The sequence below is a fragment of the Pseudomonas sp. R1-1 genome (assembly GCF_051132135.1).
Classification (GTDB): Bacteria; Pseudomonadota; Gammaproteobacteria; order Pseudomonadales; family Pseudomonadaceae; genus Aquipseudomonas.
In genome coordinates this window covers 4,297,568-4,528,253 of the sequence record NZ_CP071663.1, presented here as the reverse complement: position 1 = coordinate 4,528,253, position 230,686 = coordinate 4,297,568, and the positions used below count along the sequence as shown (strand labels likewise).

Here is a 230,686-nt window from a genome sequence, read left to right as displayed (position 1 = left end):
CCGGCTCGAATCCAAGTCCAAGCGTGGCGACATCAAGGCCGGGCGCGGCAAGATCGACTTCTAGTCCTGGCGGTACTTCGCGGTGTGCTTGTACAGATAGACGCTCAGGCCGAGCCCGCTCAGCGCCGCGAGCGCAGCAAACAGAAAGATCGAGGCAAAACCGAAGCCCGCGGCAATCGCCCCTGCCAATGGCCCGGTGATGCCCAGCGACAAGTCGATGAACAGCGAGTAAGCGCCGACTGCCGCACCACGGCTTGAGGCCGGCACCAGATTCACTGCCTCGACGCCCAGCGCCGGGAAAACCAAGGAGAAGCCAAACCCGCTCAACGCCGCACCCGCCAGCGCCCAGTGTGCATCCGGTGCGATCCACAGCAGCAGCAACCCGAGGGTTTCCACCGACAGGCAGGCAATCGCCACGCGGAAGCCGCCGAGGCGGTTGATCAGGTTGCCGAACAGCAGCCGCGCGCCAATGAAGCTGGCGCCGAACAGGCTCAGGCACAGCACCGCGTTTTCCCAGTGCTGCGTCGCGTAATACAGGGTAATGAACGTGGCGATGGTGCCGAAACCGATCGAGCCCAGCGCCAGGCCGCAGCCATGGGGGAAGACTTTGCCCAGCACATGGATGAACGGCAGGCGCTCACCGGCAACAATCGGCGCGGCGGTTTTTGGCCACGCCAGCGCCAGGCCGAGCAGGGCCAGCATGATGATGCTGACGCCCATGCTCCACAGGCCCAACCGGCCCACCAGCCAGACGCCGAACGGTGCACCGATCGCCAGCGCGCCGTAACTGGCGATGCCGTTCCAGGAGATCACCTTGGCGGTATTGGCCGCACCGACGCGGCCGATGCCCCAACCAATCGAGCCGGAGCCGACCAGACTCTCGGCGCTGCCCAATACCAGACGGCCGATCAACAGACTGATCAGGCTGAACAGTGGCAGACTTTGCATCCAGGCCGAAAGCAGCATGAACACACCGCTCGAGCCGCAGCCGGCCAGACCGATCATCACCGCGCGTTTGCTGCCCTGGTTATCGATGATCTTGCCGGCATAGGGGCGGCTGAGCAGGGTGGCGAGGTATTGCACGCTGATCACCAGCCCGGCGATCACCGCGCCAAAACCGAGGTCGCTGTGCACGTAACCGGGCAACACCGCCAAGGGGATGCCGATGTTCAGGTAACCGATAAAGGTGAAAAGGACGATGGAAACGACTTGCAGCGTAACCGCCAGTGGGCGCTGGGGCTCGGGTATAGAGGACGACATGGGTAACGATCCACGGGAGCAGCAGATTAGATAGGCTGCTCATGATACCGGCGTGAACCGATCAGAGGCGGGGAAAAGTAAAACTATTTGCCGGGCGGCGCGATCAGGGCTTGGCCGGAGCGACCAATTGCGTGGTGACCAACGCGGCGAGGGCGTTTTCTTCGCTGCCGAAACGTGCGAGCAGGGCAGCCTGTTTCTTCGGGGAGAGGCGGTTCCAGATGTCGATCATTTTCTCGGTCGCACCGATCAGGACGGCGGCTTGGCTTTCGGAGAATTCGTCGGTCATGGCGGGCTCGGGTTTCAGGCAGTGTGGAAAGCGCATGTTAGCGCTTTCCACACGGTCTGTACGGCGGGTCTTACGCTTCGCTGTCGGCTTTGCGGCTGTCAGCGGCTTCTTGCGGCTCGGGCTTTTCGGCACCGGCGTGTTGCGGGGTCGTCTGCTCAGGTACGTGCAGGCTTGGGAAGGGGAGATTGGGAATCTCGTGCATGGTTGCGCTCCTCGCTAAGTCTGTTGATAGATCAGGTGCTCCGCGCTTTTACAAAGCCTGCGCAGGATACAGCAGGAAAAATGACAATCAGACTTTTAATTCAAATTAATGCGACAGATGGCCGCAGGGGCGAGAGGTCAACACAAAACAATGTAGGAGTGAGCCTGCTCGCGATCGCGGTGTGTTGATCGTTCCCACGCTCCGCGTGGGAATGCAGCCCGGGACGCTCTGCGTCCCTTTCAAAGCCGAACGCGGAGCGTCCGAGGAGGCGTTCCCACGCATAACGTGGGAACGCTCAGTCAGCGGAGTTATTTGCAGGCGTCAGCGATGGCGTCGGCCAGCAAGGCGAGGCGAGTGGCGTCGATGCCGGCGACGTTGGCCCGGCCGGAACTGACCATGTACACGCTGTGCCGCTCGCGCAGATGCTTGACCTGCTCTGGCGACAGCCCTGTGTAGGAGAACATCCCGCGCTGCACGCCAATATGCGCGAAGCGTTCGCGCAAACCGTGCGGTTCCAGCGCTTCGACCAGGCCGCTGCGCAGTTGCGCGATGCGCAGGCGCATGGCTTCCACCTCATCGGCCCAACGGGCTTTCAGCTCCGGATCGGCAAGAATGGTGGCCACCACCGCAGCGCCATGATCCGGCGGTGTCGACCACAGGTTGCGGGCGATGTTGGCCAATTGGCTGCGGATGTCGACGAGCTTGTCAGCAGTCTTCGCGCAGACGATCAGTGCACCGGTACGGTCGCGGTACAGACCGAAGTTTTTCGAGCAGGAACTGGTGATCAGCAGCTCGGGCACGTGCGCCGCGAACAACCGCGTCGACCACGCGTCCTGTTCCAGACCATCGCCAAAGCCCTGGTAAGCGAAGTCGATCAGCGGCAGCAGATCGCGGCTGCGCACGACTTCGAGCACGCGCTGCCAGTCGTCATGGCTGAGGTCGAATCCGGTCGGGTTGTGGCAGCAGGCGTGCAGCAGCACCACATCACCCTTTGGCGCTTCCTTGAGTACGGCGAGCATCGCTTCGACGTCGAGGCGGTTGTCGCTGCCCACGTACGGGTAGTGACTGACCTTGACCCCGGCCGCGGCGAAAATGGTTTCGTGAATCGGCCAGGTCGGGTTGCTCAGCCACACGCCTTTGCCCGGCAGGCACTGGGCGATGAAATCGGCCGCCAGACGCAAGGCACCGGTGCCGCCCGGCGTCTGGGTCGCGCCGGCACGTTGTTCGGCAATCAGCTTGGAGTCGGCGCCGAGCACCAGCTCATTGATGACCTTGCCGAACAGCGGATTGCCGTGGCCACCGATGTAGGTCTTGGTGTCCTGGCTTTCGACCAGCCGCGCTTCGGCAATTTTCACCGCCTCGGGAATCGGCGTCAGGCCCTGGGCGTCCTTGTAGACGCCAACGCCGAGGTCGAACTTGCGCGGATTACTGTCCTGCGCGTAAGCCTCCATCAAGCCGAGGATCGGGTCGCCGGGCACCCGGCCGATGGCGTCGAAGTGCATTACTTGCGTCCTTCTGCGGTCTTGGCCACTTCGTCAGTGCGCGCGGCCATGATGAAGTCGTTGCGGTGCAGGCCTTTGATCGAGTGGCTCCACCAGGTCACGGTGACTTTGCCCCACTCGGTCAGCAGGCCCGGGTGGTGACCTTCGGCCTCGGAGATCTCGCCGACTGCATTGGTGAACGCCAGCGCGTGCTTGAAGTTCTTGAACAGGAAGACTTTCTCCAACTGCATGATGCCGTCGCGGACTTCGATGTTCCAGTCAGGGATCTGCTTGATCAGGATCGGCAGTTCTTCGTCGCTGACTTGTGGCGCATCGGCGCGGCAGGCTTCGCAGTGGGCTTGGTTCAAAGTGGACATGGTCGGTTCCTGAAATCGAGTGTGTTTTTTATTCAAGGGTGTGCGCCCGTCGGTACCGTCACGCTAAACCAAAGTGGCGGCGACGGACAGGCGCAATTGTCAGCAAAAGTCGCGGTTCAGGCGGCTTTGGGTTTCGGCGGAAATTTTGGCGCGTGCAAGCCCAGCTGCATGCCCTGACGCACCATGGCCATGATGTCTTCGTGAGCGACGTCGAACAGACGCTTGAGGTTGGGCAGGACGAAATACAGGGGTTGCAGGATGTCGATACGGTAAGGCGTGCGCATCGCTTCGAGCGGATCGAAGGCTTGATGCTCAGGTTCGTCTGACAGGCAGTAAACGGTTTCTTTTGGCGAGGACAGAATGCCGCCACCGTAGATGCGTTTGCCTTGCGGGGTGTCGACCAGACCGAATTCGATGGTCATCCAGTACAGGCGCGCCAGATACACGCGTTCTTCCTTGGTCGCTTGCAGGCCGAGCTTGCCGTAGGTGTGGGTGAACTCTGCGAAGTACGGGTTGGTCAGCAGCGGGCAGTGCCCGAAGATCTCGTGAAAAATATCCGGCTCTTGCAAGTAATCCAGTTCTTCGCGGGTACGAATAAACGTCGCGACGGGAAACTGCTTGCTGGCGAGCAGTTCAAAAAATGTCTGGAAGGGGATCAGCGCCGGCACGCGCGCAACCTGCCAGCCGGTGGTCTCGCCGAGCACCTTGTTGATTTCGCCGAGTTGCGGAATGCGGTCGTGGGGCAGACCGAGTTTTTCGATACCGTCCAGGTATTCCTGGCAAGCACGCCCTTCGATCACTTTCAATTGACGAGTGATCAGCGTGTTCCACACCGCATGTTCTTCGGCGGGGTAGTCGATAAAACCTTGCGCATCGGGCTCGCGAGCCACGTATTGCGTCTGCTTCATGCTGCTCTCCTGCTAGGGGAATTCGTTTTTGTTATGTCCAGCGATGAACAGAGGATTACCCGAGAATGCGTGGATGTGCAGTCGGTTGATGCGCCTGTGCGTAGGATATTTCTCTTCAGTTCGTAAAATAATCGTTACGCTTTGCCAGATAAGTCGCATCTGCGGCGATTGGTGGGTTTGAAAAGGGCGGTGGCTGTCACATAATCTTGACAACAAATTGCTCGCCTCGACATAAAGTCGTGCGCTGTTCCCCTGTAGGAGTGAGCCTGCTCGCGATAGCGGTGTGTCAGACAGCACTGATCTGAATGACACACCGCTATCGCGAGCAGGCTCACTCCTACAGGTTTCTCTTCGTTCAACCGGGCCTCTTTTTATGCGCATCAAAGTCCACTGCCAGAACCGCATCGGCATCCTGCGCGACATTCTCAACCTGCTCGTGGCCTACGGTATCAACGTCGCGCGCGGCGAGGTCGGTGGCGAGCACGGCAATGCGATCTATCTGCACTGCCCGAACCTGATCAACATCCAGTTCCAGGCCCTGCGGCCGAAGTTCGAGGCGATTGGCGGGGTGTTTGGGGTCAAGCGGGTAGGGCTGATGCCCAGCGAACGCCGGCATATGGAATTGAACGCGTTGCTCGGGGCGCTGGAGTTTCCGGTGCTGTCGATCGACATGGGCGGCTCGATCGTCGCGGCCAACCGGGCGGCGGCGCAGTTGCTCGGCGTGCGCGTGGATGAGGTGCCGGGCATTCCGCTGTCGCGTTACGCCGAAGATTTCGACTTGCCGGAACTGGTGCGTGCCAACAAATCGCGGATCAATGGCCTGCGGGTCAAGGTCAAGGGCGACGTCTTTCTCGCCGATATTGCGCCGCTGCAATCGGAGCATGACGACAGCGAAGCCATGGCCGGCGCGGTACTGACGTTGCATCGCGCTGACCGCGTCGGTGAGCGCATCTATAACGTGCGCAAGCAGGAACTGCGCGGCTTCGACAGCATCTTCCAGAGCTCGAAAGTCATGGCGGCCGTGGTCCGTGAAGCGCGGCGTATGGCGCCTCTGGATGCACCACTATTAATAGAAGGCGAAACCGGCACCGGCAAGGAGTTGCTTGCGCGCGCTTGCCACCTCGCCAGTCCGCGCGGGCAGTCGCCGTTGATGGCGCTCAACTGCGCCGGACTGCCGGAGTCGATGGCCGAGACCGAGCTGTTCGGCTACGGCCCCGGCGCGTTCGAAGGCGCGCGCGCCGAAGGCAAACTCGGCCTGCTCGAGCTGACCGCCGGCGGCACGCTGTTTCTCGACGGCGTCGGCGAAATGAGCCCGCGCTTGCAGGTCAAACTGCTGCGCTTTTTGCAGGATGGCTGCTTTCGCCGGGTCGGCAGCGACGAGGAGGTTTATCTGGATGTGCGGGTGATCTGCGCGACGCAGGTGGACTTGTCCGAATTGTGCGCACGCGGCGAATTTCGCCAGGATCTCTATCACCGCTTGAACGTGCTGTCGCTGCACATCCCGCCGCTGCGTGAATGCCTCGATGGCCTGACGCCGCTGGTCGAACATTTCCTCGATCAGGCCAGCCGGCAGATCGGCTGCGCGCTGCCGAAACTGGCGCCGGCGGCGATGGACCGGCTCAGCCATTACCACTGGCCGGGCAACGTGCGGCAACTGGAGAACGTGCTGTTTCAAGCGGTCTCGTTGTGCGATGGCGGCACGGTCAAGGCCGAACACATTCGCCTGCCGGATTATGGCGTGCGTCAGCCGCTTGGCGATTTTTCCCTCGATGGGAATCTCGACGAGATCGTCGGGCGCTTTGAAAAAGCGGTGCTGGAGCGTCTGTACTCCGAGCACCCGAGCAGTCGGCAACTGGGCAAGCGCCTGGGGGTTTCGCACACCACGATTGCCAACAAGTTGCGTGAGTACGAAGTCGGCAAGTCCGAGTCATAGCCGGAAGTTGCATTGGCTGTAATGGCCTCATCGCGAGCAGGCTCACTCCTACAGTAAATCGGGTTTCATCTGACGGAACGCGGTCAACTGTAGGAGTGAGCCTGCTCGCGATGAGGGTGGCCGCCGTTGCCTGATGCCAAAGGTTGCCACCCACCGGCATAACACCGCCGGTTTTTCGTCTTCGATACACTTCAAATTTTCCCTGCAAAACCCTCAAGCCCTTTGTTTACCGGGCCTTTGGCCGCGCTGAAAAAGTTGGTCTGCTAATTGCTTATGGCTCAGCAGTACAGCGGTGGGCGGCAAACGTCCGGCATGCAGAGGAAAGAGTGTGGACAAGTACCTTTATGTGGCAATGACCGGCGCCAGCCAGAACGCACTGGCGCAGCGGGCGCATGCCAACAACCTGGCGAACATCTCCACCAACGGTTTTCAGCGCGACCTGGAACAGGCGCGTTCGATGCCGGTGTTCGGTGACAGCTTTCCGGCGCGTGCGTTTGCCATGAGCGAACGGCCCGCCACCGACTTCACCCCGGGCTCGCTGGTGCAGACCGGCCGTGACCTCGACGTCGCCGTGAGCGGCAATGGCTGGATCGCCGTGCAGAACCCCAACGGCGGCGAAAGCTACGTGCGCACCGGCAGCCTCAACGTCGATGCCCTCGGCGTGTTGCGTGCCGGCAACGGCATGCCGGTGATGGGCAATGGCGGTCCGATCGCCGTACCGCCCGAGCAGCAGATCGAAGTCGGCGAAGACGGCACCATCAGTATTCGGGCGATGGGCGAGGGCCCACGGGTCATGGCCGAAGTCGACCGCATCAAGCTGGTCAACCCCGACATCAAGAACATGAACAAAGGCCTCGACGGCTCGATTTACACCAGGGACGGCCAACCGGCGCCGGCCGATGCCAACGTCAAACTGGTCTCGGGTTTCCTTGAGTCGAGCAACGTCAACGCCGTTGAAGAGATGACCTCGGTGCTGGCCCTGGCCAAGCAGTTCGAGTTGCACGTCAAGATGATGAACACCGCCAAAGACGACGACCAAGCCATGGCTCGGGTCTTGCAGATCAGCTAATTATCAGAACGTCGCGCCGTAAAACAGGCGCACGAGGAGAATCGAATGCTTCCGGCTCTATGGGTTGCCAAAACCGGTCTGTCCGCCCAGGACACCAACCTGACCACCATTTCCAACAACCTGGCGAACGTTTCGACCACGGGCTTCAAACGTGATCGCGCCGAGTTCCAGGACTTGCTCTATCAGATCAAGCGTCAGCCTGGCGCCCAGTCGACTCAGGACAGCGAACTGCCGTCGGGTCTGCAAGTGGGTACCGGTGTGCGCATTGTCGGCACCCAGAAAAACTTCACCGCCGGCAGCCTGCAAACCACCGAGCAGCCGCTGGACATGGCCATCGACGGTCGCGGTTTCTTCCAGATCCTGCAACCGGACGGCACCACCTCGTACACCCGTGACGGTACCTTCCACCTCGATTCCAATGGCCAGATCGTCAACGCCAGCGGCTTCGCGCTGGAGCCGGCGATCGTCATTCCGAACGACGCGCAGACCTTTACCGTTGGCCGTGACGGCACCGTCTCGGTGACCATCGCCGGCAACCCGGCTGCCCAGGTGATCGGCAACCTGCAAACCGCCGACTTCATCAACCCGGCCGGTCTGCAAGCGGTAGGCAACAACCTGTTCCTGGAAACCGCCGCTTCCGGCGCGCCGCAAGTCGGTACTCCGGGCCTGAACGGTTTCGGTACCACGCTGCAGAACACCCTGGAAACGTCCAACGTCAGCACCGTTGAAGAGATGGTCAACATGATCACTACTCAGCGCGCCTACGAGATGAACTCCAAGGTGATCTCCACCGCCGACCAGATGCTCTCGTTCGTAACGCAGAATCTGTAATCAAGTCTATGGGGCGGCCTGAGGTCGCCAGCAACACCGTGAGGTAGGGTCATGAATCGCTTTGTATCTGTTCTGGCATTGAGTGGGGTTGTCTCGCTCGCGGGCTGCGTCGCTCCGACGCCCAAGCCCAATGACCCGTATTACGCCCCGGTGTTGCCGCGCACACCGTTGCCGGCTGCCGCCAACAACGGCTCGATCTATCAGGCCGGTTTCGAGCAGAACCTGTACAGCGACCGCAAGGCGTTCCGGGTCGGTGACATCATCACCATCACCCTGAACGAGCGCACCCAGGCGAGCAAGAATGCCAACTCGCAGATGGACAAGAACAGCGACAACAGCATCGGTCTGACCTCTTTGTTCGGCTCCAGCCTGACCACCAACAACCCGATCGGTGGCGGCGACCTGAGCCTGAACGCCGGCTACAGCGCCGACCGTTCGACCAAGGGTGACGCCAAGTCCGGACAGAGCAACAGCCTGACCGGTTCGATCACCGTGACCGTGGCCGACGTGTTGCCCAACGGCATCATCGCCGTACGTGGCGAGAAGTGGCTGACCCTGAACACCGGTGACGAACTGGTGCGCATCGCCGGCATGGTCCGCGCCGATGACATCGCCACCGACAACACCGTGTCGTCGACTCGCGTTGCCGATGCACGCATCACCTACTCGGGTACCGGCGCGTTTGCCGATACGAGTCAGCCAGGCTGGTTCGACCGTTTCTTCCTCAGCCCGCTGTTCCCTTTCTAGGTGGCGACTTTGAATTTCAAGAGCCTTATGGTGGCCGCGTTGTTGATGTCGGCGGCCTTCAACGCCCACGCCGAGCGGCTGAAAGACATCGCCAGTATTTCCGGCGTGCGTTCCAACCAGTTGATCGGTTACGGCCTGGTGGTCGGGCTTAACGGCACCGGTGACCAGACGACGCAAACCCCGTTCACCCTGCAGACCTTCAACAACATGCTCTCGCAGTTCGGCATCAAGGTGCCGCCGGGATCGGGCAACGTACAGTTGAAAAACGTCGCGGCGGTGTCGGTGAGTGCCGATCTGCCGGCGTTCGCCAAACCGGGTCAGCAGGTCGATATCACCGTTTCCTCGATCGGTAACTCCAAGAGCCTGCGTGGCGGCACCTTGCTGCTGACACCGCTCAAGGGTATCGACGGCAACGTCTACGCGATCGCCCAAGGCAACCTGGTGGTCGGCGGTTTCGATGCCGAAGGTCGCGACGGTTCGAAGATCACCGTCAACGTTCCGTCGGCCGGTCGTATCCCTGGCGGTGCATCGGTGGAGCGCTCGGTGCCGAGCGGTTTCAACCAGGGCAACAGTCTGACGCTGAACCTCAACCGCTCCGACTTCACCACCGCCAAGCGCATCGTCGACAAGATCAACGACATGCTCGGCCCTGGCGTTGCCCAAGCCATCGACGGCGGCTCGATCCGCGTCACCGCGCCGCTCGATCCGAGCCAGCGCGTCGACTACCTGTCGATCCTGGAAAACCTTGAGGTCGATCCGGGTCAGGCAGTGGCGAAAGTCATCATCAACTCGCGCACCGGCACCATCGTCATCGGCCAGAACGTAAAAGTCTCGCCGGCCGCCGTGACCCACGGCAGCCTCACCGTGACCATTACCGAAGACCCGATCGTCAGCCAGCCGGGCCCGTTGTCCAACGGCCAGACCGCTGTGGTCCCGCGTTCGCGCGTGAATGCCGAGCAGGAAGCCAAGCCGATGTTCAAGTTCGGCCCGGGCACCACCCTCGACGAGATCGTGCGTGCGGTGAACCAGGTCGGCGCGGCACCGGGTGACTTGATGGCTATCCTTGAAGCCCTGAAGCAGGCCGGTGCGTTGCAAGCCGACCTGATCGTGATCTGAGGCCGGCCATCATGGATATGCGCAAAAGCGGTCTGGTCAGCAGCAGCGATTCGGGTTCGTATTCCGACCTCAATCGTCTGAACCAGCTCAAGGTCGGTGACAAGAACAGCGACGAAAACATGCGCAGGGTTGCGCAGGAATTCGAATCGCTGTTCCTTGGCGAGATGCTCAAGTCGATGCGCTCGGCCACCGATGCGCTCGGCCAGGACAACCCGCTGAACACGCCCGCCGCCAAGCAGTATCAGGAAATGTACGACCAGCAACTGGCGGTTTCCATGTCCCGCGAGGGCGGTGGTATCGGCCTGGCCGACGTGCTGATCCGGCAGATGTCGAAGAACAAACCGATGGCCCCGGGCGAAGCGGCTGCGGCGTCCGCCGCCAAGCAGCAGGAAGCGCTGGCCAAGGCGGCTGCGGTGCCGACGCCGATTGCCGCCGGCACCGTTGCTACCAACGGTCCGTTGTCACGGCTCAATGGCGAGCGGCCGCTGTGGGCGTCGCGTTCGGTGAATGCGCCGAACGCCGATATTTCTCACCGCAACGACATGCAATTGATCAATCAGCGTCGCCTGGCTCTGCCGCCGAAACTGGCTGATCGCTTGCTCGCCGGGCTGGTGCCATCCGCGCCGGCAACTGCAGCTACGGCAGCAGCGACGACCAACGCCTTGCCACAACGTGCCGCAACCCCGGCGATCGGTGGTTCCGGCCCGCTGTACAACGGCGACTGGCTGGCCCGCGCCGAAGAACAGAAAGCCGCCGCCGCTGGCGGGCAGATGCAGGTCTACGGTCGCGCCATGGCGCAGATTCCGCTGGCGCCGGCGAAAAAAGCCTTCAGCTCCGCCGACGAATTCGTCAACACCATGCTGCCAATGGCCAAGGAAGCCGCCGACCGGATCGGCGTCGATCCGCGTTATCTGGTGGCCCAGGCGGCGCTGGAAACCGGTTGGGGCAAATCGGTCATGCGCGCCCAGGACGGCAGCAGCAGCCACAACCTGTTCGGCATCAAGGCGAGCAGCAACTGGAAGGGCGATTCGGCCCGGGCGATCACCAGCGAATTCCGCAACGGTGCGATGGTCAAGGAGACGGCCGAGTTCCGTTCCTACGCCTCGTACAAGGACAGCTTCCACGATCTGGTGACGTTGCTGCAGAGCAATAATCGCTATCAAGAAGTGCTGAAGTCGGCCGATAACCCAGAACAGTTTGTACGCGAGTTGCAGAAGGCCGGTTACGCCACCGACCCGAACTACGCCAACAAGATTTCGCAAATTGCCAAGCAGATGAACAGTTTCGAAAACTACGCTGCGGCGGGTGTCTCCACCACGCCTTTATAAGGCACCAGGTAATAAGGTCTGAACCATGAGTTTGCTCAATATCGGGATGTCGGGACTGTCGGCCAGCCAGTCCTCTCTGGCCACGACAGGCAACAACATTGCCAACGTCGACACCGCCGGTTATTCACGTCAGCAAACCGTACAGGGCACCAAGTCGTCGCAGCAGTACGGCACCGTGTTCATCGGCACCGGCACGACCCTGGCCGACGTGCGCCGGGTGTACAACTCGTACCTGGAAAGCCAGTTGCACACGGCGACTTCGCTGGACAGCGAAGCGGCCTCGTACCTGGCCCAGGCCACGCCGCTGGACGCGATGCTGTCCGACACCAACACCGGCCTGACCGGCGTGCTGCAGAAATTCTTCACCTCGCTGCAGGGCGTGTCTACTTCAGCCACCGATGACACCTCGCGCCAATCGGTGCTGACCGGTGCGCAGGCGCTGAGCAGTCGTTTCAACACCATCGCCAAGCAACTGAACGACCAGAACACTACGATCAACGGCAGCTTGGGCGACATGACCGCCCAGGTGAACAAGCTGGCGACTTCGATTGCCAACCTCAACCAGAAGATCGGCGAGATCTCCACCAGTGGTGGCGCGCCGAACGACCTGCTCGACAGCCGTAACGAAGCCGTGCGCCAACTGTCGGTGCTGACCGGCGCCCAAGTGGTTGAGCGCGGCACCAGTTTCGATATCTACGTCGGCAGCGGCCAGCCCTTGGTGATCGGTAACACCACCAACACCCTGAACATGGTTGCCAGCAAAGACGATCCGTCGCGCATGGCCATCCAGATGGACCGCGGTTCGAGCACCATCGACATCACCTCGGTGATCAGCGGTGGCGAAATCGGTGGTCTGCTGACCTATCGCAAGGAAGTCCTCGACCCGTCGCTCAACGAGCTGGGCCGAGTGGCCCTGGTGGTCGCCGATCAGATCAACCGCCAGCAAGCCCAGGGCATCGACAAGAACGGTGACTTCGGCGCGGCGATTTTCAACAACATCAACAGTGCCGCACTGATCAGTCAGCGCAGCATTGCCAAAGATGGCAACAGCGCCGGTTCCGGCAACCTCGATGTGACGATCAAGGACACCGGCAAGCTGACCACCAGCGATTACCAGGTCACGTTCACCAGCGCTACTGACTACACCGTCAAGCGTTCCGACGGCACCGACATGGGCGCGTTCAGCACCACGACCAACCCGCCACCGGTGATCGACGGTTTCACCCTCGCACTCAACGGTGGCGCGTTGAGCGCCGGTGACTCGTTCAAGGTCACGCCGACCCGCAACGCAGCGGCGAGCATCCAGACGGTGCTCAGCGATCCGAAGAAAATCGCCGCCGCAGGTCCTTTGACCGGCGTGGCCAGCGCCAACGGTCTGGGCACTTACACCCAGCCGACGCTCAGCGACAAGATCGACATCTACAACCCGACCGCTCAGGCCGACATGCAGGCCGCGTTGAAGAATTCGACGCCGGTCAAACTGGTGTTTGGCGCGGCCAGCGGCGGCAGCCAGTCGTACAACCTGGTGGACGCCAAAGGCGCGACCATCGGTACCGGCACCATCGTTCCGGGCCAGTCGAACACCCTGAACCTGAAAGTCGGCATCGTCGATGCCAGCGGCAACCCGGTGCTGGATACGACCGTCACGCCGAACGTGCAGAAAACCTTCACCGTGCAAACCACCGTGGGCGGCACGCCGAAATCCGGCGAGACCTTCACCATGAACCTGACCGGTGCGGCGTCTTCGGACAACCGTAACGCGCAGGCACTGGTCGGCCTGCAAACCGCGCAGAGCGTCGACACCGGTTCGGCGAGCAAGGGCATCAGCCTGACTGACGCCTACAACAAATTGGTCACCAATGTCGGTACCAAGACTGCCCAGGGCAAGTCCGACAGCGCTGCGACCAGCGCGATTCTGGACAACGCCAAGGGCGCGCGCGATTCGTTGTCCGGGGTCAACCTGGATGAAGAAACCGGCAACCTGGTCAAATACCAGCAGTACTACACAGCGTCTTCGCAGATCATCAAAGCTGCGCAGGAAACTTTTGCCACGCTGATCAACAGCCTTTAAGGAGTCGTAATTCATGCGCATTTCCACCGCTCAGTATTACGGAACGCAAGCTTCGGACTATCAGCGTAACTTCAACAAGGCCGTTGCCACCGCCAGCGAGGCGAGCAGCCTGCAGCGCATCAACACCGCGGCGGATGATCCGATCGGTGCCGGGCGCTTGCTGCAATTGGGCCAGCAGGCCGCGATGCTTGATCAGTACAAGACCAACGTCGACACCACCAAAAGCGCATTGAACGTGCAGGAGTCCACGCTGGACTCGATCACCACGGCGCTGGCGCGGGCCAAGGAACTGGCCCTGGCTGCCAACAACGGCACGATCACCGACAAGGACCGTCAGGCGTACGCTTCGGAAATGGGCGAGATCCAGCAACAAGTGCTGGGCTTGATGAATGCCAAGGACGCCAACGGCAACTACCTGTTCTCCGGTTCGAAAACCGACACCGCGCCATACTCGAAAAATGCCGACGGCACTTTCAGTTACAACGGCGACCAGACCACCATCAATCTGGGCATTGGCGACGGCATGACTGTCGGCACCAATACCACCGGTTGGGACGCCTTCCAGCAGACCATCAACACCGGTCGCACCAACACCAAAATGACCGCACCGGCTGTGGATGACGGCCGTGTCGTGCTGTCCAACGGCACTGTCGGCTCTGCTGCCGGCTACGACGCCAAATTCAGCGCCGGGCAGCCGTATACCATCGATTTCGTCAGCAGCACTCAGCTGAAGATCACCGACGCGTTAGGCAACGATGTCACTGCCGAAGCCAGCCAGAACGGCCTGATCAGCAACAGCAGCGGCGCCAACCAGACCGTCAGTTTCCGTGGCGTCGACCTCAAGTTGAACGTCAACCTCAAGGCCGGCGACACCAACCCGGACGCAGTCATTGCCGGGCACAGCTTCCAGCTGTCGACCACGCCTGATTCGTTCACTACCACGCGCAGCCCGGGCAATACCTCGACGTCGGTGATCACCGGTTCGACCATCACCGACCAGGCTGCGTATACCGCCGCATTCCCGCAGGGTGGGGCAGTCCTCAAGTTCACCAGCGCGACCGATTTCGATCTGTACGCAGCGCCAGTGACCGCCGACAGCAAGCCGGTATCCTCGGGCACCGTGGTCGGTGGCAACGCGACCGCTGCCGGTGTGACCTTCGCCCTCGGCGGTACACCAGCGACTGGCGATCAGTTCTCGATCCAGCCGAACAATCACCAGACCCAGAACGTGCTCGACACCCTGGGCCAGATGATCACGGCGCTGAACACCCCGGTCGATGGCGATCCGGTTGCCAAGCAGAAACTGCAGGGCGCCATGGAGGCGGGCCTCGGCAACATCGACGCCGCCGCCAATCAGATCGGCACCGCCGTCACCACCATCGGTGCGCGCGGCCAGGCACTGGACATGCAAGCGATCACCAACGACAGCCTGAGCACGGCGAACACCACGACCCAAGGCTCGATCCGCGATTCCGATCCGGCCGAAGTCATGACCCGCCTGACCTTGCAGCAGACCATGCTGCAAGCCTCGCAACTGGCGTTCAGCAAGATCAGCCAGTTGGGTCTGTTCAACAAGATCTGACGGTCAGCGGGCGCGTGAGCGCCCGCTGATCTTGTCCCTCTGTTAATGATTTTTGCGGTACCAAGGGCTCGTTTTTCCGAGCGGGCTCGTACCGCCTGTGAGCCCGCCGTGAATTCACTCCCCCTCGTCAGCATTGCCATTCCTGCGTTCAATCCGCGTTTTTTCGAGCGGACGTTGAACAGTGCCGTCAGCCAGACTTACAGCAATCTCGACATCGTCGTGTGCGATGACAGTCGTGGTGACGAGATCATGGACATCGTCAGGCTGGTCAGGGAGCAAACCGGGGCCCAGGTGCGCTACGTTCGCAACCCGCAGACCCTGGGGCTGGTGGGCAATCTGAAGGTCTGCCTCGAGCAGGCGCGCGGCGAGTTCATCAAATTCCTGTGTGACGATGACCTGCTCTATTCGGCCTGCATCGAACAGCAAGCCCATGAGTTACAGCGCGAAGAAGTCAGTCTGGTGATCGCTCAGCGGCTGCTGTGGGACGCCAACGACATCATTCTGCCGGCCCGTTTGGAAAACACCTCATTGTCGCCGGTGAGCGCTTTGCTCAAAGGCGACGATGTCCTCAGCATTTTCGAAAAATTTCCGGTCAACGTACTCGGCGGCTTCAGCAGTGCAATGTTCCGGCGCGCCGACGTCGCCGAATTGTTACCGGCCCTGACTGAGGACGGAGCGTGTTTCGTCGCGACCCTGGATTTTGCCTTGTATGTCTGCCTGCTTCGGCGCGGCAACATCGTGACGTCCAACACTGTGCTGAGCGCCGAGCGACTTTACCCAGAGCGTTTAAGCGCGCAGCAACCGATGAAGGACGCCGCCGAGGTCGAGCGCGAGTGGCTCTCGCAAATGCTAAAAGTCCGCAGCGGCGAGTCGGCACCGGCACCAGGCTGGGTTCGTTATGTGCAATTGACCAAGGCTGACGAGTCGCCGCGCGTCTGGGAGGAGCTGCCGCTGAGTCGCACTCTGGGTGGCAAGCAGAGCCGTCAGGAACTGGGTGTGGGTTTCGACAGCTTCAGTTTTGGCGAGCTGTACGCGCAGTGGCTGGCGTGTCGGGTACTCACCGAAGCGCAGCGCAAATGGCTCCCGGAAACCCTCGGGGGCTGGCCGCACCAACCCAGGATCGTACCGATCATCATCGACGCGCAGGGCAGTCGCGATGGCCTGGAACGCACCCTTGCTGCGCTCGCAGCCCAGGATTATCCGCCAGAACTGGTACTGGTGCTGTCTACGACGTGCACTGAAGCACAGTTGCAGGAGCGGGTGTTTCACATGCCGTTGCAGGATGACGGCCTGGAGCAGATCAACACGCTGCTGCCGCAACTGGAAGGCGCCGATTGGTTCTATCTGCTGCAACCGGGTGACTGCCCGGTGGCGCCAGCGTTGCTGGTGATGGCCGATCGCATCGCGCATTCGCGGTCGCTGACATGCCTGTATAGTGACGAAGGCAGTCTGCGCGACGGCGAATCGGCGGAGCCGGCGTTCAAACCGGATTTCAACCTTGACCTCATGCGCAGTTATCCATACGTCGGCCGAGCGCTGGCGTTCGAGCGTGAGCGCTTTCTGGCGCTTGGCGGTTTCACCCCGGCGTTCACCGAACTGGCGCCCCACGACGTGCTCTGGCGGATGGTCGAAAGCGACGGCCTGCAGGTCGTAGGGCATATCGCCGAGGTGTTGCTGGAATCGAAATTCGACCTGTCGCAATGGCTGGCGAATCCGGGCGTCGTCAAGCAAAGCCCACGCATTCTCGGAGCGCATCTGCAACGCCTGGGGATCGCTCACGAGATCCGACGGGGCAGCCGTGAATTGCTCAATCGGATTGACTACCGTCACGCCCGGCGGCCCTTGGTCTCGGTGGTCATCGTCAGTCAGGACCAGACGGCAGCCTTGCAACGCTGTGTCGAGACGCTGCTGGAAAAGACCGCCTATAGCGAGTACGAATTGCTCCTGGTCGACAATGGCAGCGCAAGCGCCGAAGCGCTGGCATGGCTGGACGGCATGGCGCAACTGGGCAGCGATCGGATTCGCGTGCTGAAGTACCCGCAGAAGGGTAATGCCGCCGCCGTGCACAACTTTGCCGTGCAGCAGGCGCGCGGTGAGTATGTGTTGATGCTCAATGCCTTTGCCGTGATCACTCAGGCCGACTGGCTCGATGAATTGCTCAATCATGCGCAACGGCCGGAAGTCGGTGTGGTCGGTGCCAAGCTGTTCAGCCCGGATGGCGGTGTGCTGCACGCTGGCCTGATCCTCGGTTTGAGCGGGCCGGTGGGACTGCCATTCTTTGGCCAGCCGATGCAGTCGGAAGGTTATATGTACCGCTTGCAGGCGGTGCATGACTTGAGTGCTGTCGGCGGTGACTGCCTGATGATCCGCAAGTCGGTCTTCGACACCGCTGGTGGCCTTGATGAGCAGGATCTCAAGCAAACGCTTAATGTCGTGGACCTGTGTCTGCGCGTCGGCCGCGACGGTTATCTGGTGGTGATGAACCCGCACGCGGTGCTGGCGCTGGGCTCGCGGCCTGGTACGGCGGCAACGCCGGAAGAAGAAGCGCAGCACGCCGAGGAAAAGGACACGTTTTATCTGCGCTGGTTGCCAGTGGTTGCGCGCGACCCTGCCTACAACGTCAACCTGACGCTGCAGGGTGTCGGCGCCACCAACTTCAGTCTTGAGCCGGGTCTGCGTACCGGCTGGAGTGCCTTCTCCAAGGCGCAATTGCCGAACGTACTGGCGGTTCCGATCAATGCCTCTGCGATCGGCCATTACCGCATGAGTCAGCCGATGATCGAACTGGAGGCGGCCAACCGGGTGGAGGGGCGAGTCTGCTACGGCTTGCCGTCGATCATCGATATCGAGCGGCAGTCGCCCGATGTGATCGTTCTGCAAGGGCGCTACTCTGAGCACGCCATTGATGAAATCCCGCCGCTGAAGAAGTTCTTCAACGCCAGACGGATTTTTGAACTCGACGACTATGTGATCGACGTTCCCCATCGCAATGCGCACATCCGTAACATGCCGAGCAAGCAGGACATGGAGCGCATGGTTCGCCGGGCGATCGGCCTGTGTGATCGCGTGGTCGTTTCGACCGCACCGCTGGCCAACGCGTTGTCGGACATGCATCACGACATACGCGTGGTGCCGAACATGTTGGCCCAGGATTTGTGGGGGCATCTGCGCAGCCAGCGTCGCACCTCGAAGAAACCACGGGTTGGCTGGGGCGGCGGGACCAGTCACCACGGCGATCTGGCGGTGATCGCCGACGTGGTGCGTGAATTGGCCAACGAAGTGGACTGGGTGTTCTTCGGCATGTGCCCGGACGATCTGCTTCCGTACATGCATGAATTCCACGGCGTGATTCCGCTGGACGACTATCCCGCCAAGCTGGCGAGCCTGAATCTTGATCTGGCTTTGGCGCCGCTGGAGTTCCACATCTTCAACGACTGCAAGAGCAACCTGCGGCTGCTCGAGTACGGCGCTTGCGGCTTTCCGGTGGTCTGCACCGATACCGAGGCTTATCGCGGTTATTTGCCTTGCACGAGGGTCAAGACCAACAGCACCGATGAATGGCTGCAAGCGATTCGCATGCACTTGGCCGACCCGGATGCGAGTTATCGCATGGGCGATGAATTGCGTGAGGTGGTGCTGCGTGATTACGTGTTGCGGGGAGATAACTTGCGGTATTGGGAGTATGGGTGGCTGGCGGATTGATGGATTCGCGACCATTTTTTGTCGATTCCATACATTCGTAATTCTTTGGCGTTCGCGGCGATGACAAGTATCGCAATGCGAACCGGTACCGGTTCTTAACAAGGCAAGGAAGAAGTAATGGCAGTTATCAACGGGACAAATGGCGCGGATACGCTGACGGGTACGAGTGGTAATGATGAGATCAACGGATGGGCGGGAAATGACATCCTGATCGGTAGTGCGGGGGCGGACAAGTTGAATGGAGGCGAGGGTGTCGACACGGTCGATTACTCGGCCTCTGCAGCAGGTGTCAACGTCGACATTCGGCCGGGTACTGGTTTAGCCGGTGTTGGCGGCGATGCACAGGGCGATACACTGATCGGCATTGAAAAAGTCATCGGCACAGCATTCAACGATACTTTCACCACCGAAGCTTCTCTCTTTGCTACCTACGACGGCGGCGCTGGCGACGACATCTATTACGTGAACGGTGGCGGCGTAACGGTCATTGAACAGGCCGGCGGCGGCAACGACGAAGTGCGCGTGACCTGGAAAGATCATAAGCTGGCAGCGAACGTCGAACACTTGACCTATACCGGCACAGGTTCGTTTACCGGCTGGGGTAATGCCAGCGACAACATCATCACTGGCGGCAATGGCAATGACATGTTCTATGGCGGTGGCGGCGCTGACCAGTTCATCGGCGGCGCTGGACGTGACACCGCGTCGTACCTCGACAGCACGGTCGCGATGAACATCAACCTGAAAACCGGGATCATCTCGGGGATCGGTGCAGGTGACACGTTCAGCGGCATCGAAGTGATTGCCGGCTCCAAATACAACGATACTTTCGTGGTCGACAGCCGAATCCTGGGGGTCGATGGGGGGGAAGGTGTCGACACGGTCGATTACTCGACGTCTTCTGCCGGCGTGAATGTCGACATCCGTCCGGGCACGGGTCTGGCTGGCGCTGGTGGCGATTCGCAGGGCGTGACTCTGACCGGAATCGAGAAAGTCATCGGCACAGCATTCAACGATACTTTCACCACCGAAGCTTCTCTCTTTGCTACCTACGACGGCGGCGCTGGCGACGACATCTATTACGTGAACGGTGGCGGCGTAACGGTCATTGAACAGGCCGGCGGCGGCAACGACGAAGTGCGCGTGACCTGGAAAGATCATAAGCTGGCAGCGAACGTCGAACACTTGACCTATACCGGCACAGGTTCGTTTACCGGCTGGGGTAATGCCAGCGACAACATCATCACTGGCGGCAATGGCAATGACATGTTCTATGGCGGTGGCGGCGCTGACCAGTTCATCGGCGGCGCTGGACGTGACACCGCGTCGTACCTCGACAGCACGGTCGCGATGAACATCAACCTGAAAACCGGGATCATCTCGGGGATCGGTGCAGGTGACACGTTCAGCGGCATCGAAGTGATTGCCGGCTCCAAATACAACGATACTTTCGTGGTCGACAGCCGAATCCTGGGGGTCGATGGGGGGGAAGGTGTCGACACGGTCGATTACTCGACGTCTTCTGCCGGCGTGAATGTCGACATCCGTCCGGGCACGGGTCTGGCTGGCGCTGGTGGCGATTCGCAGGGCGTGACTCTGACCGGAATCGAGAAAGTCATCGGCACAGCATTCAACGATACTTTCACCACCGAAGCTTCTCTCTTTGCTACCTACGACGGCGGCGCTGGCGACGACATCTATTACGTGAACGGTGGCGGCGTAACGGTCATTGAACAGGCCGGCGGCGGCAACGACGAAGTGCGCGTGACCTGGAAAGATCATAAGCTGGCAGCGAACGTCGAACACTTGACCTATACCGGCACAGGTTCGTTTACCGGCTGGGGTAATGCCAGCGACAACATCATCACTGGCGGCAATGGCAATGACATGTTCTATGGCGGTGGCGGCGCTGACCAGTTCATCGGCGGCGCTGGACGTGACACCGCGTCGTACCTCGACAGCATGGTCGCGATGAACATCAACCTGAAAACCGGGATCATCTCGGGGATCGGTGCAGGTGACACGTTCAGCGGCATCGAAGTGATTGCCGGCTCCAAATACAACGATACTTTCGTGGTCGACAGCCGAATCCTGGGGGTCGATGGGGGGGAAGGTGTCGACACGGTCGATTACTCGACGTCTTCTGCCGGCGTGAATGTCGACATCCGTCCGGGCACGGGTCTGGCTGGCGCTGGTGGCGATTCGCAGGGCGTGACTCTGACCGGAATCGAGAAAGTCATCGGCACAGCATTCAACGATACTTTCACCACCGAAGCTTCTCTCTTTGCTACCTACGACGGCGGCGCTGGCGACGACATCTATTACGTGAACGGTGGCGGCGTAACGGTCATTGAACAGGCCGGCGGCGGCAACGACGAAGTGCGCGTGACCTGGAAAGACCACAGCTTGGCTGCCAACGTCGAACGTCTGACCTATACCGGCACCGGTTCGTTTACCGGCATCGGCAATTCGATCGACAACATCATTACCGGCGGCAACGGCAACGACCTGTTGTATGGCGGTGGCGGTGCCGATCAATTTATCGGTAGCGGCGGCATGGACACTGTGTCGTACGCCGATAGCACGATGGGCGTTCGTATCAACCTGAAAACCGGGACCAATACCGGGATCGCGTTGGGTGACACCTATAACAGTATCGAGGCGATGCGTGGTTCGAATTTCAACGATGTGTTTGTGGGTGGTAATGCCGCCATGGCGCTGGATGGCGGCACCGGTCTCGATCTGGTTAGCTACGAGTCGTCCGAAAGCGGAGTCACCATCGATTTGAAGACTAACGTCAACTCAGGTGATGCTGCTGGTGATACTTTCACAGGGATCGAAATCTTCCAGGGCAGCAATTTTGCCGACAGCTTGTATGGTACTGCCCTGAACGACAACTTCGTCGGCGGCAGTGGGGCCGACGTGATCGATGGTCGCGAGGCAATCGATACCGTCTGGTATCTCGGCAGCGATGCAGCGGTAAACATCAATTTGCAAACTGGCGTTCATCAGGGTGGCGATGCGCAGGGTGATGTACTGATCAATGTCGAGAGCATTATCGGAACCAATTTTAATGACACGCTGACGGGCGACGCCTTAGCCAATGGGCTTGAAGGCGGGCTTGGCAACGACGTGATTGTTGGCGGTGACGGCAACGATGTCATTTATGGCAGCTTCAATACTCAGCTCGGGCCGTTCGCGGTCGATGTTGCAGCCGGCGGGCCGCAAGCAGACATGCTGTACGGCGGCAACGGCAACGACAGGATTATCAGTGCTCCGGATGACGCTGGCACCATCGCTTTTGGTGAGGCTGGTCATGACACGATTTTTGTCGCCAGCGGCACCGCCGTCGGGGGGGAGGGCAATGACGATCTGCTCGGCACGGGAGCGGGTTTCGTCTTGCTCGGTGGCTCGGGAGAGGATGCTATGAGCTTTGGCGCCTTGGGTACTATCGGGCCAATGCTCGCCAGTGGTTTTGCCAATGGCGGAGAGGGTGATGACTTCTATTTCGTCAACACCCGCCTGCTAGTCACTATTCGCGATGACGGCACTAGCACTAACGACAAGCTGATTCTGAAAAATGTCGAGTCTGCCATGTCGCTGCAAATGGCGAGGGTGGGCGATGACCTGATCCTTAATGACTCCGGCAGAACCGATCAAGGAGTCAAGCTGCAGGACTGGTTCGCAGGCCAAAACACAATCGAGTACTTCGAGGCGGCCAACGGCGATGTTCTGCCAATCAATGATGGATTCAATATGTTTGGCTAATTTCGCGACTCGTTGAGTAATTGAATGTAAAGGGATGAATCCGCTGAAGGATTCGTCCCTTTTTTGCTCTGCCGCCCATCCAATACGCAAGCTATCGAGCTGGCGCGTTTCCTGCAAGTCCCCCTTAAATCGCCATAAAACGAGCGCTTGCGGTCATTTCGCCTGCGCCTGAAGCGACTGAAGGTTTAGCCAGAAGGCCCGCAACGCTCAAAAAAGCCATGCGCAGCCCGGTGAAGAACAAGAGGGGAGACGATGAAGGCAGTAATTTTGGCGGGTGGCCTCGGCACGCGCATCAGTGAAGAGTCACACCTCAAGCCCAAGCCGATGATCGAGATCGGCGGCAAGCCAATTCTCTGGCACATCATGAAGCAGTATTCCGCCCATGGAATCCACGACTTCGTCATTTGCCTGGGCTACAAGGGTTACGCGATCAAAGACTTCTTCGCCAATTACTTCCTGCACACCTCCGACGTGACCTTCAACATGCGTGAGAACCGCATGGAGGTGCACCAGAACTACAGCGAGCCGTGGAGCGTCACGCTGGTCGATACCGGCGAAGAAACCATGACCGGTGGCCGCCTCTTGCGCACGGCGCCTTATCTTAAAGACGAGAAAGCCTTTTGCTTCACCTACGGTGACGGCGTCTCGGATATCGATATCGGCGCTCTGATCCGTTTTCATGAAGCGCACGGCAAGCTCGCGACTGTCACGGCTGTGCAGCCTCCTGGCCGTTACGGTGCGTTGCAACGCACAGGCCATCAGGTCATGGGGTTCACCGAGAAGCCGCGAGGTGATGGCGGCTGGATCAATGGCGGTTTCTTCGTGCTGTCACCGCAGGTGCTGCCTTATATCGCTGGCGACGCGACCAGTTGGGAAGCCGAACCGCTGATGCAACTGGCCGCGCTGGAACAATTGCATGCCTTTGAGCATTCAGGCTTCTGGCAGCCCATGGACACCCTGCGCGACAAGAACCATCTCGAAGCGCTGTGGCAGAGCGGGGAGGCCCCATGGAAGCAATGGGCCTGAGTGCGGAGTTCTGGCGCGGCAAACGCGTTCTCGTCACTGGACACACCGGTTTCAAAGGCAGCTGGCTGACCCTGTGGCTGCAAAGCCTCGGCGCGCAAGTCAGCGGTTTTTCGCTGGACCCCTCGACCGAGCCGAGTCTGTTCGAACTGGCGCGGGTCAGCGAGGGCATCAACGACCAGCGCGGTGACTTGCGTGACCTCGGCGCCTTGCTGGAAATCATCGCCGACACCGAGCCGGAGATCGTCCTGCACCTTGCCGCACAGCCATTGGTGCGCGAGGGCTATCGCGATCCGCTCGGAACGTATTCCAGCAACGTCATGGGCACGCTGAATCTGCTTGAAGCGATTCGACAGGTTGGCGGCGTGCGCGCCTGCGTGCTGGTCACCACCGACAAGGTCTACGCCAACAGAGAATGGCTATGGCCGTACCGCGAAGACGAAGCCCTCGGTGGTCATGACCCGTACAGCAGCAGCAAGGCTTGTTGCGAGCTTTTGGCGCAGTCCTATGCCGCATCTTTCTTCCCGGCAGACAAACATGCCGAACACGGTCTGGCCCTGGCCACCGCGCGAGCCGGTAATGTGCTCGGCGGCGGTGACTTTGCCCCGGAGCGGCTGATTCCCGACGTGCTCAAAGCCTGGAGTGCAGACGAGCCGGTGACCCTGCGCTACCCGCAAGCCGTGCGTCCGTGGCAGCACGCGCTGGAGCCGCTGGCGGGTTACCTGCAATTGGCCGCTGGCCTGTATGAGCAAGGTCCTGAGTACGCCGGCGCGTGGAACTTCGGCCCCGGTGAAGCGGACATGTGCAGCGTCGGCGAAGTCGTCGAATTGCTCGCCAGCCGCTGGCCGCAAGCCCGTGGTCTGCGCATCGAGCCTAGTGAACTTCATGAAGCCGGTCTGCTGCGTCTGGACAGCAGCCGCGCGCGGCAGGTGCTTGGCTGGAAGCCGCGCTGGACGCTGGAACAGTGTCTGACGCAAACCCTCGACTGGCATCTGGCATGGCAGCACGGCCATGACATGCGCGTCGTCAGCTTGTACCAATTGAATCTGTACAGAGAGCGTTCATGAGCGATTACACCCTGCAGAAAACGCCACTGGAGGGCCTGTATCTCATTCAGCAGAAAGTCTTCTGCGATGAGCGCGGGCGTTTCGCCCGGTTGTTTTGTCAACGCCGTCTGACCGTCCAGGGTCGTCCTTTCGCAATCCGCCAGATCAATCATTCGCGCACGGTCGGGCAAGGTAGCGTACGCGGTCTGCATTTTCAGAAAGCCGGCTATGCCGAATCCAAGCTGATCACTTGTGTGCGCGGCGCGGTCTGGGATGTGGCGGTCGACCTGCGACCGCAATCGCCAACGTATCTGCAATGGCACGCTCAAGAGTTGCGTGCCGACGATGGCCTCAGTTTTATGATTCCTGCCGGTTTCGCCCACGGCTTCCAGTCACTGACCGATGAATCGGAAGTGCTGTACCTCACCGATGCCGATTACGCACCGGAGCATGAAGCGGGGTTGTCCGCCCTTGATCCGGCACTCGCGATCTCATGGCCGCTGCCCGTCAAGAATTTGTCATCCAAGGATGCCAGTCATCCACTGCTCGACGAGCATTTTCAGGGAGTCGAGCTTTGACGGCGCCCACCACCACTGTGCTGGTCACTGGCGCCACCGGTTTCGTCGGTCGTCACTTGGTCAGCGCTTTGCTTTCCAGAGGCTTCAAGGTGCGTGCGCTTGCGCGCCACCTCGACTCGGCCCGCAGTTTGCCGTGGTTCACGCAAGTAGAATTTGTCGCCTCGGATCTGCACGCGCTCGACCTCGACGTCGAACGTCTGGTTGAAGGCGTCGACGTTATCGCGCACCTGGCCTGGAGCGGCTTGCCAAACTATCAGGCGCTGTTTCATTTCGAACGCAACCTGCCAGCGGATTATGCGTTTCTCAAGCGTGCGGTCGTGGCGGGGGTGAGCCAGGTGCTGGTTACCGGTACCTGTTTTGAATACGGCTTGCAAAGCGGCCCACTGGCCGAGTCGATCTTGCCTCAGCCCTGCACGCCTTACGGCCTGGCCAAGCACACCTTGCGCCTGTTCCTTGAAGCATTGCAGCGAGAGCACGCATTCACCCTGCAATGGGCGCGGTTGTTCTATCTCCATGGCGAAGGGCAGAACGGCAAAAGCCTGTTGGCCAGTCTCGACCGCGCCATCGACGGTGGTGAGGCGCACTTCAACATGTCGCAGGGCGATCAGCTTCGCGATTATCTGGACGTTACTGAGGCCGCTGCACAACTGGCTTCGCTGATCGGCCGGCCCGACGTCGGCGGTGTCACCAATTGTTGTAGCGGACGGCCGATTTCCGTACGCGCGCTGGTTGAACAGCGTGTCCGCGAACGCCAGTCCACGATCAAGCTGAATCTGGGCCATTACGGTTATTCCGCCCATGAGCCCATGGCCTTCTGGGGCGATGCCCAGCGGATCTCGCAACTGAAGGGGCAAGAACATGCTGCATGAACTCTATCGCGCGAACGGACTGCCGGTGTTGCAGAACCGCACGTTTGCCAGCGCCGAAGAGGCACGGGCCTCAGGGGCGGCGGACATTGTTCTGGTCCAGGACAGCCAAAGCGGGCTGATCTTCAACCAGGCCTTCGATGCCGACAAGCTGAGCTATGACGCCGACTATCAGAACGAACAGGCGCACTCGACGCAGTTTCAGGCGCACCTCAACGATGTCGAAGCAATCCTCGCCCGCCACTTCAATGGCCAGACGCTGATCGAAGTCGGCTGCGGCAAAGGCTATTTCCTTGAAATGCTGCGGCACAGGGGCTACGCGATTACCGGGATCGATCCTTCTTATGAGGGGGACAATCCTGATGTGATCAAGGCGCCGTTTACCCGCGAGTTGGGGTTGGCGGCCGATGCCATCGTCCTGCGCCATGTGCTGGAACATATCCAGGACCCGGTAAGCTTCCTCGGTGTGATCGCCGAAGCCAATCAGGGTGGAAAGATCTATATCGAAGTGCCGTGCTTTGACTGGATCGTCGAGCACAATGCCTGGTTCGACGTGTTCTATGAGCACGTCAATTACTTCCGTCTCGCCGACTTGCGCGGCATGTTCGGCACCGTGCTCGAGGCCGGGCATCTGTTCGGTGGCCAATATCTATACATCGTTGCCGATCTCTCGACGCTGCACCGGGCGCCGGTCGAGACGCCGTCGTTGCTGACGCTGTCGGCCACCTTCACCGCCAGTCTTGATCGCGCCGTGCAGATCATTCAATCCGCGCCGGCACAGGGCTCGGCCATCTGGGGCGCTTCGTCCAAGGGCGTGATCTATTCATTGGCCTTGCAGCGCGCCGGCGTGGCGGTAGATCGCGTGGTTGACATCAACCCGGCCAAGCAGGGCCGTCACCTGCCCCTCAGTGGCGTGCGGGTGTCCTCGCCGCAAGAGGCCATGGATGCGCTGCCTGCAGGCGCCCATCTGTTTGTGATGAATTCCAACTACCTCGAAGAAATCAAGCGGATGACTGGCGCACGCTACGTCTATCACGCCGTCGACAGCGCTTCGTTTCAGTGACCCTTGAGATTATTAAGATGACCGAGAACAACCTCCACAAAGCCTTCGAAGCCGAATGCCAACAAGAGATCGCGCGCCAGGGTGAGGACCAGAAAGTGGTAGCGCTGGCCCGGGATTTCTTCAACGAATCGGCCCGCCATAAATACAGCTACCACTTCTCGTGGATGGGCCGTCCGATCATCCAGTTGCCGCAAGACATGATGGCCATGCAGGAGATCATCTGGCAGGTCAAACCGGACCTGGTCATCGAATGCGGCATCGCTCACGGCGGTTCGATCATCTATTACGCCTCGCTGTTGGAGCTGCAGGGCCACGGCGAAGTCCTGGGTATCGACCTCGATATTCGCCCGCACAACCGTGAGGCCATCGAAAGCCACCCGATGGCCAAGCGCATCCAGATGATCGAAGGTTCGAGTATCGACGAGGCGACCGCGCAGAAAGTCCGCGCGGTTGCCGAGGGCAAGAAAGTGATTCTGGTCCTCGATTCCAACCATACCCACGACCATGTACTCGAGGAACTACGCTTGTACGCGCCACTGGTTTCGGTGGGCAGCTACTGCGTGGTGATGGACACCGTGGTTGAAGACATGCCGGCGGACTTTTTCCCTGATCGCCCGTGGGGCCATGGCGATAACCCGAAAACCGCCGTGTGGAAATACCTGGAAGAGAACAAGGATTTTGAAATCGATCGGCAGATGCAGAACAAGCTGCTGATCACCGTGGCGCCGGACGGTTATCTGCGCCGCGTTCGTTAATTCGCAACATTACCCAGCGTTGTTTCGGCGAGTCGCCGGTTGTGGAGAGAAGTTATGCAAGGCAAGTACCATTCTGAATTACCGCTCGACGAGCTGTTGACCGTGGTGCTGATTACGCACAATCGGCCGGCGTACTTGCGCCGGGCGGTCAAGTACTACAGCAACTTGCCCTGCAGGATCATGGTGTTGGACTCTACGCCAGAGCGGCCTGAGGGCGATTTCTCCTTTGTCGATTATCACCACGTTCCGCAATTCGCTTACTGGGGCATGCAGGCGAAGCTGGCTTATGGCGTTGAGCAATTGACCACGCCATACATGATGCTGGCGGCTGATGACGATTTCATCGTGTTCGATTCGCTCTACGAGTCTGTCGGCTTTCTTCAGGCCAACCGTGACTATGGCATGTGCCATGGCTATTGCTTGATGTACCTGCCGACGGCCGATGGCGTGAATTACTACCGACGCGACAAAAAAGTCCAGGAAGACTATGCGTCCGACCGGGCGCAGGATCGCGTGATGGACTACATGAGGCAGTACATTCCGCCGTTCTACGCGGTGACCCGCACCGACCTGATGAAAACCTGGCACTCCTCGTTGCCTCAGGACACCAGTTTTCAGTGGCAGGAAATCGGTCACGTGTATTTCCTGCTGGCCAGCGCCAAGGCGAGGATCCTGCCGATTCCGTATGTGGTACGTGAAATCAACTACGGCGTTTCCGAGCACAATACGTATGTGTCTCACTCGCTGACCTATCTCGATACCAAGTCGGTCGCGGAACGTGAAGCGTTTGCCGATTTTCTCAGTTCGTTACCCACCGATATCGATGGTCTCGACGCCCGGCAGGTCAAGGAATTCGTTCTGGAAAGCTTTGCGGCTATGGCTGATAGCCTGACTGTAGGCCGGGCGCTGACGGCCGAGCTGATTTTCGAGTCAATCTGGCATCAGCAATCGAGAAGGCCGAATCGCCGTTTCGGTCCTTTGCAATACGTCGAAATGCCGTTTTACAACCAAGCGTTTTTTGATTGTCTGGAACAGTTCGAATTCATGCTGCACGCCCTGCCGGCCGGTTGTTTTCAGTTGGAAGGGCTGGAAGGTGTGTGGACGCGTCAGGCGCACTTGTTGCAAGCGCGCAATAACGATACGCCGGAGAGCGTAGTTGATCGGTTGTGGCAAGCCCATGATCTGAATGCGTTCAACCTGACTGTGGCCAGACGGTTGGCGGCGCAACTTGAGCGTGGCGATGACCAGTCAACCGCGCAAGCCATGGGCGAGTGGATCGCCCGCCTTGAGTCCTTGACGCTCGACGATCATCAAGCTGTTTTCAACCAGATGAAATCCGGCCGCCTGCTGCAATGGCTGGCTGCCCGCGCGCCGGCGATCGGGCAGTTGCAGTCGATCGGCGAGCATCGGACGACAGACGGCGGCGGCCCGCAATTCGGTATCTTCCTGCTTGATCTGGACAACGACATCGACAAGTTGCAGGTATCGCTCGACAGCTTGCTGGAAGGCCATTGCAAAGCGTTCAAGATTGTCGTGTTCACCACCGGCGAACCACCAACAGCGACCACCGTGCATAACACTCTGCACTTTGTCCGTGTCACGCCCGGCAATCTCGTCGACAAACTCAACCAGAGCGCTCAGCAGTCGCCAACCGACTGGTTGATGCTGGCTCAGGCCGGTGATGAGTTCACCGCCAGCGGCCTGTTGCGCGCCAGCCTTGAACTGATGGGCGCCGACGGTGTGCGTGCTGTCGCTACCGATGAAATCCAGCGCAAGGAAAACGGTGCACTGGTCGACGTGTTCCGCCCCGGTTTCAATCTTGATCTGCTGCAAAGCGTGCCGTCGCTGATGGCGCGGCATTGGTTGATCCGTCGTCAGGTGCTGCTTGACGCTGGCGGTTATCAGGCCGACTTCAGCAAGGCGCTGGAATTCGATCTGTTGCTGCGCATCATCGAACAGGGCGGACTTGACGGTCTCGCGCATCTCGACGAGCCACTGCTTATCACCGAGCAGGCGCCTCTGGAAGAAAACGCCCACGAGCGTCAGGCGTTGCTGCGTCACTTGGGCAATCGCGGCTACAAGGCCAAAGTCACTTCGGCGGCGCCGGGCACCTGGCAGATCGATTATCGCCACACTGAGCAGCCACTGGTTTCGATCATTGTGCCGGTTATCGATGATTTGCCGGCACTGCGCCGCTGCCTGGAGGGCGTGCTGCTCAAAACCCGTTACAGCCGCTACGAAGTGCTGCTGGCAGCCAACGGCAAGCAGTCGGCAGCGGTCAACGATTGGCTGGGAACGCTGCGCCACGCCAAGGTCAACGTGTTGCGTGCCGACCAGCCGCTGAGCGAAGTCGCGTTGTACAACGCCGCCAGCGAGCAGGCGCAGGGTGAATACCTGGTGCTGCTGGCCGCCGACAGCGAAGTGGTCAATCCGAACTGGATCGATTCGCTGCTCAACCATGCCCAGCGTCCTGAAGTCGGCATCGTTGGCGCCAAACTCGTCGATCGCGATGGCAAAGTCGCCAATGCCGGTCTGATTCTTGGTCTGAACGAAGGCGTGGGTTCGCCTTTCATCGGCGAGCAACACAAGGCCGAGGGCTACATGCAGCGGCTGGTTGTCGAGCAGAATTATTCGGCCGTCTCCAGGGTATGCCTGATGGTTGGCAAAGAGCTGTTCAATGCCGTTGGCGGCCTCGACGAAGCGACCTTCGCTGACGGCTATGCCGATGTCGATCTGTGCCTGAAGGCCGGTCAGGCCGGTTACCTCACCGTCTGGACGCCACTGGTGCAGGTGCTGCACACCGGCGAGCTGCCACAGGCGCCAGCGGCATTGGCGGCATTGCGTGAAAAATGGCCCGACGCCTTTGCCCAGGATCCGGCGTACAACGCCAACCTGGCTCTCACCGGCAAAGGTTTTACCCTGGGCGAAAGTGCCCCGATCAACTGGGCACAGTTGCTCGCTTAAGCTCGCCGGACAGGAATCACAACATGTTCAACGGTAAATCGATCTTCATCTCCGGCGGCACCGGCTCGTTCGGGCGCAACTTCATCCGTCGCTTGCTCGAGCAATACCAGCCCAAGCGCGTGGTGGTGTTCTCCCGCGACGAGTTGAAACAGTACGAGATGCAGCAGACCTTCAACGCGCCGTGCATGCGCTATTTCATCGGCGACGTGCGTGACGCCGATCGCTTGCGTCAAGCCATGCGCGGCATCGACTACGTGGTGCATGCCGCCGCGCTCAAGCAGGTACCGGCGGCCGAATACAACCCGACCGAATGCATTCGCACCAACGTCAACGGCGCGGAAAACATCATCGCCGCTGCCATCGACAATGGCGTGAAGAAAGTCGTGGCGTTGTCCACCGACAAAGCGGCCAGCCCGATCAATCTGTACGGTGCGACCAAGTTGCTTTCGGACAAGCTGTTCGTCGCCGCCAACAACATTGCCGGCGAGCAGCAGACCCGCTTTGCCGTGGTGCGTTACGGCAACGTCGCCGGTTCGCGCGGCTCCGTGGTGCCGTTTTTCAGCAAGCTGATCGCCGACGGTGCCAAGGAGTTGCCGATCACTGACGAGCGCATGACCCGGTTCTGGATCACCCTCGATCACGGCGTGCAGTTCGTGCTCGACAGCTTCGCCCGCATGCACGGCGGGGAAGTGTTCGTGCCGAAGATCCCGTCGATCCGCATTGTCGATCTGGCGCGTGGCATGGCCGAGCACCTGCCGCACAAAAACGTCGGCATCCGTCCCGGTGAAAAGCTGCATGAACTGATGGTGCCGCTGGACGATGCGCGCATGACCCTCGAGTTCGAGGACCACTACACGATTCAGCCATCGATTCGCTTCACCAGCGTCGATGTCGATTTTGCCGTCGACAAACTCGGCGAGCGCGGGCGCGCGGTGAGCGAAGATTTCGAATACCGCTCCGACACCAACCCGCAGTTCCTTTCAGTGGGGCAGATCGCCGATCTGCACGCGAAGCTCTCGGTATGATCCCCTACGGTCGGCAAAGTGTCGATCAGGCGGACATCGATGCGGTGCTCGAGGTCCTGCAATCGGACTGGCTGACCCAAGGCCCGACCATCGAACGCTTCGAGCAGGCGATGGCCGCGCGTTGCCAGGCCGATTTCGCCGTGGCGGTGTGCAACGCCACCGCGGCGCTGCACATCGCTTGTCTGGCGGCGGGGCTGGGGCCGGGCGATCGTTTGTGGACGACGCCGAACACTTTTATCGCCTCGGCCAACTGCGGGCGCTATTGCGGCGCCGAGGTGGATTTCGTCGACATCGATCCGCTGACCTGGAACCTCGACGCGGTGGTGCTGGCGGCGAAGCTGGAACAGGCCGAGCGCGACGGCACGCTGCCCAAGGTGCTGGTCGCGGTGGCGTTCTCCGGGCAGAGCTGTGACATGCGGCGCATCGCCGAACTGGCCGAGCGCTACAACTTCATCGTGATCGAGGACGCCTCGCACGCCGTCGGCGCGAGCTACGCCGGGCGGCCGGTCGGGTGCGGCGAATTTGCTGCGATGACGGTGTTCAGTTTCCACCCGGTGAAAATCATCACCAGCGCCGAGGGCGGCATGGTCCTGACCAATCGCCTGCAACTGGCCGAGCGTCTGCAACGCCTGCGCAGCCACGGCATGACCCGCGATGCGCAGCAGATGACCGAGCCCGGTCACGGGCCTTGGTACTACCAGCAGATCGAGCTGGGCTTCAACTATCGGATCACTGACCTGCAAGCGGCGCTGGGGCTGTCACAGCTGAGCAAGCTCGACGAGTTCGTCGCCCGGCGTCGCGAACTGGCAGCACGCTATGATCGCTTGCTGGCGTATTTGCCGGTGACGTTGCCGAGCCCGCAGGAAGAAGCGGAGTCTGCCTGGCACCTGTATGTGGTGCGTCTGCAAACCGAGCGCATCAGTCTCAGTCATCGTCAGGTCTTCGAAGGTTTGCGCGGCGCTGGTATCGGCGTGAATCTGCACTACATCCCGGTGCACTTGCAGCCTTACTATCGCGACCTGGGTTTTGCCGAGGGCGATTTTCCCGAGGCTGAACGCTATTACGCTCAAGCCATCAGCTTGCCGCTGTTCCCCTTGCTGAGCGATGAGCAGCAGGATCATGTAGTCGAGCAACTGCGGCGACTGACCGAAGAATGACCGCTGCGGCGGTGGACGAGACTGTGCAATGCGCGATCTGAGCGAGCAGGAAAGATTCTGGCAGGGTGAGTTCGGCAACCAGTACGTTGAGCGCAACGTCGGTCAGGCGTTGGTGGCGGGCAATCTAGGGTTCTTCGCCAAAGCGCTGAGCCGCGCGGGCCGCGTTGACAGTCTGCTGGAGCTGGGCACCAACGCCGGCAACAATTTGCAGGCACTGCGTCAGTTATTGCCGCGCTGCGAACTGTTCGGGGTCGAGATCAACGAAAGCGCGTGTGCGCAGGCGCAGGCGCTGGACATTGCGCAGATCTGGCACGGTTCGTTGTTCGATTTCCCTGCCGAACGTCGCTACGATCTGACCCTGAGCAAAGGCGTGCTGATCCATCTGGCCCCTGAGCTGTTGCCGCGCGCCTATGCGCAGTTGTACGAGCTGAGCCAGCGCTACATCCTGATCGCCGAGTATTACAATCCGGCGCCGGTGGAAGTCGCCTATCGTGGCAACAACGGCAAGCTGTTCAAGCGTGATTTCGCCGGGGAAATGCTCGACCGCTTTGCTGACTTGCAGTTGGTCGATTATGGTTTCGTCTATCACCGCGATCCGCAGTTTCCGGCGGACGACATCACTTGGTTCCTGTTGGAAAAACGCCCTTGAGCAACGTCGCAATCATCCCCGCCCGAGGCGGGAGCAAGCGTATCCCGCGCAAGAATCTCTTGCCGTTCGATGGCGTGCCGATGATTGTCCGCTCGATCCGCACAGCGCTGGATTCAGGATTGTTCGAGCAGGTCGTGGTCAGCACCGACGATGTCGAGATTGCCGACATCGCGAGGGCGCACGGTGCGCAGGTACCGTTCATGCGCCCGGCAGCACTGGCCGATGACTTTACCGGCACTGCGGCGGTCATCGCGCATGCGCTGGAGCAGTTGCCGTCCTTTGAGTTCGCTTGCTGTATTTACGCCACTGCGCCGCTTTTGCAGGTGCGCTATCTGCGTCAGGGTTTCGAGTTGCTGGAGCAGCATCCGCATCGATCATTCGCATTCTCCGTTTGCAATTTCGCGTTTCCGGTGCAGCGCGCGCTGACCGTGGACGGCGAGGGTGCCTTGACGGCGCTGTATCCTGAGTTTCGCAATACCCGCTCGCAGGACCTGCCCGAGGCGTATCAGGATGCCGGTCAGTTCTATTGGGGGCGCAGCGCGGCGTGGTTGCGCGGTGACGTGCTGTATTCGCCAGCCAGCCTGCCGGTGATCCTGCCGCGGTATCTGGTCCAGGACATCGACACGCCTGAAGACTGGAAACGCGCCGAATACCTGTACGCAGCGCTCAAGGCGGGCGGAGAGCTGACATGAGAGTGCTGATTCGCGCCGACGCCTCGCCGACCATTGGTAGCGGCCACATCGCCCGTTGCCTGACCCTGGCGCGGGTTCTGCGCCAGCAGGGCAGCCATATCGCGTTTGCCTGCCGGCGGTTGCCCGGGCATCGACTGGATGCCTTGAGTGCCGAGGGCTTCGAAACCTTCGCGCTGCCCGAGCGCTATCGCGATGAAGACCCGCTGCAGTCCATCGAGTCGATGCTGCCGTGGCAGTTCGACATCGATGCGCTGGGCCAGTGTCTGGACGGGCAAGCGGAGTTTGACTGGATCATCGTCGACCATTACGGCCTCGACCATCACTGGCAAACCGCGGCGCGGCGCTGGGCGCATCGCATCGCGGCGGTGGATGATCTGGCGACCCGGCGCTACAGCGTCGACCTGTTGCTCAACCAGAATCTGTCCGGCCTCAGCGAAAACTATGCGCCGCTGCTGCCAGCGGGATGCCGCACCTTGCTCGGCCCGCGCTATGCGATGTTGCGTGAGGAATTCGCTTGCGCGGCAATCGAGATCAAACCGACGGCGCGCCGGGTATTGGTCAACTTTGGCGGCTTCGATGCGGCGATGCAGACCCATCATGCGATGCTCGCCCTGGCCGATCTCAACGAGCTGCAAGTGGATTTCGTTGCCGGCGCCGACAACCCGGCGTGGGCACAAATGCAGGCGTTGGCCGAGACGCGGCCGAACTGGCGCTTGCACAGTTTCGTCAGCGATTTTTATCAGCGCATGACTGAAGCCGATCTGTTCATCGGCGCGGGCGGCGGTACCAGTTGGGAGCGTGCGGCGCTCGGGTTGCCGACGATCTGTATCGCGGTCTCGAACAACCAGCAGGCCAACGGCGAAGTCATGGCCGCTGCGGGCGCGCATGTGTTTCTCGGCGCCCGTGAGCAAGTCAGCGTTGAGCAATTGCGCGATGCGGTCGGCTTCGTCGCCAACAATTTCTATTTGCGCCAGAGCCTGGCTGAACGCTCGCGGCAACTGGTCGATGGCCGCGGCGCCGAGCGCGTCGCAGCAGCGTTGGCCGGGGCGGTGCTGAAGCTGCGCCCGGCAACGCTGGACGATGCGCAGTTGCTGTTCGATGGGCGCAATGCCGACGCGGTGCGGCGCGGGTCGCTGGATTCCGGGATGATCGACTGGCCGCAGCATCTGGACTGGCTGTCGGCGAGTCTGCGCAATCCGCAGCGGTTGCTGCTCATCGCCGAGGCTGACAACGGTTCGGTCGGTGTCGTGCGCTATGACCTGCGCGGGTTTGATGCGGAGGTTTCGCTGTATCTGCTCGAGGGGCGAATCGGTCTGGGCTGGGGCAGGGCGTTGCTGGCTCGGGGCGAAGCGTTTGTCGCGATGCATTGGCCGCAACTGCAAGCCATCAGCGCCCGGGTTTTGCCGGGCAACGCGCCTTCTTTGAGTCTGTTTCGTGACGCCGGCTTCAGCCAGGACGCCTGCGTGTTCACCCGTGTTCTGAAGGATCAATCGCATGACTAGCTTCAAGATTGGCAATCGCTTGATCGGTGCCGATGCGCCGCCGTTCATCATTGCCGAGATGAGCGGCAACCATAACCAGTCGCTGGAGCTCGCCCTGCAAATCGTCGAGGCCGCCGCCCGGGCCGGGGCGCATGCCTTGAAGCTGCAAACCTATACCGCCGAGACCATGACGCTGGATCTGTCCGAAGGTGAATTTTTCATCAAGGATCCGGGCAGCCTATGGGCTGGCACCTCGCTGTACGAGCTGTACGAAAAAGCCCACACGCCGTGGGAGTGGCACGCGCCGATCTTCGCCCGAGCAAAAGAGCTGGGGATGCTCGCGTTCTCGACGCCGTTCGATGACAGCGCAGTGGATTTTCTCGAAAGCCTCGATGTGCCGGCCTACAAGATCGCCAGTTTCGAAAACACCGACCTGCCGCTGATTCGTCGTGTGGCGGCCACCGGCAAGCCGTTGATCATTTCCACCGGCATGGCCAGCATTGCCGAACTGGATGAGAGCGTGCGTGCCGCTCGCGAGGCGGGCTGCAAGGATCTGGTGCTGCTCAAGTGCACCAGCACCTATCCGGCGACCCCGCTCAACAGCAATGTGCGTACGATCCCGCATCTGCGGGAACTGTTCGGTTGTGAAGTCGGGCTGTCCGACCACTCGATGGGCGTCGGTGTTTCGGTGGCAGCGGTGGCGCTGGGTGCGACGGTGGTTGAAAAACATTTCACCCTCGACCGTTCAGCCGGTGGCGTTGACGCCAGTTTCTCCCTGGAACCTTCAGAAATGGCCAGCCTGGTGGTGGAAACCGAGCGTGCCTGGCAAGCCATGGGCGAGGTCCATTACGGCGTCACCGAGGCCGAGCGCAAGTCGCTGGTGTATCGGCGCTCGCTGTATGTCACCGCCGACATGGCCGCCGGTGACACCTTCAGTCGCGACAATCTGCGCGCGATTCGCCCGGGTCTCGGTCTGCCGCCCAAGCACACCGACGCGGTTCTCGGCCGCCGCGCCCGCGCGCCGATCAAGCGCGGTACGCCGCTGGACTGGTCGCTGCTCGAATAAGCCGATCTGCACCGATTCGGCTAAATAGCGTGACCTGCGAGTCATAACGCGCATCTTCACTGTATTGTATTGATCGGGGAGATGGCGCCTGGCCCGTATTGCGGTTCCAGTGATAGCCCTTAGCGCTCCCCGTGGCTGCCCGTTGTGGCGGCCATTTGCTGTTTGTCAGCGCCCCTCGAAATCCTTGCGAGCGGTGGTCTTGGGCTGTTTTTTATTGGGAAGCCGTAATGATTGGCATAAAAAGCATTGCGAGCTACGTTCCTGTAGCCGGCGTGGACAATTACGCACAAGGTGCAAAATTCGAGAAGGATGAAGAATTCATCCTTGGCAAGATCGGCTCGGCATTCCTGCCGCGCAAAGACGCTGAACAGGAAACCTCCGACCTGTGCGTGGAAGCGGCCAATGCGCTGTTTGCCAGCAACCCGCAGCTCAAGCGCGAATCGATCGACGCGCTGATCGTCGTCACCCAGAACGGCGACGAAGAAGGCCTGCCGCACACCGCGGCGATCGTGCAGGACAAACTGGGTCTGCCAACCAACGTAGCGGCGTTCGACATTTCCCTGGGCTGCTCCGGTTATGTCTATGGCATCTACGCGATCAAAGGCTTCATGGAAGCCGCCGGCCTGAAAAACGGCCTGCTGATCACCGCCGACCCGTATTCGAAAATCGTCGACCCGCAAGACCGCAACACCACCATGCTCTTCGGCGACGCCGCCACTGCAACCTGGATGGGCGAAGACCCGACCTGGGCGCTGGGCAAGGCCAAGTTCGGCACGGACGGTTCCGGCGCACCGCATTTGAAAGTCACCGACGGCGTGTTCTTCATGAACGGGCGCCAGGTGTTCAACTTTGCCCTGCTCAAGGTCCCGGCGCATTTGCACGAGCTGCTCGATGATTCCGGCCTCAAGTCCGATGACATCGATGCGTTCTGCATTCACCAGGGCAGCGCGGCGATCGTCGATGCCGTGGCGCGACGTTTCGAAGGCGAGCCGGAGAAATTCATCAAGGACATGGTCGAGACTGGTAACACCGTGTCGTCCAGCATCCCGTTGCTGCTGGAAAAGCACGCGCTCGATTCGCAATGGCAGCGGGTCGCGCTGAGCGGCTTCGGGGTGGGTCTGTCGTGGGGTTCGGCGATCATCTATCGTCCCTGATCGACGCAAAAACAGCGGATACAAAAATAGCGTTCAAGGTTAACCTTGAACGCTATTTTTTTGCCTGATACGGAGCGCGAGGCGTCATGAGCGAGTTTTTCCAAGCCAATGCCCAGGTGTTGCAGCGGCGCTGGCCGGCGCTGTTCGAGCGCTTGCTGGGCGAGGACAGCGCAAGCGTTGCTGCTGAACTGGTGCACGGGCTCGGCGCGACGCTGAGCGTCAATGGCGTGCAACTGACCAGCCGTCATGATCGCCTGCATGAGGCGCAGGTACAGGCAGCGAGCCTGGCGGAAAAACCGCAACTGCATGTCTATGGCACCGGTCTGGGCGATTTGCCCGGTGTGCTGCTGGAGCGTGCCGGTCTTGAGCGCTTGTACGTGCATATCCTCAATGGCGCGCTGTTCGCACTGGTGCTGCAACTGCTCGATCAGCGCCATTGGCTGGACGATCCGCGCGTCGAGTTGTTTTACGCCGATGAGCATGCTGACTTCTTCACGCCGTTTTTCGCCCTGCCTGCCGAGTTGCTGCTGGCCGATGACAGCAATGCGAAGATTCGCGATCGGCTGGTCAATGAAATTCACCTGACGTTCAACAACCGCGAGTTCGATCCGCAGTCAGCGCAGATCCAGCAGCGCTTGCAGGAGTGCCTGCCGGTGCTGCTCGGCGATGCCGACGTGGCGCAACTGTTCGGTAGCTGCGCCGGGCGGGAGATTTACGTGATTGCCACCGGGCCGAGCCTGGAGCAGCACTTCGAAAGTCTGGCGGCGATCCGCCAACGTGCCGAGCGACCGTTGTTCATTTGTGTCGATACCGCTTATCGCCCGCTGCGCGAGCACGGGATTGCGCCTGACCTTGTAGTGAGCATCGATCAGCGCATCAGCTTCCGGCATCTGCCTTTTGAGCAGTCCGATGGCATCCCGCTGGTGTATCTGCCGATGAGCGATCCGACCGTACTGCAGGCGTGGAAGGGCAAACGTTATGGCGGCTATTCCGCGAGCCCGATCTATGCGGACTTACGTGAGCGCTACCCGCGCGGCCAGTTGCACGTCGGCGGCAGCGTGATTCATCCGGCGGTGGATCTTGCAGTGAAGATGGGCGCTGCGACGGTCACCCTGTTTGGCGCTGACTTCGCCTTCCCGATGAACAAGACTCACGCCGGCTGGGATGACGGCGATCTCGGGCCGCCGGTGAATCAGGCGCGGCACTGGGTGCGTGACGGCCATGGTCAGCGCGTCAGCACTCAGCTGAACTTTCGCGGTTATCTGTGTGTGCTTGAGCGCTACATTGCTGCGCATCCACAGGTCGAGTTTCTCAACAGCAGTCGATCCGGGGCGCTGATCGCCGGAACCGCGTTCAACCTGGAGTTCGTGCAATGAATGCCCTGAGCGCTTGCATAAAACAGTGCCGCGACACCGCAGCGCTGTTTCGCCTGGGCCGTGATGTCGAGGCCGCGCTGAGCATGGTCGATGTCTTCGAAAACGCCCAGCAATGCCTGGCGTCTGCCTCTATAGAGACTCAGCAACAGTGGGCGCAGGTGCTGACGCAAATGTTCGAATGCCAGGAGCGCCAGGACTGGCTGGCCCTGGCCGATTATATGGAGTACGAACTGGTCGATCTGCTGGAAAGTGTCGCGGCCTGAACAGGCCGATGGCGCGGGCCCGCCGCTTTGCGCGGCAGGCGGTTTTATGGCGTCAGTTTTTCGCGGTGGGACGGCGGCTAAGTCTTTGTTTTCTCGGGGGTGGCGTGGTGATGGCAAAATTTTTTCAAAAAGCCCTCAAGCAACCTGCAAACCCGACGATAACTATTACGAAGGTTCTCTAGGCCATACCCGGCGGTTGCCAGGGCCGGAAGCCGCAGTACCCAACCAACGAGGAATTCGTCATGGCTTTAACAGTAAACACCAACACCACATCGTTGAACGTTCAGAAAAACCTGAACCGCGCTTCCGACGCTCTGTCCACTTCGATGCAGCGCCTGTCTTCCGGCCTGAAAATCAACAGCGCCAAAGACGACGCCGCTGGCCTGCAAATCTCCAACCGTATGTCCTCGCAGATCCGCGGTAACACCCAGGCCATCCAGAACGCCAACGACGGTATCTCCGTTGCCCAGACCGCTGAAGGCGCTCTGCAAGCGACTACCGACATTCTGCAGCGTATGCGTGAACTGGCTGTTAAAGCCCGTAACGGTACCAACGGCACTGCTGACCAGACCGCTACCAACGCTGAATTCGCTCAGATGTCCGACGAGATCACCCGTATCTCGGCTTCGACCAACCTGAACGGCAAAAACCTGCTGGACGGTTCGGCTGGTACTGTGACCCTGCAAGTGGGCGCAAACACCGGTTCGGCTAACCACATCGACCTGGTACTGAGCTCCAAGTTCGACGCCGTCAGCCTGTCGGTTGGCAGCGCTACTGTTGTACTGACCGGTGCAGACGCTGCTACCGCTGCTACCAACATCGACAGCGCGATCACTGCAATCGACGCAGCTATCGCTAACATCGGTGCAACCCGTGCCAGCCTGGGTGCTTCGCAAAACCGTCTGACCAGCACCATCCAGAACCTGCAGAACATCACTGAAAACACCACCGCTGCTCAGGGTCGTGTACAGGACACCGACTTCGCCGCTGAAACTGCTAACCTGACCAAGCAGCAGACTCTGCAGCAAGCTTCGACCTCCGTACTGGCTCAAGCCAACCAACTGCCTTCCGCTGTACTGAAGCTGCTTCAGTAATTCGGATCGAGTTTAAGCGGGGGAGTGCGCTTGTCGTGCTCTCTCGCTTTTTTACGTTAAGAGGTGATGGGCATGGACATGAGCGTAAAGCTTAACGTGTCTTATCCGGCTCCCAAGCCAGTGACACCGGTTGCTGACAAACCGTCAGAGCTGCCTAAAGTCCAAAAGACTGAAGCACCGGTCGCTGTCAAGGATCAGGATTCGGACAGCGCCAAGTTAAAACTGGCGGTGCAAGAGATCGAAAAGTTCGTCCAGTCGATCAAGCGTAATCTGGAGTTCTCGATTGACGAGCATTCCGGCAAAGTCATCGTCAAGGTGATCGCAAGCGAGACGGGTGAAGTCGTTCGACAGATTCCTTCCGCCGAAGCCCTCAAGCTGGCGGACAGCCTCGCCAACGCAAGTCACGTGTTGTTCGACGCCAAAGTCTGATAAATGGCATGAATCGTGTTTGTTCGTTCCCAAGACGCCTGTAACGGTCAAAAGAATGGCAACAATCTGAAGGGAGATGCACATGGCAAGTCCAATTCTACCGGGTTCCGGACTGGGTTCCGGCCTGGACATCGGCGCGATCGTGACTGCGCTGGTCAACGCCGACAAGTCTGCCAAGCAGACGCAGATCGATACCGCAACCAAAACCAACAGCCTGAAGATTTCCGGCGTCGGTTCGCTGAAAAGCGCCTTGGCGGCATACCAGAAAGCAATGGGTGATCTGAACAAGGCAACGAGCCCGGCGTTCGCCGGTTTTACTGCGACTTCGGACACGCCGACTGTTGTCGGTGCCACATCGGATAAAACCGCTGTACCGGGTACCTATAGCGTTGTTGTGAAAAATCTGGCCACCGGCTCGAAAGTAGCCAGTGCCGCCTTCGCCGGCGGGGCCGCCAGTGCCATTCCGAGTGGTACTCTGAAAATCAGTCAGAATGGCATTGATTACAATGTCGCGATTCCGGCCAATGCCACCCTGCAGTCCACGCGCGATGCGATCAACACCGCGCAGGCCAGCAACGGTATTTCGGCCAACATCGTGACCGACAGCACCGGTTCGTCGCGTCTGGTGCTCAGCTCGAACAAGACAGGTGCCGGCATGGACCTGAAGGTCAGCGGGATCGCCGGTCTGGAGATTGATGGCACCCAGGAAATGGGCAGCAGCCCGGCAGCCGGTGCGTCCGGCGCTGTCGGTAAGCTGGCGATGGATGCCAGTCTGACCATCGACGGCCTCGCCGTTACCAGCAAGACCAATACCGTGACTGGTGCAATCAGCGGCATGACCCTGAATCTGGTCACCGCAAGTCCTGTCGTCGGTGGCGTGGCAACGCCGTCTACCGTGTCGGTCGCCACCAATACTGCCGGGATTCAAACATCGCTGCAGTCGTTCATCGACTCCTATAACACCTTGAAGAAAACCATCGACACCTTGTCCAAGGCAACGCCGGACGCCGATGGCAATCTGACCGTTTCGGCAGCCTTCACGGGTGACGCTCTGCCGCGTTCGTTGATGGCGGATGTGCGCGCTCAGTTGACCGATCCAGGGGCGGGCGGAGCAGGGCAATTGTCCGTGCTCTCGCAGATGGGCGTGTTGACTGACAGCAAGACTGGTTTGCTGACCCTCGACACCGCCGTGTTCAACAAGCGTATGGAAACCCCGGGCATGGCTGGCCAGGTCCAGCAATTGTTCAGCGGTACCGACGCGAAAAATGGTCTGTTGGCACGCATGAGCGCGGCGGTCGATCCTTACGTCAAGACCGGCGGGCTGCTGGATCAGCGCAGTTCCAATCTGACCAATCTGACGAGCAGCTTGCAGAAGCAGCAGGTGGCGCTGGACTTGCGCGTCGCCAACTTGACCACGACGTTGACCGCCAAGTACAACGCCATGGACTTGCTGGTAGGGCAGATGAAAGCGACGGCGAGCAACATCACCTCGTTCTTCAGCTCGCTCAACGCGCAGCAGTCCGCGAAGTAACCGTTGGTAACGACAAAAACCCGGCTACGCTAGCTCAGCGTGTGCCGGGTTTTTGTCTTTTGATCTAAAGTTTTCAGGCTCGTTGGCGATACACTGGTTATACGAGTCATTGTGGCAATGAGGTAGAACATGAACCCGATGTTAGCCCTTCGGCAGTATCAGAAAGTCGGTGCCCATGCGCAGACATCCGAAGCGAGCCCGCACCGTCTGGTGCAAATGTTGATGGAAGGTGGCCTGGCCCGTATCGCTCAGGCCAAAGGCGCCATCGAGCGCAAGGACATCCCCGCCAAGTGCACGTCGATCAGCAAGGCGATCGGCATTGTCAGTGGCCTGCGCGAGGGGCTTGATCTGGAAAACAACGCCGAGGCGCTGGCTGACCTCGACGGCCTGTACATCTACATGATGAAGCGTCTCGCCGAGGCGAACATCAGCAGTGACCCGCGCATTCTCGACGAGGTTGCCGGCTTGCTGAGCACGGTCAAGGAAGGCTGGGACGCCATCGCGCCTGTGCCTGCTCCGCAGTTCTGAAGGAGAGCGTCATGAGTCTTGTATTGCAGCGAATTGCCGATACCCGTGAAGCGCTGGTCGGTGCTCTGGCCGAACGCAATTGGGAAGCCATCGGCGAGCTGGATCTGGCTTGCCGGTCCTGCATGGAAGACGTCATGGCGGAAGCGTCGCTGGACGAAGTCGCCTTGCGCGGCAACCTCGAAGAGCTGCTGTTCGTTTACAAGGAGCTTCTCGAAGTGGCCATGGGCGAGCGGCAGGCGATAGCCAACGAGATGTCGCAGATCACCCAAGCGCAAAAAGCGGCCAAGGTTTACCATCTGTTTGGTTGATTAACCGTCAGTTAATCCAGGCATATGCGCCATAAATTTGACTGTGCACGGTTTTTTGACTTAACTAGTGGCTATTATCAGATTTAGGGCGTCTACAGGCACATGGTGTCCTGCAAGCGTCTCGCTTGCCCCATTTTTCGGGCATTGAGTTGACTAGGGAAGTTGCTATTGCATGTGGCGTGAAACCAAAATTCTGCTGATCGATGACGATAGCGTCCGCCGCCGCGACCTGGCGGTGATTTTGAATTTTCTTGGTGAAGAAAATTTACCCTGCGGCAGCCATGACTGGCAGCAGGCAGTCGGCTCTTTGTCGTCTAGTCGTGAGGTCATTTGCGTACTGATCGGGACCGTCAATGCTCCTGGTGCGCTTTTGGGCTTGCTAAAGACACTCTCAACCTGGGATGAGTTCCTTCCGGTTTTGTTGATGGGCGATAATTCTTCCGTCGACTTGCCTGAAGACCAGCGTCGGCGGGTCCTTTCGACCCTGGAAATGCCGCCCAGCTACAGCAAATTGCTCGATTCGCTGCACCGTGCCCAGGTCTATCGCGAGATGTATGACCAGGCCCGCGAGCGCGGTCGTCATCGCGAACCCAATCTGTTCCGCAGTCTCGTCGGCACGAGCCGGGCGATCCAGCATGTGCGTCAGATGATGCAGCAGGTCGCCGACACCGACGCCAGCGTGCTGATCCTCGGCGAATCCGGCACCGGCAAGGAAGTGGTCGCGCGCAACCTGCATTACCATTCCAAGCGCCGTGACGCGCCGTTCGTGCCGGTCAACTGCGGGGCGATCCCGGCAGAGCTGCTGGAAAGCGAACTGTTCGGCCACGAGAAGGGCGCTTTCACCGGGGCGATCACCAGCCGTGCCGGGCGTTTCGAGCTGGCCAACGGCGGCACACTGTTCCTCGACGAAATCGGCGACATGCCGCTGCCGATGCAGGTCAAACTGTTGCGCGTGCTGCAGGAGCGCACCTTCGAGCGCGTGGGCAGCAACAAGACCCAGAGCGTCGATGTGCGCATCATCGCGGCGACACACAAGAATCTCGAAACCATGATCGAGATCGGCAGCTTCCGCGAAGACCTCTACTACCGCCTGAACGTGTTCCCTATCGAGATGGCGCCGCTGCGTGAGCGCGTCGAAGACATCCCGTTGCTGATGAACGAACTGATCTCGCGTATGGAACATGAAAAGCGCGGTTCGATCCGTTTCAACTCGGCGGCGATCATGTCGCTGTGCCGTCACGGCTGGCCGGGCAACGTCCGCGAGCTGGCCAACCTGGTTGAGCGCATGGCGATCATGCACCCGTACGGGGTGATCGGTGTGGTCGAGTTGCCGAAGAAATTCCGCTACGTCGACGACGAAGACGAGCAGATGGTCGACAGCCTGCGCAGCGATCTGGAAGAGCGCGTGGCGATCAACGGTCACACGCCGGATTTCAGCGCCAACGCATTGCTGCCGCCAGAAGGCCTGGATCTGAAGGACTACCTCGGTGGTCTGGAGCAGGGCCTGATCCAGCAGGCGCTGGACGATGCCAATGGCATCGTGGCGCGTGCGGCGGAACGTCTGCGCATCCGTCGTACCACACTGGTGGAGAAGATGCGCAAATACGGCATGAGCCGGCGCGATGGAGACGAACAGGCGGATGATTGACGCCTGTTTTCCAAGCGCTTCATTTATAAGCGCTTTTTTTTAGGCACGGGTATTGCTACAGCCCTCGCAACGTTCCGTTTCACTGACGGTCAGCCAAGCGAGAGAGCACAATGCCCCAAGCCGCCCAGATCTCTTCTGCCTCCAATATCGTGGGGCAACCCTCGTCCGTAGAGCAGGCAAGCCGTCAGGGCCTTGAGCAGGCGTTCGAGCTGTTCAACCAGATGTCCAGCCAGTTGACCGACTCCTACAGCATGCTCGAAGCGCGGGTGACCGAGCTCAAGGGCGAGCTGGCCGTGGTCAGCGCCCAGCGCATGCAGGAGCTGGCAGAAAAGGAACGTTTGGCCAACCGTCTGCAAAATCTCCTTGATCTGTTGCCCGGTGGCGTCATCGTCATCGACGGCCGCGGTATTGTCTGCGAAGCCAATCCGGCCGCCATTGAATTGCTCGGCCTGCCGCTGGAAGGCGAATTGTGGCGCCAGGTGATCGCCCGCTGCTTCGCACCGCGCGAAGACGATGGTCACGAAATCTCCCTTAAAAACGGTCGACGCTTGTCGATTGCTACTCGCTCGCTGGATGCCGAGCCGGGGCAGTTGGTGCTGCTCAACGATTTGACGCAAACCCGTCATCTGCAGGATCAACTGGCGCGCCACGAGCGCCTGTCTTCGCTCGGCCGTATGGTCGCTTCGCTGGCTCATCAGATCCGCACGCCGCTGTCCGCCGCGCTGCTGTATGCCAGCCATTTGACTGAGCAGGAGCTGACGGTCGCCACGCAGCAGCGTTTCGCTGGACGTCTTAAAGAGCGTCTGCATGAGCTGGAACATCAGGTGCGCGACATGCTGGTGTTCGCGCGCGGCGAATTGCCGCTGACCGATCGCCTCAGCCCCAACGCGTTGATGCAGGCGCTGCAAGCCGCGGCGCTGACCCATGTGCAGGACTTGCCGATCCGCTGGCAGTGCGACAGCCATGCCGGCGAGCTGCTATGCAATCGCGACACGCTGGTCGGCGCGCTGTTGAACCTGATCGAAAACGCGATTCAGGCCAGTGCCGGCGCAGTCCGTCTGAAAGTCCATTGCTACACCCGCGACAACACCCTGCGTCTGTGCATCAGCGACAATGGCAGCGGCATCGAGCCGGCCGTACTGGCGCGCCTTGGCGAACCGTTTTTCACCACTAAAGTCACCGGCACCGGTCTCGGCCTGACCGTGGTCAAGGCCGTGGCGAGGGCGCATCAGGGAGAATTGCGGCTGCGTTCGCGGGTCGGCCGCGGCACCCGCGCGCAGGTGATCCTGCCATTGTTTACTGCCGCACAAGGAGTTGAGTGACTGCCATGGGCATCAAGGTGTTGCTGGTCGAAGATGACCGTTCGTTGCGCGAAGCGCTGGCCGATACGCTGTTGCTGGCCGGGCACGATTACCGCGCGGTCGGTTGCGCCGAGGACGCCTTGACGGCCGTAGCGCACGAAGCCTTCAGCCTGGTGGTCAGTGACGTCAATATGCCGGGCATGGACGGTCATCAATTGCTCGCGCTGTTGCGCGCGCGTCAGCCGCAATTGCCGGTGTTGCTGATGACCGCCCACGGTGCGGTCGAACGCGCCGTCGACGCGATGCGTCAGGGTGCGGCAGATTATCTGGTCAAGCCTTTCGAACCCAGAGCACTGCTCGATCTGGTGGCGCGGCATGCGTTGGGTAGCATCGGTGGTGCTGAGGCTGAAGGGCCGATAGCCGTCGAGCCGGCCAGTGCGCAATTACTCGATCTCGCCGCACGGGTGGCGCGCAGCGATTCCACAGTATTGATCTCCGGCGAATCCGGTACCGGTAAAGAAGTACTGGCGCGCTACATTCACCAGCAGTCGCACCGCGCCAATCAACCGTTCATCGCGATCAACTGCGCAGCGATCCCCGACAACATGCTCGAAGCGACGTTGTTCGGTCATGAGAAGGGTTCGTTTACCGGCGCCATCGCCGCTCAGCCCGGCAAGTTCGAACAGGCCGACGGCGGCACTATTTTGCTTGATGAAATCTCGGAAATGCCCCTTGGCCTGCAAGCCAAGTTGCTGCGTGTCTTGCAGGAACGTGAAGTCGAGCGCGTCGGCGCACGCAAGCCAATCACCCTGGATATCCGCGTGGTCGCCACCACCAACCGTGATCTGGCGGGCGAAGTGGCGGCGGGGCGCTTCCGTGAGGACCTGTTTTACCGCCTGTCGGTTTTCCCTCTGGCCTGGCGTCCACTTCGCGAGCGCACTGCCGATATCCTGCCGCTGGCGGAAAGATTGCTGGCCAAACACGTCAATAAAATGAAGCACGCCGCAGCAAGACTTTCGCCTGAAGCGCAAGCAAGCCTGACGGCCTACCCATGGCCAGGCAATGTGCGTGAACTGGATAACGCCATTCAACGGGCGCTGATCCTGCAGCAGGGCGGGATGATTCAGCCGCAGGATTTCTGTCTCGCCGGTGCGCTGCCGGTGGCTGCTTTGCCGGTCGCCGCACCGGCGATTCGAGACCTGCAAGTCGAGGCGGATTCGTCCGGTGCGCTGGGCGATGACCTGCGCCGCCGGGAGTTTCAGATGATCATCGACACCCTGCGGGCCGAGCGCGGCCGACGCAAGGAAGCCGCGGAAAAACTCGGCATCAGCCCGCGTACCTTGCGCTACAAACTGGCGCAGATGCGCGATGCCGGGATGGACGTTGAAGGCTATCTGTTCGCCACCTGAATCGCCGCGCAACAATCAACATGTTTTTCTCAAAGGGGTGCCCGTTAGCTGGCACCCTTGTTGCTAATACCTGTGTACCCGCCGAGTGAAGTGTCAAAAAATTGCGGGCCGCCCAAGAGAGTAGACCATGAGCCAAGGTATTGAATTTAATCGGTTGATGATGGACATGCAGGCCATGAAAGTGGATGCCATGTCTGCGCGCAAATCGACCGCCGCTGTTCCTGAACTGGCGGGCAGCAGCTTTTCCGACATGCTCGGTCAGGCGATCAACAAAGTCAGCGATACCCAGCAGGCGTCGACTCAACTGGCCAACGCATTCGAGGTCGGCAAGAGCGGCGTCGATCTGACCGACGTGATGGTCGCGTCGCAGAAAGCCAGCGTGTCGTTCCAGGCTCTGACCCAGGTGCGCAACAAACTGGTTCAGGCGTATCAAGACATCATGCAGATGCCGGTATAAGGGCGAGATTGAGTCATGGCAGAAGCAGTCGCTGATAACGTTCCGGCCAAGGCCACCCCGATCGACGGCAAACCGCCGCTGTTCGGCCTGTCCTTTCTGGAAAACCTTTCCCAGATGACCGTGCTGCGTCAGGTCGGCCTGTTGGTCGGTCTGGCCGCGAGCGTGGCGATTGGCTTTGCCGTGGTGCTGTGGTCGCAGCAGCCGGATTACCGTCCACTGTACGGCAGCCTCGCCGGCCTGGACGCCAAGCAGGTCATGGAAACCCTCGCCGCCGCTGACATCCCTTACAACGTAGAACCCAATTCCGGCGCCTTGCTGGTCAAGGCCGATGACCTGTCCCGTGCGCGGATGAAACTTGCGGCCGCTGGTGTCACTCCCAGCGACGGCAACATCGGTTTCGAAATCCTCGACAAGGAACAGGGTCTGGGCACCAGCCAGTTCATGGAAGCGACCCGTTATCGTCGCGGCCTCGAAGGTGAACTGGCGCGCACCATTTCCAGCCTGAACAACGTCAAGGGTGCCCGCGTGCACCTGGCGATTCCGAAAAGTTCGGTGTTCGTGCGTGACGAGCGCAAGCCGAGCGCTTCGGTACTGGTCGAGCTGTACAGCGGTCGTTCGCTGGAGCCGGGCCAGGTGGTGGCGATCATCAATCTGGTGGCGACGTCCGTTCCCGAGTTGAGCAAATCGCAGATCACTGTCGTCGATCAGAAGGGCAACCTGCTCTCCGATCAGGCGGAAAATTCCGAAATGACCATGGCCGGCAAGCAGTTCGATTACAGCCGCCGCATGGAAAGCATGCTCACCCAGCGCGTGCACAACATTCTGCAACCGGTGCTGGGCAACGATCGCTACAAGGCTGAAGTCTCCGCCGACATCGATTTCAGTGCCGTCGAGTCGACCGCCGAGCAGTTCAACCCGGATCAACCGGCGTTGCGCAGCGAGCAGTCGGTCAACGAACAACGCACCGCCAGCAATGGCCCGCAAGGTGTGCCCGGTGCCCTGAGCAACCAGCCACCGTCGCCAGCCTCGGCACCGCAAACCACCGGCGGCGCTGCTGCTCCGGCGGGGATGATCCAGCCAGGTCAGCCATTGGTCGATGCCAACGGTCAGCAGATCATGGACCCGGCCACCGGTCAGCCGATGCTCGCGCCGTACCCGGCGGACAAGCGTCAACAATCCACCAAGAACTTCGAGCTCGACCGTTCGATCAGTCACACCAAGCAACAACAGGGCCGTCTCAATCGCCTGTCGGTGTCGGTGGTGGTTGACGATCAGGTCAAGGTCAACGCGGCCAACGGCGAAACCAGCCGTGCGCCGTGGACCGCCGATGAATTGGCGCGCTTCACCCGTCTGGTGCAGGACGCCGTCGGTTTCGATGCCAGCCGTGGCGACAGCGTCAGCGTGATCAACATGCCGTTCTCCGCCGAGCGCGGCGAAGTGATTGCCGATATTCCGTTCTACTCCCAGCCATGGTTCTGGGACATCGTCAAACAAGTGCTGGGTGTGTTGTTCATCCTGGTGCTGGTGTTTGGTGTGCTGCGTCCGGTGCTCAACAACATCACCGGCGGTGGCAAAGGCAAGGAGCTGGCCGGTCTGGGCAGCGACGTGGAACTCGGTGGCATGGGCGGCCTGGACGGCGAACTGGCCAACGACCGCGTAAGCCTCGGTGGTCCGCAGAGCATTCTGTTGCCGAGCCCGAGCGAGGGTTATGACGCGCAGCTGAATGCAATCAAGAGTCTGGTAGCTGAAGACCCGGGTCGCGTGGCTCAGGTCGTGAAAGAGTGGATTAACGCAGATGAGTGATAACCGAGCCGCCACCCTCAAACTGACCAAGGTCGACAAAGCCGCGATTCTGCTGCTGTCCCTCGGATCGACCGATGCTGCGCAAGTGCTGCGCCACATGGGCCCGAAAGAAGTGCAGCGGGTCGGCGTGGCCATGGCGCAGATGGGCAACGTCCATCGCGAGCAGGTCGAGCAAGTCATGAGCGAGTTCGTCGACATCGTCGGCGATCAGACCAGCCTCGGCGTCGGCTCCGACGACTACGTGCGCAAAATGCTCACCCAGGCGCTGGGCGAAGACAAGGCCAACGGCCTCATCGACCGCATCCTGCTCGGTGGCAACACCAGCGGCCTGGACAGCCTGAAATGGATGGAGCCGCGCGCGGTCGCCGACGTCATCCGTTACGAGCACCCGCAGATCCAGGCGATCGTGGTCGCGTACCTCGACCCGGATCAGGCCGGTGAAGTGCTCGGCAACTTCGACCACAAGGTGCGTCTGGACATCATCCTGCGCGTCTCGTCGTTGAACACCGTGCAGCCGGCGGCGTTGAAAGAGCTGAACCAGATTCTCGAGAAGCAGTTCTCCGGCAACTCGAACGCCTCGCGCACCACCCTGGGTGGCATCAAGCGTGCGGCCGACATCATGAACTTCCTCGACAGCTCGATCGAAGGCCAGCTCATGGACTCGATCCGCGAAGTCGACGAAGACCTGTCCGGTCAGATCGAAGACCTCATGTTCGTCTTCAACAACCTGGCGGACGTCGACGACCGCGGGATTCAGGCGCTGCTGCGCGAAGTCTCGTCCGACGTGCTGGTGCTGGCCCTCAAGGGTTCGGACGAAGGCGTCAAGGAAAAGATCTTCAAGAACATGTCCAAGCGTGCTGCCGAACTGTTGCGCGACGACCTCGAAGCCAAAGGCCCGGTGCGCGTCAGCGACGTCGAAACCGCGCAGAAGGAAATCCTCACCATTGCCCGCCGCATGGCCGAGGCCGGCGAGATCGTGCTCGGTGGCAAGGGCGGCGAGGAAATGATCTAAGCCCATGGACAAGCCTGACGAGTCTGTGACGGATCTGATCCGCGCCCGCGATGTTCGTGGTTTCGAATCGTGGGCGCTGCCCAGCTTCGACCCGCCAAAACCGGAACCCGAGCCCGAGCCGGAACCCGAACCGCCGGAAATGGAAGAAGTGCCGCTGGAGGAAGTCCAGCCACTGACTCTGGAAGAACTCGAAAGCATCCGCCAGGAGGCTTACAACGAGGGCTTCGCCATTGGCGAAAAGGAAGGTTTTCACAGCGCCACGCTGAAGGTGCGTCAGGAAGCCGAAGTGGCGCTGGCGGCGAAACTCGCCAGCCTCGAGCAACTGATGGCGCACCTGTTCGAACCCATCGCCGAGCAGGACACGCAGATCGAAAAGTCGCTGGTCGACCTCGTGCAACACATCACCAGGCAGGTGATCAAGCGCGAGCTGGCCATCGACTCGAGCCAGATCGAACACGTCATGCGCGACGCTCTCAAGCTGTTGCCGCTGGGCGTCGACAACGTGCGCCTGTACGTCAATCCGCAGGATTTCGAACAAGCGAAAAGCCTGCGCGAACGTCACGAAGAAACCTGGCGCATCGTCGAAGACGAAACGCTGATGCCGGGTGGCTGCAGGGTTGAAACCGCGCACAGCCGCATCGATGCGAGCATCGAGACCCGCGTCGCGCAGGTCATGGACAAGCTGTTCGACCAGTTGCACGAGCAGGCCTTGCACCCGGCCGAGGCCGACCTGAGCCTGGACATCCCCGACGACATCAAGCCGACGGCTGCTGCTGAAGAGCCGCTCGCGGACCACCCCGATGCGCCTTGAACGCACCAGCTTCGCCAAGCGCCTGAGCACCTACGCCGAGGCCACCGAAATGGCCGGCGCGCCGATTCTCGAAGGGCGTCTGCTGCGCATGGTCGGCCTCACGCTCGAAGCCGAAGGCTTGCGCGCGGCCATGGGCACGCGCTGCCTGGTGATCAACGACGACAGCTATCACCCCTCGCAGGTCGAAGCCGAAGTCATGGGCTTTTCCGGCAGCAAAGTCTTTCTGATGCCGGTCGGCAGCGTCGCCGGGATTGCGCCGGGCGCCCGCGTGGTGCCGCTGGCCGAGACCGGTCGCTTGCCGATGGGCATGAGCATGCTCGGTCGCGTGCTCGATGGTGCCGGTCGCGCGCTGGATGGCAAGGGCGGCATGAAAGCCGAAGACTGGGTGCCGATGGACGGCCCGACGATCAACCCGCTCAACCGTGATCCGATCAGCGAGCCGCTGGACGTCGGTATCCGTTGCATCAACGGTTTGTTGACGGTCGGTCGCGGCCAGCGTCTGGGCCTGTTCGCCGGTACCGGTGTCGGTAAATCGGTGCTGCTGGGCATGATGACCCGCTTCACCGAAGCCGACATTATCGTCGTCGGCCTGATCGGCGAGCGGGGTCGCGAAGTTAAAGAATTCATCGAGCACAGCCTGGGTGAAGAAGGCCTCAAGCGCTCCGTAGTGGTCGCCTCGCCAGCGGACGATGCGCCGCTGATGCGTTTGCGCGCGGCGATGTACTGCACGCGCATCGCCGAGTATTTTCGCGACAAGGGCAAGAACGTCCTGTTGCTGATGGACTCGCTGACCCGTTTCGCCCAGGCCCAGCGGGAAATTGCCCTGGCCATCGGCGAGCCGCCAGCGACCAAGGGTTATCCGCCGTCGGTGTTCGCCAAACTGCCGAAACTGGTCGAACGGGCCGGTAACGCGGAGAAGGGCGGCGGCTCGATCACCGCGTTCTATACCGTGCTCTCCGAGGGCGACGACCAGCAGGACCCGATTGCCGACTCGGCGCGAGGCGTGCTCGACGGGCACATTGTGCTGTCCCGGCGCTTGGCCGAGGAAGGGCACTATCCGGCCATCGACATTGAAGCGTCGATCAGCCGGGTGATGCCAGCGGTGGTCTCTCCGGAACACATGCAGCGTGCGCAGTATTTCAAACAACTGTGGTCGCGCTATCAGCAGAGCCGCGACCTGATCAGCGTCGGCGCCTACGTCGCCGGCGGCGATCGCGAGACCGATCTGGCGATTTCCCTGCAAGCGCAACTGGTCCGCTACCAGCGGCAGGGCCTCAACGACAAGATCACCATGGGCGAAAGCCAAGCCTACCTCGAAACCTTGTTCGCCCCAGCGGCGGGCGGGTAAGCGGTCATGGCCGTCAGCCGCGCCGCGCGCCTGGCACCGGTGGTGGAAATGGCCGAGAAGGCCGAGAAAACCGCCGTGCAACGCATGGCTTATTTCCAGGGGCAGGTGACGGTTGCCGAGAGCAAACTCGCCGACCTCAATGCCTTTCGTCTGGATTACTCACAGCAATGGATCGTGCGCGGCAGCACCGGTGTGTCCGGTCAATGGCTGCTCGGGTTTCAGGGCTTTCTGGCGCAACTCGACACCGCCGTCGACCAGCAGCGCCAGAGTCTGGTCTGGCACCAAAACAACCTCGACAAGGCACGCAATGAGTGGCAACAGGCGTTCGCTCGCGTCGAGGGTTTGCGCAAACTGGTCCAGCGTTACCGCGACGAGGCGCAGCGCCTGGAAGACAAGCGCGAACAGAAGCTGCTCGATGAATTGTCCCAGCGCCTGCCGCGGCGTGATGCCTTCTAAACTCACCGCTGAACCCCTGTGGGAGCGAGCCTGCTCGCGAAAGCGCAGTGTCCGTCACCCTTTAGTCAACTGACAGGATGCTTTCGCGAGCAGGCTCGCTGCCACACTGACATCCACATATGATCAACCGTTGCGCCTTGCCCCATCCCTATCCAGGTGCTAAACCTTGTACAGGTTCGTCAATGACAAGGAAGCCAGTCAATGTCAGTCGTTACACAAGTCTCTCCAGACCAGAAAAAACTCACGATAGCGGTGAAGGGGCGGTTCGATTTTGGTCGCCATCAGGAATTTCGCGAGTCGTATGAAAAGCTCAATACCAAACCCGAGTCCATCGTCGTCGATTTGAAAGAAGCGACCTACCTCGACAGCTCGGCGCTGGGCATGCTGCTTCTGCTGCGCGATCACGCCGGCGGCGACGAGGCGGATATCCGTGTAGTCAACAGCAGTTCCGACGTGAAAAAAATCCTCGCGATCTCGAACTTCGACAAACTGTTCGACATCAGTTGACGGCCATGCAGGCGCAAGAGCCGCTGACCGTTCTGATCGCCGAAGACAGCGCCGCCGATCGCTTGCTGCTGTCGACCATCGTCCGCCGCCAGGGTCATCAAGTGTTGACGGCGGCGAACGGTGCCGAGGCGGTCGACATCTTCAAGCGGCAACATCCCGATCTGGTCCTGATGGACGCGCTGATGCCGGTGATGGACGGCTTCGAGGCTGCACGGCAGATCAAGGCGCTGGCGGGCGAGACGCTGGTGCCGATCATCTTCCTCACCTCGCTGACCGAAAGCGAAGCGTTGGTCCGCTGCCTGGAGGCGGGTGGTGACGACTTTCTGGCGAAGCCGTACAACCAGGTGATCCTCGCCGCCAAAATCAAGGCGATGGATCGCTTGCGCCGTTTGCAGGCGACGGTTCTGCAACAGCGCGACCTGATCGCCCGGCATCACGATTACCTGCTCAATGAACAGCGCGTCGCCAAAGCGGTGTTCGATAAGGTCGCGCATTCCGGTTGCCTGAATGCGCCGAACATTCGCTATCTGCAATCGCCCTATGCGCTGTTCAACGGTGACCTGTTGCTGGCGGCGTACACGCCGGCCGGCGACATGCACGTCATGCTCGGTGACTTCACCGGCCACGGCTTACCAGCGGCGGTGGGGGCGATGCCGTTGGCCGAAGTGTTTTACGGGATGACCGCCAAAGGCTACGGCCTGGCGGAAACCCTGCGTGAGATGAACGCCAAGCTCAAGCGCATCCTGCCGGTGGACATGTTCTGCTGCGCCACTTTGCTCTGTTTGAGTTTCCAGAGCCGTTCGGTGGAGGTGTGGAATGGCGGCATGCCGGACGGTTATCTGCACCGCATGGCCACGGGCGAGCGGATACCGTTGCCGTCGGCGCATTTACCGCTGGGCATTCTCAGCGCCGAGGCCTTCGATGACCGCACCGACGTGCATCCGATGGCCATCGATGACCGGGTGTTCCTGTTGTCGGACGGGGTCATCGACACCAGTGACGCCGATGATCAGTTGTTCGGCGTCGAGCGCTTGCAGCAGGTGTTCGCCGCCAATCGCCAGGCAGATCGCTTGTTTGAAGACATCGAGCAGGCATTGCGCGACTTTGGTGGCGAGGCCCGTGACGACGTCAGCATGGTCGAGGTCAGCCTGCTTGAATCCGCACCGGCGCAGACCCTGACGCCGGTGTACTCCGACAGCGGCCAGTCGAGCCCGCTGGACTGGTCGGTGAGTTTCGAATTCCGTGGCGCCACGCTCAAGCGCTTCAATCCCTTGCCCTATCTGTTGCAACTGTTGCTAGAGGTGCACGGGCTGCGCACGCAGAGTGGTGCGCTCTACAGCGTGCTGGCCGAGTTGTATTCCAACGCGCTGGAGCATGGCGTGCTCGGCCTGGACTCGAGCCTCAAGCGCGATGCGGCGGGTTTTGCGCTTTATTATCAGCAACGCAATGACCGCCTCGAAGCGCTGCAGGGCGGATTTGTCCGGGTGCATCTGCAGGTGCAGCCGCGTGGCACGGGCGGTGGTCTGCTGATTCGGGTCGAGGACAGCGGCAAGGGTTTCGATGTCGCCAAGGTCATGGAGCGGCCGCTGGAAGGGCTCCGTCTGTCGGGTCGCGGTGTCGGTCTGGTCCGGCAACTGGGGCATAACGCTCGCTGGGCGGACGAAGGTCGTAGTGCCTGCGTGGAGTTTTTCTGGGGGATTGAGGCATAATCCGCGAAATTCTTGATCAAGGAGTGAGCAAGTGACTGACTTACACATAGATCGCGATGCGCTGAGCGTGTTGCGCGAGGTCATGGAGGAGGGCTATCCAGAGCTCTTGGATACTTTTCTGGCGGATTCAGAAAGTCGCTTGGCCGAGCTGCGCAATGCGGTGGATGCCAAGGCGTTATCGGAAGTTGCCCATAGCTTCAAGGGCAGCGCCAGTAACATGGGCGCGGTTCGCCTGGCCGCGTTGTGCCAGGATCTGGAGTCGAGCGCCAAAGATCAGACGCCTGAAGCACGGGCGCAACTGGTCGCTCGCATCGCCGGTGAGTTCGCCGACGTGCGTCCTGTTTACGAAGACGAAAAGCACCACGCCCATACCCACTGATCCGGCCGTCCGGCGCTTTTCCCGAGCGCCGGGCGTATCTGGCCCGGCACTTGCAGATAACTCCGCAACTGTACCTACGATCCCAGTGCAGCGGAGACCGTTTCATGCCTGCGACCCCCAACATCCTCATTCACAACGCCGCTCAGGCCAAGGCGCAAGCCGCCTCGGCCAAAACGTCGGCAATGGCCGCAGACACCGGGGATAAAGCCTCCAGCTTCGCAAAAGTGTTCGCCGATCAGGGCTCGAACAAGCCCGTCGCCAACGCTGACAATTCGCCCAAACCGACGCGCGACAAGGCCGCCGATAGCAGCGGCAAACAAGACATCAGCAAGGATCCGTCTGCCGCTGCGCAGCCGGCGGTTGCCGATAGCGGCAACGACTTGCCTGCCGATAAAGCCACAGCCAGCGATGACACTGCCGCCGATAGCGATGCCAGTGGGGACGCTCCGCAAGCGCCGGTCGTTGAAACTGCGCCGGTTGATCCTGCACTGGATCCGGCATTGGTGGCCGCTGCGCAACCGGTGATCGCCGCGCCTGTCGTGCAGGCGCCGGCCGTCGTCGCCACAGCCCAGCCGGAAGCTGAGACGCCGGCGCTGACTGCTCTGCCGAGCATGGTCAAAGATCCGGCGGCCACCCCTGCCAGCGATTTCGATCCGTCCGCCGACCCGCTCGATTCGCTGCCGGCCGTGCGCATGGCGATGGAGCAGGGCGGGCATATTTCCGCCGCCAGCCAGGCGCAACCGAAAGCGTCGCCGGCCCAGACTCAGGCCGACGGCGAATTGACTGCGGCACAGAACTTCGCGGCCGGCATGGCCAGCATGCTTGATGTGCAAGCCGACAAGGACAGCACCAGCCAGGGCGGCGAGAAGGCATTCAGTGGCTTGATCGACGATGGCCTTAAGGATCTGACATCAGCGACCAGCGACACCCGCGTCGATGACTTCGCCAACCGCTTGGCGGCGTTGACCCAGGCGGCTACGCCGAAGACCGCCAATGCAGTGCCGGTGAATCAGCCGATCGCCATGCACCAGAGCGGCTGGACTGAAGAAGTGGTCAACCGCGTCATGTATCTGTCGAGTGCCAACCTGAAAGCGGCGGACATTCAGCTGCAACCGGCCGAACTCGGGCGTCTGGACATCCGCGTGAACATGGTCCCGGACCAGCAGACGCAGGTGACGTTCATGAGTGCGCATCCAAGCGTACGTGAAGCGCTTGACAGCCAGATGCATCGCCTGCGCGACATGTTCAACCAGCAGGGCATGGGCCAGGTCGACGTCAATGTCGCCGACCAGAACCGTGGCTGGCAGGGCCAGCAAGGCCAGGAACAGGCGCAGCAGGGCCAGAGCGGGCGCACCAGCGCTGCCGGCGGTCGCCTTGATGCGGTGGACGAAGAGTTGGCACCGGCCAGCGTGGCTGAAGTGGCAGCTCAGACTACAAGCGTGATTGGCAGTAGCGCGGTCGACTATTACGCCTGATTGCCTCAGATCAAAAGCCCCTCACCCTAGCCCTCTCCCAGAGGGAGAGGGGACTGATTGGGGGATGCTCAGGATGTTTGTCGTCCTTATGGTTTTGCGCTGAATCCATCTGGCGTGCGCCTTTGATTATTTCGACCGACTCACAATCGACTCGGTTTTTCGGGTCGATGCAAAACGAAAACCCGACTCAATCTGCTCCCTCTCCCTCCGGGAGAGGGCTGGGGTGAGGGTGGCTTTTGACTTTGGCGCTGTCTGGCGCCGCCTCCGACACTTCTGGCATACGCTTGCTCTTGCCTGAACTCGGTCTGTCAGGCCGACGCATAACCAAAACCCGACTCAATCTGCCCCCTCTCCCTCCGGGAGAGGGCTGGGGTGAGGGTGGCTTTTGACTTTGGCGCTGTCTGGCGCCGCCTCCGACACTTCTGGCATAACACTTGCTCTTGCCTAGCCGTGCAACTGTAAAACCCCCGATTAGTGACGGATTATTGGCATGGCGAAGAGCGAAGCAGCAGCGGTAAAAGACCCGGCAACCAAAGGCAAACTCAAGCTGATCATTGTGATCGTGCTGGCCTTGCTGTTGGCCATCGGTGCGTCCGTAGGGGCGACCTGGTTCTTCATGCACAGCGCCCAGAGCAAGCCTGCCGAGGCCGCCGAAGCTGCGCCGGTCGGCAAGCAGGCGGCGATCTTCGAGCCGATGGCGCCGGCCTTCGTTGCCAACTACAACCAGAACGGCCGACAGCGCTACATGCAGGTGAGCATCACCATGCTGGCGCGTAACCAGGCCGATCTGGACGCGCTCAAAGTGCACATGCCGGTGATCCGCAACAACCTGGTGATGCTCTTCTCCGGTCAGGATTTCGCCACCCTGGCGACCCCGGTCGGGCAAGAGATGTTGCGCCAGAAGGCCACAGCCAGCGTCCAGGAAGTGGCGCAGAAAGAGCTGGGCAAAGTGGTCATCGAACAGTTGCTTTTCACTAATTTCGTACTGCAGTAGGAACACGACATGGCCGTGCAGGATCTGCTGTCCCAGGATGAAATCGACGCGCTGTTGCATGGCGTCGACGATGGTCTGGTACAGACCGATAACGCTGCCGAACCCGGCAGTGTCAAAAGCTACGACCTGACCAGCCAGGATCGCATCGTCCGTGGACGCATGCCGACCCTGGAAATGATCAACGAGCGTTTTGCCCGCTACACCCGCATCAGCATGTTCAACATGCTGCGCCGCTCGGCGGACGTTGCCGTCGGTGGCGTGCAGGTGATGAAGTTCGGCGAATACGTGCACTCGCTGTACGTGCCGACCAGCCTCAACCTGGTCAAGATCAAACCGTTGCGCGGCACCGCGCTGTTCATCCTCGACGCCAAACTGGTGTTCAAGCTGGTGGACAACTTCTTCGGCGGCGACGGCCGTCACGCGAAGATCGAAGGGCGTGAATTCACCCCGACCGAACTGCGCGTGGTGCGCATGGTGCTGGAACAGGCCTTCGTCGATCTGAAAGAAGCCTGGCAGGCGATCATGGAAGTCAATTTCGAGTACATCAACTCGGAAGTGAACCCGGCCATGGCCAACATCGTCGGCCCGAGCGAAGCGATCGTGGTTTCCACCTTCCACATCGAACTCGATGGCGGTGGCGGCGATCTGCACGTGACCATGCCGTATTCGATGATCGAGCCGGTGCGCGAAATGCTCGACGCCGGTTTCCAGTCCGACCTCGACGATCAGGACGAGCGCTGGGTCAACGCCCTGCGCCAGGACGTACTCGATGTCGACGTGCCGATCGGTGCCACCGTGGCCCGCCGCCAGTTGAAGCTGCGCGACATCCTGCACATGCAGCCGGGTGACGTGATCCCGGTCGAGATGCCGGAAGACATGATCATGCGCGCCAACGGCGTGCCGGCCTTCAAGGTCAAGATGGGCTCGCACAAAGGCAACCTCGCGTTGCAAGTGATCGAGCCGATCGAGCGTCGCTGAGGCGGCGCTTTCCACCCCCGCATTTAACCGAATTGTTGCCCGCCGAGGACACATGATGAACGACGATATGAACGCGCAGGACGATCAGGCACTGGCCGATGAGTGGGCTGCGGCCTTGGAAGAAACTGGTGACGCTGGTCAGGCTGACATCGATGCGCTGCTGGCCGCCGATGCCGGTACTGCGAGTTCCAATCGCCTGCCGATGGAAGAATTCGGCAGCGTGCCGAAAAACAACGACCCGGTAACCCTCGACGGCCCGAACCTGGACGTGATTCTCGACATCCCGGTATCGATCTCGATGGAAGTCGGCAGCACCGACATCAACATCCGCAACCTGCTGCAACTCAACCAGGGTTCGGTGATCGAGCTCGATCGTCTGGCCGGCGAGCCGCTGGACGTGCTGGTCAACGGCACCCTGATCGCCCACGGCGAAGTGGTAGTGGTCAACGAGAAGTTCGGCATCCGCCTGACCGACGTGATCAGCCCAAGCGAACGCATCAAGAAGCTGCGCTGAGTGAAAAGGTTTCTCTGGACTCTGCTGGCATTGCCATTGAGCGTGCTGGCCGCCGAGCCGGGTACAACCGCTGCTGCGCCTGCCGCCACCGCGCCGATGGTCAACAGCGGCGTGGCCGGGCAACTGACGCAACTGGTGTTCGGCTTGCTGCTGGTGCTGGGCCTGATCTTCTTCCTCGCCTGGCTGTTGCGCCGGGTGCAGCAGGCAGGTCCGGCGGGCAAGGGCCAGGTGATCGAGCTGATCGGTTCGCGCGCGCTCGGCCCGCGTGACCGGTTGATGCTGGTGCAGGTTGGCAACGAGCAGATTCTGCTCGGCCTCAGCCCCGGCAGCATCACTGCGCTGCATGTACTGAAAGAGCCGGTCGAAGTGCCCACCGCCAGCGAAAAAGCCACACCGGAATTTGCCCAGCATCTGCTGAAGATTCTCGGCAAGGATCAGAAGGATACGAAGTAATGGCTGCGCTCCGCATCGTCTTGACGCTGGCCCTGATGCTGGCCGCGCCGTTGGCATTGGCTGCCGATCCGTTGTCGATCCCGGCGATCACCCTGGGCACCAACGCCGACGGCGCGCAGGAATACTCGGTCAGCCTGCAGATCCTGCTGATCATGACCGCCCTGAGTTTCATTCCGGCGGCCGTGATCCTGATGACCAGCTTCACCCGGATCATCATTGTCTTCTCGATCCTGCGTCAGGCCCTGGGCCTGCAACAGACGCCGTCGAACCAGATCCTCACCGGCATGGCGCTGTTTCTCACGATGTTCATCATGGCGCCGGTGTTCGATCGGGTGAACAAGGATGCGCTGCAGCCGTATCTGGCCGAAACCCTCACCGCGCAGCAAGCGGTGGAAAAGGCCCAGGTGCCGATCAAGGACTTCATGCTCGCCCAGACCCGCACCAGCGATCTGGAGCTGTTCATGCGCCTGTCCAAGCGCAGCGACATCGCCAGCCCGGATCAGGCCCCGCTGACCATTCTGGTGCCGGCGTTCGTGACCTCCGAGCTTAAGACCGCGTTCCAGATCGGCTTCATGATCTTCATCCCGTTCCTGATCATCGACCTCGTCGTCGCGAGCGTGCTGATGGCGATGGGTATGATGATGCTCTCGCCGCTGATCATTTCGTTGCCGTTCAAGATCATGCTGTTCGTGCTGGTCGATGGCTGGGCGCTGATCATCGGCACACTCGCCAGCAGTTTTGGAGGTGTCTCGCCATGACGCCGGAAGTTGCGGTCGATATCTTTCGTGAAGCCCTGTGGCTGACCACCATGATGGTCGCCATACTGGTGGTGCCAAGCCTGCTGGTCGGCCTGCTGGTGTCGATGTTTCAGGCCGCGACGCAGATCAACGAACAGACCTTGAGCTTTCTGCCGCGTCTTTTGGTGATGCTGGTGACGCTGATCATCGGCGGTCCGTGGATCGTGCAGACGTTCATGGAATACATCATCCAGCTGTACAAAAACATTCCGATGGTCATCGGCTAAGCCATGCAATCGCTGCTTCAGCTGACCGACACCCAGATCAGCACCTGGGTGGCGTCGTTCATGTTGCCGCTGTTTCGCGTCGCGTCGATGCTGATGGTCATGCCGATTTTCGGCACCACCCTGGTTCCGCGGCGCGTGCGCCTGTACTTCGCCGTAGCGATCACCGTGGTGATTACCCCGGCGCTGCCGCCGATGCCCGCCGTCAGCCCGCTGGATCTCAGCGGCCTGTTGCTGATCGCCGAGCAGATTCTGGTCGGCGCGGTATTGGGCTTTTCCCTGCAATTGTTCTTTCAGGCATTCGCCGTGGCCGGGCAAATCGTCGCGATTCAGATGGGCATGGGCTTCGCCTCGATGATCGACCCCACCAATGGCGTTTCGGTGGCGGTGATCGGACAGTTCTTCACCATGCTGGTGACACTGCTGTTTCTGTCGATGAACGGCCATCTGGTGGTCTTCGAAGTTCTCACTGAAAGCTTCACCACGCTGCCGGTCGGCGGCGGTCTGATGACCGCGCACTATTGGGAGCTGGCCGGCAAGCTCGGCTGGGTGCTCGGCGCGGCGTTGTTGCTGGTGTTGCCGGCGGTGACTGCGCTGCTGGTGGTCAACATCGCCTTTGGCGTGATGACCCGCGCCGCGCCGCAGCTGAACATTTTCTCGATCGGTTTTCCGCTGACCCTGGTGCTCGGTCTGTTCATTGTCTGGGTCGGGCTGGCGGACATTCTCAACCAGTATCAACCGCTGGCCAGCGAGGCCTTGCAGTTGCTACGCGAACTGGCACGGGCGCGCTGAGTCATGGCAGAGAGCGAAAGCGGTCAGGACAAAACAGAAGACCCCACGGAGAAACGTAAAAAGGATTCCCGTGAGAAGGGCGAGATTGCCCGTTCCAAAGAACTCAACACCCTCGCGGTCATGATGGCCGGCGCCGCGGCATTGTTGATCTTCGGCGGCATGCTGGCTGAAGACCTGATGGACCTGATGCGCCTGAACTTCACTTTGTCCCGTGAAGTGGTGATGGATCAGGGCGCCATGGGCCGGTTTTTGATGCAGTCGGGCCTGATGGCGTTGCTGGCGATCCAGCCGGTGATGATCACCTTGTTGATCGCCGCCATCGTCGGCCCAATCTCCCTCGGCGGCTGGCTGTTCGCGGCCGGCTCGCTGGCACCCAAGTTCAGCCGGATGAACCCCGCCGCCGGCCTGAAACGAATGTTCTCGTTCAAGGCCGTGGTCGAACTGCTCAAGGCGCTGGCCAAGTTTCTGATCACCCTCGGCGTGGCGCTGGTGGTGCTGTCGGCCGACGTCGATGACCTGTTGCGCATCGCCCATGAACCGCTGGATCAGGCAATCATTCACAGCGTGTTGCTGGTCGGCTGGAGCACCCTGTGGCTGGCCTGCGGCCTGATCATCATCGCCGCCGTCGACGTGCCGGTGCAGCTCTGGGAAGCGCACAAGAAACTGCTGATGACCAAGCAGGAAGTGCGCGACGAACACAAGGATCAGGAAGGTCGCCCGGAAGTCAAACAGCGCATCCGCCAGACCCAGCGCGAAATGTCCCAGCGCCGCATGATGGCAGCGATCCCCGATGCCGACGTGGTCATCACCAACCCGACCCACTACGCCGTCGCGCTCAAATACGACTCGGAGAAGGGCGGCGCACCGGTGCTGCTGGCCAAGGGCAGCGACTTCCTCGCCCTGAAAATCCGTGAAATCGCCGTCGCCAACAACGTCATGCTCCTCGAATCGCCGGGCCTGGCGCGCTCGATCTACTACTCCACCGAGCTGGATCAGGAGATCCCCGGCGGGCTGTATCTGGCGGTGGCGCAGGTGTTGGCGTACGTCTACCAGATCCGCCAGTACCGCGCGGGCAAGGGCAAACGGCCGGATCCGCTCAAGGACGATTTGCCGATTCCGCCGGATTTGCGCCGCGATTCCTGACGTTGCTGTGCAGCCATTGGTCTGAGACCTCCCTTTACTGTCAACTCTGACAGGTGCGCTCGCGCTGATTTTGCAGTTTGATGCAAGGTGGCGCCGCGAACCTGGCGCGGTCAGGCGAGCGAGTGCAAGGGAGCACGACAATGAAAGGTATTTTCAGTAGTTACGATGAAAAAACCGGAAGGGGCACTATCACGCCGAAGCCGTCGGGACGCTGCCTTTCCTTCGCCGAAGCCACAGGGTTTTTTCTGACTGCAAAAGAGTACCGATTCAGCATTCCATTGGCAGATGCCCTGCAGTCGAACATCAAAGTAGGCGGCGAGGTCGAGTTCCAATTGCCCAAAAGCAAAAATGGAAAAGTGAAAATCCTCCGGTATTGAGCAACCGTTCGCAAAGCCGCTGAAAACGGGACGGCGGTTTTTGATGATCGTCTTCTGATCGTTCCCACGCGCCGCAAAGGAATGCAGCCCGGGACGCTCCGCGTCCCTTCCAAAGCCGAACGCGGAGCGTCCGTTGAGGCATTCCCACGCAGGAGCGTGGGAACGATCATCCGTGGCGCTATTGCGGCAACTCCAGATTATCCAGCGCCCGGTGCGCCGCGAGAGATAAATAATGCGTCCTCTTTCTTCCCTCCCCTTTGTACGAAAGGCGTGTCTGGAGGTGTCCTTTAAAAACCCAAGTTAAAAGGGAAAGATCGAGTGAATACCTGAATTAAACGTGGTCTGTCCCTGTTAGTCCGTCCCTGTTAGTCCACTCAACCCCTCGTAACCAAGGTTTTGATCAGGCTGTCACGCTAAAGTCCGATGATCCCGAAACCAAAGGGTGCGTTTTGAGCTAAGCCGTCCCCGTATGCCCGAGCGTAAAGGTTGAGAGCGAGTCGATGAGGTATATCTCGAGCAGGCTGAACGGCGAATCGCCGCCGCCCGGCCCCAGAGACGACGACCGATCCGGCAAAAGTGTACTGGTTGCCACCCTCCTTAATCTCAACCCTCATCTCGCGGCTCCCGGGTGCGTTGCCATACTCCACTTCTACCTCGATCATGACGCTGCGCTGCGTTAGCTCTATCGCTGTGTTCAAAGGGATTAAAACACCGTTTGCATAGGCAGCCACGACGTAAGGAGTCTGTCGTGCCACCACGGTAAAGGTCCGCGCTGCCGACACCGGATTGCTGCCATACAAGGCTTTAACCGTGATGCTGTGAGCGGTGGCACTGAGCGCCTTCAGTGGCAGTGTCCAGTTGCCGTTGGCATCGACCAGGACCTCACCTTTTGATGTGACACCGTCGAAGATCTCGACTTTCTGATTGGGGGATGCCTTGCCGCTCAGCGTGACTGAGGTATCGAAGGTCGTTCCCCCCTGCGTGACTTCGCCGACGGAGTCCCTGACCGTGGTGATGGTCGGGGCCGTCGCTACCGCCACGGTAAAGGTCCGCGCTGCCGACACCGGATTGCTGCCGTACAAGGCTTTAACCGTGATGCTGTGAGCGGTGGCACTGAGCGCCGTCAGTGGCAGTGTCCAGTTGCCGTTGGCATCGACCAGGACGTCACCTTTTGATGTGACACCGTCAAAGATCTCGACTTTCTGATTGGGGGATGCCTTGCCGCTCAGCGTGACTGAGGTATCGAACGTCGTTCCCCCCTGCGTGACTTCGCCGACGGAGTCCCTGACCGTGGTGATGGTCGGGGCCGTCGCTACCGCCACGGTAAAGGTCCGCGCTGCCGACACCGGATTGCTGCCGTACAAGGCTTTAACCGTGATGCTGTGAGCGGTGGCACTGAGCGCCGTCAGTGGCAGTGTCCAGTTGCCGTTGGCATCGACCAGGACGTCACCTTTTGATGTGACACCGTCAAAGATCTCGACTTTCTGATTGGGGGATGCCTTGCCGCTCAGCGTGACTGAGGTATCGAAGGTCGTTCCCCCCTGCGTGACTTCGCCGACGGAGTCCCTGACCGTGGTGATGGTCGGGGCCGTCGCTACCGCCACGGTAAAGGTCCGCGCTGCCGACACCGGATTGCTGCCATACAAGGCTTTAACCGTGGTGCTGTGAGCGGTGGCACTGAGCGCCGTCAGTGGCAGTGTCCAGTTGCCGTTGGCATCGACCAGGACCTCACCTTTTGATGTGACACCGTCGAAGATCTCGACTTTCTGATTGGGGGATGCCTTGCCGCTCAGCGTGACTGAAGTATCGAACGTAATGCCGCCCGCAGCCACTTCCCCTTTGGAATCCCTTACCGATGTAATAGTCGGCGTTACCTCTGCGACGACGTTCACCAACCAGGCCGGCGATTCTCCCTCAGAGCCATAGCTTGCTTTGGCAACAAAGCTGTGCGCGGCAAGGGTCAGTCCCGTCACCTCAAGTTCCCATTTGCCGGTGCTGCCATTCACCTCCGCGCTGCCTATCGAGACAGCCCCGTTAAAAATTTCAACTTCCAGACGAGGCGTGGCGGTGCCGCTCAGCTTGATAGTGGTATCGGATGTGATCCCGTTGTTAGGTATTTCCACTCCTCCGGAGTCCTTCACCGAATCAATGGCAGGCGTCAGTGCGTCCGAAAGAGTAAAGATTCTCTCGGCAGAGACTTGGCCCGTTCCGTAGTCTGCTTTCGCGGTGAATACCCGCGTCCCGATACCCGCGTCCCGATACCCGCTAACGTGGTTTCGTAAGTCCATTCGCCATCGGCATTGACCGGCCATTTTCCTTTGGAGGAACTTCCCTCGAACAGCTCTACTTGCTCCAGTGGTGTAGCAGTTCCGGTCAACTTCACCTGAGGATCGACGGTGCCACCGTTATGCGGGATTTCCTTGTTCAGGGAGTCCCTTACCGAGGTGATTTCCGGTTTCAAATCAATCGGAGGCGCGTCAGTTACCGTGGCGTTGGCCGCGCTGGAAGTCCCCACCAGATCGCCGTTGGGTTTGCGCAGTTCGTAGGTCACCGTGACGACACTGCTAGCGAAAATCCGGTCGTTGGGTACTTCAAGCACGCAGCGGATTTTTTGCCCGAACTCATCCTGTTCGACCTTGCCGCGGACGACAACCACCACGTCGCCCGGTTGCCCCGTGTTCTTAGCGGTGTAAGTGGCAATCACATCGTGGCCCACCACAAAGCGGGCATCCGAGGTCAACACGACCACTGACAACGCTTTGCCCGCCAGTTTTATCAGATCGATGATGCCCGGGTCGTCGTTTGAGTCGCTCGGCACTTCCCGCAAGATCGGCATCGGCAATAGATCGCCATCCAGATCCTCATCCACCGTGTGCAACGGCGACCATGGCGCATCGGTGTCCGGGCCGTTGCCGAGCTGGTCGGTGACCGTGAAGGAAAAATGCAATTTTTTATCCAGCCGTTGCGCTTTTTCCAGGTAGGCGCGGGTGATGGTGAAGCAGATGGTGATTGGCACTTCGGAGCCGGGATTCGGCGGTTGTGGCGCCTGATTCGGGTTCACCCTGGGTTTGGGGTCGAGGTATTCGCCGTTGCACTTGAGGGTGATGAGGTCGTAAGCCCGGCAGTACGGATAGGCCACGCAGATTTCGGCGCTGACGAATTCCGGGCCGACGCCGTTCTTGATGGTGTCTGGCAGCAACAGTTTTAGCTCGGAGTGGCCGCCGGGCTCGGTCAGGCGATCTTTCAGGCCGGGGCGGATGCGGTTGTAGAGCATTTCGAGCGGTGGTTCGGAGGTGCCGATGTTGCTGCTGCCGCGTTTGATGGTGTAGTACAGCTTGTTGACCCAGTCTGGATGCAGGCGACCTTTGGGAATGCGGAGTGTGGTGCGAGCGTTTGGGTCCTCAATGGTTTCGCTGTCCAGCGCAGCTGCTTCGCCCTCAAGCCAAAGCTCCATGACGTCACCGGGGTCCATGGTGCCCGACAGTGGTGGGTCGACGAGGACGACCGCACCTTCACCGTCGGTGACCAAGTCATAAGCCACCAGAGGCACGCCGATGTGCGCACCTACCACGGGCGTGGTCTGGCCGTTTACGATGGGCGGACTCAGGACGAGAACGGTGTTGTCCGGTGGGGTTGAGGTGGTCATGAATAACGCTCCTGCGCGGCGAAAACGGGCATGGGTTATCAAAGCGCTTAGTGACGGATTGCGCACCTGTCAGATCTGACAGGTGTCGATGGGTTTCGGACGACTGGTCGGGTTGAATAGTGGAAAATGGAGCCCGCCATCGCGGTGGATTGGACGGCAGGTTTATGTGCTGTAGAGAGGTGTCGATTGGTCGTCAGCTTTCGCGAGCAGGCTCGCTCCCACAGGTCCGGTGTGTAAATGCAGGTTTTTTGACCGTTTCCGCGCGCTGCGAAGGAATGCCTCAACGCATGCGCCGCGTTCGGCTTTGAAGGGGACGCGGAGCGTCCCTGGCTGCATTCCCACGCAGAGCGTGGGAACGATCAACGATCATCGGTGGAGCTATTGCGGCAACTCCAGATTATCCAGCGCCCGACTCACCGCCAGCTCGCCGAGCATGATCAGTTGCGCAATCCCCAGCAGCGTTCTGCGCTGCGACGCGGGGATGAGGTTGGCGAAGTCATTGGCGATGGTTCTGGCCGAGGCGAGGGTTTCGCAGGCGTTGGCCAGCAGTTCTTCGTTTTTGAAGTCGGCGGTGACGGCGTACATCGTGCGTTTTTTACGCGGCGGTGGCGGGGAGCCGGGCGGGCAGAGGTAGTGATCGAGGGCGCGGTCGGCAGCGTCGTGGAGTTTGTTGGAATCGAGGGATTCGTAGGGGGAGGTGGGGTCGGTTTCGGGTGGATTGGGGGTTGGTTTGATCATGGTGGAGCTCCTGAGGTTATGGAGCCACTCTTTTCCCTGTCGCTAAACAGGTGAAGGTGGCAGCTGTACGCAGGTTAGCGAACCGGTCTCAGGCACCCCGGTAGACCCGAAGGTCTCCCGCATACAGCCGCCATAACGTTATTGCGGGCGAAGATCTCCGCAACGTTGCTACGAACGCTGATGCACTGAGAGAGTCCGGGTCGCTAAACCCGATCGCTGATTCGTCAGCGACCGGACCACAATAGAACCCGACCCCAAAGCGCACAAGCCGGCGGATTCTGGCTTGGCTGTAGGCAATGGCGCAAGGATTTGTAGTTTGGAAGGCGTGTCTGGAGGTGTCTTTTAAACGGCTTCGTTTAAAGCAAGAAATTTGTGCCGGACATAAGGGCCTCATCGCGAGCAGGCTCGCTCCCACAGTTTGGAATGCACTTCAATCTGACATTTGGAATGCTGTCCCCTGTAGGAGTGAGCCTGCTCGCGATGGTTTTTCAGTCGATGAATTCGAACCAGACACACCGCTATCGCGAGCAGGCTCACTCCTACAGGGGGCGTGTTTATCCCTTCCTGTTTCATCTCCCCGGCAAAAGTTGGAAGGCTTCTTGCAATAGCCGCCGTGCGCCCACTCGGGGCGTCAAAAGTTTGCTTTAAAGGAACGGGGAAAACCGGTGGATCGCTCTCAGTTATTCAACACTGCTCGCACAAACGTTGCCGACCTCAGTCGAGGCAATCTGGGCGTGCCGTTGTTGCTGCTGGTGATGCTGGCGATGATGATGTTGCCGGTGCCGCCGTTCCTGCTCGACGTGTTCTTTACCTTCAACATCGCGCTGTCGATTGTGGTCCTGCTGGTCTGCGTGTATGCGCTGCGGCCGCTGGATTTTGCGGTGTTCCCGACCATTCTGCTGGTCGCGACGCTGTTGCGACTGGCACTGAACGTAGCCTCGACGCGGGTGGTGATGCTTCACGGTCAGGACGGCCACGCCGCCGCCGGTAAGGTGATCCAGGCCTTCGGTGAGGTGGTGATCGGCGGTAACTACGTGGTCGGTATCGTGGTGTTCGCGATCCTGATGATCATCAACTTCGTCGTGGTGACCAAGGGTGCCGGGCGGATTTCCGAGGTGAGCGCGCGCTTCACCCTCGATGCGATGCCCGGCAAACAAATGGCGATCGACGCCGACCTCAACGCCGGCCTGATCGATCAGGCCCAGGCCAAGGCGCGCCGCCAGGAAGTCGCGCAGGAGGCCGAGTTCTACGGTTCGATGGACGGTGCCAGCAAGTTCGTCCGCGGTGACGCCATCGCCGGCCTGCTGATTCTGTTCATCAACCTCATCGGCGGCATGGCCGTCGGTATCTTCCAGCACAACATGGGTTTTGCTGACGCCGGCAAGGTGTACGCCTTGTTGACCATCGGTGACGGTTTGGTGGCGCAATTGCCATCACTGTTGTTATCGACAGCGGCGGCGATCATGGTGACCCGTGCTTCCGGCTCGGAAGACATGGGCAAACAGATCAATCGGCAGATGTTCGCTTCGCCGAAAGCGCTGGCCGTGGCCGCAGGTTTGATGGCGGTGATGGGCCTGGTGCCGGGCATGCCGCACTTCTCCTTCCTGAGCATGGCCGCGCTGGCCGCGGGCGGCGCCTACCTGTTCTGGAAAAAGCAGAACGTCGCCAAGGTCGTGGCGCTGGAAGAGGTCAAGCGTCAGCAGGAACTGCTGCCGTCGCCGGCCCGCGCCATGGAAACCAAAGAGCTGGGCTGGGACGACGTGACGCCCATCGACATGATCGGCCTGGAAGTCGGCTACCGCCTGATTCCGCTGGTGGACCGCAATCAGGGTGGGCAGTTGCTGGCGCGGATCAAGGGCGTGCGCAAGAAGCTCTCGCAGGATCTGGGCTTTCTGATGCCGACCGTGCACATCCGTGACAACCTCGACCTGGCGCCGAGCGCCTATCGCCTCACGCTGATGGGCGTGATCCTGGCGGAAGCCGAGATCTACCCGGATCGCGAACTGGCGATCAACCCGGGCCAGGTCTACGGCACGCTCAACGGTATCAACGCCAAAGATCCGGCTTTTGGCCTGGAGGCGGTGTGGATCGAAATCAGCCAGCGCGCCCAGGCGCAGTCGCTCGGCTACACCGTGGTCGACGCCAGCACCGTGGTTGCGACGCACTTGAACCAGATTCTGTACAAGCACTCCAGCGAGCTGATCGGCCACGAAGAAGTCCAGCAACTCATGCAGTTGCTGGCCAAGAGCTCGCCGAAACTGGCGGAAGAGCTGGTGCCGGGTGTGGTGTCGCTGTCGCAGTTGCTCAAAGTCCTGCAAGCGTTGCTCGCCGAACACGTGCCGGTGCGCGATATCCGCAGCATCGCCGAAGCCATCGCCAACAACGCCGCCAAGAGTCAAGATACCGCCGCGTTGGTGGCCGCCGTGCGGGTCGGCGTATCCCGTGCAATCGTCCAAAGCATTGTAGGCACTGAGTCCGAGCTGCCTGTGATCACCTTGGAACCAAGGTTGGAACAGATATTGCTCAATAGTCTGCAGAAGGCAGGACAAGGCTCGGAAGAGGGTGTTCTGCTGGAGCCAAGCATGGCCGAGAAGCTGCAACGTTCGCTCATCGAAGCGGCGCAGCGTCAGGAAATGCAAGGTCAGCCGGTGATCCTGTTGGTCGCCGGCCCGATCCGCGCGATGCTCTCGCGCTTTGGCCGCCTCGCCGTCCCCGGACTGCATGTGCTGGCCTACCAGGAAATACCGGACAACAAGCAAGTGACCATCGTTGCGACAGTAGGGCCCAACGGCTGAGGTAGTGGTTTATGCAAGTTAAGCGTTTTTTCGCCGCCGATATGCGTCAGGCCATGAAGCTGGTTCGCGATGAGCTGGGCGCTGATGCCGCCATCATCGGTAACCGCCGCATTGCCGGCGGCGTCGAGTTGACGGCAGCACTGGATTACAAATTGTCGGCGCTGGCGCCACGGGTTCCGAACATGGAACTCGAGGACGAGCTGCGCAAGACCCAGTCGCGCATCGTCACCGCACAGGCCGAATTGAGCCTGCGTGGCGAAGCCGACGGCAACACCAATCAGCAGTTGTTCGCCGGGCTGCCGTTGACGGCCGGCCTGCCGCTGACCGCTGCCGAACCGTTGACCGAGCCGACCTACGCTGCACCGGCGCGTCCGGCCGCAGCGCCTGCGCAGGCTTCGGCGGGCGTCGATCCGCGTGCGCTGGATTCGATGCGTTTTGAGTTGAACAGCCTGCGCGAACTGATGGAAGTGCAGCTCGGCACGCTGGCCTGGAATCAGCTGCAGGGCAGCCGCCCGGCGCAAGCCAATCTGTATCGCCGTTTGCAGCGCATTGGCCTGTCGGGCCCGCTGTCGCGCGATCTGCTGGCGATGATCACCGATATCGAAGAGCCGCGTCAGGCCTGGCGCATGTTGCTCGCGCATCTGGCGCGGATGATTGCCGTACCGGAAGTCGAGCCGCTGGAAGAGGGCGGTGTGATTGCGATGGTCGGCCCGGCGGGCATGGGCAAGACCACCACGCTGGCCAAGCTGGCGGCGCGTTATGTGCTCAAGTACGGCGCGCAGAATGTGGCGCTGGTGAGCATGGACAGCTTCCGCATCGGTGCGCAGGAACAACTCAAGACCCTGGGGCGCATTCTCAATGTGCCGGTGACCCACGTCGATCCGGGCCAGTCGCTGGTACAGGCGCTCGATCCGCTGCTGCGCAAGCGCGTGGTGCTGATCGATACCGCCGGCCTGCAGGCCAGCGATCCGGCGCTGCGCATGCAGCTGGAAAGCCTGGCCGGGCGGGGCATTCGCTCAAAAAATTATCTGGTCCTGGCAACCACCAGCCAGAAACAGGTTCTAACCGCCGCTTATCATAGTTACAAGCGTTGCGGGCTGGCCGGCTGCATTCTGACTAAACTGGATGAAACAGCCAGTCTTGGTGAAGTGTTGAGCCTGGCGATCAGTCATGAATTGCCGGTCGCGTACCTGACCGATGGCCCACGGATTCCGGATGATCTGCATCTGCCGCGCCGTCATCAACTGGTCAGCCGCGCCGTCAGCGTGCAAATGCAGGAAGAACCCAGCGAAGAAGCCATGGCTGACATGTTCGCTGATATCTATCACAGCCCGACCAAGCAGGTTGGCTGAGGTAATCATGAACAGTTTTTGTACCTACATCGATGGTCTGCCACGCATTGTTCCGATCCGGAACGCGCAGCCAGTAATGTGGCCTCCGTCTATGCAAGACAAGGTAAAGAAATAACATGGGCAGCATGCATCCCGTACAGGTGATCGCGGTGACCGGCGGCAAAGGTGGCGTCGGCAAGACTAACGTGTCAGTGAACTTGTCGCTGGCGCTGGCAGAGCTTGGCCGTCGGGTCATGCTGCTGGACGCCGACCTCGGTCTGGCGAACGTCGACGTTCTGCTGGGGCTGACCCCCAAACGCACGCTGGCCGACGTGATCGAAGGCCGCTGTGAACTGCGCGACGTGCTGTTGCAGGGCCCGGGCGGGATTCGCATCGTGCCGGCGGCGTCCGGCACGCAGAGCATGGTCCACCTGAGCCCGGCGCAGCACGCCGGCCTGATTCAGGCGTTCAGCGACATCGGCGACAATCTCGACGTGCTGGTGATCGACACCGCTGCGGGCATTGGGGACTCGGTGGTCAGTTTCGTCCGCGCCGCGCAGGAGGTGTTGCTGGTGGTATGTGACGAGCCGACCTCGATCACCGACGCCTACGCACTGATCAAATTGCTCAACCGCGATTACGGCATGAACCGCTTCCGCGTCCTCGCCAACATGGCGCAGAGCCCGCAGGAAGGGCGCAACCTGTTCGCCAAGTTGACCAAGGTCACGGACCGTTTCCTTGACGTCGCCCTACAATATGTCGGCGCCGTCCCGTATGACGAAAGCGTGCGCAAGGCCGTGCAGAAACAACGCGCCGTCTACGAAGCCTTTCCACGCTCCAAATGCGCCCTGGCTTTCAAGGCCATCGCGCAGAAGGTCGACACCTGGCCGCTACCGGCCAACCCGCGCGGCCATCTGGAGTTTTTCGTCGAGCGTCTCGTGCAGCAAACCGCAGGGCCTGTGATATGACCGCCAGTGGCATGAATCTTTACAAGAAGTCGGCGCGTGACGCGCAGTACGAGTTGATCGAGCGTTACGCGCCACTGGTCAAGCGCATTGCCTATCACTTGCTGGCACGGTTGCCGGCCAGTGTGCAGGTCGAAGACCTGATCCAGGCCGGGATGATCGGCCTGCTCGAAGTGTCGACCAAATACGACGCCAGCAAGGGCGCCAGTTTCGAAACGTACGCGGGCATTCGAATCCGCGGCGCGATGCTCGATGAAGTGCGCAAAGGGGACTGGGCGCCACGCTCGGTCCACCGCAATACCCGGATGGTCAGCGACGCGATTCGCTCGATTGAAGCTAAAACCGGCCGTGACGCTAAAGATCACGAGGTTGCGGCCGAACTCCAATTGAGTCTCGACGATTATTACGGGATTCTGAATGACACTTTGGGCAGCCGCCTGTTCAGTTTCGACGACCTCTTGCAGGACGGCGAACACGAAGGGCTGCACGAGGATGGCGCCAGTGCTCATATGGAGCCGTCACGCGATCTGGAAGATGAACGCTTCCAGGCCGCGCTGGCGGACGCGATTGCCAATTTGCCGGAGCGTGAGCGACTGGTGTTGGCGCTGTACTACGACGAAGAGCTGAACCTCAAGGAAATCGGTGAAGTCCTTGGCGTCAGTGAATCGCGGGTCAGCCAGTTACACAGCCAGTGCGCGGCCCGTTTGCGGGGGCGTTTGGGGGAGTGGCGAGCGCGCTGAAGGCAGTGTGGGGACACTGCGAAACGAGGCTGGTGCGGTGATGAACGGCGCCGGTCTCGATCCGTTGTGCTCCAGACAAACTTTAAGTGCTGCGCCAATTGATTGAAGTGGCGCGTCCAGGTGCTGGGCGCGTTTAAGACTGCTTGGAGGTCGAATTGAACAAAGACATGAAAATCCTCATCGTTGATGACTTCTCAACGATGCGGCGGATCATCAAGAACCTGCTGCGCGATCTTGGGTTCACCAACACCGTCGAGGCCGATGATGGCGTAACCGCCATTCCGGTCCTCAACAGCGGCAGCATCGACTTTCTGGTAACGGACTGGAACATGCCGGGCATGACCGGTATCGACCTGCTGCGCCACGTGCGCGCCGATGAAAAACTCAAGCACCTGCCGGTGCTGATGGTGACCGCTGAAGCCAAGCGCGAGCAGATCATCGAAGCCGCTCAGGCCGGTGTGAACGGCTACGTGGTCAAACCTTTCACGGCTCAGGCGTTGAAAGACAAAATCGAGAAGATTTTCGAACGCATCGGCTGAGAACGCGCGGGGGAGCTATGGAGCATAACGAATCTTCACAGGGCGATTTTGAATCGACCCTGAAAAAACACGCGGTCGAACTGGTCGAAAGCCTTGAAAAGGGCAGGTTCGGCGACGCGGTGCAACTGATCCATGAGCTCAATCAGACCCGTGACCGTGGCCTGTATCAGGAAGTGGGCAAGCTCACGCGTGAACTGCACAGTGCGATCGTCAATTTCCAGATCGATCCGCACATGCCGCAGGCCGAGGAAGTGTCGCAAATCACCGACGCCACCGAACGCCTGGGCTATGTGGTCAAGCTGACGGAAGCCGCGGCCAACCGCACCATGGATCTGGTGGAAAGCGCCACACCGGTGGTCAACAGTCTGGCCGATGAAGCCCAGACGTTGAGCGCCGATTGGGGTCGCTTCATGCGTCGCGAGGTCGGGGCTGAAGAGTTCCGCGAGCTGGCGCGCCGGGTCGACGGTTTTCTGTCACGCAGCAGCACGGACAACCGTGCGGTGTCGAGCAATCTCAACGACATCCTGCTGGCCCAGGATTACCAGGACCTCACCGGTCAGGTGATCAAGCGCGTGACCCAACTGGTCACCGAAGTCGAAAGCAATCTGCTCAAACTCGTCCTCATGGCCAGTCAGGTCGACCGCTTTGCGGGCATCGAACATGACCGTGCTGCGATGCTTGCCGAAAAAGATCCACAAAAACATCTCTCGCAGGGTGAAGGTCCGCAGATTCATGCCGATAAACGAGAAGACGTTGTGTCCGGTCAGGACGATGTGGACGATTTGTTATCCAGCCTTGGATTCTAGAGTTTCGGAATTTCGGGTTTTTTGGGTTTTTAGACCTGTAGGAGCACCCCATTAATGAGCTTCGGCGCCGATGAAGAGATCCTTCAGGATTTCCTGGTTGAGGCCGGCGAGATTCTTGAGCAACTGTCCGAACAACTGGTCGAGCTGGAAAGCCGCCCGGATGACGCAGACCTGCTCAACGCAATTTTTCGCGGTTTCCACACTGTAAAAGGGGGCGCCGGCTTCCTTCAGCTCAATGAGCTGGTGGAGTGCTGTCACATCGCCGAAAACGTGTTCGACATCCTCCGTAAGGGTGAGCGTCGCGTTGATGCAGAACTGATGGACGTCGTGCTCGAAGCACTGGACGCGGTGAACAGCATGTTCAGCGAAGTCCGCGAGCGTGCACCGATCACCGCCGCCACGCCAGAACTGCTGGCCGCGCTGGCGCGTCTGGCCGAGCCGCAAACCGCTGACGAAGCCCCGGCTTCGCCAGTGGCTGAGATGATCGAGGAACTGGTCGTCGAAGGCGACGCATCCGGCGACATCACCGATAACGAATTCGAGCAGTTGCTGGACTCGCTGAACGCCGTCAAGGCCGAAGCCGAAGCCCCGGCCGCTGCGGCCCCTGCGCCGGCCGCCGATGTGCCGGCCAGCGATGAAATCACCGACGCCGAGTTCGAGTCGTTGCTCGATCAGTTGCACGGTAAAGGCCAGTTCGCGGTTGACGCGGTAGCGCCGACTGCAGCGGCTCCGGCCGCACCGGCCAAGGGCGACAGCTCCGATATCACCGACGATGAATTCGAAGCGCTGCTTGATCAGTTGCATGGCAAGGGCAATTTTGCTGTCGATGCGCTGGAATCGGCTATCGCCTCGGCACCTGCAGCCGCCGCCCCGGCCGCCGCCGCAGCCGGCAGCGACCTGATCAGCGATCACGAATTCGAATCGCTGCTCGACGAATTGCACGGCAAAGGCAAGTTTGACGCCAGCGCCGCAACGGCTGGCTCCGCATCAAGCGTGGCCACGCCGGCCGCCAAGGCTCCGGCTGCCGCTGCTGCTGCGCCAAAAGCTGCGCCGAAGCCTGAGCCAAAAGCCGAAACGCCAAAACCCGCCGCCGCGGCTGCACCGGCCCCAGCCCGTGCGCCTGCCTCGCCACCGCCTGAAAAACCGGCGAGCGAAGCCGAGACCACCGTACGTGTCGACACTGCGCGTCTGGACGAGATCATGAACATGGTCGGCGAACTGGTGCTGGTGCGTAACCGTCTGGTGCGCCTGGGCCTCAACAGCGGCGACGAAGCCATGTCCAAGGCCGTGTCGAACCTCGACGTGGTCACCGCTGACCTGCAGACCGCCGTGATGAAGACGCGGATGCAGCCGATCAAGAAGGTCTTCGGGCGCTTCCCGCGTCTGGTTCGCGATCTGGCGCGTCAGCTCAAGAAAGAGATCAACCTGGAACTGGTGGGTGAAGAAACCGACCTCGACAAAAACCTTGTCGAGGCCCTGGCCGACCCGCTGGTCCACTTGGTGCGCAACGCCGTCGACCACGGCATCGAGTCGCCGGAAGAACGCGAAGCGTCGGGCAAGGCCCGTGGCGGTCGTGTGGTGCTGGCGGCCGAGCAGGAAGGCGACCATATCCTGCTGTCGATTTCCGATGACGGCAAAGGCATGGACCCGAACGTGCTCCGTGCGATCGCGGTAAAACGCGGCGTGATGGACAAGGACGCGGCCGATCGCCTGAGCGATACCGAGTGCTACAATTTGATTTTCGCCCCGGGTTTCTCGACCAAGACCGAGATTTCCGACGTGTCCGGCCGCGGTGTCGGCATGGACGTGGTGAAGACCAAGATTTCCCAGCTCAACGGTTCGATCAACATCTACTCGACCAAGGGCCAGGGCTCGAAGATCGTCATCAAGGTGCCGCTGACCCTGGCGATCATGCCGACGCTGATGGTCATGCTTGGCAACCAGGCGTTTGCGTTCCCGCTGGTCAACGTCAACGAGATCTTCCACCTCGACCTGTCGACCACCAACGTCGTCGACGGTCAGGAAGTGGTGATCGTGCGCGACAAGGCGCTGCCATTGTTCTACCTCAAGCGCTGGCTGGTCAGCTCCGCCGCTCACGAAGAGCAGCGTGAAGGCCATGTGGTGATCCTTTCGGTGGGCACTCAGCGGATCGGCTTCGTCGTCGATCAACTGGTCGGTCAGGAAGAAGTGGTCATCAAGCCATTGGGCAAAATGCTGCAGGGCACTCCGGGCATGTCCGGCGCCACCATCACCGGTGACGGCCGCATTGCACTGATTCTCGATGTTCCAAGCATGCTCAAGCGTTACGCCACAAAGCGTATTTGAATCCGGGGCGGCGGGGCGCTGACGTCCCGCTGCACCTAATGGAGTGTTTATGGCAGTCAAAGTCCTGGTGGTGGACGATTCGGGGTTTTTCCGCCGCCGCGTCTCGGAAATTCTTTCTGCGGACCCGAGCATTCAGGTGGTCGGCACTGCAACCAACGGTAAAGAGGCGATTGATCAGGCGCTGGCGCTCAAGCCGGACGTGATCACCATGGACTACGAGATGCCGATGATGGACGGCATCACGGCGGTGCGGCACATCATGCAGCGCTGCCCGACCCCGGTGTTGATGTTCTCTTCGCTGACACACGAAGGCGCGCGGGTAACCCTCGATGCGCTGGACGCCGGCGCGGTGGATTTCCTGCCGAAGAATTTCGAAGACATCTCGCGCAATCCCGAGAAGGTCAAGCAACTGCTCTGCGAAAAGGTTCACAGCATTTCGCGCAGCAACCGTCGTTTCAGTGCCTACAGCGCTCCGGCGCCTGCCGCTGCGCCAGCACCGACGCCTGCTCCGGCGGCGCCGAGCTACAGCAGCCACAGCAGCCCTGTTCCGGCACGTCCGGCGCCTGCACCCGCGCGCGCCTCGGCGGCCAGCGCTGCGTCTGCGGCACCGAAACGCAAAGCCTACAAACTGCTTGCCATCGGTACATCGACGGGCGGCCCGGTCGCGCTGCAACGTGTATTGACGCAATTGCCAGCGAACTTCCCGGCGCCGATCGTGCTGATCCAGCACATGCCGGCGGCGTTCACCAAGGCTTTTGCCGAACGCCTCGACAAGCTCTGCCGCATCAGCGTCAAGGAAGCCGAGGACGGCGACATCCTGCGTCCGGGCCTGGCGTTGCTGGCACCGGGTGGCAAGCAAATGATGATCGACGGCCGTGGCGCGGTGAAAATCCTCCCGGGCGACGAGCGTCTGAACTACAAGCCGTGCGTCGACATCACTTTCGGCTCGGCGGCAAAATCCTACGGCGACAAAGTGTTGGCGGTGGTACTGACCGGCATGGGCGCCGACGGCCGCGAAGGTGCGCGTCTGCTCAAGCAGGGCGGCAGCGCGGTGTGGGCGCAGGACGAGGCCAGTTGCGTGATCTATGGCATGCCGATGGCCATCGTCAAAGCTGATCTGGCCGACGCGGTCTACAGCCTCGATGACATGGGTAAACACATCGTCGAGGCGTGTCTCTGATGGATGTTCTCAGCCTTATCGGTCTGATCATGGCGTTCGTCGCCATCATCGGCGGCAACTACCTTGAAGGTGGTCACCTCGGCGCGCTGGCCAACGGCCCGGCGGCGCTGATCGTGCTCGGCGGCACCGTCGGCGCGGCGCTGCTGCAATCGCCCATGAGTGCGTTCAAACGCGCCATGCAGATTCTCGCGTGGATCTTCTTCCCGCCGCGGGTGGATCTGGCTGGCGGCATCGACCGCGTGGTCAACTGGAGCCTCACCGCGCGCAAGGAAGGCTTGCTCGGGCTCGAAGGCGTCGCCGATGCCGAACCCGACGCCTACTCGCGCAAAGGCCTGCAATTGCTGGTCGACGGTGCCGAACCGGAAGCCATTCGCAGCATTCTCGAAGTGGATTTCTACACCCAGGAATCCCGCGATATCGAAGCGGCCAAGGTCTTTGAAAGCATGGGCGGCTACGCGCCGACCATCGGCATCATCGGTGCGGTGATGGGCCTGATTCACGTCATGGGCAACCTGGCTGATCCGTCGCAACTGGGTAACGGCATTGCCGTGGCATTCGTCGCAACGATCTATGGCGTGGCCAGTGCCAACCTGATCCTGTTGCCGGTGGCCGCCAAGCTGAAGTCAATCGCGTTGCGGCAGTCGCGTTATCGCGAAATGTTGCTGGAAGGAATCCTGTCGATCGCCGAAGGTGAAAACCCGCGCTCTATCGAGTTGAAGCTTCAGGGCTTCATGGATTGATGGGGGTAATGGACCATGGCTCGTCGCAGGCACCAGGAAGAACACGTTAACCACGAGCGCTGGCTCGTGTCGTACGCCGACTTCATCACATTGCTGTTCGCGTTCTTCGTGGTGATGTACTCGATCTCGTCGATCAACGAAGGCAAGTACAAAGTCATTTCCGAAGCGCTGATCGGGGTGTTTACCGACTCCGATCGCTCGCTCAAACCGATCCCGATCGGCGACGAGCGGCCGAAAACCGTGACCCCGGCCAAGCCGCTGGTCAAGGATGCCGAGCAGGTCGACGCCGGTATCGCCGGCGCCAGCGATCCGCTGAAAAGCATTGCCGATGACATCAGCGCTGCGTTCGGTGACTTGATCAGCTCCAATCAGATGACCGTGCGCGGCAACGAACTGTGGGTCGAGATCGAACTCAATTCCAGCCTGTTGTTTGGCAGCGGTGATGCAATGCCGAGCGACATCGCGTTCAACATCATCGACAAGGTCGCAGCGATCCTGAAACCGTTCGACAACCCGATCCACGTCGAAGGCTTCACTGACGATCAACCGATTCGCACCGCGCAGTACCCGACCAACTGGGAGCTGTCTTCGGCGCGTTCGGCGAGCATCGTGCGCATGCTGGCGATGCAGGGCGTAAACCCCGGTCGGCTCGCGTCGGTGGGTTATGGCGAATTCCAGCCAGTGGCCAATAACGCCACCGTCGAAGGCCGTGCGAAGAACCGTCGCGTGGTGCTGGTGGTGTCGCGCAACCTTGATGTGCGCCGCAGCCTGACTGGCACCGGCACCGCGAATGCGCAACCGGATGCCGCACTCAAGCGGGCTGGCACACAAACTGCACCGACCCCGGTCAAGACGCCGGGACGCGAGAGTGCCGTCAATTCTCCGTCGCCCGCATTAACACGCTGAAACATGTCTCGGCCGAGCCAATTGGCCGGGAGGAACGAACTGAATGAGAGTCTGGGCAGTCGCCAATCAAAAGGGTGGTGTCGGTAAAACCACATCCTCCATCGCTTTAGCCGGGTTGCTGGCCGAGGCGGGCAAGCGCGTGGTTGTGGTCGATCTGGACCCGCACGGCTCGATGACCAGCTATTTCGGCTACGATCCCGACAGTCTGGAACACAGCAACTACGACCTGTTTCTGCACAAGGGCAGCGTGCCGCAAGGCCTGCCGGGGCAGTTGCTGTTGTCGACCAGCGACGAACGCATTTCGCTGTTGCCGTCGAGCACCGCACTGGCCACCCTTGAGCGCCAGTCGCCGGGGCAAAGTGGTCTGGGCCTGGTGATCGCCAAGAGTCTGGCGCAGCTTTGGCAGGACTTCGATTACGCCATCATCGACAGCCCGCCGTTGCTCGGTGTGCTGATGGTCAATGCCCTCGCGGCGAGCCAGCAACTGGTGATCCCGGTGCAGACTGAGCACTTGGCCGTCAAAGGCCTGGAGCGTATGGTCAACACCTTGGCGATGATCAACCGCTCGCGCAAACAGGCGCTGCCATTCAGCATCGTGCCGACCTTGTTCGACCGTCGCACGCAAGCCTCGATGCACACCTTGCGTGTGCTGCGTGACAAATTCCCCGAGGAGATCTGGCAGGGTTACATCCCGGTCGACACGCGTCTGCGCGACGCCAGCCGCGCCGGTGTCACGCCTTCGCAGTTTGACGGCAAGAGCCGTGGCGTTCTCGCCTATCGCGCGCTGCTCAAGCATTTGCTCGCGCAGCAACTTGTTGCGCAGGTGGCCTGAACATGATCTCCATTCGCTTGCCCGAACCCTGTGGGAGCGAGCCCGCTCGCGAAGCAGGCAACGCGGATTCCCTGCCAGGCGCTGATCACCGATGAACCGCCCAGTGAAACTCACTTCACGTCCGCAACGCGCCTTGCAGTCTTATCTGGAAGACTTGCTGCTGGATGTGCCCGACGAATTGCCGGCGCCCGTAGCGCAGCAGACCCAGCCTGAAATCGTCGAAAGCACCGAGGTCATGGACGAGTTCCAGGCCGCCGTGCTGGAAGAGCAGGCCCGCGATGCGCAGCAAGCCGCCCGACCTGCCGCTGCGCCCGTTGTCACGCCAGTGGCCAAGGCACCGGTGGCCTTGCTCGAAGAGCCGCGCGCCGTGGTCTCGACCCTGGCGCCGCTGCTGCAAACCCAATTACTGAAAGTACCGGAGCCGGAAATCCCTGCGCCGGCCCCGGTTGTCGAGGAACCAGAAGAACCACAAGTGCTGGTGCCGCCGCTGGTCGAAGTGCACCTGCCGCCGAACAACCCGCCGCCGCCGGTGGAAACCGACGGGCGCCCGGCGTGGGCTGCAGAAGCCTTCGAATGTCTGCTGTTCGACGTCGCCGGACTGACCTTGGCGGTGCCGCTGGTGTGCCTTGGTTCGATCTATTCGCTGGCCGGCCACGAGCTGACGCCGCTGTTCGGTCAGCCGGAATGGTTCCTCGGGATTCTGCCGAGCCAGGCCGGCAACCTGAAGGTGCTCGACACCGCGCGCTGGGTCATGCCGGATCGTTACCGCGATGATTTCCGCCAGGGCTTGCAGTACGTGATTTCGGTGCAGGGTTACGAGTGGGGCCTGGCGGTGCATCAGGTCAGCCGCTCGTTGCGCCTGGACCCGAATGAAATCAAATGGAGAAGTCACCGGGGTCAGCGGCCATGGCTCGCCGGCACCGTGATCGAGCACATGTGTGCATTGCTTGATGTCTCCGCGCTGGCCGAGTTGATCGCCAGCGGCGGAGCAAAGCACATGAGCGGCAACAAGCCGCTACATAAACCGACTTAGCAGCCGACATAACTATCAGGCGATGGCATTGTTCAATGCCACCACACAGAACACACACCGCCCGGGGCGGTTTTTTCGAGGGGTCAGGGTATGAGTAGTCAGGCGTCGAATGCAAAAGGTTCTGAAGATCCGATCCTGCAATGGGTGACCTTCAAACTGGATAACGAAACCTACGGCATCAACGTGATGCGCGTGCAGGAAGTGTTGCGCTACACCGAGATCGCGCCAGTGCCGGGTGCGCCAAGCTACGTGCTGGGCATTATCAACCTGCGCGGTAACGTGGTCACCGTGATCGACACCCGTCAGCGCTTCGGCCTGAGCACCGGTGAGATCAGCGACAACACCCGTATCGTCATCATCGAAGCTGACAAGCAAGTCGTCGGCATCATGGTCGACAGCGTCGCCGAAGTGGTTTACTTGCGTCAGTCGGAAATCGAAACCGCACCGAACGTCGGTAACGAAGAATCGGCCAAGTTCATCCAGGGCGTGTGCAACAAGAACAACGAGTTGCTGATCCTGGTCGAGCTGGACAAGATGATGAGCGAAGAAGAGTGGTCGGAACTGGAGAGCATCTGATTTGATTCTCGAGGTTGCAGTCATTGTCCTGTTCCTGTTCTGGGCAGGCACGCTGGCGATGTTCGTCTCGTACATCAAGGCGCAGCGGGTAATCGCTGCGCAGCAGGCCCAGGGCGATGCGCTGCGCGATCAGCGCATCAAGGACCTGGCCAAGCGTGTCGACGACTACCAGAACGGCAATGTGCGCATGGGCGAAGCCCTGCACGAGCTGCGCGCGGTGGTCAGCCCCTTGCCGGACAAAATCGTTGCCCTGGAACAGCGCGACCCGTCGAGCCTGTCATTCGCCCAGGCGGCGAAACTGGTGGGCATGGGCGCCAGTGTTGATGAACTGACGCAGTCCTGCGGGTTGACCCAGGCTGAGGCGGAGTTGATGCGCAAGCTGCACAAGAACTGATTGTCGTACCGGGATCGTTCCCACGCTCTGCGTGGGAACGCATCTTGGGACGCTCCATGCAGAGCGTGGGAACGATCAGTAATCATCCCCGCGTGCGGTGACATCCTTCTCGTCCATCGGCGCGTCCGGGTCGTGTCCCTCTGGGAATCTCCCCTTCAGATTCCATGCAAACGCGATGATCTCGGCGATCGTGCGGTACAGCTCTTCGGGGATGCTGTCGCCCAGTTCCATGCGCGCCAGCAGGCGCACCAGTTCGGCATTCTCGTAAATCGGCACGTCGCAATCGCGGGCGATGCGCAGAATCTCTTCGGCCAGTTCTTCGTCACCCTTGGCGGTGAGGGTCGGGGCGTGATTGCCGTCGTATTTGAGGGCGATGGCCTGGCGTGGGGCAGTGGAATCGTTCATGCGGTTTCGTCGACCCAGCGGTGTTCGAGGCGGGTTTGGTTGCCTTGCGGCGGGGTGCCGTGGTGGCAGTCGATGTCGCCGACATTCAGGCCGCGATCGAGCAGGCGTTGACGCAGGGCGAACAGGTTGTTTTCGATCAGATCAGCGGTGTACGGCCGCTCGGCCCAGAGTTGCCCGGACAGGCTGCCGGCCACCAGTTGCGCCTGAATCTGCAGCGGCCCGAGCGGCTCCATGTCAAACGCCAGATCGACGCGCCACAGTTGCTGTTTGGGTTCGCGCTCGTCGCGGCGCTCGTTGGGTTGCGGCTCGCGTTCCGGCGCTTCTTCGCGCTGAAACTTGACCTGCAATGGCACGATGTCCTGCAGGTTGCGCATGGGAATTTCCAGTTGCCAGGTGCTGAGCAGGCGCCCGTCGTCGGTGACGCCGGTCTGTTCCAGGCTCGACAGCTGATGGCTTTGCAGGCGCGACACCGCAGCGGCGGCCAGTCGCAACAGCTGCTCGAGATCGCCTTCGCCGTCCTGACCTTGCAGCAAACGCTCGGGCAGCGGGAAGCTGCTCGGCACGGGTTTGGCGCTGACCTGGCCGAGCATGCCGAGGGCGTTGCGCACGAAACTCGGCAGCGCTTGCGCCAGGGTGTTGGCGGCAATGATCGCGTTGAAACTGGTGCTGCTCGGCAGGCCCGGCGTCAACTGCGCGATCAGCTTGAGCAGATCGGCTTTCATGTCTGGCGCAAGGCTCGGGTTTTGCCCGGTCAGCAGTTTGCTTTCCAGAAACACGCCGCTGTTGGCCAGGGCCAGCGCCACGCCTTTGGCGGTGCTCAGTTGTTGCACATCCGGCAGACTGGCGAGCAGCTTGTCGACCATCGCGCGCAAATCGGCGGAGGTCTGATCGGTGGCCGGCGGCAGGTTTTGCAGCGCGTTCAACAGGCCGCTCAGCGAGGCTTGGCGGCTTTGTTGGCCGAGCAGTTGCTGACTCACTGCCAGTTGTTCCTGACGGTTGCTCAAGGGCACAAATTTCAAGGTTTGCGTGTCCTCGACGATGGCTGACAGCAGGGTGCCGATGCGCAGCGGTTGCGGGCTGTCGATGGTCAATGTGCTGCCGCTCAACGCGGTGTTGAGCAGGCTGACCATCGAGCGAAACACCGTCGCTTGTCCCGGCGTCTGCGGCAGAACCTGCGAGGTCAGCACCTTGCCCTGCAGCAGCGTGCCGACCGGCAACTGCGCGGTATCGAGGCGGGTGAGGGCGGCGACGTTGCTGGCGATCGCCTGTTGCACCGTGATCGCCAGATTGCCCGCCGATGGCTGAGTGATCGCCAGGCTGGTGCCTTGCGGCAAGGGCAGATTGCTGGTCGCTTGCACGGTGGTCTGGCGGCCGCCGTCGACGGTCACCTTGAGCAACAATTCAAAGGTCTGATCGGCCTGCTTGAGCGACAACACCTCGGCCTTGGCGCTTTGTCCGCTGCCGATCAAGCCTTCAACCGGAGTCAGCAGCTTGAGCAGTTCGCCGACCTGCGGGCGCACGCTCGCCGCAGAGGCGGGCGGCAGCGGGAGGATGTTGATTTCGCCTGTCATACGCGGACACAACCTGAGGAAATTGCGCTCTTGAGAGTAAGGCACGGCATGTATAATGCCGCGCGTCGTGCGCTTCGTTGAAAAAACATAGCAATTGTTTGATCCAGCTCGCCAGTTCGAGCCTTCAAAGCATCTATGCTGCCTCTCTTTAACGGCCGCGCCAGAGCCGACTTGAACCGTATAAGGCCCGTGATCCCTTGACCAGTCCTGTCCTGCAAACCATTGCCTTGGCGTGTGAACGTGATCTGCGGCTGCTTTTCGAGAACCTCGAATTGCGCCTGGCCGGTGGCGATATGGTGCAGATCAGCGGTCCCAACGGCAGCGGCAAAACCAGTCTTTTACGTCTGCTGGCCGGTCTGATGCAACCGACTGACGGCCAGGTCCTGCTCAACGGTCAGCCACTGACCGAACAACGCCACGAACTCGCCCGCAACCTGCTGTGGATCGGCCACGCCGCCGGGATCAAGGATCTGCTGACCGCGGAAGAAAACCTGTCCTGGCTCTGTGCCCTGCATCAGCCCGCCGAGCGCGAGGCGATCTGGCAAGCACTGGCAGCAGTAGGATTGCGCGGTTTCGAAGATGTTCCCTGCCACAATCTGTCGGCCGGTCAGCAACGTCGCGTGGCATTGGCGCGGTTGTATCTGGACAGCCCGCCGCTGTGGATTCTCGACGAGCCGTTCACCGCCCTCGACAAGCAGGGCGTCGCGCAACTCGAAGAGCACTTGGCGGGCCACTGCGAACGCGGTGGTCTGGTGGTGCTGACCACGCACCACACGCTGAGCCGGATGCCGGCCGGTTATCGCGATATCGATCTGGGGAAATGGGCCGTATGAGTGTGTTCGGTCTGCTGCTCGCCCGTGAGTCCCGACTGCTGTTTCGCCGCCCGGCGGAGCTGGCCAATCCGCTGATTTTCTTCGCCATCGTCATTGCGTTGTTCCCGCTCGCTGTCGGCCCGGACACTCAGGTCTTGCAAAACCTGTCCCCGGGGTTAGTCTGGGTGGCGGCGTTGTTGTCGGTCCTGCTGTCGCTGGACGGACTGTTTCGCAGTGACTTCGAAGACGGCTCGCTGGAGCAGTGGGTCCTTTCGTCGCACCCGCTGCCACTTCTGGTCCTGGCCAAGGTGCTGGCACACTGGCTTTTCTCCGGTCTGGCACTGGTGCTGCTCTCGCCGTTGCTGGCGCTGATGATCGGTTTGCCGACCGCCTGCCTGCCGGTTTTGCTGTTGTCGTTGCTGCTGGGCACACCGGTACTGAGCTTGCTCGGCGCGGTGGGCGCGGCGTTGACGGTGGGGTTGAAACGCGGCGGCCTGTTGCTGGCGCTGCTGATTCTGCCGTTGTACATCCCGGTGTTGATCCTCGGCAGTGGCGCCTTGCAGGCCGCCTTGCAAGGCATGCCGGCGACCGGGTATCTGCTGTGGCTGGGTAGCCTGACCGCCCTGGCGATCACCCTGACACCGTTTGCAATAGCGGCTGGCCTGAAGATCAGCGTCGGCGAATAATAATGAGGTCTGGTTAAAATTTAACCACTTTGTCGAAAAGAATGACCCGCGCCAGCTCCCATCGAGGAGCGGCACCCGTGATGGAAACAACATGAACTGGACCTGGTTTCACAAGCTCGGCTCGCCCAAATGGTTTTACGGCATCAGCAGCAAGTTGCTGCCGTGGCTGAGCATCGCCGCGTTGCTGCTGATCGCGGTCGGCGTCGTCTGGGGCCTGGCTTTCGCGCCGCCGGACTATCAGCAAGGCAACAGCTTCCGCATCATCTACATCCACGTACCTGCGGCGATGCTCGCTCAGTCGATCTACGTGATGCTGGCGGTGTGCGGCGTGGTCGGGCTGGTGTGGAAAATGAAACTGGCCGATGTCGCCCTGCAATGCGCCGCACCGATCGGCGCGTGGATGACCGCCGTGGCGCTGGTCACCGGGGCGATCTGGGGCAAACCGACCTGGGGTTCGTGGTGGGTCTGGGATGCGCGCCTGACTTCGATGCTGATTTTGCTGTTCCTGTATTTCGGCGTGATCGCGCTGGGCAATGCGATCAGCAACCGCGACAGCGCCGCCAAGGCCTGCGCCGTGCTGGCCATCGTCGGCGTGATCAACATCCCGATCATCAAATACTCGGTGGAGTGGTGGAACACCCTGCATCAGGGCGCGACATTCACCCTTACCGAAAAACCGGCGATGCCAGCAGAAATGTGGCTTCCGCTGCTGTTGACGGTGCTGGGTTTCTATTGCTTTTTCGGCGCCGTGCTGTTGCTGCGCATGCGCCTCGAAGTGCTCAAGCGCGAAGCCCGCGCCAGTTGGGTCAAAGCCGAAGTGCAGCACAGTCTGGAGGCCGCTCGATGAGTTTCGCTTCATTTGGCGACTTCCTCGCCATGGGCCATCACGGCCTGTATGTCTGGTCGGCCTACGGCATCTGTCTGGCGGTGCTGGCCCTCAACGTGGCGGCGCCGATTCTGGCCCGCAAGCGCTATCTGCAACAAGAGGCGCGTCGTCTGCGCCGGGAGAACGGCCAGTGAATCCGCTGCGCAAGAAACGTCTGATCATCATTCTGGCCATTCTGGTCGGGGTCGGCGCTGCCGTCGGCCTGGCCCTCAGTGCCCTGCAGCAGAACATCAATCTGTTCTATACCCCGACGCAGATCGCCAACGGCGAAGCGCCGCAAGACACGCGCATCCGCGCCGGCGGCATGGTCGAGAAGGGCTCGCTGCAACGCTCAAAGGACTCGCTGGACGTCAAATTCGTCGTCACCGATTTCAACAAGTCCGTGACCATTGCCTATCGCGGCATCCTTCCGGACCTGTTCCGCGAAGGGCAGGGCATCGTTGCCCTTGGCAAGCTCAACGCCGACGGGGTGGTGGTGGCCGATGAAGTGCTGGCCAAGCACGACGAGAAGTACATGCCGCCAGAAGTGACCAAAGCGCTGAAAGACAGCGGTCAATCCGCGCCAACCGCTGCGAAGGAGGGCTGACATGACCTCGGCGATATTCATTCCTGAGCTGGGTCATCTGGCGATGATTCTGGCCCTGTGTTTTGCCTTGGTGCAGGCCGTGGTGCCGTTGCTCGGCGCCTGGCGCGGCGATCGTTTGTGGATGGGCCTGGCGCAACCGGCAGCGTGGGGCCAGTTTGCCTTTCTGCTGTTTGCCTTTGGCATCCTCACCTACGCGTTCATGACCGACGATTTCTCGGTGGCCTATGTGGCGATGAACTCCAACAGCGCGCTGCCGTGGTATTACAAATTCAGCGCCGTGTGGGGCGCCCACGAAGGTTCGCTGCTGCTGTGGGCGTTGATTCTCGGCGGCTGGACCTTCGCGGTGTCGGTGTTCTCGCGGCAGTTGCCGCAAGTCATGCTTGCCCGGGTACTGGCGGTGATGGGCATGATCAGCACCGGTTTCCTGTTGTTCCTGATCCTGACCTCGAACCCGTTCGCGCGGATCCTGCCGCAGATTCCGGCCGACGGTCGCGACCTCAATCCGCTGCTGCAGGACATCGGCCTGATCGTGCATCCGCCGATGCTCTATATGGGCTATGTCGGCTTCTCGGTGGCTTTCGCCTTCGCCATCGCGGCGTTGCTCGGCGGGCGTCTTGACGCTGCCTGGGCACGCTGGTCGCGTCCATGGACCATCGTCGCCTGGGCGTTCCTCGGCATCGGCATTACCCTCGGTTCGTGGTGGGCGTATTACGAACTCGGCTGGGGCGGCTGGTGGTTCTGGGACCCGGTGGAAAACGCGTCGTTCATGCCGTGGCTGGTCGGCACCGCACTGATTCACTCGCTGGCGGTGACGGAAAAACGCGGCGTGTTCAAAAGCTGGACCGTGTTGCTGGCGATTGCCGCGTTCTCGCTGAGCCTGCTGGGCACGTTCCTTGTGCGTTCCGGCGTACTGACGTCGGTTCACGCGTTTGCTTCCGATCCTGAGCGCGGCGTGTTCATTCTGATCTTCCTGCTGTTCGTCGTCGGTGGTTCGCTGACCCTGTTCGCTCTGCGCGCACCGGTGGTGAAAAGTCAGGTTGGCTTCAATCTGTGGTCGCGGGAAACCCTGCTGCTGGGCAACAACCTGGTGCTGGTCGTGGCCGCGTCGATGATTCTGCTCGGCACGCTGTACCCGTTGATTCTCGACGCCCTCAGCGGCGCGAAAATGTCGGTCGGCCCGCCGTATTTCAATGCGCTGTTCATTCCGTTGATGGCGTTGCTGATGCTGGTCATGGCGGTCGGCGTGATCGTGCGCTGGAAGGATACCCCGGTGAAATGGCTGGCGAGCATGCTCACTCCGGTGTTGCTCGGCAGCGTCGCGCTGGCGGTAATTGCCGGTGTCGCTTACGGCGATTTCAACTGGGCGGTGATCGCGACGTTCCTGCTGGCGGCGTGGGTGTTGCTCGCCGGTGTTCGTGACTTGTTCGACAAGACTCGCCACAAAGGCCTGATCAAAGGCCTGCCGACGCTGACCCGCAGTTATTGGGGCATGCAGATCGCGCACCTGGGCATCGCCGTGTGCGCACTCGGCGTGGTGTTGTCGAGCCAGAACAGTGCCGAACGCGACCTGCGTCTGGCGCCGGGCGAGTCGATGGACCTGGCCGGTTACCACTTTGTTTTCGAAGGTGCCAAGCACTTCGAAGGGCCGAACTTCACGTCGGACAAAGGCACGATTCGGGTCATTCGCGACGGCAAGGAAATCAGCGTGCTGCACCCGGAAAAACGTTTGTACACCGTGCAGAACTCGGTGATGACCGAAGCCGGGATCGACGCCGGTTTCACCCGCGACATTTATGTCGCCCTCGGCGAGCCGCTGGATAACGGCGCCTGGGCAGTGCGCGTGCACGTCAAACCGTTCGTGCGCTGGATCTGGTTCGGCGGCTTGCTGACCGGCTTCGGTGGTTTGCTGGCGGCGCTGGATCGGCGCTATCGGGTCAAGGTGAAAAGCAAAGTGCGCGAAGCGCTGGGCATGACGGGAGCGGCGGCATGAGACGTTGGTTGATGTTGGTGCCGCTGGCGATTTTCCTGCTGGTGGCGGTGTTTCTGTATCGCGGTCTGTACCTCGATCCGGCGGAGCTACCATCGGCGATGATCAACAAGCCGTTCCCGGAGTTTTCCCTGCCGAGCGTGCAGGGCGACAAGACCTTGACCAAGGCTGACATCCTCGGCAAACCGGCGCTGGTCAATGTCTGGGGTACCTGGTGCATCTCTTGCCGGGTCGAGCATCCGGTGCTGAACAAACTCGCCGAGCGCGGCGTGGTGATCTACGGCATCAACTACAAGGACACCAACGCCGACGCGTTGAAATGGCTGGCCGAGTTTCACAATCCGTATGCGCTGGATATTCGTGACGACGAGGGTTCGCTGGGCCTGAATCTTGGCGTTTATGGCGCCCCCGAAACCTTCTTCATCGACGCCAAAGGCATCATCCGCGACAAGTTTGTCGGGGTGATTGACGAGCAGGTCTGGCGCGAAAAACTCGCGGCCAAATATCAGGCGCTGGTCGACGAGGCCAAGCCATGAAGCGTTTTCTCGCTGCGGTGGTGTTGGGCTTGAGTCTGGTCGGTGTCGCGCATGCGGCCATCGACACCTACGAATTTGCCAAAGAAGGCGATCGTGAGCGTTTCCGCGAACTGACCAAGGAACTGCGCTGCCCCAAATGCCAGAACCAGGACATCGCCGACTCCAACGCGCCGATTGCCGCCGACCTGCGCAAAGAGATTTTCCGCATGCTCGGCGAGGGCAAGGACAACCAGCAGATCATCGATTTCATGGTCGATCGCTACGGTGATTTCGTCCGCTACAAACCGGCGCTCAACGCCAAGACCGCGCTGCTGTGGTTCGGCCCGGCCGGCCTGCTGCTGGGCGGTTTCGTGGTGATCGCGGTGATCGTCCGCCGGCGTCGCGGGCAGCGCGCCGCAACGCCGTCATCGCTGTCCATCGAAGAACGTCAGCGCCTCGACCAACTGTTGGATAAAACCCAAGAATGATTGATTTCTGGCTTGCCGCAGGGCTGTTGCTTCTGGTCGCCCTGAGTTTTCTGCTGATCCCGGTGTTGCGTGGCCGTCGCGCCCAACGCGAGGAGGATCGCACCGCCCTCAACGTGGCCCTGTATCAGGAACGTGTCGCCGAGTTGCAAGCGCAGCAGGCTGAAGGCGTGCTCGACGCTGCGCAAATGGACAGCGGTCGTGCCGAGGCGGCGCGGGAGTTGCTGGCCGATACCGAAGGCGTTGCCGCGCCGCGCGTGTCGAAGCTGGGTAAACCGTTGCCGTTGCTCGCGGCCGTGCTGGTGCCGCTGTTGGGTCTGGGCCTGTACCTGCATTTCGGCGCTGCCGACAAGGTTGAGCTGACCCGCGAATTTGCCCAGGCGCCGCAGTCGATGGAGGAGATGACCCAGCGTCTGGAACGTGCGGTTGCCGCGCAACCGGACTCCGCGGAAGGGCTGTATTTCCTCGGGCGTACTTACATGGCGCAGGAGCGCCCGGCGGACGCGGCGAAGATGTTCGAACGTGCCGCCGGCCTTGCCGGTCGCCAACCGGAACTGCTCGGCCAGTGGGCGCAGGCGCAGTATTTTGCCGACGGCAAGAAGTGGTCGCCGAAGATCCAGGCGCTGACCGACGAAGCGCTCAAGGCTGATCCGAAAGAAGTCACCAGCCTCGGCCTGCTCGGCATTGCGGCGTTTGAAGGCGAGCGTTATCAGGAGGCCATCGATTACTGGAACCGCCTGCTCGCGCAACTGCCACCGGAGGACAATTCTCGCGCCGCGCTGCAAGGCGGCATCCAGCGCGCCGCCGAACGCCTGCAAGCCAGTGGCGGCACCGTCGCGCAAGCCCCCGCAGCGACGAAAGGCGCGTTGCTGAAAGTCAGCGTCGATCTGGCCAGCGAGCTCAAAAGCAAAGTGCAGCCGGGCGACAGCGTATTCATCTTTGCTCGCGCTACGTCCGGTCCACCGGCACCGCTGGCGGCCAAACGCCTGACCGTGGCCGACCTGCCAGCGACCGTCGAACTCGGCGATGCTGACGCGATGATGCCGCAGTTGAAACTGTCCAACTATCCCGAAGTCCAACTGGTTGCGCGCATTTCCCGCGCCGGCCAACCCACTGCCGGTGAATGGATCGGTCGCAGCGGCCCCTTGGCCAGCAGCACCACCGCGCCACAAAAACTGACCATCGACAGCCCGGACCAATAACCGGAACCACAGGAAAGCACCGCCATGCACACCATCGCCCGTATCACAGTCCTCACACTGGCCCTGGGCTTGAGTGCATGTGCGATCCAACGGCCGGAACCGACCACCAACCTGCCGCCGATCCCGCCGTCGCAACCGAGCCCGACCCCGTCGACCTCACCGACCCCGGGCAAGAGCATCCCGGCCAAACCGTCGAAACCGGTGCCCCGCACCTCCGCCAGCTTCGCCCCGCCACCGGGCGGCAACAGCCACTGGGACCAGAAACTCGGCGTCTATGTGCTCGACGACCAGTCCAACACCTTCTACCGCCAGCGCACCTACTACCGCTGGAATAACGGCTGGAGCCGCGCCGTCAGCCCCAACGGTCCATGGGAAGACACCGACATCCACGGCGTGCCGCCGGGGTTGGGCAAGCAGTTCGGGCAGTGAGGAAAAACGGCGATCTTTGGATCGCCGTTTTTTTTGCGCTTTCATCACACCTTGTAAAACAACCAACCGTCCCTCCACGCCATCCTGTGCTTGAGTAAAGATAACTCTAGGGTTACTTTTGAAAGGCCAAGGCAAGGAGGCGCCGGGTGCAGAGCAGGTTATTGATCAAGGAGCTTGAAGACGCAGGCTGGACGCTGGATCGGGTGACTGGCAGTCATCACATTTTCAAGCACCGTTACAACCCGAACACGATTCCCGTCCCCCATCCGAAAAAGGATTTACCGTTGGGGACGGTCAAGAGCATCAGGCGGCGTGCCGGGTTGTACAACCCACCAGCCCGTTATGAAGGAGATCCGTAATGCAATATCCAATCTGCATCGAGTGGGGTGATGAAAATACTGCGATCGGTATTCAGATCCCCGATATTCCCGGGGCCGTGACGGCGGGGGACACGTTCGAGGATGCCTACAACGCTGCCGTTGAAGTCGCCCACATCATGCTGCAGGAGATCGCCGCGGCAGGAGAGCCGATTCCGTTGCCGACGTCGGCGTCGGCTCATCGCAGCAATGCGGATTTTGCCGAGATGGGCTGGGGCATGCTGGAGCTGGATATCTCGCCGTATCTGGGCAAGACCGAGAAGGTCAACGTCACGCTGCCCGGTTATGTGATTCAGCGCATTGACCGTTATGTGCGTGAACATAACGTCAAAAGCCGCTCCTCGTTTCTGGCGGATGCGGCGATGGAGAAACTGGTTCGATACTAAGGCTCGGCCAATTGTGGGAGCGAGCCTGCTCGCGAAAGCGCTGTGTCAGTCAGCGCAAATCTCGTCTGAACTGACGCCTTCGCGAGCAGGCTCGCTCCTACACTGAATCACCTCAAGACGCGATTTTTCGTTGCGTCAGCGAAGCGTTTTGCGATGCGCTCAAGAAGCGCAACAACGCCAACAGCGGAAAGACGCTGCCGACAATCACGATCCACAACCAGCCCCCATGCTCGTACACCGCGCTGGCCACCGACGAGCCGAACGCGCCGCCGATGAAGATGCTGGTCATGTACAGCGCGTTCAAACGGCCACGGCTTTTGGCATCCAGCGAATACACCGCGCGCTGGCCGAGGACCATGTTCATCTGCACACAGAAATCCAGCACCACGCCGGTGACCGCCAGGCCGATGACGCTGTAGGCCGGGTGGATGAACGCGGGCAGGAAGCTCAGGCTGGCAAACAGCATGGCCAGCAGCGAGGCGATGCGGGTGTGGCCGGCGTCGGCGAGGCGTCCGCTGATTGGCGCGGCGATGGCACCGATGGCGCCGACCAGGGCGAAGATCGCGATTTCGCTTTGCGACAGGCCGTGATTGCGCGCCAGCTCCAGCGGCACGGCGGTCCAGAACAGGCTGAACGTGGCAAACATGCAGCCCTGATAAAACGCACGCTGACGCAGCACCGGTTGCTGACGCAGCAAGGTCCACAGCGAGCCGATCAGTTGCCCGTAGGTGGCGCTGTGATCGGGTTGGCGCTTGGGCACGGTCAGCGCCAGCACCACGCTGATCGCGGCCATCAACCCGGCGGCGATCATGAACATCGCGCGCCAGCCGAGATGATCGGCGACCACGCTCGACACCGGTCGGGCCAACAGAATACCCAGCAGCAAACCGCCCATGATCCCGCCGACCACGCGGCCTCGGGATTCTTCTGGCGCCAGATGCGCGGCCAGCGGAATCAGGACTTGCACCGACACCGAGCTGAACCCCACCAGCAACGAAATCAGCAAAAACACATTCGGCTGATCGGTAAACGCCGCCGCCAGCAGGCTGGCGATTGCCACGAGGGTGGTGACGATCATCAATCGCCGGTTTTCCAGCAGATCGGCCAGCGGCACCAGGAAGAACAGGCCCAGCGCATAACCGATCTGCGTCAACGAGACGATGAAGCTGGCCATGGTGTCGGACAGGCCGATGTCCGGCGCGATCAGGCCGATGATCGGCTGGGCGTAATAGATGTTGGCAACGATGGCGCCGCAGCAAAAGGCAAACAGCAGCACCATGCCTCGGGTCATTGCGTGAGTGGTGGGCATAGGAATACTCGGGTCGGGCACAGGAAAGCGGTGAAGGCTAAAGGACAACGCGGGTTGGCAGAAGACAGTTTCGGATGATAACTCTTATTACGTTGTGTAATGACTGATCGGTTGATCACGGATAGTCGCGAGGGCGGTGGTCATAAGATTACTGTTCCAGCCTAAAAGCCCCTCACCCTAGCCCTCTCCCGAAGGGAGAGGGGACTGATTGGTGGATGTTTGGAAAGTACGTCGATCTGAACGTACTTCTGTGAATCCAGAATTGCAGACGAAAGCGGCACACGCTATCGAGTTCAGAGGGAGAGGGGACTGATTGGGGGATGCTTGGGAGATTCGCCGACCTGAACATGCTTCTGTGAGTCCGGAATGGGTTCGAACCCAGGAAAATCGCTTCAATCCATAATCGACTCGCTCCTTCAGGTCCATGCCTAACGCAAGACACCTCGGTCGGCTCCCTCTCCCTCTGGGAGAGGGCTGGGTGAGGGTGCATTGGCTCACAACGAAAAAGGCGACCTCAGTGGGTCGCCTCTTGGTTCATCAGATCAAGCCTTACTGCCCGGTGTAAATCTGGTCAAACACCCCACCATCATTGAAGTGCGTCTTCTGCACCGTGCGCCAGTCACCAAACGTCTTCTCCACCGAAAGGAAATCCACCTTCGGGAAGCGATCGGTATACTTCGCCAGCACCGCCGGATCACGTGGACGCAGGTAGTTGGCCGCAGCGATTTCCTGGCCTTCAGGCGACCACAGGTATTTCAGATATTCATCCGCCGCCGCACGCGAACCTTTCTTGTCGACGACTTTATCCACCACCGATACCGGCGGCTCGGCTTCGGCGGACACGCTTGGGTAAACCACTTCAAATTGATCACGACCAAATTCACGGGCGATCATTTCCGCCTCGTTTTCGAAGGTCACCAGCACGTCGCCGATCTGGTTGGTCATGAACGTGGTGGTCGCGGCGCGGCCACCGGTATCAAGCACCGGGGCTTGTTTGAACAGTTTGCCGACGAAGTCCTTGGCCTTGTTTTCGTCACCGCCGTTCTTCAGCACATAGCCCCAGGCCGACAGGTAGGTGTAGCGGCCGTTGCCCGAGGTTTTCGGGTTCGGCACGATCACCTGCACGCCGTCCTTGAGCAGGTCCGGCCAGTCTTTCAGGGCTTTCGGGTTGCCCTTGCGGACGATGAACACCGTGGCCGAGGTAAACGGTGCGCTGTTGTTCGGCAGGCGCGTGACCCAGTTCTCCGGCACCAGTTTGCCGTTGTCGGCGAGGGCGTTGATGTCGGTGGCCATGTTCATGGTGATGACATCCGCCGGCAGACCGTCGATCACCGAACGCGCCTGCTTGCTCGAGCCACCGAAAGACATCTGCACGGTGATGTTCTCGTTGTGCTCGGCCTGCCAGTGCTTCTGGAACGCAGTGTTGTAGTCCTTGTAGAAATCGCGCATCACGTCGTAGGAAACGTTAAGCAGCGTCGGCGCTGCCTGAGCGATGTTGGCCAAGGCGAGGCCGGCGGCGAGAAGTGAGGCGCCAAAGAGTTTTTTCACTGCGCATTCCTTGTTCTGTGGGGGTGTCGAGTCAAAGTGAGGCGATTTGCCAGCGACTATAACGGTGTCGGGATAGTCGCTTAAAGATTAAAAAGCTCTGTGCTTATTCCAGTTTCTTGAAAAGCTGACTGCCGCATCGCGAACAGAACGCGGCGCTCTGTTCGTGGCTCTTTTTCTGACACCCCGGGCAGTCATGTTGCAGCTGTTCGCCGCGCATGGCGTTGGCCAGTTCCGCGGTGAAAATCCCGGTAGGCACGGCGATGATCGAGTAACCGGTGATCATCACCAGCGACGAAATCACCTGGCCCAGCGGCGTCTTCGGCACGATATCGCCGAAGCCCACGGTGGTCAGCGTGACGATTGCCCAATAGATGCCTTTGGGGATGCTGGTAAAACCGTGTTCCGGGCCTTCGATCACATACATCAGCGTGCCGAACACAGTGACCAACGTGCAGACGCTGACCAGAAACACGACGATTTTCTGTTTGCTGCCGCGCAGCGCCGACATCAAATAATTGGCTTGCTTGAGGTACGGGCTGAGTTTGAGCACGCGGAAAATCCGCAGCATCCGAATGATGCGGATGATCAGCAAATACTGCGCATCGCTGTAATACAGGGCGAGAATCCCCGGCACGATCGCCAGCAGATCCACCAGCCCGTAAAAGCTGAAGGCATAGCGCAGCGGTTTCGGCGAGCAGTACAGACGCAGGATGTATTCGCCGAGAAAGATCGCCGTGAAGCCCCACTCGATGTAGGCCAAAAGGTCCGCGTAATTACGGTGAACGCTGTCGATGCTGTCGAGCATCACGATCACCAGGCTGGCGAGGATGATCAACAGCAGGATGCCGTCGAAGCGACGCCCGGCCGGGGTGTCGCTCTGGAAAATCATGACGTAAAGCCGTTCGCGCCAATTGTTGCTGCTGTCCATGGATAACGCCTGAATCGAAGATCAGCGCAGCCTAGGGTGATTCTCCCGGTGAGCGCAAGGCTCCTGCGCAAACGACGCTTTACCAAACATCTGCATGCCGGCGTGGATCAGCCAGCCGGCGAGGATGAACGGCGCGGTCAGCGTCGCGAGCCCGGCGGCGGCAAACAGCGGCGTCACCAGCAGCGCCAGGACGATGCCAACCAGCGGCAGCCACGGATATTGGCGTTGCGCAGAGAAGGCGAGGGCGGCGAGCACAGCGTTGTAACTGCCCAGGCCCAGCAGTGCGGTAGCGGGTTCATGCTGCAGCAGGCTGGAAGCGAGGCCGAGCGCCGAAGCCAGCAGCGCCCAGCAGAACCCACGGCGATCGGCAAGCAGCAAGCCGCAGGCAATCAAACCACCGGCCAATGGATGGTCGAGGAACATGACCTGGCCGAATCCTCTCAGTTCAGCGGCCAGCACATTTGCCGTGTGCAGATCGATGGACGCGCTGGGCGCGGAAGGTTCGGCGAATAACAGCAAGACCCAACTCAAGGCAACAAACGGTGAGGTATAGGCCGGTATCGCCCGGCTGCGGTAGACGCGTTTGAGCCATTGCTGGGTGATCATCGCACTGAGGCCGCCGGCAGCCAGAATCAGCGGTGGCAACAGTGGCGACCAAGGGAAATACAGGCTCAGCAGCAAACCGAGCAACACGCCGTTGTAGCTGAACAAGCCGGCCTGGCGATCGGCTTTGGCGTAATTGCGCCGCTGCGCGGTGAGCAAACCGGCGACGCCACCGAGCAGCGCCCCGGCGAACAGCACCGGCGCTGTCAGCAGGATCGCCAACAGGCACAGCAGGCCGCACAGCGGATGACGCTGAAGAAGAATCTGACTGAAACCGTTGAGCAAAGCCTCGGCCCAGTCGGGGCAGTGGGTGTTGAAGTGATTGGCAGGCATGGCAGTTCTGAAGTCAGGGGAACCGAGGCGCCTGCATCGCCAGCAGGCTGGCTCCCTCATGGATCTGCGTCCAATCTTGATTGCGTGATCGACACGCAACCCTGTGGGAGCCAGCCTGCTGGCGATGAGGCCGGCACAGGCGCTAAATCAACGTCTCAATGCGCAGCGAGTTGGTCGACCCCGGCTGGCCAAACGGCACGCCGGCAGTGATCAGCAAGGTGTCGCCACGCTCGGCCATGCCTTGTGCCTGGGCGATTTCCAGCGCGGTCGAGCAGACTTCGTCGACTTGGCGCAGGCGATCGTTGACCACCGAATGAATCCCCCACGCCACGCTCAAGCGCCGGGCCGTCTGCAGGTTCGGCGTCAGGTTGAGGATCGGCGCTTTCGGACGTTCCCGTGATGCGCGCAGCGTCGAGGCGCCCGACTCGCTGTAGTTGACCAGCACCGCCACCGGCAGCACGTTGCTGATCCGGCGGATCGCGCAGCTGATCGCATCGGACACCGTTGCCTCGGCTTTTGGCCGGCTGACGTCGAGCTGGGTCTGGTAATCCGGGCCGTTTTCCACCTGGCGGATGATCTTGCTCATCATCTGCACCGCTTCCAATGGGTACTCGCCAGAGGCGGTTTCCGCCGAGAGCATCACCGCATCAGCGCCTTCGGCCACGGCGTTGGCGACGTCGGTGACTTCGGCGCGGGTCGGCGCAGGGGAGAAGCGCATCGACTCGAGCATCTGCGTCGCCACCACCACCGGTTTGCCGAGCGCGCGGCAGGTGGTGATGATGTTTTTCTGAATCTGCGGCACGCTCTCGGCCGGCACTTCGACGCCGAGGTCACCGCGAGCGACCATGATCGCGTCGCTCAGCGCAGCGATTTCACGCAATTGCTCAACCGCCGACGGCTTCTCGATCTTCGCCATCAGAAAGGCTTTGTCGCCGATCAGCGCACGTGCCTCGACGATGTCTTGTGGACGTTGCACGAACGACAGCGCGACCCAGTCCACACCCAGCTCCAGACCGAAGCTCAAGTCGCGGCGATCCTTGGCGGTCAGCGGGCTGAGGTCGAGCACCGCTTGCGGCACGTTCACGCCTTTGCGGTCGGACAGTTCGCCGCCGTTGAGAACCGTCGTGTCGATCGCGTCGGCGTATTTAGTGACCACGCGCAGACGCAGCTTGCCGTCGTCGAGCAGCAAATCCATACCGGCTTCCAGTGCCGCAATGATCTCTGGATGCGGCAGGTTCACCCGGCGCTCATCGCCCGGTGTCGCGTCGAGATCGAGACGGAACGCCTGACCGCGATGCAACTGCACCTTGCCGTCGGCGAACTTGCCGACCCGCAGTTTCGGCCCCTGCAGGTCCATCAGGATGCCCAGCGGGTAATTGAGCTGGCGCTCGACTTCGCGGATCCACTGGTAGCGCTTGGCATGGTCGGCGTGATCGCCGTGGCTGAAATTCAGCCGGAAGATATTCACCCCGGCCTCGACCAGTTCACGGATATCGTCGATGCCATCCACCGCAGGCCCGAGGGTGGCGAGGATTTTGACCTTTTTATCAGGCGTCATGATTTGCAGTTCTCAAGGATCAGGATGGCGCGGAAGTCGTTGACGTTGGTGCGGGTCGGCTCGGTGACGATCAACGCGTCGAGCGCCTGGAAGTAGCCGTAACCGTTGTTGTTATCCAGCTCGTCGCTGGCGCTTAAGCCCAGGGCCGCGGCGCGGGCGTAGCTGTCCGGGGTCATGATCGCGCCGGCGTTGTCTTCCGAACCGTCGATGCCGTCGGTGTCACCGGCCAGCGCGTAAACGCCGGGTTGGCCTTTGAGGTTGTCGGTGAGGCTCAAGAGGAATTCGGCGTTGCGTCCGCCGCGGCCATTGCCACGCACGGTCACGGTGGTTTCGCCGCCGGAGAGAATCACGCACGGCGCCGCCAGTGGCTGGCCGTGGTTGATGATTTGCCGAGCGATGCCGGCGTGGACTTTCGCTACCTCGCGGGATTCGCCTTCGAGATCACCCAGAATCAACGTACTGAAACCGGCCTGACGGCATTTCACCGCGGCGGCATCCAGCGATTGTTGCGGGCGGGCGATCAACTGGAAGTGACTGCGCGCCAGGCTCGGGTCGCCGGGTTTGACGGTTTCCGACTCGGGGCTTTGCAGCCAGTTGCGCACCGAGGCCGGAATGTCGATGCCGTAGCGCTTGATGATCGCCAGGGCTTCGGCGCTGGTGCTCGGGTCGGCCACGGTCGGGCCGGAGGCGATGACGGTGGCGAGGTCGCCGGGTACATCGGAAATCGCGTAGGTGTAAACCGTCGCCGGCCAGCAGGCCTTGCCGAGCCGGCCGCCCTTGATCGCCGAGAGGTGCTTGCGCACGCAGTTCATCTCGCCGATGGTCGCGCCGGATTTGAGCAGGGCTTTGTTGATCGACTGCTTGTCGGCGAGGGTGATGCCCTCAGCCGGCAGGGCGAGCAGGGCAGAGCCGCCGCCGGAGAGCAGAAAGATCACGCGGTCGTCTTCGGTCAGGTTGCTGACCATTTCCAGCACGCGTTTGGCCACGGCCAGACCGGCCGCGTCCGGCACCGGATGCGCAGCTTCGACCACTTCGATTTTCTCGCACGGGGCGCCGTGACCGTAGCGGGTCACCACCAGACCGGACACTTCTCCCTGCCAGCAGCGCTCGACCACTTGCGCCATGGCGGCAGCGGCTTTGCCGGCACCGATGACAATCACCCGACCACTGCGATCGGCAGGCAAATAGGCTTCGAGGACCTGGTTCGGATGGGCCGCGTCGATGGCTGTGGCAAACAGCTCGCGCAGCAGTTGTTGCGGATCGACCGACATGGCGGGCTCCCGGAATTCTTGTTATTCGAAAGGACAGCCTGTAACCCTGTGGGAGCTAGCCTGCTAGCGATTTAGGCGGCGCGGTCTATCAGACTCACCGCGTCGATTCCATCGCCAGCAGGCTGGCTCCCACAGGTTTGCTGCAGGATGGGGCAGGTCTTATTTTTTGTCGCGAATCGAGAAATTGGCCATGTGTTCCAGGCCCTTGATCAGCGCCGAGTGGTCCCAGTTGCTGCCTCCGATGGCCGCGCAGGTGCTGAACACTTGCTGGGCGTTGGCGGTGTTCGGCAGGTTGATGTTCAGCTCCTTGGCGCCTTGCAGGGCCAGGTTCAGGTCTTTCTGGTGCAGGCTGATGCGGAAGCCCGGATCGAAGGTGCCTTTGATCATGCGCTCGCCGTGCACTTCAAGAATCTTCGAGGAGGCGAAACCACCCATCAGCGCTTCACGCACCTTGGCTGGATCGGCACCGTTTTTCGAGGCGAACAGCAGCGCTTCAGCGACCGCCTGAATGTTCAGCGCCACGATGATCTGGTTGGCGACCTTGGCGGTCTGGCCGTCGCCATTGCCACCGACCAGGGTGATGTTCTTGCCCATGGCCTGGAACAGCGGCAGAGCGCGTTCGAAGGCATCGGCGTCGCCACCGACCATGATGCTCAGGGTCGCGGCTTTGGCGCCGACTTCACCGCCGGACACTGGCGCGTCGAGGTACTGCGCGCCTTTTTCGTTGATCTTCGCCGCGAACGCTTTGGTCGCGGTGGGCGAGATAGAGCTCATGTCGATGACGACTTTGCCTTTGCCGATACCGGCGGCAACGCCGTCAGCACGGAACAGCACGTCATCGACCTGCGGGGTGTCCGGAACCATGACGACGATGAACTCAGCTTCCTGCGCCACTTCGCGCGGATTGGCCAGCGCAACGGCACCTGCGGCGACGAGGTCGGCCGGCGCGGCGTCGTGGTGTTGCGACAGGAAGAGACTGTGACCGGCTTTCTGCAGGTTCGCCGCCATTGGGTGGCCCATGATGCCGGTGCCGATGAATCCGATTTTAGCCATGAGAAATTCCTCTTGTTTTTATTGCTGCTTCAAGCAAAAAGGGAGCTGCTTTTAATGTGGGAGCGAGCCTGCTCGCGAATGCGGTTTGCCAGGCAATGTTGATGTTGAATGTGCCGGCCTCTTCGCGAGCAGGCTCGCTCCTACAGGGATTTGCTGTGTTTCTTAGATTGCGTTGTGGGTCTTGAGCCAGCCGAGGCCAGCCTCGGTAGTGGTCAGCGGCTTGTACTCGCAACCCACCCAACCCTGATAACCGATGCGATCGAGGTGTTCGAACAGGAAGCGGTAGTTGATCTCGCCGGTGCCCGGTTCATTACGCCCGGGGTTGTCCGCGAGCTGCACATGGTTGATCTCGCCCAGGTGCGATTGCAGGGTGCGGGCCAGATCGCCTTCCATGATTTGCATGTGATAGATGTCGTATTGCAGGAACAGATTGGCGCTGCCGACCTGTTCGCGAATCGACAGGGCCTGCGCCGTGTTGTTCAGGTAGAAGCCGGGAATGTCGCGGGTGTTGATCGCTTCCATCACCAGTTTGATGCCCACCGCTTGCAGCTTGTCGGCGGCGTATTTGAGGTTGGCGACGAAGGTCTTCTCCACGGTGGCATCGTCGACGCCCTGCGGACGGATACCGGCCAGACAGTTGATCTGGGTGTTGCCGAGTACTTGCGCATAGGCAATCGCCAGATCGACCCCGGCGCGGAACTCTTCAACCCGATCCGGCAGGCACGCAATTCCGCGCTCACCCTTGGCCCAGTCACCGGCCGGCAGGTTGAACAGCACTTGGGTCAGACGGTTGGCATCGAGTTTTGCCTTGATTTCAGCCGAGCTGAAGTCGTACGGGAACAGGTATTCCACACCACTGAAACCGGCCTTGGCGGCGGCGTCGAAACGGGCAAGGAAATCCTGTTCGGTGAACAGCATGGACAGGTTGGCTGCGAAACGCGGCATGGTGGTCTCCCGTTCTAGATTCTCGTTCCCACGCTCTGCGTGGGAATGCCTCAATGGACGCTCTGCGTCCGCTTTGGGACGCAGAGCGTCCCGGGCTGCATTCCCACGCAGAGCGTGGGAACGATCAGCTGTCAGCAGTCAGTCAAGCAACGAAATCGCCGTCGGCGCGTCATTGCCGACCAGTGCCAGGTCTTCAAACTCGTTGACCGCATTGATCTCGGTGCCCATGGAGATGTTGGTCACACGCTCCAGAATGATCTCGACGATCACCGGCACCTTGAACTCTTCGATCATCTGTTCGGCCTTGCGCAGGGCCGGGGCGATTTCCGCTGGTTCGAATACCCGCAGCGCTTTACAGCCCAGGCCTTCGGCAACTGCGATGTGGTCAACCCCGTAACCATTGAGTTCCGGTGCGTTGAGGTTATCGAAGGACAGCTGCACGCAGTAGTCCATTTCGAACCCGCGCTGGGCCTGACGGATAAGGCCCAGGTACGAGTTGTTCACCACGACATGGATGTACGGCAGTTTGAACTGAGCGCCGACCGCCAGTTCTTCGATCATGAACTGGAAATCATAGTCCCCCGACAGGGCCACGACTTTCCGGTTCGGATCGGCCTTGACCACGCCCAGCGCGGCCGGAATGGTCCAGCCCAGCGGGCCGGCCTGACCACAGTTGATCCAGTGACGCGGCTTGTAGACGTGCAGGAACTGCGCGCCGGCAATCTGCGACAGACCAATGGTGCTGACGTAGCAGGTGTCCTTGCCGAACACCTGGTTCATTTCTTCGTAAACGCGCTGCGGCTTGACCGGCACGTTGTCGAAGTGGGTCTTGCGATGCAGGCTGGCCTTGCGCTGCTGGCAATCCTGCAGCCACGCGCTGCGGTTTTTCAGCTTGCCGGCGGCTTGCCATTCACGGGCCACTTCGATGAACACGGTCAGTGCAGCGGCGGCGTCGGAAACGATGCCCAGATCCGGCGTGAACACGCGGCCGATCTGCGTGCCTTCGATGTCGACGTGAATGAACTTGCGGCCTTCGGTGTAGACGTCGACCGAACCGGTGTGACGGTTGGCCCAACGGTTACCGATACCCAGCACCACGTCGGATTTGAGCATGGTCGCGTTGCCGTAGCGGTGCGATGTCTGCAGACCGACCATGCCGACCATCAGCGGGTGATCGTCGGGAATGGTGCCCCAGCCCATCAGGGTCGGGATGACCGGAATACCGGTCAGCTCGGCGAACTCCACCAGCAGATCGCTGGCATCGGCGTTGATGATGCCACCACCAGCGACCAGCAATGGACGCTCGGCTTGATCAAGCAAAGCCAAAGCCTTCTCGACCTGCACGCGGGTCGCGGTCGGTTTGGCCAATGGCAGCGGCTGATAAGCGTCGATGTCGAATTCGATCTCGGCCATCTGCACATCGAATGGCAGATCGATCAGCACCGGGCCTGGGCGGCCGGAGCGCATTTCATAGAAGGCTTTCTGGAACGCGTAGGGCACCTGGCCCGGTTCGAGAACGGTGGTCGCCCACTTGGTCACTGGCTTGACGATGCTGGTGATGTCGACAGCCTGGAAGTCTTCCTTGTGCATACGGGCGCGGGGTGCCTGACCGGTGATGCAAAGGATTGGAATCGAGTCGGCCGAGGCGCTGTAGAGCCCGGTGACCATGTCGGTACCGGCCGGGCCGGACGTGCCGATGCATACGCCGATATTGCCGGCCTTGGTGCGGGTGTAGCCCTCGGCCATGTGCGAGGCGCCTTCAACGTGGCGAGCAAGGACGTGATCGATGCCACCGACCTTCTGCAAGGCGGAGTACAGCGGGTTGATCGCTGCGCCCGGGATGCCAAAAGCGGTATCAACCCCTTCACGGCGCATCACCAGAACGGCGGCTTCGATTGCTCTCATTTTGCTCATGGTTTTGTGCCTCTTTACGTTTTGTAATTGTATACAAGTGGCTTTGCGCAGAGTGTATTCACGGCGGACGGCGCAGGTCAATCCATTTTCTCAAGCGCCTGTTTCATTTGTCGGAAGCCCGTCTGAGTGTGGCTTTTCGTCGCATGTGGCGCTTTTCGAGAATTATTGTATACAAAAAAATAACTAATTGTGTTCTATTTGTGGCGTCGGGCTGCGGCTGAAACGCGCAGTCTCACGACTTTCCCTATAACAAAATGAGGACGGCACCATGAGCGCTTTAACCTTGAAAGTCGCAGTCAACCTGGTCAGCGAAGCCATCAACGCCGGGCGCGGCATCAACGCCGCACCGCTGACCATCGCGGTACTCGATACCGGCGGCCACCTGATCGCCCTGCAACGCGAAGACGGCGCCAGCCTGCTGCGCCCCAATATCGCCATCGGCAAAGCCTGGGGCGCCATCGCCCTCGGTAAGGGTTCACGCCTGCTGGCACAAGACGCCCAACAACGCCCGGCCTTCATTGCCGCCCTCAACAGCATGGGCCAGGGCAGCGTCGTCCCGGCACCGGGCGGGGTGTTGATTCGGGATCAGGCGGGTGTGGTGCTGGGGGCGATCGGGATCAGCGGCGATTTGTCGGATGTGGATGAGCAGGTGGCGATCAAAGCGGTGGAGGCGCTGGATTTGAGGGCGGATGGTGGGGTGGTGGCCTGAACGGCAGTGTCTGAATAACCGCTTTCGCGAGCAGGCTCGCTCCCACACTGGATCCGGGTCGGACACAAATTGTCTGAACCCCTAAAATCCCCTGTGGGAGCGAGCCTGCTCGCGAATACGATCTTCGCTACACATCTTGCTAAAACCTTGACGATCCCTTCGCCATTTCCCCGGCTAGCCTTTTCAGAGTCAACCTATGAGAAGGCAACGGAATGCCGGGTCTATCTGCTTCACATCGCTTGCGCATCGGGCGCTACTCAGAACACAACCGCATTTACCTTCTGACTGCCAATACCGCCGGAAGGGAACCCGTGTTCAACGATTTTTTCCTTGGCAGATTACTTGTCAGGCAACTGCGGACGGCTGAAGAAATAGGGTTGGCCCATTCCCTTGCCTGGGTCGTTATGCCAGATCATTTTCATTGGCTGATTGAATTGAAGGCAGGCTCGCTCGGCGAGTTGATGCAGCGAACCAAATCCCTAAGCACCAAAGCGGTAAAGCTTTCGACCGGTCGAAAGGCGAGCCTTTGGCAACCTGGCTACCATGATCGGGCACTGCGTAAAGAGGAGAATCTGGTGAAGATGGCGCAGTATGTCATTGCCAACCCATTGCGGGCCGGGCTGGTCGAACGCCTTGGTGACTATCCGTTGTGGGATTCGATTTGGTTATGAGTCGAGGTTTGAGTTGCCGCCATTCGCGAGCAGGCTCGCTCCCACAGGGACGTTGTTAACACCACAGATCCAATGTGGGAGTGAGCCTGCTCGCGATAGTGTCGCTACGGTCTATCAGTCCGGCTTACACCCCTTCAACACCAACCGGATAATCGTCTGCGCGGCCGCTTCATAATCGGCCTCATCCAGCTTGTCCTTGCCGGTGACCGCAGAAATCTGCCAGTCGAAGTCGGCGTAGGTCTGGGTGGCGGCCCAGATGCTGAACATCAGGTGATTGGGATCGATCGGGGCGATCTGGCCGCGGTCGATCCAGCTCTGGATGCAGGCGATGTTGTGCTTGGCCTGGGCATTCAGTTGTTCGACCAGGTCGGCGTTCAGGTGCGGAGCGCCGTGCATGATTTCGCTGGCGAACACCTTGGAGGCGAAGGGCAGGTCGCGGGAGATGCGGATCTTCGAGCGGATGTAGCCGCTGAGCACTTCGCTCGGCACGCCGTCCGGGTTGAACGGTGTCGAGGCCTGCAGAATCGGCTCGATGATGCTTTCCAGCACCTCGCGGTAGAGGTTTTCCTTGGATTTGAAGTAGTAGTAGACGTTGGGCTTGGGCAATCCCGCCTTGGCGGCGATGTCGCTGGTTTTGGTCGCCGCGAAGCCCTTGTCGGCAAACTCCTCGCTGGCGGCACGCAGGATCAGTTCTTTGTTGCGCTCGCGGATTGTGCTCATAAACCAGGTGGTTCCTTGCCTGTTCTGGCGGTTGCGCATGGTAGCACCGGCCTCGCGCGGCGCTCAACAATGCACCACGCGGCCTGCGGTCGCGTTATGCTTCGCAACATTAATACACAGAAGGAAACAGGATTCATGGCAGGAAGCAGTTTGCTGGTGCTGATCGACGACATCGCCACCGTTCTGGATGACGTGGCGTTGATGACCAAAATGGCCGCCAAGAAGACTGCCGGCGTGCTCGGTGACGATCTGGCGCTCAATGCCCAGCAGGTCTCCGGTGTGCGTGCCGAGCGCGAGATTCCCGTGGTCTGGGCGGTGGCCAAGGGCTCGTTCGTCAACAAACTGATCCTGGTGCCGTCGGCGCTGGCGATCAGTGCGTTCGTGCCGTGGCTGGTCACGCCGTTGTTGATGGTCGGCGGTGCCTATCTGTGCTTCGAGGGGTTTGAAAAACTCGCCCACAAGTTTCTGCACAGCAAAGAAGAAGACGAAGCCGGGCATGCGCAGCTGACCGAGGCCGTCGCCGACCCGGCAACCGATCTGGTGGCCTATGAGAAGGACAAGATCAAAGGCGCGATCCGCACCGACTTTATCCTCTCGGCAGAGATCATCGCGATCACCCTCGGTACCGTGGCAGATGCTTCGCTGACTCAGCAGGTGGTTGTCATGTCCGGCATTGCCATCGTCATGACCGTGGGCGTTTACGGGCTGGTGGCGGGTATCGTCAAACTCGATGACCTGGGTCTATGGTTGACGCAAAAGCCCGGGCAGTTCGCAAAAAAAACCGGCAGCGTCATCCTCAGCGCCGCGCCGTACATGATGAAAACCCTGTCGGTGGTCGGCACAGCGGCGATGTTCCTGGTCGGCGGCGGCATCCTCACCCATGGCGTGCCGGTGGTGCATCACTGGATCGAAGGCGTCGGTGCGGCGGCAGGGAGCGCCGGGTTCGCCGTGCCGATGCTGCTCAATGGTGTTGCGGGGATCATTGCTGGCGCGGTGGTGTTACTCGGTGTGACTCTGATTGGCAAACTGTGGAAGGCTGTGCGGGCATAAGGAGCCCGCGCGTGATCATGCCGGGACGCTGGCGCTCTGCAGCAAGTGGTTCCACAGGTAGTGCGCGACGGCTTCGTCGGTGTGCGGGCCAATGATCTCGGCGGCGGGAAGCGCCTGGATCAGCCCGGCATGCGCGTTGCCCATGAGCACACCTTTGCCGACGCCGGACAACATGTCGGCGTCGTTCAAGCCGTCGCCGAACGCGATGCAGGCCTGGATGGGCACGTTGAGGAAGTCGGCAAGCTGTCTCAAGGCCTTACCCTTGGAGACGTCTCGGGTCATGACCTCCAGACACCATGGGAAGGTGAATACAGTGCTGATCTGCTCGCCCAGCAGCTCATTCAGCCGTGTCTGCAACCTTAGCAGGGCGGCGTGATCCTTGTTTCGCTGAAAGAAGAACACTTTCTGTACCGACCTCAGCGGCAGGCTTCCGGGCGCGCAGAGCACCGGTTGAAACGCTGGATTCTGGCTGAAGTCCTTGAGGTTTTCATCTTCGCGGCTCATCAACCAGATGGACTGGCAGTAAAGGTTGATGGTCAGATCCGCGTCTCCCCGCGTTTCCCCCAGCAGTATCTGGACGACGCTCGCCGGTAACTCTTCGCTCAGTGCAAGCCCACCGCAGGCGCTGGAGATGCGCGCACCGTTGGATGTAATCAAATGAACCGGCAGCGACTGACTGCCGAGCAACGACTCGACGTCTGTCTGGTGTCGACCGGTAGCCAGCACAATGTGGTGGCCGGCGTGGTGCAGGCTTTGAATCACGCTTTTGGTAAAGCTACCGAACGTATCGCCTGGCAGCAGCAGCGTGCCGTCCAGGTCAGAGGCAATTAGCAAATACATGGAGACTCCTCAGAAGGGATCGCCCGCTCACCGGCCGCCGCCTACGCAGGCAACCGAGCGGCGCCGAAGGCTACTGGATTTCGAGCAGTTGCAGCGATTGCGCTTTGGTGAAGGTCATCCGTTCTTCCAGGCGCAGATTGTCCTTTTCGTAGAAGATGCTCATGTCGGCATGCTTCTGCGGGACCGGGACGATGCGCTCGATCAGCGGCAAAGTATCCACCAGCAACTGCCGCGCGTAGCCCATCGCGCGGGTATAGGTGTCGATCACTTCTTCGAACTCGGGATAGATGTTGAAGGCCACCTGATTGAGGATCGGCCCTTCGTCGATGTCCTCGCTGATCTCGTGCAACGTCGCGCCATGCATCCGTTCGCCATTCTTCAGTGCCCAGTTGACCGGTCGTACGCCCCGGTATTTCGGCAGGTAGGAAAGGTGCAGGTTGATGATTTTCGCGCAGCAGTCGATGTAGCGCTTGGGCAAAATCCGCTTGTGGAATATCACCAGGCAGATGTCACAAGCGAACGTGCCGTCGGTATAACCGGGCAAGTCTTCGATCAAGCCGCTTTCGACCACCTCGATGCCGTGCTCCCGGCAATACTGGATCAATGTACGTTCAGTGCTGACCGGCTCGAAAGGATCGGCCACCACGTACGACACCGTATGGAGAGGTGACGCGTTGAAATACTCACAGGCGAAAATCGCCAGTTCGCCCTTGCCGCAAATCACGACCGTCTTAAGCGAGTTCAATGGCGTTCTCCTCAGGTTGGCTGCTGGTTTGCTTGTGTGATGCCAGATTCTGCATCACGCCAGCCAGGGCCTGGATCAATCTGGCGTTTTCATCAGGCGTACGGCAGGAAATCCGGAAATATTTATCGGAATCATCATTGCGCTTGCCCGAGCACTCCTTGATGTAAATGTGATGCTTGTCCAGCAACAATCGAGAAATGGTCTGGGCGTCGGCGTAACGAGTCTTGCAGTAAATGAAGTTAGCTTCGGTCGCGAAGCCGCAGATGCCGTCGATCGCGTTCAGCGTCTGTTGGAACGCTTGAGTATCGCTGATCACTTGTCGGCAGCTGGCCAGGTATTCCTGTTGATACTGCGGTAGATGCAGCAGGAATTCTTCGGCGAAACCATTGATGTTCCAGATCGGCAGCAGCGAGTTGATCAGCGCCATCAAGGTCCGGTTGGCACTGGCCACATATCCGATGCGAATCCCGCCGATTCCGAACGTTTTGCTCATGCTGCGAATCACCACCAGGTTGGGATGATCATCAAGCACGTTGAGCATGGTGCTGCTGGCGTGGTTGGAGAAATCGAGGAACGACTCATCGACGATCAGCGAGATGTCCAGTTCCAGCAACTCAGCGGCCAGCGATGCCAGGGCCGAGGCGGGCGTCAGGGCGCCGGTCGGGTTGTTGGGCGACTCGATGATCACAACTTCGGGGCGCTGCTGCCGGCAGCTGGCAAGTAACGCTTCGATGTCGATAGCGAAGTCATCCTGCTCGCGCGTGTGGTGGCAGAGCGTGCGTTGCTCACCGAACACGTTCGCATATTCATTGAAGGACGGCACGGTCACCAACGCGTTGCCGGAATAAACGGACGGCAGCAATTTAATGATTTCCGCCGCGCCATTGGCGATACACAGGTGCCTTGCGGGAACACCCAGGAACTCGCTGAGCGACTCTTCCATCAGCTTTCTGCCGCCTGGGTAGTTCAGCAGAATGTGATCGAAGTTGTCCTTGATCTTGTTTTTCATCTGCTGCGGCGGAAAGTGGAAGTTGTAGATCAGGGCGAAATCCAGCATCGGGTAGCGCCAGTAACCGCCATGGCGGTTTTGCACGAAGTCCAGGCGATCGCCACTGGAAATGTAATTGCAGACCGTGAGGTCGTAATGATTGTCGACCTCATACCATTCGGTCGTCGGCACGATGACTGTCTGAATATCCCATTTGCCTTCCAGTGAGGCTTTTTTGAAGACGTCCTCGTAATAGGCGTTCAGGTTGTCTTCGCGCACGTTACTGGCAAGTTGTTTTTTGATGTGCTCGGCGAAGGGGGCTGTCCCGACCTGGTACAGATTCACTGTTTTGTATTGTCCGGCCTGCGCCTGATGACCGACGTCCTTGGTTGAGCCAAAACCCTGCAAGTGTTCGCCGTCGAGCACCGCGTAGGTGCCCTCCATGTTGTTGCCGAGCGGGGACACCAGGGCGATCAGATCCCCGGATTTTTGCACGAGCTGTTGCAGGCTGGAGGCCGAAAAATAAATGTCGCCCTCGATGATCAGTGTGTTCGGCGTAATGTGCTCGCGGGCCAGATACAGCGAGTAGATGTTGTTGGTCGTGGCCCAGTCCGGGTTGCTGACGAATTCGAAGGTGATCGCGGTGTCCATCGCCCGAAGATGAGCAGTTATGGTCTCGGACTGATAGCCCACCACCACGACCACGCTGGTGACGCCCAGCGTTTCAAGGTTGTTCAAGGCATTGTCGATGAATGCGATATTGTTGGTTTTTACCAGCGGCTTGGGCGTGTGACGCGTGCGTTTGCCCAAGCGACTTCCACGCCCGGCGCAGAGAATGATGGCTGTCTGATTGTTCATTGTAATTTCCTTATTTAATGAAAGATAAGTCCGGGCACCACGTGCTGATAGACCCATACGCCGTCGATCCTGCCGCGAAAGCTCTCCTCGCCACCGCTGTCGCCACCGGTCTTGATCCCGGCCCCGAGGCCGAAGGTATGGAAGTTTTCCAGCACCCGACCCTCACAGGTGACCGGATTGAGTTGCGCATTGGTGAGCAGCCCGAAGTCGTCGTGTTGCAGCTTCAGCGCCGTACCATCAACGTCCAGCAAGGGCACCAGCCCGGCCTGGTATCCGGTGCTGTGAATCAACAGGTCCGATTGCGCTATCTGGCTCAGCACCTGATCGGCAGCGGCATGCGCGATATCCACGATGTTCAGGTTGCGGATCAATCCTTGTTTGATCTTGCGGGCGAATTCGAACGAGTCGTAGCGCAGGCCCGAATAGCGGTTGACCCTTTGGCTCGCCTGGCAAATGTCAGCATCGACAAAGGGATAATCCTGCTCGCGGGCGGAGGCAGGGGAGTCGAAGAACAGTTTGAAATCGCGCTTGGTCAGCAGCGTGATGGTGCCCGGAAATCGCAGTTGCTCCACTAGCCGGATCACGCAAGATATTGCGCTGTGCGAAGAGCCGACGATGGCCACGTTGTCGTACTCGCCGCTTTGCAATGCCTGGTCATAGATGCCCTTGAGCAGCGCGTCCGAATTGATGTTGTGATGCGGGTGCTGCACGGTGGCTTGCTTGAGCCGACCACCGATGTTGAAGACGACTTTCTTGCACAACGCCTCTACCCGCTGGCCATCGATCAGGTAACTGACGCTGTAGAGGCCTTGCGAGGTCAGCTGAATTTCGCAGACCGTCGACTCGGTGGATATTTCGAAGCGTTTATAGAGGGATGGGTGCTGGGCAACGAAAGAGCCGATGTGTTCGAGGAAGCGCCCGACGTGGCGCAGTTCTACCGCCTCAGAACGCCGCTCGGAGAAATACGTCCATTCGGGTGTGCTCTGCAGGAAGCGGCTGAGGTCGTCCGTGCGTTCCTGGAATTTTTCCAGAAACACAACGCCGAGCGAGTTGGCGGTAATTCGGTATTGACCTATTTCGCCGCTGCCCAGCTTCCTGGATTTTTCGAGTATCAGGCAGCGCTGTATCTGTTCGTTCTGAATAAGATCAGGCAACAATGAGATATTAGCGGGTCCGGCACCACATAGGATGAGGTCATAAATTGGCGTATTCATGGTGTTGGCCTGATAGGTGAGAAGTTAAAGTTTTTTAATTTTTCCAAGCGAAAAAGTTTCGCGCCACCCTATTTGGCGCACAGGGTTGGAGTGTGAAAAGCTTCGCGTCAAATAATCAGTTATGCGCGCGCACCGGTTCCGATATTCACCACCGAAGTGCCTGTCTGATTAGAGCTGCCTTTACGTCGGAAGATGCCGATGAATATGGCCGTCATCAGGATGCTGGCAAGCGTCAGGAATATATAAAGTGCTGTTCCGCTGAGTTTCTGTACAAATACGCCGCCAACAATTGGCGCCAAAGAAAAACCGATGCTGTATAAGGAGGCCGCGCCAAAGTAAGCGCCACGCAAATTAGGCGGGGCCAGGCTATCGACAAACATATTGATGCATGGAAACAGCAAAGTCTGGCTCATGCTCATGATCAGCACTGCGCCGTACCACAACGGTTTTACATCATGAGAATGCGCGGCCAAGGCAAAACCGGCCTCACTGATAACCAGCAATGCCGAGCCCAGATAAATCTTGGTATTGAGCGATACCGACGACAGGGCGCTGGCAAGCGGCAATTGCAGGATGACGATCGTCGAGGCATGCAGCACGATCAGTGAAGCGAGAAAGGGCAGATAGCCCTCGAAAGCCAAGGCAGCCATCAGTTGCGGCAAGCTGGAGTCGAAACTGCCGAAGATGAACATCATGATGATGTTATTGATCACAAGCGCAAGAAACAGGCGGTCTTTTGCGAGTACGCCCATCGTACTTTTGAAGCTCGTGGTGTTGACCTCCTTGAGGCTCACGCCTTTGCCGAATACCAGCACGCTGACCAACAGCAGAACGTAGGAAAGCGTTACCAGCGCGAACGACAGCGAGTCTGCGGAGATGCCCAGTTTCAGGCCAAAATAGGGCCCGGTCGCCGCTCCGGCATTCAGGAAGAAGTAGCGCAGATGCATGGCGCGCTCGACCAGGGGCCGCGATTCGATGATGTCGCCAATAACCGTTTTGATCGGATTATTGACCAGCGCCCACGACAGGTTGGCAAGCAAAGTGCCTGCGATGTAGCCATAAGCGTTGCTACTGATGCCCAGTAGCAGATAAGACACTGCAGCGACGACACAACCCAGGACGATGATTTTCAAGCGGCCAATCTTGTCCGAGAGGTAGCCACTGTAAAAACTCACGATCGATGACAGGGCAATCGACAATGTCAGGATCAGACCGATAAATGTCGCGCTGAACCCAAAACGGGTATACAGCACGATCGAGATAAATGGCCACACCATCATTGATGTTGCGCGCGTGACGAAGGTGCCTATAAATAGTATCCAGATGAATAATGGCATCTCGGAAATGTATCGATTGACAGCGTTTTTTATTGAAGTAGGCATATTGAAAGCGGCCGCTGTTCAACCTGCCAATGGCAGGTTTATGGAGTTTGACCAATGCACTACCAGCATCACCCGCTCAGTATTTCATCCGCAGCTATTTGAAGACGCACAACGCGTTATGCCATTCGAGTGGCATGCTTAGTGTCTCTGTGGATGTACTACCGATAACGCGAGCGACTGGCTATGCGCACGTTTCGCTGAAAAATGGATAACAACGTCCGCAACTACTGAGCGCCTGCAATTGGCAGTCAGGGAAGTATGGAGATGGAGGGCGGCGCAGGACCGATATCATTCCTTGAGTATCGTTGAACACGTTATTGCTTCCTTGGCAGTGTTGAGGCGAGTCTACATAAGGTGTCACAAAATGTTAATAAAAAATTCACAATTAAATTTTTGTGTTCGATTTCGAACGCATTTTTGGCTGGAACGCACGAGTTCGTTAAACGCGGGTAGCCATTAAACAGACGAAGTCGCCTTGGCAGTCTTTACCTTGGCTGGCGCCGGGGGATGGCAGGAAGGAAGCAGGGGCGGGGGCGCTGGCAAGCCTGGTGTGATCAGTGCTTGCCAGCGGTTTGCAGCGGCTACTCGGCGATTTGCAGTTTACGGGCCTCGGTGTACACGTACCGCACTTTCTCGTACTCGAACGGCGAGTTCATCTGGCCGTAGCGGAAGCTGGTCTGGTAGCGCTTGTCGACCGCACGCAACGCCCAGACTTCCGGATGGTTCGAGCTGACTTCCGAAACGTTGAGGAAGTTGATCGCCGATTCGGCGGTGTAGTCCACAGCCAGGCCGGCGGTATCGCGGATGTTCGACGGGCCGAGGATCGGCAGCACGAAGTAGGCGCCGCCCGGTACACCGTAGAAGCCCAGGGTCTGACCGAAGTCTTCGCTCTGGCGCGGCAGGCCCATGGCGGTGGCCGGGTCCCACAGACCGGCGATGCCGATGGTGGTGTTGAGCAGCAGGCGCGCGGTGGTTTCCATCGAACGCTGGCCCTTGAACTGCAGCAGGCTGTTGACCAGGTTCGGCACGTCACCGAGGTTGTTGAAGAAGTTGCTCACCCCGGTGCGCACGAAGCTTGGGGTGATGTAGCGGTAGCCATCGACCACCGGCAGGAACACCCATTGGTCGAAGCGGTAGTTGAAGTGGTAGACCCGACGGTTCCACGATTCCAACGGGTCGTAGACGTTCAGCGCGTTGAGCGTCGAACGCTCGAACTCGCGCTGGTCCAGGCCCGCGTTGAATTTCAGTTTGGTCAGCGGTTCCTTGAAACCGTCGCTGTCGACCACTACCGGCGCGTTGGCTTTGCTGTTGTCGGCCTGGGCCACGCCTGCACAGAGGAGCGCTGTAATCAGCAGGAGATATTTAGCCACGGAAGAACTCCAGCATGGCGTCGCTGTTGACGCGATAGTTAAGGTTGCCACAGTGGCCGCCCAGTGGGTAAACGGTCAGGCGATCACCGAAGGTCTTGCGCAGGAAACCGAGGTCGCCGGGGCCGAGGATCACGTCGTCGGCGTTGTGCATCACGGCAATTTTCGGACTGGCTTGCAGGTAATCCTTGAGTGCGTACAGGCTGACCTGATCGATCAGTTGCAGCAGGCTGCCGCCGTCGGTGCGCGCGCGCCACATCGGAATGACCTGCTCGGTGATGTAGCAATCGAAATCACATTGCAGCGCACGCTTGAGGAACGGCGTAAGGCTGGTGCCCTCGGTGATCGGGAATTTCGGCGGCGTGATCAGGCCACGACGGTTGATCAGGTCGGAAGTGAACGCGATATCGGCCGCCGAGAAGCGGAACGACGTGCCGATCAGCATCGCCATCTGCTCATTGGTCAGGTGCTGCTTGGACTGTTGGAAGTCGTAAAGCAGCGCGTCATTGAGGTCGATGTAGCCTTTTTGCTGGAAGTAGCGGGTCAGCTTGGTCAGCACCAGCTCATAAAAGGTGGTGCTGCTGTTGATGCCTTTGACTTCGGTCTGCACCAGCTTGTCGAGGTTGGTCACCGAGGTATAGAGGTTGACCGGCGGGTTGAGCAGCAGCACTTTCTTGAAGTTGAAGCTGCGGCGCGTCTCGTCCAGATGCGCGACGAACGCGGCATCGAGGGCGCCGAGGCTGTAGCCGGTGAGGTAGTACTCGGTCACCGGCAGTTTCGGGTTCTGCGCGCGCACGGCCTGCATCACCCGGTACATGTCTTCGGCGTCTTCCTTGGTCACACCCGGTGTGGCGAAGCGCGAAGCGGCGCTGATGAAGTCGAAGCTGGTCGGCGACGACAACTGCACGACGTGGTAGCCGGCCTTGTAATAGAGCTTTTTCAGGTATTCGTTGAGCGTGCTGTCAAAACGCGCACCGGTGCCGGCAATCAGAAAGATCAGCGGTGCCGGTTTGTCTTGCGTGGCAATGCGATAGGTCAGCTTTTTCACCGCCCAGAAATTGTCCGGGAGGATGAACTCGCGTTCCGGGCGCAGGGTGACGCTGCGATCCGACTGGTTGATGTCGTCGTCGAGCGGCAATTCAGGGCGCAAATCCGGCGGCGTCGTGGCGATGGTCGCCTCGAACGGATTGGTCAGGGGGTAGCCATAACTGGCGGCGTCGATATCCACCGCCAGTGCGGACGCACTCAAAATAAGGCCGCTGAACAGCGCGGCGAAGCGCAAGGAACGGAGCATGACTAGATCCCTTAGAGGAAGGTGCCGAATGAAGTTCGCAGGCTATGACCACCGGGCTTGCGCCAAAGTGCCATGCTGCGGCACCAAACAGGCGGAATTCGGGGTAATAGTAGCTGGACGATACACTTTGCACGGCCCGAATGAACAGTTAAGTGTTGTTAGCGCTTGCGTATGCGGGGCGGCAGATTAAGCTGGCCGCCGATTTCCGTAGATTGGAGTGCTCCATGTCCCGCCGCTTGCCCGTGATTGTGCTGCTCGTGCTGTTGCCGTTGTGGCTGGCTGCCAGTTATGCCGCGCGTTATGGCTTTATGGAAGACGGCCAGTGGGTCGGCATCTGCGTCGATGAGGCCAGCCGTTGGGAATGTCAGGTGCGTGCCAATCTGGGGCTGATGATTCATTTCAAGGTATTGGGCTGGGCGGCGCTCGGTGCGGCGCTGATCAGCTTCGTTGTGCCGGGACAGGCAGGGTGGTGGCTGGCGGTGCTGGCGCTGGCGATCGGTTTGCCGGCGCTGGCGTTGTACAACACCACGTTGGCGGTGTTTGCGGTGGTGATTGCCGGGTTGCGCCTGGTCCGCGAGTCCCGCAGCGCCTGATTGGGCGCTATCGCCAGCAGGGCTGGCTCCCACAGGGGATTTTTGTTTGACACAAATTTTGTGTTCCCAAAGATCCAGTGTGGGAGCTAGCCCTGCTAGCGATAAGGCCAGCAGGGCCGGTGCAGATTATCAGGGCCGAACCCGCAAGCAGCGCCACAACGCCGCCACCATTAATACGCTGACCAGCGCCCAACCCCAAGCCTGCTGATTCAGCAACCCTTCCTGATACAACTGCGGCGCAATCCCCGCCCCGACCATAAAGGTCAGCAAGGCAATCTCCCTGCGCGGCACGCTCACCGGCCGGCACACATAAACCAGCGCCGGCAGCACGAACGCCATGCTGGCAAAGCTGCGATAACGCGGGTCGAAGACCATCTCCAGCATCATCACTGCCGCGGCAAAACCGGCCGCTGCGACCAGCCAGCCGGCGCGCCGCTCAAACCAGTCGAAAACACGCCCACGCCAGCCCGCGCGCGTACTCAACGTCAATGCAGCGTGCGTCAACACGAGCAGATTCAACAGCGTCAGCAAGCCGACCCACAACCACTCGCTGGCAAACCGCGTGGTCACTCGTGCCAGATCGCCCCAGGCGCCAATCGAACAAGCGGCGAGGGCGCCCAGCAGCGGTAACAGCAGCGCCGAACGGGTGTTCCGAACGCGACCGCCAAGCGTCAGCGTGCCGAGAAAAATCAAACCACCAACCGCCAGCCACGCCTTCCAGTACGGCACGTTGCTCACCGGCCCGGCCAGCACGCCTTTATCCTGGCGATCGGCATCGTACAAGCCCCAATAACCGCCGACTGCGCCTTCACTGCCGCGTTTCCACGGCTGATCAAACGCTTCGATCAGGTTATAACGCCAGCCTTCCTTCTCGGCCACCGCCACGAACCCGCGAATGAATTTCGCTTCGTTGACCCGGCTCGGCACGGCGGTCTCACGCTGGCGGCCTTCGCTCGGCCAGCCGGTTTCGCCGATCATCACGTCCTTGGGCGCGAATTTGTTGCCGAACACCTGACGCACATCCGCGACATGCTGCAGGGCAACGTCGATGTTCGACGGATCATCTTCCCAGTACGGCAATAAATGAATGGTCAGGAAATCCACCGCCGGCGCGACTTCCGGGTGCTTGAGCCAGAACTCCCAGACATCGGCGTAGGTCACCGGTTGCCTGACCTGGCTTTTGACCTTGTTGATCAGCCGGGCCAGTTGCGCGCCGGTCACCTCTTTGCGCAGCAAGGCTTCGTTGCCGACGATCACGGCCGTGACCACGTCAGGGTTGGCGTTGGCCGATTGAATCAGCAGATCGACTTCCTTTTCGGTGTCGACCGGGTTGCTGTTGACCCAGGCGCCGATCATCAATTTCAGCCCGTGCTTGCGCGCCAGATCCGGCAGTGCTTCGAGGCCGGTCATCGAATAGGTCCGGATGCACTCGAAACGCGTGGCCAGCAGCGCGAGGTCGGCGTCCATGCGCTCGGGGCGCAATTTGAACGGCACGTCGAAGGGCGACTGGTCTTTATCGAACGGCGTGTAGGAGGCGCATTGCAGCTTGTGCGTCGGGGTGGCCGCGTCCGGCAGGATTACCGCTTGGCCGAGCCCGAACCAGAAGCCAGCGAGGGCAAGCAGGCCGAGCAGGCAGGCGAACAGATAGGGCAGAAAAGGAAAACGGGACGTCGCGGTCATGGTCAGGCCGAGTGGCTGCAAAGCGACGCATGTTACCTGCATTTATAGAGGGGTTGGTGCGCCGCATGCTGACGACATGCAAAGTTCGGGCGGATTGTCTGGCGTCAATTATCCAGGCGCGATTAATGGCGTTCTGATGTCGTTTCTCGTTGCCTTGAGGTCGCTGACAGAGCAGGTCGCTGCGGTCGTCAGGTTGATGATCGAAGCGTCAGTACCCTTGTGGAAAAATCGCGCTGATGTTCGATCGAGTGAGCGGTGCGGCGTGAAGGGGGCGCTGCACCATAACAATACGTTGACGATGCCCGGCATCCGTCGGGCGCAGCATTTCGGGGAAGTAAACGATGAAGATGCGACGACTTTTAGGCGCAGGTGCCGTGCTGGCGCTTGCGATGAGTTCCAGTTTCGCCAACGCTGAAAAACAGACCCTGAACATCGGTTACGTTGACGGCTGGTCCGACAGCGTCGCGACCACCCATGTGGCGGCCGAAGTGATCAAGCAGAAACTCGGTTACGACGTGAAGCTGCAAGCCGTGGCCACCGGGATCATGTGGCAGGGCGTGGCCACCGGTAAGCTCGACGCCATGCTTTCGGCCTGGCTTCCGGTGACCCACGGCGACTACTGGACCAAGAACAAGGATCAGGTCGTCGATTACGGCCCGAACTTCAAGGATGCGAAAATCGGCCTGATCGTGCCGGAGTACGTCAAAGCCAAATCGATCGAAGACCTGAAAACCGATGACACCTTCAAGAACCGCATCGTCGGGATCGATGCCGGTTCAGGCGTGATGCTCAAGACCGATCAGGCGATCAAGGATTACGGTCTGGACAAATACAGCCTCAAGGCCAGTTCCGGCGCCGGCATGATTGCCGAGCTGACCCGCGCCGAGAAGAAAAACGAGTCCATCGCCGTCACTGGTTGGGTGCCGCACTGGATGTTCGCCAAGTGGAAACTGCGCTTCCTCGATGACCCGAAGGGGGTGTATGGCCAGGCTGAAACCGTGAACAGCATCGGCAGCAAAGGCCTCGAAGCCAAGGCCCCGGAAGTGGCGAAATTCCTGAAAAACTTCCAGTGGGCGTCGAAAGACGAAATCGGCGAAGTCATGCTGGCGATCCAGGATGGTGCCAAGCCTGATGCCGCCGCAAAAGAATGGGTCGCCAAACATCCGGATCGCGTGGCTGACTGGACCAAATAATTCAAACACCGCCACACCCCTGTAGGAGTGAGCCTGCTCGCGATAGCGTCCCATCAGTTGATAGAAATGTCGACTGATACGACGCCATCGCGAGCAGGCTCACTCCTACAGTTGTTTTTGGGTGTACCGGATAATGGCAAATACGTCATGGCCATCTACTACTAAGGTCGTCTGGAACCTCTCTCGCAGCCGCATACATTAGCTACGTTCCAACAATAATCTGTGCTGCGAGGATAAAAACAATGAACGACAGCATTTACCTCTCGATTCAAAACAGTCCCCGATTCAAGGAGCTGGTCAAGAAAAGGGAACGATTCGCCTGGATTCTCTCGGCAATCATGCTTGGGCTGTACTCCGCATTCATCCTGCTGATCGCGTACGGGCCGCATGTGCTCGGGGCGAAACTCAGTCCGGAATCTTCGATTACCTGGGGCATCCCGATCGGTGTCGGCCTGATCCTTTCGGCCTTCGTCCTGACCGGCATCTACGTGCGCCGCGCCAATGGCGAGTTCGACGACCTGAACAATGCGATTCTCAAGGAGGCTCAGCAATGATCCGGCGTCTACTTGCTCTATTAAGCGTTGCCGCGTTCGCGCCCGGCGCCTGGGCCGCTGATGCCCTGACCGGTGCCGTGGCCAAGCAACCGCTGAACATCCCGGCGATCCTGATGTTCGTGGCCTTTGTCGGCGCGACGCTGTACATCACCTACTGGGCTTCGAAGAAAAACAACTCGGCCGCCGATTATTACGCGGCGGGCGGCAAGATCACCGGTTTCCAGAACGGTCTGGCGATTGCCGGTGACTACATGTCGGCGGCGTCCTTCCTGGGGATTTCCGCGCTGGTGTTCACCTCCGGCTACGATGGCCTGATCTACTCGATCGGCTTCCTGGTGGGCTGGCCGATCATCCTGTTCCTGATCGCCGAACGTCTGCGTAACCTGGGTAAATACACCTTTGCCGACGTGGCGTCCTACCGCCTCGGGCAAACCCAGATTCGCACCCTGTCTGCGTGCGGTTCGCTGGTGGTGGTGGCGTTCTACCTGATCGCGCAAATGGTCGGTGCCGGCAAGCTGATCCAGCTGCTGTTCGGCCTTGATTACCACGTTGCGGTGATCCTGGTCGGTGTGCTGATGTGCATGTACGTGCTGTTCGGCGGCATGCTGGCGACCACGTGGGTGCAGATCATCAAGGCCGTATTGCTGCTGTCCGGTGCCTCGTTCATGGCTCTGATGGTGATGAAACACGTTGGCTTCGATTTCAACACGCTGTTCTCTGAAGCGATCAAGGTTCACGCCAAGGGCGAAGCGATCATGAGCCCGGGCGGTCTGGTCAAGGATCCGATCTCGGCGTTCTCGCTGGGTCTGGCGCTGATGTTCGGTACCGCGGGCCTTCCGCACATTCTGATGCGCTTCTTCACCGTGAGTGACGCGAAAGAAGCGCGCAAGAGCGTGCTCTATGCAACCGGTTTCATTGGCTACTTCTATATCCTGACCTTCATCATCGGCTTCGGCGCGATCCTGCTGGTCAGCACCAACCCTGCTTTCAAAGATGCAGCGGGCGCCTTGCTTGGTGGCAACAACATGGCGGCGGTGCACCTGGCCAACGCGGTCGGTGGCAGCATTTTCCTCGGCTTCATCTCAGCGGTAGCGTTCGCGACCATTCTCGCGGTGGTGGCTGGCCTGACGCTGGCCGGTGCTTCGGCGGTGTCGCATGACCTGTATGCCAGTGTGATCAAGAAGGGCAAGGCCAACGAGAAGGATGAGATTCGCGTGTCGAAGATCACCACTATCGCTCTGGCGGTGCTGGCGATCGGTCTGGGCATTCTGTTCGAAAGCCAGAACATTGCGTTCATGGTTGGCCTGGCGTTCTCGATCGCGGCGAGCTGCAACTTCCCGGTGCTGTTGCTTTCGATGTACTGGAAGAAGCTGACTACGCGCGGTGCGATGATTGGCGGCTGGTTGGGGTTGATCAGTGCGGTCGGCCTGATGATTCTTGGCCCGACCATCTGGGTGCAGATTCTGCATCATGAGAAGGCAATCTTCCCCTATGAGTACCCGGCGCTGTTTTCGATGATCATTGCCTTTATCGGGATCTGGTTCTTCTCGATTACTGACAAGTCGGCGGCGGCGGACAACGAGCGGGCGCTGTTCTTCCCGCAGTTTGTGCGGTCGCAGACCGGGTTGGGGGCGAGTGGGGCGGTTTCGCACTAAAAAGCGGTTTTTAGCTGCAAGCTGCAAGCTGCAAGAGTGCCCTGATCGAGAGATTGGGGCATTTTTTTTGTGGGCGGTTATCGGGTGGTTTGGTGTGTATATCCGGTGCTGCGGTAACGGCTTCTTAGGGTTCCGCCCTTACGGCGGGTCACCTTTTTCAAACGCCAAAAAGGTAACCGAAAAGGCTTGCTCCTGCGTTCGGCCCTCGCAGGCTCGGGTCCCTTCGCTGCGGGATCGATCCGGGCGCAGCGGCTACGGTTTGCTGCGCTGCACCTCCTTCCGCTGTGTCTGGCTGCGCCAGACGGTCGCTGCGCTCCCACGCCCGGATCAATCCCTCCACTCAGCCTTCCGATGTCGCTGGTTAGGCAAGATCAAGATCAAGATCAAGATCAAGAGCACGCGAGCTAACGCTCATTGTTGAGTGGTTAGAAGCGTGGGGTAGGATTGGGATTTGTGGCGTGGCTGCCCCTCACCCCAGCCCTCTTCCCAAGGAGAGGGAGCCGATTTGTGGGTCTTTCAAAATCTGCATTCAACTCGATATCCCAGGTCAGCGTATCTCTCGCATCCCCCACGGTCAGTCCCCTCTCCCTCCGGGAGTGTATGTACCGGAGACATGGTGGACACATGTTCGGAGACATGGTGGACGGTTTTAGATCTTCTTACCTGCCGTCACGACCTGCAAGTTCAAGTCGATTCGAGCGACACGATGTCTACTCCAGTAGACATCGTGGATGCCGTCCTCCGTCGTCTCCCTGATCGCTATGCACCTGCCATAAAAAGCCTTTCCAATCTTGTATTCCCGATTCCTCCAAAAGATTTCGCCTCCCACCTGTACCTTCCTGACCACATCCGCGTCGCTGTACTCCGGTTCCGCCGGTCGCTCCTGATATTCCCTTGGGCTGCCACTGTAACGAGCCGCCGGCACCGCCATGCCCAGCGCCTGATGAGGGCGTTTTTGGTTGTAGATGTCGCGCCAGGTATCAAACGCCCGTTGTGCGTCGTCGAGATCGGTGAAAAACCGGCCTTGCAGGACTTCATTTTTCAGGCTGCGGTGGAAGCGCTCCAGTTTTCCCTGAGTCTGAGGATGATAAGGCCGGGAGTGACCGACCTTAATGCCCTGGCTCATCAGCCAGACTTCCAGCGCAGTATAAACGCCAGTCTGATCGCCCCATGGCGAGCCGTTGTCCATCGTCATGCGCAACGGCAGGCCGTAGCGTCGAAACGTCCGGATTAGATGGTCTTGTACAGTTTGGCGCTGTTCATTGGCACATGCGGCAATGCATAGCGAAAAGCGTGAGTGGTCGTCCAGTATTGTGAATGGATGGCAGCGTCCGTGGCTCAGACTGAAATGTCCCTTGAAGTCGATCTGCCATAGATCGTTAGGCGCTTCGTGCTCAAAGCGGATAAATGGTTTGATCTCGGTAGCCTTTGGATCAACACGCGAATGACGCTGCAAAACCGCATGCACAGTGCTGACAGAGGGCATCACAGCGCCTTCATCTTCCAGCACGCGCTTGAGCTTGCGGGCACCCCAGGCCTCGTATCGCTGACTCATGGTCAGAATCCGCTGCTCAACCTCATCAGCACAACGTTTCGGTGATGTTTTCGGTCGACGGGACTGATCGTGCAACCCCTCTACACCTGATATTTCAAACCTGTTGAGCCATTTGTAGGCAGTACTTGGGCTGATATTGAATCGACGGCAAAGCTGCCGAACATTCGCTCCTTCTTGCCGAGCTAAATGCACAAACTCTGTACGAAGTTGCATGGTGGATGCCTCTTGCCAGGACACAGGTCATCTCCTTGATGATGAGCAATGTGCCTATTAAAAAGTGTCCACCATGTCTCCGAACACCTGTCCACCATGTGTCCGGTACATACAGGGAGAGGGCTAGGGTGAGGGGCTTTTGATCTTGCTCTGGATTTTGATCTTGCTCTGGATTTTGATCTTGATCTGGCTTTTGATCTTTTGCCCCTTCGGAAGGCTGAGTGAAGGGATCGATCCGGGCGTGGGAGCGTAGCGACCGTACGACGAAGTCGTACACAGCGGAAGTAGGTGCAGCGAAGCAAACCGGAGCCGCTGCGCCCGGATCGATTCCGTAACGAAGGAACCCCGAGCCCCAGCGAGGGGCCGAACGCCGGGGCAAAGCCTTTTGGTTCCTTTTTGGCGTCTGAAAAAGGGACTCGCTGTAAGAGCGAAACCGCCAGCGGCAACACCCGCATTAACGGATATGCCCCCGACCCTGAAAACAGTCGGCCCGAAGGCCGCTGCGACCGCAAACAAAAACGGCCTCTATATAAGAGGCCGTTCCTGACACACCACTAAACCATCAAAACAAGAAAACCTTACTTACGGTCTTCCAGCTTAACGATGTCACGCGACTCATAACCCGTGTACAGCTGGCGCGGACGGCCAATCTTGTACGGGCTCGAGAGCATTTCCTTCCAGTGCGAAATCCAGCCGACAGTACGTGCCAGGGCGAAGATCACGGTGAACATGCTGGTCGGAATGCCGATCGCCTTGAGGATGATCCCCGAGTAGAAGTCGACGTTCGGGTACAGCGAGCGTTCGATGAAGTACGGGTCGGTCAGGGCGATCTCTTCCAGGCGCATGGCCAGTTCGAGTTGCGGATCGTTGTTGATGCCCAGTTCCTTCAATACTTCGTCGCAGGTCTGCTTCATGACCGTGGCGCGAGGGTCGCGGTTCTTGTAGACGCGGTGGCCGAAGCCCATCAGCTTGAACGGATCGTTCTTGTCCTTGGCCTTGGCGATGAATTTGTCGATGTTCGAGACATCGCCGATTTCATCGAGCATGGTCAGTACGGCTTCGTTCGCACCACCGTGGGCAGGGCCCCACAGTGCGGCGATACCGGCGGCGATACAGGCGAACGGGTTGGCACCCGAAGAGCCGGCCAGACGGACGGTAGAGGTCGACGCGTTCTGCTCGTGGTCGGCGTGGAGGATGAAGATCCGGTCCATGGCCTTGGCGAGTACCGGGCTGATCGGTTTGATCTCGCAAGGGGTGTTGAACATCATGTGCAGGAAGTTTTCCGCGTACGTCAGGTCGTTGCGCGGGTACATCATGGGTTGGCCCATGGAGTACTTGTAAACCATCGCTGCCAGGGTCGGCATCTTGGCAACCAGACGGATCGCGGAGATTTCGCGATGCTGCGGGTTATTGATGTCCAGGGAGTCGTGGTAGAAGGCCGAGAGGGCGCCGACTACACCGCACATGACGGCCATCGGGTGGGCGTCGCGACGGAAACCGTTGAAGAAGGTTTTCAGCTGCTCGTGAACCATCGTGTGGTTTTTCACGGTGCTGACGAACTGGGCCTTCTGTTCTGCCGTCGGCAATTCGCCGTTGAGCAGCAGGTAGCAGGTTTCCAGGTAGTCCGACTTTTCAGCCAGCTGTTCGATCGGGTAGCCGCGGTGCAACAGAATGCCGTTGTCGCCGTCGATATAGGTGATCTTCGACTCGCACGAGGCGGTCGACATGAAACCCGGGTCGAACGTGAAGCGGCCCGTGGCCGTCAGGCTCCGAACATCGATTACATCGGGACCAACGGTGCCGGTTAAAATGGGCAGCTCGACGGGGGCTGCGCCCTCGATGATCAACTGCGCTTTTTTGTCAGCCATGTGGCCTCCTATTTATGCTTGAACCATCAGACAGACCCCCCACGCAGGGCCCGCACCACTATAGTGAGATAAATTCGAATGTCAATTTGCCTAAAGTCTTGCTCCAGAAGGCTTTAAGCGCACTTTTTCCTCGAAATTGACTGCCATTTACGCCTTTTATGCGACTTGTGCAATCCGCTATTGGGGGTAGGTGAACGCGTTGTCATTAGTAGCCTAACTGTCTATACTCGGCCACCGACCGCCAAGGGCTTTTGGGCTTGCTTTCATTGGGGGTCGCATCCCTGGGTGGTGGTTACCTGACCAGTGCACTCCCCAACAACTTTGCCCTGATTGTTAGGGGCTCTTCAGTGTGAAAAAAAAGCCGTGAAAAGCCAACGACCTGTAAACCTAGACCTAAGGACCATCAAACTCCCAGTCACTGCTTACACGTCCATTCTTCACCGTATCTCCGGTGTCATCCTCTTCGTGTGCCTTGCCATCATGCTTTATGCATTGGACAAGTCGCTGAGCTCCGAGGAAGGCTTCGGTCAGGTGAAAGCGTGTCTGACCAGTCCGCTAGCCAAGCTAGTGATTTGGGGCATCCTGTCCGCTCTGCTGTATCACCTGGTAGCCGGTGTGCGCCACTTGATCATGGACATGGGCATCGGTGAGACGCTGGAAGGCGGCAAACTGGGCTCGAAAATCGTTATCGCCGTTTCCGTGGTGGTAATCGTTCTGGCAGGAGTCTGGATATGGTAACTAACGTCACTAACCTGTCGCGTTCGGGCCTCTATGACTGGATGGCGCAACGTGTGTCTGCGGTCGTTCTCGCGGCTTACTTCATCTTTCTGATCGGATACATCGTCGCCAACCCTGGCCTCGAGTATGCCCAGTGGCATGAACTGTTCGCTCACAACGGAATGCGTATTTTCAGCCTGCTGGCCCTTGTTGCTCTGGGCGCTCACGCCTGGGTCGGCATGTGGACCATCGCGACCGACTACCTGACGCCAATGGCGTTCGGCAAGTCCGCAACGGCAATACGTTTCCTTTTCCAGGCAGTTTGCGGCGTTGCGATGTTCGCTTACTTCGTCTGGGGTGTGCAGATTCTCTGGGGTATCTGAGTCATGGCTAACATTCCAACGATTTCTTTCGACGCCATCATTATTGGTGGTGGCGGTGCCGGCATGCGCGCTGCGCTGCAGCTGGCACAGGGCGGGCACAAGACTGCGGTGATCACCAAGGTTTTCCCGACCCGTTCGCACACTGTATCCGCCCAGGGCGGCATCACCTGCGCAATCGCGTCCGCTGATCCGAACGATGACTGGCGCTGGCACATGTACGATACCGTCAAGGGTTCCGACTACATCGGTGACCAGGACGCGATCGAATACATGTGTCAGGAAGGCCCGGCCGCGGTGTTCGAGCTGGACCACATGGGTCTGCCGTTCTCGCGTACCGAGCAAGGCCGTATCTACCAGCGTCCGTTCGGCGGTCAGTCCAAGGACTACGGCAAGGGCGGTCAGGCTGCACGTACTTGCGCCGCTTCCGACCGTACCGGTCACGCGCTGCTGCATACTCTTTATCAGGGCAACCTGAAGGCCGGCACCACGTTCCTCAACGAGTACTACGCTGTCGATCTGGTGAAAAACCAGGAAGGCGAATTCGTCGGTGTGATCGCGATCTGCATCGAAACCGGCGAAACTTCGTACATCCGCGCCAAGGCCACCGTATTGGCCACTGGCGGTGCAGGCCGTATCTACGCCTCCACCACCAATGCCCTGATCAACACCGGTGACGGCGTTGGCATGGCCCTGCGTGCCGGCGTGCCGGTGCAGGACATCGAAATGTGGCAGTTCCACCCGACCGGCATCGCCGGCGCCGGTGTACTGGTGACCGAAGGTTGCCGTGGTGAAGGTGGTTACCTGATCAACAAGCACGGCGAGCGTTTCATGGAGCGTTATGCTCCGAACGCCAAAGACCTTGCCGGTCGTGACGTGGTTGCCCGTTCGATGGTCAAGGAAATCATCGCCGGCAACGGTTGCGGTCCGAATGGCGACCACGTAATGCTCAAACTCGACCACCTGGGCGAGGAAGTGCTGCACAGCCGTCTGCCAGGCATCTGCGAACTGTCGAAGACGTTCGCACACGTTGACCCGGTGGTTGCGCCGGTTCCGGTTGTTCCGACCTGCCACTACATGATGGGCGGCGTTGCCACCAACATTCATGGCCAGGCGATCACCCAGAACGCCGAAGGTCAGGACCAGATCATTCCTGGCCTGTTCGCGGTCGGTGAAGTGGCTTGCGTATCGGTTCACGGTGCCAACCGTCTGGGCGGCAACTCGCTGCTCGACCTGGTGGTATTCGGTCGCGCTGCCGGCCTGCACCTGGAAAAGGCCCTGACCGACGGCATCGAATACGACGACGCTACCGAGTCCGATATCGAAGCTGCCCTGTCGCGCCTGAACGCACTGAACAACCGTACCGACGGTGAAGACGTTGCGACCCTGCGTCGCGAGCTGCAAAGCTGCATGCAGAACTACTTCGGCGTATTCCGTACCGGCGAATACATGCAGAAAGGCATCGCTCAGCTTGCTGACCTGCGTGCCCGCATCGCCAACGTGAAGATCAACGACAAGTCGCAGGCGTTCAACACTGCACGAATCGAAGCGCTGGAGCTGCAAAACCTGCTGGAAGTGGCTGAAGCTACCGCCATCGCGGCCGAAGTACGTAAAGAGTCCCGCGGCGCGCACGCCCGTGAAGACTTCGAAGACCGTGACGACGAAAACTGGCTGTGCCACACCCTGTACTTCCCGGGTGACAAGCGCGTCACCAAGCGTGCCGTCAACTTCTCGCCGAAGACTGTTCCGACTTTCGAACCTAAAGTCCGGACTTATTAAGGGGTGACCGCCATGTTGCAAGTCAGTGTATATCGCTACAACCCTGATCAGGACGCTGCGCCGTTCATGCAGGACTTCCAGGTCGATACCGGTGGTAAAGACCTGATGGTGCTCGACGTGCTGGCCCTGATCAAAGAGCAGGACGAGGGTTTCTCCTATCGTCGCTCTTGCCGTGAAGGCGTCTGCGGCTCCGACGGCATGAACATCAACGGCAAGAACGGTCTGGCGTGCATCACGCCGCTGTCCGCCGTTGTAAAAGGTAACAAGTTGATCGTTCGCCCACTGCCAGGTCTGCCGGTTATCCGTGACCTGGTCGTCGATATGAGCATCTTCTACAAGCAATACGAGAAGGTGAAGCCTTACCTGCAGAACGACACGCCGGCTCCGGCCATCGAGCGTCTGCAGTCGCCGGAAGAACGTGAAAAGCTCGACGGTCTGTACGAGTGCATCCTGTGCGCCTGCTGCTCGACTTCGTGCCCATCGTTCTGGTGGAACCCTGACAAGTTCCTCGGTCCTGCTGCACTGCTGCAAGCCTACCGCTTCCTGGCTGACAGCCGTGACACCAAGACCAGCGAGCGTCTGGCTTCGCTCGATGACCCGTTCAGCGTTTTCCGCTGCCGGGGCATCATGAACTGCGTCAACGTATGTCCGAAAGGCCTGAACCCGACTAAGGCCATCGGTCACATCCGTAACATGCTGCTCTCGAGCGGCGTGTGATTCAGCTGCTGTAACGTTGCACCGTAGAGGCTGTGGCGCGGGCTTCAACCCGCGTCATGGCTATAACCAGAGCAGTAGCCACAAGCTGCCGCTCTTATTTTGAAGAAATGAGACAAGCAGGGGCATCCGGGCTGGTACCCGGACTATCAGTGTGATCCTAAGTGGCTTGTTTTAGTCGCTGCATTCGGACTTCTGCAAGTTTGCTCGGTGTCGACGCCGATGGTGTTCCCCTAACCGAGGGTGACCAAGCATGCAAGAAAGCGTGATGCAGCGCATGTGGAACAGCGCCTACCTTTCAGGTGGAAACGCTGCCTATGTGGAAGAGCTTTATGAGCTCTACCTGCACGACCCTAACGCTGTGCCAGAAGAGTGGCGCACCTACTTTCAGAAGTTGCCAGCCGACGGCAACTCTGCCACTGATGTTTCGCACTCCACGATTCGCGATCATTTCGTGCTGCTGGCAAAGAACCAGCGCCGCGCCCAACCGGTTTCCGCCGGCAGCGTGAGCAGTGAGCACGAGAAGAAGCAAGTAGAAGTGTTGCGATTGATCCAGGCCTACCGTATGCGTGGCCACCAGGCAGCCCAGCTTGACCCGCTGGGGCTGTGGCAGCGTCCTGCACCTGCAGACCTGTCGATCAATCATTACGGCTTGACCAATGCCGATCTTGATACGACCTTCCGTGCCGGCGACCTGTTCATCGGCAAAGAGGAAGCGAGCCTACGCGAAATTCACGAAGCGTTGCAGCAGACATATTGCCGCACCATCGGCGCTGAATTTACGCACATCACCGATTCCGAGCAGCGCCAGTGGTTCCAGCAGCGTCTGGAAAGCGTGCGTGGTCGTCCGACGTACTCCGCCGACATCAAGAGCCACCTGCTTGAGCGCGTGACCGCCGGTGAAGGCCTGGAAAAATACCTCGGTACCAAATACCCGGGCACCAAGCGTTTCGGTCTGGAAGGCGGCGAAAGCCTGATTCCGATGCTCGACGAACTGATCCAGCGTTCCGGCTCGTACGGCACCAAGGAAGTCGTCATCGGCATGGCCCACCGTGGCCGTCTGAACGTGCTGGTCAACACCTTCGGCAAAAACCCGCGCGAGCTGTTCGACGAGTTCGAAGGCAAGAAGAAGGTCGAGCTGGGTTCCGGTGACGTGAAATATCACCAGGGCTTCTCGTCCAACGTGATGACCGCCGGCGGTGAAGTTCACCTGGCCATGGCGTTCAACCCGTCCCACCTGGAAATCGTTTCTCCGGTGGTCGAAGGTTCGGTGCGTGCCCGTCAGGACCGTCGTAACGACGCGACCGGCGAGAAAGTGCTGCCGATCTCCATCCACGGTGACGCGGCTTTCGCCGGTCAGGGCGTGGTCATGGAAACCTTCCAGATGTCGCAGACCCGCGGTTTCAAGACCGGCGGTACCGTGCACATCGTGATCAACAACCAGGTCGGTTTCACCATCAGCAACCCGCTGGACTCGCGTTCCACCGAGTACGCCACCGACGTTGCCAAGATGATCCAGGCGCCGATCCTCCATGTGAATGGCGATGATCCGGAAGCCGTGCTGTTCGTGACTCAGCTCGCCATCGACTACCGCATGCAGTTCAAGCGTGACGTGGTGATCGATCTGGTCTGCTACCGTCGTCGCGGCCACAACGAGGCCGACGAGCCAAGCGGCACCCAGCCACTGATGTATCAGCAGATCACCAAGCAGCGCACTACCCGTGAGCTGTACGCCGATCGTCTGACCCAGGCCGGTGTCCTCGACGCTGAACGTGTTCAGGCCAAGGTCGACGAATACCGCAACGCGCTGGACAACGGTCTGCACGTGGTGAAATCGCTGGTCAAAGAGCCGAACAAAGAGCTGTTCGTCGACTGGCGTCCGTATCTGGGCCACGCCTGGACCGCGCGTCATGACACGCGTTTCGATCTGAAAACCCTGCAAGAGCTGTCCGCCAAGCTGCTGGAAATTCCGGAAGGCTTCGTGGTTCAGCGTCAGGTTGCGAAGATCTACGAAGACCGTCAGAAGATGCAAGCCGGCGGCCTGCCGATCAACTGGGGTTACGCCGAAACCATGGCGTACGCGACCCTGGCGTTCGAAGGTCACCCGATTCGCATGACCGGTCAGGACATCGGCCGCGGTACGTTCTCGCACCGTCACGCTGTGCTGCACAACCAGAAAGACGCGGGCACCTACATTCCGCTGCAGAACCTGTACGACGGTCAGCCACGCTTCGACCTGTACGACTCGTTCCTCTCGGAAGAAGCGGTACTGGCCTTCGAATACGGCTACTCGACCACCACGCCAAACGCGCTGGTGATCTGGGAAGCCCAGTTCGGCGACTTCGCCAACGGTGCGCAGGTCGTGATCGACCAGTTCATCACCAGCGGCGAGCACAAGTGGGGCCGTCTCTGCGGTCTGACCATGTTGCTGCCACACGGTTATGAAGGTCAGGGCCCTGAGCACAGCTCGGCACGTCTTGAGCGTTACCTGCAGCTGTGCGCCGAGCACAACATCCAGGTGTGCATGCCGACCACGCCGGCACAGATCTACCACTTGCTGCGCCGTCAGGTGATTCGCCCGCTGCGCAAGCCGCTGGTCGTGCTGACGCCGAAGTCGCTGCTGCGCCACAAGCTGGCCATCTCGACGCTGGAAGATCTGGCCGAAGGCTCGTTCCAGACCGTGATCCCGGAAATCGACGCACTGGACCCGAAAAAGGTCGAGCGCGTGGTTCTGTGCAGCGGCAAGGTCTACTACGACCTGCTGGAAAAACGCCGTGCCGAAGGCCGCGAAGATATCGCCATCGTGCGTATCGAGCAGCTGTATCCGTTCCCTGAGGACGACTTGAAGGAAGTCCTGGCTCCGTACACCAACGTCAAGCATGCCGTTTGGTGTCAGGAAGAGCCGATGAACCAGGGTGCCTGGTACTGCAGCCAGCATCACTTGCGTCGCAGCATCGCAAACCTCGACAGGACTCTCGTACTTGAGTACGCGGGCCGTGAGGCTTCGGCTGCACCTGCTTGTGGTTACGCATCGATGCACGCCGAGCAGCAGGAAAAACTGCTGCAAGACGCGTTTACCGTTTAACGCCTTCGCGCTGACTGAAACCGAATTTTAAGGACCCACAGATAATGGCTATCGAAATCAAAGCCCCGTCATTCCCGGAATCGGTTGCCGATGGCACCGTTGCCACCTGGCACAAGAAACCAGGCGAGGCCGTCAAGCGTGACGACCTGATCGTCGACATCGAGACCGACAAGGTCGTGCTGGAAGTATTGGCCGAAGCCGACGGCGTGCTGGGCGCAATCGTTGCCGAAGAGGGCGCTACCGTTCTGTCGAACCAGGTTCTGGGCTCGATCGAAGAGGGCAGCGCTGCTGCCGCTGCTCCAGCCGCCGCTGCTGCTCCGGCCGCTACTGCCGCTGCCGCACCGGCTGCTGCCGATGGCGAAGACGACCCGATCGCGGCTCCCGCTGCACGCAAGCTGGCTGAAGAGAACGGCATCAACATCGCTTCCGTTGCCGGCACCGGCAAGGGCGGTCGTGTGACCAAGGAAGACGTGGTTGCTGCTGTTGCTGCGAAGAAAGCCGCTCCGGCTGCCGCGCCTGCCAAGGCTGCTGCTCCTTCGGCCGCTGCTCCAGTGTTCGCCGCTGGCGACCGCGTCGAGAAGCGCGTACCGATGACCCGCGTTCGCGCCACCGTGGCCAAGCGTCTGGTTGAAGCGCAATCGAACATGGCGATGCTGACCACCTTCAACGAAGTCGACATGACCGAAGTCATGGCCCTGCGTTCGAAGTACAAGGACCTGTTCGAGAAGTCCCACAACGGCGTGCGCCTGGGCTTCATGTCGTTCTTCGTGAAAGCGGCCACCGAGGCGCTGAAGCGCTTCCCGGCTGTCAACGCATCGATCGACGGCGGCGACATCGTTTACCACGGCTACGCGGACATCGGCGTTGCCGTTTCCAGCGACCGTGGCCTGGTTGTTCCGGTTCTGCGTAACGCCGAGCTGATGAGCCTGGCGGAAATCGAAGGCGGCATCGCCACGTTCGGCAAGAAAGCCCGTGACGGCAAACTGTCGATGGACGAGATGACCGGTGGTACCTTCACCATCACCAACGGTGGTACCTTCGGTTCGATGATGTCGACGCCGATCGTCAACCCGCCGCAGGCAGCGATTCTGGGCATGCACAACATCATCCAGCGTCCTATGGCCATCAACGGTCAGGTCGTGATCCGTCCGATGATGTACCTGGCACTGTCTTACGATCACCGTCTGATCGATGGCAAAGAAGCTGTGACCTTCCTGGTGACCATCAAGAACCTGCTGGAAGATCCGGCTCGTCTGTTGCTGGATATCTGATAGAAGCAGCTGCGGGTTGCAGGTGTATCGCCGGAAACGGCGGTACAGCCTGCAGCGCGCGGCTTGAAGCTTTTCGCTAAAGAGGATTTTTTGAATGTCGCAGAAATTTGACGTAGTAGTGATCGGTGCAGGTCCTGGCGGCTACGTAGCTGCCATCAAGGCCGCGCAACTGGGCCTGAGCACTGCCTGCATCGAGAAGTACACCGACGCTGAAGGCAAGCAAGCCCTGGGCGGTACCTGCCTGAACGTAGGCTGCATTCCGTCCAAGGCGCTGCTCGACAGCTCCTGGAAGTACAAGGAAGCGAAAGAAAGCTTCAACGTTCACGGTATCTCGACCGGCGAAGTCAAAATGGACGTCGCTGCGATGGTTGGCCGCAAGGCTGGCATCGTCAAGAACCTGACCGGCGGCGTTGCCACCCTGTTCAAGGCCAACGGCGTAACTTCGATCCAGGGCCACGGCAAGCTGCTGGCTGGCAAGAAAGTCGAAGTCACCAAGCCGGACGGCTCGGTTGAAGTCATCGAAGCGGAAAACGTCATCCTCGCGCCAGGTTCGCGTCCGATCGACATTCCACCGGCTCCGGTTGACCAGAAAGTCATCGTCGATTCGACCGGTGCGCTGGAATTCCAGTCCGTGCCTAAACGTCTGGGCGTGATCGGCGCTGGCGTGATCGGTCTGGAGCTGGGTTCGGTATGGTCGCGTCTGGGTGCAGAAGTGACTGTGCTCGAAGCGCTGGACACCTTCCTGATGGCAGCCGACACCGCTGTTTCCAAGGAAGCGCTGAAAACCCTGACCAAGCAGGGTCTGGACATCAAGCTGGGCGCTCGCGTGACCGGTTCGAAAGTCAACGGCGAAGAAGTCGTGGTGAACTACACCGACGCCAACGGCGAACAGACCATTACGTTCGACAAGCTGATCGTAGCCGTTGGTCGCCGCCCGGTGACCACTGATCTGCTCGCAGCCGACAGCGGCGTAGCCCTCGACGAGCGCGGTTTCATCGCCGTCGACGACCACTGCGTAACCGCCGTACCGGGTGTATTTGCCATCGGTGACGTGGTTCGCGGCATGATGCTGGCGCACAAGGCGTCCGAAGAAGGCATCATGGTCGTTGAGCGCATCAAGGGCCACAAGGCTCAGATGAACTATGATTTGATCCCTTCGGTTATTTATACTCACCCGGAAATCGCGTGGGTTGGCAAAACCGAGCAGGCGCTGAAGGCCGAAGGCGTTGAAGTCAACGTCGGCACCTTCCCGTTCGCAGCTTCCGGCCGTGCCATGGCTGCCAACGATACCGGTGGTTTCGTCAAGGTCATCGCCGATGCCAAGACCGACCGCGTATTGGGCGTGCACGTGATTGGCCCGAGCGCTGCGGAACTGGTTCAGCAGGGCGCGATCGGTATGGAATTCGGCACCAGCGCTGAAGACCTGGGCATGATGGTCTTCTCCCATCCGACCCTGTCCGAAGCGTTGCACGAAGCTGCTCTGGCAGTGAATGGCGGTGCCATCCACGTTGCCAACCGCAAGAAGCGTTAACTGAATAATAAGAAACCACGGCGGTAGCGGCCCGTCGTGAGCCTTGCGAGCAAGACTCACCGCGGAATGTCCGCCGGACGCAGTCTTGCGTAGCTCAGCTACGCAAGCAGCAGTCACAGGTGGCGCGGCACTCAAACGAGCGCAGCGCCGAATGCGCAGTACCTAACGAAGACGGTAAAAAGCATGAATCTTCACGAGTATCAGGGTAAGCAGCTGTTCGCTGAATACGGCCTGCCAGTTTCCACTGGTTACGCAGTAGACACCCCGGAAGCAGCAGCAGAAGCTTGCGACAAAATCGGCGGCAGCGAGTGGGTTGTCAAAGCCCAGGTCCACGCCGGTGGTCGCGGTAAAGCGGGCGGCGTAAAGCTGGTTCGCAGCAAAGAAGACGCCAAAGCCTTCGCACAGCAGTGGCTGGGCAAGCGTCTGGTGACTTACCAGACTGACGCCAACGGCCAGCCAGTCACCAAGATCCTGGTTGAATCGTGCACTGATATCGCTAAAGAGCTGTACCTGGGCGCTGTCGTTGACCGTTCGAGCCGTCGCATCGTGTTCATGGCTTCCACCGAAGGTGGCGTGGACATCGAGAAAATCGCTCACGACACTCCTGAAAAAATTCTCAAGGCCACTATCGATCCACTGGTTGGCGCTCAGCCATCCCAGGGTCGCGAGCTGGCATTCCAGCTGGGTCTGGAAGGCAAGCAGGTCACTCAGTTCGCCAAGATCTTCGTAGGTCTGGCCAAACTGTTCAAAGACCACGACCTGGCTCTGCTGGAAGTGAACCCGCTGGTGATCAAGGCTGACGGCGATCTGCACTGCCTGGACGCGAAGATCAACATCGACGCCAACGCCATGTACCGTCAGCCTAAGCTGAAGGCATTCCACGATCCGTCGCAGGACGATCCGCGCGAAGCGCACGCTGCCAAGTTCGAACTGAACTACGTAGCACTGGAAGGCAACATCGGCTGCATGGTCAACGGTGCCGGCCTGGCCATGGGTACCATGGACATCGTCAACCTGCACGGCGGCAAGCCAGCCAACTTCCTCGACGTAGGTGGTGGTGCTACCAAAGAGCGCGTGACCGAAGCATTCAAGATCATCCTGTCCGACAGCAATGTCGCCGCAGTACTGGTCAACATCTTCGGCGGCATCGTTCGCTGCGACATGATTGCCGAAGGCATCATCGGCGCTGTGAAAGAAGTCGGCGTGAAAATCCCGGTTGTTGTTCGTCTGGAAGGCAACAACGCTGAACTGGGCGCTAAAGTACTGGCAGAAAGCGGTTTGAACATCATCGCTGCTACCAGCCTGACCGACGCTGCTCAACAAGTCGTTAAAGCTGCGGAGGGCAAGTAATGAGCGTCCTGATCAATAAAGACACCAAAGTCATCTGCCAGGGTTTCACCGGCGCGCAGGGTACTTTCCACTCCGAGCAAGCCATTGCCTATGGCACCAAAATGGTTGGCGGCGTGACGCCGGGCAAGGGTGGTACCACTCACCTGAACCTGCCAGTGTTCAACACCGTGAAAGAAGCCGTAGAAGCCACTGGCGCCACCGCCAGCGTGATCTACGTACCGGCTCCTTTCTGCAAGGACTCGATCCTGGAAGCGGCATTCGGCGGCATCAAGCTGATCGTGTGCATCACCGAAGGCATTCCTACCCTGGACATGCTGGACGCGAAAGTGAAGTGCGACGAGCTGGGCGTAGTCCTGATCGGCCCTAACTGCCCAGGCGTGATCACCCCAGGCGAATGCAAGATCGGCATCATGCCAGGTCACATTCACTTGCCAGGCAAAGTCGGTATCGTTTCGCGTTCCGGCACCCTGACCTACGAAGCTGTGAAGCAGACCACTGACGCCGGTTTCGGTCAGTCGACTTGCGTCGGCATCGGTGGTGACCCGATCCCGGGTTCGAACTTCATCGACATCCTGAAGCTGTTCCAGGAAGACCCGCAGACCGAAGCGATCGTGATGATCGGCGAAATCGGCGGTTCGGCTGAAGAAGAAGCGGCGGCCTACATCAAGGCTAACGTGACCAAGCCGGTTGTTTCCTACATCGCCGGTGTGACTGCTCCTCCGGGCAAGCGCATGGGCCATGCTGGCGCAATCATCTCTGGCGGCAAAGGCACTGCAGACGAGAAATTCGCTGCTCTGCAAGACGCAGGCGTGAAAACCGTGCGTTCGCTGGCAGACATCGGCAAGGCCCTGGCCGAGCTGACTGGCTGGGAAGTGAAGAAGTAAGCTTCGGCTGACTTTTCAGCTCCAGCAACAAAGGCCACCTTCGGGTGGCCTTTGTCGTTCCAGCGCAGCGGCAAGCTGCAGGCTACAAGCTCGAAACTTGCAGCTTGCGGCTGCTTTTCTTATGTAAACGCGACACGGAAACGTCGTGTATCGGATAGTTCGCCCTCTAACAGTGCGTTTTCGTGCCAGATTCGTTAGGCTGGCGGCCATTTTGCAGTGCGTCGCCCACAAGGCAGCCACGCAGCTTCACAGGTCAGTCCCATACGGATCGACAGCATTTCCCTAATCCCACAGGGCAATCCCCCTCTAAATTCCGATTTCAGTAGTGTGGTATTACCTTAATGAAAGTTTTGAAAGGTCAGGACATCCTGGCACTTGGTTTTATGACGTTTGCCCTGTTCGTAGGGGCCGGTAACATCATTTTCCCGCCGATCGTCGGCTTGCAGGCCGGACCTCACGTCTGGATGGCTGCACTGGGCTTCCTGATCACTGCAGTCGGTCTGCCGGTGATCACTGTTGTTGCGCTGGCCAAGGTCGGTGGCGCGATGGACGCGTTGAGCAGCCCGATCGGCAAGATCGCCGGCGGTATCCTTGCGGCGGCTTGCTACCTGGCAGTCGGCCCGCTGTTCGCCACGCCGCGTACCGCGACCGTGTCGTTCGAAGTGGGTCTGGCGCCACTGACCGGCGAAAGCCCGTTGGCGCTGTTCCTGTACAGCTCGGTGTACTTCCTGCTGGTATTCTTCATTTCCCTGTACCCGGGGCGTTTGCTGGACACTGTTGGCCGTTTCCTCGCGCCGCTGAAAATCATCGCGCTCGCCGTACTCGGTATCGCCGCGTTCGCCTTGCCGGCCGGTGACATCGGCCACGGTACGCCGGAATACGTTGCCGCGCCGTTCTCCCAAGGCTTCATCAATGGTTACCTGACCATGGATACCCTCGGCGCACTGGTGTTCGGCATCGTCATCGTCAACGCGATCCGCTCCCGTGGCGTCGAGTCGCCCAAGCTGATCACCCGTTACGCGATCATCGCCGGGCTGATTGCCGGTGTCGGTCTGGCGCTGGTGTATGTCAGCCTGTTCCGTCTCGGTTCCGGCAGCCATGAAGTAGCGGTCGGTGCCACCAACGGCGCGGCGGTCTTGCACGCTTATGTGCAACACACCTTCGGCTCGCTGGGCAGTGGTTTCCTCGCCGTGCTGATTTCGCTGGCGTGCCTGGTGACTGCGGTCGGCCTGACCTGCGCCTGTGCCGAGTACTTCAGCCGCGTGCTGCCGCTGTCGTACAAGACGCTGGTGATCATCCTCGCGGCGTTCTCGCTGCTGGTGTCCAACCTGGGCCTGACCAAGCTGATCGCCTTCTCGATCCCGGTACTGACCGCTATCTACCCGCCGTGCATCGTGTTGGTGGCGCTGAGCTTCTGCAAAGACTTCTGGCATGAGCATGGCCGCATTCTTGGCCCGGTGATGTTGGTGTCGTTCGTCTTCGGCAGCATCGACGCGCTGAAAGGCGCCGGTCTGGCTGACTGGCTGCCAACCCAGCTCAGCCACCTGCCGCTGAGCGAGCAGGGTCTGGCGTGGCTGGTGCCGTGCGTGATGACGCTGGTGGTTGCTGTGGTGTGCGATCGCCTGCTGGGCAAGCGCAGCGAAGCGGTTGCCTGACCTGCTCTGATCCGCCACAAGCGGATCCCGCAGGATTAAACGGAAATGCCCCGTATCAATCGATACGGGGCATTTTTTATGCGCATCAGGCAGTGTCTTTTTGGCTGAGCTAACGTCGAAGGGTTGCGTCGCTTTCATGTAGGCGTGAGCCTGCTCGCGATAGCGGTGTGCCAGTCACCATTGAGGTTGCCTGACACACCGCTATCGCGAGCAGGCTCGCTCCCACAGGTAAAGCATCCATAATCACAGGGATTTGCATGTCGTTCATCCAAGCCAACCTGATCCATCTGCTCGCCGCGCTCTGGTTTGTCATCTGTTGGGGCGGTTACACCCGTTATGCCACCTGGAAGGCCCGCGACACGGCGTGTCTGGCCAGCGTTTTGCACCTGTATCGCGAGGACTGGATGCGCCGCATGCTGCTGCGTGACAATCGGATTGCCGACGCCAGCGTGATCGGCAACCTGGAGCGCAACGCCTCGTTCTTCGCCTCCAGTACCTTGATCATCCTCGCCGGTATTCTCACCGTGCTCGGTGCGTCTGACCGGGCTGTGTCGCTGTTGGCGGACATCCCCATGGTCCAGCAGGCGTCGCAGGGCATGTCGGAGATCAAGTTGCTGTGTCTGGCGCTGGTGTTCGTCTACGCCTTCTTTACTTTCAGCTGGTGCATGCGCCAGTACAACTTTGCGGCGATTCTGGTCGGCTCGGCGCCAATGATCGGTGAGCGACATGTTTCCGAGCAGGAGCGCAAAGCCTTCGCCTCGCGAGCCGCACGGGTGATTTCGATGGCGGCTAACCAGTTCAACTTCGGTTTGCGCTCTTACTACTTCGGCATGAGCATGCTGGCCTGGTTCGTCAGTCCGTGGCTGTTCATGATCATGAGTGCTGGTGTGGTGGTGGTGTTGTATCGCCGCGAATTTCATTCCGACGTGCTCGATGTCATGGTCTATACCCCTACCGAGGCACCTGTGCCCGAAACCAATAAAGAGGCCGCTTGATGAGTATTCCGTTCTGGTGTGTGTTTATCAGCGCGTTGTTGATTTATATCGCGCGTATGCCGGTGGGCAAGGCGATGAAAGAGCAGGGCGGGTATGACAATCACCTGCCGCGCCAGCAACAGGCGCAATTGACCGGTTACGGCGCACGCGCACTGGCGGCGCATCAGAACAGTATCGAAGCGTTCATCCTGTTTGCGGTCGGCGTACTGATGGCGCACACCACGCAAACGGCGGGATGGTTGATCGATGCATTGGCGATCGTCTTCGTGATCGCGCGGGTTCTGTACTTGTGGTTCTACCTGGCGGATCTGCCGAAGTTGCGCAGTCTGGTCTGGCTGGTTGGCTTGATCGCTTCGTTGTTGCTGATGATTAGTCCGACTTTTAGAACGGTTCTGTTGTAAGCGGCCGTTGCTCCAAATCCCGGACAAAAGAAAACCCGCACTTGGCGGGTTTTCTTTTACTGCGTCAAAAGCGCTTTATTGCTTCTTGGCAGCTTCGTCTTGAGCGGCAGCGTTCGATTCAGCCTGAGCTTTGGCAGCTTCGGCGTTTTCTTTCGCAGCGTCGTTCACTTTATCCTGAGCTTTGTTCATGTCCTGCTGAGCTTGCTCAGCATGTTGGTTGGCATCTTGAGCTTTGTCCTCGGATTTTTTATCGCAGGCAGCGAGACCGAGGGAAGCGGTCAACATCAAGGCAATAGCTAAAGTCTTACGCATGGGGTGTTTCTCCTTATGGAAAATAACTACTGGCCTTAAGAACTCGGGGCTGCGGGTTAAGTTCCTCATTTGTTTCAGATATATAAGTTTGTTTTATCACGGAACTTTTGCCGCTTTTCTCACTACTGGCAAAAGGCTTTAACGCGAGTAATTATCATATGGCTGAAAACAGCGTTTTTGAGCGCGCGACGCGGTTTCTATCGGCGTTACGCCACTGTCAGGTGCTGGGGTTAAAGGTGCAGAGTGCCTCCAGCGAAGGTCTGACGGTGATCCTGCCTTACAGCCCGCAGATCGTCGGCAACCCGCAAACCGGGGTGATTCATGGCGGCGCGATTACTTCGCTGATGGACACGGCCTGTGGCATGTCGACCTTGTGCGTGCTGGCGGAATTCGAAGTCTGCCCGACCCTCGATCTGCGCATCGATTACATGCACGCCGCCGAGCCGCATAAAGATGTCTATGGTTTTGCCCAGTGCTACCGGGTCACCACTGACGTGATTTTCGCCCGCGGATTCGCCTACCAGGACGACCCCGAGCAACCCATTGCCCACGTTGTCGGCACGTTCATGCGCATGGGCAAGGCACTCAAAGGTATTCAGGGCTTTGGCGGCGCAATCAAGGGAGGCAAGCGGTGAGCGATGATCTCAAGCAGCAATTGCAGCGGGCCCACGCGCAAGGCGACTATGCGCCGTTGCTGAAGCTGATCCCCTACGCCGGCCTGATCGGCATCGAGTGCTCGCGCGTCGGCGATGAGCTGCTGTTCAAGCTGCCGGCGAACAAGGACAACATTGGTAACCCTTTATTGCCGGCGATCCACGGCGGGGTGATTGCCGGGTTCATGGAGCTGGCGGCCGCCCTGCATCTGCTGATTTTCACCGGCGCCCCAGGTGTGCCGAAGATCATCGATTTCTCCCTCGATTACCTGCGCGCCGGGCAATTTCGCGACACTTGGGCCAAGTGTCAGGTCTGCCGCCAAGGACGCCGAGTCGCTAACGTGGCGATTACCGCCTGGCAAACGACCGAGGCCGAACCGATTGCCACCGCTCGCGCGCACTTCAAAATCGATGAACCCTTGAAATCCTGAACAGCGCCCCAAACTCAGATGACAACCCGCCGCCGACCATTCGGGTCGCGGCCACTGCCATCTGATTGGAGTTTGATGACCATGAGTGTGGAAACTCAAAAGGAAACCCTGGGCTTCCAGACCGAGGTAAAGCAGCTGCTGCACCTCATGATCCATTCGCTGTATTCGAACAAGGAAATCTTCCTGCGCGAATTGATCTCGAACGCCTCTGACGCTGTCGACAAGCTGCGCTTCGAAGCGCTGGCCAAGCCAGAGTTGCTCGAGGGCGGCGCTGACCTGAAAATCCGTGTGAGCTTCGACAAGGACGCCAAGACCGTCACTCTCGAAGACAACGGTATCGGCATGAACCGTGACGATGTGATCACCCACCTGGGGACCATCGCCAAGTCCGGCACTGCCGATTTCATGAAAAACCTGTCCGGCGATCAGAAGAAGGATTCGCACCTGATCGGCCAGTTCGGCGTAGGTTTCTACTCGGCGTTCATCGTGGCCGACAAGGTTGACGTGTACAGCCGTCGCGCCGGCACTGCCGCCAGCGAAGGCGTGCACTGGTCGTCGAGAGGCGAGGGCGAATTCGAAGTCGCCAACATCGACAAGCCAGAGCGCGGTACTCGCATCGTTCTGCATCTGAAGTCCGGTGAAGACGAGTTCGCCGATGGCTGGCGCCTGCGCAACATCATCAAAAAGTATTCCGACCACATTGCGCTGCCGATCGAGCTGCCGAAAGAAGTCACTCCGGCCGAAGGCGAAGAGGCTCCGGCCGTCGAGTGGGAAACCGTCAACCGCGCCAGCGCCCTGTGGACCCGTCCGCGCACTGAAGTGAAGGACGAGGAATACCAGGAGTTCTACAAGCACATCGCGCATGACTTCGAGAACCCGCTGTCGTGGAGCCACAACAAGGTCGAAGGTAAGCTCGAGTACAGCTCGCTGCTGTACGTGCCGGCTCGTGCGCCGTTCGACCTGTACCAGCGTGAAGCGCCGAAAGGCCTGAAGCTGTACGTACAGCGTGTGTTTGTCATGGATCAGGCCGAGTCGTTCCTGCCGCTGTACCTGCGCTTCATCAAAGGCGTGGTTGATTCCAACGACCTGTCGCTGAACGTGTCGCGGGAAATCCTGCAAAAAGACCCGATCATCGATTCGATGAAGACCGCGCTGACCAAGCGCGTGCTCGACATGCTGGAAAAACTGGCGAAGAACGAGCCTGAGCAATACAAAGGCTTCTGGAAAAACTTCGGTCAGGTCATGAAAGAAGGCCCGGCAGAAGATTTCGCCAACAAAGAGAAAATCGCCGGTCTGCTGCGTTTTGCATCGACCCATGGCGACGACGGCGAGCAGATCGTCGGTCTGGCCGACTACCTGGCCCGCGCCAAGGAAGGTCAGGACAAGATCTACTACCTCACCGGCGAGACCTACGCGCAGGTCAAGAACAGCCCGCACCTGGAAGTTTTCCGCAAAAAAGGCATCGAAGTGCTGCTGCTGACCGACCGCATCGATGAGTGGCTGATGAGCTACCTCAGCGAGTTCGACGGCAAGACCTTTGTCGATGTGGCACGCGGTGACCTTGATCTGGGCAATCTGGACTCGGAAGAGGACAAGAAGGCTGCAGAGGAAGTCGCCAAGTCTAAAGAAGGTCTGGTTGAGCGCCTGAAAACCGCGCTGGGCGATTCCGTTGCGGAAGTTCGCGTCTCGCATCGCCTGACCGATTCGCCAGCCATTCTGGCGATCGGCGAGCAGGACCTGGGTCTGCAGATGCGCCAGATCCTCGAAGCGAGCGGGCAGAAGGTGCCTGATTCGAAGCCGATCTTCGAAATCAACCCAAGCCATCCGTTGATCGAGAAACTCGATGGCGAGCAGAGCGAAGGGCGTTTCGCTGACCTGGCGCACATCCTCTTCGATCAGGCTGCACTGGCTGCCGGCGACAGCTTGAAAGACCCGGCTGCTTATGTGAGCCGTCTGAACAAGCTGCTGGTTGAACTGTCGGTTTGATCACGTTGTAGGAAAAACCCGCTTCGGCGGGTTTTTTCATTCTGGTGTTTAACGAATCAGGAGTCAGAAATGAGCCAAGTCACTGTACGTTCCGTGGTCTACCAGATTGACGGCCAGCTTTATGAAGGTCGTTTGGCCTTCGACGCCGAGCACAAGGGTGCGCTGCCGGGTTTGTTGATGGCGCCGAACTGGATGGGCGTCAGCGCCGGTGCCGAAGACATCGCCAAAGCGGTAGCTGCCAAGGGTTATGTGGTATTGATCGCTGACGTCTACGGTCAAAGCGTACGTCCACAGAATGCCGATCAGGCGCTGGCGGCGATGATGCCGCTCAAGGACGACCGCGCCTTGCTGCGCAAACGCCTGCAGGTGGCTTTCGAGCATTTGCAGAGCCAAGGCGAAGCGACGGTGGATACCGCGAAACTGGCGGTGTTCGGTTTCTGTTTTGGCGGCTGCTGTGCACTGGATCTGGCCCGCACCGGCGCGCCGGTGAAAGCGGCGGTGTCGTTCCACGGCACGCTGGACTCGCCGAACCCGGCGGATGCGCAGAACATCAAGGGCTCGGTACTGGTGCTGCACGGCGCGTCCGATCCGTTGGTGCCGAAAGAGCAATTGCCGGCGTTTGAAGACGAAATGAACGCTGCCGATGTGGACTGGCAGTTGCTCAGCTACGGCGGTGCGGTGCACTCGTTTACCGACCCGCATGCCAATGTGCCGGGCAAGATGATGTATGACGAGAAGACCGCGAAGCGCGCGTTCAAGTCGATGCATGATTTGCTGGATGAAGTGTTCAAGGGCTGATTCAGAAATCAGGCACCATTCTGTGGTGGCTGATAGGGCCTCATCGCGAGCAGGCTCACTCCTACATTTGGAATGCGTTCCCCTGTAGGAGTGAGCCTGCTCGCGATAGCAATTTTCCAGGCGATATAAATCTCAGGGTAACTCAATCCGCTCGACTTCCCCCGGCACCGTCGGCCAATCCCCGGCCGCCCATTTGCGCCGCGCTTCATCGATCGCCGTCGGGTCACTGGCAACGAAATTCCAGTTGATCCGCCGCGGCCCGTCCAGCGCCGCACCGCCGAATATCACCGCGTGCACATCACTTTCGGCAAACAGACTCATCTCTTCCCCGGCCGGCAGCACCACCAAGGCGTGGGCCTCGATGGCGTCGCCGTTCAGCTGCGCATCGCCGCTCAACACATACACCGCACGTTCCGCATGCTCGGTCGGAATCAGCAGCGTCGTTGCGCTCTGCATCCGTACTTCGGCATACAGCGTAGGAGAAAGCACCGGTACCGGTGATTCGAGGCAAAAGCCTGACCCGGCAATCATGCGGATCTGCACGCCGAGGTTATCGCTGACCGGCAAGCTCGCTGCCGGATGATGGCTGTAGTGCCCCGGCCCCTGTTCATGTTCCCTGGGCGAGGCCAGCCAGACCTGCAAACCATGCAAGGTAAAGCTTTGCGCCAGTAACGGCGCTGGGGTGCGCTCGACATGGGCGATCGCACTGCCGGCAGTCATCCAGCTGACATCACCAGCGCTGACTACTTGATCCGAGCCAAGGCTGTCCTTGTGTTGCAGTTGGCCTTCGAACAGATAGGTCAGGGTCGACAGACCGATGTGCGGATGCTGGCGGATGTCCATGCCTTTGCCGGTCGGATAAACCGTCTCGAGCATGTGGTCGAAAAACACGAAAGGCCCGACGCTGCGGCATTTGGCTGACGGCAGCGGGCGCAGGATCGGCTGGCCTTCGACGTCTTCGGCGCGCGGGCGGATGATCAGGGGTTGCGTATCCATGGGGATATTCCAGGCTGAGCGGGCGATGCCAGAAGCATAACCCGCCGCTGGCCATGGGAGGTTTATTGGCTGTCGAAGCCTTGCGGGGTGTGGGTTTCGATCGTCACGTCACTGGTAGTCATCAGTTTGTGAATCGGGCAACGGTCGGCGACCCGCAGCAGTTCGTCGCGTTGCGCGTCGGTGAGTACGCCTTTGAGGGTCAGGGTGACGTGCAGGACGTATTTGCCTTTCTGTTCTTCGCTGTTGTCGCGTTTGACATCGACGCCCACGCCGGTCAGCGGGATGTCTTTCTTCTTCGCGTACATCTTCAGCGTCAGCGCTTTGCAGGCGCCGAGTGCGGCATCGAAATAATCGTGCGGCTCTGGCGCCGAACCTTCGCCACCTGCCGTTTTCGGTACGTCGGCAAACAGTTCGTGGTCATCGATTTGTACGGTGTGACGATAGCCTTCAGCGGAGACGGTATTGACGGTAACAGTCATGAGAACCTCACAGGCAGCGGGAAAATCGTAGGGTCAGGCAAGACCTTGCAGTTATAGAACATTCCCACCGGTACGCGTTCCGCTTTCCGTGAGGGCTGAACCCTTGTCCTTCGGGCGGGGTCTAGGCTATGCCCACCTGCCGGAGATTACTTGTGTTTTTGTCGCGTCTGATTGTCGCCTGCCTTCTGGCTCTCGCCGGGACTGCCCATGCCCGCGAATACACCTACAGCGATGCGCACCTGCATTACGTGGATTTTTTCCAGGAAAGCGCCGGCATGGCGAAACTGCTGACGGCCATGAAAGAAAATTCCATCGAGCATGTGATGATTTCCGGCATTCCCGTGGCGAAGAAGTGGCACGAGGACGAACCCAAGCGCCCGCGCTATTACGCCGGTGACGACGCCGACGCCTATTGGTACAGCGCGACCGACGTGATCATTGCCGATGCGGTGCAAAAGCTGTCGCCGGAACAGCGCCAGTACTTCCATCCGTTCTTGTCAGGTTTCAATCCCAACGACAAAAACTCCGCCGCGCACATCCAGCGCATGCTCGACCTGTATCCGGGGCTGTGGCAGGGCATTGGCGAAGTGTTTACCCGGCACGACGATCTGACCGCGCTCACCGCGGGCGACACCCCGCGAGCCAACAACGAAGCGATGACGAAGATCTATCACCTTGCTGCGGAAAATGATCTGCCAGTGATGCTGCATTCCAACATCACCTCCAAACGTGAGAAAAATCCGCTGTATCTGCAGGAAGTCGAAGAGCCGCTGCGTAATCATCCGCACACCCGCTTCATCTGGGCGCATGCGGGCACCAGTGCGGAAATCCATCGGCATCAAAAGCAGCTGCCGTTTCTGCTGCCGACCCTGACGCGCATGCTTGAGGCTTATCCGAATCTGTTCGTCGATCTGTCGTGGAGCATGCTCACGCCTTACCTGCTGGATGAGCAGGGCAAACCTCGGCCAGAGTGGCTGGCGCTGGTGGAAAAGTACCCTGATCGCTTTATGCTCGGCTCTGACGTGGTAGGACGATTCAACAAACTCGGTCGGGAAATGCACAGCTATCGTCCGTTTCTGGATGCACTGACGGAGGCGGTGGCCCGGAAGGTTGCGCGGGATAACTTCCTGGCGATACTGCCGCGCGATACGCTCAAAAGCCCTGGCCAGCGCTGAAACATTAAGCCCAGCGCTTCGAACTAGCCGCTCGTCTGCCTATCGCCTTTTCGTCTTACGCAATTTAAGGGCAATGCCGATACCTTCTAAAGCAACCCGCTGCAGGCTGATGCAGCGTATCTGGAAGGAGCCCGTGTCATGAACATCCGTAATTTCAATATCGCCCCGCGCGCCGGCGTGGGGTTTGGTCTGTTGGCGGTGATGGTCTTCGCCCTTGGGGCGTTTGCCCTGCTGCAAATGTCGAACATGCGCGCGCAATCCGATGAGGTCGACAACAACTGGCTGCCGAGCGTGATGGCGGTCGGGGACATGAGTCAGGACATGCTGCGCCTGCGCGCCCTGACCATGCGCCTGCTGCTCAACCGAGACCCTAGGGCACTTGAGCAGAACGTCGCCAAGCTCAACGAGCTGCGCAATGGTCTGACCGAGACGCAGCGGCGCTATGAGGGGCTTATCGCCTTGCCTGAAGAGCGAGCGTTGTTCGATCGCTTCAAGGTCGCTGAACACAAGTACCTTGAGCTCCAGGCACAGGTGGTGCAGCTGTCGGGGCAGAATCGGGTAGCCGAAGCTTCAACGATTCTCAACGAGCAGATGAGCGCGCTGGCCGACGAGATCGCCGTCACCCTGCGCGAACTGGTCGATCTGAACAAGCACAATGCCAATCTGGCCACCGAGGCAGCACGCCAGGTGTTTAACCATTCACGGGTCTGGGTTGCCGCGATGATTGCGTTGACCGCGTTGATTACCATTGGCCTGGCCTGGCTGTTGACCCGCAGCATCGTCGTGCCATTGGGCCAGTCGCTCAGCGTGGCTGAAGTCGTCGCCGGCGGTGATTTGACCGGCGATATTCACATCGCTGGCAAAGACGAGCCGGCGCGGCTGTTGCAGGCACTCAAGAGCATGCAGCACAACCTCCGTGACACGATCCGGCGGATCTCCGAGTCGTCCACGCAACTGGCCTCGGCCTCCGAGGAACTGAGCAGCGTCACCGAAGACGCCACCCGCGGCTTGCATCAGCAAAGTCAGGAAATCGAGCAGGCGGCCACGGCGGTCAATCAGATGACCGCGGCGGTGGAGGAGGTGGCGAATAACGCGGTGGCCACGTCCGAGGCGTCGCGTGAATCCGATCGCATCGCCCGCCAGGGTCGCGAGCAAGTGCAGCAGACGGTGACATCCATCGAATTTCTCGCCGGCGACGTGACCCAGAACGCGGCCAAGGTCGAAGATCTGGCACAGAAGATTCATGGCATCAGCAAGGTACTGGATGTGATTCGTTCGATTGCCGAGCAGACCAATCTGCTGGCCTTGAACGCCGCGATCGAAGCGGCCCGGGCTGGTGATGCCGGACGTGGCTTTGCCGTGGTTGCGGATGAAGTGCGGGCCTTGGCTCATCGCACTCAGCAATCGACACAGGAAATCGAACAGATGATCGGCGGGATTCAGCAGGGCACCGATTCGGCAGTCAGTTCGATGCAGCAGAGCAATTCGCGCGCGCGTTCGACACTGGAGCTGGCCAAGTCTGCCGGCATGGCGCTGGAAGAAATAGCTTCGGCGTTTACCCTGATCAACGAACGTAATCTGGTGATTGCCAGTGCTTCGGAGGAGCAGGCGGCGGTGGCGCGGGAAGTGGATCGTAACCTGATGAACATTCGCGATCTGGCGATGCAGACGTCGGCCGGGGCCAATCAAACCAGTGCGGCGAGTCAGGAGTTGTCGCGGTTGGCGGTGGATTTGAACGGGATGGTGGCGCGGTTTTCGGTGTGAGTGTTTATTTCGAAAAGCCCCTCACCCTAACCCTCTCCCGGAGGGAGAGGGGACTAATCGTGCGATGCTTTGGAATCCATATTCGACTCGGTTTCTCAGGTCGATGGTTAGCGGCAGACACCTCGGTCGGCTCCCTCTCCCTCGGGAGAGGGCTGGGGTGAGGGGTAGGGCCGCCGCGCAGTATCATCGAACAGATAAACAAAAGCCCCGCATTCGCGGGGCTCTTTGTTCTGCTATGAATCAGCTGCCTTTGACAGCCTTGCCGTTGACCGTGCCGTCCTGGAGCATGATGTTGTACTCCTTGCCGTCGGTCTCGACCTGCTGCAGACGAACCAGCAGATAATCCCAATCCTTGGCGAACCACAGCACGGTGATGCGCTTGCTTTGTGTCGGATCGCGGACGCGTTCGACTTTGATCGCGTCGATCTTGCCAGCCTTGGTCTCGACTTTTTCCGAGCCCAGTACGCGGAAGTCATAAGTATCGACTTCGCCGTCATCGACCACTTGATAGCTCATGGTCTTTTTGCCGGCGGCCACGTCATGCTGCAGCGCCAGTTGATAGGTGGACTTGTCGACCATGCCGCGGTTCAGCGGGATCTTCACCGCGTCGCCACGGTCGGTGCCGGTGACCAGTTTGTTGTTCCAGTCGAAATCCAGATCAGCCTTTTTGGCTTTGCCCAGACCACCGCGTTCGAAGTGGTAGGACTGTGGCAGCAAGGTGTCCTTGTCCAGCGTCAGGGTGCTTTCTTCAGTCAGGCTGGCGATCATCATCGACGCCTTGAAGCTGAGCTTCCAGACGCCGTTGGCTTCCTTGGCCAGGCTGCGCTCGGCGGTGCCGCTCATGGGCAGTTGCTTCCAGTCGGCGGTGTAGCTGGCGGAGAACGGTTGAAGGTCCGCTGCCTGCGCGAAGGGCAGGGCAAGCAGAGCGCAAGCGAAGAGCAGGGCGCGACGCATAATATCTCCTAGATTCGAATCAAGTGGCCGCTGGCGGCGAGTAACTGCCCGTCCAGCACAGCACCGTGCTCCCCGAGTGCCAGCCTGCCTTCGGCAAACCAGCGTACCGCCATCGGGTAAATCCGGTGTTCCTGAACGTGGACGCGCTGCGCCAGACTCTGCGGCGTGTCGTGCAACTCTACCGGTAATACTGCCTGTACGACCAGTGGTCCGCCATCGAGTTCCTCAGTGACAAAGTGCACCGAGCAGCCGTGTTCCGTGTCGCCGGCCTCCAACGCGCGCTGATGAGTGTGTAACCCTTTGTATTTGGGCAGCAACGAGGGATGGATATTGAGCAGGCGACCCTGGTAGTGGCGGACGAAATTCGCGCTGAGAATGCGCATGAAACCGGCCAGTACCACGAGTTTCGGTTGGAATTCGTCGATCAGTTCGATCAGTGCAGCATCGAAGGCCTCGCGACCCTCGAATGCCTTGTGATCCAGCGAGCGGGTGGCGATACCCGCATCACTGGCGCGCTGCAGGCCGTAGGCGTCGGCGCGATTGGAAATCACTGCAGCGATGCGGACCGGGCTGTCGCCGGTCCGCGTGCTGTCGATCAGAGCCTGCAAGTTACTGCCGGTGCCGGACAACAGCACCACGACATCACAGGGTGCGGACATCAATGAGCCTTAAGGTTCTGCAGATCGACCTGGGCAGCGCCTTCGGCAGCCGCGGCGATCTGACCGATGACCCAAGGCTGCTCACCCGCGTCACGCAGAGTTTTCAGGGCCACTTCAACGTGTTCCTGAGCCACGCAGATGACCATGCCGACGCCGCAGTTCAGCACGCGGTGCATCTCGGTCTCGTCGACGTTGCCTTTTTCTTGCAGCCAGTCGAACACCGCAGGGCGGGTCCAGCTAGCGACGTCAACCACGGCTTGAGCGCCTTTTGGCAGCACGCGCGGGATGTTGTCGAGCAGGCCGCCACCGGTGATGTGGGCCATGGCCTTGACCGCGCCGGTGTCCTTGATCAGCTTGAGCAGCGGCTTGACGTAGATGCGGGTCGGGGCCATCAGCAGGTCGGTCAGCGGTTTGCCGTCGAGCTGGATGTTTTCGATGTCGGCGCCGGAGACTTCGATGATCTTGCGGATCAGCGAGTAGCCGTTGGAGTGCGGGCCGGACGATGGCAGGGCGATCAGCGCGTCACCGGTGGCGACTTTCGAGCCATCGATGATTTCGGCTTTTTCCACGACGCCGACGCAGAAGCCGGCCAGGTCGTAGTCTTCGCCTTCGTACATGCCTGGCATTTCAGCGGTTTCGCCGCCCACCAGCGAGCAACCGGACAGTTCGCAGCCGGCGCCGATACCGGTCACCACCTGGGCAGCAGTGTCGACGTTGAGTTTGCCGGTGGCGTAGTAGTCGAGGAAGAACAGCGGCTCGGCGCCGCACACCACCAGATCGTTGACGCACATGGCGACCAGGTCGATGCCGATGCTGTCGTGCTTGTTCAGGTTCAGCGCCAGACGCAGCTTGGTGCCGACGCCGTCGGTACCGGACACCAGCACAGGCTGCTTGTAGCCGGCCGGGATTTCGCAGAGGGCGCCGAAACCGCCCAGGCCGCCCATGACTTCCGGGCGCGCAGTGCGCTTGGCGACGCTCTTGATGCGTTCGACCAATGCTTCACCGGCGTCGATGTCTACACCGGCGTCCTTGTAGCTCAGGGAGGGTTGCTTGCTCATGATCCAGGCCTTTAGGGGAGGGGATTCAGGGGGTAACGACCGAGTTCAGCGGGAACATCGAAATCGAGGTGGCGGTGGCCTCACGCGAGTTTCGGGGTGCCCGGCTGTTGCCGGTCTGCGAAGGCGCGCGATTTTATCAGGCTTGAGGGGCAGCGGCCATCCTCGCACCGACGGGCAGGGCCATATCCGTGGAATTTTTTTACAATCCAGCGCCATGAACGTCTGTATAAGGTGTGGCCATTAACCGTCTATCGTTATCACTGTGCAAAAACTTACCGCCGCCGTGTGAATGTTTTGCGCAGGCCAAGGGTCACAGCCTTGCTCAAACGGTTCACGCGGCCTGTTCCAGCCGCTCCTGTCGACGGGAATTCTCCATGCGTTTTGTAAAATTCATGTTTGTAGGCTGTCTGTCGCTGCTCAGCCTGGCGAGTCACGCCGAAAATCTCAAAGGCCTTTATCAGGTGCGCCAGCCAGTCACTGGCCAGGCGCCGGAAGAACGCGATCGCGCCACGCAGGCGGCGCTCGACACGCTGGTGCTGCGTCTGACCGGCGACCCGAAAGCCCCGCAAAGTCCCGGCTTGGCGGCAATTCGCAAGGATCCGCAGCAGATCATCAGTCAATTCGGTTTCGATGCTGGTCCGCCGGAAGTGCTGAAGGTCGATTTCGACCCGGCGACCAGCGAACAGGCGCTGCGTCGCGCCGGGTTGTCCTTGTGGGGCGCCAATCGGCCGTCGATTCTCGGTTGGTGGCTGAACGATTCGACCGAAGGGTCGAGTCTGGTCGGCGATGGTCAGGCGGCCGCGACGCCATTACGTGCGGCGGCGCAACATCGCGGCTTGCCGCTGCGCCTGCCGCTGGCCGACCTGAGCGAGCAGTTGGTCGCCACCGCGCCGACACTCGAGGGCGCCGATGCTGCGCCGTTGCGCAGTGCTTCCGAACGCTACAACGCCGACGCCTTGCTGGCCGTGCATGCCCGTGAAGAAGGCGGGCAGTGGCAGGCCAAGTGGCGCCTGTGGCTGGGCGATCAGAAAGAAGCCGGCAGCGTGCAGGGTGCGGACCAAGCCGCTGTGGCCGATGCGGTGATGCTGGCTGTGGCCGAGCGCCTGGCGCCGCGCTTTGTGGTCAAGCCCGGCGCCGCAGGGCAGCAGACCCTCGAAGTGCAGGGCATGAATCTGGAACATTACGCGGCGCTGTTGCGGTTACTCGAACCGTTCGGCGTGCGTCTGCAAACTGTCGATGGCGATCGCATCGTCTACCGGGTCAACGGCAGTGCCGAGCAGTTGCGTGCGCAGCTGTCATTGGCGAAGTTGCAGGAGTTGCCGCCAGAAGCGCCGGCTCCGATGCCTGCGCCGCAGCCTGTGGAGGCCGGTGCTGCACCGGTGGCAGCGCCCGCTCCGGTAGCGGCGGCGCCGTCGTTACGCTTTCGTTGGTAAATCTTTCTTTATATAGAAGCAGGAGTGGTAAATGGCCGATACGCGGCGTTGGTTCTGGCTCGGTGGGGTAGTCCTGCTTTGCGCGTTTGTATGGTTGCTGCACCCGATCCTCACGCCGTTCCTGGTTGCGCTGCTGCTGGCTTATCTGTTCGATCCGCTAGTGGATCGTATGGAGCGCGCGGGTCTGTCGCGCACCTGGGGAGTCATCGCGGTGTTCGCCTTGTTCACCTTGATCGTTACTGCGCTGTTGCTGGTGCTGGTGCCGATGCTCGCCAAGCAGTTGCTGCGTCTGTACGAGCTGGCGCCACAGATGCTCGACTGGCTGCAGCACACCGCGGTGCCGTGGGCGCAGGCGAAGCTGGGGCTGTCGGACGGTTTCTGGAAGTTCGACAAGGTCAAGGCGGCAATCAGTGAACACATGGGCCAGACCACCGATATCGTCGGCGTGGTGCTGAGCCAGGCGACGGCGTCGAGTCTGGCGCTGATTGGCTGGCTGGCGAATCTGGTGCTGATTCCGGTGGTGAGCTTTTACCTGCTGCGCGACTGGGACGTGATGATGGCGAAGATCCGCAGCCTGCTGCCGCGTGATCGCGAGGAGCGCGTGGTGGCGCTGGCCGGCGAATGCCATGAAGTGCTCGGCGCGTTCGTGCGCGGGCAGTTGCTGGTGATGCTGGCGCTGGGTGTGATCTACGCGGCGGGGCTGATGATCGTCGGTCTGGAGCTGGGGCTGTTGATCGGCCTGATCGCAGGTCTGGCGGCGATCGTGCCGTACATGGGCTTCGTCATCGGTATCGGCGCGGCGCTGATCGCCGGTTTGTTCCAGTTCGGTGGCGATCTATACCCGATGGTCGGCATCGTCGCGGTGTTCATGGTCGGGCAGGCGCTGGAAGGCATGGCGCTGACACCGCTTTTGGTGGGCGACCGCATCGGCCTGCATCCGGTGGCGGTGATTTTCGCCATTCTCGCCGGTGGCGAGCTGTTCGGTTTTACCGGGGTGTTGCTGGCGTTGCCGGTGGCGGCGGTGATCATGGTCCTGGTGCGCCATGTGCACGACCTGTACAAGGATTCCGACATCTACAGTGGTGTGGACGAGCCGGAGGTGTAAGAGCGAAGGGCAACCCGGCGAACCGCCGGGTTGCCGCGTTTTCGGCAGGCGTCGGCGCCAAAGAATCTGTCAGGAAACCAAGGCGTTAACGCAAACCTTTGATTTTGCTTGGACTCTGTCGCATTGTGCGCTCAGCGTCACGGGTATAAACTTCGCCAACTTTACACAGAGGCCACTAACGGTTCCTTGGTAACCGTTCAGTCAGCATGAAACCGATTCAGCTGCCCCTAGGTGTGCGTCTGCGTGACGACGCCACCTTCATCAACTACTACCCAGGCGCCAATGCCGCTGCACTCGGCTATGTCGAGCGTCTTTGCGAAGCCGACGCCGGCTGGACAGAGAGCCTGATCTACCTGTGGGGCAAACACGGCGTAGGGCGCACGCATCTGTTGCAGGCCGCGTGCTTGCGTTTCGAGCAGATGGGCGAGCCAGCGGTGTACCTGCCGCTGGCCGAGTTGATGGACCGCGGCGTCGAAATCCTCGACAACCTCGAACAATACGAACTGGTCTGTCTCGACGACTTGCAGGTGATTGCCGGCAAGGCGGACTGGGAAGAGGCGATGTTTCACCTGTTCAATCGTCTGCGTGACAGCGGTCGGCGTCTGCTGATCGCTGCGTCGACTTCGCCACGCGAACTGCCGGTGAAACTGGCCGACTTGAAATCGCGCCTGACCCTTGCGCTGATTTTCCAGATGCGTCCGCTTTCCGATGAAGACAAATTGCGTGCGCTGCAATTGCGTGCATCGCGTCGTGGTCTGCACCTGACCGACGAGGTCGGGCACTTCATCCTGACTCGCGGCACGCGCAGCATGAGTGCGTTGTTCGATCTGCTCGAACAGCTTGACCAGGCCTCGTTGCAGGCCCAACGCAAGCTGACCATTCCCTTCCTCAAAGAAACCCTCGGCTGGTAAGCCGAGCCTGTCGTTCTGCGGGGTTCAAGGGCAGGACGGCATCTTTCAGGCGCCAGAAAATCCGCATTCCTGCATGGGTTGCAGGCTGCGTATCGGTTCAAATGGGCTTAAGCGCTTAGATGTAAACGAGAAACCGCCAAGTCACATAAAGTTCGATTGAATTTGCAAATGAGGACGATAGCGGGCATAGTCTCGGCTTCTTTACAACTATCAGCCACGGTCGTGCCCATGCTAAAGCGCTTCGCACCCCTCGTGCCTCTCGCACTCGTCACCCTGTTGTACGGTTGCGCTGCTCATTCTCCAGTTCAAGAGCAGCCTCAACAGGTTAAAAATTCCGCCACGGCCCAGTCTTCCGTTATTTATCAGGAAGAGCTGGACACCGAAAAAGAACTCAATGAATTCAACGGCAAGAAGCCTTATCAGCTTCCTGTTCTGGCCGACAGCATTCTCGAACGCGGCATGTCCCTGATCGGTACCCGTTACCGTTTCGGTGGTACCTCTGAAGCCGGTTTCGATTGCAGCGGTTTCATCGGTTACCTGTTCCGCGAAGAAGCCGGCATGAACCTGCCGCGCTCCACCCGCGAAATGATCAACGTTGATGCGCCGCTGGTTGCGCGCAGCAACCTTGAGCCGGGCGATCTGTTGTTCTTCGCCACCAACGGCCGTCGCGGCCGGGTCAGTCACGCCGGGATCTACCTGGGCGACAACCAGTTCATCCACTCCAGCAGTCGTCGCAGCGGCGGTGTTCGCATCGACAGCCTGGGTGACAGCTACTGGAGCAAGACCTTCATCGAAGCGAAACGCGCCCTGGCGAACGCTCCGACCGTGGTCACCGCGCGCAAGTAATTCCCTGTTGTCGCTGCGTTCGTGGCGATACTCAGGCTACCGGCAAACGGAGTAGACACAAACTTTACAAGGTGAAGTTAAAGTCTTACTTGAAGTTTGCCGCGTAGCCGCTAGAATCCTGAATCATATTGATGGCAAACCGCCTGCGTACAGACGCAGGCGGTTTTGTTTCTGTCCATTCGGCAGAGAAAGCCGCAGCCTGATCAGGATGTTCTGCTTATGACGATGTCGGCCCGCCTCACCTTGATCCTCTGCGCCGCGCTGCTCAGCGCTTGCGCCAGTCGTACACCGCCGCCAGCCCCCGTGGTTCGCGCGCCGATTGTGTTCGGTCCCTCCCAGGCTTTTTCTCCGGTGGCGGAAGACGTGCTGTTTCGCGCGCTCGGCCTCGTCGGCACGCCTTATCGCTGGGGCGGCAACACGCCGGATTCGGGTTTCGATTGCAGCGGCCTGATCGGTTTCGTCTACCGCGATGCCGCGGGGATCTCGCTGCCACGCTCCACCCGCGAAATGATCGTCATGCAGGCACCGAATGTCGGCAAGGAAGGCTTGCAGACCGGCGACCTGATTTTCTTCGCCACCAACGGCGGCTCGCAGGTCAGCCATGCGGGCATTTATGTCGGCGAAGGGCGGTTTGTGCATGCGCCGGCAACGGGCGGCACGGTCAAGCTCGACAGCCTGTCGAAGGCGTATTGGCAGAAGGCCTATCTGAGTGCCAAGCGGGTGCTGCAGCCCGGGCAGTTGGCGCATAACCCTTAATTCAATCACACAAAATTAAATGTGGGAGCTAGCCTGCTAGCGATCGCGGAGTGTCAGTCACATTGATATCGACTGGTCTACCGCCATCGCTAGCAGGCTAGCTCCCACAGTGGTTTGTGTCAGGCGAAAGTTATTTTGTGGCCGACACGCGCCACACTTTGTTGCCGACATCATCCGCTACCAGCAACCCGCCTTGCGGGTCGATCACCACGCCCACCGGGCGGCCCAGCGCGTTCTCGTCCTTGTCGAGGAAGCCGGTCAGCACATCCACCGGCGTGCCATTGGGTTTACCGCCACTGAACGGCACGAAAATCACTTTGTAGCCGCTGTGCGGTTTGCGGTTCCACGAGCCGTGCTGGCCGATGAACGCACCTTCCTTGAATTGCGCCGGCAACGTGTTGCCCTCGGCGAAGGTCAGGCCCAGCGAGGCGGTGTGCGGGCCGACCGCGTAGTCCGGGACGATGGCCTTGGCCACCAGATCGAGGTTCTGCGGCTTGACCCGTACATCGACGTGCTGGCCGTAATAGCTGAATGGCCAGCCATAGAAGCCGCCGTCCTTGACCGAGGTGATGTAATCCGGCACCAGATCGCTGCCGATCTCGTCACGCTCGTTGACCGCCGTCCACAGCGCGCCGCTGGTGGGCTCCCACGCCAGGCCGTTGGGGTTGCGGATGCCCGAGGCGAAGATCCGGTGATTGCCGGTCGCCCGATCGACTTCCCAGATCGCCGCGCGACCCTCTTCCTGATCCAGGCCATTTTCGCCGACGTTGCTGTTCGAACCGACGGTGACGTAGAGCTTGCTGCCGTCCTTGCTGGCGATCACGTTTTTGGTCCAGTGATGGTTCAGCGTGCCGCCCGGCAGATCGACGACCTTGATCGGCTGTGACTTGATTTCGGTGGTGCCGGGCTCGTAATTGAAGCGCAACAGGCGATCGGTATCGGCCACGTACAGATCGTTGCCGACCAGGGTCATGCCGAACGGCGAATTAAGGTTTTGCAGAAACACCGTGCGCGTCTCGGCCACACCATCCTTGTCGGCATCGCGCAGCAAGGTGATGCGATTCGGGCTCGGTACGCCGGCGCCCGCCTTGCCCATGACCTTTTTCATCACCCAGCCACGAATGCCTTTGCTGTCGTCCGGTTTCGGTGGCGCATTGGTTTCGGCCACCAGCACATCCCCATTGGGCAGCACGTACAGCCAGCGCGGATGATCGAGGCCTTCGGCGAACGCGGCGACCTGAGTGCCGGCCGCGGCTGTTGGTTTTGCCCCCTCGGGCCAGCCGATCGCCGGGGCGATGTTCACCGTCGGGATCAGGGTCTTGTTCGGTTCCGGCAGTTTCGGCGACGGGCCAGTGCCGTCGGAGACTTGCAGGCTAGAGGTTTCGCCGCAGGCGCTGAGCCCGCCGGCGAGGGCGATGACGAAAACGAGGTGGGGCTTGCGCATTGCTGATCTTCCCTATGAATGCATTCCTAACCATAGAGGAGGGCGCAAGCCCGATGGTTCAACTGCTCAACCGCGGGCTTCCTTGAACAGCACGGCAATGCCCGGGTGATAGTTGCCCGCTTCGCTGTGCAATTTGCGGTAGGCATAGGGGAAATACCAGGCCACGGCGCAGGTGTGTCCCTTTTGCAGATCGTCGACCATGTCCTGCAGCTCTTCGGGGCTGGCGCTGTGCTGGGCTTTTTGCGGGGCGACGAACAGGCAGCCGAGTTTGAGATCGCTGGCATAACTGGTGCGTTTGGCGTCAGAGGTTATATCGGCCAGGGCTTGGGTCAGGTTGAGGTTGTTGACCCGTGGCCAGCGCTGTGTGGCTTGAATGAAGGCGCGGTCTTCGCTGCCGGCGATAAACAGATCGGCGCGGGCATTGCGCTCGCCGTCTTCGTTCTGTTTGCGGGTGACGGTGTCGTTCAAGGTCACCAGTTCGGCCATCCAGGCTGCGGCCGAAAGCAGGCCGAGGTTGGCTTTCTCATCATGCCAGTACGGCGTATCGCCGTCGCCGCGCACGGTGTTGTAGCGGTCGATACAGTCAAACCAGCGTTCAAGCACCGGGCGCAGGAATTCCAGGCGCGGGTTGCTGATGATCATGCCTTGCATCGTCATCGTCCTTATTGTTGTGGTGTGCTTTTTCGAGAAAAGCATGGCTCTTTGATATCACTTGTCACAGTCTGGCACAAGATTGCCCGCAGATAATTGATTGGTGGCAGTTTCTCGCCCGATGGCCGCCTCTTTAATTGACGCTCCACCCCCAACCCTCTAACCTTCGCCGCTTGTTTCAGGTGCTCTGTGACCTGCGTCGACAGAGTGAAACAGGGAAGCCGGTGAGGGTGGTCTTCACGCGAAGCCACGACGATCCCGGCGCTGCCCCCGCAACGGTAAATGAGTGAACACTGCGTTCAATGCCACTGCTCAACAGCGGGAAGGCGCGCAGTCTGGCCTACGCCGCTCATGAGCCCGGAGACCGGCCTGATCCATCCAGCGGCATCACGGTGGGCGATGCCAGGCTTTTTGCCGTCTAATCTTGTGCCTGCCCGCCGTTTACCCGTCTCAACGGAGAGCTCCCCATGACCGATTCCCCCGAGCGCGACGAACGCCATCTGGCGCGCATGCAGCGTAAAAAAGCCGTGATCGACGAACGCATCGCCAATTCGCCCGACGAGTGCGGCCTGGTGCTGGTGCTGACCGGCAACGGCAAAGGCAAAAGCAGCTCGGCCTTCGGCATGCTCGCCCGCGCCATGGGCCACGGCATGCAGTGCGGTGTGGTGCAGTTCATCAAGGGCCGCAACAGCACGGGCGAGGAGCTGTTCTTCCGCCGCTTCCCCGAGCAAGTGCGCTTCCATGTGATGGGCGAAGGTTTCACCTGGGAGACCCAGGATCGCCAGCGCGATATCGCCGCCGCCACGGCGGCGTGGGAAGTTTCTCGCGAACTGCTGCGCGATCCGTCGATCGGGCTGGTGGTGCTCGATGAATTGAATATCGCCCTCAAGCACGGCTATCTGGATCTCGATCAGGTGCTCAGCGATTTGCAGGCGCGGCCGCCGATGCAGCACGTGGTGGTTACCGGTCGCGGCGCCAAGCCGGAAATGCTCGAGATGGGCGACACGGTCACGGAGATGGGCATGCTCAAGCACGCCTTCCAGGCCGGCATCAAAGCGCAGAAAGGCGTCGAACTTTGAATCAGCCCCGTCACTGCCCGGCCGTCCTGATTGCCGCGCCGGCTTCCGGCCAGGGCAAGACCACCGTCACCGCCGCGCTCGCCCGTTTGCATCGCAATCAGGGGCGCAAGGTCCGCGTGTTCAAATGCGGCCCGGACTTTCTCGACCCGATGATCCTCGAGCGCGCCAGCGGTGCGCCGGTCTATCAACTGGACATGTGGATGGTCGGCGAGCAGGAAAGCCGTCGCCTGTTGTGGGAAGCCGCCGGCGACGCGGACCTGATTCTGATCGAAGGCGTGATGGGCCTGTTTGACGGCACGCCGTCGAGCGCTGATCTGGCGCGACACTTTGGCGTGCCGGTGCTCGGGGTGATCGACGGCACCGCCATGGCGCAGACCTTCGGTGCGTTGGCGTTGGGCCTGGCGAAATATCAGCCGGACCTGCCATTCGCCGGAGTGCTGGCCAACCGCGTCGGCACCTTGCGTCATGCGCAATTGCTTGAAGGCAGTCTCACCGAAGGCCTGCGCTGGTACGGCGCCTTGTCGCGTGAGACCGGTATCGAGCTGCCGAGCCGCCATCTCGGCCTGGTACAGGCCAGCGAACTGAATGATCTGGACCTGCGCCTCGACGCTGCCGCCGACGCACTGGCCAGCAGTTGCGAAGTCGCCTTGCCGCCAGCAGTCGAGTTCGCCGCGCCGGATGTGATTGCTGCCGAGCCGTTGTTGAACGGCGTGCGGATCGCGGTGGCCCGCGATGAGGCATTTGCCTTCACCTACGGCGCAAGCCTCGATCTGTTGCAGGCGATGGGCGCCGAGTTGAGCTTCTTCTCACCGATCCGCGACACGCAATTGCCCGAGGCGGACAGTCTGTATCTGCCGGGCGGGTACCCCGAGCTGCACCACGTTGCACTGGCACAGAACACTGCAATGCTCGAGGCGATCCGTGCACACCACGCGGCGGGCAAACCGCTGCTGGCCGAATGCGGTGGCATGCTGTATCTGCTCGATTCGCTGACCGATGTCGAAGGCACCCGTGCTGAACTGGTCGGGTTGTTGCAGGGCGATGCGGTGATGCAAAAGCGTCTGGCGGCCTTGGCGCTGCAGGCGGTCGATCTGCCGGAAGGCTCGTTGCGCGGGCACACGTATCACCATTCGCTGACGACCACCGAGCTGACGCCGATTGCCCGTGGGCTGAGCCCGAATGGCGGGCGCGGGGCCGAGGCGGTTTATCGTGAAGGGCGGATGACAGCTTCTTATGTGCACTTTTATTTTCCATCGAACCCGACTGCGATTGCCGCGCTGTTTGTGCCTGATTCTGAAACCGCTATCGCTAGCAGGCTAGCTCCCACATTGGACGGTGTAACACCTGACGAAACGCAATCCCCTGTGGGAGCTGGCTTGCCAGCGATGGGGCCATGACCGACAACGCATTTTCCGACGCCGAACGCCAGGCGGTTTACCGAGCCATCGCTGAGCGCCGCGACATGCGCCATTTCAGCGGCGGCACCGTTGAACCGCAACTGCTACAGCGTCTGCTCGAAGCCGCCCATCAGGCGCCAAGTGTCGGCCTGATGCAGCCGTGGCGCTTCATCCGCATCAGCGACCGCACCCTGCGCGGGCAGATCCAGCAGTTGGTGGAAGCAGAACGCGTGCGCACCGCTGAAGCCCTTGGCGAGCGCAGCGACGAGTTCATGAAACTCAAAGTCGAGGGCATCAATGACTGCGCCGAAGTACTGGTGGCGGCGCTGATGGACGATCGCGAAAAGCACATCTTCGGCCGGCGCACGCTGCCGGAAATGGACATGGCTTCGCTGTCCTGCGCGATCCAGAATCTGTGGCTGGCGGCGCGTGCCGAAGGATTGGGCATGGGCTGGGTGTCGCTGTTCGAGCCGCAAGCGCTGGCGGATCTGCTGCAATTGCCGCCGGGCGCCGAGCCGCTGGCGGTGCTTTGTCTGGGCCCGGTCAAGGAATTCTACCCGGCGCCGATGCTGGTCCTCGAAGGCTGGGCGCAGGCGCGTCCGCTGAACGAATTGCTGTACGAAAATTATTGGGGAGTGAGTCAATGAGTGTGGCGTTGTTGAGTGTCGCCGCAGTGGCGCTGGATGCGCTGCTCGGTGAACCGAAACGCTGGCATCCGCTGGTGGCGTTCGGCAATTTTGCCGGGCGCATCGAGCAACGTTTCAACGCCGGTGGCCGCGGCTGGCGCAGCCATGGCGTGACCGCGTGGGTGATCGCGGTGCTGCCGCTGACGCTGCTCGCCACGGCGTTTTCCTGGGCGCCTTATGTTGGCTGGGTCGTGGAGATTGTTGCGCTGTATTGCGCCCTCGGCATGCGCAGCCTCGGCGAACATGTCGCGCCAGTGGCTGCGGCATTGCGCGCGGAGGATCTGACTGAGGCGCGCACTCGCGTCGGCTATCTGGTCAGCCGCCAGACCGACGAACTCGACAGCAACGCCGTGGCCCGCGCCGCCACCGAATCGGTGCTGGAAAACGGCAGCGATGCGGTATTTGCTGCGCTGTTCTGGTTTGTCGTCGCCGGTGCGCCGGGCGTGGTGCTCTATCGCTTGAGCAACACGCTGGACGCGATGTGGGGCTATCGCAACGAACGCTTCGAGCGCTTCGGCTGGGCGGCGGCGAAAATCGACGATGTGTTGAACTACATTCCTGCACGGCTGGTGGCGCTGACCTACGCGCTCCTCGGCAAAACCCGCCTCGCACTCAAGTGCTGGCGTACGCAGGCGCCACAATGGGACAGCCCCAACGCCGGCCCGGTGATGGCGGCTGGCGCTGGCGCACTCGGCGTCGAGCTGGGCGGGCCGGCGATCTACCACGGCGAACTGCACGAACGCCCGCAACTCGGTGAAGGCGCTCCCGCCGATGCCGATTCCATCGAGCGCGGCTGGCAATTGGTCCAGCGCGGGGTATGGTTATGGCTGCTGATTCTTTGCGTGGGGGCTGAATTCTATGCTTGAGCACGGTGGCCGACTGCGCAAGGCGGCACACGACTACGGCATTGCCGAAGTCGATTGGCTGGATCTGTCCAGCGGCCTGGCGCCGTGGCCTTTTCCGATCCCGGAGATCCCCTTGCGCGCCTGGGCTCGCTTGCCGGAAACCGACGATGGCCTGGAGCAGGCGGCGTGCGATTACTACGGCGCCTCGCAAGTGCTGCCGGTGGCCGGTTCGCAGATGGCCATCCAGTTGCTGCCGCGCTTGCGTCGTGCCGGCAAGGTCGGCGTGTTGTCGCCGTGCTATGCCGAACACGCCGAGGCGTGGCGGCGCAGTGGCTATATCGTCCGCGAAGTGCTGGAGCAGGAAGTCGAGTTCTTTCTCGACAGCCTCGACGTACTGGTGGTGGTCAACCCGAATAATCCGACCGGCCTCAGCCTGACCCCGGCGCGCCTGCTCGACTGGCACGCGCGGCTGGCCCAGCGCGGCGGCTGGCTGGTGGTCGACGAAGCGTTCATGGACAACACGCCGCACTTGAGCCTGGCCGCGCATAGCCATCTCATCGGCCTGATCGTGTTGCGCTCGTTCGGCAAGTTTTTCGGTCTGGCCGGGGTGCGCCTGGGCTTCGTGCTGGCCGAGCGCAAGTTGCTCAAACTGCTCGCCGAACAGGTCGGACCGTGGGCGGTCAGCGGGCCGACGCGGATGCTCGGTCAGGCGTGTCTGCAAGACACCGAAAATCATACGCGCCAACGGATTCGCAGCGATGAAGCCAGCGAACGACTGGCGGCATTGCTCGAGCGCTACGGTTTCAAGCCGCAGGGCGGCTGCGCGCTGTTTCAGTGGCTGATCACCGAAGACGCCGAAACGCTGCACGATTTCATGGCCCGGCGCGGCATTCTCCTGCGTCTCTTTGCTCACAACAGCAGCCTGCGTTTCGGCCTGCCCGGCGATGCCGCCGATGAGCTGCGACTCGCACAGGCCTTCGCCGCCTACCATAAGGAACACCCATGACCACGCTGATGGTGCAGGGCACCACGTCGGATGCCGGTAAAAGTACGCTGGTGACGGCGCTGTGTCGCTGGGCGACCCGTCAGGGCGTCGCGGTGGTGCCATTCAAGCCGCAGAACATGGCGCTCAACAGCGCGGTGACGGCGGACGGCGGCGAGATCGGCCGGGCACAAGCGGTGCAGGCGCAAGCCGCGTATCTCGAACCGCACACCGACATGAACCCGGTGTTGCTCAAGCCCAACAGCGACACCGGCGCGCAAGTGATCATCCACGGCCGCGCGGTGACGACGATGAACGCCGTCGCCTATCACGACTACAAAGCCATCGCCATGCAGGCGGTGCTGGAATCGCACGAACGCCTAAGCGCAGCGTATCCACTGGTGATGGTCGAGGGCGCGGGCTCGCCGGCCGAGATCAATCTGCGTGCCGGCGACATCGCCAACATGGGCTTTGCCGAAGCGGTGGATTGCCCGGTGCTGCTGATCGCCGACATCAATCGCGGCGGGGTTTTCGCCCATCTGGTCGGCACTCTGGAGTTGCTGTCGCCGAGCGAGCAGGCGCGGGTCAAGGGTTTCATCATCAACCGCTTTCGCGGTGACATCGCCTTGCTGCAACCGGGCCTTGACTGGCTCGAGCAGCGCACCGGCAAACCGGTGGTTGGTGTATTGCCGTATGTGCTGGACCTGCACCTTGAGGCTGAAGACGGCATTGACCAGCGTCAGACCGACAAGGCTGAGCAGGTGCTGAAAGTCGTGGTGCCGGTGCTGCCGCGCATCAGCAACCACACCGATTTCGATCCGCTGCGTTTGCATCCGCAGGTCGATCTGCAATTTGTCGGGCCGGGACAGACGATTCCGCCTGCGGACCTGATCATCCTGCCGGGCTCGAAAAGCGTGCGCAGCGACCTCGCGTATCTGCGTGGCAACGGCTGGGAAACCGCGATCAACCGGCATCTGCGCTACGGCGGCAAAGTGCTGGGCATTTGCGGCGGCCTGCAAATGCTGGGCGAGCAGGTCCACGACCCGTTGGGCCTGGAAGGTGCAGCAGGTTCCAGCGCCGGGCTGGGTTTGCTCGCGTTTGAAACAACGCTCGAAGCCGAGAAGCAATTGCGCAACGTGCGCGGGCGGCTGGCGCTGGAAAACGCGGAAGTCAGCGGCTATGAAATCCATGCTGGCGTCACCCGCGGACCGGCGCTGGAGAACGCAGCAGTGTTGCTGAATGACGGTCGTTGCGATGGCGCGCAGAGTGCTGACGGCCAGGTATTCGGCACCTATCTGCATGGCTTGTTCGAATCGCCCCAGGCTTGTGTGGCGATGTTGCGCTGGGCCGGGTTGAGCGATGTGCAAACGGTGGATTACCACGGCTTGCGCGAGCGCGACATCGAGCGTTTGGCGGATCTGGTGGAGCAGCATCTGGATACCGGGTTGTTGCGTGAGCTCTGTGGGATTTGAGGTGAATGCATCGCTAGCAGGCTAGCTCCCACAGGGTTTCGCGTCGTATACAAAGGTCATGAACAACCGCTGTTCACTGTGGGAGCTAGCCTGCTAGCGATGACTGCAGCCGCCTCAATAAATAACTTTCAGGATGTTCCGATGCTCCAACTGATCCTCGGCGGCGCCCGCTCCGGCAAAAGCCGGCTGGCAGAAACACTCGCCAGCGATAGCCATCTGGCGGTGACCTACATCGCCACCAGCCAACCACTCGATGGCGAAATGAACGCGCGCGTCGCTCACCACCGCGCCCGCCGTCCCGCTGAATGGGCACTCATCGAAGAGCCGCTGGAACTGGCCCGGGTGCTGCGCGAATCCGCCAGCGCCGAGCGTTGCCTGCTGGTCGATTGCCTGACCTTGTGGCTGACCAATCTGCTGATGCTCGACGACGCCGAACGCCTCGCCGCCGAGCGTGAGGCGCTGCTCGACTGCCTGGCCTCGCTGCCGGGTGAAATCATTTTTGTCAGCAACGAGACCGGTATGGGTGTCGTGCCGCTGGGCGAATTGACTCGCCGCTACGTCGATGAAGCCGGTTGGCTGCATCAAGCTCTGGCCGAGCGTTGTCAGCGAGTTGTCCTGACCGTTGCCGGCCTGCCCCTGACTCTGAAAGGACCTGCGTTATGACTCAAGCCTGGTGGCTCAACCCGTGCCAATCGGTCGACAACAACGCCGTTGAACAAGCGGCGGCGCGGCAACAGCAACTGACCAAACCGGCCGGTTCGCTCGGTCGGCTGGAAACCGTTGCGGTGCAACTGGCCGGCCTGCAAGGGCAGGTCAAACCGACGCTGGAGCAGATCTGGATCGCGATTTTTGCCGGCGATCACGGCGTGGTCGCCGAGGGCGTTTCGGCGTTCCCGCAGGAAGTCACCGGGCAGATGCTGCTCAACTTCGTCAGCGGCGGAGCGGCGATCAGCGTCCTGGCGCGCCAGCTCGGCGCGCAGCTGGAAGTGGTCGATCTGGGCACGGTGAATCCGGCGCTGAATCTGCCGGGCGTGCGTCACCTGAACATCGGCGCGGGCACGGCGAACTTCGTCCACGGCGCGGCAATGTCCCGAGCCCAGGGCGAGTTGGCCTTGCAGGCCGGGCGTGACAGCCTGTTGCGGGCGAAAGCGGCGGGCGCGCAGTTGTTCATCGGCGGCGAAATGGGCATCGGCAACACCACGGCGGCCAGCGCCCTGGCCTGCGCCTTGCTCGATTGCCCGGTCGCGCACCTGACCGGTCCCGGCACCGGGTTGAATGCCGCAGGCGTCAGTCATAAGGCGCAGGTCATCGAGCGTGCCCTGACACTGCACGCGGCACAGCGCGGCGATGCGTTGCAGACGCTGTTCAACCTCGGTGGGTTCGAAATCGCCGCGCTGGTCGGCGCTTATCTGGCGGCGGCGCAGGAGGGTGTTGCGGTGCTGGTCGACGGCTTTATCTGCACAGTCGCCGCGCTGGTCGCGGTGCGCCTGAATCCGGCCTGCCGCGAATGGTTGCTGTTCGGCCATCGTGGGGCCGAGCCGGGGCATCGGCATGTGCTCGAAACGCTGCAGGCCGAGCCGCTGCTGGAACTCGGTCTGCGCTTGGGCGAGGGCAGTGGCGCGGCGCTGGCGGTGCCGCTGTTGCGCCTGGCCTGCGATCTGCACGGGCACATGGCAACGTTCGCCGAAGCGGCAGTGGCGGATCGTCCGGCATGACTTTGCATCTGCATCTGCTGCGCCACGGCGAAACCGAACTGGGCGGCGGTTTGCGCGGCAGTCTTGATGATGCGCTGACCGAGCAGGGCTGGGCGCAAATGCGCGCGGCGGTGGTCGCGGGCGGACCGTGGGATCGAATCGTCAGCTCGCCGTTGCAGCGTTGCGCGCGGTTCGCCGCCGAACTCGGCGAACAACTGAACCTCAGCGTGCATCTGGACGAGGACTTGCAGGAACTGCATTTCGGCGCTTGGGAAGGACAAAGTGCGGCGGCGCTGATGGAGACTGACGCCGAGGCGTTGGGGCTGTTCTGGGCTAATCCGTATGCCTTTACGCCACCGGATGGAGAAGCGGTCAGCGACTTTTCGGCGCGGGTATTGGCGGCCATTGAACGGCTGTACGCCGCGTACGCACGTGAGCGGATTCTGCTGGTCAGCCATGGCGGCGTGATGCGCCTGCTGCTGGCGCGGGCGCGCGGTTTGCCTCGCGAGCAACTGCTGAATGTCGAGGTGGGTCATGGCGCACTATTTGCGCTGACGGTGGCGGCCGATGGCTCGCTCAAGGAAGGTCACTGAGATGTTGCCGCTGTGGATCGCCTTGCAGTTTCTCAGCAGTTTGCCGATTCGGCTGCCGGGGATGCCCGAGCCGGAACAGCTCGGTCGCTCATTGCTGTTCTATCCGTTGGTGGGTTTGTTGTTTGGCCTGATCCTCTGGGGTTTGAATCTGCTGCTGGCCGGTGCGCCGTTGCTGCTGCACGCGGCACTGTTGCTCACGGTCTGGGTGTTGCTCAGCGGCGCGCTACATCTCGATGGTCTGGCCGACAGCGCCGACGCCTGGCTCGGCGGTTTCGGTGATCGCAAGCGCACGCTGACGATCATGAAAGACCCGCGCAGCGGGCCGATTGCGGTGGTGACATTGGTGCTGGTGTTGCTGCTCAAGTTCGCCGCGTTGCTGGCGCTGATCGAGCAAGGGCAGGGGCTGGCATTGATCATCGTGCCGCTGCTGGGGCGGGCGGCATTGTTGGGGTTGTTTCTGACCACGCCGTATGTGCGGGCCGGCGGCTTGGGGCAGGCATTGGCCGACCATCTGCCACGCAGGGCGGGCTGGTGGGTGCTGGGCGTGAGTGCGCTTGCGTGCGCGTTGATTGCCGGGATCGTTGCGGTGGTGATTTCCGTCGTCATGTTTGTCTGGCTGCGTCAGGTGATGATGCGCCGGTTGGGCGGGACGACTGGGGATACGGCGGGGGCGTTGCTGGAATTGCTGGAGATGGGGGTGTTGGTCGGGCTGGTCCTCGTCTGAAAGATTCGCGTTGATGATGCCGGCCTCTTCGCGAGCAGGCTCACTCCTACAATTGGAATGCGTTCCCCTGTAGGAGTGAGCCTGCTCGCGATAGCGATATTCCAGCCACCACAAATGTTCCGGTCAAAATCCATCTGTAACTTGATTTAACACAGTCGCGGGTATATACACGCACCATGCTTCCTTCTCAGTGTTTGTGCATCAACCTGCGTCGCGCCGCGCGTGGCGTCAGCAGGCATTACGACGGCGCCCTCGACGGCTTCGGGATCAACGTTGCCCAGTATTCTCTGCTGTGCAACCTGCAGCGTCTGGATCAGCCGAGCATTTCCGAACTGGCCGAAGCCATGGGCCTGGACCGCAGCACCCTCGGACGCAATCTGCGGGTGCTGGAAGGCGAAGGGCTGGTGGCGCTGGCCGAAGGCGAGGACATGCGCAACCGCATCGTCCGTCTGACCGAAACCGGTGCGCAGCGCCTGGCGGCAGCATTGCCGGCCTGGGAAGCGGCGCAGGAACGCTTGATCGACCGGCTCGGCGCGGAAAAACGCGAGACCTTGCTCAAATTGCTGGATGAACTGGCCTGAGGCCGGTTTTTTCCGAATTCAAGCGGGTATATACCCGCGACCGGAGAATAATAATGACATCGATGTGGCGTACGTGCGGTTGGGTGTTGCTGGGGAGTGCGCTGATCCTGGCGTTGTCATTGGGCGTGCGTCACGGGTTCGGTCTGTTTCTGTCGCCGATGAGCGCGCAGTTCGGCTGGGGGCGTGAAGTGTTCGCCTTCGCCATCGCCTTGCAGAACCTGATCTGGGGCCTGGCGCAGCCGTTCACTGGTGCGCTGGCCGACCGCTTTGGCGCGGCGAAAGTGGTGCTGATCGGCGGTGTGCTGTATGCGCTGGGGCTGGTCTGCATGGGCTTGTCCGATTCGCCGATGACGCTGTCGCTCAGTGCCGGGCTGCTGATCGGTATCGGCCTGTCCGGCACTTCGTTCTCGGTGATTCTCGGCGTGGTCGGGCGAGCGGTGCCGGCAGAGAAACGCAGCATGGGCATGGGCATTGCCAGCGCCGCCGGGTCGTTCGGCCAGTTCGCGATGTTGCCGGGCACCCTCGGTTTGATCGGCTGGCTCGGCTGGTCGGCGGCGCTGCTGGTGCTCGGCCTGTTGGTGGCGATGATCGTGCCGCTGGTGAGCATGCTCAAGGACAAGCCGTTGCCGGTGCTCGGGCATGAGCAAAGCCTGTCCGAAGCCCTGCGCGAAGCCTGTTCGCATTCAGGTTTCTGGCTGTTGGCGTTCGGCTTTTTCGTCTGCGGTTTCCAGGTGGTGTTCATCGGCGTGCACCTGCCGGCCTACCTGGTCGACCAGCACCTGCCGGCGACGGTCGGCACCACGGTGCTGGCGCTGATCGGCTTGTTCAATATCTTCGGCACCTACACCGCTGGCTGGCTCGGTGGGCGCATGTCCAAGCCGCGTTTGCTGACCGGGCTGTACCTGTTGCGGGCGGTGGTGATCGTGCTGTTTCTGTGGCTGCCGGTCACCACCACATCGGCGTACCTGTTCGGCATGGCCATGGGCTTTTTGTGGCTGTCGACGGTGCCGCTGACCAACGGTACGGTGGCGACCTTGTTCGGCGTGCGCAACCTGTCCATGCTCGGTGGCATCGTGTTCCTGTTCCATCAGCTTGGCTCGTTCCTCGGCGGCTGGCTGGGCGGGGTGGTGTACGACCGCACCGGGAGTTATGACTTGATCTGGCAAGTGGCGATTTTGCTCAGTCTGTTGGCCGCGGCGCTGAACTGGCCGGTGCGCGAGCGCCCGGTCGCACGCCTGCAAGCCAGTGCGAGCGCCGCGTGAATCGCCTCTGGCCGCGACTGGCCATCAGCGCACTCGGCGCCGCGCTGCTGGCGCTGGCGTGGTGGGGCTGGCAGCAGGGGGGGCTGGCCCTGATGCAGTTGGGCATGAGCATTTGCTAGAACCCGGCATGGCGAGTAACGTCGAGGCCTGACAACTGCTCAAGGATGTTCAACATGTTGATGCGTTGGTGTGCTGTTCCCGCATTGCTGCTGGCGATCACTGGCCTCGCCCAGGCCGCGGATTGCCCGGAGCTGCTTCAAGGTTCGCTGCCCAAGTTGCGGGCCAAGGAATCCATCGATCTGTGCAAACAGTACGCGGACAAACCGCTGGTGGTGGTCAACACCGCCAGCTTCTGCGGTTTCGCCCCGCAGTTCGAAGGTCTTGAGGCGGTCAATCAGCGCTTCAAGCCCCAGGGCCTGGAAATGCTCGGCGTGCCGTCCAATGACTTCAAGCAAGAGTCCAGGGACAGCGCCGAAACCGCCAAGGTCTGCTACGCCAACTACGGCGTCACCTTCAACATGACCGAACCGCAAAAGGTCCGCGGCGACGATGCCACGCACCTGTTTCAAGTGCTGGCTGCGCAGAGCAATGCGCCGAAATGGAATTTCTATAAATACGTGATCGATCGGCAGGGCAAGGTCGTTGCCAGTTTTTCAAGCCTGACCAAGCCGGATGATCCAGAGTTCATTGCGGCGATCGAGAAGGCGATTGCCTCGAAGCCGTTGGCCAACTGACTCACCCTGTTCCCACATTTGGAACTGCATGAAAAAGCCCCGCCTCTGACAAGAGAGCGGGGCTTTTTTGCGGGCGAAGGGTCAGCCTCGCCAGCGTGCATCAGAAGCGGTAGGTCGCGCCGACACCGAAACCGTTTGCCGAGTTTTCATACTTGGCGTCGTAGCTTTGGCCACGTGCGTTTTCGTTGCGTATGTTGACCGACTCTTCCTTCAGGTACGAGTAGGCAACGTCGATGGTCAGGTCATCGGTCGGGCTCCAGCCGGCACCGATGCTGAAGATGGTCCGGTCGCCGGTCGGGATACGTGGCGAGCGGTCTTCGTTGTTGGTCGGCGACTGGTCGAAGGTCAGGCCGGTACGCAGTACCCATTCCTTGTTCAACTGGTACGACGTACCGACGGCGTAAGCCCAGGAGTCATGCCAGTTCTGGTCTTCGTTGATCGAGCCGAACTGGCCGGCCAGCGCAGGCTGCACACCGGAGTTTTTCACGGTGATCTTGTCCAGCTGGCTCCAGCGGGTCCAGGTGGTACCGGCGTAGACGTTCCAGCGATCGTTGATTGCCTGAGTAACCGACAGGTCAACCGATTCCGGCGTGGTGATCTTCAGCGAAGCGTCGTACTTCTGGCTGGCGCCCAGACCTGCCAGCGCCAGTGCGCCGTACTTGACCTTGGTGTCGCCTTCGAGCTTGTAGTCGACCTTGGAGTGGTAGGTCAGGCCCACGCGCGTGGTGTCGGTGGCTTGCACCAGCACGCCGATGTTGTAGCCCAGCGCGGTGTCGTCACCCTTGATCTTGACCTTGCCGTCCGGCAGCGCCTGGGTGATCGACAGGTTCGATTCCAGCGAGCCGTCGATGCGGTTGATGGTCGGACCGAAACCGATCGACACCTTGTCGTTGAAGGCGTAGCTGACGGTTGGCTGGAAGGTGATGACTTGCACTTCGGACTTGCTGCCGAAGTAACGGCCGGCAAAGCCGTTTTCGTAATCGGTGATCAGGCCGAACGGCACGTACACGCCCAGACCGAATGCCCAGTGATCGTCGATCGGCTTGACATAAAAGCCCATCGGCACGGCGGTGAGAGGCACCATATCACCGTCGTTGCTGCCGCGGTTGGGGCTGGAGCTGGCGTCGCTGATATCGGTATGTGCGTCAACCAGGGCGACACCGCCGGTGACTTGTTCGCGCTTGATGCGCGCCATGCCGGCCGGGTTGCCATAAACAGTGCTTGCGTCGTCGGCAGAAGAAGATCGCCCGGCAAAACCCGTCCCCATCCCGCTGATGCTTTGTTCGTTAAGGGCAAAACCTGCCGCGAAAATCTGGGTGGAGGCAAGGGTAACGGCGAGGCTAAGGGTGGTTTTGAGCATGACTTTTTTCATTATTAGAACTCCTGGTGATCACCGGGGCGAAAATTACCAACATTTTCGCCGCAGCGCTATAGCCCGTATGCCTTGATTTAGAGCGGTTTTGTAGGACAATCCGACCAGAATGGCAGCCTGTTGCGAGAACTTGCGAAACCGCTCGGTCAGCAGGCGACCTGCTTCAGCGGTGAAACACAGGTTTGCCAGGCAAATGTGAAATCGCGCAGACGGCCCTGGGGCTGGAAGGTCTGACGCCAGATGCGCGCCATCGCCAACAGATCGTTCGGAGCGGGGAGGGTGGGGTTTTGTTCTTCAACCAGCAGCCAGGCGATGGCGGTGGCATAACGCAGATTGACGGTCAACTCGACATGTGGACCGCTGAGAAACGCATGCTGACTGGCGAGGCCGCGTACCAGGCTGGCACGCTCCGGGTCGAGCGCCAGGTAGTCATCCCACAGCGCTTGATGGCGCTGTTCGGCGATGCGGTAGAGGCCGTGGCCACGTCGGTCGTGCAGGGCGGATCCGAGGGCTGACTGGCTGGCGGCGATGCCCAGCAGCAGTGATTCGGCAGTGGCGCAGTGACGGCCCAGATAGATCAGCGTGGGGCGAATCACATATCGACACAGTTCACTGGCAGCGATACCCATAAATCCCTCGGTTCTCGTAATGGGTGGCGAGTCCTGAAGGAGGCTTGGCAGCAGTGGATCGGTTCAGGCTCGCCGTGAGCGAATCATGTCGCCCGAGTTGAAGTGTAGTGTCATATTCGCGACGTAAAGGCCTGTTTTTAAATTCTTTTCGGCTCCGAGTTATAACCGTTATATCAGTTGGTACTTAGGCTCGATGCGTAAAAAGAGAAACGTCGGGCAATAAAAAGCCCCGCATTTTCATGCAGGGCTTGTGCTTTTGCAGCCTTTTCGGCTCTCAGGCGATCAACGCCTGACGTGTACGATCGATCACGGCCTGCAGCGGTTCGGCGCTGGAGTACTGATCGGGGTACAGACGCTCGCTGTGGCGGGCGATCCCGTGTTCATTGACCACGGTGAAGCTGAAGCAGCCTTTGCGAGCGGCCATGATCATGCAGTTCATGGGGGCAAAAGCGTTGGTTAGGGTGCGAATGGCATCCTGAGTCTGGATTTGAGTAGACATAGTTATTAGGTGTTCCTACAAATGACACGGTTAAGAACCGTGCAACGTTAAAACGTTCCAGTAACGTCGATCACCATTGATCGAACGAAGAACCCGACTGGAACAAAGCAGCCAGTTTGCAGCGCTATATTAAGTTGGCGCGCTTTGGGCTGGCAGGTAGGTACTTAGGAGGACAGGCATCACAACGAGGGCAGAGGTTCTGGGCCCAGGGTGAAGATCCTGATCAATTTGCAGGTTGGTTCGGTCAGAGTAAGTGTTCTTCGCAACACCCTTCGCATCAGTGGAAGGCTGTGTTGGCGCAAGATTTACCTGGAAACCATCGAGGGGTCGTTCCCGCTTTTTTCGGTTGGGCTTCTTTGCAAGAGGCTGACCGTGGGGATGTGTTCGACCGGAATTGACTTTCAGCTTGGTACTAACGCCGCGGATAGTAACGGATCGAAATCGCTAAAGCAAATGGCCGGCGAAAAAAAACATTGCAGTCCAGCGCAGGGTTTGCTTGGCGTGAAAACGTGGCCGCCCGTAAACGGGCATTTTTCGACCGTCGGTCGGCGCGGTTACGTTGATCAACCGCGCTGGCAAGCGGCTTATCCACGGATCAACAGCCAAAACGACCCGAAAAAGCGCAGCGATATAACCGGGTAACAGGTACTTGTGCACATTAGTTGCGCAGGCTGTCACAGCGCTGTCATATCAATCCTGCCCCCGGTGGCTGCCTGCATCGAAAGTTTAAGTCAATGAAAAACATCGCTTTTTTTTGTTGGTGAAAAAATCGTCAGTTTGACTGCGGGCCCCGTTCCATAAGGCTTTGCGCGGGTTGCAGGACGGTTGTCCACTGAGTTATCCACAGCTTCTGTGGATTGTCCCGAGCGCTTGCTCTAGCACGGGCGTGCCGGGTTGTTTTTAGACTTTACCTGTAAGAAAAAAAGAGTAGAGTGGCGCGCCTCCGATTCGTCCCACAGTGCTTTATGAAGTTTCGCTCAGTATCAGACTCTGTTACCTCAGACCTTCCTGCTGTTACCCCGCCCAAGCGATTTTCCGTACGTGTTGCGGAATGGTTGCTCGACAGTCCGCGCCTGAGCGCCAGCCATAACGCCAAGCACCTCGCTGGCCGCCTGCTCAAGCAACCGGCGCGCGAAGGCGTGGTCACGGCGCAAAGCCGCCTCGGTCAGTTGATGTGCCGCGAATGCGGTAACGCACGGGATCGACGCATTGGCCAGGAGCTGCTGCGCCAGGCCGCCCGCGCCGGCGACCGTCGTGCACAAAGGGAACTCGGCCAGCTCGAAGACTGAGCTGTCCAAGACCTGACACCTTGGTTAACCTTCAGGCTTTATCGGACCGGCAGGAGTCGCTATGGCTATGGACTTGACCAGCATATTGCTCGGTCTCGCAGCGGCAGGGCTGCCCTTGTTGGCTCTTGCCTGGCAGCTGCAACGCCGGGCGAGCAGCGGGCAAGCCGCGCAGGCCTTGCTGGAAGAACGGCTGGCCATGGCGCAACTGGTCCAGGACGGGCTCAATGCGCAGCTGGAGGCCAGTCGCGATGAAGTCGCCGATCTCGGCCAGGCCAACGCCGCCAAACAGGCTGAGCTGGCCGCCCTGCGTCGTGAAGTCGAACTGCTGCAGATCGAGCGCGACGACGCTCGCGACGCCGCCCACGCCTGGAACCTCGAACGCGCCAACAAGGAAGCCGAACTGCGCCGCCTGGATGCGCAAGCCGCGTCGCTGAATGCCGAGCTGCGCGAGCAACAGGAAAGCCATCAACAACGCCTCAACGACCTGCAAGGCTCGCGCGATGAACTGCGCGCGCAGTTTGCCGAGCTGGCCGGGAAGATTTTCGATGAGCGCGAACAGCGCTTCGCCGAAACCAGTCAGCAACGGCTCGGCCAGTTGCTCGATCCGCTGAAGGAGCGCATCCAGTCCTTCGAAAAACGCGTCGAGGAGAGTTATCAGGCTGAGGCTCGTGAGCGCTTTTCCCTGGCCAAGGAACTTGAGCGTTTACAGGCGCTGAACCTGCGCCTGAGCGATGAAGCGACCAATCTCACTCGTGCCCTGAAAGGCCAGAAGACCCAAGGCAATTGGGGCGAACTGATTCTCGAGCGCGTGCTTGAACACGCCGGTCTGGAGAAGGGCCGCGAGTACCAGACCCAAGTCAATCTCAAAGGCCCGGACGGCGAGCGCTTCCAGCCGGACGTGATCATTTACCTGCCCGGCGACAAACAGGTGGTGGTCGACTCCAAAGTCAGCCTCACTGCCTATCAGCAATACGTGGCGGCCGACGATGACACGCTCGGGCAGATCGCGATCAAGCAGCACGTGCTGTCGCTGCGCAATCACGTCAAGGGCCTGGCCGGCAAGGATTACAAGCGTCTGGAGGGGCTGCACAGCCTCGATTTCGTTTTGCTGTTCGTGCCGATCGAGGCGGCGTTCTCGGCAGCGTTGCAGGCCGAGCCGACGCTTTTTCAGGAGGCGTTTGACCGCAATATCGTGATTGTCAGTCCGACCACCTTGCTTGCCACGTTACGGGTGATTGACAGCCTCTGGAAGCAGGAGCGCCAGAGTCAGAATGCCCGGGAAATCGCTGAGCGTGCGGGGTGGCTGTATGACAAGTTTGTGTTGTTCATTCAGGATCTGGACGAGGTGGGCAATCGCTTGCAGCAACTGGACAAGGCTTACAGTTCGGCGCGTAACAAGCTCACGGAAGGGCGAGGCAATCTGGTCAGTCGCAGTGAGCAGTTGAAGTTGCTGGGCGCGCGGGCGAGCAAGAGTCTGCCGGCTGATTTGCTGGAGCGGGCGATGACGGATGTTGATGGGCTGGTTGAGTTGCCTGACTGATTTTTGAAGCTTCGTGCAGGCTCGCTTTGGAATGCGTTCCCTGTGGGAGCCAGCCTGCTGGCGATGGCTTTCTTTCAGGCGCTGAGTTTTTTGGTTTTGGGTACATATCCGTTGCTTCGGGTGCTGCGGCTGGCGGTTTCGCCCTTACGGCGAGTCCCTTTTTCAGACGCCAAAAAGGAACCAAAACGCTTGCTCCTACGTACGGCCCTCGCAAGCTCGGGTCCCTTCGCTCCGGGATCGATCCGGGCGCAGCGGCTACGGTTTGCTGCGCTGCACCTCCTTCCGCTGTGTCTGGCTGCGCCAGACGGTCGCTGCGCTCCCACGCCCGGATCAATCCCTCCACTCAGCCTTCCGATGTCGCCGGTTAGGCAAGATCAAGATCAAGGGCACTCGAGCTTGCGCTCATTGTTGAGTGGTTAGAAGCGGGTGGTTGGCTTGGGATTTGTGGTGGGGCTGCCCCTCACCCCAGCCCTCTCCCCCTGGAGAGGGAGCCGATTTGTGAGCTGTTCAAAACCTGAGTTCGACACCGTATCTCAGTGGCGTATCTCTCGCATTCACCACGGTTGTCAGTTCCCTCTCCCTCTGGGAGGGCTAGGGTGAGGGGCTTTTGATTTTCTCTTTGAGGTCGCCCCCTACAACGGCAAATACCGGCTCAACAACGCTCGCAACGCCGCCGGTTTCACCGGCTTAGCCAGATAATCCAGACCTGCCGCGTGCACTTGGGCAACCATTTCCGGGCGTCCGTCAGCGCTGATCACGACCCCCGGCACCGGTTCGCCCAGGCGCGTGCGCAGCCATGCCATCAGTTCGGTGCCGGTGTCGCCGTGGTCGAGGTGATAGTCGACCAGGGCCAGTTGCGGGCGGATGCCTTCGCTGAGCAGCGCCGCACATTCCTCGCGATTGCGCGCGGTCCAGACCTGGCAGCCCCAGCGGCTCAACAGGCTGTTCATGCCGATCAGGATGCTGTCTTCATTGTCGATGCACAGCACCTGCGCGCCGCTGAGCAATTTGCCATTGATTTCGGCGGTGGCACTGGCCGGCGCGGTTTGTGAACTCGCGAGCGGTACGCTGACGCTGAATACGCTGCCGCGCCCCGGCCATGAACGCACGCGCAGGGTATGGCCGAGCACGCGGCATAAACCGTCGGCGATCGCCAGGCCGAGGCCGAGGCCTTTTTCGGCGCGGGTCTGGTGGCTGTCGAGGCGTTTGAATTCCTCGAATATCACCTGCTGTTTATCCTCGGGAATGCCTGGCCCGCGATCCCAGACTTCCAGACACAGCTCACCGCCGCGCCGGCGCACGCCGAGCAATACCGGGCCTTTGGCATAGCGAAAGGCGTTGGTGAGGAAGTTCTGCAGAATCCGCCGCAGCAACTTGATGTCGCTGTCGATGCGCAAATGACTGCTGCGCACGCGGAAGGTCAGCCCCTGTTCCTGCGCCAGGGCCTTGAACTCGGCGCCAAGAATGTCGAACAGTTCGTTGAGCGCAAAGGGCTTGCGGTCGGGGTTGATCTTGCCGTTTTCCAGTCGGGAAATATCCAGCAGATCGCTGATCAGGTCTTCGGCCGAACGCAACGAGCTGTCGAGATGCTGCACCAGTTTTTGCGCGTCGCTGCTCAAGCCTTCGCTTTGATGGGAGAGAGCGGCGGAAAACAGGCGGGCGGCATTGAGCGGTTGCATCAGGTCATGACTGACCGCCGCCAGAAAGCGGGTTTTCGACTGGCTGGCCGCTTCGGCGGTGCCTTTGGCCGCCGTCAGCGCCAGGTTGAGCTGCGACAGTTCCTGGGTACGTTCGCTGACCCGTTGCTCCAGCCCTTCGTTGGCCTCGGTCAGCGCCTGTTCGGCTTCGCGGAACGCGGTAATGTCGGTGAAACTCATGACGAAGCCGCCGCCGGGCATCGGATTGCCGATCAACTCGATCACCCGGCCGTTGGGGAACAGCCGCTCGGAAGTGTGCGCGCGGCCCTGACGCATCCAGTGCAGGCGCCGCGCAACGTGGACTTCCGCTTCGCCGGGGCCACACAAACCGCGCTCGGCGTTGTAGCGAATGATGTCGGCAATCGGCCGGCCAACGCTGATCAAGCCGTCGGGGTAATTGAACAGCTCCAGATAGCGGCGATTCCACGCCACCAGTTTCAGCGACTGGTCGACCACGCTGATGCCCTGGGTGATGTTTTCAATCGCGCCTTGCAGCAGCGCGCGGTTGAATTGAAGTACTTCGGAGGCTTCGTCAGCGATGCGCACGACGTCCTCCAACTGCATCTCCCGACCTTCGATGGCGGCTTTTACCACCGCACGCGTTGAAGAAGCGCCGAGTACACCGGCGAGCAAACGCTCGGTGTGGGCGATCCATTCACTGTCGGCATTCTGATTCGGGTTAAAGCCTTTGCCTTGGCGGTAGGCGAAACGAATAAAGCTCTGCCGCGCACGTTCTTCACCGACGAAGCGCGCGGCCAGTTGCAGCAGATCGTCTATCTGCACCGCCAGCATCGAGCGCGCACTTGGTCGTGCGCTGATCTCCTGGCCGATGAAACGTCCGGCCTGCCAGTGTTCCGACACTCGCGTGCGCGACAGCACCGAGACCCAGGCAAACAGGGTGAAGTTGCCGGCCAGCGACAGCACCACGCCCTGGGTCAGTGGGCTGATCGGCAGGTTCAGCGGGTTGCTGTGCAGCCATGCCAGCCCCGGGAAACTGTTCAGCGACCAGCCGAGGCTGTGCGCGGCAATCGGCAGGACCAGCGTGTAGAACCAGAGGAATGTGCCCGCGGCGAGGCCGGCAAACACGCCGCGGCGGTTGGCCTGCTTCCAGTACAGCGCGCCGAGCATGGCCGGGGCCAGTTGCGTCACTGCGGCGAAAGCGATCTGGCCGATGGTTGCCAGGCTTGCGGTGGAACCGAGCAAGCGATAGCTGACGTAAGCCAGCAACAGAATGACCACGATGCTCACGCGGCGCACCGACAGCATCCACTGACGGAACACCTCGAACGGCCGCTCGGCATTGTTGCGTCGCAGCAGCCACGGCAGGAGCATGTCGTTGGAGACCATGGTCGACAGCGCCACGCTGGCGACAATCACCATGCCGGTGGCCGCCGACGCACCGCCGATAAACGCCAGCATCGCCAGCGCCGGATGCGCCTGGGCCAGTGGCAGGCTAATCACGAAGGAGTCGGGCAGCACATCACTGGGCAGCATCATCTGCCCGGCCAAAGCGATCGGCACGACAAACAGCGCGGCCAGCGCGAGGTAAGCCGGAAACACCCATTTGGCCAGGCGCAAATCCTGCGGATCGATGTTTTCCACCACCGTGACGTGGAACTGCCGCGGCAGGCAGATGATCGCCATCATCGCCACGCCGGTCTGCACCACCATCGACGGCCAGTTGATCGTTTCTTTCCAGTATTGCTCGAGGCGCGGCGCGAGCATCGCCTGATTGAACAGATCGTCGAAACCGTCATACAGGCCGTAAGTGACAAACGCGCCGACGGCGAGAAATGCAAACAGCTTCACCAGCGATTCGAAGGCAATCGCCAGCACCATGCCGCGGTGGTGTTCGGTAGCATCGAGGTTGCGCGTACCGAAGACAATGGTGAACAGCGCCAGCACCAGCGACACGATCAGCGCGGTGTCCTGAGCGCGGGTGCCCATCGCATCGGCGCCGGCGCCGATCAACAGATTTACACCGAGGACAATGCCTTTGAGTTGCAGGGCGATGTAGGGCAGCACGCCGACCAGACAGATCAACGCGACGACCACCGCCAGCGATTGCGATTTGCCGTAGCGCGCGGCGATGAAGTCAGCGATCGAGGTGATGTTCTCCTGTTTGCTGATCATCACCATTTTCTGCAGGACCCACGGCGCGCCGACCAGCAACAGGATCGGCCCGAGGTAGATCGGCAGAAACGACCACAGTTGCTCCGCCGCCTGACCGACCGCGCCGAAAAACGTCCAGCTGGTGCAGTAAACCGCCAGCGACAGGCTGTACACCCAGGCGCGCACCCGCGGTGGCAACGGCGTGCTGCGACGGTCGCCGTAAAAGGCGATGGCGAACATGATGGCCATATAGGCCAGGGCGACGACGGCGATCAGCCCGGTGGACAGCGACATGCAACACTCCCGACAAAAGACTCCCCGGCACTCCTGCCCGGGCGGACAGTCTGGCATGCGCGGGGCGGTTAGTCAGTGTCGACCATGGTCGTGGCGTGGCGGGGTGTCGCAGGTGTGGAACTGGTTGGTTTTGTGTTGACCGATCAGGCCTCTTCGCGAGCAGGCTCGCTCCCACAGGGATAGCGCATTTACAAGGGTGGGAGCGAGCCTGCTCGCGAAAGCGTCAGTCCAGACGCAGTGCAATATCGATCAGCCGATGCAGCTCATCAACGTCCAGCGCCGCCGCCGAAAACAGAATCCGGAACACCACCGGCGCCACCACCAGATTGATCAGGTGATCGACACTCGGCGCCGGTTCATGGGGATAACGATCAACAATCGTCTGCAACTGCGCACCGATAATCGTCACGCAATAGCCTGGCGTCGCGCTCGCCTGCACGTCGCGCATCATGTTGCGCCCGATCTCCGAACTCATCTCATCAAGGTATTGCTCGGCCCAGGCGCGAACATCGCCGCGCAAACTGCCGGTGTCGGCCGGCGCGCTGTCGGGACGCAGGCGGGCGAGGGCGACATCGGCAAGCAACGCCGCCAGATCGCCCCAGCGCCGATAGATCGTCGACGGCGTAACTCCCGCGCGCGCAGCAATTTGCGGCACGGTCACGGTGGAGCGCTCCTGTTCTGCGAGAAGCGCGCGGACAGCCGAATGAACCGACTCTTGCACCCGGGCACTGCGGCCGCCGGGGCGTAAACCTTCTTTAATAGCCATGGCGCAGACCTTAACACAAAGAATTTGCTTTAAGCGCGAGGCGGTAGCACACTGCGCAAAAGCAAAAAATTAGCTTTTGCGGAGTGTGCCCATGTTTAGCCTTGCATCCAATCGAACCAGCCTGTGGTTTCTGGCGATCACTTTACTGAGTTTTCTCGCCGCCTCTACAGCGCCAACACCGCTGTATCACTTGTATCAGCAGCAACTGCAATTTTCCGCGACGGTGCTGACGCTGATCTTTGCCGTGTATGCGCTCAGTCTGCTCGCAGCGTTGTTGACCGTGGGTTCGCTGTCGGATCACCTTGGCCGCAAACCGGTGATCTTCACGGCGATACTGCTCAATGGGGCGGCGATGCTCTTGTTCATCTATGCCAACAGTGTGGAATGGCTGATCAGCGCACGCGTTCTGCAAGGTTTCGCCACCGGCATGGCCACGGCTGTGTTGAGCGCGACACTGCTCGATACCGATCGCCAGCACGGCCCGCTGATCAACAGCGTGGCGCCGTTGCTGGGCATGGCGCTGGGCGGGATGGGCTGTGGTTTGCTGGCCGAATTTGCCCCGGCACCGTTGCAACTGACGTACTGGCTGTTGCTGGCGCTGTTTGTCTTGCAGGGCGTGTATGTCTGGCGATTGCCGGAAAGTGTCACACCGCAAGCGGGCGCGTGGGCCTCGTTGCGGCCGACCTTGCACGTGCCGATGCAAGCACGGTCGACCTTGTGGCGCGTATTACCGCTGAACACAGCCACGTGGGCGCTCGGCGGGTTTTACGCCTCTCTCGCGCCATCGCTGGTGCGCACCGCTACCGGGTCGACGTCAAATCTGATCGGCGGCGCGACGGTCGCGGTATTGACCGTGACCGGCGCGATGATGATTTTTACCCTGCGTCAGCGCCCGGCAGCACAAGCGTTGCGTTTAGGCGCCAGCCTGCTGCCGATCGGTGTGATTCTGATTCTGCTGGGGGTCCACAGCGCCAGCCTGCCGTTGTTTTTCCTCGGCACGCTGGTGGCCGGTTGTGGTTTTGGTTCGGGATTTCTCGGCGCCGTACGCAGCCTGGTTCCGCTGGCCTTGCCGCATGAGCGCGCCGGGTTGATGGCGGCGTATTACGTGCTCAGTTATCTGGCGTTCTGCCTGCCGGCAATGCTCGCCGGGCACTTTTCGCGCCTCTACGGGTTAGTGCTGACAATCGATGGTTACGGCGCCGTGCTGATCATCCTGGCTGTCGCCGCGTTGCTGCTCAGCTTGCGTGCAGCGCCTGCCAAAGTGTGCAGCGCTCCCTGATCGTCGGGCTTTCGGTTAGCCTTGCCTTCGCCATTCTTCTCACGGACCGATCATGAAGATTATTCGCAGCAAAGCCTTCACCGCCGAACGCGCCTGGGGCGCACTGGACATTGCCAACATGAACGGCGTCACCACGCGCCTTCACTGGACTGATCAACCGTACAAGTGGCACGTCAACGATGGCGAAGAAGTGTTCGTGGTGCTTGATGGGCAGGTGACGATGCATTACCGCGAGCAGGGCGAAGAAAAACAGGTGCAGCTCGCCGTCGGCGACATTTTTTACGCCTCTGTGGGCACCGAGCATGTCGCCCATCCGCAAGGCGTGGCGCGGATTCTGGTGATTGAAAGCGAAGGCAGCGTTTGATCTATATTGGTAAAACAGATAACAGATAGAGAAATTACCCGTTATATAGATATTCGATTCGGTTATACCATGGACTCAACCTCACCAGAGGAAGGAGTCCATGATGATTTGCCCACAAACCGCCAAACCCGGCCTCAAGCCGTTCAGCCAGCTTCAGCATCCGCGCGAAGTGGTCCGGCAGTTCACCCCTAACTGGTTCGCCGCGACCATGGGCACCGGTGTATTGGCGCTGGCGCTGGCGCAACTACCGTTTGCCGTTCCCGGTCTGCGCGCCGTGGCTGAAGCACTGTGGTTGTTCAACATTCTGTTGTTCACGCTGTTTACCGTTACCTACGCTGCACGCTGGATCCTGTTTTTCGACGAAGCGCGGCGGATTTTCGGCCATTCCACGGTGTCGATGTTCTTCGGCACGATCCCGATGGGGCTGGCGACGATCATCAATGGCTTTCTCGTCTTCGGCCTGCCGCGCTGGGGCGAGGGCGTGGTTGATCTGGCCGAAGTGCTGTGGTGGCTGGACGTAGCGATGTCGCTCGCTTGCGGCGTATTGATTCCCTACATGATGTTTACCCGCCAGGAGCACAGTATCGATCAGATGACCGCCGTCTGGCTGCTGCCGGTAGTGGCAGCAGAAGTGGCCGCGGCCAGTGGCGGCCTGCTTGCGCCGCATCTCACCGATGCCCACGCGCAACTGGTGGTGCTGACCACAAGCTATGTGCTCTGGGCCTTTTCCCTACCCGTGGCGTTCAGCATTCTGACGATCCTGCTGCTGCGCATGGCCCTGCATAAACTGCCCCACGAAAACATGGCCGCGTCGAGCTGGCTGGCCCTCGGGCCGATCGGCACCGGCGCGCTGGGCATGTTGCTGCTCGGAGGCGATGCGCCGCTGATTTTCGCCGCCAACGGTTTGCCGGGCATCGGTGAGATCGCTGCCGGGCTCGGGCTGGTTGCTGGTATCACGCTGTGGGGCTTCGGCCTTTGGTGGATGTTGATGGCACTGTTGATCACCGTGCGCTACCTGCGCGATGGCATCCCGTTCAACCTCGGCTGGTGGGGGTTTACCTTCCCGTTAGGCGTGTATTCGCTGGCTACCCTGAAACTGGCGAGCACCTTGAACCTGGCGTTTTTCAGCGTCATCGGGACGGCATTAGTGATGTTGCTGGCGCTGATGTGGCTGATCGTCGGCAAGCGCACCGTGCAGGGTGCCTGGCGCGGCGAGCTGTTTGTCTCGCCTTGCATCGCAGGTTTGAAGCAATAACCTGAAAAGTTTAGGTAAGGTGTGGCCTGGAACGCGGTTCGAGATTCCAATAAGCAGTATCCAGGCCTCGCTACCTTAAACATCAGGGAAACACGGAAGATGAGTCACCCCTCACAGTTCAACCTGCTGCGCACCCGGCGCTTCCTGCCGTTCTTCATTACGCAATCGCTCGGTGCGTTCAACGACAACGTGTTCAAGCAGTCGTTGATTCTCGCGATTCTCTATCGGCTGACCATCGAGGGTGACCGCTCGATCTGGGTCAACCTCTGTGCGCTGTTGTTCATCCTGCCGTTCTTTCTGTTCTCGGCACTGGCCGGGCAGTTTGGCGAAAAGTTCGCCAAGGACGCGCTGATCCGTCTGATCAAACTCGCGGAAATCGCGATCATGGCCGTAGGATCGGTCGGTTTTCTCTTCGATCATTTGTCGCTGATGCTGGTGGCGCTGTTCGCCATGGGCACCCACTCGGCGCTGTTCGGGCCGGTGAAGTATTCGATCCTGCCGCAGGCACTGCGTGACGATGAACTGGTCGGTGGCAACGGTCTGGTGGAAATGGGCACTTTTCTGGCGATTCTCGCCGGGACAATTGGTGCCGGGATCATGATGTCCTCGGAGCACTACGCGCCGGTGGTGTCTGCCGCCATCGTCGGCATTGCCGTGCTGGGTTATCTGGCCAGCCGCAGTATTCCCCGCGCCGCTGCATCCACCCCCGAAATGCGTTTGAACTGGAACATTTTCAGCCAATCCTGGGCGACGTTGAAGCTCGGCTTGGGCCAGACGCCCGCCGTGTCGCGCTCGATTGTCGGCAACTCGTGGTTCTGGTTCGTCGGGGCGATTTACCTGACGCAGATTCCGGCCTACGCCAAGGAGTGGATGCACGGCGATGAGACCGTGGTCACCCTGATCCTCACTGTGTTTTCGGTGGGCATTGCACTGGGGTCGATGCTTTGCGAGAAGCTGTCCGGGCGCAAGGTCGAAATCGGTCTGGTGCCGTTCGGCTCGTTCGGCCTGACGGTGTTCGGCCTGCTGCTGTGGTGGCATTCCGGCGGGATTCCCGACAGCGTCAACGGCCATAGCTGGATTGAAGTGCTGGGCTTTGTTCACACCTGGGCGGTGCTGATCGACATTCTTGGCCTCGGTATATTCGGCGGCTTTTATATCGTGCCGCTGTACGCACTGATCCAGTCGCGCACCGCCGAGAACGAGCGGGCGCGGGTGATTGCCGCGAACAACATTCTCAACGCGCTGTTCATGGTGGTTTCGGCGATTGTTTCCATCGTTTTGTTGAGCGTGGCCAAGCTGTCGATCCCGCAGCTGTTCCTGGTGGTGTCGCTGCTGAACATCGGCGTCAACGCCTACATCTTCAAGATCGTGCCCGAGTTCAGCATGCGTTTCATGATCTGGCTGCTCAGCCATTCCATGTACCGCGTCGAGCACCGCAACCTCGAAGCGATTCCCGATGAAGGCGCGGCGTTGCTGGTGTGCAACCACGTATCGTTCGTCGATGCCTTGCTGATCGGCGGCGCAGTGCGCAGGCCGATTCGTTTTGTCATGTACTACAAGATCTACAACCTGCCGGTGCTGAACTTTATCTTCCGCACCGCGGGCGCGATTCCTATTGCCGGGCGCCAGGAAGATATCCAGATCTACGAAAAGGCCTTCAGCCGTATTGCGCACTATCTGAAGGATGGCGAGTTGGTGTGCATCTTCCCGGAAGGCAAGTTGACCGCCGATGGCGAGATCAACGAATTCCGCGGCGGGCTGACGCGGATTCTGGAAGAGACGCCAGTGCCGGTGATTCCGTTGGCGTTGCAGGGGTTGTGGGGCAGTTTCTTCAGTCGCGATCCGAGCAAGGGCTTTTTTCGCCGGTTGTGGTCGCGGGTGACGCTGGTCGCGGGTTCGGCGATTACCGAAGGGACGGAGCCGGCGAAGTTGCAGGTGTTGGTGGGGGAGTTGCGCGGGTCTGTTAGATAGTCATTGGTTGTGCCGGCGTCATCGCGAGCAGGCTCACTCCTACAGTTGGAGTGCGTTCCCCTTGTAGGAGTGAGCCTGCTCGCGATAGCGGTAGTGGCCTATGCGCTGACTTTAAGGCCAATCAACCCGGTCACAATCAACGCCACACTCGCCAGCCGAATCAACGCCATCGATTCGCCAAACAGAATGATCCCGGCGATCACCGTGCCGACCGCGCCGACACCGGTCCAGATCGCATAGGCCGTACCCAACGGCAAATCCTTTACCGCCAACCCCAGCAGGCCAAGGCTCACGGCCATGGCTGCAAGGGTCAGTACGGTGGGTAGCGGGCGGGTGAAGCCGTCGGTGTATTTCAGGCCGACGGCCCAGCCAACCTCGAACAGGCCGGCGAAAAACAGAATGATCCAGGACATGCGAGACCTCCATCGATTGACGGGGTCGTCCCCAGATTAATGACTCGAGCGAGCCGCAGGGTCGTCCCCGCGTTGCGCAACAGTCTGCCGAGCATTAACCCGGGGATCAAGTTTTCGCCTCAGTCGGCCGCTTGTTGCGCCTCCGTCTGGCGATCTGCCTTTTCACTCATCCGGCGGAAATACGTCGACAGCAGCGCGCCGGAAATATTGTGCCAGACGCTGAACAACGCACTTGGCACCGCCGCCAATGGCGAAAAATGCGCGCTGGCCAGCGCGGCGCCCAGCCCCGAATTCTGCATGCCGACTTCCAGCGCCAGCGACTTGCGCTGCGCCAATGGCAATTTGAACAGGCGCCCGGTGAAGTAGCCGAGCAGGTAACCGAAGCTGTTGTGCAGCATCACCACCGCCATGATCAGCAGGCCCGACTCGGCGATTTTTGCCTGACTGGCCGCGACCACCGCCGTGACGATGATCACGATGCTGACCACCGACACCAGTGGCAGCACGTCGACCGCATGGCGAACCTTGTCCCCCAATACGCGCTGGGCCACCACGCCAAGCACGATCGGCAGCAGCACCACTTGCAGGATCGACCAGAACAACTCCATGAACGACACCGGCAGCCACGCCGAAGCCAGCAGCCAGATCAGCGCCGGGGTCAACAGTGGGGCGAGGAGGGTGGTGACGGCGGCGATGGCCACCGACAACGCCAGATCACCGCGCGCCAGCCAGGTCATCACATTGGACGACGTGCCGCTTGGGCAGCAACCGACCAGGATCACGCCAACGGCGATTTCCGGTGGCAGATGAAACACCTGGCAGAGCAACCACGCCACACCGGGCATGATCACGAAATGCGCAACCACGCCCAACGCCACACGCCATGGATGGCGAGCAACGGCAGCGAAGTCGTCAAGTTTGAGGGTCAGGCCCATGCCGAACATCACCAGCCCCAGCAGCGGCACGATGGCGCTTTTCAGGCCTAGGAACCACGCCGGCTGCAGAAACGCGATCACGGCGAAAATCAGAACCCAGTAAGCGAAGGTATTGCCGACGAAACGGCTGAGTGCAGCCAGTGCGCGCATGGCCTGGTCCTTATTTTTGAATGAACACCACAAAACCCCTGTAGGAGTGAGCCTGCTCGCGATTGCAGTAGCACATTCAACATCGCCGTTGACTGAAACACCGCTATCGCGAGCAGGCTCACTCCTACAATTTGCACATCACAAGGTTTTTAGATCCCCTGCGGAGTCTCTTCCCCGCCCAGCGCTTCCACCAGCGCCGGCAGGAAGTCACCAAAGGTCAGCATCATCAGGGTGAAGCTCGCGTCCAACTGGCCGAGGGCTTCGTCGCCACCGTCCTGTTCTGCCTGATCCTGCAGCAAGTCCTCGAACTTCAGGCGCTTGACGGTCATCTTGTCGTCGAGCATGAACGACAGTTTGTCCTGCCAGGCCAGCGACAACTGGGTGACCACTTTGCCGGTGCTCAGGTGCAGCTGGATCTCTTCGCTGGTCAGGTCCTGACGCTTGCACCGCACGATGCCACCGTCTTCGTGGGTGTCGCGCAGTTCGCACTCGTCCAGTACATAGAAGTCGTCGGCGGCTTTTTGCGTGGTGACCCAATCGGTCATTACGGCAGTCGGCGCCATTTTCACAGTCAACGGACGCACGGGCAGGGTGCCGATCACTTCCCGCAGGGTCGACAACAGGTCTTCGGCGCGTTTCGGGCTGGCCGAGTTGACCAGGATCAGCCCCTGTTTCGGCGCGATGGCAGCAAAGGTCGACGAGCGACGAATGAACGCGCGCGGCAGGAAGGCCTGGATGATTTCATCCTTGATCTGGTCGCGTTCCTTCTTATAGACCTTGCGCATCTGCTCGGCTTCGATCTCTTCGACCTTTTCCTTGACCGCGTCACGCACGACGCTGCCCGGCAGAATGCGTTCTTCCTTACGCGCGGCAATCAGCAGGAAGTCACCGCTGACATGCACCAGTGGCGCGTCTTCGCCTTTGCCGAACGGCGCGACGAAACCGTAGGTGGTCAACTCCTGGCTTGCACATGGACGCGCCAGTTTGGTGGCCAGTGCAGTTTCCAGCGCCTCGGCATCGACAGGCAGGTCTTGGGTCAGGCGATAGATAAGCAGGTTCTTGAACCACATGGGGTGAGTCTCTCCTTTATACAAAGGGGGGCATTATTGTCTTCGCCGTGGCATAGGCCAACCCTTCTCTAAGCCTTTGGAAGGCCTCGGAAAATTATTTAAAAAAGTGCTTGCCAGAGGTGGGGTCGCTCCGTAGAATGCGCGCCACACCGAAGCGAAGGGTGATTAGCTCAGCTGGGAGAGCGTCTGCCTTACAAGCAGAATGTCGGCGGTTCGATCCCGTCATCACCCACCATTCGTTTCAAGTGTTTAGCGCAGCGGTAGTTCAGTCGGTTAGAATACCGGCCTGTCACGCCGGGGGTCGCGGGTTCGAGTCCCGTCCGCTGCGCCATATTCGGTAACCTGGACCACTGAACGCCAGGTCACCACGGAAAAGCCCGCTGAAGCGGGCTTTTTTCTGCCCCAAGGTTGTACCCGCGGGATGCATGTTTTCACCAGTTTTCGGATTTATTTGAAAAAAACTTCAATTAAATCAACACATTACGAAAACTTGTGGCATAATGCGCCCCGTAACGAAGCGAAGGGTGATTAGCTCAGCTGGGAGAGCGTCTGCCTTACAAGCAGAATGTCGGCGGTTCGATCCCGTCATCACCCACCATTCGTTTCAAGCGTTTCGCGCAGCGGTAGTTCAGTCGGTTAGAATACCGGCCTGTCACGCCGGGGGTCGCGGGTTCGAGTCCCGTCCGCTGCGCCATATTCGGCATCTGGAACACTGAACGCCAGATACCACGGAAAGCCCGCCTAGTGCGGGCTTTTTGCTGTCTGGCGTTTGTGTTTTCTGCACTTTGCACGGCGCTCACTCGGCGTTGCGTTGATGACGATAGTCGCTGACGGCCTCGTACACCGCTTTGCGCAGGCGATTGATGCCACCGATCGGACGATGCGCTTCAATGCCGAACCACGGGTTGAACGACAGGTTGTCGCATTGCAGATTCAGCGCCGGGGTGTCGAAATCCTGTGGCGGCAGAGTAATCCGCGCCACGGTTTCAAAGGGCGAATCCTCTTCGCGCCATTCGATACTTGTGTCCTCGATCGGCATGAACTTATTGGCATCCTGACGCTGAATCTGCAAAACGAAGCAGGCCGGCACGCGGTCGGTCGACAATTGCTGAGTCAAAGCACTGCGCAGGAAATTCGGCAGATCATGGTTTTGCTTGGGCAATGTGTACGTCGTGCAGTTGTCCGGGTCCGGTACGACGCGAAACTTCGCGTTGGCCTCGCCAAATTTATACGGTGAAACCGAAAAGTACGTGGTCTCGGTCGGGCTGTCCGGGGGCGGGGTCAAGGTTGCCAGCGCTATGAACAAGTGGCGGACCTGCCAGGTGCGCGGATCCCAGGTCGGAAAGAACGCCATGGCTTTTTTGCCATCGGCCTGCGCCGCGACATTCTGCCGGTACTCGGCGACATCGCTGACAAAGAAATTCGGGTGGCTGAACATGACGAAATCCTGTTCAGGCGATGCCTGGCGCTTGCCGAGCAACTGTTTACCCGGAACATCGAGCAGTTTGATCGCCATGCCGCGGGCGTCACGCATGCTGTCGAACTGCGGATAGGCATTGCCGTTCGATAGCCGGATCAGCGCCTGCCAGGTTTTGCCCGGCTCATTGAACACGCCTTGACGCAGGGACTGCTCGAGATCCGCCAAGACCTGCACCTGCGCTTTGACACAGCCGTGAGCCTTGGCGTGGGCATCGCGCAGATAGCGCGTCGGTTCGCGATGCTGATCGACGATACGCACGGCGGTCTGGATCACGCTTTGCGTCAGCGCCGCTTCGCCGGGCGGAATCTGCTCGAGCGCCGACACCGGGCCGCGGTGCTGCCAGGCGAACCAGGCGCTGGCAATGGCCCAGCCGAGCAGGCCGACGGCGAGCACGATCAGCACAAGCTTGCCGAGCCATCGGCCAATACGCAGCCAGATCCGCGCCAACAGTGGCAGTTCTTTATTGAAGGTCGAGATCATGGCAGTTGCGCCTCCAGCGGGCCGCCGAGCACTTTCAGGTATTCGAGCAAGGCCCAGCGTTCTTCCGGCTGCAATAAGCGGCCAATCACGCCGTTGCCGCGTTCGCCGGCACGAAATTCATGACCGCTGTTGTGGTTGCCGCTGATGCGCGTGTCGAACAGGAAACCATTGGTGAACGCTTCGGTGCGGTAACCCAGATGGCGCGGATCGTATTCGAAGCTGCCCTTATAGAAGGTGCTGGCGCGTTCATCCTGCGGCGACAGCAACTGATAAAGGCTCGGCACCGAACCGTTGTGCAGAAACGGCGCAGTGGCCCAGACCCCGGCCAATGGCCGCGCCTTGTAGGCGACTTTTTCCCGTACACCGATCGGCAGGCCGAAACCGTCCAGTTGCGGTTTCTCCTGCGGCGTGACGTTGGCTTCACGGTAGGCGCGGTTCTCGACAAAAGCGGTGACGTACGCCAGGCCCTTGGCCACGGACAACTGACTGAGGTCCAGCGGTTCCTTGGGCGTCGGGTGCAGTTTGACGTCCATCGTTTCCAGCTCTTTCAGGTCCCATTGCAGCGCGCTCAGGTCGAAACGGTGGCTGGCAATGTTGTTGGCGGCGTTGGGATCGGTACCGATCACTGCGACCGGCAACATGTGCAGACTTTGCACCCAGCGCCCGCCTTCCTGAGTCTGCGGCGGCACATGGCAACCGGCGCAATTCTCGGTAAACAGTGCGCGGCCCTTCGCGGCCAGCGGCTTGTCGACGGCACCGAACAGCGCCTCTGGCCAGGCGGGCGGGCGGAGTCTTTGCAAGGTTTCTTCGATGGTGTGCAGGTCACGCACACGCACGCTGGAGGCGTAGCGAGCATCGCCTTGCAGCGGTTGGCCGTTGCTGTCGAAAAAATTCAGCGTGGCGCCGACGCCCAGCGCCTCGCCGATATTGCGCGCCATCGGCTGTTGCGCCGAGCCGTTCCACTGCACCCAGTCGAAGGTCCACATGTCCCACAGTTGCGGGTAATCCACCGGCGCATCGGCCACGCGATAGTTGCTCGCGGAAATCGCATCGCCGAACGTGGCGTTGGCGATCCGCCCGAACGCGTCGGTGCGACCGGGACCTTCTTCGGTTGGATAGAGGCCGCGATGGGTATCGTTCCAGGCCACCTTGAGGAAGGTGTCGAGCGAGGTTTTGAAGTCTTTGCGCAACTGTTGCTGGCGCGCCTCGTAGGCATCGCCCAATACGTTTCGGGCGAAACGTTCGAATTTCCACGGGTTGTAGTAAGTCGAGGTCAGACTGGCTACCAATGCCTGTCCGAAACTGCCACCGCGCAGCGTAGGAACGCTGGAGGGCAGCACGTGCTGTGCCGCGCCGCCGTCGATCCGCACCGCCTGGCCTTTGAAGCGCAGTTCGCCGGTGTGGCAGGCGGCGCAGGTAATGTCCAGATAATGCTCGCCACTGCCAGGATTCTGGTGCCGAGCAAAACCGACGGGCAGGTTGCCGGGATTGTTCGGCGTGGCTTTCTGCTGCGGGTCAATCAGGAAACCGAAGCGTGCGAGGTAGTCGGGCGAGGCGAAGCGCTGCTGCGAGAAGGGCAGTTCGAGTGCCTGGAACCATTCGTAGCGCAGGCCTTTGACCTGCGTGCCCTGTGGCGTGAAGTAATAGGTTTGCCGGTCCTGCTCGCTCCACTGATCAAGGTAATGCACTTGCTCGGCGGGCGTGTAGAAAGGCAATTTCGGATTGGCGATGTAATACAGCACCACGGCCAGAAAGAGGCCCAGCAGTACGACGATCAGCGTCAGCACACGGAAGAAGAGGCGCAAGATAAACGTCCTTGTCGAGTTGTTGCGCTGTTATGCCTGAGTAAGCCCCTATGCGGCAAGTGGCCATTACGCCAGATGTGGCGAAAAGGGCTGGCTGCGATTGTCGCAAGCAGATGACAGAAGCTTCATCGTTGCTGGCGGCCAATACCTTTGAGTCCCTGAACTTATCGCAAGTTTGCTGCTCTCATGCCGGTAGCCATTGGTCGTGGCGGCCTGATAAGCTCGCGGCTTTACTCGATTGCCCATTCGGCGCATGAACAAGGAAATAGCATGAAACAGCATCGGTTGGCGGCGGCGGTAGCCCTGGTTAGCCTGGTACTCGCGGGTTGTGACTCGCAGACCAGCGTAGAGCTGAAAACCCCGGCGCAGAAAGCTTCCTACGGCATCGGCCTGAACATGGGCAAAAGCCTGGCTCAGGAAGGCATGGATGACCTGGACTCCAAAGCGGTAGCCCAGGGCATCGAAGATGCCGTCGGCAAGAAAGAACAGAAGCTGAAAGATGAAGAGCTGGTCGAAGCCTTCGCCGCGCTGCAAAAGCGTGCCGAAGAGCGCATGGCCAAGATGAGCGAAGAGTCGGCAGCCGCCGGCAAGAAATTCCTCGAAGAAAACGGCAAGAAGGCCGGCGTGACCACTACCGCTTCGGGTCTGCAGTACGAAGTGGTGAAGAAAGCCGACGGCCCACAGCCCAAGCCGACTGACGTAGTGACCGTTCACTACACCGGCAAGCTGACCAACGGCACCGTGTTCGACAGCTCCGTGGAACGCGGCAGCCCGATCGATCTGCCGGTGAGCGGCGTGATCCCGGGTTGGGTCGAAGGTCTGCAACTGATGCACGTTGGCGAGAAGTACAAACTGTACATCCCTAGCGATCTGGCTTACGGCGCGCAATCGCCTAGCCCGGCAATCCCGGCCAACTCGGTTCTGGTCTTCGACCTCGAACTGCTGGCCATCAAGGATCCAGCCAAAGAAGCTGCCGCTGCCAAGTAATTGGTAAAAGCTTCAACAACAACGCCTCGCTTATGCGGGGCGTTGTTGCATCTGGACCTTGGCAAGGGTAAACAGAACGAACCGATGCCGCTTGGCACAGTCATAGCCATTGAGGCTGCCCGCGCTAGCCGGCCTGAGCAGCCAAGTCAATGAAATGTTGGGGTTTTTTATGTGAGTAAAAAACGCCCGATCTGAGCGCAGCCCTTATGAAACGGGGCTTTCAGCGCTGAAATGCAGCTCTGTTCACAAGGTTATCCACAATTTGTGTGGATAACATTTCAGTGGGAGGAATAGATGAAAGCTCCGTGGAATTTCGCTCGATTCCTGCCCTTGGCCGGCCGTCTGCTGGCCCGTGGTCGTTTGCCAACCTTGTTGTTCGCAGTCGCCAGCAAAGGCGCCGCACAAGGCAATCGCCTCGGTAGACTCAAAGACGATCTGCGCCTGCTTCAGGCCTTGTGCCTGGCCTACTGGCGCGGCGAGTACCGAGCCATCAGCGGCAAAGCGCTGATTTCGGTGGTGGCGGGTTTGATGTACTTCCTCAGCCCGGTGGATGCGGTGCCGGATTTCATCCCCATGTTCGGCATGCTCGACGACGTCGCCGTCCTTGCCTGGCTGATGAAAACCCTCAGCGGTGAGCTCGATGCCTTTCGCCAGTGGCGCAACCGCCAGGCGCCGGAAAAACTCGCCGTGGTCGAACGCTTGCCTGACACTCCTGAACAACTGCAACTGCAAAGGCCGAAAAAGCCCTGAATTGTGCAGCCCCGCCTTCAGATAAATCCCCCCCCGCGACCTTGGCCGCTGTTAGGATTACACTTCTAGGGAAAAGTGCCGACTCGCTAAGTGTTGTTGTCCTACGGGGTAGTCATGGATATTCAGATCATTGCACGCGATGGCGAACCCGAATACGCGGTTCTGCCGTGGGCTCAGTATCAGGCTCTACTGAAAGCAGCAGGCATCGATGAAACACCAAAGCGCGCGGCAGCCACGCCGCTCGCGGCCACGGCAGATCCGATTCTTCCGGGTCTGGATCAACTACGCAGTTTGCGCGAAGGGAAGGGCATCGCCATCGAGGCGCTGGCCCGCACGGTAGGCATCAGCCCGTCTTATCTGGCCATGATCGAAAGTGGCGAGCGTCAGCCCGACGCCGCGATTCGCCGCAGCCTGGCCTGGGAATTGACGGTGCCAGGGTGGAGGGGAGAATCGTGAGCGTACGCATCAGCCGACAACATTGGGACGGACTGCTGGGGGAACTGGATCAGGCGCGACGTCAGCGCCATCTGCTGACTTACCGGGCCTTACTTGAGCGTTTGCAACTGCCGACACCGGCCATGCAAACCCTGACTGCCGCGCTTGAGCATCTGGCGGCGCTGGACGCCAGGGCTGAACAACCACTGCGCAGTTCGCTGGTGATCAGCCAGGGCGCAAGCCGTTTGCCACGCACCGGTTTTTTTGAATGCGTTGAACGTCTCGGGCGCTTCTCCGGTCCGTCCGATGGCGTCGCCGCCGCCTCCTGGCATGCCTCGGAAGTGGTGCGTGTCTTTGAGTACGAGTACCCGGAATCGGCGGAGGCCTGAGTGTTTTTGCGCCTCAAGGCGCGGGCCGGTTACTGGCTGGCCCGCCGGCTGTTTCATTGGCCGTGGCTGGTGCGCCAACCACGCGGCTGGCATTGGCTTGAAGGCCAGTTTGCGCGCATGGCCAACCTTGGCGATGTCGGTGCGCAAAGCTTTTACGGGCACATCCTGACCTTTCGCGGCGTTGGCCTGGGCGCGCGCGAAGAGGGCGTGCGCTTGTTGCGTCTGGCAGCGCTCGGTGGTGACGGCAAAGCGGCTTATCAGCTCGGCGTGATCAGCCTCGCCGGCACACCGAGCAAGGCGCCGGACGCTGCCGAAGCTGCGCGCTGGTGGGGCATCGCGGCCAAGGCCGGGCACCCTTTGGCTGAGCTCAAATTGAAAGAACTGAGCCGCGGCGATTCAACGCAGTAAATCCAGTTATGTCGGTCCTATAAACATGGCGTGAGGTTTTCCTCAGGCCATGTTTGCGTTTTCGCGCACCTGTTTATCTGTAGGCAATTTATTACAGACAAGTCCTACAGGCATCGCCTACTTGCCTGACTTCTTTCCTGATTGATCCCACGCACAGTTCCCGCGCCTAACTTTTTGCGCGAGGGAACGCTCATGTTTGACCCGCTGAACCCATCCACTTCGCACCTGCGCGTGCGCTGATGGACGCCATCCACCGCATCGAGCAAGCACTCGACAGCTTTCCCGGCACCCTCAGTCTCTACCGCCAGCAACTTGAGCATTGGGCCAGTCGTAGCGCGGACTCTGTCAGCCATGCGGCGGACCTGCCCTCGCTGATGGGCATGGAGCGGGTCATTCGCTTCGGCGAACACAGTACCGCCGTCAGCAGCACCGATGACCAGTTTTTCTCGGGCGTCGTGCAGTGTCCGCAGGGCGGGTTGATGCAGATCGAGAGCAAGTTCGAGTCGGTCTACGACATTGCGCTCGGCAATATTCAAGTTGATGTAATTGCCATGGACGGTGGCAAAGCGACGCCCGTGACCCTTGACGCACAAGGCAAGGGTTCGTTCGAAGGCACGCCGGGCAAGTTCTACCGGGTGCAAGTGCACAGCGAGGTCACGCCGGCTCAGGTCGAAGATCTTTTCAAAGCCTATGACGGCTTGACCCGCGAACTGGACGGCTGGCTGCGCAGCGAATGGCAAGGCTTCAGGCCACAGTGGTCGCAGTCCGTGGCGACGGCAGCCGGCAACGGCCTGCTGGCCGGCAGTTGGGCGGCGATCGAGGGTGTCTGGGACAGCATCGGCCTGCTCTCTGACATCTTGCGGGACCCCGGCGCGTTTGTTGAGCGACTGGGCAGCGGCGCGACCGAGTTGATGGAACTGGCCACGACGGCACCTGAGCTGATGGAAAAGCTGCAGTTGCTGGTCAGTGACGAAGCGGCGCTGTGTTTGTTGCTGCGCACGGCCAGCCTTTGGCTGGAGATGTTGCCGCCCGGTGAGATCGCCAGCAAAACCGCCGAAGCCGCATCAATGATGATGGTGCAATTGCTCATCGATGTGCTGATTGGCGTGGTCCTTACGTTCGCCAGTGGGGGCGCGGGCATTGCCTATCTGACCCTGCGTCTGGCCGACCGCGCCGTGCAATTGCTCGCGGCGGTGAAGCGTCTGGTCCAGGCCATTTTCGGCATCGTCAGCACCTTCATTGGTTATGTCGACCGCTACAAGCGTGTCGCCGCTCGCGGTATCGCTGCCGGGGTGAAAAAAGGCCGGATGCAATTGCGCTGGGATGCCAAGCGCAACACTACGCTGAAGAAAGACGAACCTCACGACGACTCCCCCGACCAGGCGAAAAACCCCAACGGCGACAGCGCCGATTGCGTGCGGCTGACCTGCACCAATGGATGTCCGGTGTCGATGGTTACCGGCGAAGAGCTGCTGACCCTGACCGATGCGGTGCTGGATGGTGTGCTGCCGTTCGAGTTCAGGCGTTTGTATCGCTCAAGCGCGGTCGAGATCGACATTGGCCTGGGGTTTGGCTGGAGCCATTCGCTGGCGCATCGGCTGGAGTTTGAGGGTGAGTTTGTTGTCTGGGTTGACCATGAAAACCGGCGTACGCGGTTTCCGTTGCCCAGTGCGACCCGGCCGGCGATTCACAACAGTCTGTCGCGGGCGGCGATTTTTCTGGGCGATGAACCGGAAGAGCTGATTCTGGCGCTGGCCGGGGAAGCGGCGCGGTTTTATCACTTTCGTGCCGGGCGGCTGACCGCGATCAGCGATGTCTACGGCAATCGTCTGACCCTGCAACGTGACCGCTCCGACCGCATTCAGCGCCTAGACAACGGCGCCGGGCGTTCGCTGCTGTTGCGTTATGACCGGGCGCAACTGGTTAGCGTGGATTATCAGGTGTTTCGTGAGGGCGCCTGGCACATCGAACAAACGCTGGTCAGCTACCGCTTCGACGCTTATCAAAATCTGATCGAAGCCACCAACGCGGTCGGCGACAGCGAGCGTTACGACTACGACGACGCTCACGTCATCCTGCAGCGGCAACTGGCCGGTGGCGCGAGTTTTTTCTGGGAGTGGGAGCGCTCCGGCAAGGCTGCACGCTGCGTCCGCCACTGGGCCTCGTTCTCGCAAATGAACACCCGCTACGTCTGGGCCGACGACGGCAGCGTCGCGGTGCAATACGTCGACGGCACCGAAGAAACCTACGTCCACGACGAGCGCGCGCGGCTGGTGCGCAAGGTCGAGGCGGACGGCGGCGAACACCTCAAGGCCTATGACGCGGCCGGCCGGTTGATCGCCGAGCAGGACCCTCTCGGCGCCGTCACCGAATACCGCTACGACGAAGTCGGACGGCTGATCGCGCTGATTCCGCCGGACGACGCGCCAACGTCCTACGAGTATCGCAACGGTTTCCTCTACCGGCGCACCCGCGGCGATGCGGTGTGGATTTATCGGCGCAACGCCGAGGGCGACGTCACTGAAGCGGTCGATCCTGACGGTCAGGTCACTCATTACTACTACAACGTGCGCGGGCAACTGCTGTCGATCCGCTACCCGGACAGCAGCCGCCATAAGCTGGTGTGGAATCCGCTCGGCCAGTTGACCGAAGAAACCCTGCCCGATGGCGGTGTGCGACGTTTTTCCTACGACGCGTTAGGACGAAGGACGACCACCGCCGACGAACACGGCGCCGTCACCCGCCAGCAGTGGGACGCCGTTGGCCGACTGATCCAGACGACGTCTCCTACCGGCAATACCCGCGCCTACAGCTACCGCGCCTACGGCCAGGTCACCGCCGAGCGCGACGAGCTCGGACGCATTACCCGTTACGAGTACGACGATGACCTGCACCTGGTTTCACGGCGGATCAACCCCGACGGCACACAGGTGCAGTACCGCTATGACCATGCGCAACTGCTGCTCACCGAGATTGAAAACGAGTCGGGAGAAAAATACCGGCTGGACTACACGCCGACCGGATTGATCCGACAGGAAACCGGCTTCGACGGACGACGCACGGCGTATGCCTACGACCTGAACGGGCATCTGCTGGAGAAGACCGAGTTTGGCGATGACGGCTCGCAGCTGGTCACCACCTATAAGCGCGATGCGGCCGGACGCTTGCTGGTCAAGACCCTGCCCGATGGCATCAAGGTTGAATATGCCTACGACCGTCTCGGCCGTCTGATCGCCGTCGATGACGGTCACAACCACCCGCTGGCCTTCGAATACGACCGCCAGGATCGGCTGGTCACCGAGCATCAGGGCTGGGGCACCCTGCGTTACGCCTACGACGCCTGCGGCCAGCTCAAACGCCTGCGCCTGCCGGACAACAGCAAGCTCGATTACCACTACGCCAAGGGCGGCGCTCTGAGCGCGATCGACCTCAACGGCACACCGCTGACTCGCCACGTCTACCAGTTCGGCCGCGAAGTGCAGCGCCAGCAAGGCCTGCTGCTCAGCGAATATGCCTACGACGAACAGGGAAGATTACTGGCTCACGCCGTAGGCCATCAGCGCGATTCGCTCTACCGCCGCGATTATGCCTACAGCGCCAACGGCAACCTCGCGCACATCGCCGACAGCCGCCACGGCCAACGCACCTACGGCTACGACGCCCTCGACCGGCTGATTCGCGTCCGCCATTCGCGCGACGAACTGCCGGAATCCTTCGCCCACGACCCGGCCGGAAACCTGCTCATGCAGGACCGCCCCGGCCCGAGCCGCATTCAGGGCAATCGCCTGCTGATGCAAGGCGACCGGCATTACGACTACGACGCCTTCGGCAACCTGATCCGCGAACGCCGCGGCAAAGAACAGACACTCGTCACCGAATACCGCTACGACAGCCAGCACCGCCTGATCGGCCTGACCCGCCCCGATGGCCAAACCGCCACTTACCAATACGACGCCTTCGGCCGGCGCATCCGCAAAACCGTCGACGGCCAGACCACCGAATTTTTCTGGCAAGGCGAGCAGATCGTCGCCGAAAGCAGCGAAAACGAATACCGCAGCTACGTCTACGAACCCGGCACTTTCCGCCCGCTCGCGCTGCTCGACGGCAAAGGCCCGAAAAAAGCCTGCCCGTTCTACTACCAACTCGACCACCTCGGCACCCCGCAGGAACTCACCGACTACGGCGGCGACATCGTCTGGTCCGCGCAGTACGACGCCTACGGAAAAACCGCCGCACTGACCCTCGCCGGCGACGATTACCTGAACCAGCCGCTGCGTTTTCAGGGGCAGTACTTCGATGCCGAAAGCGGATTGCACTACAACCGGCACCGGTATTACGACCCGCGGCTGGGGCGCTATCTGACGCCCGATCCGGTGAAGCTGGCGGGTGGGTTGAATCAATACCAGTACGTGCCGAATCCGACGGGGTGGGTGGATCCGTTGGGGTTGAACTCCAACTGCCCGCCGCCGAAGAAGCCGGGTTGCGAAGTGCCGGGTGGGACTGGTGGCGCTAAGGTTGATGAGGGTGAGCCAGCGCTGCCGAAGATGACGGCGCAGGAGCGGAGGGCGAGGATTGATGAGTTGGCGGAGGCAAACGCTTATCGGCGTTTGGGTGAGATGGAGAGGTCAACACAAGGCGCTCACTTTGTAGAGAAGCACGGAGCTCAAACAACTCTACGATCTCAATTTGAACGAATTATGACAGGGAAAAATCCGACAACTGGGATAGTAGAGACCTACTACGGCGGACCAAACCATGGAGAACCTAAAATCCCTAGCGCGGCCACTCATTTTCTCAGCCATAGAGACCAGCTAAATGCTATCTACAGAGCCAAGCTGATACTCCGAAGGACCGATCTGCAAACGTCGAGAAGGCCGATGGATATGGGGAAGATCATTGGCGAAGGTTATACGAGGGACGGGGTTTATGGGCAGCAAAAGAAAGCTGTAGTTATTCTCAAAGCAAATGGCGACACCGTAACTTCGTACGCGGATTTTGATTGATGAAAAAAATATATGAGATTGTGGACATAAAAAATTTACTGTTTGTATTCGATATTGAAAATACTCACGACATAGAGCGAGAGCGATTGATAGCTGAAAAAGACGTCAATGATTCGCAGCAGTTGACGGAGTTATTCGATACTTTGTTAAAGCCTGAGTTTTATGAGTACACAGATACAGAGCAAGAATCTCTCATAGGAACAGTCGATCATTTTTTGATGACGAATGACAATTTTGACCTCGTATTCAATCGTATGACGACTTATTTCGGTCAAGAAGTTGCCGAAAGGCCGCGCTTTATGGGGGTTTTGTTAAGGTGTTTGACGAGATATCGAAATGAAAAAAAAGACCTCGGACAATGAAATTCCAGTCTGGCTTTTTGTGCTATTAGGGCGGCCTCTCTCGTGGTCTTAACTAACTAGTTGCGTCGTCCGGGGTGTGGGCGCTAAATCGCCGAGCACATGCACGCTATACCCCGGAACATTCTTCGCATGATGCTTCGCCTGCGAAGCCATCTCCGCCAGCTGGCTCGCATCCAGCTGCGCGCAGGCCTCGGGGTGTAGGTGCACCACGCCAATGGACAGCGACAACAACGCAAACTCCTGCCGCACACCCTGGCGATTCGGCGCGACGAAACACCCCGCCTCAAGATGCTCAGGCCGGTAGAACCGGCGGCACTGGCTCTGAAAATCATCAAGCAGTTGATTGAGGCGTTTGCGCCAGTCTTCCGGGCCGAGGACGAGGAGGAAGTCGTCGCCGCCGATGTGGCCGACGAAGTCGCGGGTGGGGTCGACGCGTTCGTTGAGGCATTGGGCGAGGCACAGCAGGACTTCGTCACCCCGGCCGTAACCGTAGATGTCGTTGAAGGGTTTGAAGCTGTCGATGTCGACGTAGCAGATAATCGACTCGCGGCCCTGCTGCAGCAAGCGGGTCAGGCATTGCTGGATCGGTACGTTGCCGGGCAGCAAGGTCAGCGGATTGGCGTAGCGGGCCTGCTGGATTTTCAGTTCGGTGATCAGTTTGAGCACGTCGATGACCCGGCCGAGGCCGAGGTAGCTGCCGTTGAGGGTGATGATGAAATCTTCTTCGATGCGCTGGCGGGCGCGGCTGGTGATCAGGCGGCTGACTTGTTGCAGCGACTGGCTCATTTCCACGGCGAGGAAGTCGTCGCTCATAAGCCGGCTGATCGGTTTGCGTGCGAACAGATCGGTGGCGAAGGGTTTGAGCAGGGCGTCGGACAGCGAATGACGATGGACAATGCCAGCCGGTTGGCCCTGTTCGTCGAGTACCGCCAGTGAGTTGAGGTTGGCCTGGCGGCGGAACGCTTCGAGTACGGTGGCGGTGGGTGTGTCGTGGTGCACCGCCGGTTGCTCGTTGAGCAGGGCGCTGAGGTCGCTGCCTTCGTCGTTCAGCGCTACGGCGCTGCTGTCGTGTTTCGGCATTAGCGCGCGCGGGTCGCGTGATGGGTGTTCCTGGGGGCGACCGAGCAAATAGCCTTGCACCAGATCGACGCCCATTTCAGTCAGCACGGCGAGTTCTTCTGGCAGTTCGATGCCTTCGGCGATCACTTGTGCGCGCGAGGCTTTGGCGATTTGCAGGATCGAGCCGACAAACTCGCGCTTCAACGCATCCTGATGAATGCCATCGATGAAATGCCGGTCGATCTTCACGTAATCCGGACGCAGTTCTGACCACAGGCGCAGGCTCGAATACCCGGCACCAAGGTCATCCAGCGCAATGGAAAAACCCATGGCCCGGTAATGATGCAGGGCGGTTTGCAGCAACTGGAAATCGTCGATGGGCGTCTGTTCGGTCAGTTCGATGACCACCTGACTGGGCGGAATGCCGAAGTCCTGCAGCAACTGCAAGGTTCGTCCCGGCTGATGCGCCGCTTCGAGGAGAGATTCCGGCGAGACGTTGAGAAACAGTTTGCCCGGAAGCTTCTGCTCGTTGAAACGCCGGCAGGCAGATTCTCGACAGGCAATCTCCAGCTCACTCAGACGGCCGGCCTGACGCGCCACGGCGAACAGGGCGATCGGTGAGTGCAGAGGGCTGTTGGACGGGCCGCGAGTCAGCGCTTCGTAACCGAGGATGCGTCGCTCGGAGAGGCTGATGATCGGCTGGAACAGGCTGTGCAAACCGCTTTGAGTCAGGATCGAGCTCAACGCGCTCAGCTGTTCGGTCGTGGTCATGGCAGTCTCTGGCGATAAAAAAAGGACCGGGAGCGTGAGCTCTCGGTCCTTTATTGCACGACAGAATGATGACTGTTTGATGACGATCCAGGGATCGTCAGCATTAATTTGCCATCACTTACTTCTTGGCCACCTGATTGCTCAGCTTCAGGTAATCGAGCAGTACGCGCCCGGTTTCGCTCAGGTAGGCATCGTCTTCCGGTTTGACTTTGTCCGGATCGGCTGCCGCCAGTGCGTCCTCGTCTTCTTTCTTCAGCTCTTTGAGCGGTTCTTCGCCTTTGGCCTTACGACGCAGGTTTTCCATCGTCAGCTGTTTGGCGTCGATGTCGGCGTGCTGGGCACGACGCTCGGCTTCGTTGAGGCTGACAGTTTTTTCTTCCATCAGCTTTTGGGCCAGTGCCAGCTTGTCGCGGATGAATACGAACTCGGCATCCTTGGCGGTGCGCGTGTCATGTTCGGACTTGAGCTGAGCCAGGTACGGCTTGAACGGATCGGCCGCTGGTTTGATCGCGGCGCGGATGGTGTCCCACGGCATGGCTTCCGGCAGGGCGCTCTCGCCGATTTCCTTGGTGTCGATCAGCGACGGATAGTCGATATCCGGCAGCACGCCCTGATGCTGGGTGCTCTGCCCGGAAACCCGGTAGAACTTGGCCAGGGTCAGTTTCAGTTCGCCATGGTTCAGCGGCTGAATGGTCTGCACCGTGCCTTTACCGAAGGTCTGGCCGCCGATGATTAGCGCACGGTGGTAGTCCTGCATGGCGCCGGCGAAGATCTCCGAAGCCGAGGCGGACAAGCGGTTGACCAGCAACGCCATCGGCCCTTTGTAGAACGCGCCCGGGTTTTCATCTTCCAGCACGTCGACGCGGCCATCGGCGTTACGCACAAGAACGGTCGGGCCCTTGTCGATGAACAGGCTGGTCAGCTCGGTGGCTTCCTGCAGGGAACCGCCGCCGTTGTTGCGCAGGTCGATGACCACGCCGTCGACTTTGTCCTTCTGCAGTTCGGTCAGCAGCTTCTTCACGTCGCGCGTGGTGCTCTTGTAATCCGGGTCACCGGCACGGAACGCCTTGAAGTCGAGGTAGAAGGCCGGAATTTCGATCACGCCGAGCTTGTAGTCCTTGCCGTCCTGTTTCAGGTTCAGCACCGACTTCTTCACGGCCTGGTCTTCGAGCTTCACCGCTTCACGGGTGATCGGCACGATCTTGGTGGTCTGGTCGTTGGGCGCATTGCTCGCCGGAATCACTTCAAGGCGCACCACGGTGCCTTTCGGCCCGCGGATCAGCTTGACCACTTCGTCCAGACGCCAGCCGACCACGTCGACCATCTCTTTATTGCCCTGGGCAACACCGATGATCTTGTCCGCCGGAGCCACTTGCTTGGTCTTGTCGGCCGGGCCTGCCGGCACCAGGCGCACGACTTTCACCTGATCGTTATCGCTCTGCAACACCGCACCGATGCCCTCGAGGGACAGGCTCATGTTGATGTCGAAGTTCTCCGCGTTATCCGGCGACAGATAGTTGGTGTGCGGATCGTAGGACATGGCGAAGGTATTGATGTACGCCTGGAAGATGTCTTCGGGACGGGTCTGGTCCAGGCGCGCCAACTGGTTCTTGTAGCGCTTGGTCAGGGTTTCCTGGATCTGCTTGGGCTCTTTGCCGGCGATCTTCATCCGCAGCACTTCGTCCTTGACGCGTTTGCGCCAGAGGTCGTCGAGTTCAGCGGTGGATTTGAGCCAAGGCGCGTCCTTGCGATCGATTAGCAAGGTCTCCCTGGTGGTGAAGTCCATCTTGTCGACGCCTTTGTTCAGCTCGGCAAGGGCGAAGTCCAGACGCGCCTTGACGCGGTCCAGATAGCGCTTGTAGATGGTGAACCCGGCGTTGAGGTCGCCGCTCTTGAGGAAGTCGTCGAACTGGGTCTTCCACTTGTCGAATTCAGCGATGTCGCTGGACATGAAATAGCTGCGCGACGGATCCAGCAGCTTGAGGTAGCTGTCGTAGATGATCACCGAGCGCGCATCGTCGAGCGGCGGCTTGCTGTAGTGGTGACGCTTGAGCAACTCGACGACGTTCAGGCTGGCGATGACTTCATCGCGATCAGGCTGCAACTTGTCCCAGCTGTTGGCTGCGAATGTAGTGCCCGACACCGGCAACAGACCGATACCGATGAAAAGAGCGAGGGCGGTGCTGGGGAGCAGATGCTTCATGCTGATTCGACGCGGGGACAATTGATAACGCATATTAGGCCGTCTTTGAAGTCGCCGGTTCTACGAGAGCCGGTCGCATAATGCAAAAAGCCCGGCGCTACAGCTTCGGGCTCAGTCCAGACTCACTATGGAGGCACTGTGAAGGCATTGCAAGGCGTTGACGGTCAAGTGGCATGGGTTGAAGAGCCGAGTCCTACGTGCGATGTAGGACAAGTCCGTATTCGGGTGGCGGCAGCCGGCCTCAATCGCGCCGATTTATTACAGAAAGCGGGCCTGTATCCGGCTCCGCCGGGTGCCAGCCAAGTGCTCGGTCTAGAGTGTTCCGGGGTCATCAGCGAGGTCGGCGCGGGCAGCGCGTGGCAGGTTGGCGATCGGGTGTGCGCCTTACTGGCCGGGGGCGGCATGGCTGAAGAGGTGGTTGTCGATGGGCGGCACGTGCTGCCGGTTCCCGAGGGTGTTTCGCTGATCGAGGCCGCCGCATTGCCTGAGGTTTATGCAACAGTCTGGCTGAATGTGTTTCAACTTGCGGCGCTCAAACCCGGTGAGAAAGTTCTCCTGCATGCCGGCGCCAGTGGAATCGGTTCAGCCGCCATTCAGCTGTGCAAGGCGTTTGGTAACCCGTGCTGGGTCAGCGTCGGTTCGGCCGAACGTCTGAAATACTGTGAGTCGTTGGGCGCGCAAGGCGGTGTGCTGCGCACTGACGATCTGCAAAGCCTGCGCGATTTCGGCCCGTTCGATGTGATCCTCGATCCGGTTGGCGGCGATTATTCGGCGCTGAATCTGCAACTGATGGCGCTGGAAGGGCGTTGGGTGCTGATCGGTCTGATGGGTGGCCGTGAGGCGAAACTGGATCTGGCGCAGGTGTTGGCCAAGCGCGTGCAACTGCTCGGTTCGACATTGCGCAGCCGCAGTGATCAGTTCAAGGCGGATTTGCTCAGTGATCTCGGTCAGCAAGTTTGGCCGTTGTTTGCTGAAGGGCGGTTGCGTCCGCAATTGGCCAAGGCGTTTGCGGTGAAGGATGCCGAGGCGGCGTTTGCCGAGTTGGCGAGCAATACGGTGGCGGGGAAAGTGGTGTTGGTGATTGATGAAAGCTTGAGCTGAAGTGTATTGCGGGCTTGCTGCGCGTTTGCTCCGTACAGCCTCGACCCGCCATATTTCACGGGCAAAGATGGCTTTTCATAAGCCGCGGTAAATCAAGCAAAACGGTGCCTACTGTAGGGGCACCGTTATTTGGCTGAGTTTTTACTGTGGTCAGGTTCGTGAGCCTGCAAGCGGAGACTCAGTGGATGGTGAAACCCTCACCAGACCTGCAGGAGTAACTTCTACTCGAAGCACTTCTGAGAACATACGTTGCTCACCGCCATTGTTGCGCAATATGGAGTAATTGATGAAAACAGTTTTTCCCCGGTTTTCGCTTATCCAGGCGGCGGGAATATCAAATACATTAGCTTGACCGGCGATTACGTTCTGAGCTTCAGTGTCATGGTTTGCTACCCCTGCCCAACGAACTACGACAGAGTAGCCAGTCTGACCTATATACCCCACAGTTACTTTTGAAGCCGAGTAAATGGGTGCTGTTAATGGATGAACCGCTTGTGGATCAATATTCAGACTGAGTCTTTCAGACTCAACCGTTTCACCGTTGCCTTTAGCCTTGACCGAATAACCGACAACGACAGTGCGCCCGATATTATCGATGACTTCCATGCGGGGTATTGCGATCAATCTTTTCCCGGGGGGATCTCCAACCGTAATGATTTCACTGTTGTGATTGACCCGACCTTGCCAGCGTACTCTGATGGTGTCGGTAGCATGCATCCCCTGATAATGAGGTATTTCCACGTACAGATGTGTGTCGTAAAAAATATCGCTCATTCTCAAACGGTCTCCCTCCGTGTTGTACGCTTTCGGAATACCGGGTTTGACTTTTTTTTCTGAAGGCAGCACAGCCTGGTCGGCCGCGTTATAGGTGAATGTCGCATTCTGCGAAGCGGAGCCTGGTAATGTCATACGGATAATAGGAACCACCAAGCCGTTAGTTCGATCGTAGTATTTACGTTGATCAATTCGGGCATTTCCCAAGCCATCATCCATATAAAAGAACGCTTGAATCGGCAATGCCCCTGGATTCCCTTCAGGCCAGGTTTTGATCCGCAACTCGTTATGATCCTGGAAGGCCTCGGTGGGGATCACCTTGCTTACCCGGATGGCTTCATTGAAGGCTTGTACCGCTTCGGTACCCAGATCTTTCGTTACTATAAAAGAACAGGAGTGCGCGGTCTTATAGGTGTTTTCCAGTCGATAATGGTTCACCCACTGCTCTGCGGTAGTGATGTGTTGCTCTCGACAAGGAATGCTGTCGCTGAAAACGCGTGGAGGGAGAATGCTATCTCTACAGCCGTATTGGGTTGCCGCGTTTCGATAAAAAGTATCGCCGTCGAGGGGGAAGAAACAAACTATCTCAGGCTGTGTTTTTTCCGCAGGAGCGTTCAAGTAAGGATAGAAAATTAAACCATTAACTCCATACCAGGACATGCGAGGAAATTTTGCGTCAGCCCTTAAATAGGAAAAGGAGACTGCGCCGGTAGTTCTTGAAAAATCGCTATGATCCCACGGATCGTAATTGGGGCTGGTTTTAGTTACCCGCAGCGTGACACCTGAGCAGAGGAAGGCTGGAGAGGTGGGCGTCCCGCAATTGGTGGCGGTATTCAGGTAAGCCTCAGTCAGATTTCTGGCTGTACTCTCACCGTAATCCTCGAGAATATTTGACTCTTGGATATTGGGTGGCGGCAACGGAAGGTGAGTTGCACAGCTAAATAATGCAACGAGTGCAAACGTCGCGAGACAAGCCTCACCGCTTTTATGGCAGACCCATTGCACTATATCCGTTCTCATGATGGCTCCGTCGTGAATCGAATAGGACGGGAGTCATTAACCTATCAAGCAAGCAATGCGTCTACTGTAAGAAATAACAGTTTTGGGTAATGAAACGCACCGTTCATCGGAACTGTACGGAGTCAATCGAAGGCTCGGTCTGAAGCGAGCTGTCGGTTGCTGACATGGCCCGCCCGATCAGGGTGGTGCAATTATCCGTGGCGGACCATGGCATTCTAATGAACTATCACGATCGATTGAGCATGAGCAGACTCGCTTTTCTTTTTGTCGACGCCCACTCTCTATTTCCAGTTATGGATGGGCCACTTCGCCTGCTCGGCATGGATCTTTAATACCGGGTCCGGATTGACCACATGCGGGAAATCCACCTTCAGCAACAACGGCAGATCATTACGCGAGTCGGAATAAAAACTCGCGCCTTCCAGATTTTCTTCCTCGGCATCCAGCCATTCCAGCAGGCGGGTGATCTTGCCTTCGCGATAGGTCAGGGTGCCGACGGTCTTGCCGCTGTAAACGCCATGGGCTACGTCCAGTTCAATAGCCAGCACCTCATCGATGCCCAGGCGTTCGGCGATCGGCTTGACCAGGTGCGTACCCGACGCCGAGATCACCAGAATGCGGTCGCCGGCCTGGCGGTGTGCGGCGATGGTTTTGGTCGCGTCGCTGAAGATGATCGGTTCGATGAAATCTTCCACCCACGGGCCAACCAGATGCTCGATTTCTGCCGGCGTGCGGCCGATCAGCGGTTCAAGGCTGAAGGCCATGTAGTCTTCCATCGCCAGGTGGCCGCGGCCGTAGGCGTCCATCAATTCCTTGTCACGCTGCATGAACGATTCGCCATCGACCCAGCCGAGGCGGACCATTTGCTCGCTCCAGAGCGAGGAGCAGTCGCCGTGAATCAACGTTTCGTCCAGATCAAAAATCGCCAGGGCCATCAGTTCTCTCCGAGAACAGCTGCAAGCTACGAGCGCTGAGCTGCAAGAATTAAAATCAGATACACGGCAGTCTACAGCTTGAAGCTTGTAGCTCGAAGCTTGCAGCTGCTCCTAAGCTACTTCACACAGGGCCGTCGGATTGATGGAAAGTGCCAGGCGCTGACCATCGGGAAGCAGATCGGCCGCCGAGCGGTTGAGCACATCCACCACCAACTCCACGCCGCGCGCTTCGACGCGATAGCGAATGACATTGCCCAGCAGGCTATGGCTGCGGATCTGTGCGTCGGGTTCGCCGTTGAGGCTCAGTTCGATGGCTTCCGGGCGGATCGCGATGCGGTGATGGATCGGCCGTTGCAGCAGCTTCGAGGCGGCCTCGGCGTCGAGCAGGTTGTAATTGCCGATGAAGCCGGCGGCGAACACGTCGACCGGGGCGGTGTAGAGGGTTTCAGCGTCGCCGCTCTGGACGATCTTGCCCTGATTCATCAGGAAGATTCGATCAGACATGGTCAGCGCTTCTTCCTGATCGTGGGTGACGAAAATTGTGGTCAGGCCGAGTTCGCGCTGGATCTGTCGGATCTGTTCGCGCAGGTGTTTGCGAATCCGTGCATCGAGGGCCGACAACGGCTCATCGAGCAGCAGCAAACGCGGACGTGTAACCAACGAGCGGGCGAGGGCGACGCGCTGGCATTGACCGCCGGACAGCTGATGCGGGTAGCGGCTGGAAAAGTCGTGCAGTTCAACCAGTTTCAACACCTGCGAAACACGTTTATGACTGTCGTCGCTATTGACCTTCTGCATGCGTAAACCAAAGGCGACGTTCTGCTCGACGGTCATGTTGGGAAACAGGGCATAGCTCTGGAACACCATGCCGATGCCGCGCTTCTGCGGGCTCAATGGCACGATGTCGACGCCGTCGAGAAGGATCTGCCCGCCATCTACCGGCGTCAGCCCGGCGATGCAGCGTAACAGGGTCGACTTGCCGCAACCGGACGGGCCGAGCAGGGTGACGAACTCACCCTTGTTGATCTCGCAATTGATGTCGCTGAACACCGTGGTGCCAGCGTAGTTTTTCTGCAGATGTTGGACGCTGACATAGCTCATTCGCTTTTGTCCTTGTTCAAGGTGTTGGCGATCCAGGTCAGGACCAGCACGAAAAGGAAATACGAGATCACCAGCGCACTGGTGAAGTGGCCGCTGCTGTTGCGCATGTTGTTCAGGTAAACCTGCAAGGTTTCGTAGCGGGTGCCGACGAGGATGTTGGCGAAGACGAACTCACCGAACAGGAACGAGAACGACAGCAGCAACGCGACCATCAGGCCTTTGCGCAGGTTCGGCAGCACCACCAGAATGGCTGCCTGAAAGGTACTGGCGCCGAGCAGTTGCGCAGCGTCCATCAGGTCGCGCAGGTTGATCGCTTGCAGGTTGTTGGTGATCGCCCGGTACATGAACGGCAGCGCCACGGTGAAGTAGCAGCCGATCAGAATCCACGGCGTGCCGACCATCGCCATCGGCCCGGAACCGTAAAGCTGCAACAGGCCCACCGAGGACACAACCGGCGGCACCGCGAAGGGCAGCAGGATGAGGATGTTCATCAGCGCATCGAGTTTCGGGAAGTGGTAATGCACCACGAACAGCAGCGGCAGGATCAGCACCACCGACAGCACCAGCGCGCCGACGCACACCAGCAACGACTGGCCGAAGGCGTGCAGGAAACGCGGATCGCTCCACAACTGGATGTACCACTTGAAGGTAAAGCCGCTGGGCAGAATGGTCGCCGACCAACTGCTGGCGATCGAGTACACCAGAGTGCCGGCCAGTGGCAGCAAGAGGATCGCGAACAACAGGTAAACCACGACGCGGTGGTAGAGACCGGCCGGGCCGGATTCAGCGCGAGACATGGTAGCTCCTCTTCAACAGCAGTTGATGCACGACGGTGACGATGGTCATCAGCGCCACCAGCACCACGGCCAGCGCGCTGGCCAGGTTCGGGTCGAGAGAGATGTCCCCGGAAACCATTGCCGCGATGCGGATCGGCAGCACGTTGAAGTTGCCGGTGGTCAACGCATACACCGTGGCATAAGCGCCGAGGGCATTGGCCAGCAGGATCACGAACGTGCCGAGCAGCGCTGGCGTCAGCACCGGCAAACCGATGTGCCGCCAGAACTGCCAGCCATTGGCACCCAGCAGCGCGGCGGATTCGCGCCAATCTTCACGCAGCGCGTCGAAGGCCGGGTAAAGCAGCAGCACGCCGAGGGGAATCTGGAAGTAGGTGTAGAGAATGATCAGGCCGGTTTTCGAGTACAGGTTGAAGTCCTGAATGATCCCCGACTGTTTCAACATGATCGTGATGCTGCCGTTGAAACCGAGCAGGATGATGAACGCGAACGCCAGCGGCACGCCGGCGAAGTTGCTGGTCATGTTGGCGAAGGCGTTGACGAAGTTGCGCAGTTTCGAGTCGACCCGACGCAGCGAATACGCACCGAGGACGGCGATCAGGATGCCGAACACACTCGACCAGAAACTGATCTCAAGACTGTACTGGATCGCCTGCCGATAGAATTTCGATGCGAAGATCTTGCTGAAATTGGCCAAGCCCCAGCCGGACTCTTCCGATTGCAGGCTGTTGATCATCACCCAGACAAGCGGGGCGATTTCGAAGACGATGAAGAACAGCGCGAACGGCACCAGACACAGCGCCGCCAGCCATTTGCCGCGAGTCATGGCGTTCACTTGAGCAGCTCCCGGCACACAGGTTTATTGTGGGGCACGCCGAGCAGTTCGCAGACGGTGCCGCAGATTTCGGTCTGTCTGGGGGCAGCGTTCACGTTCAGGCTGAAGGCATCGCCGAGGACGAACAGCGGCACCTGGCGTTCTTCCGGCAGCAGGCCGTTGTGCGAGCGGTCGTTGTTCATGCCGTGGTCGGCGGTTACCAGCACTTGATAGCCGGCGTCGAGCCAGCCCTGCAGGTAATCGGCGAGAACGATGTCGGCGGAGCGTGCGCTGTTGCGATATTGCGAGCTGTCGAGGCCGTGCTTGTGGCCGGCATCGTCGATGTTCATCGGATGGACCAGCAGGAAGTTCGGCGCGTGGCGCAGGCGCAGGTTTTCCGCGTCGGCGAACAGGTGCGAATCCGGGTAGTGGTCGTTCCAGTAGAAGTGCCCGTGCTGGATCGGCAGGGACGGATCGTCTGTGTGCCGGTCACGCGCCGCCACGAAAGGTGAGCGGTTGTACAGCTCGCTGACCCAGTGATAGGCCGCCGCCGCGGTTTTCAGCCCGGCATCGCGTGCGTAGTGATAAATGCTGCGCTGGCTGGACAGGCGCGAGACGTTGTTGTGGACGATGCCGCTGTCGATCGGCGGCACGCCGGTGAGAATGCATTCATAAAGCGGTCGGGACAGGGCCGGCAGTTCGCACTCCAGTCGATAGAGCGCGGCGCGTCCTGCGCCAACATAAGCCTGCAGATGCCCCATGGCGTGACGCGCGACCTCGTAGTTGAGGCCGTCGAGCACGACAAGGATGACGTTGTGCTTCATAGGGGCAAGAACTCCGCGAAATTCAAATGTTCCGAAATCAACTCAATCTCCTGTGGGAGCGAGCCTGCTCGCGAAAGCGGTGGTTCATTCACCATTGATGTCGACTGACATGACGCCTTCGCGAGCAGGCTCGCTCCCACATTTGGATCTTCAGCAGATCACGCGATGGTGATCAGTCGCCTTACTTCATCTCTACGATGACTTCCTCGTTCCACACCTGTGGCAGGCCTTTGGAGGTCTTTTCCCAGGCATCGGCGTCCTTGATCGGGGTGACCTTTTTGTACTGCTCGTTCGGCAGCAGTTTGGCTTTGACGTCTTCCGGCAGTTGCAGGTGTTCGGCACGGATCGGACGGGCGTTGCCGCGGGCGAGGTTGGTCTGGCCGGCGTCGCTGAAGATGTATTCGCGGGTCAGCTTGGCGGCGTTGGGGTTTTTCGCGTACTTGTTGATGATCGTGGTGTAGCCGGAAATCACCGAGCCGTCGGACGGGATCAGCACCACGTAATCATCCGGGTTGGCCATCTTGGCCTTGTAGCTCAGGCCGTTGAAGTCCCAGACCACACCGACTTCGATCTCGCCTTTCTCCATGGTGGCGATGGTCGGGTTGGCCATCGACAGGCGACCTTGTTTGGCGATGTCAGCGAACAGCAGCAGGGCCGGTTTGATGTTCTTCTCGTCGCCACCGTTGGCCAGTGCAGCGGCGAGTACGCCATTGGCCGCTTGCGCGGCGGTGCTCACGTCACCGATGGACACCTTGTATTTGCCGCTTTTCAGGTCAGCCCATTTGGTCGGCACTTCAGAGCCGTGCAGCAGTTTCTTGTTGACGATGAAGGCGATGGTGCCGGTGTAGGCCAGCGCCCAGTTGCCGTCCTTGTCCTTGGCCCAGTCCGGGACCTGATCCCAGGTGCTTGGCTTGTACGGTTGCACCACGCCCTGCTTGACCGCGATCGGGCCGAAGGCCGCACCGACGTCGCCGATGTCGGCGGTGGCGTTGTCTTTCTCGGCGGCGAACTTGGCGATTTCCTGCGCCGAGCTCATGTCGGTGTCGATGTGTTTCAGGCCATAGGTCTTGGCCAGGTCTTCCCAGGTGCCTTTCCAGTTGGCCCAGTCATCCGGCATGCCGACGCTGTTGACGGCGCCTTCCGCTTTGGCAGCGGCTTCGAGGGTTTTAAGATCGGTGCCGGCCGCCATGGCGGAGGTGCACAGTGCAATGGTCGAGCCTAACAGTGTTGCCAGGAAAAGCTGTTTCATTCCGAAGCTCCTTGGTCGTGTTCAACGCTGCGATTGCGGTTGGTGTTGGTCTAGGTCAGCAATACCTGAGCCAATTTAAGCGGGCTGGATGACACTTTAATGTCGACGGCGGTTTGTCCGGCCGTTTCTGTGCCTGGTATTGGCGGGCGTCCGGTAAGCGTAGACCAAGCCCCGAGCCCCGGTACGCAAGGGACTTGGCCGATGTATTGCAAGTCATGAGGACGACCGTTGAGCAGTTTTGTCATCTGTCGGTCATCTGCACTGCCTAGGCTTGCAACATCAGCAAACGACTCGTAGGCCGTGCGCTCTTGCCCCGAAACAGTGCTGGTCTAGTCCAGATAGGTAACGTTGATGCGTGATGAGGCAACAAAAGCGGTGACAGCGATTGGCCAGGTGTTGCAGGAGCAGCTCGATCACGGCTTGCTGGCGGCGGGCAGCAAGTTGCCGGCCGAGCGCAAGCTCAGCGAGTTGTTCGGCACGACGCGGATTACCGTGCGCGAGGCGTTGTTGCAGCTGGAAGCGCAGGGACAGATTTATCGCGAGGAGCGCCGTGGCTGGTTCGTGTCGCCGCCACGTCTGGCGTACAACCTGATGCAGCGCAGTCACTTTCACGCGATGGTCAGTGCGCAGGGGCGGGTGGCGTCGACCGAGGTGATTTCGGCGCGTTTGCAGCCGGCGTCGGCGGCGGTGTGTGCGTGGTTGCAGTTGCCGGCGCTGTCGAGCGTGATTCAGATTTGCCGCTCGCGGCGCATTGACGGGCGGTTGGTGTTGTACGTGGAGCATTATCTGAATCCGCAGTTTTTTCCGGGGATTCTCGAGTTTGATTTGAATCAGTCGATGACCGAGTTGTATGCGCGGCATTTTGATTTGCACTACGGGCGGGTGCGTTTTGAGATTGTGCCGACGTCGTTGTCGGTGGATGCGGCGGCCGCTTTAAGGGTTTCGGTGGGGAGTCCGGGGTTGCGGATTGCTCGGGTCAATTATGATCAGCATGAGCGGTTGATTGATTGTGATCTGGAGTTTTGGCGGCATGATGCGATTCATGTTGGGGTTGATGTGGTTTGATCCTTGGCGGCCTCTGGGCCGACCAGGCTTTGGGTGTTTTTGGGGGTTTATCCGTTGCTTCGGGTGTTGCTTCTGGCGGTTTCGCCCTTACGGCGAGTCCCTTTTTCAGACGCCAAAAAGGAACCAAAAGGCTTTGCTCCTGCGTTCGGCCCTCGCAGGCTCGGGTCCCTTCGCTCCGGGATCGATCCGGGCGCAGCGGTTGCTTCGCTGCACCTACGTCCGCTGTGTCTGGCTGCGCCAGACGGTCGCTGCGCTCCCACGCCCGGATCAATCCCTCCACTCAGCCTTCCGATGTCGCTGGTTAGGCAAGATCAAGATCAAGGGCACTCGAGCTGGCGCTCATTGTAATGAGTGGTTAGGAGCGGGTGGTTGGCTTGGGATTTGTGGCGGACTCGCCCCTCACCCCAGCCCTCTCCCCCTGGAGAGGGAGCCGATCTGTGTTGGCTTCGATATTTGCGTACAACTCGGTAGGTCATGTCGGCGCAGCTCTCGCATCCGCCACGATCAGTCCCCTCTCCCTCCGGGAGTGTATGTACCGGAGACATGGTGGACACATGTTCGGAGACATGGTGGACGGTTTTAGATCTTCTTACCTGCCGTCACGACCTGCAAGTTCAAGTCGATTCGAGCGACACGATGTCTACTCCAGTAGACATCGTGGATGCCGTCCTCCGTCGTCTCCCTGATCGCTATGCACCTGCCATAAAAAGCCTTTCCAATCTTGTATTCCCGATTCCTCCAAAAGATTTCGCCTCCCACCTGTACCTTCCTGACCACATCCGCGTCGCTGTACTCCGGTTCCGCCGGTCGCTCCTGATATTCCCTTGGGCTGCCACTGTAACGAGCCGCCGGCACCGCCATGCCCAGCGCCTGATGAGGGCGTTTTTGGTTGTAGATGTCGCGCCAGGTATCAAACGCCCGTTGTGCGTCGTCGAGATCGGTGAAAAACCGGCCTTGCAGGACTTCATTTTTCAGGCTGCGGTGGAAGCGCTCCAGTTTTCCCTGAGTCTGAGGATGATAAGGCCGGGAGTGACCGACCTTAATGCCCTGGCTCATCAGCCAGACTTCCAGCGCAGTATAAACGCCAGTCTGATCGCCCCATGGCGAGCCGTTGTCCATCGTCATGCGCAACGGCAGGCCGTAGCGTCGAAACGTCCGGATTAGATGGTCTTGTACAGTTTGGCGCTGTTCATTGGCACATGCGGCAATGCATAGCGAAAAGCGTGAGTGGTCGTCCAGTATTGTGAATGGATGGCAGCGTCCGTGGCTCAGACTGAAATGTCCCTTGAAGTCGATCTGCCATAGATCGTTAGGCGCTTCGTGCTCAAAGCGGATAAATGGTTTGATCTCGGTAGCCTTTGGATCAACACGCGAATGACGCTGCAAAACCGCATGCACAGTGCTGACAGAGGGCATCACAGCGCCTTCATCTTCCAGCACGCGCTTGAGCTTGCGGGCACCCCAGGCCTCGTATCGCTGACTCATGGTCAGAATCCGCTGCTCAACCTCATCAGCACAACGTTTCGGTGATGTTTTCGGTCGACGGGACTGATCGTGCAACCCCTCTACACCTGATATTTCAAACCTGTTGAGCCATTTGTAGGCAGTACTTGGGCTGATATTGAATCGACGGCAAAGCTGCCGAACATTCGCTCCTTCTTGCCGAGCTAAATGCACAAACTCTGTACGAAGTTGCATGGTGGATGCCTCTTGCCAGGACACAGGTCATCTCCTTGATGATGAGCAATGTGCCTATTAAAAAGTGTCCACCATGTCTCCGAACACCTGTCCACCATGTGTCCGGTACATACAGGGAGAGGGCTAGGGTGAGGGGCTTTTGACGTTGAGGGGTTTTCAGTCACTTCGGTCTTATTTGCCCACCTCGGCATTCGCATACAGATAATCCGTCGCCAGCGAAGCCAGTGTCCTGACGCCAACCACCAGCGCCGATTCGTCAACAAAGAACCCAGGATTATGATTCGGCGCGGCTTTGCTCATGTCCTGATCTCGTGGCGTCACGCCCAGAAACACAAACAAGCCCGGCGCTTCCTTGGCGAAGAAGGAGAAGTCTTCCGCGCCGCCCACCAGCGGCCCTTGGACGACGTCGTTCTTGGCGGCCCATTTCAGGGTTGGCAGCATTTTCTCGGTGAGTGCCGGGTTGTTGATGGTCGGGTCGTATTTTTCGATGATGGTGACGTCGGCTTTTGCGCCGCCGCTTTCGGCGATTTTTTCGATGGTCTGACGGACGTCTTTGTGCAGTTTCTGGCGGATGCCGTAGTCGTAGGAGCGGATGGTGCCGGTCATGTCGACGGATTCGGGGATGATGTTGTAGCGGGTGCCGCCGTTGATGGTGCCGATGCTGACCACGGATGGATAAGAGGAGATGTCGGTGCGGCGGCTGACCACGGTTTGCAGGCCGACCAGGGTCTGGGCACTGACGGTGATCGGGTCGATGCCGTCCCAGGGGCGGCCGGCGTGGGTTTGTTTGCCGAGGATCTGGATGCGCAGGTCGTCAGAGCTGGCCAGGGTCGGGCCGGGGCGGTAGGCGATCTGGCCGGCGGGGACGCCGGCCCAGACGTGCAGGCCGAACACCGCGTCGGGTTTGGGTGATTTCATTACGCCTTCCTGCACCATCATTTTCGCGCCCCAGGTGTTTTTGCCGTCGGGGATGAAGTCGCTTGGGCCTTCTTCGGCGGGCTGGAAATAAAACACCACGGTGCCGGGCAGGGTGTCGCGCATGCCGCTGAGAATTTTCGCCGTGCTCAGCAGGATTGCGGTGTGGGCGTCGTGGCCGCAGGCGTGCATGACGTCGACTTCCTTGTCGAGGTAGGTGCCTTTGGCTTTCGAGGCGAACGGCAGGTCGGAGACTTCCTTGACCGGCAGCGCGTCCATGTCGGCGCGCAGGGCCACGGTCGGGCCGGGCAGGGCGCCTTTGAGGATGGCGACCACGCCGGTGCGGGCGACGCCGGTTTTCACTTCCAGGCCCATGGCTTTGAGCTGCCCCGCGACCAGCTCGGCGGTGCGTTTTTCGCTGTTGCCGAGTTCCGGGTGGGCGTGCAGGTCGCGGCGGGTTTCCAGCAGTTCGGGCTCGAGCTTTTGCGCCTGTTCGGCGATCTGCTGGCGGCTGCTGTCGAGGGTGGCGGCGCCGGCGTGGCTGGCGATCAGGCTGAGCAGGACAGTCTGGGCAATGCGCGTCAGGTGCATGAGCTTCTCCTTGATTGTTGTTGTCGGGCTTCCCTGCCTGTGACTGCAACCGCGCGCCTGAGTGCTATTCCTTCGGCTGGCCGCCACCGGCGGTGACCACCTGCACACTCATGCGCGGCGTTGCCAGGTCCAGCCCGGCCTCATCGAGATGGCGTTTGAGCGACAGGTTGAACGCGCGGGACACTTCCCATTGCTTGATCGGCGCGGTCTTGAAGCGTGCGCGCAAAATCGCGCTGCCGGACTCGAAACCTTCCACGCCCTGGATTTCCAGCGGTGACCAGATGTTGCGCCGTTGCAGCGGATCGGTGCGCATCTTCTGCCCGACGTCGCGCATCAGTTTGATCGCGTCGTCGATTTCCATGTTGTACGGCACCGCCACGCGGAAGATCGCGTAGCCGAATTCCCGTGAGTAGTTCTTGATGCTTTTGATTTCGCTGAACGGGATGGTGTGAACGATGCCGTCGATATCGCGCAGGCGCACGGTGCGGATGGTCAGGCCCTCGACCGTGCCGAGGTGGCCGCCGACGTCGACGTAATCGTCGATGGCCAGCGAGTCTTCAATGATGATGAACAGGCCAGTGATCAGGTCCGCCACCAGTGACTGCGCACCGAAGCCGATGGCCAAGCCGATGACACCGGCACCGGCCAGCAGCGGCGTGACGTTCATGCCCATGTTCGCCAAAGCGACGATCAGCGCGATGATGAAAATCGCCACGAACAGCACGTTGCGGATCAGCGGCATCATCGTCTGCGCGCGGGCGTTGGCCAGGCCTTTGCGTGAGCGGGTGAGGGCGTGGTGCACAGCGGTGTCGGCGAGAATCCAGATCAGCCAGGAAATGATCAGCGTACCGATCAGGCTGAACAGTTTGACGCTGACATCATGACCGTCGCCCTCGGCGAAACCGATCAGCGAGTGGCCCCAGACCCGCAGGCCCAGTTCGATGAACAGCAGCCACACCAGCAAATGCGCGAGGGTGTAGAAGAAGTTTTTCAGGCGTTCCGAATACAGCGCATGGCGTTTCGGCCCGCGTTGCGGTTTTAGTGAATGGCGGCGGACGAGGCCGTTGATCACCATGCAGAGCACCAGCAGCACGGTGCAGATCAGCGACTGGCGCAATGCCGTGCTGGTGTCGCCGGCGGAAACAAAGGTGGCGAACAGCGAGATACCCACCAGCACCAGCGCCGGCACGTACCAGAAGGTGCCGAGGATTTCGATGGTGTCGCTGAGGGCGCGGCGGGTCAGGCGTCGCGACAGCGGCTGGTTGCGGATCAGGTGCGCGATCGGCCGGCGGAAACGCAGGATGAACAGACCGGTCGACAGCGCCGCCAGCACGTTGGCCACGGTCGCGGCAGTGTGGGCCAGATGCACGCCGAGGCTGGCGACCAGACGCGGATCGCTCAAGGCCTCACCGAACGCGGCGAAGCTGCCGATCAGCCACAGCGGTCGGAAGGCCTGGTGGCGCAGGATGTACAGCGCGCGATGGCGGTGCGGGCCGTCAAGCAGGGAGAACGCGATCACGCAGATCGCCGAGAAACAGGTGCCGACCACCAGCGCATAGGCCAGCACCATCGCCAGACTCTTGCCCAGAGACGAGGGCAAGGCGTAGCTCATGTACACGGTCATCACCAACGCGATCAGCCACGGCCCGAGCTTACGCAGGGCAAAGCGCAGCATGTCGAGAGCGCGGGGGTGTTGTGGCAGTTCTTCGGTGAGGCCGAAGCGCAGGCGTACGCGGTGGCCGAGCCAGATCAGCGCGGCAGCGAGCAGGCTCCAGACCATCAGGATCATTGCGAAACCGAAAATGATCGGCAGCCATTGATTGGCCGGCAGCATCAGGCCGCGCAATTCGTCCTTGGCCAGATCGAATTCATTGCCCCAGCGATTGAGTGGGCTGTCGGCGCCGGTGAACTGTTTTTCGAAATTGGCGAGGGTGCCGCCGATCAGGCCGAGCACGCCTTCTTCGGGGCTGGCCTGAGCCTTGTTGGTAGCGTCGCGCAGTTTTTTCAGATCGCTCAACAGTTGCGCGCGCTGCTGGTCGTTTTCCAGTGACTTGATGACTTCGTCGAGGGATTGGCCGAGCGGTTCCTCGGCGACGGGCTGCGCTTTGCCGGTGTTGAGCATGCCGGGCAAACCGACCGCATGGGCGGGTGCCAGCGGCAGCAGGGTCATCAGAAAAACGAGAAACAGGCTGGGCAAGGCAAGGAAACGAGCGAACACTGGGCGGTCAACCGGGCAAGGGGTGGATGCGCTGGAGTGTACGAGGCCTATGGGGGCAATGCGAGCCGGCACGGGTTATTCGTTGAGTTTGGCGAGGATCTTGTAGATCACCGTGGCGAGGATCATCAGCATGCCGATCCACATGGCGAAGACGCCGGCGTTCTTGTCACGGAAGTTGAAACCGACTGCCAGCAGGAGCATCCCGCTGAGGATCGGAATGAGCATGGCGTGGAACGACGACATCGAGATCATGGAGACTGCCTTGTCTTTGGGATGATCTGAGTCTAGGCGGATTTTCGATTCGGGGGAGTGATGTGGTGCAGGAATTTGCGCTTTCTTGTGTCTGGGCCGGCGCTTCGCGAGCAGGCTCGCTCCTACAGTTGGAATGCTTTCCAGGGTAGGAGCGAGCCTGCTCTCGAAGCTTCTCAGCCTTTAAGGCAAGTCACGACTGGCATAGAACGCGCTGAGCACTTTGACCAGGTGCGCCAGATCATGGCTGCCGCACAATTCGCGGATCGAGTGCATGGCGAACGTCGGCAGGCCGATGTCGACGGTGCGCACGCCGAGGTGGCTTGCGGTGATCGGGCCGATGGTCGAGCCGCAGCCCATGTCGCTGCGCACCACGAAGCTCTGCACCGGGACTTCTTCGGCCATGCACAGATGCCGGAAGAAACCGGCGGTTTCGCTGTTGGTGGCGTAGCGCTGGTTGCTGTTGACCTTGATCACCGGCCCGGCGTTGAGTTTCGGACCGTGGTTGGCATCGTGCTTCTCGGCATAGTTCGGGTGCACGCCGTGGGCATTGTCGGCCGAGACCAACAGGGATTTCTGGATGGTGCGAACGAACTCATCACCTTCCGGCAGCACGCGGCGCAGGGTCTGTTCGAGCATCGGACCATCGGCACCGCAGGCCGAGCAGGAGCCGACTTCTTCGTGATCGTTGCACACGAGCACGCAGGTTTCGTCGGTTTCGGCGTTGAGCAAGGCTTGCAGGCCGGCGTAGCACGACAGCAGGTTGTCGAGGCGCGCGCCGGCGATGAAGTCGCCATTGAGGCCAATCACCGCCGCGCTTTGCGTGTCGTAGAAGCTCAGCTCGTAATCGAGCACCACGTCGGCGTTCAAACCGTGTTCGCGGGCCAGTTGATCGGTGAGCACGGCGCGGAAATCCACGCGCTCGTCACCGGCGAACTGCGCGAGGATCGGCGGCAGTTCGGTCTGCGCATTGATTGCCCAACCCTGATTGGCTTCACGGTTGAGGTGAATGGCCAGGTTGGGAATGATCGCGATCGGCGCCTTGAAGTCGATCAACTGGCTCTCGACCTTGCCATCGCGGCGGAAGGTCACGCGGCCGGCCAGCGACAGGTCGCGGTCGAACCACGGCGCCAGCAGTGCGCCGCCGTAGACTTCGACGCCCAGTTGCCAGAAGCCCTGACGCTGCAGTTCCGGCTGCGGCTTGACCCGCAGGCACGGGCTGTCGGTGTGCGCGCCGACCAGACGGATACCGCCATGCAGCGGCGAGGTGCGGCCCATTTTGATGGCGACGATGGAAGAGTCGTTACGGGTGACGTAATAGCGGCCGTTCGGCTCGGTGGTCCATGGCTCGCGCTCGTCGAGGCGCACATAACCGGCGGCCTCCAGACGCTGAACCAGACTGGCGGTGGCGTGGAACGGGGTAGGGGAGGCCTTGAGAAAGTCGATCAGGCCTTGGTTCAACTCTTCGCGCATAAGAAACTCCAGACAGCAATGGGCGGGAGTTTAACGTATTGGCCGAACAATTGAATCCGGACCATAACCCCTGTAGGAGTGAGCCTGCTCGCGATTGCGGTGTGTCAGATCATTATGGATTGACTGACAGGGCGCAATCGCGAGCAGGCTCACTCCTACAGGGGGGGCGGTGTGGCGGTCAGAACGGCGCCGGGCACTCGAAGCGCAGGCGTTCGCCGCTTTGCGGATGGGTGAAGCTGAGCATGCTCGCGTGCAGGCACAGCCGCGGCCACGCTGCCAGCGCCTGTTCATGGGCGTAGAGCCCGTCGCCGAGCAGCGGATGGCCGATCGACAACATGTGCACGCGCAACTGGTGCGAGCGACCGGTGATCGGCGTCAGTTCGACGCGGCACCAGTCGCCGCAACGCTCCAGCACCTTCCAGAACGTCAGCGCATGCTTGCCGAATTCGTGATCGACCACGTGCCGTGGCTTGGTCGGCGGATCGTAACGCAGGGGCAAATCGATGCTGCCGCTGTCGAGTTCCGGCTGACCCCAGGCCAGTGCGGTGTAGGCCTTTTCGGTTTCGCGGTCGTGAAATTGCCGCGACAGCTCGCGGTGCGTGTCGGCGTCGCGAGCCAGCAGAATGATGCCGGAGGTTTCCCAGTCCAGACGATGGACGATGCGCGCTTCCGGGTAGCCGTTTTCCTGCAGGCGGGTGATCAGGCAGTCCTTGTTGTCGTCAGCGCGGCCGGGCACCGAAAGCAACAGGGTCGGTTTGTCGACCACCAGTACGGCGGCGTCCTGATGGATGATGCGGATGTTGGACAACGGCATTAAACAGCCTCGTAACAAATGCCAACGGCGGTTCAGGGCCATCCCACTGAAGGAATGGCCCTGAACCGCCGTCGTACCTGCCGGATCGACTCAGCGATCGGGCAGGGTGATGTTGAGTTCCAGAATCGAGCAACTGCCCTGGCTTTCCAGTGCAACATGTACGTCGTCGTTGCCGATGTTGACGTACTTGCGGATCACGTCGACCAGTTCCTTCTGCAAGGCTGGCAGGTAATCCGGCGTGCTGCGCTGGCCGCGCTCATGCGCCACGATGATCTGTAGACGCTCTTTCGCTACCGAGGCGGTACTTGGCTTTTTGTTGGCACGAAAGAAGTCAAAAAGGTTCATTACCTACCTCCAAACAGGCGCTCGAAGAATCCCTTCTTCTCGACATCGAGGAATCGGTGGGCTTTTTCTTTGCCCAGCAGGCGGTCGACGGTATCGCTGTAAGCCTGACCGGCATCGCTCTGGTCGTCGAGAATCACTGGTACACCCTGGTTGGATGCCTTGAGCACCGCCTGGGATTCCGGGATCACGCCGAGCAGGGTTACCGAGAGGATTTCCTTGACGTCTTCAACGCCGAGCATCTCGCCCTTTTCCACACGCTCTGGATGGTAGCGGGTGATCAGCAGGTGTTCCTTGATCGGGTCTTCGCCACGTTCGGCACGGCGCGATTTGCTCGCCAGCAGGCCGAGCATGCGGTCCGAGTCACGTACCGAGGAGACTTCCGGGTTGGTCACGACGATCGCTTCGTCAGCGAAGTACATGGCCAGGTGCGCGCCTTTCTCGATGCCTGCCGGGGAGTCGCAGACGACGAACTCGAATTGCTCCTTGAGCTCCATCAGGACTTTTTCCACGCCTTCGACGGTCAGCGCGTCTTTGTCGCGGGTCTGGCTGGCGGCCAGTACGTAGAGGTTTTCCAGACGCTTGTCTTTGATCAGCGCCTGTTGCAGGTTGGCTTCGCCGTTCACGACGTTGACGAAGTCGTATACCACGCGGCGCTCGCAACCCATGATCAGGTCGAGGTTACGCAAGCCGACGTCGAAGTCGACGATCACTGTTTTGTGGCCGCGCAGCGCGAGACCGGTACCGATAGCGGCGCTGGTGGTGGTCTTACCCACACCACCCTTGCCGGATGTAACCACGAGAATCTTGGCCAAGGTGTTTCACCCCTAAGGAAGAAGGACTGTTCAGCCCCTGAAAAACATCTCTTGAAAACTACTGCAGTCGGACAGCCTTGGCTGGAATTTGGCGTTAAGGCCTTTTTCCTACTTCGTTTGAGCCGTTTTCGCTACGTTTTAGAGATGCTTGGAAAATGCGGCAGTATCCGTTAAAGCCGAATGATGTTCAACACGTCGCCCGACAGGCTGACCTGCACGCCCGAACCCCACATCGGATCGCGACGCAGATCTTCGGAAACCTTGTAATGACCGGCGATGGAGATCAGTTCAGCGCTCAATTGCTGACAGAAAATCCGTGCCTTGGTGTCGCCTTTCACGCCGGCCAGCGCGCGGCCACGCATCGGACCGTATACATGGATGTTGCCATCGGCGAGAAGTTCCGCCCCCGGACTGACCGAGGACACCACCACCAGATCGCCACCCTGGGCGTATATCTGTTGGCCACCACGCACTGGCGTGGTGATGACACGGGTCGGTTTGACTGTCGGCTCAGGCGGCTTTTCCGGCTTCTTTTTGACTTCGGCTTCGGGCATATCCAGCGGCCGTTCACGGGCACCGGACGGCGGCAGCACGGGGATATCGATGGCGATGGCGGCGGCGATGTCTTCGATGCGGCTGGCGCGAATGGCCAGCGTGCGCAGGCCATGCTGACGGCACACGCGCATCAGCCCCGGCAGGTCGATGGCGCCCTGACTCGGCGGCAGTTTGTCCAGCGCCAGAACCAGCGGCGCGTTGCTGAAGAAATTCGGCGCCTGGGCGACTTTCGCGGCCAATTGCCGATCGAGGCTCTCGAGGTCGTTACGGGCCAGTTCCAGCACAGTAATGGCCAGCATGCTGCCCTTGAGCTGGAATACGGGATCTTGGTCTAACGGGTCGGTTTGGCTCATGTCGGCATACAACGGCTTGTCACTAAAAGTGCCGAGACTTATAACGAGAACGCCCGCGAGCCGCAAGCCGGGTCGAACGATGTAGAATGCGCGGCCACTGTATTTACGGAAGCTTTAATGGATCGCCCGCGTTTTCGAAAAGCATTTCTTGCTCCGCGCTTCTGGCCGCTCTGGTGCGGTCTGGGGCTTTTATGGCTGATCGTGCAGTTGCCGTATCCGGCGCTGTTGACCATCGGTCGAGTTTTGGGCGCGTTGATGTATCGCGTGGCCGGCGACCGGCGGGCCATCGCCCGGCGCAATCTTGAACTGTGCTTCCCGGAAAAGTCCGCCGCCGAACGCAAACGCCTGCTCAAGGAAAACTTCGCCTCCACCGGTATCGCCTTTTTTGAGATGGCGATGAGCTGGTGGTGGTCGCGTGAACGTCTGGCGAAACTGGCCCACGTCGAAGGGCTTGAACATTTGCAGAAGGCCCAGCGCGAAGGCAAAGGGGTGATCCTTATGGCCGCGCACTTCACGACTCTGGAAATCGGCGCGGCGCTGCTCGGCCAGCAACACACCATCGACGGCATGTACCGCGAGCACAAAAATCCGTTGTTCGACTACGTTCAGCGTCGTGGCCGTGAGCGGCACAACCTCGATTCGCTGGCGGTGGAGCGCGACGACGTGCGCGGCATGCTCAAGCTGCTGCGCTCGGGCCGGGCGATCTGGTACGCGCCGGATCAGGACTACGGCGCCAAGCAGAGCATCTTCGTGCCGCTGTTCGGCATTCAGGCGGCGACGGTGACTGCGACCACCAAGTTTGCCCGTCTGGGCAAGGCGCTGGTGGTGCCGTTCACTCAGGAGCGTCTGGCGGACGGCAGCGGCTATCGGCTGGTGATCCACCCGCCGCTGGACGACTTCCCCGGCGAAACCGAAGAGGCCGACTGCATCCGCATCAATCAGTGGGTCGAAAGCGCGTTGCGCGCGTGCCCCGAGCAATACCTGTGGGCGCATCGGCGCTTCAAGAGCCGCCCGCCGGGCGAGCCGAAGCTGTACGCCAAACGCGCTTGATCGAACCTTTTCTGTAAGCACCCTGGAGGGTTGCGATGCGCCCAGCTGAACCGGTCACAGGTTTGATTCTTTCCGGCGGCGGGGCGCGAGCTGCGTATCAGGTGGGCGTGCTGGCAGCGATTGCCGAACTGTTGCCGCTGGGCGCAGACAATCCGTTCCCGGTGATCGTCGGCACCTCGGCCGGGGCGATCAACGCAGTCAGCCTCGCCAGCGGCGCCACGGATTTTCGCGCCGCCATCGAACGCCTGACCTTGTTCTGGCAAGGCTTGCGCAGCCATCGTGTGCTGCGCAGTGACTGGCCCGGGGTGATCCGCCAGGCCAGCCGCTTTGTCAGCCACAGCCTGCTCGGCCTCGGCCGGCAAATGCCGGTTGCGCTGCTCAACAGTTCGCCGCTGCGCGAGCTGCTCAATGAAAAACTGCACCTGCCCGGCATCGCCGAATCCATCGCCCGCAAGCAATTGCATGCGGTGGCGGTGACGGCGTTTGGCTACGAATCGGGGCAGGCGGTGACCTTTTATGAAGGTGGCGGCACCATCGATGCATGGCTGCGGCATCGGCGCATCGGTGTGCCGACGTCGTTGTCGGTCGAGCATCTGTTGGCCAGTTCGGCGATCCCGCTGCTGTTCGCGCCGGTGAAACTCGACGATGAGTTTTTCGGCGATGGCGCCGTGCGTCAGTCCGCACCGATCAGCCCGGCCCTGCACCTGGGTGCCAGTCGCGTGCTGGTGATCGGCGTCAGCGGCAACCCGCGCGGGGTCGATCCGCAACAACCGCTGGCGCGCAGCTACACCGGACAACAACCGACGCTGGCGCAGATCGGCGGGCACATGCTCAACAGCACGTTCATTGACAGTCTGGAGAGTGACATCGAGTTGCTGCAGCGCCTCAACCAGTTCAGTCATCTACTGCCGGAAGGCACGCCGACCCGCGAGTTGGGCGTGGCGCCGGTCGAGGTGCTGGTGATTGCGCCGAGCCAGCCGATCGATGAAATCGCCGCACGCCATCGCCAGGAACTGCCGGCGGCGTTGCGGTTGTTCTTGCGTGGGCCGGGGGCGACCAAAACGAGCGGGGCGGGGGTGCTCAGTTATCTGCTGTTCGAGGCAGGGTATTGCAGCGAGTTGATTGAGTTGGGGCGAAGGGATGCACTGGCCAAGCGCGAGGAGCTGTGCCGGTTTTTGCGGATATCCGAGGCGGTTTCAGCCTGACATTTGCGGTGCGGCTATCGCTGGCAAGCCAGCTCCCACAGGGGCATGTGTCGTTCACAATTTTTGAATACACATGGAAACCTGTGGGAGCTGGCTTGCCAGCGAAGGCGTCGGTGAGGACGCCGCTGGATCAGAAGTGGAACTTCACCAGGAAGCTTGTGGTGCTCTGATCGGTCTTGAAGTACTGGCTGTCTTCGATGCCGTACTTGTCCGACCAGTAATCGTATTCAACACCGACATACAATTGCTTCTCGCCGAAATTCAGCGCCTTGCCCAAGTCATATTTGACCTGTGGGTTGAAGTGCAGGTTGGCGTGATAGTCGCCCTTGGAGTTGGAGTCGTTGTCGACCACCCAGTCCATGAAACCGTCGATGAGGATATTCGAGTTGCCCACCGGAATCGTGTAGGACCATACCGGCGTGATCTGCCAGACATTGTCACCGGCGCGCGCGCCCTGGGTGTGACGCTGATAGAAGTTCAGCTGGAAGTAATCGAAGCCCGGAATCGCCAGATCGAAACCTGGGCCGATCAGGTACGACTCGGTATCGCCTTCACCGAACTCGTAGGTCATCGCCAGCAGCACGTCGGTCACCGGGCCGAACGCCAGTTTCTGATCGAAGATCTTGCCGAACGACAGACGCGGACTCAGTTCGCCGTAGTAGGTGTTGGAGCCGACGCCGCCATCTTCCTTGCCGTTGTAGAAGATCTTGTCGATGAACAGGAAGTTATCCCCATATTTCCAGGCATCGGCATGTTCGAAAGTCACGGTCTGCTGAATGCGCGGATTGACCTGGAAGTCCTTGCCATAGAGGTAGGTCAGGCTGTTGTTCTGCCATTGCAGAAGGCCGTCGGCCATGGCCTGCCCCCCGGCCAGCAGCGATCCCGCAAGCATCAGGCTGGTGCACATACGTTTCATTCGGTTGCTCCCAAAGTAGGTGTTCCACGTTTGTTTTTCTAAGATCGGCGCTCTGGTGTGGCGCCTTTTTTCATTGCTGCAAAATTCATCCGATCGGTCAGCTTCAATGCTGTTAGCAAGAGCTGAGCCAAGGCGTTCGAAAAGCCAAAAAACGCCCGCTCGGCTGCTGAAAAAACAGTCGATTGCGCGTGTTTTCGGGTTGCCTCGGTACTGACCGGGGCCGGGATAAGTTGGCTTTTCGGTCAGGAATTAAATTCGGGCTTTTTTTTACACCGAATTCGGAAGGCCGCGGAGAATACTGACTCAACGGCCAGGTCTCAAGTGCCCCGCAACAGAGCACCGACGACAGGCAGGGCGCACGGTTGCGGTTCATCTTAGAAGTGCACCTTGAGCAGCAGGCTCGCGGTGTTTTGATTGGTGTCGAAGTTGGGGGTGTTTTCGACGCCGTACTTGTTCTTCCAGTAGCTGTATTCAGTGCCGACGTACAGCTGCTTCTGGCTCCAGCCCAAAGCTTTGCCGAGGTCGTATTTGATCTGCGGATTGATGTGCAGGTTGGCGTGGTAAGTGCCGCGCGAGTTTTCGTCGTTGTCGACGACCCAATCCAGATAGCCGTCAATCAGCACATCGGAGTTGCCCAGCGGGAAGCTGTAAGACCAGCTCGGCGTGATCTGCCAGACACCGTCGCCGGGGCGCGGGCCTTCGGTCTGGCGGCGATAGAAATTCAGCGTGACGTAGTTGAAACCGGGGACTTTGAGATCGAAGCCGGGGCCGATCAGGTAGGCCTCGCTGTCGCCTTCGCCGTACTCGTAGGTCATCGCCAGCAGCACGTCCTTGATCGGGCCGAACTCGATCTTGCGGTCGAAGATCTTGCCGAACGACAGGCGCGGGCTGAATTCACCGTAGAAGGCGTGCGGGCCTTTGTTGGCGTCTTCCTTGCCGTTGTAGAAGATCTTGTCGACAAACAGAAAGTTGTCGCCGTACTTCCAGCGGTCGGCGTGCTCGAAGGTCACGGTCTGCTGGATGGATGGGTTGATGGCGAAGTTCTTGCCGTACAGATAGCTGAGGCTGTTGGTCTGCCACAGCAGCAGATCGCCGGCCATGGCCTGACTCGCGGCCAGCAGGCCGCCACTCAACATGACGCTGGTTTGCGTGCGGATCATCGGTTGCTCACTCTTGTTTTTATTGTTTGAGACGCAGAGCTGATGCTTCTGTAGGAGTGAGCCTGCTCGCGATGGCGTTCTTTCAGTCAACTCAATTGTTGAATGTCATACCGCTATCGCGAGCAGGCTCACTCCTACATAAAGATCACTGTGTGGCTGTCAGTGCGCATGGCAATCATTGATCGCCGCACGCTCCTTGCCGCCGAGAATGTTGAACAACAGGTTCAGCGTCAGCGCGCTGAGGGTGGCCATGGCGATGCCGCTGTGGGTGATCGGGCTCATCCACAACGGCAGATGGGCGAAGAACTCCGGACGGACCACCGGAATCAGGCCCATGCCGATGCTGACCGCGACCAGCAACTGGTTGCGACGGTCACCGATGTCGGCTTCCTGGAGGATCTTGATCCCGGTCGCGGCGACCATGCCGAACATCGCGATCGCCGCGCCACCGAGTACCGCCGGCGGAATCGACGCCACCAGAAACGCCGCTTTCGGCAGCAGGCTGAGGACGATCAGCAATCCGCCAGCGACGATGGTCACCGAGCGGCAACGCACGCCGGTCATCTGCACCAGGCCGATGTTCTGCGCGAACGAGGAGTGGGTGAAGGTGTTGAAGAACCCGGCGAAGAACGATGCGCCCGCATCACAGAGCAAGCCGCGGCGCAGCATGCGTGGGCAGACTTCCTGGCCGGTGATCTTGCCCAGCGCGAGGAACATCCCGGTCGACTCGACGAAGATGATCACCACCACCAGACACATCGACAGAATCGGCGCGAGTTCGAACTTGGGCATGCCGAAATGCAGCGGGGTGACGAACTGAATCCATGGCGCGCTGGCCATGCCGCTGAGGTCGACCATGCCGATCACGCCGCACAGCACGTAGCCC

General features: G+C 60.2%; 212 protein-coding genes, 4 tRNA genes, 1 pseudogene and 1 riboswitch (2 of these 218 cut by a window edge). Of the genes and pseudogenes, 147 read left to right on the top strand and 70 right to left on the bottom strand.

Annotated features, from left to right (window positions below):
• A protein-coding gene (gene arfB / locus J3P75_RS20285; RefSeq protein ID WP_434707947.1) for an alternative ribosome rescue aminoacyl-tRNA hydrolase ArfB crosses the window boundary here: on the top strand, positions 1-64 show its final stretch. Its footprint begins 350 nt before the window's first position; only the last 64 of its 414 coding nucleotides appear in the window; its start codon lies beyond the left edge, outside the window; it ends in the stop codon at positions 62-64.
• Here arfB and J3P75_RS20280 read toward each other — a convergent pair.
• The 6 genes from J3P75_RS20280 to phhA form a co-directional block, all read right to left on the bottom strand.
• Entirely contained in the window at positions 61-1,260 is a 1,200-nt protein-coding gene (locus tag J3P75_RS20280) for an MFS transporter (RefSeq protein WP_434707946.1), read from the bottom strand. The two genes, arfB and J3P75_RS20280, sit on opposite strands and share 4 nt — an antisense overlap.
• A gap of 103 nt (positions 1,261-1,363) precedes the next feature.
• The gene (locus J3P75_RS20275) at positions 1,364-1,546 is read right to left on the bottom strand and encodes a hypothetical protein (protein WP_434711350.1); all 183 of its coding nucleotides are present in this window, start codon (positions 1,544-1,546) and stop codon (positions 1,364-1,366) included.
• Positions 1,547-1,616: 70 nt separating this feature from the next.
• Entirely contained in the window at positions 1,617-1,748 is a 132-nt protein-coding gene (locus tag J3P75_RS20270) for a hypothetical protein (protein WP_258450101.1), read from the bottom strand.
• A 308-nt stretch (positions 1,749-2,056) separates the two neighbouring features.
• On the bottom strand, positions 2,057-3,250 hold the full coding sequence (locus J3P75_RS20265; protein WP_434707945.1) for an amino acid aminotransferase: 1,194 nt from the start codon (positions 3,248-3,250) through the stop codon (positions 2,057-2,059).
• Complete coding sequence (locus J3P75_RS20260) at positions 3,250-3,606, bottom strand: 4a-hydroxytetrahydrobiopterin dehydratase (protein WP_016771115.1); 357 nt, start codon at positions 3,604-3,606, stop codon at positions 3,250-3,252. Before J3P75_RS20260 ends, J3P75_RS20265 begins: the two co-directional genes overlap by 1 nt.
• Before the next feature lie 116 nt (positions 3,607-3,722).
• Positions 3,723-4,514: a phenylalanine 4-monooxygenase gene (gene phhA, locus J3P75_RS20255; protein ID WP_208938267.1), complete on the bottom strand. Its 792-nt coding sequence runs from the start codon at positions 4,512-4,514 to the stop codon at positions 3,723-3,725.
• Between the two features lie 373 nt (positions 4,515-4,887).
• Between phhA and J3P75_RS20250 the strand changes: the two genes are divergently transcribed.
• The 53 genes from J3P75_RS20250 (at position 4,888) to J3P75_RS19990 (ending at position 64,296) form a co-directional block, all read left to right on the top strand.
• The gene (locus tag J3P75_RS20250; protein WP_434707944.1) at positions 4,888-6,447 is read left to right on the top strand and encodes a sigma-54-dependent transcriptional regulator; all 1,560 of its coding nucleotides are present in this window, start codon (positions 4,888-4,890) and stop codon (positions 6,445-6,447) included.
• A gap of 328 nt (positions 6,448-6,775) precedes the next feature.
• On the top strand, positions 6,776-7,516 hold the full coding sequence (locus tag J3P75_RS20245) for a flagellar basal body rod protein FlgF (RefSeq protein ID WP_090282323.1): 741 nt from the start codon (positions 6,776-6,778) through the stop codon (positions 7,514-7,516).
• Positions 7,517-7,561: 45 nt separating this feature from the next.
• Positions 7,562-8,347, top strand: a complete 786-nt coding sequence (gene flgG / locus J3P75_RS20240) for a flagellar basal-body rod protein FlgG (RefSeq protein WP_090282324.1) — start codon at positions 7,562-7,564, stop codon at positions 8,345-8,347.
• A gap of 51 nt (positions 8,348-8,398) precedes the next feature.
• Entirely contained in the window at positions 8,399-9,094 is a 696-nt protein-coding gene (flgH, locus tag J3P75_RS20235; protein WP_042558188.1) for a flagellar basal body L-ring protein FlgH, read from the top strand.
• A 27-nt stretch (positions 9,095-9,121) separates the two neighbouring features.
• Entirely contained in the window at positions 9,122-10,210 is a 1,089-nt protein-coding gene (locus J3P75_RS20230) for a flagellar basal body P-ring protein FlgI (RefSeq protein ID WP_167359923.1), read from the top strand.
• Positions 10,211-10,221: 11 nt separating this feature from the next.
• Positions 10,222-11,538: a flagellar assembly peptidoglycan hydrolase FlgJ gene (gene flgJ / locus J3P75_RS20225; protein WP_434707942.1), complete on the top strand. Its 1,317-nt coding sequence runs from the start codon at positions 10,222-10,224 to the stop codon at positions 11,536-11,538.
• 25 nt (positions 11,539-11,563) lie between these two features.
• The gene (gene flgK, locus J3P75_RS20220) at positions 11,564-13,609 is read left to right on the top strand and encodes a flagellar hook-associated protein FlgK (RefSeq protein WP_434707940.1); all 2,046 of its coding nucleotides are present in this window, start codon (positions 11,564-11,566) and stop codon (positions 13,607-13,609) included.
• Positions 13,610-13,622: 13 nt separating this feature from the next.
• Positions 13,623-15,191, top strand: coding sequence for a flagellar hook-associated protein 3 (locus J3P75_RS20215; protein ID WP_434707939.1), 1,569 nt, complete (start codon positions 13,623-13,625; stop codon positions 15,189-15,191).
• A 108-nt stretch (positions 15,192-15,299) separates the two neighbouring features.
• Complete coding sequence (locus J3P75_RS20210; RefSeq protein ID WP_434707938.1) at positions 15,300-18,893, top strand: glycosyltransferase; 3,594 nt, start codon at positions 15,300-15,302, stop codon at positions 18,891-18,893.
• Positions 18,894-19,010: 117 nt separating this feature from the next.
• A complete protein-coding gene (locus tag J3P75_RS20205; RefSeq protein WP_434707937.1) occupies positions 19,011-22,661 on the top strand; it encodes a beta strand repeat-containing protein in 3,651 nt (1,216 codons plus the stop codon).
• Positions 22,662-22,913: 252 nt separating this feature from the next.
• Positions 22,914-23,687, top strand: coding sequence for a glucose-1-phosphate cytidylyltransferase (rfbF, locus tag J3P75_RS20200; RefSeq protein ID WP_434707936.1), 774 nt, complete (start codon positions 22,914-22,916; stop codon positions 23,685-23,687).
• Positions 23,669-24,751 (top strand): CDP-glucose 4,6-dehydratase, encoded by a 1,083-nt coding sequence (gene rfbG / locus J3P75_RS20195; RefSeq protein ID WP_434707935.1) that lies wholly within the window; start codon positions 23,669-23,671, stop codon positions 24,749-24,751. The genes rfbF and rfbG overlap by 19 nt, the downstream gene beginning before the upstream one ends.
• Positions 24,748-25,308 carry a dTDP-4-dehydrorhamnose 3,5-epimerase gene (gene rfbC / locus J3P75_RS20190; protein ID WP_434707934.1) on the top strand — a complete coding sequence of 187 codons (561 nt, stop codon included), beginning with the start codon at positions 24,748-24,750 and terminating at the stop codon, positions 25,306-25,308. Before rfbG ends, rfbC begins: the two co-directional genes overlap by 4 nt.
• Positions 25,305-26,177, top strand: a complete 873-nt coding sequence (locus J3P75_RS20185; RefSeq protein WP_434707933.1) for an NAD-dependent epimerase/dehydratase family protein — start codon at positions 25,305-25,307, stop codon at positions 26,175-26,177. Before rfbC ends, J3P75_RS20185 begins: the two co-directional genes overlap by 4 nt.
• Positions 26,167-27,237 carry a class I SAM-dependent methyltransferase gene (locus J3P75_RS20180; RefSeq protein WP_434707932.1) on the top strand — a complete coding sequence of 357 codons (1,071 nt, stop codon included), beginning with the start codon at positions 26,167-26,169 and terminating at the stop codon, positions 27,235-27,237. Before J3P75_RS20185 ends, J3P75_RS20180 begins: the two co-directional genes overlap by 11 nt.
• 17 nt (positions 27,238-27,254) lie before the next feature.
• The gene (locus J3P75_RS20175) at positions 27,255-27,992 is read left to right on the top strand and encodes a cephalosporin hydroxylase family protein (protein WP_434707931.1); all 738 of its coding nucleotides are present in this window, start codon (positions 27,255-27,257) and stop codon (positions 27,990-27,992) included.
• A gap of 54 nt (positions 27,993-28,046) precedes the next feature.
• Positions 28,047-30,956, top strand: a complete 2,910-nt coding sequence (locus J3P75_RS20170; protein ID WP_434707930.1) for a glycosyltransferase family 2 protein — start codon at positions 28,047-28,049, stop codon at positions 30,954-30,956.
• Between the two features lie 23 nt (positions 30,957-30,979).
• The gene (pseB, locus tag J3P75_RS20165) at positions 30,980-31,981 is read left to right on the top strand and encodes a UDP-N-acetylglucosamine 4,6-dehydratase (inverting) (RefSeq protein ID WP_434707929.1); all 1,002 of its coding nucleotides are present in this window, start codon (positions 30,980-30,982) and stop codon (positions 31,979-31,981) included.
• Positions 31,978-33,138 carry a UDP-4-amino-4,6-dideoxy-N-acetyl-beta-L-altrosamine transaminase gene (pseC, locus tag J3P75_RS20160; RefSeq protein WP_434707928.1) on the top strand — a complete coding sequence of 387 codons (1,161 nt, stop codon included), beginning with the start codon at positions 31,978-31,980 and terminating at the stop codon, positions 33,136-33,138. Before pseB ends, pseC begins: the two co-directional genes overlap by 4 nt.
• Before the next feature lie 28 nt (positions 33,139-33,166).
• Entirely contained in the window at positions 33,167-33,787 is a 621-nt protein-coding gene (locus J3P75_RS20155) for a pseudaminic acid biosynthesis-associated methylase (RefSeq protein ID WP_434707927.1), read from the top strand.
• The gene (gene pseF, locus J3P75_RS20150; RefSeq protein ID WP_434707926.1) at positions 33,784-34,479 is read left to right on the top strand and encodes a pseudaminic acid cytidylyltransferase; all 696 of its coding nucleotides are present in this window, start codon (positions 33,784-33,786) and stop codon (positions 34,477-34,479) included. Before J3P75_RS20155 ends, pseF begins: the two co-directional genes overlap by 4 nt.
• Positions 34,476-35,981 (top strand): UDP-2,4-diacetamido-2,4,6-trideoxy-beta-L-altropyranose hydrolase, encoded by a 1,506-nt coding sequence (pseG, locus tag J3P75_RS20145; RefSeq protein WP_434707925.1) that lies wholly within the window; start codon positions 34,476-34,478, stop codon positions 35,979-35,981. Before pseF ends, pseG begins: the two co-directional genes overlap by 4 nt.
• Positions 35,974-37,026, top strand: a complete 1,053-nt coding sequence (gene pseI / locus J3P75_RS20140) for a pseudaminic acid synthase (RefSeq protein ID WP_434591029.1) — start codon at positions 35,974-35,976, stop codon at positions 37,024-37,026. The genes pseG and pseI overlap by 8 nt, the downstream gene beginning before the upstream one ends.
• Before the next feature lie 227 nt (positions 37,027-37,253).
• Positions 37,254-38,180, top strand: a complete 927-nt coding sequence (locus tag J3P75_RS20135) for a ketoacyl-ACP synthase III (protein ID WP_434707924.1) — start codon at positions 37,254-37,256, stop codon at positions 38,178-38,180.
• 86 nt (positions 38,181-38,266) lie between these two features.
• A complete protein-coding gene (locus J3P75_RS20130) occupies positions 38,267-39,556 on the top strand; it encodes a motility associated factor glycosyltransferase family protein (RefSeq protein WP_434707923.1) in 1,290 nt (429 codons plus the stop codon).
• On the top strand, positions 39,553-39,819 hold the full coding sequence (locus J3P75_RS20125; RefSeq protein ID WP_434707922.1) for a hypothetical protein: 267 nt from the start codon (positions 39,553-39,555) through the stop codon (positions 39,817-39,819). Before J3P75_RS20130 ends, J3P75_RS20125 begins: the two co-directional genes overlap by 4 nt.
• Positions 39,820-40,061: 242 nt before the next feature.
• On the top strand, positions 40,062-40,913 hold the full coding sequence (locus J3P75_RS20120) for a flagellin domain-containing protein (protein ID WP_434707921.1): 852 nt from the start codon (positions 40,062-40,064) through the stop codon (positions 40,911-40,913).
• Positions 40,914-40,985: 72 nt separating this feature from the next.
• On the top strand, positions 40,986-41,342 hold the full coding sequence (locus tag J3P75_RS20115; RefSeq protein ID WP_434591017.1) for a flagellar protein FlaG: 357 nt from the start codon (positions 40,986-40,988) through the stop codon (positions 41,340-41,342).
• 82 nt (positions 41,343-41,424) lie between these two features.
• Positions 41,425-42,873, top strand: coding sequence for a flagellar filament capping protein FliD (gene fliD, locus J3P75_RS20110; RefSeq protein WP_093103483.1), 1,449 nt, complete (start codon positions 41,425-41,427; stop codon positions 42,871-42,873).
• Between the two features lie 129 nt (positions 42,874-43,002).
• Positions 43,003-43,401 (top strand): flagellar export chaperone FliS, encoded by a 399-nt coding sequence (gene fliS / locus J3P75_RS20105; protein WP_434591011.1) that lies wholly within the window; start codon positions 43,003-43,005, stop codon positions 43,399-43,401.
• An 11-nt stretch (positions 43,402-43,412) separates the two neighbouring features.
• Positions 43,413-43,709 carry a flagellar protein FliT gene (locus J3P75_RS20100; protein WP_434707920.1) on the top strand — a complete coding sequence of 99 codons (297 nt, stop codon included), beginning with the start codon at positions 43,413-43,415 and terminating at the stop codon, positions 43,707-43,709.
• Between the two features lie 172 nt (positions 43,710-43,881).
• A complete protein-coding gene (locus J3P75_RS20095; protein WP_203421214.1) occupies positions 43,882-45,357 on the top strand; it encodes a sigma-54 dependent transcriptional regulator in 1,476 nt (491 codons plus the stop codon).
• Positions 45,358-45,467: 110 nt separating this feature from the next.
• Positions 45,468-46,679 carry a sensor histidine kinase gene (locus J3P75_RS20090; RefSeq protein ID WP_434707919.1) on the top strand — a complete coding sequence of 404 codons (1,212 nt, stop codon included), beginning with the start codon at positions 45,468-45,470 and terminating at the stop codon, positions 46,677-46,679.
• Positions 46,680-46,684: 5 nt separating this feature from the next.
• Entirely contained in the window at positions 46,685-48,067 is a 1,383-nt protein-coding gene (locus J3P75_RS20085; protein WP_434711349.1) for a sigma-54-dependent transcriptional regulator, read from the top strand.
• A 127-nt stretch (positions 48,068-48,194) separates the two neighbouring features.
• Positions 48,195-48,524 (top strand): flagellar hook-basal body complex protein FliE, encoded by a 330-nt coding sequence (fliE, locus tag J3P75_RS20080; protein ID WP_090282354.1) that lies wholly within the window; start codon positions 48,195-48,197, stop codon positions 48,522-48,524.
• A gap of 15 nt (positions 48,525-48,539) precedes the next feature.
• A complete protein-coding gene (fliF, locus tag J3P75_RS20075; protein ID WP_090282355.1) occupies positions 48,540-50,327 on the top strand; it encodes a flagellar basal-body MS-ring/collar protein FliF in 1,788 nt (595 codons plus the stop codon).
• Positions 50,320-51,339: a flagellar motor switch protein FliG gene (gene fliG / locus J3P75_RS20070; RefSeq protein ID WP_016984305.1), complete on the top strand. Its 1,020-nt coding sequence runs from the start codon at positions 50,320-50,322 to the stop codon at positions 51,337-51,339. The genes fliF and fliG overlap by 8 nt, the downstream gene beginning before the upstream one ends.
• A 4-nt stretch (positions 51,340-51,343) precedes the next feature.
• Positions 51,344-52,150, top strand: coding sequence for a flagellar assembly protein FliH (fliH, locus tag J3P75_RS20065; protein WP_434707918.1), 807 nt, complete (start codon positions 51,344-51,346; stop codon positions 52,148-52,150).
• Entirely contained in the window at positions 52,140-53,498 is a 1,359-nt protein-coding gene (fliI, locus tag J3P75_RS20060) for a flagellar protein export ATPase FliI (protein ID WP_394508396.1), read from the top strand. Before fliH ends, fliI begins: the two co-directional genes overlap by 11 nt.
• A 6-nt stretch (positions 53,499-53,504) precedes the next feature.
• Positions 53,505-53,954 carry a flagellar export protein FliJ gene (fliJ, locus tag J3P75_RS20055; protein ID WP_090282358.1) on the top strand — a complete coding sequence of 150 codons (450 nt, stop codon included), beginning with the start codon at positions 53,505-53,507 and terminating at the stop codon, positions 53,952-53,954.
• Positions 53,955-54,155: 201 nt separating this feature from the next.
• Positions 54,156-54,461: an STAS domain-containing protein gene (locus J3P75_RS20050; RefSeq protein ID WP_434707917.1), complete on the top strand. Its 306-nt coding sequence runs from the start codon at positions 54,156-54,158 to the stop codon at positions 54,459-54,461.
• 5 nt (positions 54,462-54,466) lie between these two features.
• Entirely contained in the window at positions 54,467-56,170 is a 1,704-nt protein-coding gene (locus tag J3P75_RS20045) for an ATP-binding SpoIIE family protein phosphatase (RefSeq protein WP_434707916.1), read from the top strand.
• 31 nt (positions 56,171-56,201) lie between these two features.
• The gene (locus J3P75_RS20040; protein ID WP_434707915.1) at positions 56,202-56,549 is read left to right on the top strand and encodes an Hpt domain-containing protein; all 348 of its coding nucleotides are present in this window, start codon (positions 56,202-56,204) and stop codon (positions 56,547-56,549) included.
• Positions 56,550-56,653: 104 nt separating this feature from the next.
• Positions 56,654-58,024 (top strand): flagellar hook-length control protein FliK, encoded by a 1,371-nt coding sequence (locus tag J3P75_RS20035; RefSeq protein WP_434707914.1) that lies wholly within the window; start codon positions 56,654-56,656, stop codon positions 58,022-58,024.
• Positions 58,025-58,514: 490 nt separating this feature from the next.
• Positions 58,515-59,018 (top strand): flagellar basal body-associated protein FliL, encoded by a 504-nt coding sequence (fliL, locus tag J3P75_RS20030; RefSeq protein WP_090282363.1) that lies wholly within the window; start codon positions 58,515-58,517, stop codon positions 59,016-59,018.
• A gap of 9 nt (positions 59,019-59,027) precedes the next feature.
• Entirely contained in the window at positions 59,028-59,996 is a 969-nt protein-coding gene (gene fliM, locus J3P75_RS20025; protein ID WP_003222890.1) for a flagellar motor switch protein FliM, read from the top strand.
• Between the two features lie 55 nt (positions 59,997-60,051).
• Positions 60,052-60,510, top strand: a complete 459-nt coding sequence (fliN, locus tag J3P75_RS20020) for a flagellar motor switch protein FliN (RefSeq protein ID WP_425516418.1) — start codon at positions 60,052-60,054, stop codon at positions 60,508-60,510.
• A complete protein-coding gene (gene fliO / locus J3P75_RS20015; RefSeq protein ID WP_434707913.1) occupies positions 60,511-60,963 on the top strand; it encodes a flagellar biosynthetic protein FliO in 453 nt (150 codons plus the stop codon). It abuts the gene before it with no gap.
• Positions 60,963-61,721, top strand: coding sequence for a flagellar type III secretion system pore protein FliP (gene fliP, locus J3P75_RS20010; protein WP_434707912.1), 759 nt, complete (start codon positions 60,963-60,965; stop codon positions 61,719-61,721). The genes fliO and fliP overlap by 1 nt, the downstream gene beginning before the upstream one ends.
• Complete coding sequence (gene fliQ / locus J3P75_RS20005) at positions 61,718-61,987, top strand: flagellar biosynthesis protein FliQ (RefSeq protein ID WP_016771067.1); 270 nt, start codon at positions 61,718-61,720, stop codon at positions 61,985-61,987. The genes fliP and fliQ overlap by 4 nt, the downstream gene beginning before the upstream one ends.
• A 3-nt stretch (positions 61,988-61,990) precedes the next feature.
• Complete coding sequence (fliR, locus tag J3P75_RS20000) at positions 61,991-62,776, top strand: flagellar biosynthetic protein FliR (RefSeq protein ID WP_203421227.1); 786 nt, start codon at positions 61,991-61,993, stop codon at positions 62,774-62,776.
• Positions 62,777-62,779: 3 nt separating this feature from the next.
• Positions 62,780-63,919 carry a flagellar biosynthesis protein FlhB gene (flhB, locus tag J3P75_RS19995; RefSeq protein ID WP_434590980.1) on the top strand — a complete coding sequence of 380 codons (1,140 nt, stop codon included), beginning with the start codon at positions 62,780-62,782 and terminating at the stop codon, positions 63,917-63,919.
• Between the two features lie 140 nt (positions 63,920-64,059).
• Positions 64,060-64,296, top strand: coding sequence for a hypothetical protein (locus J3P75_RS19990; protein ID WP_434707911.1), 237 nt, complete (start codon positions 64,060-64,062; stop codon positions 64,294-64,296).
• A gap of 413 nt (positions 64,297-64,709) precedes the next feature.
• On the opposite strand, the gene J3P75_RS19985 is transcribed toward J3P75_RS19990, so the two are convergent.
• The 3 genes from J3P75_RS19985 to J3P75_RS19975 all read right to left on the bottom strand — a co-directional run bounded on the left by J3P75_RS19985 (position 64,710) and on the right by J3P75_RS19975 (position 68,680).
• A complete protein-coding gene (locus tag J3P75_RS19985) occupies positions 64,710-66,419 on the bottom strand; it encodes a hypothetical protein (protein ID WP_434707910.1) in 1,710 nt (569 codons plus the stop codon).
• 35 nt (positions 66,420-66,454) lie between these two features.
• On the bottom strand, positions 66,455-67,942 hold the full coding sequence (locus J3P75_RS19980) for a hypothetical protein (protein WP_434707909.1): 1,488 nt from the start codon (positions 67,940-67,942) through the stop codon (positions 66,455-66,457).
• A 378-nt stretch (positions 67,943-68,320) separates the two neighbouring features.
• A complete protein-coding gene (locus tag J3P75_RS19975; protein ID WP_258451999.1) occupies positions 68,321-68,680 on the bottom strand; it encodes a DUF6124 family protein in 360 nt (119 codons plus the stop codon).
• 665 nt (positions 68,681-69,345) lie between these two features.
• On the opposite strand from J3P75_RS19975, the gene flhA reads away from it, so the two are divergent.
• The 14 genes from flhA to J3P75_RS19905 all read left to right on the top strand — a co-directional run bounded on the left by flhA (position 69,346) and on the right by J3P75_RS19905 (position 83,842).
• A complete protein-coding gene (gene flhA, locus J3P75_RS19970; protein WP_090282372.1) occupies positions 69,346-71,475 on the top strand; it encodes a flagellar biosynthesis protein FlhA in 2,130 nt (709 codons plus the stop codon).
• Positions 71,476-71,486: 11 nt separating this feature from the next.
• The gene (flhF, locus tag J3P75_RS19965; RefSeq protein WP_208938226.1) at positions 71,487-72,827 is read left to right on the top strand and encodes a flagellar biosynthesis protein FlhF; all 1,341 of its coding nucleotides are present in this window, start codon (positions 71,487-71,489) and stop codon (positions 72,825-72,827) included.
• Between the two features lie 116 nt (positions 72,828-72,943).
• Entirely contained in the window at positions 72,944-73,774 is an 831-nt protein-coding gene (fleN, locus tag J3P75_RS19960; protein WP_016771060.1) for a flagellar synthesis regulator FleN, read from the top strand.
• Positions 73,771-74,511 (top strand): RNA polymerase sigma factor FliA, encoded by a 741-nt coding sequence (fliA, locus tag J3P75_RS19955; RefSeq protein WP_016771059.1) that lies wholly within the window; start codon positions 73,771-73,773, stop codon positions 74,509-74,511. The genes fleN and fliA overlap by 4 nt, the downstream gene beginning before the upstream one ends.
• 167 nt (positions 74,512-74,678) lie before the next feature.
• Entirely contained in the window at positions 74,679-75,050 is a 372-nt protein-coding gene (locus tag J3P75_RS19950; protein WP_161986607.1) for a chemotaxis response regulator CheY, read from the top strand.
• Between the two features lie 17 nt (positions 75,051-75,067).
• Positions 75,068-75,856 carry a protein phosphatase CheZ gene (locus J3P75_RS19945; protein ID WP_042607546.1) on the top strand — a complete coding sequence of 263 codons (789 nt, stop codon included), beginning with the start codon at positions 75,068-75,070 and terminating at the stop codon, positions 75,854-75,856.
• Between the two features lie 54 nt (positions 75,857-75,910).
• Positions 75,911-78,181, top strand: coding sequence for a chemotaxis protein CheA (locus J3P75_RS19940; RefSeq protein WP_434707908.1), 2,271 nt, complete (start codon positions 75,911-75,913; stop codon positions 78,179-78,181).
• Positions 78,182-78,230: 49 nt separating this feature from the next.
• On the top strand, positions 78,231-79,361 hold the full coding sequence (locus J3P75_RS19935; RefSeq protein WP_434707907.1) for a protein-glutamate methylesterase/protein-glutamine glutaminase: 1,131 nt from the start codon (positions 78,231-78,233) through the stop codon (positions 79,359-79,361).
• On the top strand, positions 79,361-80,101 hold the full coding sequence (locus tag J3P75_RS19930) for a flagellar motor protein (protein WP_090282377.1): 741 nt from the start codon (positions 79,361-79,363) through the stop codon (positions 80,099-80,101). Before J3P75_RS19935 ends, J3P75_RS19930 begins: the two co-directional genes overlap by 1 nt.
• 15 nt (positions 80,102-80,116) lie before the next feature.
• Complete coding sequence (gene motD / locus J3P75_RS19925; RefSeq protein ID WP_042607549.1) at positions 80,117-81,007, top strand: flagellar motor protein MotD; 891 nt, start codon at positions 80,117-80,119, stop codon at positions 81,005-81,007.
• Between the two features lie 43 nt (positions 81,008-81,050).
• The gene (locus tag J3P75_RS19920; protein ID WP_208938224.1) at positions 81,051-81,839 is read left to right on the top strand and encodes a ParA family protein; all 789 of its coding nucleotides are present in this window, start codon (positions 81,051-81,053) and stop codon (positions 81,837-81,839) included.
• Positions 81,840-81,930: 91 nt separating this feature from the next.
• Positions 81,931-82,872 (top strand): CheW domain-containing protein, encoded by a 942-nt coding sequence (locus tag J3P75_RS19915; RefSeq protein ID WP_434707906.1) that lies wholly within the window; start codon positions 81,931-81,933, stop codon positions 82,870-82,872.
• Between the two features lie 90 nt (positions 82,873-82,962).
• Positions 82,963-83,448, top strand: a complete 486-nt coding sequence (locus tag J3P75_RS19910; RefSeq protein ID WP_090282380.1) for a chemotaxis protein CheW — start codon at positions 82,963-82,965, stop codon at positions 83,446-83,448.
• A gap of 1 nt (position 83,449) precedes the next feature.
• Positions 83,450-83,842, top strand: a complete 393-nt coding sequence (locus tag J3P75_RS19905; RefSeq protein ID WP_093103420.1) for a DUF2802 domain-containing protein — start codon at positions 83,450-83,452, stop codon at positions 83,840-83,842.
• Positions 83,843-83,917: 75 nt separating this feature from the next.
• On the opposite strand, the gene J3P75_RS19900 is transcribed toward J3P75_RS19905, so the two are convergent.
• Entirely contained in the window at positions 83,918-84,247 is a 330-nt protein-coding gene (locus tag J3P75_RS19900) for an EscU/YscU/HrcU family type III secretion system export apparatus switch protein (RefSeq protein WP_434707904.1), read from the bottom strand.
• On the bottom strand, positions 84,244-85,818 hold the full coding sequence (locus tag J3P75_RS19895) for a flagellar hook-length control protein FliK (RefSeq protein WP_434707903.1): 1,575 nt from the start codon (positions 85,816-85,818) through the stop codon (positions 84,244-84,246). Before J3P75_RS19895 ends, J3P75_RS19900 begins: the two co-directional genes overlap by 4 nt.
• A gap of 197 nt (positions 85,819-86,015) precedes the next feature.
• Here J3P75_RS19895 and ccmA point away from each other — a divergent pair, with 197 nt between their 5' ends.
• The 12 genes from ccmA (at position 86,016) to J3P75_RS19835 (ending at position 94,169) form a co-directional block, all read left to right on the top strand.
• Complete coding sequence (gene ccmA, locus J3P75_RS19890) at positions 86,016-86,651, top strand: cytochrome c biogenesis heme-transporting ATPase CcmA (protein ID WP_434707902.1); 636 nt, start codon at positions 86,016-86,018, stop codon at positions 86,649-86,651.
• Positions 86,648-87,316 carry a heme exporter protein CcmB gene (gene ccmB, locus J3P75_RS19885; protein ID WP_434711348.1) on the top strand — a complete coding sequence of 223 codons (669 nt, stop codon included), beginning with the start codon at positions 86,648-86,650 and terminating at the stop codon, positions 87,314-87,316. The genes ccmA and ccmB overlap by 4 nt, the downstream gene beginning before the upstream one ends.
• A 91-nt stretch (positions 87,317-87,407) precedes the next feature.
• Complete coding sequence (locus J3P75_RS19880) at positions 87,408-88,163, top strand: heme ABC transporter permease (RefSeq protein WP_332761985.1); 756 nt, start codon at positions 87,408-87,410, stop codon at positions 88,161-88,163.
• Entirely contained in the window at positions 88,160-88,336 is a 177-nt protein-coding gene (ccmD, locus tag J3P75_RS19875; protein ID WP_007939192.1) for a heme exporter protein CcmD, read from the top strand. The genes J3P75_RS19880 and ccmD overlap by 4 nt, the downstream gene beginning before the upstream one ends.
• Entirely contained in the window at positions 88,333-88,788 is a 456-nt protein-coding gene (gene ccmE / locus J3P75_RS19870; RefSeq protein WP_434707901.1) for a cytochrome c maturation protein CcmE, read from the top strand. Before ccmD ends, ccmE begins: the two co-directional genes overlap by 4 nt.
• A 1-nt stretch (position 88,789) precedes the next feature.
• On the top strand, positions 88,790-90,778 hold the full coding sequence (locus J3P75_RS19865) for a heme lyase CcmF/NrfE family subunit (protein ID WP_434590920.1): 1,989 nt from the start codon (positions 88,790-88,792) through the stop codon (positions 90,776-90,778).
• Positions 90,775-91,311, top strand: a complete 537-nt coding sequence (locus J3P75_RS19860) for a DsbE family thiol:disulfide interchange protein (protein ID WP_093103405.1) — start codon at positions 90,775-90,777, stop codon at positions 91,309-91,311. Before J3P75_RS19865 ends, J3P75_RS19860 begins: the two co-directional genes overlap by 4 nt.
• Complete coding sequence (locus J3P75_RS19855; protein WP_434707900.1) at positions 91,308-91,778, top strand: cytochrome c-type biogenesis protein; 471 nt, start codon at positions 91,308-91,310, stop codon at positions 91,776-91,778. Before J3P75_RS19860 ends, J3P75_RS19855 begins: the two co-directional genes overlap by 4 nt.
• Positions 91,775-92,977 (top strand): c-type cytochrome biogenesis protein CcmI, encoded by a 1,203-nt coding sequence (gene ccmI, locus J3P75_RS19850; RefSeq protein WP_434707899.1) that lies wholly within the window; start codon positions 91,775-91,777, stop codon positions 92,975-92,977. Before J3P75_RS19855 ends, ccmI begins: the two co-directional genes overlap by 4 nt.
• 24 nt (positions 92,978-93,001) lie before the next feature.
• Positions 93,002-93,406 (top strand): hypothetical protein, encoded by a 405-nt coding sequence (locus tag J3P75_RS19845; protein ID WP_434707898.1) that lies wholly within the window; start codon positions 93,002-93,004, stop codon positions 93,404-93,406.
• Between the two features lie 146 nt (positions 93,407-93,552).
• Positions 93,553-93,765 (top strand): type II toxin-antitoxin system HicA family toxin, encoded by a 213-nt coding sequence (locus J3P75_RS19840; RefSeq protein ID WP_434707897.1) that lies wholly within the window; start codon positions 93,553-93,555, stop codon positions 93,763-93,765.
• Positions 93,765-94,169, top strand: a complete 405-nt coding sequence (locus tag J3P75_RS19835) for a type II toxin-antitoxin system HicB family antitoxin (RefSeq protein ID WP_208938207.1) — start codon at positions 93,765-93,767, stop codon at positions 94,167-94,169. The genes J3P75_RS19840 and J3P75_RS19835 overlap by 1 nt, the downstream gene beginning before the upstream one ends.
• Positions 94,170-94,281: 112 nt before the next feature.
• Here the strand turns inward: J3P75_RS19835 and J3P75_RS19830 are convergent, their stop codons facing one another.
• The 9 genes from J3P75_RS19830 to gcl form a co-directional block, all read right to left on the bottom strand.
• Positions 94,282-95,478, bottom strand: a complete 1,197-nt coding sequence (locus J3P75_RS19830; RefSeq protein ID WP_434707896.1) for an MFS transporter — start codon at positions 95,476-95,478, stop codon at positions 94,282-94,284.
• Positions 95,479-96,027: 549 nt separating this feature from the next.
• Positions 96,028-97,026 (bottom strand): sulfate ABC transporter substrate-binding protein, encoded by a 999-nt coding sequence (locus J3P75_RS19825; RefSeq protein WP_203421245.1) that lies wholly within the window; start codon positions 97,024-97,026, stop codon positions 96,028-96,030.
• 103 nt (positions 97,027-97,129) lie between these two features.
• Positions 97,130-97,954, bottom strand: a complete 825-nt coding sequence (locus J3P75_RS19820) for an ion transporter (RefSeq protein WP_203421246.1) — start codon at positions 97,952-97,954, stop codon at positions 97,130-97,132.
• Between the two features lie 21 nt (positions 97,955-97,975).
• Entirely contained in the window at positions 97,976-98,890 is a 915-nt protein-coding gene (locus J3P75_RS19815) for an urea transporter (protein WP_434707895.1), read from the bottom strand.
• Positions 98,891-99,032: 142 nt separating this feature from the next.
• Positions 99,033-100,448 carry a pyruvate kinase gene (gene pyk / locus J3P75_RS19810; RefSeq protein ID WP_434707894.1) on the bottom strand — a complete coding sequence of 472 codons (1,416 nt, stop codon included), beginning with the start codon at positions 100,446-100,448 and terminating at the stop codon, positions 99,033-99,035.
• The gene (locus J3P75_RS19805; RefSeq protein ID WP_434707893.1) at positions 100,445-101,719 is read right to left on the bottom strand and encodes a glycerate kinase type-2 family protein; all 1,275 of its coding nucleotides are present in this window, start codon (positions 101,717-101,719) and stop codon (positions 100,445-100,447) included. Before J3P75_RS19805 ends, pyk begins: the two co-directional genes overlap by 4 nt.
• Positions 101,720-101,878: 159 nt before the next feature.
• Entirely contained in the window at positions 101,879-102,772 is an 894-nt protein-coding gene (locus J3P75_RS19800) for a 2-hydroxy-3-oxopropionate reductase (protein WP_434707892.1), read from the bottom strand.
• 162 nt (positions 102,773-102,934) lie between these two features.
• Positions 102,935-103,717 carry a hydroxypyruvate isomerase gene (gene hyi / locus J3P75_RS19795; RefSeq protein WP_434707891.1) on the bottom strand — a complete coding sequence of 261 codons (783 nt, stop codon included), beginning with the start codon at positions 103,715-103,717 and terminating at the stop codon, positions 102,935-102,937.
• A 138-nt stretch (positions 103,718-103,855) separates the two neighbouring features.
• Positions 103,856-105,631 carry a glyoxylate carboligase gene (gene gcl, locus J3P75_RS19790; RefSeq protein WP_208938202.1) on the bottom strand — a complete coding sequence of 592 codons (1,776 nt, stop codon included), beginning with the start codon at positions 105,629-105,631 and terminating at the stop codon, positions 103,856-103,858.
• Between the two features lie 268 nt (positions 105,632-105,899).
• Here gcl and J3P75_RS19785 point away from each other — a divergent pair, with 268 nt between their 5' ends.
• On the top strand, positions 105,900-106,340 hold the full coding sequence (locus tag J3P75_RS19785; RefSeq protein ID WP_394598943.1) for a GlcG/HbpS family heme-binding protein: 441 nt from the start codon (positions 105,900-105,902) through the stop codon (positions 106,338-106,340).
• A 212-nt stretch (positions 106,341-106,552) separates the two neighbouring features.
• Entirely contained in the window at positions 106,553-107,011 is a 459-nt protein-coding gene (locus J3P75_RS19780) for an REP-associated tyrosine transposase (protein ID WP_434707890.1), read from the top strand.
• A gap of 114 nt (positions 107,012-107,125) precedes the next feature.
• Here the strand turns inward: J3P75_RS19780 and J3P75_RS19775 are convergent, their stop codons facing one another.
• A complete protein-coding gene (locus J3P75_RS19775; protein WP_434707889.1) occupies positions 107,126-107,731 on the bottom strand; it encodes a TetR/AcrR family transcriptional regulator in 606 nt (201 codons plus the stop codon).
• Between the two features lie 135 nt (positions 107,732-107,866).
• Between J3P75_RS19775 and J3P75_RS19770 the strand changes: the two genes are divergently transcribed.
• Positions 107,867-108,781, top strand: a complete 915-nt coding sequence (locus J3P75_RS19770) for a DUF808 domain-containing protein (protein WP_434707888.1) — start codon at positions 107,867-107,869, stop codon at positions 108,779-108,781.
• A gap of 15 nt (positions 108,782-108,796) precedes the next feature.
• Here J3P75_RS19770 and J3P75_RS19765 read toward each other — a convergent pair whose 3' ends face one another.
• From J3P75_RS19765 to J3P75_RS19735, 7 genes are all read right to left on the bottom strand, one after another.
• Positions 108,797-109,621 (bottom strand): Cof-type HAD-IIB family hydrolase, encoded by an 825-nt coding sequence (locus tag J3P75_RS19765; protein WP_434707887.1) that lies wholly within the window; start codon positions 109,619-109,621, stop codon positions 108,797-108,799.
• A gap of 70 nt (positions 109,622-109,691) precedes the next feature.
• A complete protein-coding gene (locus J3P75_RS19760; RefSeq protein ID WP_434707886.1) occupies positions 109,692-110,366 on the bottom strand; it encodes a formyltransferase family protein in 675 nt (224 codons plus the stop codon).
• A complete protein-coding gene (locus tag J3P75_RS19755; protein WP_434707885.1) occupies positions 110,353-112,212 on the bottom strand; it encodes an aminotransferase class I/II-fold pyridoxal phosphate-dependent enzyme in 1,860 nt (619 codons plus the stop codon). The genes J3P75_RS19760 and J3P75_RS19755 overlap by 14 nt, the downstream gene beginning before the upstream one ends.
• Positions 112,213-112,226: 14 nt before the next feature.
• Positions 112,227-113,426, bottom strand: a complete 1,200-nt coding sequence (locus J3P75_RS19750) for a hypothetical protein (RefSeq protein ID WP_434707884.1) — start codon at positions 113,424-113,426, stop codon at positions 112,227-112,229.
• A 119-nt stretch (positions 113,427-113,545) separates the two neighbouring features.
• On the bottom strand, positions 113,546-114,763 hold the full coding sequence (locus tag J3P75_RS19745; protein ID WP_434707883.1) for an MFS transporter: 1,218 nt from the start codon (positions 114,761-114,763) through the stop codon (positions 113,546-113,548).
• Between the two features lie 626 nt (positions 114,764-115,389).
• On the bottom strand, positions 115,390-116,178 hold the full coding sequence (locus J3P75_RS19740; protein ID WP_208938197.1) for an MlaA family lipoprotein: 789 nt from the start codon (positions 116,176-116,178) through the stop codon (positions 115,390-115,392).
• Positions 116,171-117,469 carry a serine/threonine protein kinase gene (locus tag J3P75_RS19735; protein WP_206414945.1) on the bottom strand — a complete coding sequence of 433 codons (1,299 nt, stop codon included), beginning with the start codon at positions 117,467-117,469 and terminating at the stop codon, positions 116,171-116,173. Before J3P75_RS19735 ends, J3P75_RS19740 begins: the two co-directional genes overlap by 8 nt.
• 224 nt (positions 117,470-117,693) lie before the next feature.
• Here J3P75_RS19735 and J3P75_RS19730 point away from each other — a divergent pair, with 224 nt between their 5' ends.
• The gene (locus J3P75_RS19730) at positions 117,694-118,062 is read left to right on the top strand and encodes a hypothetical protein (protein ID WP_434707882.1); all 369 of its coding nucleotides are present in this window, start codon (positions 117,694-117,696) and stop codon (positions 118,060-118,062) included.
• Between the two features lie 129 nt (positions 118,063-118,191).
• On the opposite strand, the gene J3P75_RS19725 is transcribed toward J3P75_RS19730, so the two are convergent.
• Positions 118,192-119,784 carry a beta (1-6) glucans synthase gene (locus J3P75_RS19725; RefSeq protein ID WP_434707881.1) on the bottom strand — a complete coding sequence of 531 codons (1,593 nt, stop codon included), beginning with the start codon at positions 119,782-119,784 and terminating at the stop codon, positions 118,192-118,194.
• A gap of 299 nt (positions 119,785-120,083) precedes the next feature.
• Between J3P75_RS19725 and J3P75_RS19720 the strand changes: the two genes are divergently transcribed.
• From J3P75_RS19720 to J3P75_RS19710, 3 genes are all read left to right on the top strand, one after another.
• Positions 120,084-120,935 (top strand): glycine betaine ABC transporter substrate-binding protein, encoded by an 852-nt coding sequence (locus J3P75_RS19720; RefSeq protein WP_208938193.1) that lies wholly within the window; start codon positions 120,084-120,086, stop codon positions 120,933-120,935.
• Positions 120,936-121,177: 242 nt separating this feature from the next.
• Positions 121,178-121,489 carry a DUF485 domain-containing protein gene (locus J3P75_RS19715; protein ID WP_090282412.1) on the top strand — a complete coding sequence of 104 codons (312 nt, stop codon included), beginning with the start codon at positions 121,178-121,180 and terminating at the stop codon, positions 121,487-121,489.
• Positions 121,486-123,144, top strand: a complete 1,659-nt coding sequence (locus J3P75_RS19710; protein ID WP_042607583.1) for a cation acetate symporter — start codon at positions 121,486-121,488, stop codon at positions 123,142-123,144. The genes J3P75_RS19715 and J3P75_RS19710 overlap by 4 nt, the downstream gene beginning before the upstream one ends.
• 649 nt (positions 123,145-123,793) lie before the next feature.
• On the opposite strand, the gene J3P75_RS19705 is transcribed toward J3P75_RS19710, so the two are convergent.
• Complete coding sequence (locus J3P75_RS19705) at positions 123,794-124,936, bottom strand: IS481 family transposase (RefSeq protein ID WP_434707542.1); 1,143 nt, start codon at positions 124,934-124,936, stop codon at positions 123,794-123,796.
• 554 nt (positions 124,937-125,490) lie between these two features.
• Positions 125,491-126,780 carry a citrate synthase gene (gltA, locus tag J3P75_RS19700; RefSeq protein WP_090282413.1) on the bottom strand — a complete coding sequence of 430 codons (1,290 nt, stop codon included), beginning with the start codon at positions 126,778-126,780 and terminating at the stop codon, positions 125,491-125,493.
• Between the two features lie 363 nt (positions 126,781-127,143).
• On the opposite strand from gltA, the gene sdhC reads away from it, so the two are divergent.
• The 12 genes from sdhC to J3P75_RS19640 all read left to right on the top strand — a co-directional run bounded on the left by sdhC (position 127,144) and on the right by J3P75_RS19640 (position 141,542).
• Entirely contained in the window at positions 127,144-127,518 is a 375-nt protein-coding gene (gene sdhC / locus J3P75_RS19695) for a succinate dehydrogenase, cytochrome b556 subunit (RefSeq protein ID WP_016773673.1), read from the top strand.
• Entirely contained in the window at positions 127,512-127,880 is a 369-nt protein-coding gene (sdhD, locus tag J3P75_RS19690) for a succinate dehydrogenase, hydrophobic membrane anchor protein (RefSeq protein WP_008049683.1), read from the top strand. Before sdhC ends, sdhD begins: the two co-directional genes overlap by 7 nt.
• 3 nt (positions 127,881-127,883) lie before the next feature.
• Positions 127,884-129,656: a succinate dehydrogenase flavoprotein subunit gene (gene sdhA, locus J3P75_RS19685; protein ID WP_042607585.1), complete on the top strand. Its 1,773-nt coding sequence runs from the start codon at positions 127,884-127,886 to the stop codon at positions 129,654-129,656.
• Between the two features lie 12 nt (positions 129,657-129,668).
• Complete coding sequence (locus J3P75_RS19680; RefSeq protein ID WP_016773675.1) at positions 129,669-130,373, top strand: succinate dehydrogenase iron-sulfur subunit; 705 nt, start codon at positions 129,669-129,671, stop codon at positions 130,371-130,373.
• A 250-nt stretch (positions 130,374-130,623) separates the two neighbouring features.
• Complete coding sequence (locus tag J3P75_RS19675; protein WP_206414946.1) at positions 130,624-133,455, top strand: 2-oxoglutarate dehydrogenase E1 component; 2,832 nt, start codon at positions 130,624-130,626, stop codon at positions 133,453-133,455.
• Between the two features lie 44 nt (positions 133,456-133,499).
• On the top strand, positions 133,500-134,726 hold the full coding sequence (odhB, locus tag J3P75_RS19670; protein ID WP_090282415.1) for a 2-oxoglutarate dehydrogenase complex dihydrolipoyllysine-residue succinyltransferase: 1,227 nt from the start codon (positions 133,500-133,502) through the stop codon (positions 134,724-134,726).
• Positions 134,727-134,820: 94 nt separating this feature from the next.
• The gene (lpdA, locus tag J3P75_RS19665; protein ID WP_434590854.1) at positions 134,821-136,257 is read left to right on the top strand and encodes a dihydrolipoyl dehydrogenase; all 1,437 of its coding nucleotides are present in this window, start codon (positions 134,821-134,823) and stop codon (positions 136,255-136,257) included.
• Positions 136,258-136,440: 183 nt separating this feature from the next.
• Complete coding sequence (sucC, locus tag J3P75_RS19660; protein ID WP_090282417.1) at positions 136,441-137,607, top strand: ADP-forming succinate--CoA ligase subunit beta; 1,167 nt, start codon at positions 136,441-136,443, stop codon at positions 137,605-137,607.
• Positions 137,607-138,491, top strand: a complete 885-nt coding sequence (gene sucD / locus J3P75_RS19655; protein ID WP_090282418.1) for a succinate--CoA ligase subunit alpha — start codon at positions 137,607-137,609, stop codon at positions 138,489-138,491. Before sucC ends, sucD begins: the two co-directional genes overlap by 1 nt.
• Positions 138,492-138,832: 341 nt before the next feature.
• The gene (gene brnQ / locus J3P75_RS19650; RefSeq protein WP_090282419.1) at positions 138,833-140,146 is read left to right on the top strand and encodes a branched-chain amino acid transport system II carrier protein; all 1,314 of its coding nucleotides are present in this window, start codon (positions 138,833-138,835) and stop codon (positions 140,144-140,146) included.
• A 257-nt stretch (positions 140,147-140,403) separates the two neighbouring features.
• Positions 140,404-141,141: a DUF599 domain-containing protein gene (locus tag J3P75_RS19645; protein ID WP_434707880.1), complete on the top strand. Its 738-nt coding sequence runs from the start codon at positions 140,404-140,406 to the stop codon at positions 141,139-141,141.
• Entirely contained in the window at positions 141,141-141,542 is a 402-nt protein-coding gene (locus J3P75_RS19640) for an MAPEG family protein (RefSeq protein WP_434707879.1), read from the top strand. The genes J3P75_RS19645 and J3P75_RS19640 overlap by 1 nt, the downstream gene beginning before the upstream one ends.
• A gap of 75 nt (positions 141,543-141,617) precedes the next feature.
• Here the strand turns inward: J3P75_RS19640 and J3P75_RS19635 are convergent, their stop codons facing one another.
• The gene (locus tag J3P75_RS19635) at positions 141,618-141,854 is read right to left on the bottom strand and encodes a hypothetical protein (protein ID WP_008082962.1); all 237 of its coding nucleotides are present in this window, start codon (positions 141,852-141,854) and stop codon (positions 141,618-141,620) included.
• Between the two features lie 158 nt (positions 141,855-142,012).
• On the opposite strand from J3P75_RS19635, the gene J3P75_RS19630 reads away from it, so the two are divergent.
• From J3P75_RS19630 to J3P75_RS19615, 4 genes are all read left to right on the top strand, one after another.
• Positions 142,013-142,489, top strand: coding sequence for a PaaI family thioesterase (locus J3P75_RS19630; protein WP_434707878.1), 477 nt, complete (start codon positions 142,013-142,015; stop codon positions 142,487-142,489).
• Positions 142,486-142,938 (top strand): PaaI family thioesterase, encoded by a 453-nt coding sequence (locus tag J3P75_RS19625; RefSeq protein WP_434707877.1) that lies wholly within the window; start codon positions 142,486-142,488, stop codon positions 142,936-142,938. The genes J3P75_RS19630 and J3P75_RS19625 overlap by 4 nt, the downstream gene beginning before the upstream one ends.
• Positions 142,939-143,019: 81 nt before the next feature.
• The gene (htpG, locus tag J3P75_RS19620; RefSeq protein ID WP_434707876.1) at positions 143,020-144,924 is read left to right on the top strand and encodes a molecular chaperone HtpG; all 1,905 of its coding nucleotides are present in this window, start codon (positions 143,020-143,022) and stop codon (positions 144,922-144,924) included.
• Positions 144,925-144,993: 69 nt separating this feature from the next.
• The gene (locus J3P75_RS19615; RefSeq protein ID WP_434707875.1) at positions 144,994-145,722 is read left to right on the top strand and encodes a dienelactone hydrolase family protein; all 729 of its coding nucleotides are present in this window, start codon (positions 144,994-144,996) and stop codon (positions 145,720-145,722) included.
• Positions 145,723-145,854: 132 nt separating this feature from the next.
• On the opposite strand, the gene J3P75_RS19610 is transcribed toward J3P75_RS19615, so the two are convergent.
• Together J3P75_RS19610 and J3P75_RS19605 are read right to left on the bottom strand one after the other, a co-directional pair.
• Entirely contained in the window at positions 145,855-146,718 is an 864-nt protein-coding gene (locus tag J3P75_RS19610) for a pirin family protein (protein ID WP_434707874.1), read from the bottom strand.
• A 62-nt stretch (positions 146,719-146,780) separates the two neighbouring features.
• Positions 146,781-147,197, bottom strand: coding sequence for an OsmC family protein (locus J3P75_RS19605; RefSeq protein WP_090282426.1), 417 nt, complete (start codon positions 147,195-147,197; stop codon positions 146,781-146,783).
• A gap of 128 nt (positions 147,198-147,325) precedes the next feature.
• Here J3P75_RS19605 and J3P75_RS19600 point away from each other — a divergent pair, with 128 nt between their 5' ends.
• The 3 genes and pseudogenes from J3P75_RS19600 to J3P75_RS19590 all read left to right on the top strand — a co-directional run bounded on the left by J3P75_RS19600 (position 147,326) and on the right by J3P75_RS19590 (position 150,136).
• Entirely contained in the window at positions 147,326-148,372 is a 1,047-nt protein-coding gene (locus tag J3P75_RS19600; RefSeq protein ID WP_434707873.1) for an amidohydrolase family protein, read from the top strand.
• A gap of 138 nt (positions 148,373-148,510) precedes the next feature.
• Positions 148,511-149,233 (top strand): annotated as a pseudogene (locus tag J3P75_RS19595) (MCP four helix bundle domain-containing protein); the annotation flags it as partial.
• A 39-nt stretch (positions 149,234-149,272) separates the two neighbouring features.
• The gene (locus J3P75_RS19590) at positions 149,273-150,136 is read left to right on the top strand and encodes a methyl-accepting chemotaxis protein (RefSeq protein WP_434598439.1); all 864 of its coding nucleotides are present in this window, start codon (positions 149,273-149,275) and stop codon (positions 150,134-150,136) included.
• A 240-nt stretch (positions 150,137-150,376) separates the two neighbouring features.
• Here the strand turns inward: J3P75_RS19590 and J3P75_RS19585 are convergent, their stop codons facing one another.
• From J3P75_RS19585 to purM, 3 genes are read right to left on the bottom strand one after another with little or no spacing between them, the layout of a single operon-like run.
• Positions 150,377-151,090, bottom strand: coding sequence for a DUF3108 domain-containing protein (locus J3P75_RS19585; RefSeq protein WP_090282429.1), 714 nt, complete (start codon positions 151,088-151,090; stop codon positions 150,377-150,379).
• An 8-nt stretch (positions 151,091-151,098) separates the two neighbouring features.
• On the bottom strand, positions 151,099-151,749 hold the full coding sequence (gene purN, locus J3P75_RS19580) for a phosphoribosylglycinamide formyltransferase (protein WP_434707872.1): 651 nt from the start codon (positions 151,747-151,749) through the stop codon (positions 151,099-151,101).
• Positions 151,749-152,807, bottom strand: coding sequence for a phosphoribosylformylglycinamidine cyclo-ligase (purM, locus tag J3P75_RS19575; protein ID WP_047600249.1), 1,059 nt, complete (start codon positions 152,805-152,807; stop codon positions 151,749-151,751). The genes purN and purM overlap by 1 nt, the downstream gene beginning before the upstream one ends.
• A gap of 374 nt (positions 152,808-153,181) precedes the next feature.
• Between purM and J3P75_RS19570 the strand changes: the two genes are divergently transcribed.
• The 5 genes from J3P75_RS19570 (at position 153,182) to J3P75_RS19550 (ending at position 157,858) form a co-directional block, all read left to right on the top strand.
• Positions 153,182-154,240 (top strand): DUF2066 domain-containing protein, encoded by a 1,059-nt coding sequence (locus J3P75_RS19570; protein ID WP_434707871.1) that lies wholly within the window; start codon positions 153,182-153,184, stop codon positions 154,238-154,240.
• Positions 154,241-154,271: 31 nt separating this feature from the next.
• The gene (locus tag J3P75_RS19565) at positions 154,272-155,345 is read left to right on the top strand and encodes an AI-2E family transporter (protein WP_434707870.1); all 1,074 of its coding nucleotides are present in this window, start codon (positions 154,272-154,274) and stop codon (positions 155,343-155,345) included.
• Between the two features lie 206 nt (positions 155,346-155,551).
• Positions 155,552-156,256 carry a DnaA regulatory inactivator Hda gene (gene hda / locus J3P75_RS19560; RefSeq protein WP_007919828.1) on the top strand — a complete coding sequence of 235 codons (705 nt, stop codon included), beginning with the start codon at positions 155,552-155,554 and terminating at the stop codon, positions 156,254-156,256.
• Between the two features lie 228 nt (positions 156,257-156,484).
• On the top strand, positions 156,485-157,102 hold the full coding sequence (locus J3P75_RS19555) for a C40 family peptidase (protein WP_090282434.1): 618 nt from the start codon (positions 156,485-156,487) through the stop codon (positions 157,100-157,102).
• Between the two features lie 219 nt (positions 157,103-157,321).
• On the top strand, positions 157,322-157,858 hold the full coding sequence (locus J3P75_RS19550) for a C40 family peptidase (protein WP_016773700.1): 537 nt from the start codon (positions 157,322-157,324) through the stop codon (positions 157,856-157,858).
• A gap of 130 nt (positions 157,859-157,988) precedes the next feature.
• On the opposite strand, the gene J3P75_RS19545 is transcribed toward J3P75_RS19550, so the two are convergent.
• Both J3P75_RS19545 and J3P75_RS19540 read right to left on the bottom strand, forming a co-directional pair.
• Entirely contained in the window at positions 157,989-159,302 is a 1,314-nt protein-coding gene (locus J3P75_RS19545) for a PQQ-dependent sugar dehydrogenase (protein WP_434707869.1), read from the bottom strand.
• 66 nt (positions 159,303-159,368) lie between these two features.
• A complete protein-coding gene (locus J3P75_RS19540; RefSeq protein ID WP_434707868.1) occupies positions 159,369-159,953 on the bottom strand; it encodes a hypothetical protein in 585 nt (194 codons plus the stop codon).
• A 163-nt stretch (positions 159,954-160,116) separates the two neighbouring features.
• Positions 160,117-160,340: riboswitch (cobalamin riboswitch) on the top strand.
• Positions 160,341-160,420: 80 nt separating this feature from the next.
• On the opposite strand from J3P75_RS19540, the gene cobO reads away from it, so the two are divergent.
• The 14 genes from cobO to J3P75_RS19470 all read left to right on the top strand — a co-directional run bounded on the left by cobO (position 160,421) and on the right by J3P75_RS19470 (position 172,002).
• Positions 160,421-161,032 carry a cob(I)yrinic acid a,c-diamide adenosyltransferase gene (gene cobO / locus J3P75_RS19535; RefSeq protein ID WP_258450034.1) on the top strand — a complete coding sequence of 204 codons (612 nt, stop codon included), beginning with the start codon at positions 160,421-160,423 and terminating at the stop codon, positions 161,030-161,032.
• A complete protein-coding gene (locus tag J3P75_RS19530; RefSeq protein ID WP_434707867.1) occupies positions 161,029-162,429 on the top strand; it encodes a cobyrinate a,c-diamide synthase in 1,401 nt (466 codons plus the stop codon). The genes cobO and J3P75_RS19530 overlap by 4 nt, the downstream gene beginning before the upstream one ends.
• A complete protein-coding gene (gene bluB / locus J3P75_RS19525) occupies positions 162,426-163,076 on the top strand; it encodes a 5,6-dimethylbenzimidazole synthase (protein WP_434707866.1) in 651 nt (216 codons plus the stop codon). Before J3P75_RS19530 ends, bluB begins: the two co-directional genes overlap by 4 nt.
• Positions 163,073-163,981 (top strand): adenosylcobinamide-phosphate synthase CbiB, encoded by a 909-nt coding sequence (gene cbiB, locus J3P75_RS19520; RefSeq protein WP_434707865.1) that lies wholly within the window; start codon positions 163,073-163,075, stop codon positions 163,979-163,981. Before bluB ends, cbiB begins: the two co-directional genes overlap by 4 nt.
• The gene (gene cobD, locus J3P75_RS19515; protein WP_434707864.1) at positions 163,974-164,966 is read left to right on the top strand and encodes a threonine-phosphate decarboxylase CobD; all 993 of its coding nucleotides are present in this window, start codon (positions 163,974-163,976) and stop codon (positions 164,964-164,966) included. The genes cbiB and cobD overlap by 8 nt, the downstream gene beginning before the upstream one ends.
• Positions 164,963-166,414 carry a cobyric acid synthase gene (locus J3P75_RS19510; protein WP_434707863.1) on the top strand — a complete coding sequence of 484 codons (1,452 nt, stop codon included), beginning with the start codon at positions 164,963-164,965 and terminating at the stop codon, positions 166,412-166,414. Before cobD ends, J3P75_RS19510 begins: the two co-directional genes overlap by 4 nt.
• A gap of 141 nt (positions 166,415-166,555) precedes the next feature.
• The gene (gene cobU, locus J3P75_RS19505) at positions 166,556-167,077 is read left to right on the top strand and encodes a bifunctional adenosylcobinamide kinase/adenosylcobinamide-phosphate guanylyltransferase (protein ID WP_434707862.1); all 522 of its coding nucleotides are present in this window, start codon (positions 166,556-166,558) and stop codon (positions 167,075-167,077) included.
• Positions 167,074-168,129, top strand: a complete 1,056-nt coding sequence (cobT, locus tag J3P75_RS19500) for a nicotinate-nucleotide--dimethylbenzimidazole phosphoribosyltransferase (protein ID WP_434707861.1) — start codon at positions 167,074-167,076, stop codon at positions 168,127-168,129. Before cobU ends, cobT begins: the two co-directional genes overlap by 4 nt.
• Entirely contained in the window at positions 168,126-168,701 is a 576-nt protein-coding gene (gene cobC, locus J3P75_RS19495) for an alpha-ribazole phosphatase family protein (RefSeq protein WP_434707860.1), read from the top strand. Before cobT ends, cobC begins: the two co-directional genes overlap by 4 nt.
• A 1-nt stretch (position 168,702) precedes the next feature.
• Entirely contained in the window at positions 168,703-169,425 is a 723-nt protein-coding gene (locus J3P75_RS19490; RefSeq protein ID WP_434707859.1) for an adenosylcobinamide-GDP ribazoletransferase, read from the top strand.
• A 176-nt stretch (positions 169,426-169,601) separates the two neighbouring features.
• A complete protein-coding gene (locus tag J3P75_RS19485) occupies positions 169,602-170,006 on the top strand; it encodes a MarR family winged helix-turn-helix transcriptional regulator (protein ID WP_203421285.1) in 405 nt (134 codons plus the stop codon).
• Positions 170,007-170,059: 53 nt separating this feature from the next.
• A complete protein-coding gene (locus J3P75_RS19480; RefSeq protein WP_434707858.1) occupies positions 170,060-171,268 on the top strand; it encodes an MFS transporter in 1,209 nt (402 codons plus the stop codon).
• Complete coding sequence (locus tag J3P75_RS19475) at positions 171,265-171,387, top strand: hypothetical protein (protein ID WP_269458358.1); 123 nt, start codon at positions 171,265-171,267, stop codon at positions 171,385-171,387. Before J3P75_RS19480 ends, J3P75_RS19475 begins: the two co-directional genes overlap by 4 nt.
• Before the next feature lie 54 nt (positions 171,388-171,441).
• Positions 171,442-172,002 carry a glutathione peroxidase gene (locus tag J3P75_RS19470; RefSeq protein ID WP_434707857.1) on the top strand — a complete coding sequence of 187 codons (561 nt, stop codon included), beginning with the start codon at positions 171,442-171,444 and terminating at the stop codon, positions 172,000-172,002.
• A 100-nt stretch (positions 172,003-172,102) separates the two neighbouring features.
• Here J3P75_RS19470 and J3P75_RS19465 read toward each other — a convergent pair whose 3' ends face one another.
• The 3 genes from J3P75_RS19465 to J3P75_RS19455 all read right to left on the bottom strand — a co-directional run bounded on the left by J3P75_RS19465 (position 172,103) and on the right by J3P75_RS19455 (position 174,502).
• Positions 172,103-173,374, bottom strand: coding sequence for an OmpP1/FadL family transporter (locus tag J3P75_RS19465; RefSeq protein ID WP_434590764.1), 1,272 nt, complete (start codon positions 173,372-173,374; stop codon positions 172,103-172,105).
• A gap of 146 nt (positions 173,375-173,520) precedes the next feature.
• A complete protein-coding gene (locus J3P75_RS19460; protein WP_090282450.1) occupies positions 173,521-174,003 on the bottom strand; it encodes a hypothetical protein in 483 nt (160 codons plus the stop codon).
• Positions 174,004-174,277: 274 nt separating this feature from the next.
• Positions 174,278-174,502, bottom strand: coding sequence for a hypothetical protein (locus J3P75_RS19455; protein ID WP_332761870.1), 225 nt, complete (start codon positions 174,500-174,502; stop codon positions 174,278-174,280).
• A gap of 210 nt (positions 174,503-174,712) precedes the next feature.
• Between J3P75_RS19455 and J3P75_RS19450 the strand changes: the two genes are divergently transcribed.
• The 3 genes from J3P75_RS19450 to rmuC all read left to right on the top strand — a co-directional run bounded on the left by J3P75_RS19450 (position 174,713) and on the right by rmuC (position 177,331).
• Complete coding sequence (locus J3P75_RS19450; protein WP_434707856.1) at positions 174,713-175,144, top strand: hypothetical protein; 432 nt, start codon at positions 174,713-174,715, stop codon at positions 175,142-175,144.
• A gap of 323 nt (positions 175,145-175,467) precedes the next feature.
• On the top strand, positions 175,468-175,791 hold the full coding sequence (locus J3P75_RS19445) for a hypothetical protein (RefSeq protein ID WP_090282452.1): 324 nt from the start codon (positions 175,468-175,470) through the stop codon (positions 175,789-175,791).
• 175 nt (positions 175,792-175,966) lie between these two features.
• Positions 175,967-177,331 (top strand): DNA recombination protein RmuC, encoded by a 1,365-nt coding sequence (gene rmuC / locus J3P75_RS19440; RefSeq protein ID WP_434711346.1) that lies wholly within the window; start codon positions 175,967-175,969, stop codon positions 177,329-177,331.
• 632 nt (positions 177,332-177,963) lie between these two features.
• On the opposite strand, the gene J3P75_RS19435 is transcribed toward rmuC, so the two are convergent.
• Both J3P75_RS19435 and J3P75_RS19430 read right to left on the bottom strand, forming a co-directional pair.
• Complete coding sequence (locus tag J3P75_RS19435; RefSeq protein ID WP_434707855.1) at positions 177,964-181,434, bottom strand: hybrid sensor histidine kinase/response regulator; 3,471 nt, start codon at positions 181,432-181,434, stop codon at positions 177,964-177,966.
• 223 nt (positions 181,435-181,657) lie between these two features.
• Positions 181,658-182,200 carry a TetR/AcrR family transcriptional regulator gene (locus tag J3P75_RS19430; RefSeq protein WP_434707854.1) on the bottom strand — a complete coding sequence of 181 codons (543 nt, stop codon included), beginning with the start codon at positions 182,198-182,200 and terminating at the stop codon, positions 181,658-181,660.
• 91 nt (positions 182,201-182,291) lie between these two features.
• Here J3P75_RS19430 and J3P75_RS19425 point away from each other — a divergent pair, with 91 nt between their 5' ends.
• The 4 genes from J3P75_RS19425 to J3P75_RS19410 all read left to right on the top strand — a co-directional run bounded on the left by J3P75_RS19425 (position 182,292) and on the right by J3P75_RS19410 (position 187,069).
• Complete coding sequence (locus J3P75_RS19425) at positions 182,292-183,479, top strand: MFS transporter (RefSeq protein WP_434707853.1); 1,188 nt, start codon at positions 182,292-182,294, stop codon at positions 183,477-183,479.
• A 52-nt stretch (positions 183,480-183,531) separates the two neighbouring features.
• Complete coding sequence (locus J3P75_RS19420; RefSeq protein WP_434707852.1) at positions 183,532-183,843, top strand: cupin domain-containing protein; 312 nt, start codon at positions 183,532-183,534, stop codon at positions 183,841-183,843.
• A gap of 103 nt (positions 183,844-183,946) precedes the next feature.
• Positions 183,947-185,098, top strand: a complete 1,152-nt coding sequence (locus J3P75_RS19415; protein WP_434707851.1) for a TDT family transporter — start codon at positions 183,947-183,949, stop codon at positions 185,096-185,098.
• A gap of 99 nt (positions 185,099-185,197) precedes the next feature.
• Positions 185,198-187,069 carry an MFS transporter gene (locus J3P75_RS19410; RefSeq protein WP_434707850.1) on the top strand — a complete coding sequence of 624 codons (1,872 nt, stop codon included), beginning with the start codon at positions 185,198-185,200 and terminating at the stop codon, positions 187,067-187,069.
• Between the two features lie 98 nt (positions 187,070-187,167).
• Here J3P75_RS19410 and sugE read toward each other — a convergent pair whose 3' ends face one another.
• The 3 genes from sugE to rdgC form a co-directional block, all read right to left on the bottom strand.
• On the bottom strand, positions 187,168-187,482 hold the full coding sequence (sugE, locus tag J3P75_RS19405; protein WP_434707849.1) for a quaternary ammonium compound efflux SMR transporter SugE: 315 nt from the start codon (positions 187,480-187,482) through the stop codon (positions 187,168-187,170).
• Between the two features lie 119 nt (positions 187,483-187,601).
• Complete coding sequence (locus J3P75_RS19400; protein ID WP_434707848.1) at positions 187,602-188,567, bottom strand: bile acid:sodium symporter family protein; 966 nt, start codon at positions 188,565-188,567, stop codon at positions 187,602-187,604.
• A gap of 149 nt (positions 188,568-188,716) precedes the next feature.
• Complete coding sequence (gene rdgC, locus J3P75_RS19395) at positions 188,717-189,637, bottom strand: recombination-associated protein RdgC (protein WP_250604176.1); 921 nt, start codon at positions 189,635-189,637, stop codon at positions 188,717-188,719.
• 159 nt (positions 189,638-189,796) lie between these two features.
• Between rdgC and J3P75_RS19390 the strand changes: the two genes are divergently transcribed.
• The 4 genes from J3P75_RS19390 to J3P75_RS19375 all read left to right on the top strand — a co-directional run bounded on the left by J3P75_RS19390 (position 189,797) and on the right by J3P75_RS19375 (position 190,331).
• Positions 189,797-189,872 (top strand) — tRNA-Val (locus J3P75_RS19390).
• A gap of 19 nt (positions 189,873-189,891) precedes the next feature.
• Positions 189,892-189,968: transfer RNA gene (locus J3P75_RS19385), tRNA-Asp, on the top strand.
• A 191-nt stretch (positions 189,969-190,159) separates the two neighbouring features.
• Positions 190,160-190,235, top strand: a tRNA-Val gene (locus J3P75_RS19380).
• 19 nt (positions 190,236-190,254) lie between these two features.
• Positions 190,255-190,331: transfer RNA gene (locus J3P75_RS19375), tRNA-Asp, on the top strand.
• Positions 190,332-190,433: 102 nt separating this feature from the next.
• Here J3P75_RS19375 and J3P75_RS19370 read toward each other — a convergent pair.
• Positions 190,434-191,567: a catalase gene (locus J3P75_RS19370; protein WP_434711344.1), complete on the bottom strand. Its 1,134-nt coding sequence runs from the start codon at positions 191,565-191,567 to the stop codon at positions 190,434-190,436.
• A gap of 26 nt (positions 191,568-191,593) precedes the next feature.
• Positions 191,594-193,402, bottom strand: a complete 1,809-nt coding sequence (locus tag J3P75_RS19365; RefSeq protein WP_434707847.1) for a di-heme-cytochrome C peroxidase — start codon at positions 193,400-193,402, stop codon at positions 191,594-191,596.
• A 270-nt stretch (positions 193,403-193,672) separates the two neighbouring features.
• On the opposite strand from J3P75_RS19365, the gene J3P75_RS19360 reads away from it, so the two are divergent.
• The 7 genes from J3P75_RS19360 to J3P75_RS19330 all read left to right on the top strand — a co-directional run bounded on the left by J3P75_RS19360 (position 193,673) and on the right by J3P75_RS19330 (position 201,736).
• Entirely contained in the window at positions 193,673-194,389 is a 717-nt protein-coding gene (locus J3P75_RS19360) for an FKBP-type peptidyl-prolyl cis-trans isomerase (protein WP_007919751.1), read from the top strand.
• A 294-nt stretch (positions 194,390-194,683) separates the two neighbouring features.
• On the top strand, positions 194,684-195,139 hold the full coding sequence (locus tag J3P75_RS19355) for a YkvA family protein (protein ID WP_434707846.1): 456 nt from the start codon (positions 194,684-194,686) through the stop codon (positions 195,137-195,139).
• Positions 195,140-195,253: 114 nt separating this feature from the next.
• Complete coding sequence (locus tag J3P75_RS19350) at positions 195,254-195,595, top strand: helix-turn-helix domain-containing protein (RefSeq protein WP_434707845.1); 342 nt, start codon at positions 195,254-195,256, stop codon at positions 195,593-195,595.
• Positions 195,592-195,963 carry a hypothetical protein gene (locus tag J3P75_RS19345; protein ID WP_007898892.1) on the top strand — a complete coding sequence of 124 codons (372 nt, stop codon included), beginning with the start codon at positions 195,592-195,594 and terminating at the stop codon, positions 195,961-195,963. Before J3P75_RS19350 ends, J3P75_RS19345 begins: the two co-directional genes overlap by 4 nt.
• Positions 195,964-196,371 (top strand): sel1 repeat family protein, encoded by a 408-nt coding sequence (locus J3P75_RS19340; protein ID WP_434707844.1) that lies wholly within the window; start codon positions 195,964-195,966, stop codon positions 196,369-196,371. It abuts the gene before it with no gap.
• A gap of 239 nt (positions 196,372-196,610) precedes the next feature.
• Entirely contained in the window at positions 196,611-201,374 is a 4,764-nt protein-coding gene (locus J3P75_RS19335; protein WP_434707843.1) for an RHS repeat-associated core domain-containing protein, read from the top strand.
• Complete coding sequence (locus J3P75_RS19330) at positions 201,374-201,736, top strand: hypothetical protein (protein WP_434707842.1); 363 nt, start codon at positions 201,374-201,376, stop codon at positions 201,734-201,736. The genes J3P75_RS19335 and J3P75_RS19330 overlap by 1 nt, the downstream gene beginning before the upstream one ends.
• Before the next feature lie 48 nt (positions 201,737-201,784).
• Here J3P75_RS19330 and J3P75_RS19325 read toward each other — a convergent pair whose 3' ends face one another.
• Positions 201,785-203,566, bottom strand: a complete 1,782-nt coding sequence (locus J3P75_RS19325; protein WP_434707841.1) for a bifunctional diguanylate cyclase/phosphodiesterase — start codon at positions 203,564-203,566, stop codon at positions 201,785-201,787.
• 118 nt (positions 203,567-203,684) lie between these two features.
• Positions 203,685-205,769, bottom strand: coding sequence for a carboxy terminal-processing peptidase (locus J3P75_RS19320; RefSeq protein WP_167359888.1), 2,085 nt, complete (start codon positions 205,767-205,769; stop codon positions 203,685-203,687).
• 138 nt (positions 205,770-205,907) lie between these two features.
• Here J3P75_RS19320 and J3P75_RS19315 point away from each other — a divergent pair, with 138 nt between their 5' ends.
• Positions 205,908-206,870 carry a zinc-binding dehydrogenase gene (locus J3P75_RS19315; RefSeq protein WP_434707840.1) on the top strand — a complete coding sequence of 321 codons (963 nt, stop codon included), beginning with the start codon at positions 205,908-205,910 and terminating at the stop codon, positions 206,868-206,870.
• A gap of 150 nt (positions 206,871-207,020) precedes the next feature.
• Here J3P75_RS19315 and J3P75_RS19310 read toward each other — a convergent pair whose 3' ends face one another.
• From J3P75_RS19310 to J3P75_RS19280, 7 genes are all read right to left on the bottom strand, one after another.
• A complete protein-coding gene (locus J3P75_RS19310) occupies positions 207,021-208,664 on the bottom strand; it encodes a hypothetical protein (RefSeq protein WP_434707839.1) in 1,644 nt (547 codons plus the stop codon).
• Positions 208,665-208,945: 281 nt separating this feature from the next.
• Complete coding sequence (locus J3P75_RS19305) at positions 208,946-209,599, bottom strand: HAD family hydrolase (protein WP_434707838.1); 654 nt, start codon at positions 209,597-209,599, stop codon at positions 208,946-208,948.
• A 111-nt stretch (positions 209,600-209,710) separates the two neighbouring features.
• Positions 209,711-210,700 (bottom strand): ABC transporter ATP-binding protein, encoded by a 990-nt coding sequence (locus tag J3P75_RS19300; RefSeq protein ID WP_434707837.1) that lies wholly within the window; start codon positions 210,698-210,700, stop codon positions 209,711-209,713.
• The gene (locus tag J3P75_RS19295; protein WP_090282475.1) at positions 210,697-211,497 is read right to left on the bottom strand and encodes an ABC transporter permease; all 801 of its coding nucleotides are present in this window, start codon (positions 211,495-211,497) and stop codon (positions 210,697-210,699) included. Before J3P75_RS19295 ends, J3P75_RS19300 begins: the two co-directional genes overlap by 4 nt.
• Positions 211,484-212,320 (bottom strand): ABC transporter permease, encoded by an 837-nt coding sequence (locus J3P75_RS19290; protein WP_203422054.1) that lies wholly within the window; start codon positions 212,318-212,320, stop codon positions 211,484-211,486. The genes J3P75_RS19295 and J3P75_RS19290 overlap by 14 nt, the downstream gene beginning before the upstream one ends.
• Positions 212,321-212,325: 5 nt before the next feature.
• Entirely contained in the window at positions 212,326-213,132 is an 807-nt protein-coding gene (locus tag J3P75_RS19285; protein ID WP_434707835.1) for an alkaline phosphatase family protein, read from the bottom strand.
• A gap of 181 nt (positions 213,133-213,313) precedes the next feature.
• Complete coding sequence (locus J3P75_RS19280) at positions 213,314-214,381, bottom strand: ABC transporter substrate-binding protein (protein ID WP_434590694.1); 1,068 nt, start codon at positions 214,379-214,381, stop codon at positions 213,314-213,316.
• Between the two features lie 351 nt (positions 214,382-214,732).
• On the opposite strand from J3P75_RS19280, the gene J3P75_RS19275 reads away from it, so the two are divergent.
• Positions 214,733-215,446 (top strand): UTRA domain-containing protein, encoded by a 714-nt coding sequence (locus J3P75_RS19275; RefSeq protein WP_093103228.1) that lies wholly within the window; start codon positions 214,733-214,735, stop codon positions 215,444-215,446.
• Between the two features lie 579 nt (positions 215,447-216,025).
• Here J3P75_RS19275 and J3P75_RS19270 read toward each other — a convergent pair.
• The 9 genes from J3P75_RS19270 to minC all read right to left on the bottom strand — a co-directional run bounded on the left by J3P75_RS19270 (position 216,026) and on the right by minC (position 225,469).
• Positions 216,026-217,168 carry an IS481 family transposase gene (locus tag J3P75_RS19270; RefSeq protein ID WP_434707542.1) on the bottom strand — a complete coding sequence of 381 codons (1,143 nt, stop codon included), beginning with the start codon at positions 217,166-217,168 and terminating at the stop codon, positions 216,026-216,028.
• Positions 217,169-217,315: 147 nt separating this feature from the next.
• On the bottom strand, positions 217,316-218,650 hold the full coding sequence (locus J3P75_RS19265) for an amidohydrolase (RefSeq protein ID WP_434707834.1): 1,335 nt from the start codon (positions 218,648-218,650) through the stop codon (positions 217,316-217,318).
• Between the two features lie 64 nt (positions 218,651-218,714).
• Complete coding sequence (locus tag J3P75_RS19260; RefSeq protein ID WP_434707833.1) at positions 218,715-220,868, bottom strand: mechanosensitive ion channel domain-containing protein; 2,154 nt, start codon at positions 220,866-220,868, stop codon at positions 218,715-218,717.
• 75 nt (positions 220,869-220,943) lie between these two features.
• Complete coding sequence (locus tag J3P75_RS19255) at positions 220,944-221,120, bottom strand: hypothetical protein (RefSeq protein WP_434590683.1); 177 nt, start codon at positions 221,118-221,120, stop codon at positions 220,944-220,946.
• Between the two features lie 180 nt (positions 221,121-221,300).
• Positions 221,301-222,590 carry a M18 family aminopeptidase gene (locus tag J3P75_RS19250; RefSeq protein ID WP_090282483.1) on the bottom strand — a complete coding sequence of 430 codons (1,290 nt, stop codon included), beginning with the start codon at positions 222,588-222,590 and terminating at the stop codon, positions 221,301-221,303.
• Between the two features lie 178 nt (positions 222,591-222,768).
• Positions 222,769-223,404, bottom strand: a complete 636-nt coding sequence (locus tag J3P75_RS19245; RefSeq protein ID WP_208938147.1) for an RluA family pseudouridine synthase — start codon at positions 223,402-223,404, stop codon at positions 222,769-222,771.
• Between the two features lie 90 nt (positions 223,405-223,494).
• A complete protein-coding gene (minE, locus tag J3P75_RS19240) occupies positions 223,495-223,749 on the bottom strand; it encodes a cell division topological specificity factor MinE (protein WP_003223146.1) in 255 nt (84 codons plus the stop codon).
• On the bottom strand, positions 223,749-224,561 hold the full coding sequence (minD, locus tag J3P75_RS19235; protein WP_007913953.1) for a septum site-determining protein MinD: 813 nt from the start codon (positions 224,559-224,561) through the stop codon (positions 223,749-223,751). Before minD ends, minE begins: the two co-directional genes overlap by 1 nt.
• 170 nt (positions 224,562-224,731) lie before the next feature.
• Positions 224,732-225,469 carry a septum site-determining protein MinC gene (gene minC / locus J3P75_RS19230; RefSeq protein ID WP_434707832.1) on the bottom strand — a complete coding sequence of 246 codons (738 nt, stop codon included), beginning with the start codon at positions 225,467-225,469 and terminating at the stop codon, positions 224,732-224,734.
• Positions 225,470-225,586: 117 nt separating this feature from the next.
• Between minC and J3P75_RS19225 the strand changes: the two genes are divergently transcribed.
• Both J3P75_RS19225 and J3P75_RS19220 read left to right on the top strand, forming a co-directional pair.
• Positions 225,587-226,519 carry a lipid A biosynthesis lauroyl acyltransferase gene (locus J3P75_RS19225; RefSeq protein WP_394507781.1) on the top strand — a complete coding sequence of 311 codons (933 nt, stop codon included), beginning with the start codon at positions 225,587-225,589 and terminating at the stop codon, positions 226,517-226,519.
• A 35-nt stretch (positions 226,520-226,554) separates the two neighbouring features.
• A complete protein-coding gene (locus tag J3P75_RS19220; protein WP_434707831.1) occupies positions 226,555-227,724 on the top strand; it encodes a patatin-like phospholipase family protein in 1,170 nt (389 codons plus the stop codon).
• Positions 227,725-227,854: 130 nt separating this feature from the next.
• Here J3P75_RS19220 and J3P75_RS19215 read toward each other — a convergent pair whose 3' ends face one another.
• The 3 genes from J3P75_RS19215 to J3P75_RS19205 all read right to left on the bottom strand — a co-directional run.
• Positions 227,855-228,640: an outer membrane protein OmpK gene (locus J3P75_RS19215; RefSeq protein ID WP_090282488.1), complete on the bottom strand. Its 786-nt coding sequence runs from the start codon at positions 228,638-228,640 to the stop codon at positions 227,855-227,857.
• A gap of 374 nt (positions 228,641-229,014) precedes the next feature.
• Positions 229,015-229,800: an outer membrane protein OmpK gene (locus J3P75_RS19210; RefSeq protein ID WP_434707830.1), complete on the bottom strand. Its 786-nt coding sequence runs from the start codon at positions 229,798-229,800 to the stop codon at positions 229,015-229,017.
• A gap of 159 nt (positions 229,801-229,959) precedes the next feature.
• Positions 229,960-230,686, bottom strand: partial view of a nucleobase:cation symporter-2 family protein gene (locus tag J3P75_RS19205; protein WP_039763799.1) — the 3' portion only. 626 nt of this gene lie beyond the right edge of the window; the window shows 727 of its 1,353 coding nt (coding positions 627-1,353); the start codon falls outside the window, past its right edge; its stop codon occupies positions 229,960-229,962.

Coding starts and splice junctions, on each gene's coding strand:
- J3P75_RS20280 (WP_434707946.1), bottom strand. CDS start 1,260: ATGTCGTCCTCTATACCCGAGCCCCAGCGCCCACTGGCGGTTACGCTG.
- J3P75_RS20275 (WP_434711350.1), bottom strand. CDS start 1,546: ATGACCGACGAATTCTCCGAAAGCCAAGCCGCCGTCCTGATCGGTGCG.
- J3P75_RS20270 (WP_258450101.1), bottom strand. CDS start 1,748: ATGCACGAGATTCCCAATCTCCCCTTCCCAAGCCTGCACGTACCTGAG.
- J3P75_RS20265 (WP_434707945.1), bottom strand. CDS start 3,250: ATGCACTTCGACGCCATCGGCCGGGTGCCCGGCGACCCGATCCTCGGC.
- J3P75_RS20260 (WP_016771115.1), bottom strand. CDS start 3,606: ATGTCCACTTTGAACCAAGCCCACTGCGAAGCCTGCCGCGCCGATGCG.
- phhA (WP_208938267.1), bottom strand. CDS start 4,514: ATGAAGCAGACGCAATACGTGGCTCGCGAGCCCGATGCGCAAGGTTTT.
- J3P75_RS20250 (WP_434707944.1), top strand. CDS start 4,888: ATGCGCATCAAAGTCCACTGCCAGAACCGCATCGGCATCCTGCGCGAC.
- flgG (WP_090282324.1), top strand. CDS start 7,562: ATGCTTCCGGCTCTATGGGTTGCCAAAACCGGTCTGTCCGCCCAGGAC.
- flgH (WP_042558188.1), top strand. CDS start 8,399: ATGAATCGCTTTGTATCTGTTCTGGCATTGAGTGGGGTTGTCTCGCTC.
- J3P75_RS20230 (WP_167359923.1), top strand. CDS start 9,122: ATGGTGGCCGCGTTGTTGATGTCGGCGGCCTTCAACGCCCACGCCGAG.
- flgJ (WP_434707942.1), top strand. CDS start 10,222: ATGGATATGCGCAAAAGCGGTCTGGTCAGCAGCAGCGATTCGGGTTCG.
- flgK (WP_434707940.1), top strand. CDS start 11,564: ATGAGTTTGCTCAATATCGGGATGTCGGGACTGTCGGCCAGCCAGTCC.
- J3P75_RS20215 (WP_434707939.1), top strand. CDS start 13,623: ATGCGCATTTCCACCGCTCAGTATTACGGAACGCAAGCTTCGGACTAT.
- J3P75_RS20205 (WP_434707937.1), top strand. CDS start 19,011: ATGGCAGTTATCAACGGGACAAATGGCGCGGATACGCTGACGGGTACG.
- rfbF (WP_434707936.1), top strand. CDS start 22,914: ATGAAGGCAGTAATTTTGGCGGGTGGCCTCGGCACGCGCATCAGTGAA.
- rfbG (WP_434707935.1), top strand. CDS start 23,669: ATGGAAGCAATGGGCCTGAGTGCGGAGTTCTGGCGCGGCAAACGCGTT.
- rfbC (WP_434707934.1), top strand. CDS start 24,748: ATGAGCGATTACACCCTGCAGAAAACGCCACTGGAGGGCCTGTATCTC.
- J3P75_RS20180 (WP_434707932.1), top strand. CDS start 26,167: ATGCTGCATGAACTCTATCGCGCGAACGGACTGCCGGTGTTGCAGAAC.
- J3P75_RS20175 (WP_434707931.1), top strand. CDS start 27,255: ATGACCGAGAACAACCTCCACAAAGCCTTCGAAGCCGAATGCCAACAA.
- J3P75_RS20170 (WP_434707930.1), top strand. CDS start 28,047: ATGCAAGGCAAGTACCATTCTGAATTACCGCTCGACGAGCTGTTGACC.
- pseB (WP_434707929.1), top strand. CDS start 30,980: ATGTTCAACGGTAAATCGATCTTCATCTCCGGCGGCACCGGCTCGTTC.
- pseC (WP_434707928.1), top strand. CDS start 31,978: ATGATCCCCTACGGTCGGCAAAGTGTCGATCAGGCGGACATCGATGCG.
- J3P75_RS20155 (WP_434707927.1), top strand. CDS start 33,167: ATGCGCGATCTGAGCGAGCAGGAAAGATTCTGGCAGGGTGAGTTCGGC.
- pseG (WP_434707925.1), top strand. CDS start 34,476: ATGAGAGTGCTGATTCGCGCCGACGCCTCGCCGACCATTGGTAGCGGC.
- pseI (WP_434591029.1), top strand. CDS start 35,974: ATGACTAGCTTCAAGATTGGCAATCGCTTGATCGGTGCCGATGCGCCG.
- J3P75_RS20135 (WP_434707924.1), top strand. CDS start 37,254: ATGATTGGCATAAAAAGCATTGCGAGCTACGTTCCTGTAGCCGGCGTG.
- J3P75_RS20130 (WP_434707923.1), top strand. CDS start 38,267: ATGAGCGAGTTTTTCCAAGCCAATGCCCAGGTGTTGCAGCGGCGCTGG.
- J3P75_RS20125 (WP_434707922.1), top strand. CDS start 39,553: ATGAATGCCCTGAGCGCTTGCATAAAACAGTGCCGCGACACCGCAGCG.
- J3P75_RS20120 (WP_434707921.1), top strand. CDS start 40,062: ATGGCTTTAACAGTAAACACCAACACCACATCGTTGAACGTTCAGAAA.
- J3P75_RS20115 (WP_434591017.1), top strand. CDS start 40,986: ATGGACATGAGCGTAAAGCTTAACGTGTCTTATCCGGCTCCCAAGCCA.
- fliD (WP_093103483.1), top strand. CDS start 41,425: ATGGCAAGTCCAATTCTACCGGGTTCCGGACTGGGTTCCGGCCTGGAC.
- fliS (WP_434591011.1), top strand. CDS start 43,003: ATGAACCCGATGTTAGCCCTTCGGCAGTATCAGAAAGTCGGTGCCCAT.
- J3P75_RS20100 (WP_434707920.1), top strand. CDS start 43,413: ATGAGTCTTGTATTGCAGCGAATTGCCGATACCCGTGAAGCGCTGGTC.
- J3P75_RS20095 (WP_203421214.1), top strand. CDS start 43,882: ATGTGGCGTGAAACCAAAATTCTGCTGATCGATGACGATAGCGTCCGC.
- J3P75_RS20090 (WP_434707919.1), top strand. CDS start 45,468: ATGCCCCAAGCCGCCCAGATCTCTTCTGCCTCCAATATCGTGGGGCAA.
- J3P75_RS20085 (WP_434711349.1), top strand. CDS start 46,685: ATGGGCATCAAGGTGTTGCTGGTCGAAGATGACCGTTCGTTGCGCGAA.
- fliE (WP_090282354.1), top strand. CDS start 48,195: ATGAGCCAAGGTATTGAATTTAATCGGTTGATGATGGACATGCAGGCC.
- fliF (WP_090282355.1), top strand. CDS start 48,540: ATGGCAGAAGCAGTCGCTGATAACGTTCCGGCCAAGGCCACCCCGATC.
- fliG (WP_016984305.1), top strand. CDS start 50,320: ATGAGTGATAACCGAGCCGCCACCCTCAAACTGACCAAGGTCGACAAA.
- fliH (WP_434707918.1), top strand. CDS start 51,344: ATGGACAAGCCTGACGAGTCTGTGACGGATCTGATCCGCGCCCGCGAT.
- fliI (WP_394508396.1), top strand. CDS start 52,140: ATGCGCCTTGAACGCACCAGCTTCGCCAAGCGCCTGAGCACCTACGCC.
- fliJ (WP_090282358.1), top strand. CDS start 53,505: ATGGCCGTCAGCCGCGCCGCGCGCCTGGCACCGGTGGTGGAAATGGCC.
- J3P75_RS20050 (WP_434707917.1), top strand. CDS start 54,156: ATGTCAGTCGTTACACAAGTCTCTCCAGACCAGAAAAAACTCACGATA.
- J3P75_RS20045 (WP_434707916.1), top strand. CDS start 54,467: ATGCAGGCGCAAGAGCCGCTGACCGTTCTGATCGCCGAAGACAGCGCC.
- J3P75_RS20035 (WP_434707914.1), top strand. CDS start 56,654: ATGCCTGCGACCCCCAACATCCTCATTCACAACGCCGCTCAGGCCAAG.
- fliL (WP_090282363.1), top strand. CDS start 58,515: ATGGCGAAGAGCGAAGCAGCAGCGGTAAAAGACCCGGCAACCAAAGGC.
- fliM (WP_003222890.1), top strand. CDS start 59,028: ATGGCCGTGCAGGATCTGCTGTCCCAGGATGAAATCGACGCGCTGTTG.
- fliN (WP_425516418.1), top strand. CDS start 60,052: ATGAACGACGATATGAACGCGCAGGACGATCAGGCACTGGCCGATGAG.
- fliP (WP_434707912.1), top strand. CDS start 60,963: ATGGCTGCGCTCCGCATCGTCTTGACGCTGGCCCTGATGCTGGCCGCG.
- fliQ (WP_016771067.1), top strand. CDS start 61,718: ATGACGCCGGAAGTTGCGGTCGATATCTTTCGTGAAGCCCTGTGGCTG.
- fliR (WP_203421227.1), top strand. CDS start 61,991: ATGCAATCGCTGCTTCAGCTGACCGACACCCAGATCAGCACCTGGGTG.
- flhB (WP_434590980.1), top strand. CDS start 62,780: ATGGCAGAGAGCGAAAGCGGTCAGGACAAAACAGAAGACCCCACGGAG.
- J3P75_RS19990 (WP_434707911.1), top strand. CDS start 64,060: ATGAAAGGTATTTTCAGTAGTTACGATGAAAAAACCGGAAGGGGCACT.
- J3P75_RS19980 (WP_434707909.1), bottom strand. CDS start 67,942: ATGACCACCTCAACCCCACCGGACAACACCGTTCTCGTCCTGAGTCCG.
- J3P75_RS19975 (WP_258451999.1), bottom strand. CDS start 68,680: ATGATCAAACCAACCCCCAATCCACCCGAAACCGACCCCACCTCCCCC.
- flhF (WP_208938226.1), top strand. CDS start 71,487: ATGCAAGTTAAGCGTTTTTTCGCCGCCGATATGCGTCAGGCCATGAAG.
- fleN (WP_016771060.1), top strand. CDS start 72,944: ATGGGCAGCATGCATCCCGTACAGGTGATCGCGGTGACCGGCGGCAAA.
- fliA (WP_016771059.1), top strand. CDS start 73,771: ATGACCGCCAGTGGCATGAATCTTTACAAGAAGTCGGCGCGTGACGCG.
- J3P75_RS19950 (WP_161986607.1), top strand. CDS start 74,679: ATGAAAATCCTCATCGTTGATGACTTCTCAACGATGCGGCGGATCATC.
- J3P75_RS19945 (WP_042607546.1), top strand. CDS start 75,068: ATGGAGCATAACGAATCTTCACAGGGCGATTTTGAATCGACCCTGAAA.
- J3P75_RS19940 (WP_434707908.1), top strand. CDS start 75,911: ATGAGCTTCGGCGCCGATGAAGAGATCCTTCAGGATTTCCTGGTTGAG.
- J3P75_RS19935 (WP_434707907.1), top strand. CDS start 78,231: ATGGCAGTCAAAGTCCTGGTGGTGGACGATTCGGGGTTTTTCCGCCGC.
- J3P75_RS19930 (WP_090282377.1), top strand. CDS start 79,361: ATGGATGTTCTCAGCCTTATCGGTCTGATCATGGCGTTCGTCGCCATC.
- motD (WP_042607549.1), top strand. CDS start 80,117: ATGGCTCGTCGCAGGCACCAGGAAGAACACGTTAACCACGAGCGCTGG.
- J3P75_RS19920 (WP_208938224.1), top strand. CDS start 81,051: ATGAGAGTCTGGGCAGTCGCCAATCAAAAGGGTGGTGTCGGTAAAACC.
- J3P75_RS19915 (WP_434707906.1), top strand. CDS start 81,931: ATGAACCGCCCAGTGAAACTCACTTCACGTCCGCAACGCGCCTTGCAG.
- J3P75_RS19910 (WP_090282380.1), top strand. CDS start 82,963: ATGAGTAGTCAGGCGTCGAATGCAAAAGGTTCTGAAGATCCGATCCTG.
- J3P75_RS19900 (WP_434707904.1), bottom strand. CDS start 84,247: ATGAACGATTCCACTGCCCCACGCCAGGCCATCGCCCTCAAATACGAC.
- J3P75_RS19895 (WP_434707903.1), bottom strand. CDS start 85,818: ATGACAGGCGAAATCAACATCCTCCCGCTGCCGCCCGCCTCTGCGGCG.
- ccmB (WP_434711348.1), top strand. CDS start 86,648: ATGAGTGTGTTCGGTCTGCTGCTCGCCCGTGAGTCCCGACTGCTGTTT.
- J3P75_RS19880 (WP_332761985.1), top strand. CDS start 87,408: ATGAACTGGACCTGGTTTCACAAGCTCGGCTCGCCCAAATGGTTTTAC.
- ccmD (WP_007939192.1), top strand. CDS start 88,160: ATGAGTTTCGCTTCATTTGGCGACTTCCTCGCCATGGGCCATCACGGC.
- J3P75_RS19865 (WP_434590920.1), top strand. CDS start 88,790: ATGACCTCGGCGATATTCATTCCTGAGCTGGGTCATCTGGCGATGATT.
- J3P75_RS19860 (WP_093103405.1), top strand. CDS start 90,775: ATGAGACGTTGGTTGATGTTGGTGCCGCTGGCGATTTTCCTGCTGGTG.
- J3P75_RS19855 (WP_434707900.1), top strand. CDS start 91,308: ATGAAGCGTTTTCTCGCTGCGGTGGTGTTGGGCTTGAGTCTGGTCGGT.
- ccmI (WP_434707899.1), top strand. CDS start 91,775: ATGATTGATTTCTGGCTTGCCGCAGGGCTGTTGCTTCTGGTCGCCCTG.
- J3P75_RS19845 (WP_434707898.1), top strand. CDS start 93,002: ATGCACACCATCGCCCGTATCACAGTCCTCACACTGGCCCTGGGCTTG.
- J3P75_RS19835 (WP_208938207.1), top strand. CDS start 93,765: ATGCAATATCCAATCTGCATCGAGTGGGGTGATGAAAATACTGCGATC.
- J3P75_RS19830 (WP_434707896.1), bottom strand. CDS start 95,478: ATGCCCACCACTCACGCAATGACCCGAGGCATGGTGCTGCTGTTTGCC.
- J3P75_RS19820 (WP_203421246.1), bottom strand. CDS start 97,954: ATGGACAGCAGCAACAATTGGCGCGAACGGCTTTACGTCATGATTTTC.
- J3P75_RS19815 (WP_434707895.1), bottom strand. CDS start 98,890: ATGCCTGCCAATCACTTCAACACCCACTGCCCCGACTGGGCCGAGGCT.
- pyk (WP_434707894.1), bottom strand. CDS start 100,448: ATGACGCCTGATAAAAAGGTCAAAATCCTCGCCACCCTCGGGCCTGCG.
- J3P75_RS19805 (WP_434707893.1), bottom strand. CDS start 101,719: ATGTCGGTCGATCCGCAACAACTGCTGCGCGAGCTGTTTGCCACAGCC.
- J3P75_RS19800 (WP_434707892.1), bottom strand. CDS start 102,772: ATGGCTAAAATCGGATTCATCGGCACCGGCATCATGGGCCACCCAATG.
- hyi (WP_434707891.1), bottom strand. CDS start 103,717: ATGCCGCGTTTCGCAGCCAACCTGTCCATGCTGTTCACCGAACAGGAT.
- gcl (WP_208938202.1), bottom strand. CDS start 105,631: ATGAGCAAAATGAGAGCAATCGAAGCCGCCGTTCTGGTGATGCGCCGT.
- J3P75_RS19785 (WP_394598943.1), top strand. CDS start 105,900: ATGAGCGCTTTAACCTTGAAAGTCGCAGTCAACCTGGTCAGCGAAGCC.
- J3P75_RS19780 (WP_434707890.1), top strand. CDS start 106,553: ATGCCGGGTCTATCTGCTTCACATCGCTTGCGCATCGGGCGCTACTCA.
- J3P75_RS19775 (WP_434707889.1), bottom strand. CDS start 107,731: ATGAGCACAATCCGCGAGCGCAACAAAGAACTGATCCTGCGTGCCGCC.
- J3P75_RS19770 (WP_434707888.1), top strand. CDS start 107,867: ATGGCAGGAAGCAGTTTGCTGGTGCTGATCGACGACATCGCCACCGTT.
- J3P75_RS19765 (WP_434707887.1), bottom strand. CDS start 109,621: ATGTATTTGCTAATTGCCTCTGACCTGGACGGCACGCTGCTGCTGCCA.
- J3P75_RS19755 (WP_434707885.1), bottom strand. CDS start 112,212: ATGAACAATCAGACAGCCATCATTCTCTGCGCCGGGCGTGGAAGTCGC.
- J3P75_RS19750 (WP_434707884.1), bottom strand. CDS start 113,426: ATGAATACGCCAATTTATGACCTCATCCTATGTGGTGCCGGACCCGCT.
- J3P75_RS19745 (WP_434707883.1), bottom strand. CDS start 114,763: ATGCCATTATTCATCTGGATACTATTTATAGGCACCTTCGTCACGCGC.
- J3P75_RS19735 (WP_206414945.1), bottom strand. CDS start 117,469: ATGCTCCGTTCCTTGCGCTTCGCCGCGCTGTTCAGCGGCCTTATTTTG.
- J3P75_RS19730 (WP_434707882.1), top strand. CDS start 117,694: ATGTCCCGCCGCTTGCCCGTGATTGTGCTGCTCGTGCTGTTGCCGTTG.
- J3P75_RS19725 (WP_434707881.1), bottom strand. CDS start 119,784: ATGCAGGTAACATGCGTCGCTTTGCAGCCACTCGGCCTGACCATGACC.
- J3P75_RS19720 (WP_208938193.1), top strand. CDS start 120,084: ATGAAGATGCGACGACTTTTAGGCGCAGGTGCCGTGCTGGCGCTTGCG.
- J3P75_RS19715 (WP_090282412.1), top strand. CDS start 121,178: ATGAACGACAGCATTTACCTCTCGATTCAAAACAGTCCCCGATTCAAG.
- J3P75_RS19710 (WP_042607583.1), top strand. CDS start 121,486: ATGATCCGGCGTCTACTTGCTCTATTAAGCGTTGCCGCGTTCGCGCCC.
- gltA (WP_090282413.1), bottom strand. CDS start 126,780: ATGGCTGACAAAAAAGCGCAGTTGATCATCGAGGGCGCAGCCCCCGTC.
- sdhD (WP_008049683.1), top strand. CDS start 127,512: ATGGTAACTAACGTCACTAACCTGTCGCGTTCGGGCCTCTATGACTGG.
- sdhA (WP_042607585.1), top strand. CDS start 127,884: ATGGCTAACATTCCAACGATTTCTTTCGACGCCATCATTATTGGTGGT.
- J3P75_RS19680 (WP_016773675.1), top strand. CDS start 129,669: ATGTTGCAAGTCAGTGTATATCGCTACAACCCTGATCAGGACGCTGCG.
- J3P75_RS19675 (WP_206414946.1), top strand. CDS start 130,624: ATGCAAGAAAGCGTGATGCAGCGCATGTGGAACAGCGCCTACCTTTCA.
- odhB (WP_090282415.1), top strand. CDS start 133,500: ATGGCTATCGAAATCAAAGCCCCGTCATTCCCGGAATCGGTTGCCGAT.
- lpdA (WP_434590854.1), top strand. CDS start 134,821: ATGTCGCAGAAATTTGACGTAGTAGTGATCGGTGCAGGTCCTGGCGGC.
- sucC (WP_090282417.1), top strand. CDS start 136,441: ATGAATCTTCACGAGTATCAGGGTAAGCAGCTGTTCGCTGAATACGGC.
- sucD (WP_090282418.1), top strand. CDS start 137,607: ATGAGCGTCCTGATCAATAAAGACACCAAAGTCATCTGCCAGGGTTTC.
- brnQ (WP_090282419.1), top strand. CDS start 138,833: ATGAAAGTTTTGAAAGGTCAGGACATCCTGGCACTTGGTTTTATGACG.
- J3P75_RS19645 (WP_434707880.1), top strand. CDS start 140,404: ATGTCGTTCATCCAAGCCAACCTGATCCATCTGCTCGCCGCGCTCTGG.
- J3P75_RS19640 (WP_434707879.1), top strand. CDS start 141,141: ATGAGTATTCCGTTCTGGTGTGTGTTTATCAGCGCGTTGTTGATTTAT.
- J3P75_RS19635 (WP_008082962.1), bottom strand. CDS start 141,854: ATGCGTAAGACTTTAGCTATTGCCTTGATGTTGACCGCTTCCCTCGGT.
- J3P75_RS19630 (WP_434707878.1), top strand. CDS start 142,013: ATGGCTGAAAACAGCGTTTTTGAGCGCGCGACGCGGTTTCTATCGGCG.
- htpG (WP_434707876.1), top strand. CDS start 143,020: ATGAGTGTGGAAACTCAAAAGGAAACCCTGGGCTTCCAGACCGAGGTA.
- J3P75_RS19615 (WP_434707875.1), top strand. CDS start 144,994: ATGAGCCAAGTCACTGTACGTTCCGTGGTCTACCAGATTGACGGCCAG.
- J3P75_RS19610 (WP_434707874.1), bottom strand. CDS start 146,718: ATGGATACGCAACCCCTGATCATCCGCCCGCGCGCCGAAGACGTCGAA.
- J3P75_RS19605 (WP_090282426.1), bottom strand. CDS start 147,197: ATGACTGTTACCGTCAATACCGTCTCCGCTGAAGGCTATCGTCACACC.
- J3P75_RS19600 (WP_434707873.1), top strand. CDS start 147,326: ATGCCCACCTGCCGGAGATTACTTGTGTTTTTGTCGCGTCTGATTGTC.
- J3P75_RS19590 (WP_434598439.1), top strand. CDS start 149,273: ATGCAGCACAACCTCCGTGACACGATCCGGCGGATCTCCGAGTCGTCC.
- J3P75_RS19585 (WP_090282429.1), bottom strand. CDS start 151,090: ATGCGTCGCGCCCTGCTCTTCGCTTGCGCTCTGCTTGCCCTGCCCTTC.
- purN (WP_434707872.1), bottom strand. CDS start 151,749: ATGTCCGCACCCTGTGATGTCGTGGTGCTGTTGTCCGGCACCGGCAGT.
- purM (WP_047600249.1), bottom strand. CDS start 152,807: ATGAGCAAGCAACCCTCCCTGAGCTACAAGGACGCCGGTGTAGACATC.
- J3P75_RS19570 (WP_434707871.1), top strand. CDS start 153,182: ATGCGTTTTGTAAAATTCATGTTTGTAGGCTGTCTGTCGCTGCTCAGC.
- J3P75_RS19565 (WP_434707870.1), top strand. CDS start 154,272: ATGGCCGATACGCGGCGTTGGTTCTGGCTCGGTGGGGTAGTCCTGCTT.
- hda (WP_007919828.1), top strand. CDS start 155,552: ATGAAACCGATTCAGCTGCCCCTAGGTGTGCGTCTGCGTGACGACGCC.
- J3P75_RS19555 (WP_090282434.1), top strand. CDS start 156,485: ATGCTAAAGCGCTTCGCACCCCTCGTGCCTCTCGCACTCGTCACCCTG.
- J3P75_RS19550 (WP_016773700.1), top strand. CDS start 157,322: ATGACGATGTCGGCCCGCCTCACCTTGATCCTCTGCGCCGCGCTGCTC.
- J3P75_RS19545 (WP_434707869.1), bottom strand. CDS start 159,302: ATGCGCAAGCCCCACCTCGTTTTCGTCATCGCCCTCGCCGGCGGGCTC.
- J3P75_RS19540 (WP_434707868.1), bottom strand. CDS start 159,953: ATGCAAGGCATGATCATCAGCAACCCGCGCCTGGAATTCCTGCGCCCG.
- cobO (WP_258450034.1), top strand. CDS start 160,421: ATGACCGATTCCCCCGAGCGCGACGAACGCCATCTGGCGCGCATGCAG.
- bluB (WP_434707866.1), top strand. CDS start 162,426: ATGACCGACAACGCATTTTCCGACGCCGAACGCCAGGCGGTTTACCGA.
- cbiB (WP_434707865.1), top strand. CDS start 163,073: ATGAGTGTGGCGTTGTTGAGTGTCGCCGCAGTGGCGCTGGATGCGCTG.
- cobD (WP_434707864.1), top strand. CDS start 163,974: ATGCTTGAGCACGGTGGCCGACTGCGCAAGGCGGCACACGACTACGGC.
- J3P75_RS19510 (WP_434707863.1), top strand. CDS start 164,963: ATGACCACGCTGATGGTGCAGGGCACCACGTCGGATGCCGGTAAAAGT.
- cobU (WP_434707862.1), top strand. CDS start 166,556: ATGCTCCAACTGATCCTCGGCGGCGCCCGCTCCGGCAAAAGCCGGCTG.
- cobT (WP_434707861.1), top strand. CDS start 167,074: ATGACTCAAGCCTGGTGGCTCAACCCGTGCCAATCGGTCGACAACAAC.
- cobC (WP_434707860.1), top strand. CDS start 168,126: ATGACTTTGCATCTGCATCTGCTGCGCCACGGCGAAACCGAACTGGGC.
- J3P75_RS19490 (WP_434707859.1), top strand. CDS start 168,703: ATGTTGCCGCTGTGGATCGCCTTGCAGTTTCTCAGCAGTTTGCCGATT.
- J3P75_RS19485 (WP_203421285.1), top strand. CDS start 169,602: ATGCTTCCTTCTCAGTGTTTGTGCATCAACCTGCGTCGCGCCGCGCGT.
- J3P75_RS19480 (WP_434707858.1), top strand. CDS start 170,060: ATGACATCGATGTGGCGTACGTGCGGTTGGGTGTTGCTGGGGAGTGCG.
- J3P75_RS19470 (WP_434707857.1), top strand. CDS start 171,442: ATGTTGATGCGTTGGTGTGCTGTTCCCGCATTGCTGCTGGCGATCACT.
- J3P75_RS19465 (WP_434590764.1), bottom strand. CDS start 173,374: ATGAAAAAAGTCATGCTCAAAACCACCCTTAGCCTCGCCGTTACCCTT.
- J3P75_RS19460 (WP_090282450.1), bottom strand. CDS start 174,003: ATGGGTATCGCTGCCAGTGAACTGTGTCGATATGTGATTCGCCCCACG.
- J3P75_RS19455 (WP_332761870.1), bottom strand. CDS start 174,502: ATGTCTACTCAAATCCAGACTCAGGATGCCATTCGCACCCTAACCAAC.
- J3P75_RS19445 (WP_090282452.1), top strand. CDS start 175,468: ATGAAGTTTCGCTCAGTATCAGACTCTGTTACCTCAGACCTTCCTGCT.
- J3P75_RS19435 (WP_434707855.1), bottom strand. CDS start 181,434: ATGTCGCTGTCCACCGGGCTGATCGCCGTCGTCGCCCTGGCCTATATG.
- J3P75_RS19430 (WP_434707854.1), bottom strand. CDS start 182,200: ATGGCTATTAAAGAAGGTTTACGCCCCGGCGGCCGCAGTGCCCGGGTG.
- J3P75_RS19425 (WP_434707853.1), top strand. CDS start 182,292: ATGTTTAGCCTTGCATCCAATCGAACCAGCCTGTGGTTTCTGGCGATC.
- J3P75_RS19420 (WP_434707852.1), top strand. CDS start 183,532: ATGAAGATTATTCGCAGCAAAGCCTTCACCGCCGAACGCGCCTGGGGC.
- J3P75_RS19415 (WP_434707851.1), top strand. CDS start 183,947: ATGATTTGCCCACAAACCGCCAAACCCGGCCTCAAGCCGTTCAGCCAG.
- J3P75_RS19410 (WP_434707850.1), top strand. CDS start 185,198: ATGAGTCACCCCTCACAGTTCAACCTGCTGCGCACCCGGCGCTTCCTG.
- sugE (WP_434707849.1), bottom strand. CDS start 187,482: ATGTCCTGGATCATTCTGTTTTTCGCCGGCCTGTTCGAGGTTGGCTGG.
- J3P75_RS19400 (WP_434707848.1), bottom strand. CDS start 188,567: ATGCGCGCACTGGCTGCACTCAGCCGTTTCGTCGGCAATACCTTCGCT.
- rdgC (WP_250604176.1), bottom strand. CDS start 189,637: ATGTGGTTCAAGAACCTGCTTATCTATCGCCTGACCCAAGACCTGCCT.
- J3P75_RS19360 (WP_007919751.1), top strand. CDS start 193,673: ATGAAACAGCATCGGTTGGCGGCGGCGGTAGCCCTGGTTAGCCTGGTA.
- J3P75_RS19355 (WP_434707846.1), top strand. CDS start 194,684: ATGAAAGCTCCGTGGAATTTCGCTCGATTCCTGCCCTTGGCCGGCCGT.
- J3P75_RS19350 (WP_434707845.1), top strand. CDS start 195,254: ATGGATATTCAGATCATTGCACGCGATGGCGAACCCGAATACGCGGTT.
- J3P75_RS19335 (WP_434707843.1), top strand. CDS start 196,611: ATGGACGCCATCCACCGCATCGAGCAAGCACTCGACAGCTTTCCCGGC.
- J3P75_RS19330 (WP_434707842.1), top strand. CDS start 201,374: ATGAAAAAAATATATGAGATTGTGGACATAAAAAATTTACTGTTTGTA.
- J3P75_RS19325 (WP_434707841.1), bottom strand. CDS start 203,566: ATGACCACGACCGAACAGCTGAGCGCGTTGAGCTCGATCCTGACTCAA.
- J3P75_RS19320 (WP_167359888.1), bottom strand. CDS start 205,769: ATGAAGCATCTGCTCCCCAGCACCGCCCTCGCTCTTTTCATCGGTATC.
- J3P75_RS19310 (WP_434707839.1), bottom strand. CDS start 208,664: ATGAGAACGGATATAGTGCAATGGGTCTGCCATAAAAGCGGTGAGGCT.
- J3P75_RS19305 (WP_434707838.1), bottom strand. CDS start 209,599: ATGGCCCTGGCGATTTTTGATCTGGACGAAACGTTGATTCACGGCGAC.
- J3P75_RS19300 (WP_434707837.1), bottom strand. CDS start 210,700: ATGAGCTATGTCAGCGTCCAACATCTGCAGAAAAACTACGCTGGCACC.
- J3P75_RS19295 (WP_090282475.1), bottom strand. CDS start 211,497: ATGTCTCGCGCTGAATCCGGCCCGGCCGGTCTCTACCACCGCGTCGTG.
- J3P75_RS19290 (WP_203422054.1), bottom strand. CDS start 212,320: ATGACTCGCGGCAAATGGCTGGCGGCGCTGTGTCTGGTGCCGTTCGCG.
- J3P75_RS19285 (WP_434707835.1), bottom strand. CDS start 213,132: ATGAAGCACAACGTCATCCTTGTCGTGCTCGACGGCCTCAACTACGAG.
- J3P75_RS19280 (WP_434590694.1), bottom strand. CDS start 214,381: ATGAAACAGCTTTTCCTGGCAACACTGTTAGGCTCGACCATTGCACTG.
- J3P75_RS19275 (WP_093103228.1), top strand. CDS start 214,733: ATGCGTGATGAGGCAACAAAAGCGGTGACAGCGATTGGCCAGGTGTTG.
- J3P75_RS19265 (WP_434707834.1), bottom strand. CDS start 218,650: ATGCACCTGACGCGCATTGCCCAGACTGTCCTGCTCAGCCTGATCGCC.
- J3P75_RS19255 (WP_434590683.1), bottom strand. CDS start 221,120: ATGATCTCGATGTCGTCGTTCCACGCCATGCTCATTCCGATCCTCAGC.
- J3P75_RS19250 (WP_090282483.1), bottom strand. CDS start 222,590: ATGCGCGAAGAGTTGAACCAAGGCCTGATCGACTTTCTCAAGGCCTCC.
- J3P75_RS19245 (WP_208938147.1), bottom strand. CDS start 223,404: ATGCCGTTGTCCAACATCCGCATCATCCATCAGGACGCCGCCGTACTG.
- minE (WP_003223146.1), bottom strand. CDS start 223,749: ATGAACCTTTTTGACTTCTTTCGTGCCAACAAAAAGCCAAGTACCGCC.
- minC (WP_434707832.1), bottom strand. CDS start 225,469: ATGAGCCAAACCGACCCGTTAGACCAAGATCCCGTATTCCAGCTCAAG.
- J3P75_RS19225 (WP_394507781.1), top strand. CDS start 225,587: ATGGATCGCCCGCGTTTTCGAAAAGCATTTCTTGCTCCGCGCTTCTGG.
- J3P75_RS19220 (WP_434707831.1), top strand. CDS start 226,555: ATGCGCCCAGCTGAACCGGTCACAGGTTTGATTCTTTCCGGCGGCGGG.
- J3P75_RS19215 (WP_090282488.1), bottom strand. CDS start 228,640: ATGAAACGTATGTGCACCAGCCTGATGCTTGCGGGATCGCTGCTGGCC.
- J3P75_RS19210 (WP_434707830.1), bottom strand. CDS start 229,800: ATGATCCGCACGCAAACCAGCGTCATGTTGAGTGGCGGCCTGCTGGCC.